Consider the following 230686-nt stretch of genomic DNA (forward strand, 5'->3'; position numbering starts at 1 on the left):
GTGCAAAGGTAGCGGCAGGAAAACTCCCCTCCTCAGATGAGGAGGGGATGTTCGAGCCAAAGGCGAGAACGGGGGTGGTTGAACCGGTTGAACGAAGCCAGAACAGGCGCTAACGCGGTTTGTGGGCCAGCCGTTCGGTGGGTGTGCATCGAAAGTGTAGGGGTAGTACTGCGGGGCGTGCGGGTTTCATTCAACGGAATCAACTACCCCCGTTTTTGCTGCGCAAAAACTCCCCTCCTCATCTGAGGAGGGGAGTCCCGTTCAATGGCGCAACCGGTACAGACTCTCCACCGGAAAATGGTCGCTCCATTTCATTTCGCGGTGCACCTGGCAGCCCAGCACTTCCCATTGCTTAGAAGCAAACTGCTGGTCGATGCGCAGGCCGGGCAGGCGGCCGTTGTAAGTGGCCCCGATGCCCAGGCCCACCGTGGCCCAGGCGTTTTGCAGGTGGTCGGCCAGCTGGTCGTAGGGGTAGGAATAGGGCAGGTCGTTGAGGTCGCCGGCCAGCAGCACGGGGTAGGGCGAGCGGCGCACGCGGGCCAGCACGGTGTCGACTTGGGTGCCGCGGGCCACGGCCCCGTTGCGGAAACGGCGCAGCAGGTTGGGCGCCTTCTGGCGCAGGCCGGCGCGGCTTTCGGTGGCGGCCGCGATGTCGGCGTCGGCCATGCTCATGCTTTGCAGGTGCAGGTTAAACACGCGAATGGTGTCGGGGCGGCCGCGGCCGGTGCGGGCGGCGGGGCGCACCACGTCGGCCCACATGGCGTGGTTCTGCGAGATTTTGCCAAACGTTATAGTGCCGCGCCGCACAATGGGAAAGCGCGAAAAAATGGCCAGCCCGAACTCTGAACCCACCTTATTGGTGAGCGTGACGGACACGAACGAGTGCCGCCCACTGCTGCGCCCCAGAAATTCCTCGGCGCGGAAAATGTCTTTGTCGTTGCGCGAGCCGTGGGGCTCGTTGTAGAACTCCTGCAGGCACAGCACGTCGGCCGGGCTGGTGGCCAGCCAGCGAATCAGCCCCGTGGAGGAGGCATTGTTGGGCTCGCGCAGCTGGGCATACACATTAAAAATACGCACGTTGGCCGACAGCAGCGACACCTCATTGGGGTGCACCGCGAAGAACTGCGAGCGGGGCAGCGCCACCTTCGGCAACGGCACGGGGCGGCCCTCGGCGGGGGTTTCGCCCTGCATTTCGGGCGCCACAAAGTGCAGCGCCAGCCCGCGCTGCACGTGCGGCCAGGTGAGGGCCAGCGCCGCAATGGGCAGCACGGCCACCCGCCAGTTTCGCCGCAGCCAGTACAGGGCCAGCAGCAACGTGCACCCCAGCGCCACCGGCGTGGTGAGCGCCCCAAACACCACCGGCCAGAAGGCCGCCGCGGGCACCTGCTCGCAGCCAATGGCCAGCAGCAGCCACCCCAAGGTGAGCAAGGTAAGTTTGAAAGCGAAAGAGCGGCGCACAGCACTAAAAAAGAGCGCGCAAAGGTAGCGGCCCCAGCCGAAGGCCGCGGCGATGCCGGACCGCAAGCATCTTTATTGGCATGAGCCGAATTCTACTTTTTGCGCTGCTCATGCTGGCCAGTGGACTCGTCCGCAGCAGCATGGCCACTCCCCACCCACCGGCCAGCGCCTCCCTGGCTTTTTATGAGAACAAAGGCCAGTGGCCCGCCGCTGCCCGGCGGCACGCTGTTCATCGAGCCGGCCGGCTTCGTGTACTCCCTGCGCGACTCGGCCGCCCGGCCGCAGCACGGGGCGCCGGCCGCCACCGCCGGCCGCGGCCAAGCCTACGCCGTGCGCTTTAAGGGCGCGACGGCCGCAGCGCTGCGCGGGGCCAAGCAGCTGCCCGTTCTCCGCAGCTACTACCTCGGCTCCGACCCCAGCCGCTGGGCCACGGGGGTGCCGGGCTTCCGGCAGGTGCACTACGCCGACGTCTGTCCCGGCGTCGACGCGACGCTGTATGAAAACGACCGGCAGCGGCTGGAATACGCCTTCGCGGTGGTGCCCGGCGCCCGGCCCGGCGCCATTGTGCTGCGCTACGACGGCGCCACCGGCCGGCCGCATCCAGCGGCCGGCCGTGCCCTGCGCCTTTGTGCTGCACGACAACCGGCGGAACTTCCGACTCGGCACCTACGACCAAGCCTACTTTGTGGACGTGGACGCCGCCGGCAGCGTGGTGGTTACCGACCCGTTGGTGCCCAACATCATCACCCCCAACGCCGACGGACAGAACGACTTTTTTGAGCAGCGCTTTTCCTGCTTGCCGGTGCAGCTGCGGGTGTACTCGCGCTGGGGCCAGGAGGTGTTTCGGGCCGAAGAATACGCCAACGACTGGAACGCGGCCGGGGTACCAGCGGGCATCTATTACCTCGTGTTGCGCGACACGGCCGGGCGCCGCTACCGGGGCTGGCTGGAAGTGGTGAAGTAAGTACCACCAACTTCGCACGAATTTTGCGCAAGTGCCGTTCGGGCAAACACCGGGACGGGCGCGGGCCGTGGCGCCGCCTCCAGGTTTTTTTTCTTTATCATTCTGCCTTTTGCTGCTTCTATGCCCGTACCTTTTCGCGTGGTTGGCCGGTGCTTTCTCGCAACGCCGCTGTTCTTTTTTGCACTGCTCTCGGCCCAGCCCGGCCGGGCCGCTGGCACCGAGCCCGGCAGCCCTAGTCTGGAGTTCATTCAGAACCAGGGCCAGTGGGCCAGCCCGGTGCGCTACGAAGCGGCCCTGCCGTCGGGCCGGCTGTTTGTGCTGCGCAATGCCCTCACCTACACCTTCGTGGACCCGGCCCTGCTGAGCCACCACCACAGCACGGGCAAGGCGGGGGCCCCGTCGGCGGCGCAGCCCGTGGGCGCGGCAGCCCACGCCTACACCGTGCATTTTGAGAAAGCCAACGCGCGCCCCCGCCTCACGGCCGAGACGCGCACCGAGGGCGAGCGCAACTACTTTGTAGGCAACGACCCCAAGCGCTGGGCCAGCCACGTGGCGGCCTACCGCCGGCTGCGCTACGAGGAGCTCTGGCCCGGCATCGGCCTCACGCTGTACGAAAACCGCCAACAGCACTTGGAGTACGACGTGCTGCTGGCCCCGGGCGCCAACCCCGCCCGCGTGGCCCTGCGCTACGACGGCGCCAGCGGCCTCGCCCTGGACGCGGCCGGCAACCTGGTGGTGAAAACCACCGTGGCCACCGTGACGGAAAGCGCCCCGCAGGCCTGGCAAACCGATGCTGCCGGCCGGCGCCAAGCCGTGCCTTGCCGCTTTGTGCTCACGGGCACCACCGTGACCTTCGCCCTGGGCAGCTACGACCGCACCCGCGCCCTCACCATCGACCCGTCGGTGCAGTTCTCGACCCTTACCGGCTCGGCGGCCGACAACTGGGGCTTCACGGCGACTTACGATGCGGCCGGCAACCTGTACTCCGGCGGCATTGCTTTCGGGCCGGGCTACCCAACCACCAACGGCGCCTACCAGACCACCACCAGCAGCCTGGAAGACATGGCGTTTATCAAATACAACACCGCCGTGACGGGGTCGTCGGCGCGGGTGTGGGCCACCTACCTGGGCGGCAACAGCGCCGACTTTCCGCACAGCCTGGTGGTGAACGGCCAGAACGAGCTGGTGATTCTGGGCAGCACGTCTTCGCCTAATTTTCCGACGACGGCCGGCGCAGCGCAGCGCACCTTTGGCGGCGGCACGGGCCTCAACCCCTTCAACGCCCCGATTACTTCGTCGCAGTACATGATGCCCAACGGGTCCGACCTGGTGATAGCGCGCCTCAGCGCCGCTGGCAGCGCGCTGCAGGCCAGCACCTACCTGGGCGGGGCCGGCAACGACGGGGTGCAGCGCGGCGGCTCGCAGCTGGCCGTGAACTACGGCGACGTGTTCCGTGGCGACGTGCTGCTGGACGGAACCGGCAACGTGTACATTGCCTCCAACACCACCTCGCGCAGCATCCCGCTGCTGAGCAACGGCTTCAACCTGGCATCGGCAGCGGGCGGCGATGCGCTGGTGGTGAAGCTGAACCCCAACCTGACGGCCGTGCTGTGGGGCGGCTACCTGGGCGGCTCGGGCGAAGACGCGGCCTACTCCATCCAGCGCGACGCGCAGGGCCGGGTGTACGTGAGCGGCGGCACCACCTCGCCCACGCTGCCGGCCACAACCGGCGCCTACCGCGCCGGCCCGCAGGGCGGCACCGATGGCTTCGCGGCCCGCATCAGCGCCGACGGGCGGACGCTGGACCGGGTGACGTACATCGGCACGAATAGCTACGACCAAGCGCATTTTCTGCAGCTCGACGCGGCCGGCAACGCGTATTTATTTGGGCAAACCATGGGGCAGTTTCCGGCCACGCCGGGCCTGTACGGCAGCCCCAACGGCACGCTCTTCATTCAGAAGCTCAACCCCGACCTGACGGCCAGCATCTACAGCACGGCCTTTGGCAGCCGCGGCGGCAACCCGGTGGGGCCCAACATTGTGCCCACGGCTTTTCTGGTCGACGACTGCGAGCGGGTGTACGTGAGCGGCTGGGGCGGCGAAGACAACGACCTGGGCAACTGGCTGGGCGGCAGCACCTTCGGCCTCCCCTCCACGACCAACGCCGTGCAGCGCGCCACCGACGGCTCCGACTTTTACCTGGCCCAGTTTGCGGCTGGCATGACGGGGCTGGAGTACGCCACCTTTTTCGGGCAAATTGGCGGCGGGGCCGAGCACGTGGACGGCGGCACCTCGCGCTTTGACAAGCGCGGCGTGGTGTACCAGGCCATGTGCGCCAGCTGCGGCGGCGGCCAGGGCTTTCCCGTGCTGCCCGATGCCGGCACCTACACCACCCGCAACGGCAGCGCCAACTGCAACAACGGCGCCTTCAAAATGACCTTCGACAAAATCACGGCCGACCCCGGCCCGCGCCGCTACGTGTGCGTGGACGGCGGAGCCGTGACGCTGGGCGGCACGCCCACGGGCGGCACCTGGAGCGGGCCCGGGGTACAGGCCGTGGCGGGCGGCGGCTACCGGTTTGTGCCCGCCGCGGTGGGCCCCGGCCAGTACAACATTACTTACTCGGTGGCTTCCACGGGCATTTGCGTGAGCACCCGCAGCGTGCGCTACGTGGTGGCGCCGCCCGTGGCCCCGGCCATGGCGGTGGTGCCGCCGCAGTGCACGGCGGGCGCCAGCGTGGCGCTGACGGCCCAGCCCGCGGGCGGCACCTGGAGCGGGCCCGGCATGAGCGGCAGCACGTTCAACCCCGCGGCGGCGGGCCCGGGCACGCACACCATTACCTACACCGTGAGCGACTCGCTGGGCTGCGGCGTGACCTCCCGGCAGGTGGTGGTGACGCGCCCGCCCACCGCCACGCCCGGCCGCGACACCACCCTGTGCGCCGACCAGCGCCAGCCCTTCCAGCTGCGCGGCTTCGCGCCGGCCGGCGGCGTGTGGAGTGGCCCCGGCGTATCGGCCAGCGGCTATTTCACGCCGCCCAACACCAACAACCGCGGCGGCGTGTTCACCCTCACCTACACCGTGACGGAAGGCCCTTGCCAAACGCAGGTGCAGCGCACGGTGGTGCTGGCGCCCACCTCCACCCAAAACGTGGATTTGAACCTGCCCGTGTGTGCTGCCCTGCCGCAGTACGCCGGCCTGGCCCCCTTCAACTGCCTGCTGACGCCGGTGCTGCTGGCGCCCAAGGCCACGTACCGCTGGGACTTTGGCGACGGGCAGACGAGCACCGAGGCCACCCCCACCCACCTCTATGAAAAGCCCGGCTCCTACCGCGTGCAGCTACAGGCCCGCTACGGCAACTGCGAGGTGCTCACTGGCTTCGCGCCCGTGGAGGTGGGCGAAGTGCTGGTGCCCAACATCATCACGCCCAACGGCGACAACCTGAACCAGACCTTCAAGCCGCGCATCGGCTGCCTGCCCGCCTCGCTGGAAGTGTATTCGCGCTGGGGCCAGCGCGTGTACCAGGCCAATGAGTATAAGTATGATTGGGACGCCAGCGGCCTGCCCGACGGCATCTACTACTACCTGCTGCGCGACACCGACAACCGCCAGGTGAAGGGCTGGGTGGAAGTGCGCCGCTAGCAGGCCGCGGGCCGGGCGGCGGTTCCTCTTTTTGGGCCTTTATCTTTACCAGAACGATGTAGGGGCGAGGCTTGCCCCCGCCCGGTCGCTTGAACGAATCCGTTGAAACGGCGCCAACGACCGAGCGGGGGCGAGCCCCGCCCATACCCCGTTCTATCCAACTCGTTCCTTTCGCTCCTGATGATTATACGGCTACCTCTTGCTACCTCTGCGCTTTTTCTCTTGACGGCCGCGCAGGCTTTCGGCCAGGCCAGCGAACACGCCGGGCCGGCCAACCACACCCTCGAATTCATTGAGAACAAGGGCCAATGGGACGCCCGCGCCCGCTACGAGGCCCAGCTGCCGGGCGGCCGCTTGTTTGCCGAGGCCGATGGGCTCACCTTCTCGCTGCTGGCCGACGGCGGCCCCGCCCGTCGGGGGCACTCCGGCGCCGGCAAGGCGGCCCCGCCCCCGGCCGACAGCACCGCCCGCGGCCACGCCCTGAAGCTGCGGTTTGCGGGCGCCGCGCCGGCCACCGTGACGGCCGAAACGCCCACCGCCGAGCACCGCAACTATTTCCTGGGCGGCAACGCCAAGCGCTGGGCCGCCGACGTGCGCAGCTTCCGCGAGCTGCGCTACGCCGGGCTGTGGCCGGGCGTGAGCGCCCGCGTGTACGAAAGCGCCGACCAGCACTTGGAATACGACTTCGTGTTGGCGCCTGGGGCCCGGGCCGAAGCCATTGCCCTGCGCCACGACGGCGCCGACGGCCTGCGCCTCGACGCCGCCGGCAACCTGCTGGTGCGCACCAGCGTGGGCACCCTCACCGAACGGGCCCCGCAGGCCTGGCAGGCCGATGCCGCCGGCCGGCGCCAAGCCGTGCCCTGCCGCTACGTGCTGACCGGCCAGACCGTGACTTTCGACCTGGGCAAGTACGACCACCGGCGCCCGCTGACCATCGACCCGGTGGTGGTGTTTGCCACCTACACCGGCGCCACGGCCGACAACTGGGGCTTCACGGCGACCTACGATGCGCAGGGCAACCTCTATTCCGGCGGCATCGTGTTCGACCCGGGCTACCCGACCAGTCTGGGGGCCTACCAAACGTTCTTCGCGGGGTTGTTCGACATCGGCGTTATCAAGTACAACACCAGCGCGACGGGGCCGGCGGCGCGGGTGTGGGCCACTTATTTGGGCGGCGACGGGGCCGATTTTCCGCACAGCTTGGTGGTGAACAGCCAGGGCGAGCTGCTGATTCTGGGCTCGACGGGCTCGACGGGCGTGGTGGGGTCGGCCACGGCGTTCCCGACCACGACCGGGGCGCTGCAGCGCACCTTCCGGGGCGGCGGCAATACTGCGACGCCGTTCGGCTTCGGCGGCTATCCTTACGATTCTCCTACCGGCTCCGACTTGATTATAAGCCGGCTCAGCGCCAACGGCTCGGCCCTGCTGGCGTCGACCTACCTGGGCGGCAGCGGCAACGACGGCCTGCTGCCGGTGAATGCGAACACGTCGGCTTACAGCAACACGCCGCAGCTGGCCCACAACTACGGCGACCCGTTTCGGAGCGACATCATTGTGGACGCGGCCGACAATGTGTACATCGCCACGCACACCACGTCGCTGGATTTTCCGATGGCCCGCGGCTTCAACAGCACCTACCGCGGCGGCACCTCCGACGGGGTGGTGTGCAAGCTCAACCCCGGCCTCTCGGCCCTGACCTGGGGCAGCTACCTGGGCGGCTCCGGCGCCGACGGGGCCTATTCCATTCAGCTGGAACCCACCAGCGGCGACGTGTACGTGGCCGGCGGCACGCTCAGCCCGAACTTTCCCACCACGGCGGGCGCCTACCGCCCCACCCGACCGGGCAACGTGGATGGTTTCGTGACGCGCATTGCGGCCAACGGCACCAGCGTGGTGCGCTCCACCTACGTGGGCACGGCCGACTACGACCAGGCCTATTTTCTGCAGCTGGGCACCGATGGCGGGGTGTATTTGCTGGGCCAGACGGTGGGGCAGTTTCCGGTGACGGCCGGCCTGTACAACACGCCCGGCGCTACGCAATTCATTCAGAAGCTCGACGCCAATCTGGGGCAAAGCCTGCTCTCGACGGTTTTCGGCAGCACCGACCCCGCGCAACGCTACCTCGTCAACCTCGACCCCACGGCTTTTCTGGTGGACCAGTGCGACCGGGTGTACGTGTGCGGCTGGGGCGGGCAGGTGAACAGCGGTTATCCGTACATGGATTTCAATGGCTACACCACCGGCCTGCCCACCACGCCGGACGCCGCCCAATCCGCCACCGACGGGTCTGATTTTTACCTGGCGCAGTTTTCGGCCGGCCTCACCAGCTTGGCGTACGCCACCTTCTACGGCGACCCCACGCCCGGCACCGAAGGCGAGCACGTGGACGGCGGCACTTCGCGCTTCGACCCGCGCGGCATTGTGTACCAGGCGGTTTGCTCCTGCTTTTCAACCAACGGCTTTCCCATTCCGCCGGGCGCCAACTACTATTCGGCCACCAACAACAGCTTTTCCGGTACCACCTTCAACGTGGCCTGCAACAACGCCTCGTTTGTGCTCAACTTCCAGCCCAGCATTGCCAATGCCGGCTCGGCCCAAACGGTGTGCGCCACGGCCGGGCCGGTGGCGCTGGTGGGCGCGCCGGCCGGCGGCGTGTGGAGCGGGCCGGGCGTGACGGGCTCCGCAGCAACGGGCTTCGTGTTCACGCCCTCGCTGGCGCTGCTGGGCGTGCAAACCCTCACCTACACCGTCATCAGCACGGGGGCGTGCACCACTTCCGACACCCGCCGCGTGACGGTGACTCCACCGCCCGCGGCTACTTTTGCCCCCCTGCCACAGCAGGCTTACTGCCTGCCCGCGCCCGGCGCCCCCGTCCTGGCGCCCGTGCGGCTCACGGGCACGCCAGCAGGCGGCACCTTCAGCGGGCCGGGCGTGACGGGCTCGGTGGCGACGGGTTTCTTTTTCACACCTAATCTGGCGGCCGGCACCTATCAGCTAACTTACTCGGTGACGGCCAACAACTGCACGGCCACGGCCACGCAGGCGGTGCTACTGGCCAACATTCCCGCCCCCACCGTGCTGGCCGATACCGCCATTTGCCCAGGCAGCACCCAAGCCTTCCGGCTGCGGGGGGCGCCGGCGGGTGGCACCTTTAGCGGGCCGGGCGTGACGGGCTCGGTGGCCACGGGCTTTTTCTTCACGCCACCGGCCGGCTTCACCGGCCCCGCCACGCTCACCTACAGCTACGCCAACAGCGCGGGCTGCGCAGGCACTACTACGCAACGCATTACCACTGCCGCAGTGCCCCAGCTGGCGCCTACCTGGGCGCCCGTGTTTTGCCCCGAAACCCGCTTTGCGCCACTGTCGCTGCGCTTCACGCTGGCCGGCTCGGGCATTCCTTCCCCGGCCAGCGTGGTGTGGGATTTTGGCGACGGCACGCAGTCGACCGACGCCAACCCCACGCACACCTATGCCGCGGCCGGCACCTACCGCCCCCTGCTGCGCCTGCGCTACAACAATAACAAGTGCGAAACCCAGGCCGCGCTGCCCGTGGTTGAGGTGCGGGAGCAGCGCATTCCGAACATCATCACGCCCAACGGCGACGACCAGAACCAGTTCTTCCGCCTCGGCCCCGACTGCCCGCCGCGCCTGCAAGTCTTCTCCCGCTGGGGCCAGCAGGTGCTCGACGCCCCCGCTTACCGCGACGACTGGAAGGCTGAAGGCCAGCCCGATGGCGTGTATTACTACCTCCTCACTTACCCCGACGGCCGCAAGCTCAAAGGCTGGGTGGAAGTGGTGCGGTAAGGAGTAAGAGGCTGTCATTGCGAGGCCGCAGGCCGTGGCAGCCTGTCCTGTCAAAACCAAAACTGCCTTTTACCAGAAAGCCCCGGGACTGCACAATGCCGGGGCTTTTTATTAGGCTTTGTCACATTAGGAGGTTGCTCGCTGAGAACAGAACGGATTTGTTACGCTGTCCTTCGGGAGCCATGGCCTGCGGCCTTGTAATGACAGGCCTTTATTCTGCCTTTCCCCTCAAGCCCTGCGTCAAGTCCTTCCAATCGGGCAGCAAATCCATCCAAGACGCCCCAATGGCGCGGCGGTAATGATGCAGCAGGTAGGTTCCGCCCGCCGCGTAGGAGGCCGACATGCCTAGGCCCGCGCCCACCATGCCCAGGCGGGGCACCAGCAGCAGGCAGGCCGGCACCGTCACGGCCAAGCCCAGCAGGGCGGCGCGGTTGTTCACACCGTAGCGTGCCATGCTGCTGAAATAGGTGCTGGCCTGCATGGCGGCGCCGTAGAACAAAATGCCTGGCGCCAGCGCCAGAATGACGCCGTGTGCCGCCCCAAACTCAGGACCGAAAATAGCGGCCAGCCACGCCCGGGGCACGGCCGCCAGTACCAGCACCGCCACGGCGGTGGCCAGCAGCGTGAGCCGGCTGCTGCGCAGGGCCGCGTGCGTCTGGCCGTGCTTGTCGGCGGCATTCACCAGGGCCACGTATTGAATAAGTGCCGTGCTGCGCGGAATCAGCCAGATGGCCTCGGCCAGCGCCACGCCCACGGAGAGGATACCCAGGGTCTTATTGCCAGATAGGTAGGCCACGGCGTAGTAGCCAAACCGGTAGTTGGCAAAGGTGACCAAGTTGGAAAAATGGGCGCCCCGGCTGTGGCGCATCAGCTCGCGGGTGACGGCCCGGCGCCGGCCGCGGCGGCGTTCCCAGGCATCGGGCAGGCGCAGCAGCAGCACCGTGCTGATGAGCCAGGGCAGGCCATTGGCCAGGTAGTTGGCGTAATAATAAGCGTCGATGCTCAGCCAGTGCGCCGCTGCGAAGGCCAGCGCCAATGCCCCGGCCAGCAGCACCGCCTGCACGGTAGTGAGCACGTTATAGGTCTGCTCGCGCTTGCGCCCCAGCAGCAGAAACAGGTTGATGGACAGCAGAATCTGGGCCAGGGTGACGCCCGCCAAATGCAGGGCGTATTCCAGCGAAACCGGCCTTATCAGCCCGACTACCCCGGCTCCCACGCCGCTAACTACAAGCGCCCAGCCGTAGGCGGGCGGCAGCAGATGCCACACGTTGCGGCGCGGCACCAGGTATATCAGCGACGAGCCGCCCAGCAGCCCGGCCAGCAGCACCAGCCCCGACATGTCGGTATAGAATAAGCTCACCTGTCCGCGCCCGGCCGCGCCCAGGTAGCGCGCCGTGAGCCACACCACCGCGAAGCTCAGCCCCGCCGTGAGGACGCGCGCCGCGAAGTGGTGAAGGATGCGTTTGAGCATGGCAAGGAGAAGCGGGCACGAAAGAACGCCACGCGCGCGGCTTTACCTATCCGGCAGGCGCAAATTCCAAGTTCAGCACCCCAGCACGCGTCGGTATAAGGCCCCAAATTGCTGCCCAACTGCTGCGTACCCAAACCGGGCGGCTACCGTGGCGGCCATGCCGGCAGCATCGGCGGGCTGCCTTTCAGCATCGGCCAACAGTTTTGCCAAGGCCGAGGCCAGGGCCGCTTCGTCGCCGGCCGCCACCAGTTGGCCGAAGGGGCTGCCGTCGGGCACCAGCTCGGGCACGCCGCCCACGCGGGTGGCCACCACGGGCAAGCCACTGGCTTGGGCCTCGATGAGCACACAGGGCAGGTTTTCGACGTTGGAAAACAGGACGAAGCCGGTGGCTTGGCGCATTTCAGCGGCCACGGCCGGGTGGTCCAGCTTGCCCATAAACACGGCCGTGCTATCGGCCAACAGGCCCAGGTCGGCGGCTGTTTGCCGCACCTGCGCTTCGTCGGGTCCGTAGCCGGCGATGCGCAGGCGCAGGCCCGGCCACGCGGCCCGCAGCCCGGCCACAGCGCGCAGCAAGCCGCACAGGTTTTTGGCCGCTTCGTTGAAGGCCGCCACGTGCAACAGCGTGCGTCCGGGCTGCGGAACAGCAGCCGAAGCCGGGTGAAAAAGCGCCGTATCCACCACGTTGGGAATTACCACCGAAACCGGGTTGGCAGCCCCCAGCGCGGCCAAGGCGTCGCGCAGGTTGGCGCTCACGGTGTGCAGGGCCGCCGCGCGTCGTACCACCGCGCCCGTCAGCCAGCGGCGCAGCCTTGTGATGCCGGATGCCCGCGGCGGCAGGTAGCGCGTCCAGTGCTCGGTGATGACGAAGGGAATGCCGCGCACGGCCTGCAGTGCCCAGGCAAACAGGCCTGTGCGCAGCAACACGTGCACGTGCACCGCGTCGGGCGCTTGGCCGCCCCAGTGCCGCCGCAGCCGCCGGTAGCCCCGCAGCAAGCACCAGAAATACAGCAGCAGCTTCAGCGGCTTATCCACGAAGCCGATGCCTGTGGGCGCGGCGCGATAGTAGTAGCGCAGCGTGGGCACGGGGCCGGTGAAGTCCTCCTCCGCGTCAATTAGCCCCGGCAGCGGGCCGCGCGCCACGGCCGCAAACAGCACCGCGCCCTCCACTCCGCCAAATTCCGCAATGGCCGCCACGTGCCGGCCCACGAAGTCGCCGTCCTGGTCGTCGTAGCGGTTGGGGTACCACTTGGGAAGGTGGAGAATTTTCAAAACGTTGAAAACTAATCGAGCAAGTCAACAGGCACGTATTCTACTACAGGGTCCATCGACCGCATCAACTGAGTAAATGGTAATTGACGAGACAGCAACGTTCGCAATTCGCGCTTGGCATTAGCCAGCCGTTGCGGATTTCCACTGAGCTGCGCCTGTTGAAACCGCAAAATTGCCTGCGTTACTGCGTGGTATTGCTTGGCGATAGCTACGCGCAAATGCTTTGTGTTTAAGCGAGATGCCTCATCGCCTATTCGACCATTATGTAAGAGGTTCAGTAAGTCGGCCGTGTTCTGTGCAGCTTGGTCGGCGGGGTCAGCAGCCTCAAAAAAGGGGTCGCGCCCCAATGGCCCGATAGTCGCTTCCAGCCTCCGTTCTACATTATCCTGACAAGGGTCGAGCAAGCCGCCGGCCGGCCATTGGCGCGGGCGCATCATGTTAGCCTTGTGCGCGGCCGGAAACAGGTTGTTCCAATCAAATTTTAGTGCCGGGTTCTGATTAACCGGCACGAAGTGGTCCACGTCCATTTCGTAGGAACTGCCGTGCCACTGTTCCGTCAGGTAGCATTTGCTGAAGAAGTACGTATCGAAGGCTTGCAGCACATCGGAGCCCCGGTAGCTGCCGGGCTTGGCGGGCAGGGGTACCGTGGCCGGGTCGGGCGCGGCGGCACAGGCGGCCGCGTAGGCGGCGCAGTCGGCTACGTATTGCTGCATGGCCGGTGTATTCAGCGAGGCCGGCACGGGCGGGCGCTGGAGACTAATCATGCGGCCTGCTCCCGTTGCAAGTGCAGTAATTGGGCCTGCACGTCGAGGCGCAGCACCGGCGACATGTAGCGCCCCTGTTCTGCCAGCAGCTTTTGCATCCGCGCTAGTGCCGCCGCCCGGTCAGCCATCTGCCCGATTTCGGTTACCTCTTCCAGAATCTTATCCGCCACGTTGGAATACTCGTTTTCCAACCCAAAATGCGTCTGCATCAACTCCGAAAACGATGAACCGGCCGCTTGGTCGCCCATAGCCTGCCCGGTGCTCAGGTCAAACACCGTGGCATTCTTGATGCTCGACGCCACGGCCGGCGAGTGCGTGGCCACGATAAATTGCAGGTTGGGAAACAGGTTCGTCAGCAGCGGCAGTATCTGGTACTGCATTTCCAGGTGCAGGTGCGTTTCGGGCTCGTCGATGAGCACGAAACCGCAAGGGTCGTAGCTGTAGTTGTTGGCTTGCTTGCGCAGCAGGTCCACGCGCATGAGCAATTCAGTGAGGATGCTCAAAAAAGCAGAGAATCCAGCGGAAAGCTGGTTGAAGGTGAAGCGACGACCATCGGAAAGGTTGATGTAAAACTCAAAGCTCTCGCGCACGAATTCGAGCTTGGTGCCGGGGTCTTCAAAGATTTTGGCGAGGGTTTCTTCAAGCTTGGTGAAGAATAGCTCTTGCTGCTTAGCGCCCTCTGATTTGCCTTCCATGGTATCGAATACCTGGAATACTTTCTTATTAACCAGATATTGTTTGAAGAATTCGGCTGGGGATTGGTTTGGTTCTGGCTGTAAAAGCTGAGCTTCTAATGTGTCTTCACGGGCGATAGTGGTAACGTCTTTAACATATACTTTACGTGTAGCTTCAAAAAATGCGAGAATGACTTGTTTATCAATAATAGCAAAGCCATTATATTCTTTGTTATTTCTACTAGTAAAGTGTGGCTCGACCTTGTTCAACTTGTCAATTTCACTCTGCCAAATCAAATTGTATTCTGGATTCTGGCCGTTTACTACTGCTTGTTTCAGTTGGCGAACCTTTACTTTCGCCACTTGCCCATTAGCAGCATCGTGGCGTATTATGCTGACTAAAGCTCTCAGCACCGTCGTCTTCCCCGACCCATTCCGCCCCGTCAGCACCAAGTGCTTGAACTCCTGGCCCGGCTCGAACAACGGCACGCGCAGGTTCTTCACAGCGTAGGCATCGTTGATGACCAGTTCTTGCAGATAGGGAAATTCCTGACGGGTAATCATAGAAAACAACGGTTTGGCAGCCTGACAAAGATAAACCCTGTTGTACCTGTATAGGCACAAGCAGTTCGGCCCCGGCTCCGCAATGGCGGAACCGGGGCCGAAGCCATTTATAACCTAGGCCGGAGGTGCTAGAACGAATACCGCAGCCCCAGCTGCCCCTGCCAGCGCGAGGCCAGCTGGTCCACCGAGTAGGTGGCGGGGGTGCCGTAGGTGAAGGCCGGGCGGTTGTAGGTGGCGGCGTTGTAGCCGCTGGCCACCGTGCCGGCGCTGTTGATGTAGCCCACCTGCGTAAGGCCGGTGCCCAGCGTCGAGTTGAAGGTGTTGGGCACGAAGTACTGGCGGCCCCAGCTGCTGTTCAGCAGGTTGCCGAAGTTGATGATGTCGAGCGAAATCTGGATGGTGTGCCCCTTGGGCACGATGCCCGCCTCGTTGGCTTCGAGGCTGCCGAGCTTGGCTTCCAGCATCAGGCGGATATCGGCCTGGTTGTTCCAGGGGGTGCGGCCGGCGTTGCGCTCGGTGTACTGGCCGCGGCGGGTGCTCAGGTAGCTGTCGCCGTCCACGAAGCTGTTGAAGGCGGCGTTTTTGGCGGCGTCGAGCAGGTAGGGGCTCTTGTCATCGACGCGGCTCACGATGGCGATGTCGCCGGCCGTGGCCGGGATGTAGGCCAGCTGCACGTTGTTCTGCTGGCCGTTGCCGAAGTTGTAGTTGGTGTAGGTCCAGGTGAAGGGCGAGCCGCTGGCGTAGGTCAGCACCGAGGTGAAGTAGCCGGTGAAGCGCTGGGCGAAGTTTTTGTGCACGTTGATGGAAGCCACCACGCGGTGGCGCAGGTCGAAGTTGGAGAAGGCCAGGGCCGGGTCGTTCACGTTCAGGGCCGGGTTCAGCTCCCAGTTGCTCTGGGGCGAGTTGCGGATGCCGTTGCTGATGTCGTAGCTCTTGCCGTAGGTGTAGGCCACCGAGGCATCAATCAGGTTGTTAATGGTCTGGCCCACCGAGCCGGTGAGTTGGTAGCGGTAGCCCTGGGTGGTGTTGGTCAGGAAGAAGGCGTTCGAGAAGCCCGAGTTCACGCGGTTGCTGCCGCCGGCCGGGGCCGAGTACACGGGCGTCTGGGTGGGGCCGTTGGCCAGGTAGGTCACGTTGTCGGTCAGGTTGATGTTCTGGAACTTCACGTCCTGCAAGGTCTTGGTGTAGAGGCCTTCCACCGAGAAGCGCGTGCCGGTTTTCAGCTTGAAGTCCAGGGCCAGCGACGAGCGCCACACCTTGGGCATCTTGAAGTTGTTGTCAATCAGGTTCACCTCCGTGGGGCCGTTCTTGGGGTTGGCGGCGTTGTAGTTGGCGGCGGGCAGCTGGGCGTAAATCAGGTTGGGGTCGGTGTTCAGGTACACGGTTTTCACGCCGGTGTTCGCCGAAGCCTGAATGTTGTTGTAGTCCACCGAGTTAAAGTTCACGCCGTTGTTGTAATAGGCGTAGCCGAACCAGGCAAAGGGTACCCGGCCGGTGAAGATGCCCGAGCCGCCGCGTACCACGAAGCTTTGGTCGCCCTTCACGTCGTAGTTGAAGCCCAGGCGGGGCGAAAACTGCACCTGGCCCAGGTAGTTGTTGTTCAGCTCGGCCCAGGGCGTGTGGGTGTAGGTCTGGTTCAGGGTGCGGGCGTCGTTCTGCGGGTTGTTCACCAGGGCCGTGTTCAGGGTGGGCTTGGTGGGCAGCGAAGCGATGTCGAAGCGGATGCCGGGCGTGATTTTCAGGCGGTCGTTCACGTTCCACTCGTCCTGCAGGTAGGCGCTGTAGAAGTTGATGTTGAAAGCCGCCGAGGGGTTGTTATAGTTGTAAGCGTAGGAGTTGTCGCCCTGCGTGCCGTTGTTGTAGGTACCGCGGATGCGGCTCGGCCGGTCGTTCAGGAAGTCGTTCACGTTGTTGTACTCGATGCGGCCGTTCCAGGAGTTGATGAAGCCGTAGTCAATGTGGTAGAACTCGTTGTGCGTGCCCAGCGTGAGGGCGTGCGAACCCACGTAGTAGGTGAAGTTATCGGTCAGCTCAAACGTGCGCTGGCGGGTGTTGAAGATGCTGGCCTCGCGGTCCGAACCTAGCAGAATCTGGTTCGAGCCGGCGTAGTAGGTGGCGGTGCCGGGCGTGCCCAGGCTGGTGCCCACGCCGTTAATCTGCACGGCTGGGTAGAGGTTGCCCTGCCCGCCGATGAGGTCGCGGTAGTCGTGGATGTTGGTGTAGCCCAGAATCAGGTTGTTCGAGAACTTGCTGTTGAAGTTGCTCTTTGCCTCCAGTACCGTCGAGTTCTGGATGTTGTGCTGCGTGTAGTCCTGCGAGCCGAACTTGAACAGGCTGCCCGAGCGCTCCAGGTTAGTAGCTTCCGACTTGATGAAGTTGTGGCGCAGCGCAATGCTGGTTTTCTCGTCCAGGTTCCAATCGAGACGGCCGAAAATCTTGTTGCTGTTCGCGTGGATGTTGTAGTCGTTGTAGTCGCCCACGTTGTAGCGGGCGGTGCTCAGGGCCGGCGTGCCGTTGGCGTTGCGCACCACGCCGCCGTTGCCGTCGCTGGTCACGGTGTTGTAGTTGTTCAGCTTGGCGCTAATCACCTGGGCCAAATCCTGCGTCACCGGCGAGCCGGCCGTGCCGGCGCCGTAGAACTGCGGCTCCTGGCGGCGGGCAATTTCGGCGTTGGTAAAGAAGAACAGCTTGTTCTTGATAATCGGCCCGCCGATGCGGAAGCCTGTCTGGTAGTCGTGGTAGTCGGAGCCGATGCGGGCCCGGTCGCCGTCAATGCTACGGCCGGTCACGTTCTGGTTACGGCCGTAGCCGTACACCGAGCCCGTGAACTCGTTGGTGCCCGAGCGGGTCACGGCGTTCACCGAGCCACCCGTGAAGTTGCCCAGCTTTACATCGTAAGGCGCTACCGAAGCCTGAATCTCCTGGATGGCATCGAGTGAAATCGGGTTCGAGCGGGCCGAGCCGCCGGGCAGGCCGCTGGTGCCGCTCTGGCCACCCAGCGAGGGCGAAAAGCCGATGGCGTCGTTGTTCACGGCCCCGTCCAGGGTCACGTTGTTGTAGCGGAACGAGCTGCCCGCGAACGAGCCGTTCGAGTTGCGCGGGTCGAGGCGGGTGAAGTCCGACAGGCTGCGCGAGATGGTGGGCAGCTGCTGAATGGCGGCCGAGCCCACGTTGGTGCCGGCGCCGGTTTTGGTGGCTTGGGTGTTGCCGGTCACCACCACTTCGTTCAGCTGCTGGGTTTCGGTCACCAGCACGAAGTTGAGGCGGGTGGTATTGCCCAGGGTCAGGAATACGTTGTCAACTTTCTGCTCCTTGAAGCCTACGTAGGTCACCGTCACGGAGTAGGGTCCGCCGGGCGCCAGGTTCGGGATGGTGAAACGGCCGTCCATTTCGGTGCCGGTGCCGCGCTTGGTGCCGGTGGGCACGTTGGTGGCCACCACCGTCACCCCAATCAGGTCTTCGCCTTTGTCAGAGGTCACCTTGCCGGCCAGCGCGGAGGTGGTTACCTGGGCCATGGCCAGCTGCGAGCAGCCCAACAGCACCAGGAAAAACAACTGCGTAAATGTTTGTCGAATCGACATAATAATGAGGTTGTTGATTAACGCTGCAAAGGTCCGGCGGCATTGGGGCGGCCTCACCGTCGGGTGCGTTTCCGAATTGTTGTATTTCACTTTTTGCCATAACCTGTCGGTAACATTAGCCTTCAAAAACCCGCTTTTTGGGCAGTTCTCGGGCCGTTAATTATTTGGTAATTCAGCGGCAACTTCACCGAAACTTCATCTGGGTAGTTTTGCTGCCCGAATGGAAAACACTTTTGATTACCGGCATTTAGTTATCGCATTGCTGAGCTTATTTTTCAGCACTGCCGCCTTCGCCCAAACGACCGGCACCGTGCGCGGCACCGTGCGCGACCAGCAAACCAACGAGCCCGTTATTGGCGCCAGCGTCAGCATCGAGGGCACCTCCATTGGCACCGCCACCGACCTGGACGGGGCCTTCAGCATCGGCGGCGTGCCGGCCGGCCCCCGCGCCCTGCGCATCAGCTCGGTGGGCTACACCAACAAAAGCCTGCCCGGCCTCGATGTGGCCGCGGGCAAGGTGGTACTGGTAAACACCCTGCTCAAAAGCTCGGAAGCCGCCCTCGACGAGGTGGTGGTGACGGCCATGCGCCGCACCAACACCGAAATCGCGGTGATTTCGGAGGTGCGCAACGCCCAGCTGGTGGCGGTGGGCGTTTCTTCGGAGCAGATTGTGAAGTCGCAGGACCGCGACGCGGCCCAGATTGCCCGCCGCGTGCCGGGCGTCAGCATTCAGGATAACCGCTTCGTGCTGGTGCGCGGCCTCACCCAACGCTACAACGCCGTGATGCTGAACGACGTGATGACTCCCAGCTCGGAAGTAGATACGCGGGCCTTTGCCTTCGACATGATTCCGAGCAGCGTCATTGACCGGATGCTGATTTTCAAGTCGGGCTCGGCCGAGCTGCCGGGCGACTTCGCCGGCGGCGTCATCAAGGTGTACACCAAGCGCGCGCCGGAGGAGAACTTCACCAACCTGAGCATCCTGGGCGGCTTCCGCGACGGCACCACCTTTCAGGACGTGCAGAAGGCCGAGGGCGGCAAGTACGACTGGCTGGGTTTCAACAGCGGCAAGCGCACCATTCCCGCCAACTGGCCCTTCACCCTGGCCACCGACTACCCGGCGGCCACCCGCGCCACCCTGGCCCGCCAGCTGCCCAACCGCTGGGGCATCAGCACGCTTAAGGCGGCGCCCGACCTGCGCCTCTCCTTCAACATGGGCCGCCGCTTCGAGCTGGGCGGCAAGCCGGTGGGCACGCTCACCAGCCTTAACTACGGCAACTACCAGCAGGCCAACACGACCAACCTGACGTTCTTCGAAAACGGCACCGACCGCAACCAGGTGGCTTCGTTCTACAACGACCGGGTATACAACAACGAGGTGCGCCTGGGCGTGGTGCAGAACTTCTGGCTGCGCCTGAACGGCCGCAACACCCTGGAATTCAAAAACCTGTTCAACCAGCTGGGCAACGCTGAAACGGTGCAGCGCAACGGCCAAGACATCACCCAGAGCAGCAACGACGTGCGCGGCTTTTCGGAGCGGTTTGAGAGCCGCAGCATCTACTCCGGCCAGCTCATCGGCAACCACGAACTGGCCAACGACAAGACGACCATCAACTGGGTGGGCGGCTTTTCCTCGACGTACCGCACCGAGCCCGACTGGCGCCGGGCCCGCTACATCCGCCCCATCGGCGCGATGGGCACCGACGGCCAGCCGGCCCCCTTCGGCCTGGCCCTGCCGGCCGCGCCCAGCCTGACCGATGCCGGCCGCTACTTCTCCAAGCTCAACGAGCGGGTGGAAACCGTGGCCCTGAACCTGGACCACGTGCTGCGCAAGGACTCGGCCAACCGCGAAGGCGGGCTGCGCCTGAAGGCCGGCCTCTACGCCGAGCGCAAGGACCGCACCTTCGACGCCCGCTTTTTTGGCTACCAGAGCGTGGGCAACACCAGCGGCATCCGCAACCAATCCATCGACCAGGTATTTGCCCCGACAAACCTGACCGGCATGAACGGCGGCTTCACCCTGGCCGAATCCTTCGACCCGAGCAACTCCTACACCGCCTACAACTCCCTGGCCGCGGCCTATGCCAGCGTAACGGTACCGCTGGGCAAGTTCACGGGCACGGCCGGCTTCCGGGCCGAGTACAACGACCAGCGCGTGAGCAGCCAGCTGCTTTCGGGCCAGACCGTGCGGGGCGGCCGTGGGCTGCTGAGCCCGCTGCCCTCGCTGAACCTGAGCTACAACCTGACCGACAAGATGCTGGTGCGCGCGGCCTACGCCTACACCATCAACCGGCCCGAGTTCCGCGAGCTGGCCCCCTTCCGCTTCTACGACTTCAACCTGAACGCCAACATCCAGGGCAATTACGACCTGCGCACGGCCAAGGTGCAAAACCTGGATTTGCGCTGGGAGCTGTACCCCACCACCGGCGAGCTCATCACGCTGGGCGCCTTCTATAAGCACTTCAACAACCCCATCGAGAGCTATCTGCTGACCACGGCCGGGGGCGTGAACAGCCTCAACTACGCCTTCGTGAACACGACGTCGGCCATGAACTACGGCGTGGAAGCCGAGGTGCGCAAGTCGCTGGGCTCGCTGGGCGGGGCCGACTGGCTGCGGCGCTTCTCACTGGTGGGCAACGCCTCCTACATCGTGAGCCGCGTGGACCTGGGCTCCATGGTAAACGTGCCCGACAACAGCGGGCAGGTGACGCCCACCAACGTGAGCGACACCCAGACGCAGCGCCGCCCCCTGCAAAGCCAGTCGCCCTACCTCATCAACCTGGGCGCCTACTACGCCAACGAGGAAAAAGGCACCCAAATCAGCGCCCTCTACAACGTGGCCGGCCCGCGCATCTTCGCCGTGGGCAACATCGACAACCCCACCCTGTTCGAGGCCCCGCGCCACGTGGTGGACCTGGTGGTCACCCAGCGCATGGCCAAGCACTGGGAGCTGCGCGCCGCCTTGCAGGACCTCTTCAACCAGCCCGTGAAGCTGACGCAGGACTCGGACCGCAACCTCAAGTACAACAGCACCGACCAGACGGTGCGCGAGTTCCGCCGCGGCTCCTACAGCACGCTCGGAGTGACTTACACCTGGTAAGCCTTCCACCTTCTCTCCTCTTTTCCCGCAAGCTTTTCTGCGGCCCCAGCCGGGGCTGCCTTGCTCCTCACGTCCTCATTTCACCCCAATAATTCGTATGAAACGCTTTCCGAAACTGATGCTTCTGGGCCTGCTGAGCATGGCCGCCGCCCTGAGCAGCTGCGAAGACAACAACGACAACGGCCCCACGCCCCCCACGCCCAGCGGGCCGACCGACAGCGCGGGCCGGGTTATTCTGACCGGGGAGATTACGAGCAACCGCACGCTGAGCGCCAACGAGAAGTACCTGCTGCAAGGCAACGTGTACGTGACCAGCGGCAACACGCTGACCATTCCGGCCGGCACCAAGATTTTCGGCGACCAGGCCACCAAGGGCACGCTCATCATCGAGCGCGGCGCCAAAATCATGGCCGAGGGCACCCAAAACAACCCCATCATCTTCACCTCGGCCAAGGCGCCCGGCAGCCGCAACTACGGCGACTGGGGCGGCGTGGTGCTGGTGGGCGCCGCGCCCACCAACCGCGCCCTGACCTTCTTGCCCGAAGGCGGCATTCGCAGCCTGTTCGGTGGCACCAACGCGGCCGACAACTCCGGCATCCTCAAGTACGCCCGCATCGAGTACGCCGGCGTGCCCCTCTCCACCGACCCCAACAGCGAAATCAACGGCCTGACGCTGTACGGCGTGGGCTCGGGCACGACGCTGGACTACATCCAGGTTTCGTATTCCGGCGACGACGCCTTTGAATGGTTCGGCGGCACCGCGAACGCCAAGCACCTGGTGGCCTTCCGCAACTGGGACGATGATTTCGACACCGACTACGGTTTCACCGGCAAAATTCAGTACGGCGTTTCGCTGCGCGACCCGCAGTACGCCGACCAGTCCGGCTCCAACGGATTCGAGTCCGACAACTTCAACCCCGGCACCCCGGCCAACGGCACCAACGACGGCCTGCCCCTGACCGCGCCGGTGTTCAGCAACATGAGCGTGTTCGTGACGGCGGGCGCCCCCGTTACCACGCAGCAGTCGGGCAGCGGCTCGTATCAGTCGGCCCTGCACCTGCGCCGCAACACCTCCACCAGCGTCTACAACTCCGTGTTTGTGGGGCAGCCGGAAGGCCTGCGCCTCGACGGCACCACCACCTGGGCCAACGCCCAGGCCGGTGGCTTGAACCTAGCCGGCATCGTGCTGGCCAACAACAACACACCTTTGCGCTCGGCCAACGGTACCGGCACCGGCGCCTTCACCGATGCCGACGTGCAGGGCTGGTTCAACGCTTCGGGCAAAAACAACTCGGTGGTGACGGGTGCCAACCTGAGTACGCTCGGCCTCAACACCAACAACTTCAACCTGAGCGCCCCGAACTTCCTGCTGCAAAGCAGCTCGTCGCTGCTGACGGGCGCCGTATTCACTGGCAAAGCGTCCGACGCCTTCTTCACCCAAGGCACCTTCCGCGGCGCTTTCAACGGCACCGACAACTGGACCCAGGGCTGGACCAACTTCGACCCGCAGAATACGGCGTACTAAACCTCTCCATGCCTGCCACAAAAAAGGCTCCCCGCTTCGGGGAGCCTTTTTTGCGTCGGCTGTTTCCTTTTCAGAAACTCAAACCGCCTGTCATTCTGAGCGTAGCGAAGAGCCTTTCACGTGAGAACGGTAATTGATGAACCGTGAGACGGTCCTTCGCTGCGCTCAGGATGACAGGTGATTTGTGAGCTTGCCCAGGCCTACTTACTCAGCCGGAAAATAATCGGCAGCGTGCGCTGCACCCGCACCGGCCGCCCGGCCACGCGCCCGGGCGTCCACCAGGGCATGAGGCGCACCACGCGCAGGGCCTCCTCGTCGAAGCCGTGGCCGCAGCCTTTGGCCACTTCCGCATCGCGGATGCGGCCCTGCTCATCCACTACAAAGCGCACATACACCGTGCCCGACAGGTTTTGCTGGTTGGCGGTGGCGGGGTAGACAATTTTCTTCGCCAGAAATTGGTACATGGCTGCTTCACCGCCGGGGTAAGTGGGCATCTCATCGGCGTAGGTGAGCACAGCGGGGGCAGCGGCCGGAGCCTCTGTGGTTGCGGGGCCTGGGACGGGCACGGCCGTGCGGCTGGCCATTTGAGCGTGTGCGGCGGAGGCAGCCAGCAGCAGCACACCACCCGTCAGAATAAAGGTTATTTTAGCTAACACGGCGATATAATTATTGCTCCGGCAAAGCTACCGGGCCGCTTTAGCCACGCAGTAAGCCCGGCAATTATGCTTTCGTCACGGTTTTATTACCGACTACTGCCGCGCGGCATTGCCCGTACCGAGGCAGTTGCAGCCACTGCATTAGTGCTTCACCGGCCGGCGGTTTGCTTCGTTCCTTTGCAGCCTCCATTCAGCCTTTGCTCCCATGCTCATTTCCATGACCGGCTTCGGCCAGGCCCACCGCGAAACCGACACCTACACGGCCACTGTCGAGCTTCGCTCCGTCAATTCCAAAACCCTGGACCTGACCCTGCGCCTGCCCCGCTTCCTGATGCCGCACGAGCTGGAAATCCGCAACGCCGTGGCCAAAGCCCTGTTGCGCGGCAAGGTCAACCTCAACCTCGATTTTGTGCGCCCTGCCGCCGCCCGCGCCGCCACCACCCTCAACAAAGAAGCCTTCCTGGCTGCTTTTCAGGAGCTGAAAGAACTGGCCCAAAGCCTGGGCGTAACCGCTGGCGAAGAAACCTTCGCCGCCGCGCTGCGCCTGCCGGGCGTCATCCCCACGGCCTCCGAGATGCGCGAGGCCGAGCCCGCCGCCGAGGAAATTGCCTGGGCTGAGCTGCAGCCCCTGCTGACGGAGGCGCTGGCCGCCATGCAGCAGTTCCGGCACGACGAGGGCAGCACCCTCACCGCCGAAATCCTGGGCTACGTGGCCACCATTCGCCAGCAGCTGGCGGCCGTGGAGGTGCACGACCCCGCCCGCATCGAGCACGTGCGCCAACGCCTGGCCGGCCACCTGGCCGAGCTCACCAGCCACGAGCACTTCAACGAAACCCGCTTCGAGCAGGAGGTGCTCTACTACATCGAGAAGCTCGACATTGCCGAAGAGAAGGTGCGCCTGGCCGCCCACCTCGCCTATTTTGAACAGGCCGTGCACCAGCCCGATGAGGCCGTGGGCAAGAAGCTGGGCTTCCTGGCCCAGGAAATCGGCCGCGAAATCAACACCATCGGCTCCAAGGCCAACGACGCTACCGTGCAGCACTTGGTGGTGGGCATGAAGGAGGAACTGGAAAAAATAAAAGAGCAGCTCAACAACATTCTTTAGCTGAGATTTTCGCTCGGTGTGGCTACAACTTCGTTGGTCGGGCGAGGACCCTGCTTGGGCGAAAAAAAGACCATAAATAGGATTATACTTACAAATTTTACAATCCAACAAACACAAAATAGCGCTTTTCAATTGGATTCATTTTTAAAAAGCTTAACCTACCACACTGTCGGCAACCTATAGAACCTTAGCACGTTATTAGAACCGCAGTAAGCTCAACCACTGAGTTTACAAAAAATAAAGCAATATTTGTGGCACCAAAGTTGGATATCTCATTATTGTATCTAACTTGGGTACTCAAATAGCGTTTCGTTACCCACCTCTATTCCCAATTAATATGAAATCTACATTTTTACTCTGTATTCTGGGAGTGCTGTTGATGGCCGCGCGTCCCGCATCCGAAATCGAGTTGGTGAAGAAGCGCGTGCTCAGCGAGCGGGTGGAAATCCTGATTCCCAAGGGCTTCGAGGTAATGACCGAGCAGCAGATGGACTTTGCCTACGCCAAAGCCCAGAGCCGCCCCAGCGTCATTTTCACCAACAACAACCTGGTGAGCCTCGCCTTCAATTATTCCGACAACGACGCCGACCAGGACATGGTCGACATTTACTCGGCTTCGTTTGGCAAGACCTACCACAAGCAGTACAAAGACGCCACCTGGTTTGGCGACGGCGTGAAGAACATCAACAACCGCAAGGTGGGCTACCTCGAATTCATGAAGCCTGAAATGGGTCACGAGGTGTACACGCTGGTGTTTTTCACCGATGTGGAAGGCAAGCTCATGATTTGCACCTTCAACTGCGCCGACCGCCAGAAGCCCGAGTGGGAGCCCATCGCCAAGCAAATCATGCTCTCGCTGAAAGCCAAAGGCTAGGAGCCACTAGCTCTTAGCAGCAAAGCCGGTAGTTGAACGCAGGTTCGGCTACCGGCTTTTTTTTGCACGAGGCGCGGCCCCTTCCTCGTTTAAAAAGTCCCGAACCAGCCCGAAAGCCCCCGCGAAGCCAACCAGCGACAGCGCGGCCGGCTGGTCGTTCACGTCGTGGTAGGCCGTGCTGCCGCCACGGGTATAAATGAAAAAGGCAGGCACCCCGGCCTCGGAAAAGGGGTAATGGTCGGAGTTGGCGGCCTTGCCCCGAGGCGCAAGCGCAGGTAAGTAGCGGTGTGCATCATTCAACGCCACCAACCGCTTATAAGGCGCCTCAAACACGCGGCCATTCACCACCGTGGCGCCCTGCTCGCCGGTACCAAGTAGGTCGAGGTTGACGAGGAATTTGATGCTTTTGAGCGGAATGAGCGGGTACGTCACAAAGTAGTTAGAGCCAACCAAGCCGGCCTCCTCAGCCCCGAAGAGCAGGAACACAACGGAGTACGCCGGGCGATTTTCGGGGCGAGCGTAGTAAGCAGCCAGCTCCAGGAGCAGGGCCACACCGCTGGCGTTGTCGTTAGCGCCAGGGAAGTAGGCTTTGGGGCCCATCATGCCCAGGTGGTCGTAGTGGGCCGATACAACGAGGAAGGAGTCGGGCTGAGCGGTACCGCGCACCACGGCGGCCAGGTTCTGGGTCTGGTACCTGGCCTCCAGCTTTGCCCCTACCCGCACGGTGCCCCACACGGTGTGGCCCTTGGCCGCACCGGTGGCCGTATCGCCAAAAATGGCTTTGTCGAGCCACAGCGGCACTTTTTCGGCCAGCACTTCCACGCGGGGCTGCGGCGCCTGCTCGGCGGCCAGCGAGGCCGTGAGCTTGGGTACCACGGTTATCATGGCGGCGGCAGAGTTGAGGCGCTGCTGCAGCAGCGACGGCAGCAGGTGCAGGCGGGCAGCATCGGCGGCGCGTAGGAGGAGCACGCGCTTGCTCCAGGGCACCAGCAGGTAGCGGGCCTGCACCGTGGCTTTGGTGAACACCAGCGTGTCGAGCAGGAAGATGCGGGCTTTCACGTTGCCGGCCGCAGAATTAGGAGCGGCAATGCAGGCGGTACCGGCCCGCCACGCCGTGGCCAAGGCGCTGCCATCGGCCTGAATGCCGGCCGCCACTTCGCCCGGAAAGGTGTTTACATCCAGCGTGAAAGGCTGCGTAAAGTTGGGTGCCAACGGGGCCAGCTTCAGCCCGCGCAGCCGCTCGCGCAGGTAGGCGGCGGCCTCGTGCTCGCCCTGCTTCACGTAGCCGCGGCCGTGCAGCTCAGGCGACGCCAGCTTCTTGATGGTGGCGCGGACACGTGGCAGGTTTTGGGCGGGCGCCGGGCTGGCACTCAGCATGGCGCCGGCCACCAGCGCGGCCACGGCCTGCGCAACGGCGCTTGTTTGACGCTTTTGCCGCCGGCTCCACCAGGCAGCCAGCACCACGGCGAGCACGGCCCCAATGCCGTCGCTCAGCAAGTCGCTCCACTCGCCGTGGCGGCCGAGGCGCATGGTCATTTGCAGTACTTCAATCAGGGCGCCGAAGGCGATGCTGGCGGCCAACACGGCCAGGCCGGCGTGGCGGGCCAGCCGGGGCCAGCGGCGCTGCCGGTGCAGCGAAAACCAGCCCAGGCCGGCCAGTACGAAAAACACGCCCGCGTGGGCCGCTGTGTCGAACGACAGCAGCTCCCACACGGGCGTGCGCGGCATTTCTTTGGCCGGTGTCAGGGTGAGCACCAGCACGACGGCGGCCCAGACCAAGGGCAAGCCGAAATAGGGACGGGGGGAAGCAGGCAAGGGGTTGGGGGGCAAAGAAACAAATGGCATTGCCGCGCCCTAGCCAAAACGGTGCTAGCTTTTTTAGGCGCCCACCAGCTCGCCGTAGGCTTCGGCGGTCAGCAGCTCGGCGAGCTCGGCGGGGTTGGCGATGGCAATTTTCACCATCCAGCCGTCGCCGTAGGGGTCCGAGTTCACGGTTTCGGGGGCGTCGCTCAGCTTGTCGTTCACTTCCAGCACCGTGCCGGTGATGGGGCTGAACAAGTCCGAAACCGTCTTCACGGCTTCCACCGTGCCGAACACCTCGTGCTGGGCCACTTCTTTGTCGAGGGTGTCGATGTCGACGTACACAATGTCGCCGAGCTCTTTCTGGGCGTGGTCGGTGATGCCCACGTAGGCAACGTCGCCTTCAACGCGAATCCATTCGTGGTCCTTGGTGTAGTGCAGGGTGGCGGGCAGGTTCATAAGATGGTGGGGTGAGTGGATTGGTGGAGTAGTGGATTTGCCGGTCAAAAGTACGCAGCGAACTCCGCCAACCCACCAATCCACTCACCCGCCCTACTGCGCCAAGCTGTAGCGCAGCTGCACGCCGGCCTCGGTGTTGGAGTTGCGGAAGGCGTTGCTGATGCGCGGCGTGGTGATGGTCTGGCTGTAGTAGAACTGCAGGTTCAGGCGCGTGTTCAGCAGGTAGTCCACGGTGGGGCGCAGCTGCATGGTTTTCGAGCCGTTGGTGATGGTGCTCGTCGGGGTGCCCACGTTGGGAACCTGGTTCTGGTTGTTGCCGGGGTCGTAGGAGTTGTTGATGCTGCGCTGCACCGTGATGTTGTCGCGGATGCTGAGGTCGAGGCGGGCCGTGAGGTTATTTTTCAGCACGCGCTGCTCGCCACCCACCCGGAAGGGCAGCTTCAGGCTGTTGGTGGCGTAGCCGAAGCCCACCACGATTTCGTTGGTGTGCAGCTCGGTTACCTGGGCGTTGGTGGTATTCAGCACCACCGAACGGTCGGTGCGGTACTCCAGGCGGCCGGTTACCTTGTTCACCGTCTGGAAATTGACCCCGATGAGCGGCGACAGGCGTTCCACAATGCTCACTTGGTTCACGATGTAGTACGGGATGTACTGTTTGATAATCTGGTTGCTCTTATCATCGATTTTCGTGGCAAAATCCGGCTCTTTGGTGTATAGGTTCGAGGTGGTGTAGCTGCCCAGGTTGTAGAGCGAAGAATAGGCGTGGTTGAGGGTGAAGGAGCTGAAATAGCGCTTGACGAGCGGCAGCTGGGCAAAGCCATTATAGTCGACGCGCCAGTTGGGCAGCGGCAGCATGGCAAAGGGGTTATATTTCTTGGCCGTGTAGCCATCCGACGACTTGCCGTGGTAGGCATCGTTAAAGCTCTGGATAAGCACGGCCTGCGAATTATAGCCGTAGCCATTGAGCCTGCCGAGAGGGTTCGCCTCGGGACTGCCCGAAAGCTGCTCCTGCACGATTTTCCGGTTTTTCACAAACTGGTTGAAGGCGGCCGACGTCTCGCCGTTGGCCCCCAGGTCGCCAAACAAGGTTTGGATGGTGACGGTGGACGTGCTGAACGAGCCCGAACCGAGCGACTGCTGCGAAATAATATTGAGCGGTTCCAGGGTGTTTTCGTCTACCTGCCGGCGGTAATACGACTCGTTGTTGCGGGCCAGCTGCCGGCGCGCATCCACCTGAATGTTGAAGTCGCGGAAGGGCTCCAGGGTGGTGCGCAGCGTCAGGGTTTCGGTCAGCAGCGAGCTGAGGGCCGAGTTGAGGTACTGGCTCTGGTCGGTGTACCAGCCGTTGTCGCGGGCTCTTTCATACAAATCATCCAAGGCATACTGCTTGCCCAGGATGAACGGAATGCCCGGGGCCGTCAGCGTCTCGTCGAGGCCGAACACTTTGGTTTTGGGCAGGTAGCCGGGCAGCAGCGTGCCGTTGGAGCGGTTGTAGGTGAAGTTGATGGAGCGGGCCGTCATCAGCGAGCGCAGCACGGCTTTCACGAAGCGGTTTTTCTCGCGGGTGGTGTCGGCCGGGGCCTGCGCCGCGCCGCCGCGGGGTTTGGCGCTGGGCGGCGGGGCGTTATTGATGATGTTGAGAAACTTCACCTTGTTGTAGAGCTTCACCAAATCAATCTTGCCGTTGGCGCTCAGCTCGGCGTTGTTTTGAATCGTGTTGCCCAGGTTGAGTTCATAGGTGGTCGTATCGGTGGGGTCGGTGGGGCGCAGCAGCGCCCGCTGCCCGCGCGAGGCGGCCTGCCAGTTGTAGTTGGCCGAGTAGCGGGTGTCGGCGCTCAGCCAGTCGGTGAGCGGGAACTTGTCGAGGGGCAGGCGGTAGGTCAGCGCGGCCGTTTGGGTGAAGTTGGTGGTGCGGCCGCCGCGCAGCAGGTTTTGCTGCACCTGCTCGCGGTTGCGCACGGCCTCGTCGCTCACCCCAATGGTGCGGCCCGGGCCCTCGTCCACCACGCCCCGGTTGGTGGCGGTATAGTCGAAAATCAGGCTCTTGGTCAGGTCCCACTTCAGGTCGTAAATCCGGCTGATGTAGAACGACTTCTGGATGAGGGGCGCAATGCCCTCGGTGCTGGGCACCTCGCCCGGGTTCAGAATGCGCTGCAGAAACCGCTCGTTGTAGCGCCGGTCGATGTCGGTGCGGAACGAGAAGCGCGAGGGCAGCGGCGTGAAGTTGATTTCCTTGAAAATCTTCAGGTACGGGTTGTCCAGGGCCTTGAAGCCGGCCAGCGGCGTGTAGTTCTTGGGCGTGGTCTGGTACACGTAGGCCACGGCCGCGGTGTAGGCCTTGGTGTAGTCACGGTCGGTCCGGATGTCGGTGTGCAGGCGGTCGGTCAGCGAGTAGCTCAGCGCGATGTTTTCCAGGTCCCAGGGCTTGGGCTTGGCCAGGGGCGCGCCGGGCTTGGGCTGGGCGCGCTCCTTGCGCGCGTTCAGCACCGAGATGCTGCGGCTGGTGGTTTGGTCGATGACCTTTTTGCGGTACTCGGCCTTGGCCGCCGCGTTTTCCGCGTCGCTGCCTTTGTTGAACTTCAGCAGGCTCTGCTCCAGCTTGGTGTCGGGGTCCAGGGGGTCGTAGAGGGGCGTGCGGGTTTCCTGGCCCACTTGCAGCAGCACCGGCAGGCGCACGTTCAGCTGGGGCGGCAGAAACTTCTCGGCCGCCACGGTGGCATTCAGGTCGCCGCGCAGCACGTCGTCGACGGAGCGCTGCTGCACCTTGTCCTGCAGGCCGCCGAAGCCCACGCTGGTGAAGCTGCCCGTGGCCGTTACGTTGGCCACGTCGGCCAGCTTCACGTTCAGGCGGGCGGTGGCGGCGTAGCCGGCCTGCTGCTCGAAATCGAACACCCGGAATTCGTCGGCCCACAGGTTCACCGTCTTCGAGGAGGTGCTGGGGTTGGCGTCGTCGTTGAAGGGGTTCAGCACGCCAATCATCACGCCCTGCACGGCCGAGAAGTCGGGGTTGCCCACCACCGTGATGGTGGCGCCGTTGGCCAGCGTCACGGTGTAGGCCACGTTGGGCGGGGTGCTGCTCTGGTTGCGCTTGGCCTTGGCGTCGATGAAGTCCTGAAACGACACGTCGATGCGGTTGGCTTCGGGCCACACCTGGTTGGCCTTGTCTTCTTCCGTGCCCGTGACCTGGTTGATGTCGGTGAGCTGCAGCGGCAGCGAATACTCGTAGTAGTTCTGGGTGTAGTCGGTGCCGATGCGCAGGAAGGCACGGGTGTCGCCGCTAAGGGTAGTGCGGTCTTCGGTGTCGCCGTGCAGGAACATGCGCAGGCGCTTGTAGCGCAGCATGTTGATGGCCAGGTTTTTGTAAGCCGCCTTGGCGTAGCCGTCGCGCAGGTTCACCACGGCCAGACGCAGGCTCTGCTCGTTTTGCAGGCGCGAGGTGCTGCTGCTGCCGTACTCCTTGTCGCGCCGGATGCCGGGCGGCGACACGTACGGAATCTTGGGCGTGTTGCCACTGGCCACGGCAATGCCGTTTTCCTCCACGCTCACCGTCGAGATGTTGAAGGCGTCGGCATCGGTCAGGCAGTTGCCGCACAGCACCGTGCCCGGGCTGTTATCCACGATGCGGTAGTTGAAGCGGCGCCACTGGTTGGCCACAAACTGCGGCTGCACCATGCGCAGCACCACCGGCTGCGACCACTGCGTCATGTACATGCGCAGGAAGCGGATGGACTTGAAGCCGAACGGCTGGTTGTTGTTTCCGCGCACGGCCGTGTAGCCGTCCCGAATCGGAATGCGGAACTGGTACCACGTCACCGGGTCGTTGTTGACGGTGGTCGTCACCTTGTCGATGATGTAGTTCGAGCCCACGTCCAGCTGGCCCGGGTCCAGGCGCATGCGGTACTCGTAGTAGCGCTCCACGTCCTGCACCACGTTGTCGCGGTTCAGGTCTTCTTTGTCGGGGTAAGCCGTCGAGCTGAGCTGGCTGTTCTCGGGCGAGTTGCCCTCGTAGCCGTCGTAGTTTTTGTAGCGGCCCAGCAGCTTGGTGTTGGTTTGGTCGTAGCTCGGGTCGAGGTGGTGGCGGAAGTCGTCGGCCGAGGGGTCGGGCAGGTTCTGGTAGGCCGGGCCGTAGCCCACCTGGGGCGCCAAGGCGGCCGCCTTGGCGCGCTCGCCGTCGTTGTTCAGGCCGTCGAGGCCCACGTCCTGCCGCTGCCGGGCGCCGGGCGCCGCGTTAAACGCATCGGTCAGAAACTGCTGGCGCGTCACCAGGCCGTAGGGCGTGGTGTTGGTGGTGGCGGCAATGTCCTGCGGGTCGTCCGTCACGGGCAGGCCGTTCTCGAACTCGTACTGGCTGCCGTCCTTCAGCACGTCTTCGCTCACGTTGCCCAGGTTCACAATCAGCTCACCGCCCGTCTTGTTGGGCCCGGCATTGGGGTTGTCGGGGTCTTGCACCACGCCGTTGGGCGTGTCGATGAACGGGTCCATCATCCAAAACTCCAGGTATTCGATGTTGGCGTTGTCGAAGTCGGTGTCGAAAGTAATGGCCCGGCTCACCCCCCCAAAGTTGTTGCGGCTAGCGGCATCCTGCGCCTGGGGCGTGCCCGGGTTCAGGAACTTACCATCAGAGCTCACGTTCGGATTATAGTTATAAGCCCCCCGCTCCCTGGGGTAGTAGGCCAAGTCGAACGTGTACTCAAACCCGTTGCCCGTCGAGCCCAGGTCCTTGTTCGGAAACACCTCGTCGCGCCGCACCCCGCGCACGTAGTGGTTGGTCAGGTCGGTGGCGCCGATATTGCCCGGCACGTTGGGGCCGCCGGTGTAATAGCTCTGGTCGATGGTGTACCAGGCCAGTTTGGCGCGCTGGTAGTTGTAGGGCAGGCCCACGGCCGTGCTGCCCTGGATGGGCAGCGGCGTGCTGGCCAGGCGCCAGGCCGGAATGCTGGCCAGGCCGCCCAGTGTGTAGGGCGTGCGCGCATTTTCAAAGTCGTCGACGTACGACACGCCGTTCTCGCCGTTGCCCAGCTGCGAGCGGCCCGGCAGCAGCTTGGCAAACTCCCCGCTGAAGGCAATGGTCGAAATCTCCTTCGTTGACACGAAGGGCAGCATGTCGAGGTACTTGGTCAGCACCCGGCTGTCTTTCCGGATGGCGCCGTCCAGCCCAATGAGGGTGTTGTTGCCCGGCTCGTCGCCAATGTTCACGCGGTTGATGCCCGGGGCCTGGTTTTCGAGCAGGTGCAGCACCGTGCCGCCAAGGGTCACGTCGTTGTTCAGCTTGTAGTCGAGGCGGGTGCCCACCAGCCGGCGCGGCTGCACCTGCACCAGCGCGTTTTTCTCGAAGCTCACGCGCAGCTCGTTAGCCGAGTTCAGGTAGGCCGGGTTTAGGATTTTTACCTTGGCCTGGTCGTAGAACACCTGGTAGTCCACGCCCTCGGTCAGGAGCGTCGAGCCCGATGTAACGCGCACCGAGCCTTGGGCAATGCCGATGCCCGGCAGGTTGATTTCGTCGGAGCTGGAGCCGCCCTGGAAGCGCCCGCGCAGGAAGAACTTGTCCTTCTCCTGCACCTGCTGGGCGTCGCTCTGCGTCTGGTTGTACAGCTCCTGGTAAACGTACTTGGTAATCAAGTCGGGCTCGCCCACAAACTGCGTTTGCAGGAAGTTGCCGAAGGGCTGCACGTTGGGGAAGATGATTTTGCCCAGCTCCGGGTCGATGGTCACGCCCGGGAAATAGTCGAAGTTGCCATCGGGCAGCTTGTCGTTGTTTGAGTTCACGTGGTCGAGGTTCAGCACCTCAATCAGCGGCCGGTTCGTGATTCTGGCCCCTTCCTTCAGCGAAATCAGGTCGACGCCCGTCGCGTCGTCCTTGTAAATGATTTGCAGCTGGAAGTTGTCGCGCTGCAGCTGCGAGGCGTTCAGGGGATAGATGTTTTTCATCATCAAATCCCAGGTCGGCGTGTTGCGGGTCTGCAGGTTGGGGTTCTGCGGGTTGTTGGCGGGGTCGGCCAGGCCCACGCCTGGGTTGCTGGCGCGCAGCATCTTCAGAAAGAGCACCTGGTCGGGGCCCACGCTGCCGCCTTCACCGCCCGCCAGCTCGCCCACCTTGTAGGTTTGGCCGTTGTAGATGTACTCGTAGCTCACGCCCAGCACCTGGTCGGGCAGCAGGGCCGTGTTCAGCGAGAGGTAGCCCAGCTGGGCGTTGAAGGTGTATTCGCGGGTGTCGAGCTTGCGGGCGCGCACCCGTTCAAAATCAATGTTCTTGGCCAGGCCCTGCGCGCCCTGCAGGTAGTTGTCTACCCCCAGGTTGTCGCGGGTGCCGCCCGCACCGGCTACGGCCGTAAACAGCGAGTTGGCGTTGTTGTCGGCCGGCGTCTGCACGGTTTTGCCCCCGAGGCTGTACCTGTCCCGGTATAGGCGGAACGGCTCGGCCAGGTCCATCAGCGTCACCACGTTGCGCAGGCTTTCGGTGGTGCGGTTGTCGTTGGTCACGTACACTTCCAGGCGGTTGATGGTCACGCCGCTCTGGATGGTAGGCAGGTTGCGCAGGGCTTGGTCGTACCGGTCGCGGAAAAACTGCGACAGGAAAAAGTGCCGGTCCTTCTCGTACTGGCTGGCCTTGATTTCGTACTGCCGGCTCTGCGCCCCGTTCTGGATGCGCACCTCGTCGGCGGTGCCGCGCACGGTGGCGGCCACGGCCGTCACGCCCAGCCGCCCAAACTGCAGCTGCGTCTTGATGCCGAACAGGTTCTGCCCGCCCTGCACCAGCGAGTTGGTCAGCGGCAAGCTCACGTTGCCCAAATCCACCTTCCGGATGATGTCGGTTTCCTCGCCCGCGTAGTCGAACTTCATCTGGTTGTCGAAGTCGAACGAGGCCTTGGTGTCGTAGTTGAACACCAGCTTGAGCTTGGTGCCGATGGCGCCCGTCAGGTTGACGTTGATGTTCTGCTCAAACAAGAAGTCGCCCACGCTCTGCTGGCGCAAGGTCAGGGCCGGGTTTTCGTTTTTGTTGAAGCGCGCGCCAAACTTGAGCGTGACGGAGCCCGCCGGTCGGATATCCACGTAGCTGCCCCCAAAAATGCGGTTGGCAATGGGGCCGAGGTAAATCTTGGGAATCAGGCGCTGAGCCTGCGCGCTGCCCGGCGCGGCGGCCGGACCGGTCACGCCGCCTTTGGCCTTTTGCCGGTAATAATCGGCCACGGCCTGGCGCCGCTGGTACTCCTCGTACTGCTTGTAGCTGAGCGCGCTGGGGTCGCGGTAGTCGATGTCGGGCCCAATTTTTTCCTGCACCTGCACATTTTGCAGGCTGTCGTCAACCGTGACGCCCAGTTTTACGTTCTTAGGCAAAGGCAGCACCAGCGGCGATTCGCGGCGGTGCGGCCCGAAAGGGCTACCCGGCCGGTCCTGGGCCCGCACGCGGGGGCGCTTGCTGGCCTTATAAGGGCCCGTGGTATCGGCCACCGCGCCGCGCGGACGCGGGGTGTCCTGGGCCAGGGCCCGGCTGGCGCGCAGCCACAGGCGGCCGAGGCGTGGCGCAGCCGTGGGCGAGGCCTGGGCCCACCACGTCAGCAACGACGCAACCACAACTACCGACGCGGGGAGTAACTTCTGACCGGATTTCAAGCAGGATAAGTGATGAAGCCAAGGGCGCAATTTACCCTAAGCTGTTAGCTGTTAGCCGGTAAGATACCGGCGGTACTCTCTCTGGTAGCTCTTCAAACGATGAAGCAAAAATTGGGCCCGCCCACTGCGCCACTGCAGGCGCAGGAGCAGCTAGCTAGCAGCCAAAAGCTGCTGGCTAACAGCTAAAAACGGTCCGGACCTAATGCGACTTCAAAGCAAATTTAATCAATTCCTCCACGCTCAGCTCCCCGCCGTGCTTCTGCTGAATCTGGTCCAACTGCTTCTCGGCAGCGGCCCGCGCAAAGCCGAGGGTCACCAGCGCCTGCAACGCTTCGGCGCGCCGCGTATTGTGCTGGCGGGCCAGCGGCACCGTGTCCACGCCGGCTTTGGCCAGCAGTTCGTCCTTGCGCAGCTTGTCTTTTAGCTCCAAAATCACGCGCTGGGCCGTTTTCGGGCCCACGCCCTTGATGGCCTGAATGGCCCGCACATTTTCGTGCACAATGGCATCGCGGATTTCGCCCACGCTCATGCTGCTCACCATCACAATGCCCGTGCCCGGCCCAATGCCCGACACCGAAATCAGCTGCAGAAACAGCGCTTTCTCGTTGGGGTCCAGGAAGCCGTACAAGGTTTGGCCGTCTTCCTTGATGTGCTGGTAAGTATAGATTTTGGTGGCTTCGCCCTCCGCCGGCAGCTTGGAGAAAGTGGCCAGCGAAATGCGGACTTCATAGCCCACGCCTAGAATATCAACAATGGCCAGCGTGGCGTCTTTGTAGGCAAGTTTACCGTCGAGGTAGGCAATCATAAAGCGGGAAAGGAGAAACGGAAAAAGCGCTTCGGTAGCGGGTCAACACCAGCAAGGGGGTTTTCCCTCCCAAATTTACTGGCTTTTCGGCCAAAAATTTTGGGCGAAATGAAGAAGTTGTGAAGCGGCTGAAAGCAAATGAAAAAGAACGTCATGCCGAGCGCAGCCGAGGCATCTCGCCTGTGATAGTAATCCAATCGAAAGGGTTTACCACCACTGGCGAGATGCCTCGGCTGCGCTCGGCATGACGCTCTCTTATGAGCTAAAGACTACAGCGCCTTGCTGCCCATCTGCGCATCCACCACCGCGATGGAGGCCATGTTCACGATGTCGCGCACGCTGGCGCCGAGCTGCAGGATGTGCACCGGCTTGCGCATGCCCATGAGCACGGGCCCAATCACCTCGGCACCGCCGATTTCCTGTAGCACCTTGTAGGCAATGTTGCCCGACTCCACGTTCGGAAACACCAGCGTGTTGGCGCCTTTCTCGGCCAGGGGCGAGAAGCCGTAGTGCTCCTGTAACAAGGCCGGACTCAGGGCCACGTTGGCCTGCATCTCACCGTCAATCAGCAGATTGGGGAAGCGGGCTTTGGCCAGCTCCGTGGCTTTGCGGGTCTTTTCGGGCAGCACGCCGGCGTTGGAGCCGAAGTTGGAGTAGCTGATGACGGCAATGCGCGGCGCGGTGTCGAAGAAGCGCACCGCGCGGGCCGTGAGGCCAATAATCTCCACCATTTCCTCGGCCGTGGGGTTAATGTTCACCGTGGTATCGGCAAAGAAATACGGTCCTTTCTTGTGCTGAATGATGTACATGGAAGCCACGCGACGCACGCCTTCTTCGGTGCCAATGACCTGCAGCGAGGGAATGATGCTCTTGCCGTAGTCTTTGGTGAGGCCGGTGATGCAGGCGTCGGCCTCGCCGGTTTCCACCATCATGGCGGCGAAGTAGTTGCGCTCCCGCATCAGGCGGCGGCCTTCGTAGAGGGTCATGCCCCGGCGCTGGCGCTTCTGGTACAGTAGGTTGGCGTACTCGTCGCGCTTGGCGTCCTGCTTCAGGATGTTGATGATTTCACAACCTTCCAGGTCCACGCTGTTCTCACGGGCAATGGCTTCAATCTTTTCCTGCGGCCCCAGCAGAATGGGCCAGCACACGCCCTCGTCGCGCAGAATCTGGGCGGCTTTGAGAATCTTGTAGTTGTCGGCTTCGGCAAACACCACCCGCTTGGGGTTGGCCTTGGCTGCCGAGGTGATGCGGTTCATCAGCTTCTGGTTCACGCCGAGGCGGGCGCGCAGGTGGTCTTCGTAGGCGGCCCAGTCTTCGATGGGCGCCTTGGCCACACCGCTTTCCATGGCCGCCCGGGCCACGGCCGGGCTGATGCTGGTGATGAGGCGCGGGTCGAGGGGCTTAGGAATGAGGTAGGTGCGACCAAAGGCCAGCGTGTTGTCGCCGTAGGCTTTGTTCACCATCTCGGGCACGGGCTCCTTGCTGAGCTCGGCCAGGGCGTGCACCGCCGCCAGCTTCATGGCCTCGTTGATTTCGGTGGCGCGCACGTCCATGGCCCCCCGGAAGATGTAGGGGAAACCCAGCACGTTGTTCACCTGGTTGGGGTGGTCGGAGCGGCCGGTGGCCATGATGAGGTCGTCGCGCGTGGCCATGGCCAGCTGGTAGCTCACCTCGGGGTCGGGGTTGGCCAGGGCAAACACGATAGGGTTCGGGGCCATGCGCAAGAGCAGGCCGGCCGGCAGCACATTGGCCGCCGAAAGGCCCAGAAACACGTCGGCGTCCTGCATAGCCTCCTCTAGGTTGTTCACGGCGCGGCTGGTGGCAAACTGCATCTGAATGGGCGCCAGGTTGGTGCGCCGGTCGTGGATGAGGCCGTCCTTGTCGAACACCACCACGTTTTCCTTTTTCAGGCCCAGCGCCAGGTACAGCCGCAGGCACGACACAGCCGCCGCGCCCGCTCCGCTCACCACCATGCGCACGTCCTCAATTTTCTTGCCCACCACTTCCAGCGCGTTCAACAGGGCGGCCGACGAGATGATGGCCGTGCCGTGCTGGTCGTCGTGCATCAGCGGGATGTTCATCTTCTCGCGCAGCTCCGTCTCGATGCGGAAGCACTCCGGCGCCTTGATGTCTTCCAGGTTGATGCCGCCGAAGGTAGGCTCCAGCGACTTCACAATCTTGATAAACTCGTCGGGGTCGGTGGCGTCAATCTCAATATCGAAGCAATCGATACCGGCGAACTTCTTGAAGAGCACGCCTTTGCCTTCCATCACTGGCTTGCTGGCGGCGGGGCCGATGTTGCCCAGCCCCAGCACGGCTGTGCCATTCGAAATAACGGCCACCAGGTTGCCCTTGGCGGTGTATTTGTACACGTCGTCGGGGTTGGCGGCGATTTCCTTGCAGGGCTCGGCCACGCCGGGCGAGTAGGCCAGGGCCAGGTCGAGTTGGGTGCTTACCGGCTTGGTGGGGATGACCTCAATCTTACCAGCGGGCTCCTGCGAGTGGTAGTTGAGGGCGTCTTGCTTGTTTATTTTCAGCATCGGGAATTACAAAATCAGAAGAAAAGCACGGAGCGGTTCCGCCCACAAGGTCCGGCTTAATCTCCCGAAATTACTGCGGCCCGCTTGGTTTCCCGCAAAAAAAGACCCGAACCAGCACCGGCCCGGGTCTTAGCGAACTGGATTGCAGCGCGGCGCTATTCCAGTTTCAGGTTCTCAAACTTGCCGGTTACTTTCACGTTGCACTGCGCCGGAGTGGTAGAAGGGTAACGCTCGCGGGGGTCGTTCACTCCGTTCATGACCATCTCAAACGAGCCGGCCAGCAGCCGGCGTTGGCTGTCGTAGGCCGTAATCTCCACTTTGCCCAGCATGGCATTGTTGCGGCTGAAGTAGAGCTGGCCGCTGGTTGCGCCCGGCACATGCAGGATGGTGTAGTTGTACTGCGTTTCGGCCACCGCTCCGGCACTACCCTGCCGGTCGCGCACCAGATACGTCCCCAGCAAATTAGGCGTAAGCGCCGAATTTGGAATGGTGAAAGAAATGAAGTCGTTGCCCTCGGGCACATCGAAAGCCAATAGCATTTCCTTGGCGTCTTGCCGGCCAATGAGCTTCATGGAATTCTGGGTATAGGTCAGCCCGGAATCGAAGTTACTGCTAGTTGGGAAAGTGAACGTGCGTGTCATTTCAGCCTTCACAGCCGGGACGAAAGGTTGAGGGTCAGCGTCTTTTTTGGAACAACCCGTGGCTAGTACAACTGTCAGGAAAAGGGCAGTAAGCGTTTTCATATTTTGCAGAAAAAGATGAGTCTCCTGGCTGTTTGCAAGCCGTGTGCCACTTCCCGCAAATAGTTCCCGGCGGCTCAATAAAAAGTTAGCTTTACTTAACTCTGCGGCACCAGCAGCTTTTGGCCCAGCTTCACCTCGTCAGAAGTGAGGTGGTTGACTTCGCGAAGCTGCTGCACGCTCACCCCAAACCGGCGCGAAATGTTGAACAGCGTGTCGCCGGGCTGCACCAAATGCACTTTGGAGGCCAGGTCGTGCTTGCTCAGCGTGGCTTTGGGCGCGGCAGCTACTTCCTTCGCCGCCGGCTTGGCATGCTTGCGCGGCGCTTCAGCTACGGCTTCCACCTCGGCCGGCGCGCTGAACTCCAGCCGCTGGCCCATGGTCACATTTTCGGAAGGCAGCTTGTTCCAGGCCACCAGTTGCGCCACGCTCACGCCGTGCTCGCGGGCCAGCTTGGTCAGGTTATCGCCCCGGCGCACGGTGTAGGGCCCATTGTTGGGCGTTTCTTCCGCTCCCGGAGCAGTTTCGACGGCCACTTCCGGCTCTGCGGCCACAGCGGCTTTGGCTTCGTTGCGCCTGGCCTCGGCGGCTTGCGTCTGGGCCAGACGGCGGGCGGCCACGCGGGCCTGGGCTTCCGCCGCGGCTTGCTGAATAGCCTGCCGCTGCCGAATGGCTACCAGCCGGGCTTCCTGCTGCTTTTCCTGCTTAATCAGTTCCTGCACCCGGGTCACTTCCCGGGCATTGGCGTCGGCCTGCTCTTTGCGGGCTAAAGCCTCCTCGGCCGAAACCAGCGGACGCACTGGGCGCGGCGCGGCGGCAATGGCTTCCACCGGCGCTTTGGGCGTGCTGGGGGCGGCCGTGGGCAGGGGCACGAAAATGACCAGCTGCTTGCCCGGCTTGAGGGCCTTGCCTTTGGGTAGCTCGTTCCAGCGGCGCAGCTGGCTTTGGCTCACCTCAAACCGCTCGGCCAAGCTGGCTAGCGTTTCGCCTTTCTTCACCTTGTGCGGCACCCGCCGGAAACGGGGCGCAGCCGCCTCATCCCTGGCCCGCGGGCCATCGGTGGCGGCCAGCAGCTGCTTGCTCACCCAGGGCTCCACGCCTTCCAGACGGGGCGGCAGCGCGGCCAGCGGGCGCGGCAGCTCGGCCGTGGGCTGGCAGTAGTCCAGCAAGGTGTTGCGGTCGACATCGCCCAGATGCTCCGCCGCCGAGGCCGGAAACCGCACCACGTAGGAGCGGTAGCCGGCGGGCAGGGCCGCGCGCCGCAGCTCGGGGTTGAAGCGGGTGAGAAACAGGGAATCCTCGTAGCCGCAGGCGCGGCTCAGGCGGCGCAGGTCGAAGGCGCGGCCGCGCAGGCCCAGCGTGTCCATGGCCTCGGCGTATTGGTAGCGCAGCTTGTCGGTGCGCAGGCCGTGGGCCTCGGCGTACTTCATACTGTACATGATGGCCGTGAAGGTGGGCACGTAGTTGCGCGTTTCGGCGGGCATGTGCGGGTATAGGTCCCAGAAGGTCTTTTTGCCGGTGCGGCGCATCACGCGCTGCACGCTGCCCGCGCCCCAGTTGTAGGCGGCCAGCACCAGCTCCCAGTCGTGAAACACGCCGTAGAGGTAGCGCAGGTGCTTGCAGGCAGCCTCGGTGGCCTTTTCGGGGGCCATGCGCTCGTCAATCCACTCGTCGCGCACCAGGCGCAGGTCGCCGGCCGTGGGGCCCATAAACTGCCAGAGGCCGGTGGCGCCCACCGGCGACTTGGCCGTCGGAATCAGGGCCGACTCCACCACGGCCAGGTACTTCAGGTCGGTGGGCAGGTTGTACTTGGCGAGGTACTTCTCAAAGAGCGGGAAATAGAGGTTTTCGCGCTCCAGCACGCGCTGCAGGTAGCTGCGGTTGCGGGCCGTGAACAGGGTCACGTAGGCCATCACCGCGTTGTTGAACTGGTGGGGCACGTCGGTTTCGAAGCAGCCCACCCGGTCGCACACTAGGTCGCGCAGGGTGGGCGGGGTGCGCAGCCACTGCAGCCGGGCCGAGTCGACCTGCACGGGCGCGGCCACCAGCGAGTCGGGTTGCAGCTCCAGGCGCACCCGCACGGTATCGCCCAACAGCGCTGGCAGCGTGGTGCTTATCTGGCCGGTCGAGTCCGACGCCGGCACCTGCTGGGCCATGGCTTTGGGCAGGGGCAACAGCAGCCCCAGCAGCCCCAGGCCCAGCCAGCGGCGGCGATGGCGGAGCATTTTTGCGTGCTTAATCCCTTGCTTCATAGCACTAAGGTAGGTGATAGGTAAAGAACTTGTAGAGATGAACGCAAAAAATCAGCAGACGTTGCCCCACGGCCGTTTGCGCTTCCATCTAATCTGCTTGGCGCTCTACCGGTAGTCAGCAGTATGAGATGAGAGCCGTGTACCCGCCTGCCTGGGCGGCTACGTCACCGGTCGTCGCGCTTTGGCTGCTGACCGGTGAGCTGGGTTGGCTTAGGCCAATGCTGCTTTCCGCCAATGTCTTTATCGGCAATTTTTTAAGGCAACTACGCCTGGGCTATTCTGCACCCAGATAGCCCAAAGGCACTTTAGCAAAAAAATTAGAATTATACAATATCACATTAGCATATGCCTAGTCACTACGCCCCCCATTTTGCCCTTGCATGGGCCTGGCCGGTGCGTCCTCCTTTGCAGCAGGCCCGGCTGCCAGCTGGCTGGCCTGGCTGAAACCGCGGCGACCTACCTTGCCGGCCACATCAATCCTTTTTCCTTTATGCCCCACGCTTTTCCTTTCCCAATCCTGGCGGCGCTGCTGAGCCTAAGCGGCCCGCTGGCCGCCGCCGCCCAAGCCCCGGCAGCTACCACCGCCCCCGCCGACACGGCCCGCGCCTACCGCCACCACTTGGGCCTGACGGCCAGCCCCGTGCTGGAGGGCTTCTTCCGCAACAACCGCGCCCTGCCCCTGGGCCTGCTCTACAAGCGTCAGGTGGCGCCCCGCCGCGCCTGGCGCTTCGGCGCCGTTTTTTCCCAAAACTACACCCAGCGCTACGACCCCCAGCCCAAAACCAATAATGCCTACACCCTGCAAAACCTGGCCCTGGGCCTGTACGCCGGCCACGAATGGCAGCGCCCGCTCGCCAAGCGCTGGGTGGCCTACGCCGGGCTGGACGTGGGCGCCGGGTACAGCCGTGTCAAAGAAGAAAAAGACTTGCAGCGCTTCGTTACGATGAACGGCGCGGATGTGATATGGGCGGATAATGAGTTTTTCACATTTATCACTTACTCCGGTTTGGTTCGTCCACTGGTGGGGGTCCGCTACCAACTTATGCCCTACCTGTACGCCAGCGCGGAAGCCGCCGTGCAATTCACCTATTCGCACACCAGCCTTAATTCACGAATAAGAACGACGCGCACCGATACCGGAGAGTTAATAGTGGAAGGAAAAGGCACCTACAAAGAATACTTCTTTCAAACCTCGTTCCGACCCATTCAGCAGGTGACGCTGCACTATATGTTTGGCCGCCGATAAACGGCTTCGAGCCTCTTTTTCGCTCTCTTCCTAAACCGCATGAAGTTCCTTTTCCTGCTGGGCCTGAGTTGCCCGCTGGCCGTAGCCGCGCAGGCCACAGCGGCGGCCCCCGCCGACACGGCCCGTTACTACCGCCACCACCTGGGCCTGACGGCCAGCCCCGTGCTCGAGGGCTTTTTCCGCAACAACCGCAGCCTACCGGTGGGCCTGCTCTACAAGCGCCAGGCCGCCCCCCACCGCGCTTGGCGCGTCGGCGCCGTTTTCAGCCAAACCTACACCCAGCGCTACGACCCCCAGCCCAAAACCAACAACGCCTACTCAACCCTCCGTTACAGTATAGAGACTTACGCCGGGGTAGAGGCATTAAAACCGCTGGCTAAGCACTGGGTCGCATTTGCTGGCGTTGATGCCGGGGTCGGCTACAACCACTACCGCTACGACCAAGAGGAACAACGCCCTGGTAGTATCAATGGAGTAAGCGTGGTGCTGGCAGACAAAAGCCGCACTTACGACAACACCAAACAGGTCTTTGTCAGGCCCCTGTTGGGAATAAGATACCACCTGCTGCCTTACCTCTACACGAGTGCTGAAACCACGCTGAATATTTCTTATGGCTTGCGTGTAGCGGAAGTCAACGGTGCAACCTCCCGGACCGATACTGGCGAGGAGATAGAGCGCGGCAGCGGCTCATACAAAGAGCGATTTGCGCAAGTCTACCTTCTGCCTATCAGCAGAATAGGAATTCACTTCCTTTTTAATTGAAAATTACCCTTTACCAAAACCATTTAAGAACTTCTCATGAAAAAAATCGACCTCTTTAGTAGACTGTCCAGTATTATGGCGGCTTTTCTTTTACTACTAGGCGCATGCGGTGCTTATGCTCAATCATTCCGCACATACAACACCCCAGTTTGCCCAGGGCAAACTGAGGTGTACACGCTGGAGAACATTCCGACTGGCTACCGTTTGAACGGCCCCACAGCTTCTGGCGGCTTTTTAAGCAACACGCCAACCATTACCAATGGCACGGCTACGTTCACTGTTCGTTGGTATAACGTGAATAGCGGCTCAGTGAATCCACGGGTAGAGAAGCCGGATGGCGTAGATGCGAGCGGCAATACTATTTGGCGTGACGTGCAGATTACTTCTCCGTCCGTCGGCATCAAGAGCGTGGCCGGTCGGACGCCATTGCCTTTCAATAATGGCAGCACCGTCGACTTGCCCCTGTGCGGCGGCGCGCAAACCGTCACGCTCACCCTGCCGCAGGAGTTCTACACCGGCGCACCCTCCGTGCCCATTACCGACTACGCCTGGTACGTGCCGGCTCCTTTCACGGTAGCGGGCGTGCCGCTGGCCAACGGCTTCAGCCCGGCCCGCTATCTGAGTGGCCGCAGCCTGACCATCAACGTACCGGCCGGCCAGTTCAACGCCGAGGTGCGGGTGGCGATGTACGTGCGCGACTGCAACGAAAACACCGCTTATGGCAACGCGCCCGCCACTCTGGTCAGCTTCGACCAGCGCATCACCGTCCGCCGCGTGCTACCCGTGGTGACCAGCATCACGCCCTCGCGTGCACGCGTTACCTGCGGTGACCAACGCCCCCTGACGCTGACGGCGGCGGCCAGTCAGGCCGGGGCATCTTCCTTTAGCTGGACGCTGCCCTCGGGCTGGAGCTTTGCGCCCGGCACCGCCACCACCGGGGCCACGGTGTCGGTGGTGCCACCCGGCGGGCAGCCAGCCGGCGGCGGCACCACGTTCAGCGGTACGGTTTCGGCCATCTATACCTGCGTGAGTCCGTCTTACGCAACCGCGGCAGCTTCCTTTTCCATTGACTACAGCAACCAGGTGGCCCAGCCCACCATCACCGTACCCACGGCTACCGGCAACCCGCCGCTGTTCTGTTACGGTGAGTCGTTCACGGCCTCGGCCGATGGGCCGGGCGGCGCGCAGTTCACCTGGAGCGGCCCGCCCGGCGTGACCTTCACGCCGCAGGTGAGCGGGCCCGGCCAATCCGTGCGGGTGGACCTGCCCTACGCCAACTACGGCTACGGCGACATCACCGTGAGCGTGACGGCCGGCAATGCCACCTTCAACTGTCAGGCCAGCGTGCCCGCCACTCAGAAAATTGTGCTGCACCGCGCCGTGCTCGACTACGCCACCAACCCCGTGCGCCTGCAAGTGGGCTCCGACACCGGCTACAACAACGGCGCCCCGCCCTCCGACTACCCCGGCGCGCCCTCCTACCTGCCCGTGCAGTGCAACACGCGCACCTGGCTGCGCCTCTACGGCAATCTGCTCGACTACTATGGCAACCCGCTCACCGGTTTCCATTGGAACGTGAACGGGCAGGAACCCGCCAACTCGGCCGGCCAGACCACGGTGCTCGTGCCGCTGGGCGGCAGCCAGGGCGCCCAGGTGTGCCTGACTGTCCTCAACCGCTGCGGCGTGGATGAGTACTACTGCTGGCAAATTCCCACCTACGGCGACTGCGGCGGCGGGGGCGGCCCCATCGACCCCGAGCCCTGCGTGGAGTGTGGCCGCCAGGCCCCCACCGCCGCCTACCCCAACCCCGCCGATGCCGACCTGACCGTGCCGGTGCCCGCCGGGGCCCACGGCGCGGTGCGCCTGCTCAATGCCCAGGGCCGGCCGGTGCGACAGGCGCCCGTTCGCGGCAGCCGCGTGGTGCTTGACGTGCGCGCCCTGCCCAACGGCCTCTACTACCTGGAAGTGCCTTCGGCCGGCGGCGCGCCCCGCCGCCAGCAGATGCAGGTGCAGCACTAGCGGCAGCCGGGTATCATGGCCTGGTTTGCTCTGATGCCCACCAGCCACAAAAAAGCGTCCCGGCTTCGCAACCGGGACGCTTTTTTCATTTAATCAACCGTAGCGCGAAGCGGGCTTGCGAAACGAGGAAGGGCGCTGAAGCCAGCTGTTACGCCGACACTTCTTCCGTGAGCGCGCTGGCAAAGGCCAGCAAATCAGCCTCGCGGAAGGCGCCGGCCATCACCTGCAGGCCGATGGGCAGGCCGGCGGCATCCTCCCCTACCGGCACCGAGATGGCGGGTACGCCGGCCAATGAAGCCTGCACCGTGAAAATATCAGCCAAGTACATCGAAACCGGGTCCTGCTTCTCGCCGATTTTGAAAGCCGTGGTGGGCGTGGTGGGCAACACCAGAAAATCGTACTGGCGCAGCAGCTCGTCGGTTTTTTCCTTGATGAGCCGGCGCACGCGCTGGGCTTTGGTGTAATAAGCGTCGTAGTAGCTGGCGCTGAGCACGAAGGTGCCGAGCAGAATGCGCCGCTGCACCTCGGCCCCGAAGCCCTGGGCCCGGCTCTTCTTGTAGAGCGACTCCAAATCCGTGGCGTCCGGGGCGCGGTAGCCATACTTCACGCCGTCGAAGCGGCCCAGGTTGGAGCTGGCTTCGGCGGTGGTGAGGATGTAGTAGGTCGGAATCATGTAGTCGAGGTAGGGAAACTCCACGGCTTCCACCACGTGGCCCTGGCCGCGCAGCAGCTCCAGCTGCGTTTCCAGCGCCGCCTTGATTTCCGGGTTCAGCCCCTCGTTGTCCACGGCATCGGCAATGTAGCCGATGCGGTAGTGCGGCGCGGGCGTGAGCTGCTGACTGTAGGCGGGCACTTCACGCTGGCTGGCGGTGCTGTCCATGCCGTCGGGGCCGGCCATTACTTCCAACAGCAGGGCCGCGTCGGCCACCGAGCGGGTGATGGGCCCAATCTGGTCGAACGACGAGGCGAAGGCCACCAGCCCGTAGCGCGAGATGCGCGAATAGGTAGGCTTGAAGCCCACCACCCCGCAAAACGCCGCCGGCTGACGCACCGAGCCGCCCGTATCCGACCCAATCGAGGCCAGGCACATATCGGCCTGCACAGCCACCGCCGAGCCGCCCGAAGAGCCGCCGGGCACCCGCGCGGGGTCCACAGCGTTGCGGGCCGGGCCGAAGTAGGAGGTTTCGTTTGAGCCGCCCATGGCAAATTCGTCGCAGTTCTGGCGGCCGATGAGGATGGCGTCGGCATCGAGCAGGCGCTGCACGGCCGTGCCGGTGAAGAGCGACTTGAAGCCGTCGAGCATCAGGCTGCTGCTTTGCAGCGAGTGGCCAGCGTAGGCCAGCACGTCCTTCAGGCCAATGACCATGCCGGCCAGCGGCCCGGCGGTGCCGGCGGCCAGCTTGGCGTCCACGGCGTCGGCCTGGGCGCGGGCCTCGTCGGGCCACACTTCCAGGAAGGCGTTGAGGGTGGGGTTCTGGCGCTCGATGTTGCCCAGATAATACTCAACGAGCTGCCGGCAGGACGTAGTGCCCGCCGCCAGCTCGCTACGAACTTCGGATAAAGACTGAAAACGCTTCAAACTACTTGCAGATTAGGTGCGCCCAAAGTTAGGCATCAGCGCTAGGACTGGCATTGGCCGGAATGTAGGGCTGCCGGGGCTGGGTGCCTTCGGGCGCCAGGTTGGGTGGCAGCTGCGAGGCCACGGGCGGGGCGGGCTCCTCGGTTTTGTGCGTGATGGGGTGCTCGGGGGTGGTAGCGGTGGTAGGAGCTACGTAAGCCGGCGTGGCCCAAGGGTCGAAACCGGAGCCGGACTCGGCGTCGGCCACCGGCAGCGGGGCCGGGTATTGGTTCTGGGCGCCGTAGGGCTGCTGGGGCGGGTAGTTGTTCTGCTGAGCGTAGTTATTGGGCTGGGCCGGCTGGCCGGCCTGCTCAAACTCGCGCCGGATTTCCGTGCTGGCGTCTTTGAACTCCCGAATGCCTTTGCCCAGGCCGCGCGCTAACTCTGGAATTTTATTGGCCCCAAAGAAAATGAGGATGACCACCAGAATCAGTATCACCTCGGAACCGCCGATATCACCAAACATAAGACGTGTGTTTAAATGCTTAAAGTCAGAAGGAAGCCAACCACTATTGGCGCGGCTGCGTCGTGGGGTCGTTGGGGTTATAGGCCGGCGGCGCAGGCTGCTGGTAGCCTTGCTGCGGATAGCCCTGTTGGGGCTGCTGCGGGTAGCCCTGCTGCGGGTAGGGCGGCTGCACGGGCGGGGCCGTGGGCTGGTCGCGGTACTGCGGCTGCTGTTCTTCGGGGCGGGTGCTGGCGTCCTTGAACTCGCGCACGCCCTGGCCCATGCCGCGGAAAAGCTCCGGAATGCGCTTGGCGCCAAACAGCAGGATGATGACGAACAGAATAAGCAGCATTTCGGTGGTGCCGAAGCTGCCAATCAAAAACAGGGGATGATGCATGAGGGCGTGGGCGCCGGGGCCCGGTTAGAATGATAAAGGAGGATATACGCAGCCAAACGCGTTTTGGAGTATCAAAGATACCGGATAGTGGGTGTTTGCCGGATGAAGCGATGTTTTCGCGGGTAAAACCAGATTATCGGCCGGGTGAATATCAGAGTTGGACGGTTTCTTGGTTCCTTACATGAAGACTTAATTAGCTTTGTTAAGTTTATCACGCTGAGCCAGCTTATCGCCTACGGCCCAGGTGAGATTGTTTACTTTTTGCCCCTTTCCGCTGTGAAATCATCCAAATACGCCACGCCGGCCGATGCCGACCTACGTCAGGTAAACGAGGCGGAGCGCCTGGAAGCGCTGCACAGCTACCAAGTGCTGGACACGGCCTCCGAGCAGGTGTTCAACGACATCGCGCAGCTGGCGGCTTTCATTTGCGGCACGCCCATCTCGCTGGTGTCCCTGATTGACGGCGAGCGGCAGTGGTTCAAGGCCCGGGTGGGCCTGCAGGTGCAGGAAACTCCGCGCGAACACGCCTTCTGCCAGTACGCCATGCGGGCTGATAACGTGTACGAAGTACATGATGCCACCACCGACGCCCGCTTTGCCCACAACCCCCTGGTGACCGGCGACCCCAACATCCGCTTCTACGCCGGCGCGCCGCTGCTCTCGCCCGAGGGCCAGCCGCTGGGCACGCTCTGCGCTATCGACACCATTCCGCGCGAGCTCACCACCGACCAGCGTGACGCCCTCCGCATCCTGGCCCGCCAGGTAATGGCCCACCTGGAGCTGCGCCGCATCCGGGTGCAGCTCGAAGACGAGAAGCAGAAGCTCGACGGCGTGCTGCGCATGGCCAACAACACCGGCGACGGCCTTTATGCCAACACCCGCGCCGAAATCTTCGTGAAGCAGGACCAGCGCCTGGTGCGCGTGCCCACCGCCGACCTGCAGTACGTGGAAGCCCTGGGCGACTACGTGAACCTGCACACCACCCGCGAGCGGCTCACGATGTACGGCACCATGAAAGACTTGGAAACCAAGCTCCCCGTACGCGACTTTGCCCGGGTGCACCGCAAGTACATTGTGCGCCTCGACCGCATTGTGGCCATCGAGGGCGACGTGGCCCTGCTCGACAGTGTGCGCGACGGCAGCACGGCGCGCGCCGCCGTGCGCGTGCCCATTGGCAGCTCCTACAAGGCGGGCCTGCTGGGGCGCCTGAACCTGGTGTAGAACGGCGCTTGCTGTGCCGAATTAGCTTGCGCCTAGCCTACCGAGTCATTCGCCGTGCCAAAGGCGCCATTCACCGAGTTGCCCCGATAACAATTCGGCGCAACTCCCAATTTTGAATCGGTTATCGGTTGCAGCAAGCCCAAAGGCCGCTTCTGCCGACAGCTAAGTTTGTTTTCATAGCTCAGAAAGACACCGCGCTTTGCTCGGTGTTTTTTTTTGCCCAGGGGACCCGTTGTTTCAAGTGACCCGCCTGTTATTGCGAGCATTCCGCGCATCAAGCGGCGACGAAGCAATCCGTCCTGTCAACATCAGACAATTCCTTTTACCAGAAAGCCCCGGCACTGTGCAGTACCGGGGCTTTTTACATGACGTTGTCACATTAGTAGGTTGGTCGCTGAGAACAGGACGGATTGCTTCGGCTGCGCTTCGCAATGACAGGCGGGGTGTGCCCGCGGCTACTTATGCCCCAGCCAGTTTTCCGGGTTGAGGTTGGCCGAGTTGTGCCACACCTGGAACTGCACTTCGGACGTGCCCTCCGAATTGGTGGCTACCGTGCCAATGACTTCGCGGGCACTCACGCGCTGGCCCTCGTGCACGCTCACCGAGCGCAGCTTGGCATACACCGTGAAGAAGTCGCCGTGCTGAATCATGACGATGGTATTCATGCCGGCGATATTGGCAATGGTGAGCACCTTGCCGTCGAAGCAGGAGCGCACTTCCTCGCCGGCGGCGGTCTGGATGTCAACGCCGCGGTTTTCCACCGTTACGTGTTTCAGCACGGGGTGGGGGTGGCGGCCGAAGTGCTGGCTGATGAAGCCGCGGCTCACAGGCCAGGGCAGCCGGCCGCGGTTGCCGGAAAAGGACGACGAGGCCAGGGCCGTTTCGGGCGTGAGGGCAATGCGCACGGCCCGGCGGTCGGCAGCCTTTTCGGCAGCGGTTTCGGGGGCGTCGCTTTCCGGCGAGGCGGTATCGTTGTCGGAGTCGCCGGTTTCCTCGGTTGAGGCGCTGGCTGTTTCGCGGCGCGGGCGGGCGGGGCCGGCACCACCGGCGGCATTGCGGGCAGCAGATGCCCGGCGGGCTTCGCGGGCAGCGGCCAGTGCGGCCTGGCGGCGCGCCGCCAAGCGGGCGGCGCGCGCCGCCCGGGCAATCTCCTCGCGCACTCGCTCGGCAATGAGGTTGTCGAGCCGGTTCACCGCCTGGCGGCGTTCTTCCAGCTCCTGGCGCAAGCCCTGCTCCTGCTGGCTGAGCTGCTGCACCATCTCGTCTTCCTTCGATTTGAGGGTAAGCAGGTTGCGGTTTTCGTTCAGCTGATTGTTCAGCAGGCTGCTCTTGCGCTTCTGCTGCTGCGTGAGGCCCGAGAGCTGCTGGTGCAGCCGGTACTGCGTGCCCATGATGCGAGCGGCCTGCCGCTGCCGCTCCTCGGTGTACTGGCGGATGTAGCGCAGGCGCAGCGCAAACTGGTTGAACGACTCCGAGGCAAACAGGAACATCAGCCGGTTGAAGCCGTTGGCCGTTTTCGAGGCCGTGTAGAGCAGGCGGGCGTATTCGCCCTTCAGCTCGCGCAGGTTTTTCTGGGTTTGCAGCACCTGCGTGGCCGTTTGCTGCACGTTGGTTTCGATGCCGTGCAGCTGGGTCGAAATGCCCTGAATAACCTGCTTCTTCTCCGTCAGCTTTTCTTTGATAACGTTGAGCTGGCCCAGGCTGGCCTTTTTCTTTTCCTGCGTCTGGTTCAAGGCTTGGCTCGTAGCCTGAATCTGACGCAGGTTGGCCAGCCGCTCGCGCTCCAGCTGCTCCTTGGTTTTAGTGCGGGCCGGATTGGCAGTCCGAGTGCGGGTTTTGCTGGTCCGGGTTTTGGCTTTCGACTGGCTGGTTTTGGCCGGCTGTTTCTTTTTGCGCTGCTGCGCGGCTACCGGCAGTGCCAGCCACACGCCGAGCAGGCACAGCAACAGGCACCGCACGTAGCCGCGCCGCGCCGGTCGCCCGGCCGCCATCAACGTTACAGAATCAGCCTTTCCTAAAAGTCTACGCTTCACCGGGCACCAGTCAAAAATCCCTACTTATTTCTGACGCTTGTAGCCCTTGGGCACGGCAAAGGGAAACGACAGCCGCTCGCGCCCCACGTTCACCTTGCTGTAGTTGATGGCGGCCGTGACGGCACCCGCCGACGGCTGCTGCGCCTGAATAAAAACCGAGTTGGCGAAAGGTAGGTTACCGGGCTCTTCCAGGGGCTTGAAATCGGTGTAGTCCACGGTCAGGTTGCGCTGGGTAGCGGCGTCGCTCACCTTCATCTGCTGCACGCGGCCGGTACCGGCCTGCAGCAGGCGTTCCACCAGCACGCCGGCCAGCGGGTAGCTCACGCGCTGGCGGTCAGCTTCCTCGTTGGTGATGGTGGGCGTGGTGCCGGCGGGCGCGGGCAGGTAGTCGCCCAACAGTATGGCCTGCATTTGGGCAAAGCTCACGGGCACGTTCAGCAGCTTGCTCAGGTAATCGTAGCCGCCGGTGAAGTAGGTTTTTTCCAGCTTGTTCACCACTCGCACCGAGTCGGGGGTGAGCACAGCGCGCACGCCTTCCACGCCCAGCAGCCCGGCCGTGACCCAGATAATGCTGTCGCGGCGCATGCGCAGGGAAATGTTGGCGCCCTGCTTGTTGCCCTTCATGTTGATTTGCGCCTTGCCCTTGGCGTTCAAGAAAAGAAAGGAGGTGTTGGTGGCGCGCACCGTGGGCTCGGCCACGGCCACCGAGGTGCCGGGGCCTTTGGTAGAAACAACGGGCGTCGCTTTGCGGGCGCAGCCACCCAAAAGCAGCCCCAGGGCCAGCAGCAAGGAAATTTTATTCATAAAGTTTGTGGTCTTTCAGTTTGCGCTCCAGCAGGTCGGAGGTACCGCCGGCTTTGCGGGCGCGCTGCCATTCCACCACGGCCTTTTCCTTGTCGCCGAGCTGGTACAATACGTCGCCGTAGTGCTCGATGATGGAACCGTCTTTGGTGGTTTGCATGGCTTTGTCCAACGCCGCTTTGGCGCCAGCATAGTCTTTCTGTTTGTACAGCACCCAGGCGTAGGTGTCGAGGTAGGTGTCGTTGTCGGGAAACTGCTTCACCACCTTGCCCGACATCTGCTTGGCCTTGTCGAGCTTCTCGCCGCGCAACGACAGGAAATAGCTGTAGTTGTTGAGCACCTGCACGTTGTTGGGGTCGCTGTTCAGCGCCGACTCATACGCCGCATCCGACTTCTCGTAGAGGCGCATCTCGTGGTAGGCATCGCCCAGCTGCGCGTCAAACTGGCCCAGCAGCTCGGGGTTGTTTGCCACCAGCTTGCGGCCGTGCTCCAGGGCCTTCACGCCCTTCTGGGGCTGCTTTTTCAGTAAATGCGCCGCGCCGTTGTAAAACCACAGCGACGACTGGTTGGGAAATAGCTCCAGTGCCCGGTCGGTGTGGGCCAGCAGCGAGTCGGTTTGATTCAGCTCCGCGTCGATGAGCACCACCTGCTGCCAGAGCTGGAACTTGGAATTGTCGTAGCGCAGGGCTTTCAAATACGTGTCGCGGGCGTCCTTTTTGTGGTCGGTCAGCGTCTGAATGTCGCCGGCCACGGCGTAGGATTTGGCGTCCTTGGGGTAAGCCTTGATGGTTTCGGCCGCCAGGTCGCGCGCCAGCTGGTTCACCGATTCCTTGGGACTGGGCAGCTGCTTGATGTAGCCCACCAGAATGCGCACCCGCTCGTCGATGTCCAGCGCGGGGCTGGCGAAGGCCTGCTTGAGCTGCTGGGCCGCCTCGTCGGGCTGGTTTTGCTGCTGGTACACCTGGGCCAGAATCATGTGGGCCTGGGGGTTGCCGGGGTCGAGGCGCAGGGCCTGCTGGGCCACGCGCACGGCATCGGGCAGGCGGTTGTTGCTGGCGTACATCTCGGCCTGGGCCAGCACGTAGCGGCTTTCGGTCGGGTTGGCCTTGATGAGCTTTTCACCCTCGGCCAGGGCCAGGTCCAGCTTGTTCTGCTTGAGAAAAATCTGCTGCTTTTTAAACGAAATCTCATCTACCTGCCCAAACTCCTTCTCGGCCTGCTCAAGCGTGGCCAGGGCCTCGGGCAGCTTGTTCTGGGCCAAGTACAGGTCGGCCAGGTTAAACAGGTAATTACCCGAGTTGGGCACCTGCTTGATGAGGGCGGCGTAGGTCTTGGTGGCGTTGTCGTACTGCTTCTGGCTGGCCTGAATCTGGGCCAGCAGCAGGTAGTAATAGGCGTTTTTCGAGTCAAGGCGGATGGAGGCCTCGGCGTAGTTGGTGGCGTCGCGCAGGTTGCCGCTCAGCAGGTTGGCCTCGGCTATCTTGTAGTTGACGGCCGCATTGTCGGGGTTTAGGGCGTAGGCTTTCAGCAGCTGCTCCAGCCCCTTGTTGTAGTCCTCCAACAGTACATACTTCACCCCTTCCACAAACAGCGCCTCGCTCATCTCGCGCTCGCGCTCCGTGAGGGGCGGCGCGGCGGCACGCTTGGCCTTGGCCTCGGCTAGTTTCTTGTCGAGTTCGCGCTGCTCTTTTTCCAGGGCGCGCTGCTCTTTGCGGCTCAGCTTAGCGGGCGGCTGGGGCGCACCTTCCGTGGCTTGGGCGTGGCCCAGGGCCACCGTTCCCATCCAAAGCAGCAGACTTAGAGCAACTTGACGCATATACAACAAAACCGGACCTGGGGCCCGGCTCACGAATTTACGGGAAAACAAAGGGAGTGAGGGAGCAAGGAAGAATGGAAGAAGACAGAAAACCAGAAGCATAGAAGCGCGCCCATAGGCACATTGGCTAGAAACGCCAGACGCTCAGAATAATTTCAATGCGCCTTCTCTATGCTGCTTTTTCCTTTCTCCCCTTCTTCCTTGCTCCCCCACTCCCCCTCACATCACACCCGCAGCTGGTTATAATCGCCGAGGCTTAGGTCGTCGGGCGTGCCGGTCACGCCGGCGTGGTTGCCAATCATCGAGTTGGTGATAACGGCGTTCAGCACCGAAGCCGACTGCTGCACGATGGAGTTCGACAGGCGCGAGTCGCGCACGTTGGCGTGGTCGCCCAGGCTCACGTGCGGCCCCACCACCGAGTCCGTCACGATGGCGTTTTCACCAATGTACACCGGCTCAATGAGTACCGAGTTGGTGATTTTGGCCGATGAGGCCACCAGTGACTCGCCGCGCTCCTTGAGGTACTCCAGGTAGCGCTGGTTGGTGAACACCGTGGCGTCCTTATTGCCGCAGTCGAGCCACTCGGTCACGCGGCCGGGCACGAACACCGTACCTTTGTTTTTCATGTTCTCAAGGGCGTTGGTGAGCTGGTACTCGCCTTTGTCCTTGATGTCGTTGTCGAGCAGGTACTGCAGCTCGCTACGCAGGTACTCGCCGTCCTGGAAGTAGTAGATACCGATGATGGCGAGATCCGATACGAATTCCTGAGGCTTCTCCACAAACTCCGTAATCTGGCCTTGCTCGTTCAGCTTCACCACGCCGAAGGGCTTGGGGTCGTCCACCTTCTGCACCCAAATGGTGCCGGGCACGCTGGAATCGAGGGTAAAGTCTGCTTTGAACAGCGTATCAGCGAAAGCTACCACCACCGGGCCGCTCAGCGACTCTTTGGCGCAGAGGATGGCGTGGGCCGTGCCCAGCGGCTCGTCCTGGTACACGATGGTACCCTTGGCGCCTACCGATTCGGCAATTTTCACCAGGTTTTTCTCCACTTCAGCGCCGAAGCGCCCGATGATGAAAGCCACTTCGTCCACCGGCTCGCCGCACACTTTGGCAATGTCCTCCACGAGGCGCTGCACAATGGGCTTGCCCGCAATCGGAATCAGGGGTTTGGGAACGGTGAGGGTGTGGGGGCGCATGCGCTTGCCCATGCCGGCCATCGGGACGATGATTTTCATGTGTTGTGTAGTAGTCAGGTATTTATAAAGTTCGTTCAGCGTGCACAGGCATCGGCCGCGCCCGCCCGGCAGCCGTTTGACGGCCCGAAGCTAGGGCCTGCCCGCCAACAACCGATTGCCGGATGTTAGCTTTTTCCTGTACTGCCATACCCACCCGCGCCCCGTTGGGTTGCGCTCAAGGTTTCGGCAGGCTGCCAAGCGATGGTTTCGTGCTTGGCAACCACCAGCTGGGCAATGCGTTCGCCGTCGTTCACCACGAACGGTTCGTTCGACAAATTCACCAGCAGCACCCGGATTTCGCCGCGGTAATCCGCGTCAATGGTACCCGGGCTGTTCACAATGCCGATGCCGTGCTTCACGGCCAGGCCGCTGCGGGGCCGCACCTGCGCCTCGTAGCCTACCGGAATTTCCAGGCTCAGGCCCGTAGGAATGAGTTGCCGCTCCAAGGGTTTCAATGTGATAGGGCCATCCACCAGGTGGGCCCGCAAATCGAGGCCGGCGGCGTGGGGCGTCTGGTATTCGGGCAGCGGGTGGCCCGACTGGTTGATGACGGGAATTAGCATAGTCGAAAGAAAGTTGAACGGCGCCGCCGAGCCGCGAAGAAAACATGGGGTTTGTGCCCGATAAGCTTGTGTTTAGGTGGCATTGGTTGCCCGCGCCCGTTGCGGCCGCTCTACCAGGTACAGCGCGGCCAAGAATAGCGCCGTTAGGCCCGCGTGCCAGGCGTGGCGCGCCCACCACCCCTGCGGGGAGATGAACCAGCCCAGCGCCACCAGCCCCACGGCAAACAGCAGCCACAGCCCCAGCCGCAACGCCGGATACGGCACCGGGAAATGCCGCTCGCCCAACCGCCAGCACAATATGGCCATCATAAAGTAGCAGGCCAGTGTGGCCAGGGCCGAACCCATGTAGCCCAGCACCGGAATCAGCAGGAAGTTGAGCACGATGGTGAGCACCGCGCCACCCGCGCCGATGTAGGTGCCGAAGTAAGTTTTATCCGTGAGTTTAAACCACACCGACAGATTGTAATACACGCCCAGAAACAGGTTAGCCAGCAACAGCACCGGCACCACGGCAATGCCCTGCAGGTACTCCGGACGCTTCAGAAATTGCCCGGCAATGTCTTCTACATTCAGGCTGATGCCCACGAAGATAACTGCACAGCACAGCGTAAACCACTTCAAAATGAGCGCGAACGTAGCCGGCGAGTTCTTCTCCGTGCTCTGCGAGAAGAAGAACGGTTCGGCTGCGTAGCGGAAGGCCTGAATGACCAGCTGCATAAAGATGCTCAGCTTGTAGCACGCACCGTAGATGCCCACCGCCGTGAGGCTGCTCTGGCCCGGGTAGAAATTGTCGGGCAGCCACTTGGGCAGCAGAATGCGGTCCAGCGTCTCGTTCACCATGCCGGCCAGCCCCATCAGCATCAGCGGGAAGGCGTAGGCCAGCAGCGGCTTCAGGAAATCCAGGTTCAGCCGGAAGCGGAAGTCCAGCAGCTCACGGCCCAGCAGTAGCAGCGTGAGGCCGCTAGCCACCAAGTTGCTCAGAAACACGTAGCCTACGCCCGTCGTGGGGTCATACACCCGCGCCACCAGCGGCTGCAGGGCCGGCAGCCACTTGCCGCTCATCACGGCCGGGCACAGCACGATGAAAAACAGGTTCAACGCCACGTTCACCACAATGCCGGCCAGCTTGATGCCGGCAAACTTGCGCGCTTTGTTTTCCAAACGCAGCCGGGCAAACGGGATGGCCGTCAGCGCATCGAGCCCCAGAATCAGCGCCACCCAATAAGCGTATTCATCGTGCCCCGGCGGAATCTCCAGCAGCGCCAGCAGCGGCCGCGCCAGCAGCATCAGCAGCACCGTGAGGCCTGCCGTGCTCAGCAGCAGCAGGCTTAGCACCCGGTCGTACAGGTCCTTGCGGTCGGTGCCCGGGCGGTTGGCGAAGCGGAAATACGTGGTTTCCATGCCGTAGGTAAACACCACGTTCAGAAACGACACGTAGGCGTACAGCCCCGTCACCACCCCGTATTCGGCCGCCGCAAACGCCGCCGTGTAAAACGGCACCAGCAGATAGGTGAGCACCCGGCCCACAATGCTGCTCACGCCATACACCGCCGTTTGCGAGGCCAGTCTTTTCGCTACACTCATTTAGGGAATGTTGAGTTTTGAGTGTTGAGGGTTGAATGAGTTGGTCATTAAGCGAAGTTGGCTAGCCTTGGCTCTGCTTTCTCCAAATACTCAACATTCAAAACTCAACATTCAACCCTATTTACCAGTGAACACCGCCGCGCGCTTTTCTACAAACGCCGTGGTGCCCTCCTTGAAATCCTCGCTGTCGAAGGCCCGGCCGAACGCCTCGGCTTCGGCCTTGTAGCCGTCGGTGCCTTTGGCGTAGTGCGCGTTCACGCATTCCAGCGTCATACCCACGGCCAGCGGGGCCTTGCCCAGAATTTTGGTCAGCAGCTGCTGGCAGAAGGGCAGCAGCTCGGCCGGCGCCACCACGTGGTTCACCAGGCCGAGGCGCAGGGCCTCGTCGGCCTTCACCATATCGGCCGTCAGCAGCAACTCAATGGCCTTGCCCTTGCCGATGAGCTGGGGCAGGCGCTGCGTGCCACCGTAGCCAGGCAGCAAGCCCAGGTTCACCTCGGGCTGGCCGAAGCGGGCGTTGTCCGAAGCCACGCGCATGTGGCAGGCCATGGCCAGCTCGCAGCCGCCACCCAGCGCGAAGCCGTTCACGGCCGCCACCACCGGCTTGGTGCTTTCCTCGATGCGGCAGAACGCCTCCTGGCCCCGCTCCGAGGCGCGGGCCGCCTGCGCGGGCGTGAGGGCCGCCAGCTCGGCAATGTCGGCCCCAGCCACGAAGGCCTTGTCGCCGCTTCCGGTCAGAATGATGCCGCGCACGGCCACATCGTTCAGCGCCTGCTGCACGGCCGCGTCGATGTCGGCAATGGTGGCCGCGTTCAGCGCATTGAGCTTGCTGGGGCGGTTGATAGTGAGGGTGAGGATGCCGCTGGCGGCGTCGAGGTCGTAAAGCAGGTTTTCGAACGAAGCAGACATAACGAAAAGAAGGCGGGTTTGACTTGGCCCCGCCAAAGATAGCGCCCCGGGCCGCTGGGGCTGGTCGGGCCAGCACCGGGGTTGAACGCCGTTTCACCCCAGCCGACCGAAATCAACCACTTGTTACCGCCGGAAACATTCACCTTTGCCAATATAATGTCGCTATGTATTTGCTTTTAAATAAGTAGCTTTAGCGCAAACTCTTTTTTCACCCTTCAATCCCTACTGCTATGGGCTTCGTCTCCGAATTCAAAGAATTTATCTCCAAGGGCAACGTGCTCGACCTCGCGGTCGGTGTCATCATCGGCAGCGCGTTCGGCAAAATCGTGACCTCGCTCACCGACGACATCATCATGCCCGTGCTGAGCGTCTTCACCAGCGGCATCAACTTCAACGAGAAGTTCTTCACCCTTGACGGCAAGCACTACGACACCCTGAAAGCCGCCCAGGATGCCAAAGCCGCTACCATTGCCTACGGCAACTTTATCAACGCTGTCATTTATTTCCTCATCATTGCCTTCGTTATCTTTTGGGTCGTGAAGGCCGCCAACAGCATCAAGAAGAAGCCGGTGGAAGTGACGGCCGCGCCCGCCACCCCGCCGCCCCCCACCACCGACCAGCAACTGCTCATGGAAATCCGTGACGCCCTGCGCACCGGCCGCGTTTAAGAAAATCGGCCGTTCCACTCAACCAGAAAAAACCGCTGTCCACCGTGCTGTGGGCAGCGGTTTTATATTTTTAGCTCAAGTTTAGGTTTTAAACTTGGCCAGTAATTTGCCGATTCAAAATAAGTTACGAACTTAGGCCCGACTTACGGCCGAATGTGCAAAATTGCATCATTCAGTGAACCACCCCTCGCTTCCAGCCGTTAAGTCGCAACCCTCCTCCACCCCTCCCCTTCACCTCATATGAAATTCTTCTTTGCTGCCGCCCTGCTCAGCGGGCTAAATTTCGGTGCAACGTCCGTTGCTCAGGCCCAAACCGGCCCCGCTTTCCCCGCTTCCGGTAAAGGCAGCAGCGAAGCCAATGCCCGCAGCATCTCGGGCACCAACGCCATGGAACTGGCCCGCAACCAGCGCCGCGCCGCCATGACGCCCGAAGAAATCAAGCGCGACCAGCAGCTTGAGCTCCTCGAAGCCCGCACCGGCAACACCAGCTTCGGCGGCCGCAACGGTGGTCCCGAGCGCCAATTCGATTCCAACCGCAGCGGTGGCGGCTTTATGGTGAAGAAGTTCAAAGGCAAGGCTGGTTTCATGGAGCAGAAGCGTGGCCAGAGCCACCCCATCGGCGGCTCCAACCCGGCCGGCAAGCCCTTGGTGCACAAGCACAAGAACACCAAAAAGAAGTTCCTTTTCTTCTAGAAATCAATGGTTATAAATGAAAAGCCCTGACTGCTAATCCAGTCGGGGCTTTTCTTATGGTCATTGCTTGGCGCATTGAGTTTGCAACAGTAGCCCCTACCCAGCTAGCAACACCTGAGACAGCAATTGCTACTAAAACAAAGCCCCGGCTGCACAATGCAGCCGGGGCTTTTCACCTTTGCAGGTTGCGCTTGCCTTACAGCGTGCGCTTGATTTCCTTTTCTTCGAAGCCTTCGATGTTGTCGCCTTCCTGCAGCTCGTTGAAGCCTTTGATGGATATACCGCACTCGTAGCCCTGGCGCACTTCGCTCACGTCGTCTTTGAAACGCTTGAGGTCCTGAATGTCGCCGGTGTGCAGCACGATGCCGTCGCGCACCACGCGCACCTTGGTTTTGCGGGTCATGGTGCCTTCCGTCATCATACAGCCGGCAATGGTGCCCACTTTGGTGATGTTGAATACCTGACGTACCTCGGCGTTAGCCACTACCACTTCCTGCACCGTCGGGGCCAGCATGCCTTCCATGGCATCTTTCACCTCATTGATGGCGTTGTAAATGATGGAGTACAGGCGAATGTCAATCTGCTCGTTCTCAGCCAGCTTACGGGCGCTCTGCGAGGGACGCACCTGGAAGCCGATGATAATGGCGTCGGAAGCCGAAGCCAGCAGCACGTCGCTTTCCGAAATGGCGCCCACCCCTTTCGAGAGGATATTCACCTTCACTTCCGGCGTGCTCAGTTTGAGCAGCGAGTCGGAGAGTGCTTCCACCGAGCCGTCCACGTCGCCCTTCACCAAGATGTTGAGTTCCTTAAACGAACCGATGGCCAAGCGGCGACCGATTTCGTCCAGCGTGATGTGCTTCTTGGTCCGGATGGTTTGCTCGCGGGCCAGCTGCAGGCGCTGCGTGGCGATTTCGCGGGCTTCGCGCTCCGTCTCCATCACCTGGAGACGGTCACCGGCCTGCGGGGCACCGGTCAGGCCAAGCACCTGCACCGGCGTAGCGGGCGGCGCGGTCTTCATCTTCTTGCCGCGGTGGTCGGTCATGGCCTTCACGCGGCCGAAGTGCGGGCCGGCCAGAATCACGTCGCCCACGTTCAGCGTACCGGTTTGCACCAGTACGGTAGTCACGTAGCCACGGCCTTTGTCCAGCGAGGCTTCGATTACGGTGCCGATAGCGCCGCGGTCGGGGTTGGCTTTCAGGTCGAGTAATTCGGCTTCGAGCAGCACCTTCTCGAGCAGGTCATCAATACCAATGCCCGATTTGGCCGAAACCTCCTGGCTCTGGTATTTGCCGCCCCATTCTTCCACCAAAATGTTAATCTGGGAAAGCTCCTCGCGGATTTTCTCGGGGTTGGCGGCCGGCTTGTCAATCTTGTTGAGGGCGATGATAATCGGTACCCCAGCAGCTTGCGCGTGGTTGATGGCTTCCTTGGTCTGCGGCATCACCGAGTCGTCGGCCGCTACCACGATGATGGCGATGTCCGTCACCTTGGCACCACGGGCACGCATGGCCGTAAAGGCTTCGTGACCAGGCGTATCGAGAAAAGTGATGGGCTGGCCCGACTTGGTTTTCACCTCGTAGGCACCAATGTGCTGCGTGATGCCGCCGGCTTCGCCCTTAGCCACACTCGCGTCGCGGATGTAGTCAAGCAGCGACGTTTTGCCATGGTCGACGTGGCCCATGATGGTCACGATGGGAGCGCGCGGACGCAGGTCCTCTTCGGCATCGCCGGCGTCTACATCGATTTCCTCTTCCTCGGCCGATAGGAACTCCACGTCAAAGCCGAATTCGTCGGCAATCACGGTAATAGCTTCGGCGTCGAGGCGCTGGTTGATGGACACGAACATGCCCATGCCCAGGCACACCTTGATTACCTCGTTCACATTCACGTCCATCAGCGAGGCCAGGTCATTGGCCGAGATGAATTCGGTGAGCTTGAGGGTCTTGGCGTCGAGCTCGTTCTGTGCGCGCAGGGCCTCGCGGTCCTCTGCAAGCATGCTGCGCTTGTCGCGGCGATACTTGGCGCGGTTGGCCTGGCCGGTGGCTTTGTTGCCGCCGAGCTTAGCCAGCGTGGCCTTAATCTGCTCCTGAATTTGCTTTTCAGCTTGTTCCGGCGTGAGAGCGGGCGCATTCGGACGCGGCGCCGACTGACCGGGGCGCTGACCGGGGCCGCCGGGACGGTTGCCGCCCTGGCCACCACCGGGGCGGTTGCCCTGGTAGCCACTACCCTGGCCGCCCTGACCACCGGCCGGACGGTTGCCCTGGTAACCAGGGCTGGGTGGTGACGTGGTGCTGCCGGGAGGGCCGGGCAGGCGCGTGCGCTTCTTCTGGCCGGGGCCGGCGGGCAAGCCACGCTTGCTCACGTCCGACGATGCAATGGGGCGGGGGCCACGGCCACCCGGTCCGCGCCGGTCATTATTAATAGAAGACAAGTCGATTTTGCCGAGTACCGTGAGGCCTTTCAGCGTGTCCGACTTGGCCACAATGGTGCTGGTGTCTTCCGGTGCTGCAGGCGTTTCGGCCGGGGCAGGTGCCGCAGCAGCGGGCGCGGCGGGCGCAGCAGCTACTGGAGCAGCCGGGGCAGGCGCCGGTGACGGAGCTGCGGGCTGAGGAGCCGGAGCGGGTTCGGCTTTTGCAACCGGCTGCGGCGCTACCGGAGCAGCCGGAGCGGGAGCAGGTGCTTCCACTTTGGGCGTAGCGGGTGCGGGCGTTTCACCCTTTAGAGCAGCGGGGGCAGGAACCGGAGCGGCCGGGGCAGCGGCGGCCGGAACCGGGGCGGCAGCGGGCCGGGGCGGCACCACACGGCCTTTGCTGTCCAGCTCGATTTTACCCAGCACTTTCAGGCCGGGCGCCGAAGCAGGAGCTTGGGCAGCCGGCGTGGGGGCTGGTGCAGGCGCAGCGGGAGCGGCCGCCGGAGCAGCAGCTACCGGAGCAACGGGCGCAGCCGGCTTGGGTGCGGGGGCCGGGGTGGCCACCGGAGCCGGGCGCGGGGCCGGCGCGGGCGCTGGCTTGGGGGCCGCTTCGAGGTCGCTCTGGCGCTTGGCCTGAATGACTTTCTGCGCCTCCTGCCGGTCGTGGGCAGACGCAGCGAATTCTTTCTCAAGCGAAGCAACTTGCTCACCAGTCAGTTTGGTGGTGGGCTTGTTCTCAACTTGTATGCCTTTTTTGGCCAGGGCCTCGACCACCCTGTCCATACCAATGTTCAGGTCTTTGGCCGCCTGTTGTAGCCGTTTCGGGGTTGCTTCCGCCATTCTATCTGTTACTCGCGTACGATACGCTTCTAAGTGCAAAGGTATTACATTAAATCTTGCCAGCAGGGGGCAAATCGTACCTGCTGGCACGATTTGTTACCCTTGCCGTACCGGCCGCGCGGCCGTCATTGGGCTGGCTCGGCGGGAGAGCCTGCGCCCGCTTCCTCAGTCGTTGCTTCGTTTTCGGTGTTCAGCACCGAGTGTTCGGCCGCCGTAGCGGTGGCCGAAGCGTGCGTTACGGCAGCTTCCTCGTTGGCATTATCGCCCGTTTTACCGGCGGCAACGCGGTTTTTGGCCGCTTCCAGGGTGCTGTCGTCGAGGTCCTCGTCGTCGGCAAATTCCTGACGGATGATGCGGTACACGTCGTCCACCATTTCTTCTTCGAGCTCCGTGCGGCGCACGATGTCGTCTTTCTTCACCGCCAATACGGCGCGACCGGTATCGAGGCCAATTTTCTTGAGCTCGGCCAGTACCCAGGGTTCGATTTCGTCCTGGAATTCGTCCAGCGAGATGTCTTCCTCGTAGTCGGTGGCTTCGCGGAACACGTCGATTTCCATGCCTACGAGGCGGCTGGCCAGCTTGATGTTGGCGCCGCCGCGGCCGATGGCCAGGCTCACCTGGTCGGGCTTCATGAATACGGAAACCCGGCCGTTTTCCTGGTTTATCTTCATAGAACCCACCTTGGCCGGCGATAGTGCCCGCGCAATATAGAGTTCCAGATTATCGGTGTAGTTGATGATGTCGATGTTCTCGTTTTCGAGCTCGCGCACCACCGGGTGGATGCGGCTGCCCTTCATGCCCACGCAGGCACCCACGGGGTCGATGCGCTCGTCATAGCTTTCTACGGCCACTTTGGCGCGCTCGCCGGGCTCGCGCACCACGTTTTTGATGGTGATGAGGCCGTCGTAAATCTCGGGCACTTCCAGTTCAAACAAGCGCTCTAAGAAAGCCGGCGCGGCGCGCGAAAGAATGATTTTCGGCGTGCCGTTGATGACTTCCACGCGGTGCACCACGGCGCGCACGGTGTCGCCCTTGCGGAACCGGTCCTTGGGGATTTGCTCGCCTTTCGGCATCACCAGCTCGTTGTCGTCTTTGTCCATGATGAGGGCCTCGCGGCTCCACACTTGGTACACTTCGCCGGTCACGATTTCGCCCACCTGGTCCTTGTATTTCTGGTACAGGTTGTCGCGCTCCAGGTCCTTCACGCGCTGAATCAGCGTCTGGCGGGCCATGAGCACGGCGCGACGGCCGAAATCCTCCAGCTTCACGCCTTCGGCCACGGATTCGCCTACTTCGAAGTCGGGCTCGATTTTCTGGGCTTCGGACAGCGGAATTTTGTCGTGGTCCCAGATATCCTCCGAGTTGTCGTCCACGATTTCGCGGTTGCGCCAGATTTCGAGGTCGCCGTTGTCGGGGTTGATGATGACGTCGAAGTTTTCGTCCTGGTCGTACTTCTTCCGAATCATGGTGCGAAACACGTCGTCCAGGATGCTCATCATCGTGGGCCGGTCGATGTTTTTGCTCCGGGCAAATTCGCCGAAGGATTCAATGAGTTCGTGGCTGTTCATTTTTTGAGCTGTTAGCTAATAGCTGTTGGCTAGTAGCTTTTTTTGAATGGAACAGAACGTCAGCTAACAGCTAGAGGCTATCAGCTAACAGCTTAAATTACTTAAAGGAAATAACAACCTTGGCTTCCTTAATGTCCCCGAAGGAATAAAAAGCGGCGGGCAGGGTGGTTTTCTTGGTTTTTTGCTTGATGACTTCTTCGATTTCGACGCCCTCGGGCGTAGCGGCGGTGAGGGTGCCGGTTTTCTCGGTGCCGTCGTTCAGCTTCAGGGCCAGCGAGCGGCCGATGTGGCGTGCGTACTGGCGCGGGTCGATGAGAGGCTGGTCGGCGCCGGGGCTGGTGACTTCGAGCGAGTAGGCCGACTCTTCGCCGTAGTGCTCGTCGATGCGGCGGGCCAGGCGGCGGCTGATGGTGGCGCACTCGTTGATACCCAGGCCGGTGGGACCGTCGAGGATGACGGTGACTTTGGGCAGCACCGAATCGGAAACGGTGAGGCCCACGAGAAACAGCTCCTGGTCGCCCATGGCGTCGTGGAGCATTTCCAGCAGCAGGTTACGGTCGAAACGCATAGAATTTGAAACAAGCGGGCAAAAAAAGAGGGGACTGCGCGTCCCCTCTTTATCAGATTGAATACCAACTTCGGGGCAAAGGTACGACAATGCGGGGCGGAAAGCAAGGCAGGGCCACAGGAGGCCATTCGAGCCTGCTTTTGATGCTTCGCGTTGGTACACACCAGCTATTTAAAGAAAGTGCTGACTTACCATGACTTTATCAAACTTGACTTCCACTTGGGTAGTTTGGTAGTGGGTCCGCACCTTTGGGAGCACATTCTCACCTTTTTACTTTTCACTTATGCAAACCCGTCAACTGTTTCGCCATCTCGTTTTAGGCTTTGCCGCGGCCCTTACTACTAGCGCTGCCCATGCGCAGGCTACCCCAGCAACTCCGGCCACGCCTGCAACCCCAGCGATGCCGGCCACGCCAGCTAAAGAAAAGCCAAGCCCGGCTGCTACGGCAACGGGCAAAATCGGCAGCGCCGACGTGACGGTGAACTACAGCAGCCCCGGCGTGAAGGGCCGCACCATTTTTGGTGGCCTGGAGAAGTACGGCAAGGTGTGGCGCGCCGGGGCCAACGAGGCTACCACGGTGGAGTTCAGCAAGGACGTGAAGGTGGAAGGCAAGACGCTGCCGGCCGGCAAGTATGGTTTCTTCGTGATTCCGGCCGAGAGCGGTCAATGGACGGTGATTTTTAATAAGACATTTAACCAGTGGGGCGCTTTCAAGTACGACGAGAAGCAGGACGCCCTGCGTGTGATGGTGACGCCCCGCAAAAGCGCCAGCCTGACCGAGCGGCTGGTGTATGAGGTGAAGTCGCCCGGCCTGGTGCTGCGCTGGGAAAACATTGAGTTGCCGGTGGCTATTAAATAACCGTATGGCATGAGTACCCCGAAGCGCTGCTTCGGCCCGTATGAACGTCATTGTTCTAACGGGCCGAAGCAGGAGCTTCGGGGTACTCGTTTTAGCGGCGCGTACTTTTGGCGCCTTCCCCAAACTGACATTTTATGGACTACAAACTCACCCAATACAGCCACGGCGCGGGCTGCGGCTGCAAAATCGCGCCGGCGGTGCTCGACCAAATGCTGCACACCAGCATTGCGCAGCCCCAGCACCCCAAGCTGCTGGTAGGCAATGCCAGCCGCGACGATGCGGCCGTGTTCGACATCGGCGGGGGCCAGGCGGTGATTTCGACCACCGACTTCTTCATGCCCATCGTGGACGATGCGTACGACTTCGGCCGCATTGCCTCGGCCAACGCCATTTCGGACGTGTACGCCATGGGTGGGCGGCCGCTGCTGGCCATTGCCGTGCTGGGCTGGCCCGTGGACAAGCTGCCGCCCGAGGTGGCGCGCCGCGTGCTGGAGGGCGCCCGCAGCATCTGCGCCGAAGCTGGCATTCCGCTGGCTGGCGGCCATAGCATCGACTCGCCGGAGCCCATTTTTGGGCTGGCCGTGACGGGCATGGTCGATATCAAAGACCTGAAGCAAAACGACACGGCCACGGCCGGCTCGGAGCTTTTCCTGACCAAGCCGCTCGGCGTGGGCATTCTAACGACGGCCCAGAAGAAAGGAATTTTACGTGATGAAGATGCGGCCTTGGCCCCGGCCCAGATGATGCAGCTGAATAAGATTGGGGCCGAGCTGAGCAAGCTCCCGGCCGTGACGGCCCTGACCGACGTGACGGGCTTCGGCCTGCTGGGCCATTTGGCCGAGGTGTGCGAAGGCAGCCACCTCACGGCCGAAATCGACTTCACGAAGGTGCCCCGCATTGCAGCGGCCGAGTCTTATTTGAAGCAGGGCAGCGTGCCCGGCGGCACCAACCGCAACTGGGCCAGCTACGGCCATAAGGTTGGTCAGATTACCGACGAGCAGCGCGCCTGGCTGTGCGACCCGCAGACATCAGGCGGGCTGCTGGTATGCGTGGAGCCCGGCGGGCGCGCGGCGGTGGAGGCCGTGTTTGAAAAGCACGGGCTGGCGTTGGAAAGCTTCGGGCACCTGCGCCAGCATCAGGAAGGCGAGGCTTGGGTGCAGGTAAGCGCCTAGGCAAGACGTTGAATGAAGTTCTCCTTCCTCCGTCCGCTGCTTGAGGCGGCCGTGGTCCTGTTGCTGGTGCTGGGCGCGGCGCGGTGGGTAAGCGGGCTGTTTTCCAAGCGCACCCACGTGTACCGGGCCACGGCAGCGCGCCAGCTGCGCCTGCTGTTCTGGCCGTTGCTGGCGCTGGGCGCGGGGCTGAGCGTGCTGCCGGCGGTGGCTGTGGGCGACCAGCCGGCCAGCGGGTTTGAATGGGCCCTAACGGGCGGGTTTCTGGTGTTTACCTTGCTGCTGAGCGGCCCGGCGTTGCTGCTGCACCTGCGCTATTGGACCCTCAACCACGAAACCACGCTGGTTTTTCAGCCCGCTGAAAACCGATTTGAAGTGTATGAAGCGGGGCTGCGGCTACCATTTGAGCGGCGCGATTTGGCCTGCATCGAACGGGTGACGTGCCGAGCCCAGCGCACCTTTTGGGCGCGCTACGACTACCTACAGTTGCACTTAGCGGATGGACGCGTCATTACCCTCACCTCGCTGCTCACCGAGCTGGAGCCGCTGGCTGGCTTTCTGCGAAGTGTGCCCACTGAGCGGCGTGCTGCCTATTGGTGCTGGGTGTAGAGGATGACAGCCGAGTAAACACGTTACTTCTTTCGGTATAACCCCGGCGTGCCCGTCGGCTCATATGGACCAAAGACGCCGGGCAGCAACTGTTTGAGGCGCGGCACGTGGCGGCCTTGGTCGAGCAGATAGGTGGGCAGGTTTTCGCCCATCTTCTGGGCTATGCGCACCACAGCGGCGTACTCGTTGAGGTGGCCAAAATCGGCTTGCGAGAGCGACCAGTCGAGGTAGGGCGTGGCGGGATGGTTGTGGAAGTAGGCCCGGTCATCGGGGCCGAGGATGAGCAGGCTCTGGTCGTGAAGGGTCGCGTAGCGCGGGTCCGGCGCCAGGCCGAAGCGGCTTTCGGCGGGCATGTTCAGCAGGCTTTCGAGGCGGGGCACGTGTGCCCGGTAGCGCAGCACCACGGCCGCATTGATGATGAGCAGCAGCAGCAGTTCCTGCAACAACGGCCGGGGGCTGCGCTGCCACAAAAACAGGCTGAAGTAGGCCAGCGGCGTGAGCAGCAGCACCAGCACGCCCGGCGCCGTGCCGCGCTCCACAGCGGCCGTGGCAATGGCCACCACCAGCCACACCAGCATCAATTGCCGAAACTTGGCCTGAAACACCAGCCCCAACGACGTGCCCAGCGAGCGCAGCAGCGCCAACGCCAGCACCACGCCCGGCACAATAAGCAGGCGCAACTGCAAGCCCGCCGGCAGCCCGCTGGCAATCAAATCGGTGAGACCTGGCTGCAGGTGAAACTGCACGAACCCCGGCAACGCCCCGGTGTAGAAAAAAAACGTGGCCACCAGCGCGTACGGGAAGAAAAACCCGCACAGCAGCAGCAAGGAGCTCCGAAAAGAATTAGCCGCGAAAATCACCACCGCAAACAAGCCTACCACCAGAAACAAAGCCAGCGGCAGGTAGCACAGTGCCCCCAACCCAATCAGAAAGCCCGCCCGAAACAGGCGGCGGTTGTCGTAGCCCTCGCGCGAGGTGGGCAGCAGGGCGCTCAGGGCAAACACCACGAACGTGTTGCCCAGCAGCAGCGGCGACAGTGCATCCAGGTCGGTGCTGATGCTGCCCACCAGCAGGTAGGTGAGGGCGGCCAGGTAGCCGCGCTCGGGGTGCACGTCGTAGCGGTTGAACACGAGGTTGAGCCGCAGTGCCTGCACCAACAAGAGCAGCAGCGCCACCACCCTGTAGAGCCACACCGGCCGGGCCAGCACGGCCTCGAGCCCCCCAAAAATGGCTGCTGCCAACGGCGCGGTGCCGTCGTAGAGGTCGCGGTAAGGCAGGGCGCCGCCGTGCAGGCGCTCGCCCACCAGCAGGGCGCGCAACTCGGCGGCCGTCACGGGCAGGCCCGCCCACAGCAGCGGCAGGCGCAGGGCCAGCACCAGTATCAGCAGGGCCAGCAGCTGGGCAGGCAGGGAGCTTTTAAAAAAGCGGAGCAAGCGTTATGGTATGAAGGAGGGTATGGGGCAGGAGTTGCTGGCAAAGGTATTCTTTGGCTGCAAGCCTGACCCACATTGCTGTCATCCAATTTCAAACTCCTACCCTCTTACACCCATACCCTCCTACCCTAAATCGCCACGTATCTTTGCTAGTCATTATGGAAAGCAAACGACAACAAAAAATGGCCAGCCTGCTGCAGCAGGAGTTGGCCGCCGTGCTGCAGCGCGACTTGCCGCACCTGTTTGGGGGCGGCTTGGCGCCCAGCATCAGCGCCGTGAAGGTGACGCCTGACCTGGGCCAGGCCCGCGTGTACCTCAGCCTGCTGCTGGGCAACGACGCCGCCGACCGCCTGGAAATCATCAAGGACAACGCCAAAGAAATTCGCCATGCCCTGGCCAAGCGTATCCGCCAAACGGCCCGCGTGGTGCCCGAGCTCATCTTCTTCCACGACGACAGCGCCGCCTACGCCGCCCACATGGACCAGGTGCTCGGTACCCTCGACATTCCGCCTGCCCCCAAAGACAGCAACGAAAACGACGACGACGACAAACCCGCCCGCCCGCGCCTTTTCAATTAGCAAATGGGTAAGTGAGTAAATGAGTAAAGTGCCCTGACGCGCCATGCGGTTGGCCACTTTACTCATTTACTCACTTACTCACTTACCCATTTACCGACTTGTACTACGACCCGATTAAGAAGACGCTCGGCCAGGTTTTCAACCGCACGCCGTGGCTGCGCCGCCTGTTTTACCACCTGCTCGATTTGCTGCTGCTGCGTACCTGGCACGTGCACCGCGAGCTGCGCCGCTGGGCCAAGGGCCGTACCCAGGAGCCGCTGAATATCCTAGATGCCGGGTCCGGCTACGGCCAGTACACCTACTGGATGAGCGGCCTGAGCGACAAGTGGAACATTCTGGCCGTGGACGTGAAGGAAGACCAAGTGGCCGACTCAAACGCGTTTTTCCGCCAACTTGGGCGGCGCAACGTGCAATTCGCCGTGCAGGATTTGGTGCTGTATCAGGAGCCCAACTCCTTCGATTTGGCCCTGTCCGTCGACGTGATGGAGCACATTCTGGAAGACGTGGAGGTGTTTCGCAACATCCACGCTTCGCTCAAGGACGGCGGCATGCTGCTCATTTCGACCCCTAGCGACCAGGGCGGCTCCGACGTGCACGACGACGGCGAAACCAGCTTCATCGAGGAGCACGTGCGCGACGGCTACAACATCCGCGAAATCCAGCAGAAGCTCACTACGGCCGGTTTTGAGCGCGTGGAAGCCCGCTATTCCTACGGCGAGCCCGGCCAGATTTCGTGGCGCCTGAGCATGAAGTACCCCATTTTGATGCTCGGCAAGTCGCGCCTGTTTTTTATCCTCCTGCCGTTCTATTACTTGGTGGTGTTTCCCTTCTGCCTGCTGCTGAATTGGTTTGACGCCCGCACCACCCACGACTCCGGCACCGGCCTCATTGTGAAAGCCTGGAAATAGCGCCAACGCGCCGGGTCCGGCAAGCGTTAGCCCGTATTCAATAGTTTTACCCGAAATTGCTTTCCTTCCGACAGCCCGCTTCTCTGCCCGCTAACCCCCATTTGTGAGAGTTCCCCTCCTCATTGCCCGGCGCTACTTCCGCTCGAAGAACAAGCGCAACATCATCACCATCATTTCCAACATTTCGATGATTGGCGTGGCGGTGGGCACCATGGCGCTCATCATTGTGCTGTCGGTGTTCAACGGGCTGGAGGACTTGGTGCGCACGCTCTACGGCAAGTCGGACCCCAACCTCGTGATTTCGGCTGCCAAAGGCAAGGCTTTCCCGGTAGACCGTGCTTTCCTGGTGAAGCTGGAAAACACGCCCGGCGTGGCCCTGCTCACCGAAGTCATCGAGGACAACGCCCTGCTGCAGTACCACGACCGCCAGATGGTGGTGAAAATGCGCGGCCTTTCGGACAACTACTTCGGCCAGAGCCAGATTGACGCCAACATTCGGGAGGGCGACCACCGCCTGCGCCGCGACAGCCTGGAGCTGGCCCTGGTGGGCGCCGGTGTGCAGCACGAACTCAGCATTACGCTGAATAACCGCTTGGCGCCTATGCGCCTGCTCTACCCACGCAACACGCCTGGCAAAAAAGCCCTCAGCACCGACCCCAGCAACGCATTCAACGAAGAAGACCTGATTGCGGGCGGCGTGTTCCTCATCGAACAGCACATCGACGACAGCTACATTTTCGTGCCCCTCGAATTTGCCCAGCGCCTGTTGGGCTACAGCAACCGCCGCACGGCCCTCTACGTGAAGGTGGGCCAGAGCTTCGAGATTGAGCAGGTGAAAAACCAGTTGCGCAAGATGCTCGGCCCCGAATTCAAGGTGCAGGACTCCGACGAGCAGCACGTGAGCTTGTTCAAGGCCATCAAGGTGGAAAAGCTGTTCGTTTTCATCACCTTCACGCTCATTCTGCTCATTGCCTCGCTCAACATCTTTTTCTCGCTCTCGATGCTCGTCATCGACAAGAAAAAGGACATTGCGGTGCTGCTGGCCATGGGCGCCAGCCAGAAAACGGTGCGCCGCACCTTCCTCTACGTGGGCGCTATTGTGGCCTTGGTGGGCGCGGCCACGGGCCTCGTGCTGGGCGTGACCCTGTGCTGGCTGCAGCAACGCTTCGGCTTTGTGAGCATGGGCATGGCCACGAGCGTGGTGGACGCCTACCCGGTGAAAATGCAGGCTTCGGACATTGTTTTCACGTGCATGTCCATCATTTTCATCACGCTGGCCGTGAGCATCCGGCCAGCCCTGAACGCCAGCCGCCTGGACGTGCGCGAGAATTTATAAGCCCGGCCGCATCCTGGCGGGCCAACGCCCGTAAGCGCTAAGCCGCCCCCGAGGCCGCAAAATTCTGCCGTGCACATTTCCGCTTTCGGCCCTAACTTGCGCCTTCCGCGTGCCCGGCTATGAAAGTATCTACCGCAGAACCGTTTCAAATCGTTTACTCGCTCTTCGAGCACGAGTTCCTCGGCCACTTGTTTGCGGCCTACGTGGTGCAGCTCGGGCCCCGGGGCCAGCTCACGCTGCAGCACCAGACGGTGTCGGGCAAAAACGCCCACGAATTTGCCGCTGGCCTCGACGCCACCGATTTTGAGCTGGTAGAGCTTTGCGACCAGATTCAGCAGGAAGCGGTGGTGAAGGAATTCTGGCCCCGCAAAATCGCCACGGCCGAGTTTTTCCTCAAAACTTATAACGCCGAAAAGGGCGACAAGCCGCTGCAGGAAGTTATTTCCAAGCACGTGCAGGCCCGCATGGGGGCCATTCTGGCGCGGCTGGCAGGCAAGTGCGTGTTCATCATGGGCCGCGACGGTGAGCCGACCTGGAAAGAAATTGCCTTGGCGCCAGCCAAGGCATCCATCCTCTTTCACTTCCGCCGCAACGAGGAAGGCACGCACTATTTTCCCACCATTCAGTACCAGGGCCAGAAGCTCGATTTTCAGTATAAAGATGCCGTGCTGGTGTGCCTGCAGCCCGCCTGGCTGCTGCTAAACGACCTGCTCTACTCCTTCCGCACCGAGGTGGATGGTAAGAAGCTACTCCCATTCTTGAAGAAGAAATTCATCGTGGTGCCCCGCAACGTGGAAGAAAGCTACTTCCAGAAGTTTGTGGCGCCGCTCATGGAGTCGTTCGAGGTGCACGCCCGCGGCTTCGACATCCGCTCGGAGCGCTACGTGGCGCGGCCCCGCCTCACGTTCAGCGACACCCTGCCCGCCGCGCCTGCACCCGAAGCGCCCGTGCGCCCGCCCGGGCCGCCGCGCCGGGGCCGCATTCCGCTGCCCAAGCCCGCGGCGCCCCTGCTCACCGGCGCCGAAACCGAGCAGATTCACTTCGAGTTGAGCTTCCGCTACGGCCCACACCTCATGCCGCTGGGCACCAACAAGCCCGTGAGCGTGCACCTGGAGAAAACGGCCGACAGCTACGTGTTCCACCGCCTGCTACGCAACCCCGAGCAGGAGCAAGCAACCGTGGAGGAGCTGCGCGCCCGCCACCTCACCGTGGAAAACGGCCATGCCACCCTGCCCAAAGCCGAGGCTTTCAAGTGGCTGCACGACAACACCCCCGCCCTGGCTGAGCTGGGCTACACCGTAGAAGCCGCCGACTCGGCCACTAAAAGCTACTTCATCGGGCCCACCAGCGTGCACGTGGGCATTCAGGAAGCTGGCGACTGGTTTGATGTGCGCGGCACCGTGCGCTTCGGCGACATTGAGGTCCCGTTTATCCGGCTGCGCGGGCACATTTTGCAGCGCCGCCGCGAGTTCAAGCTGCCCAACGGCCAGATTGCCATCATTCCCGAAGAGTGGTTTACGGATTACCTGGAGCTGTTTGCCTTTGGCGAAGAAACAGAGGAGGGCCTGAATCTGCGCCGCCACCACCTGGCCCTGGTGGCCGATTTGCAAAGCAACGAGCTGGCCACGGTGCGCATGGGCCGCAAGCTGGAAAAGCTGCGCGACTTTGCCGAGGTGGAAGACCATCCGCTGCCGCTGGGCTTCCACGGCGAACTGCGCCCCTACCAAAAGGCCGGCTACAACTGGCTGCGCTTCGTGCAGGACTTCCATTTCGGCGGCTGCCTGGCCGACGACATGGGGCTTGGCAAGACCATTCAGACGCTGGCCATGCTGCAGCACCGCCACGAAAGCGGTGAAAACCAGGGGGCTGCCTCGCTGTTGGTGCTGCCCACGTCGCTGGTGTTCAACTGGCTGACGGAGGCCGAAAAGTTCACGCCCGACCTGCGCATTTTGGCTTACACCGGCACCTACCGCGACAAAAACCCCGACCGGTTTGCCGACTACGACGTGGTGCTGACCAGCTACGGCATCGTGCGGCTCGATACCGAGCTGCTGGCCAGCTACAAATTCGACTACGTGATTCTGGACGAGTCGCAGGCCATCAAAAACCCGTCGAGCACCACCTCGCAGGCCGTGCGGCAGCTGCGCTCCAAGCATCGGCTCATCCTCACGGGTACGCCGGTGGAAAACAGCACCATGGACTTGTGGTCTCAGATGTCGTTCATCAACCCTGGCTTGCTGGGCACGCAGGCGTTTTTCCGTAAGGAATTCCTTAAGCCCATTGAGAAGCACCAGGACGAAGGGCGTACCCGCCGCCTGCATGCCCTCATCAAGCCGTTTATTCTGCGCCGACACAAGGCCCAAGTGGCCAAGGAGCTGCCCGAAAAGACCGAGCAGCTCAGCTACTGCCCCATGACGGAAGAGCAGGCCCACGCCTACGAAGAAACTAAGAGCTTCTACCGCAACAAGATTCTGCAGAACCTGGACGAGCACGGCCCGGCCAGCACGCAGTTTCTGCTGCTGCAGGGCCTCACGCGCCTGCGCCAGATTGCCAACCATCCACGCCTAGCCGACGAGAACTACACCGGCGAGTCGGGCAAGCTGCGCGAGGTGCTGCGCATGATTCGCAACGTGGTGGCCGAGGGACACAAGGTATTGGTTTTTAGCCAGTTTGTGCAGCACCTGGCGCTGGTGCGGGCGGCGCTTGATGAGCGGCAAATGGAATACGCCTACCTCGACGGCGCGACCCGCGACCGGCCCGCCGAGGTGGCCCGCTTCCAGGAAAACGAGGACCTGCGCATCTTCCTCATCAGCCTGAAAGCCGGCGGCGTGGGCCTTAACCTCACCGCGGCCGACTACGTGTTCATCCTCGACCCCTGGTGGAACCCCGCCGTGGAAGCCCAAGCCGTGGACCGCGCCCACCGCATCGGCCAGCTCCGGCCGGTTTTCACCTACAAATTCATCTCGCAGGGCACGGTGGAAGAGAAAATCCTGGCCTTGCAACGGCGCAAGCTGGCTTTGGTGAGCGAGTTGATTGCGACAGACGAGGCTGTTATAAAGCACCTCACGCGCGCTGATATAGAGGAACTACTGGGGTAAGTCACTTGCGCGCTGTAATAATTCATCCGCGCAGCACCCTTCATTTTTTAATATGCATTAATAAAGATTATATTTAACCTTTTGGTTTTTTTATTTTTAAATTGTTGATATTTGTGCCCGCCTTTCTCTTTTGTATAAAGAGTTATTAAGTTCATGCACTGCTCTCTGATTACGCCAACCATGACGCCTACTGACTCTTTGCTTTGGTGGCCGCGGTTGGTTGTTGCTATACTCGTGCTGTTGGCAGGTCATCAAGTGCATGCGCAACCTACTAGAAAGCTACCTGAGAAAAGGACTGTAACGCCCTCCACGGCTCCACAACCGTCGAACCAGTTGTCAGCGTTCAAAACGGAGGAAGCCCTCCGAATGCTACTCCGCGCCGATTCGATAGCCTCCCAACGCCAACGAGCCAAATTAGGACCTGAGTCGAGCGGTCTGGTAGTGGACCAGACCATCACCAAAATAGGCCACGACTTCTACGACCAGTTTTACAGCCGGTGGGAAGCCCCAGCCGGCATCAGCGACTTCACTGTCATTGTGGGCGAGAAACCTTCGCGTGGCAATAACGCCATCATCACGGTAACCGTCAACGACGAAGAACTGCTGGAATTTCCCTTGCAGGGCAAAGAAGACTTGGTTGCCGAAGCATCCCAGCAAGCAGTTGAATACGCAGCAAATTCGCTGCAGCAAGCCCAATATCTTAGCCAACAGTTGGAGAGTGGCAACAAGCAGCCCCTTGAATCCTACTAGCCTTTTCTCCTTCCCTTTAACATCCTACCTTATGAAACAAATATTGACTCTTCTTGGCATCATTACCTCGTTGCTATTAGGCCAATGCGCTCAAGCACAAGACTTTGTGTATGAACCCAAAAACCCTGCTTTCGGCGGCGGCAACACCTTCAACTACTCGTGGCTGCTGAGTTCGGCCCAGGCGCAATCCACCATTGTAGACCCAGCCACCAAAACCACGGCCGCCACCCAAGACCCGTTGGCTAGTTTCACTGCCAGCCTCAACCAGCAGGTGCTGGCACAGTTAAGCAGCCGCCTCATTGCCAACCAATTTGGTCAAGGTGCCATCAAGCCCGGCAATTACACCGTTGGCAATTATCAAATTCAAATCACGCCCGGTGCAAGCGGCATCGGTGTGCAAGTCACCGACACTTCCACCGGTAACCAAACCACTATTACTATCCCGAACGGCTTCTAAGTCTGGATGGTACAGCAAATTTTTATTTCTTTTCCTAGTATTTACATGCTCCTGCGTCGATTGCTGACGGCCGCAGTGCTCCTGTTACCGGCAGGGCTCGGCGGCTGCGCTTCTTATTTTCACCAAACTTTTATAAACCCCGAACCGGCTCGGCTCGGGGCCGAAGTAAACGGGAACGAACTCTGGCGCCACTTGCCCCCCGCTCGGCAGCGGGTGGTGGTCGCGGTTTATAAATTCCGTGACCAAACCGGGCAGTACAAGCCCCAAGCGAACGGCTCGAGCTTTTCGACAGCCGTGACTCAGGGCGCCACTACTATCTTATTGCGAGCCTTGGAGGAGTCGCAATGGTTTGACCCTATCGAGCGAGAAAACCTAGGCAATTTGCTGAACGAACGCAAAATCATTCGTTCCACGCGCGATGAGTACGCTCAGCAAACCGGCCAGCGCCAACCCAACCTGCCGCCTTTGCTTTTTGCGGGCATCATCTTGGAAGGCGGCATCATCTCCTACGATTCCAACATCATTACCGGCGGGGCTGGCCTGCGCTATTTTGGGGCAGGCGCTTCGGGCCAGTACCGCCAAGACCGGGTAACGGTTTACCTGCGGGCCATCAGCACTAATACGGGCAAGATTTTAAAGACGGTCTATACGTCGAAGACAATTCTTTCTCAGCAGGTCGACGCCAGTTTGTTTCAATTCGTCGCCTTCAAGCGCCTGCTCGAAACCGAAACGGGTTTCACTTACAACGAGCCCAGCGAAATGGCTGTGAAAGACGCCATTGAAAAATCCGTACAGTCGCTAATTTACGAGGGCTTACTGGTCAACATCTGGGCCTCGGCGGATACGGCTGCTACCCGGAGCCTGCCTATACAAGCATACTTGCGCGAAAAACAAGAAAACCTATCAATTGACCCATTGGGCCGGCAAACCACTTTCCGCCGCCGGCCGCTGGGCGTTGGCTTCAATGGAGCGGTGCAGCTTTATCAAGGTGATTATGCTTTGCCTCAGTATCGGGCTGCCGGCGAATTGACCTTGCGCTACCGCTTGGGCGATGGGTACTTTAGCACATTTTTGAACGTAGGGCGGGGCGCACTAGCCGCGGGCCCCAACGGAAACTATTTCACCCAGCGGTTCAATTACGCCGACGTAGGCCTGTTAGCTTGCCTGTTTCCATACGACCGGTTCTCGCCTTACGTGCTTGCGGGCGTCGGAGCATCGTCCAAAAGCTTTTCGAACTTTAGCAGTTCCAATAACCTGGTGCCGCAAGCGGTGGTAGGTGTGGGGGCCGAATTTTTAGTATCGTCAAAGCTTGGCATTCAAGCAGGTATCGATAACCATTTTTACCTCAACGACCGCATCGACCAAGTCGTGCAAGGGCGTTATAACGACTCCTACTGGGGGGGGCGATTGGGCTTAAACCTTTACATTGGTAAGGCCAAGTCAAAAAATTATTTATAAAAAATAAGGAATTTATTCAATAAGTTAATCTCCTGATTTTCAATACGGGTGCTTTTTTAAGTTCAGCTTCAAGGCTAGGTATAGTTATACATTTATTTGAAGAATATAACTATTATCACAATGGATTAAATTTTTTTTATTGGAGCGTTTGGATTTGAGAATATTCTGATTTTAACTTTGTCTTGTTCCCATCAGAACACAATTCAATCTTAGACTCCAAACATTTTCCCATCCTTCATTTCAATACAATGAAAAAGCTTACCCTCCTCGTTGGTGCCGCCCTGCTGGTGAGCGCCGCCCACGCCCAAGTGCGCACCTCGGCCCCCACCACGAACCCGACGGCCCCCACCACGCGCACGGCCCCCACCACGGCCATGACCGCCGCCGGCACCCCCCAAGCCATCGCCCGCCCCGACCGCGCCACCGCCTCCACCATCGACAACGACTCCTACGTGCAGCAAGTAGGCGATGGCCAGCAGGCCGTGGTGAGCCAGACCGGCACCGGTCGCAACACCGCCGACATCCTACAAAGCCCCAGCGCTGTAACCGCTGCAGGCGTTACCAACGACCGCAACTTTGCTTCGCAAACGCAGGTGTCGACTGGCATGAAGACCAGCGCCGACCAGAACATTGCCAATATCCGCCAGCACGGCGCTACCAGTGCTGCTTTGCAAAGCCAGAATGGCACTCGCAACGTAGGCGATATCCAACAGGGCAACTACGGCCCGGCTTACCACAGCGAGTCTAACTACGCTAGCCAGACGCAGACGGGCAACGATAACAGCGCTAATATCTATCAGAATACCAATTCCAGTGCCGCAGGCACGGGCGCAGGCCAAAACTCAGCCGTGCAAACCCAAACGGCTAATGGCAACCGTGCTTATGCCTTGCAGGAAAAAACCAACAACACATTGGTTCAAACCCAGTCGGCAGCTTCCAACAATGCTGATACCCGGCAGTACGGTACCGACAGCTATGCCAAGCAAGAACAGTCGGGGGTTGGCAACCGTGCTTCTATCCTTCAAGGAGATGACTTGGGCGCATCAGGCTCTTCCAACCAAGCCATCCAAATGCAGAGCTCGGGCAATAACGACGCCCGCATAGTGCAAAAGACGAGCGACAGCTACGCTCGCCAGGAGCAAAGCGTAGGCAGCGGCAACTTTGCCGACACCTATCAGGGCGGCGCAATTGGTACCAACGCTTCGTACAACATGACCACGCAGACCGGCAGCAACAACACCGTTTACGTGACCCAGGGCGCGGCTCGCTAATTTTTAGCGCCCCTGTTGTCTTCTTTCAGTTAGGGCAACAGGGGCGCACTTGATTTTAGCACTGGCTAGCTAGCCATGCCGGCAACTAAATGCTTCACCAATTCCCGCTCTCACTTCCTTAACATGAAAAAGCTTACCCTCCTCGTTGGTGCCGCCCTGCTGGTGAGCGCCGCCCACGCCCAAGTGCGCACCTCGGCCCCCACCACGAACCCGACGGCCCCCACCACGCGCACGGCCCCCACCACGGCCATGACCGCCGCCGGCACCCCCCAAGCCATCGCCCGCCCGGCCGTTGGCGGTGCCACTAGCGCCACCAGCCCCATCGACAACGACTCCTACGTGCAACAAGTGGGAGACAACCAGCAGGCCGTGGTGAGCCAAACCGGCACCGGCCGCAACTCTGCCGATATCGACCAGAGCCCCAGTTCCGTGGTGAGCAGCGCTACGGGCGCAATCCGGGACAACAACTTCGCTTCACAAACCCAGGTATCTACCGGGACCAAAGCGAGTGCCCGGAACGTGGCTGTGATTGGCCAGCACGGTGCCACCAGCGCTGCCATCCAAGAGCAGAACGGCACAGGTAACGTTGGGCAAATCTCGCAAGGCGGAATGGGCGTGCATAGCGAAGACAACTATGCTAAGCAAACCCAAAGCGCCTCTGGCAACAGCGCCAAAATTGACCAAAACACGACTACCAGTTCCAATGCTGGCAACCCGGCTGGCGATAACTCGGCTACGCAAACGCAAACTGCCAGCAACAACCGCGCTTACGTTAATCAGCTGTATTACAACAACGTCTCGGAACAGTCTCAATCCGGCGAATCCAACAGCGCGACGGCTACCCAATGGGGGCATGACAACTACGTGAAGCAGGACCAGTCAGGTTCATCGAACAAAGCTTCTATTTCGCAGAGAGCTTCTAGTGGATTGGGTGCGGAGAAAAACCAAGCCATTCAAATTCAGAGCGCGAGCTCTGGCGATGCAATCATCGCCCAAAAGACAGCCAACAACTTTGCCAGCCAGAACCAAAGCGGTGGCATTGGTAACTACGCCGACACCTACCAGGGCGGCATTACCGGAACCAATTCCTCATACAGCGTAAGCACGCAGACCGGCAGCAACAACACCGTTTACGTGACCCAGGGCGCAGCTCGCTAATCCGTAGTCTTTGCTTCACACCAGAATGCAAAGGACAAGTGCGCCAAGTACAAGGCTATTCAAAAGCTTAGTGCTTGGCGCACCTAGGGTTATCCCACTATCGTTTTTCGCTTCACACATTTCATGAAAAAACTTACCCTCCTCGTTGGTGCCGCCCTGCTGGTGAGCGCCGCCCACGCCCAAGTGCGCACCTCGGCCCCCACCACGAACCCGACGGCCCCCACCACGCGCACGGCCCCCACCACGGCCATGACCGCCGCCGGCACCCCCCAAGCCATCGCCCGCCCCGACCGCGCCACCGCCTCCACCATCGACAACGACTCCTACGTGCAGCAAGTAGGCGATGGCCAGCAGGCCGTGGTGAGCCAGACCGGCACCGGCCGCAACACCGCCGACATCCAGCAAAGCCCCAGTGGCTTGTCTACGCTACTCCCTGGTGTTAACGGTGGCAACTTTGCTTCGCAGACGCAGGTGTCCACGGGTTCAAAAGCCAGCGCAGACCAGAACATCGCCAACATTCGTCAATACGGTATCACCAGCGCCGCCATTCAGGAGCAAGGTGGTATCCGCAACACGGCGGTTATCCAACAGGGCAGCAGGGTACCCAATGGCCAATTCGGTATCGGAACGGCCAGCCAGCATGACTATGCCAGTCAGAAACAGACCGGCAATGACAACATGGGCCAGATTTATCAGAACAACACCAACGGCATTTCTGACAATTCGGCTACGCAGGACCAAAAAGGCAACCATAACAACGCAATGGCGACCCAAGACTTCAGCAACCACATTTCGGTGCAGAAGCAAGGTGGTGCTGCCGGTGGCACAGGCGATTACAATAACGCCTCGGTAGCTCAGAAAGGCCAAAGCAACTACGCCAGCCAAGACCAGCAAGGCAGCTATAACAAAGCCAAAATCACACAAAACGCGCCTACGACCAGCGTGTTGGCTAGCTACTTCAACGGCGTCGGTAACAACCAAGCTACCCAGTTGCAGGTTGGCAACAACAACGAGGGCATCATTGACCAGTCGACGAGCTATAACTACGCTTCACAAAGCCAGACTCTTGGCAACAACAACTACGCCGAAACACTGCAGCGTGGCACCAACGGCATCAACTCGGCCTACAGCACGGTTACCCAACAAGGCAGTAACAATACGGCGGTTGTACACCAAGGTGCTCAATAGCGTATACTGCTTATAGTGTATACTGCTTAAGGTAAAGTATTCTTAGAATACTTTACCTTAAGCACCAAATATGCCAAGCTCCGGGCTTATCTTCGAGGTAAGTTGGGGCCTGGCATATTTAGCTTAGCTACAAAGGCCTTCATTCGTTAAAACTCTCTGACGGACACTATGAAACTGCTTCATCCCGTTTTGTTGCTCATTTCGATTATGTCGTCCAGTGCGGCAATGGGCCAAACTATCCGCCCATCCAGCGAAGCAGCCACTGCCGAACAGCGCTTGGCCGAGGACTTAGGCTTGGAACGGCTTCCCGACAATGCCATAATCCCTACGCCAGCCAATGGGCGAAACGTATCGACGTTGCAACAAAATGGCCGCGATAATACTGCGGCAATCAACCAGCAAACTCTTTCTTCGCTGGGGAATCAAGCTTATGTTACCCAAGCTGGGGAATACAATGGGCTTAGCCTAATGCAAATGGGCGGAGGCAACATCGCCAACGTAACGCAAAACGGCAATAACAACAACGCTGAGTATACGCAAAACGGTCAGGGCAATTCTTCTACGATTACGCAAAAGGGAAGAAACAACAGAATCCAGGGCCTGTCGGCCGAAAGCGAATTTCAGTTGCAGGGTGATTATAACACCATGAAAATCACGCAAGAGGGTTCCAACAATACGGTCAAGGGTGAAATCCGGGAGAACAGCCGGGTGTACGACATTCGCCAAAATGGCAACAACAACACCCTTACTCAGATAGAGACCAGCCCGCAAGCTCCGAAAGGCTACACAGTGGAAATGAAGGGGAGCGGAATCAATCTTACCATTCAGCAAGGCCGAGTAGGGCAATAAACGATGCACCTTTATGGGTCTTGACATCCTAAAAAGACCGATTGCACTATCGCGCAATTCGGTCTTTTTTGACGTGGTGCCACTAACTCATTTTCAAAGAAAAGAACTGTTTGACAAGTACATTTGTAACTTTCTTTCCCAACTCTTGCCTTATGTTTTTCATATTGTTACTATTATCGGCCTTGCAGGAGCCAGAGCGCCCCGCTCCCTGCAAGGCCAGGCTTGAAATGCAACAGCAGGATGGATTGCTAACCGTTGTGGGTCATTGCCGCAATATGTTATCTACTTCCAGCAAGTACCGCTACGAATTATCGTTTTTGCGCGAAGGGAAAAACGGCCGCTCCCAGAATACGCAAGGAGGAGAGTTTGAACTGGGTCCGCAGCAAGACGTGTCGCTCTCGCGGACCTGTGTGAATGCTTCTCAACAAGATAGTTACCGCATACACCTTCGAGTACTGGACCTGCATGGCAACGTTGTAGCTCAAGATTCAGTGTTTCAACATTCTACTCCTGCAAATTCAAAATAGTTTTTTCGCATTTATCGCATATGAGCTTTTTACCTTTTGTGACGTGGCCCCGGGCGCTTGGGGTCTGCATGTCATTGATGTGTCTGATTTTGCTAGGTGCTTGCCAAGACGACCTGGTTGAGCCTGCCTATTTCGGCTCCATTTCGGGGACAGTGCTTGACGCCCGTACGAACCTGCCATTGGCAAATGCGTCGGTATCTACCAATCCGGCTACCAGCACATACGTCACCAACGCTCAAGGCAAATTTGAAATCAAAGACGTTCCGGCAGGTAAAGTATCGATTACGATAACCAAGGCTGACTATCAACAGACGGTTTCTAACGTTACGGTTAGCGACAGCCAAAACGCCGATGTAACCATTCAATTGCTCAAGTCTACGTCATCTACTACCGTCTCAGCTCCAGATAGGCCAGTGCCTGCAAATCAGACTACCGGTCTGCCCAATACTGTCCGCCTCGCGTGGCGGCCCGTGAATGCAGTAGCCAGTGACTCCCTGACTTATGAGGTATCGCTATTTGAAAGCAACAACACATCTGCTCGTACTGTCGCGCTAAAATCCCCCCGCGACACCACCGTAACGGTAAGTAACCTGCGCTACAATACCACCTATTTCTGGTATGTGACGGTTCGAAACCCTGCTGGGGCCTCAGCCCGCAGCCCTATTTGGACTTTTCAAACCGGCAATATTATCGACAACCGTTACTTATTTGTGCGTAAGGCGGGGAATAACAGCGACGTTTTCGCTGCCGACATAACTGGGGCCACTGTAACCCAACTTACTTTTACAACAGCGCTGGAAGCGGCTCCCCAGCTTAATCCAAATCGAGACCTAATTGCTTACACTTCCAATGTTACAGGCGATTGGCAGCTGTACACCATGAATCGAGACGGGTCGAATCAGCGACAGATTACGTTCACCGGTTCCTTTGCGGTCAATAATGGGGGGCAAGCCGGTGCTTTCCGCTGGTCGCCGGATGGCTCCCAATTGATTTACTGCAGTTCGGATAAGCTGTATCGCATCAACCGTGATGGACTAAGCCGTACGATTGTTGCCACAGCTCCTTTAGGCAAAACATTCCGTGAATGTGACTGGACAGCCGAAAACGGGGGACATATTGTTGCGCAGGTTGTTGGAACCAATATTTACGACTCCGCTATCTACCTGTACGATGCCAATGGTACTCAGCAAGGCGCCGGAGCGTTCATTCCGGATACGCCTGGCCGCCTCGACTCTCCAAGCTTCAGCTTGGATGGGCGAAGCATAGTCTATACCCAGGACATCGCTCAGTTTGAATCTTCCATCACCGTTGGCCGGCAGATAAACGCGCATATATTTATCAAACGCCTTGACGGGTCCGCTACAGTAGATGTATCGGCGGGCATTACCGGGTCTGGAACAACCACTGGTAAAACGAATGGTACCAATGATTTAACACCTCGCTTTTCTCCTACGGGGAGTAAATTAATCTTTGTGAATCAGGACAACGACGGGGTCGCCACTCCGGAAATCTGGACTTGTAACCCTGATGGGAGTGGTCGCATCAAGTTGTTTGACAATGCTTCTATGCCTGACTGGAAGTAAGTCAAGAAATGGTTGGTCTGGTGCTCTACGCAAAATCATCGAACGCCTATTAGCATTAGCAAGCATACAAATGGGGTTGCTTCCTGGGTGATTGACCAATTCAATAGCAGGGCTTACTCTGTTTGAAAAACTTAAATTACCTAGCGAAGGGGCTATTATACACAAAAGGGGATTATAATATCATTAAGGCGCTATTTACGTCCGACTACCTGCGTATGAAGACCTTTCTGGCGCTGGTGCTGGCTGTTTTTCCCGTGTTGTTGCGTGCGCAGCCTGAAAAGCCAGCGCCTATATCTTACACCGATGCCGAGGGCCGTTTCACGCTGACCTACCCCCGTACCTGGCAACTGCGGCCCAACGCCGGGGGCGCCGACGCAGCCTTCTATGCACCGGCCACCGGACAGCCTGTGCCGGCCGTGGTAACGGTAACGACCCGCCCCCTACCCAATGCGCTGAAAGACCGGCCCCTCATTGGCCCCGGTAGCCAGGACACGCTGTGGCAAAGCATTCGCCGCCTGCCACAGGCCCAGGTCATTCAACTGGACCAGAAAAACTATGGGCGCTACGAAGAGGTGCGCTACGACTACACCTACGCCCCCGGCCCGGGCCAGGCCGGCCGCCTGCACGTGGCGGGCCGCCGTCTGTGGCGCGTGGGTTACGAGTTTGTGGTAGAATACCGCGCGGCCACCAGCCAGGACGCCCGCGCCTTGCCCGAGGGCGAGCAGTTGCTCAATTCCTTTGCTTTCACCGACAAAGCTATTGTCAGTCGCCGATACACCGACCAGGTGTGCGATGGCAAGATGTACGGCATTGCGGCCATGAGCCACCGCACCGGGCAGTGGGAAGACGACTGCCGCACCATTCACGAGTTTTCGACCGATGACCTCTCGGACGGCGCCTTGGTGCACCGGAACGCACTGCCCTTTCAGTCTTACGCCCTAGCCAAGGGCTTCGACAACTGCCTGTATTCGGTGACGAAAGCACCCACCAACCAGTCGGAGCTGGTGTATCGCTACGACCCTACTACCCGGCGGGGGGCATACACCACCTGGCAGCTGCCAGCCCAGGGTTTCGACAACATCTGGATTTCGGCGGCGACGGATGAGCGCGGCGACTTGTATTTCCTCTCCTCCGATGCCAATAAGTTGGTGAAGGTGAGCCCCGGTGACGGCGGCACCGTGACGTTGGTCTGGACCAAAGACCCCACGCAGCAGGCCGCTTACTACCCCGAAATTGCTTTTGACGGCGCGGGCACGCACGGCAATTTCTGCCTCGACGACGCCAACACCGTGTACATGGTGTACAGCACCGACGGCTCGCTGGTGCGCGTGGATGTAAAAACCCAGCGCCCCGCACCCGAACTGCTGGCCATTACCGGCCTGCCCAAACGCGGCGGCTATAGCGACGTGCTGCTGCAAAACGACGAATCGGGCCGGCGCCGCCTGTTTCTGGCCGGCCCGCACGGCCTCTACCGGGTCAATCTAGCCCGGCGCAAGGCCAGCTACGTGCGCCGGGGCACTTACACTGACCTCGCGGGCTGCAACCTGTTTCGGGTAACGTACCGGTCGGCCCCACCGCTGCCCACGGCCACGGTGCCCTGGCGCGGGCGCGTGTTGAACGCCGACACCTACCTGCCCCTCACGGCGGCCGAGCTGCGCATCGGCCGCGAAACGGCCTCGGCCGTGGTGCCGCTCTCGACCGACGCGACGTTTTCCTACGGCAGTGCGACGCCGGGCAAGCCCTACTTCTACAAAGCACAGCTGCCTGGCTTCATCGACGCCGACAGCTCCTGGACGGTGGGCGCCGGCCCCACGGTGCACGACATTCTGCTGCGGCCCCTGGCCGTGGGCACCACCCTGCCGCTGGCCAATGTGCAGTTTGAGCAGGGCCAGGCCGTGCTGCTGCCCGGCTCGGCCCGCGCCCTCAACCAACTGGTGGAACTCATGACCGACAACCCGCGCCTCACCATTGAGGTGCGCGGCCACACCGACAACGTGGGCGAGCCCGCCAAGAACGTGGCCCTCAGCGAAGCCCGGGTAGCTGCCGTGAAAGCCTACCTCGTGGCCCACGGCGTGGCCGAAACCCGCATCACCGGCGTTGGCTTCGGCGGAGCCAAACCCGCCGCCAGCAATGCCCAGGAAGTCACCCGCAAGCTCAACCGGCGCGTCGAGTTTCGGGTGACAGGGGTATGAGTCAGTAGTTAGTGAGTAACGGCTGGTAGCTGGTTATTGACTGCTACAGCTGAATGGCAAGCTATTGCCAACAATATTGCTCTGCCTGGCTTTAACTGCTAATCACTGGCCACTATTCTTGTTCACTCATGTTCCTCACTCTCAAAACCACCGTGCCGAAGTCGCCGGCCCAGGTGATGGCCGGTTTTACGCGGGCGCTGTTTGAGGCGTTGGCGCCCCCGTTCCCCACTATGCGGGTGCTGCAGTTCGACGGCTGCCGCACCGGCGACCAAGTGGAAATTGAACTGGATACGGTGGTGAAAAAGATGCGCTGGACGTCGCTAATTGTGGACGACGGCGTGCTGCCTGACGGCACTCATTTCTTCGTCGACGAAGGCCAGATGCTGCCGCCACCGCTGCGCTATTGGCGTCACCGCCACTTATTGCAGCCGGGGCCCGGCGGCTCCTGCGTCATTGTAGATGCGCTGGAATACCGCACGGCCTCGCCCCTACTCGACCGGCTGCTGTACCCCGCCATGTGGGCGCAGTTTGCCTGGCGCCGGCCCATTTACCGGCGGTGGTTTAAGTAGCAATAGCAGCGCGAACTTTGTAGTTCGCGTGTCTAAATGGCAGCCAAACGGCATGGGGCACGCGAACTACAAAGTTCGCGCTACTGCCGCTACAAATCCAGCACCATGCGCACGTCGCCGGGCTGCTCGGGCATCAGGGAAGCAGCGCGGAAGCCCAGCTTGTCGTAGAGCTTAAGGGCCGGCAGCAGGGTCGAAATGGTGAGGACTTCGACGCGGTGCGCGCCTAGCTGACGGGCTTTACCCAGCATGGCCTGGCCCAGCGCCCAGCCGATGCCGCGGCGCTGCGCTTTGGGCGCCACGGCCAGGCGGGCCAGCTCGTATACGCAGTCGTGCTCCTTCACGAGGGCGCAGGTGCCCACGATTTTGCCGTCGCACTCGGCCATCAGAATGTGGCCGCCGCGCTCCACAATGTACTGCTGCGGGTTTTCAACCGGCTTGCGGTCAGCGCCTTCGATGTAGAAGTAGCGGGTAATCCATTCGTAGTCCAACTCGTTGTTGAGCGTTTCGAAGGCGGCCCGGTGCGCGGGTTCAAAATCAATAATGGAGACGCCGGTAGGCATTGGGTGGGATGGGGAAATAGCGGACGGAGAATAAGCGGCTGCAAAGTTCGCACCCAGCGGGCCGTACCTTTGCAGGCCTATGCTGAATCCTGCCACCATCGTCCTCAAAAACGGAAAAGACCACAGCCTGCGCCGCCGCCACCCCTGGGTGTTTTCGGGCGCCATTGCCCGCGTGAAAGGCGAAGCCCAAGAGGGCGACCCCGTGCGCGTCGAAGCCATCGACGGCGAGCTACTGGGCGTGGGCCACTTTTCGGGCGGCGGCTCCATTGCCGTGCGCATGCTCGATTTTGGGCAAAACGCCACGCTGCCCACTGCCGAATATTGGGAAGAAAAACTAGGCAACGCCTACCGCCTGCGCCAGCGCCTGGGCCTGACGGGCACGGCTGACACCAACGTGTTCCGGCTGGTGCACGCCGAGGGCGACGGCCTGCCCGGCCTCATCATCGACGTGTACGGCGACGTGGCCGTGGTGCAGGCCCATAGCATCGGCATGTACCGCGCCCGGCCCGAAATAGCCGCCGGCCTGCGCGCGGTGTTCGGCGACCGGCTGCGCGCCATCTACGATAAGAGCGCCGAAACCATCCCCGGCAACGCCGCGCCCGACGCCAAGAACGGCTACCTCTTTGGCGAGAGCAACGGCACCGAGCATGTGGTGCAGGAAAACGGCCACCGCTTTGCCGTGGACTGGGAAACCGGCCAGAAAACCGGCTTCTTCATCGACCAGCGCGACAACCGCGACCTGCTGGCCCGCTACTCACCCGGCCGCCGGGTGCTGAATACGTTTTGCTACACCGGCGGCTTCTCGGTGTATGCGCTGGAGGCCGGCGCCGAGCTGGTGCACTCCGTGGACAGTAGCAAGAAAGCCATTGCCCTCACCGAGCGCAACGCCGAGCTAAGCCACCACGCCGACCGCCATGCCGCCTACGCCGACGACGTGCTGGGCTTTCTGAAAAACCACTCGGCCGAGTACGACCTGCTGGTGCTCGACCCGCCCGCCTTTGCCAAGCACATGGGCGCCCGTCACGCCGCCCTCATGGGCTACAAGCGCCTGAACGCGGCCGGCATTGCCCACCTGGCGCCGGGCGGGCTGCTGTTTACCTTCTCTTGCTCGCAGGTGGTGAGCCCCGAGCTATTCGAGGGCGCGGTGCTGGCCGCGGCCATCGAAGCCGGCCGGCCGGCGCGCATCCTGCACCGCCTCACCCAGCCCGCCGACCACCCGGTGAGCCTTTTCCATCCGGAAGGCGCCTACCTGAAGGGGCTGGTGCTGGCGGTGGAATAATGAATTGACTTAATTCAGAACACCTGTCATCCTGAGCGCAGCGAAGGACCTTCTCACGTTACCCCGATTCGTTCGGTTGTGAGAAGGTCCTTCGCTGCGCTCAGGATGACAGGCGTTTTTGCGTTTGCCCAAAACCCTACTTCTACTTATTCCCCGCTGCTCCCGGCGCGGGCATCTGCAGCAGGAACTGGCTGCCGCCGGCGCCGGAGGTGTAGGTGGGCACGTTGCTGCCGCCTTTTTCCCAGGCCTCAATCCAGCGCATCTGCACCAGCAGCGGCGTGAGCGACTGCTGCTGCTTTTCGTTGGCGTAGGCCTGGGCATCGGCGGCAATGCGGATGGCCTTGGCGCGGCCCTCGGCCTCGGCAATGTTGATGCGGGCCTGGGCCTCAGCCTGGCGGATGCGGTTTTCGGTTTGCAGGCCGGTTTGCACGGCGGTGTTTTTGGCGTCGATGGCGGCTTTGAGGCTGGCGGGCGGCTCCAGCTTGGTCGTGATTTGCTGCACGATGAAGCCCAGATTCTGAAGCTGACTCACGAGGTTGGCTTTTACCTGGGCCTCGTAGCTGCCGCGGTTGCTGATGAGGCTATCGGCAGTGTAGCGGTTGGTGGCCACGCGGTAGGCCTCGTACACAGCGGTTTTCAGGAAGCCGTCTTCGATGGCGGGCAGCGGCCGGCGGTACTGCCGAAAAATGTCGTCTACCTTGTCGGATTGAATGTAGTAGTTGAGACTGGGCGCCACCCCGAAGCTGGAGCCGTCACGGCTTTGCACTTCAAACTCTTCGTATTCTTTGTGTTGGGTGTAAATGGGAAATTCGTGCACCGCGGTGCTCAGGGGGCTGTAAAATACCCAGCCCGTGGTGTAGGTGATGTCGTCGACGCCCCGGCTCGACCCGGCCAGGTTGACCTTGATGCCCACGTTGCCTGCATCAATGCGCTCGACTTTAATCAGGCTGCACCCACCGACCAGTACAAGAACGAACATGCCCAAGTAAAGCAGGGGCTTCAGCCAAAAGCGCCCGGGGTTGAGTTGATAATCGGCCATGTGATGCGTGCAGATAAAAAGGTGAAGGCAAGGAAACTCAATAGCGCCACAGCGCGCGGCTGACTTGGCGCAACGAAAGAACGACACCGGCGGCTAATAGCAGCAAGCCGAGCAGGCCGCAGCCCAGCAACCAGTCGGAAGGGCGGCTCAGCCAGTCGAGGCAGCGCGTGCCGGCCCAGGGCAGCAGGCCCAGATAAAACAGCAGCCAGAACGCGGGCCGCAGGGCGAGAGTGGTTTGGGCGGGCATGGCGCGGGAGGTTTGAAAGGAGAGAAGGCTTCGCAGAGCTATATCGCGGGCTTTGGCGCCGCATTACAGATGCTGGCCGACGTAGCAGCAGGCCCCGCCCCCGCCCGAGGCCCTATTTTGCACGGCTTCAAAACATCTGCCCACCGTTTGCGCGTTATGCCCTCAGTGTTTCGCAAAAAAACTTCTTCTGCTCCCAAACAACCCGTGGCCGTCATCGGCGCGGGCATTGCCGGCATTGCGGCGGCGGCGCGGCTGGCGGTGGCCGGGCATGCCGTCACGGTGTTTGAGGCGGGGCCCACGTTTGGGGGCAAAATGCACCAGTTTGCGCTGCCGGGCGGCTACCGCTTCGATGCCGGGCCGTCGCTCTTCACGCTGCCGCAGCTGGTGGACGACATTTTTAGGCTGGCCGGCCGCACGCCCGCCGACTACTTTCGCTACGAGCGCCTCGACCCCATCACGCACTATTTCTTCGCCGACGGTACCCGCCTGCACGCCTGGGCCGACGCCGAGAAATTTGCGGCGGAGGTAGAAGCCAAGCTGGGCACCCCGGCCGCCGAGGTGACGAAATTTCTGCAGCGCGCGGGCCGGGCCTACGACGCCACGGCGGGCACCTTCCTGCACAAGTCGTTGCACAAGGCCGGCACCTACCTCAGCCCCGAAACGCTGAAGGCCGTGGGCGCCCTGCCGCAGCTGGGCCTGCTGGGCACCATGCACCAGCGCCACGAAAGCGCCTTTGGCCGCGACCCTCGCCTCGTGCAGCTTTTCGACCGCTACGCCACCTACAACGGCTCCGACCCCTACCAGGCGCCCGCCACGCTGAGCATGATACCGCACCTGGAGCACGGCATTGGGGCTTTTTATCCCGAAGGCGGCATCTACGCCATTGCCGAAAGCCTGGCGAAGCTGGCCACGGAATTCGGTGTGAAGTTCCGCTACAACGAGGCCGTGGAAGAAATCATCGCGGCCGAGAAGCGCGTGACGGGCGTGCGCACGGCGCAGGACGTGTACGACTTCGGCCGGGTGGTGAGCAACATGGACGTGGTGCCCACCTACCGCCGCCTACTGCCCCGCCAGCCCGCGCCCGAGCGCACGCTCGGCCAGCCCCGTTCTTCTTCGGCGCTGATTTTTTACTGGGGCATCAGCCGCGCGTTTCCGGAGCTGGACCTGCACAACATTTTTTTCTCGGCTGACTACAAAGCGGAATTCGACGCCATTTTTCAACAGAAGACGGTGGCCGATGACGTGACGGTGTACGTGAACATCACCTCCAAAAAAACGCCCACCGACGCCCCGCCCGGCCACGAAAACTGGTTTGTGATGGTGAACGTGCCCCACGACCAGGGCCAGGACTGGGACGCCCTCACCCGAAAAACCCGCGCCGCCGTGCTCCGTAAGCTGAGCCAGGCGCTGGGCACGGCCGTGGAGCCGCTCATCGCTGCCGAGAAAGTGTGGACGCCCCCGGGCATTGCCGCCGATACCTCGTCGTTTGGCGGCGCGCTTTACGGCAGCTCCTCCAACAACGCGCTGGCGGCCTTCCTGCGCCACCCCAATTTTTCGGGGCGGCTGGAGGGGCTGTACTTTTGCGGCGGCTCGGTGCACCCCGGCGGCGGCATTCCGCTCTGCCTGCTGTCGGCCAAAATCGTTTCGTCTTTAATTAATGATGCGTGAGCAATAATTTTCTGTCATCCTGAGCGCAGCAAAGGACCTTATTACGCTTGAACAACCCGTTTTTGCGTGGTAAGGTCCTTCGCTGCGCTCAGGATGACAGGCGCCGTTTACGCTTCAACTTCAAACATGCCTGATTTCACCGAGCCGCTTGCGGCCGCCACTAACCGCCGGCTTCGCGTAGCGCAGGGGCTGGTGCTGCTGTTTCACGTCACGGGCTTCATCGGGCTGGCTTTTTCGAAAGACCCGGACTTTTACCTGCGGTTTACGCCGCTCACGCTGGGGCTGTCGGCCCTGCTGCTGCTGGGGTTTCAGCGGGGGCGCAACGCCAGCTTCTGGAGCTTCTGCATCACGGTGATGCTGCTGGGCTTTATGGTTGAATTGATTGGGGTGAACAGCAACGGCCGGCTGTTTGGGCACTACACCTACGGCGACACGCTGGGCTTCAAGCTGTTCAACTCGCCGCCGTTTGTGGGCGTGCCACCGCTTATCGGCCTCAACTGGCTGGTAATGACTTATGTGTGCGGCATGCTGGCCGGCTACCTGCCGCTGCCCGAGCTGCCCCGCACCTTGCTGGCGGCCTTGCTCATGGTGGGGTTCGACGCCTGCCTGGAGCCGGTGGCCGGCACCTACGACTTCTGGCATTGGACGGCGAACATCATCCCGCTGCAAAACTTCCGCGACTGGTTTATCGTGGCCTGCATCCTGCAGATGTTTTTCAACCGGGCCCGCTTCCCCAAGTACAACCCGCTGGCTCCGACGGTGTACCTCACGCAGCTGTTGTTCTTTTTCCTACTGGGCGCATTGCAGTAGGCCGAAGGATGGGCGCGGCAAACGTTGGGCTTTAGAAAAAACCGGGAATTAATGCGCTGGCATCTGCGGTTTTCGGGCCTTACTTCGCGTTGCTTTCCCGCCGCTCATGTCCGACTTTACGCTTACCGCCGCCTCGCTCGAAGCGGCCATGCCCGTCTTTCACCGCTACGGCCTGCACGATGCCTCTGATGCGGTGCTGGCTACGGCCTTGCGCACCAGCGCGCCGGAGCTCACGGCGCAGTTTCCGAGCCGTGAGCTGCTGGTGCACCACGCCATCCTGGCCGACATGGAGCGGCAGAAGCGCGAGCACAAGGAACTGTACGCGCAGTATACCACGGCCGTGGAGCGCCTCTACGGCCTGCTGCAACTGGGCCTGCGCGACCTGGCCGCCGTGCCGGGCCAGTTTTACGTGGACTTGCAAACCGGCTTCCCGCAAACCTGGGACGCGGTGATGGACCACCTCAACAGCTACTCGGCCCCGCAGCTCCAGCAGCTGCTCAACGACGGCATTCGCAGCAAGCTCTTCCGGTCCGACATCAATATTCAACTGGTTACCAAAGTATTGATTGAGCAGCTGAACATGCTACTCAACCCGCAGGTGTTCCCGCCCGACCGCTACAACATGCGCGAGGTGTTCCGCAGCATCTTCCTGTACTACATTCGCGGCATCTGCACCGACGACGGCGCGCGGATTGCAGCCGAGCATTTTGCCCGGCTGTAGGTAGCCCGGTCCCGGCTGGGCGTAATTGACTGCACCCATGCGTTTCTCCTCATTGCGCGGCTGGCTGGTGCCGGCCGCGGCGGGCCTGTTGCTGGCCAGCTGCCAGGGCAAAAATTCGGCGGATTCGGAAACGGATTCCCGCACGGTCATCCGCAACGAAAGTGTCTCGACTGACACGGCCAGCGTACCTACGCCGAACGACGGCATTACGCCGGCGCTGCTGGCCCGGCACATTAAGGTGCTGGCTTCGGATGAGTTTCAGGGGCGGCGGCCGTTCACGGTGGGCGAGGAAAAAACCACGAACTATCTAGCGGCCGAGTTTAAGAAGCTGGGGCTGAAACCGGGTGCTGGCGGCAGCTATTTTCAGGCCGTGCCGCTGGTCGAAATTGTGGGCACGCCCGACTCGGTGGCGACGGTGACGGGCAACGGCAAAAGCCTGACGCTGAAGTACCGCGACGACTTCATGTTCCTCACCGAGTACGAGCAGCCTACGGTGGCCATCAAGAACTCGCCGCTGGTGTTTGCCGGCTACGGCGTGACGGCGCCCGAGTACGGCTGGGACGATTATGCGGGCCTCGACGTGAAAGGCAAAACCGTGGTGGTGCTCATCAACGACCCCGGCAACGCGGGCAACGACAGCACGCTGTTCAAGGGCAAAGCCATGACCTACTACGGCCGCTGGGGCTACAAATACGAGGAGGCCGCCCGCCACGGCGCCACCGGCCTGCTCATCATCCACGACACCGCGCCCGCCTCCTACCCCTGGACGGTGGTGCAAAGCAGCAACGGCGGCGCCAAGCTGCGCCCCCAAACGGCTGACAAAGGCGCCAGCAAAGTATCGCTCGAAGGCTGGATGACGCTGGACGCGGCCAAGCGTCTGTTCACCGCTGCCGGCCAGAACTACGACCAAGCTTATGCCGCCGCCAACAAGAAAGGCTTCAAAGGCTCGGCGCTGGGGCTGAATCTGACGACGACTATTCACAACAAAATCACGCGCAAAGCCTCGAAAAACGTGGTAGCGGTGCTGCCTGGCACTAAAGACCCTTCCGAATACATCATCTACTCGGCGCACTGGGACCACCTCGGCATCGGCAAAGCTATCAACGGCGACTCCATTCACAACGGCGCGCTGGACAACGCCAGCGGCTGCGCGGCTTTGCTGGCCATCGCCAACGGCTTCCGGCAAGCCAAGGAAAAGCCGCAGCGCAGCATCGTTTTCCTGGCCGTGACAGGCGAAGAGCAGGGCCTGCTGGGCTCCGATTACTACGCCCAGCACCCGCTGTTCCCGGTGGCCAGCACCGTGGCCGACATCAACATGGACGAGCTGCTGGCCTTCGGGCCGATGCGCGACGTGACCATCACCGGCTACGGCCAGTCGGAACTCGACGAGTACGCCCGCGCCGCCGCCAAGGAGCAAAACCGCTACATCATTCCCTACCAGCACCCCGAAACCGGCAGCTTCTACCGCTCCGACCATTTTAGCTTCGCCAAGGTGGGCATCCCGGCCCTCTACGCCAGCGGGCAGTACGAGAGCCGCCTGCACGGCAAAGCCTACGCCGAGCAGCAGCGCAAGGATTTTGAGGAGAAAAACTACCACCAGCCCTCCGACGAATACGACCCCAGCTGGGACCTGCGCGGCGCCGCCCAGGATGCCCGCCTGCTCTTCCGCGTGGGCCAGAAGCTGGCCGGTGAAACCACTTTCCCGAAGTGGAAGGAGAGTTCGGAGTTTAAGGCCACGCGGGAGAAGAGCATGGCCGGGAAATAAGGCTGGTAAATCGACTGTCATGCTAACGCAGTGAAGCACCTTATCACGCCAGAACAACTTGTTCAGATGTGATAAGGTGCTTCACTGCGTTAGCATGACAGGAGCTATTTTAGCTCTAGTAGCGGCGCCTTCGCATCCAGGTGCCCCTGCTTCTCCAGCAGCTTGGCGGCGGCGGTGAGTTGGGTAGGGTCGTGGGCATTAACGAGGACGAGCGGGCCGCTGGGGCCGGTGGTGCTCAGCACAAAGTTTTGCTCGGGGCGCAGGCGCTGCTTGCGCAGGGCGGGCAGGTTTTCGCGCAGGTATTTGAGGGTGGCCCTGTGGTCGTTCGTGATGAGGATGACGGGCAGCACCTCGCCGCTTTGGGCCCGGGCCAGGGCTTTGGCCGAGTTCAGGATGGGCGTGGTGGAATAGGTAAACGTGCTCCGAAACCGGTCGCGGAACGGCTGCACGGTGGCCTGGAAGTCGTCGGCATTGGTCCAATAGAGCACGTTCCGAAACAGGTTCACGTAGCTAGTGGCGGCCTGTGGGAACGTCTGGTCGAAGAGGCCAATGGCTTGGTTGACGAAGGCGCTGTCGATGGCCTGGCCGCGCTCCACGTATCTAGTCATCAGCGGGTAGAGGGCTTTGGCGTAGCGGTTGATGTAGTCGTCGAAGTACCACTCACCGCTTTCGGGCCGGCCTTTTTGCTGGGCGTAAATCCACTCACCGGCCACCGTGGCAAAGGCTTCCTCCATGAGGTTGTAGGCGTAGCGGCCGTTGGGCGAGGGGTGGTGCAGGTACCAGCCTTCGAGCTGCTGCTGCAGGCCCAGCCGCTGCTGCGCCGAAAGGCTGTGGCTCATTTCGTGAAACACCACGGCCGTGCCGTCCACCAACATGCGCGAGGTGGGGCGGCAGTCAAGCAGCACCAGGTTGCCGGTAGCCGTGGCGTGGTTGGTGAATACCAGGTCGCCCATGCCCGGCTTGGCGTCGAGCTGCGGGGTGAGGAGCACGCGGTAGGGCAGCGCATCGGGCCACACGCTGCCATAGAAAGTGCGCAGCTGCCCAAACTTCTGCATGAGTTGGCTTTTGGCCAGAAACTCGGCGTAGGCGGGGCGCAGCTGGGCCAGTTCGGCGGCGTAGGGCTGCCAGGCCAGGGTATCGAAGGCGGGCGTGAAGTAGCGGTACACGCTGTCGAGGCTCACCAGCACCTCGTTGGGCAGCAGGCCGGCCGTGCGGCGCTGCAGGTCGGGCAGGTCTTGGGCGTCGGCGCTGGCGGCCAGGTAAGTGGGCACAATGGAGCCCACGCTGCCCAAGCGCCCGGCCGGGTAGCCGTCGCGGTCGAAGCCGGGGTCGCGGTCGAGGTTTTGGTAGCGGCGCAGCCAGCGGCGGGCGGCGGGCGTGTTGAAGCGGCTGGCCTCAAACGCCTTCCGGCTTCCCCGGTAGGTGTTGCTGCCGCCGGCCAGCGTTTCCACAAAGCGCACCAGCGCGTGGGTGCGGCTCACCTCCACGGTGACGACCGGGCCGGGACTGGTTGGTAAAGGTTGCGCCCAGACGGGCTGGGTAGCAAGTACCAGCAGTAGCAAGGCCAGAAGCTTCATGGAGCTAAAGTAGAACGAGTACCCCGAAGCTCCGCTTCGGCTCGCGTCTGCATCGTTCAACGCGCCGAAGCAGAGCTTCGGGGTACACGTGCTGCTTTAGCCTAACAATAGCCAGCCCAACAGCCCCGCCCGCACCGTCCAGGCCAAAGTTCTTATCCAGTTGGTGCGCGTGAGGCCATCGATGGCGATGTATTCGAAGCCCTTTTCGAGGCGGTTGTGGAAGGGCACGGAAATGAAAAACGTGGCCGCCCACACCAGCCCCACCAGCCCCAGGCTCCACCAGCCCGCGCCGCCGGGCAGAGCGGCGCGCCCGGCCCAGGCCAGCCACAGGGCCAGCCCCAATTCCACTACCATCGGAGCCATTACCACATAGCCCATGCGACGCGTGTGGGCCGCGTGGAAGGCCACCCACGCCTCCTTCGGCACCAGCCCAAAGCTGGGGTAATGCACTACCTGCACCGTCCAGATGAGGCCAGTGAGGTAGGCCGCCGCGGCGAAATTGAGCAATAGCAATAGGTGGAGCGACATGAGCGGAAAAATTATTTCAAGCGAAACATAGCGGTTTACGGGGGCAAGCGCGGTACGCAAACGTTCCCGTAAAGAAACCCGCTGCAGTGGGCCGACAGGGCAACATTTCCGTACCCTTACGCTTGTGCGTAGGTTCGCACCGCACTTTTTGCCCTGATTATGGCTGTAAGCACCGAAACCCTGACCCAACTGTTCCCGCCCGACGCGGCGGTCATTCCCGAAGCCTGGCGCCTGCCCGAGCCCCTGCACCAGCGCGAATACCTGCTCGACGGCGAACTGCGCGAGTGGGCCGGCCCCACCCAGGAAGTCATCTCGCCCATGTTCGAGCGTCAGCCCGACGGCTCGCTCCAGCCCCGCGTCATCGGCTCCTACCCGCTGCTCGACGAGGCCGAAGCTCTCAAGGCCCTCGATGCCGCCGTGCGCGCCTACGACCACGGCCGCGGCGAGTGGCCCACCATGAGCGTGGCCGACCGCATTGCGGCCGTGGAGAAATTCACCCGCCTCATCGTGGCCCGCAAGACCGAAATCGTGAAGCTGCTGCTCTGGGAAATCGGCAAGTCGACCGGCGACTCCGAAAAGGAGTTCGACCGCACCGTCGACTACATCCGCAACACCATTGATGCTCTCAAGGACATGGACCGTGACTCGTCGCGCTTCACCATCACCGAAGGCATCATCGGCCAGATTCGGCGCTCGCCGCTGGGCGTGGTGCTCTGCATGGGCCCCTTCAACTACCCGCTGAACGAGACGTTCTGCATGCTCATCCCGGCCCTCATCATGGGCAACACCGTCCTTTTCAAACCTCCGAAACACGGTGCCCTGCTCCACTACCCGCTGCTGCAGGCTTTCACCGAAGCCTTCCCCAAGGGCGTGGTGAACACCGTGTATGGCCGCGGCAACACCGTGGTGCCGGCCCTCATGGCTTCGGGCAAGATTGATGCGCTGGGCCTCATCGGCAGCAGCCGCGTGGCCGACTCGCTCAAGAAAATGCACCCCAAGAGCAACCGCCTGCGCGCCATTCTGGGCCTCGACGCCAAGAACGCCGCCATCGTGATGCCCGACGCCGACCTCGACGTGGCCGTGAAGGAGGCCGTGCTCGGCGCGCTCAGTTTCAACGGCCAGCGCTGCACTGCCCTCAAGATGTTCCTGGTGCACGACAGCATTGCAGACACGTTTGTGGAGCGCCTCGCCACCGAAATTAACAAGCTGAAGCCCGGCATGCCTTGGGATGCGGGTGTGAACATCACGCCCCTTCCCGAGCCGCAAAAGCCGAGCTACCTGGCCGAAGTCATTGCCGATGCTCAAGCCAAAGGCGCCCGCGTGGTGAACGAAGGCGGCGGCACCGCCAGCGGCCCGCTGGTGTACCCCGCCCTGCTCTACCCCGTGCAAGAAGGCATGAAAGTGTGGCGCGAGGAACAGTTCGGCCCGGTGGTGCCGGTGGCCCGCTTCGCCCAGGTGGACGAGGCCATTCAGTACATCATCGACTCTGACCACGGCCAGCAGGTGAGCATCTTCGGCTCCGAATCGGAGGAAGTGGCCAGCCTCGTTGACCAGCTGGTGAACCAGGTGAGCCGCGTGAACATCAACGCCCAGTGCCAGCGCGGCCCCGACACCTTCCCCTTCACCGGGCGCAAGGACTCGGCCGAGGGTACCCTCTCGGTGTACGACGCGCTGCGCTCGTTCAGCATCCGCACCGTGGTAGCCACCAAGATGACGGATGCTAACAAGCACCTGCTGAACGAAATCGTGGACGGCCAGGAAAGCAGCTTTCTGAGCACCCGCTTCATTCTGTAGCGGGTTGGCGGATTGGTGGGTTGTCATTGCGAGGCATATCCGAAGCAATCCGTCCTGTCAAAGCCAGACCCACTCCTAAGTGACAAAGCCTTTTTTACCAGAAAGCCCCGGCGCCGCAGTGGTGCCGGGGCTTTCTCATTTCACGAGGTTAGTCGCTGAGAACAGGACGGATTGCCACGGGCTGCGCCCTCGCAATGACAGAAATCCACCAACCCACCAATACACTAGTCCACTACTTCGCCACCGGCAGGCTCACGGTCACGTTGGTGCCCGCGCCGGGCCGGCTCTGGATGACGAGGGTGCCGCCGTGGCGGTGCACGAAGGCCCGGCACAGCGCCAGGCCCAGGCCCAGGCCGGCGGCGCGCGGCTTGGGCGTGGGCGTAGGTTCGGGCAGGGCGGGGCCACTCATGAGCGCGGCCACGGTGGCGGCGCTCATGCCCGGCCCGGTGTCGGTGCAGCTGATGAGCACCATTTGAGGGTCGTCGGGGTCGGGGGCAGCTTCGAGGTGCACGTGGCCGCCGGTGGGCATGAACTTGAGGGCGTTGCCCACCAGGTTGCGCAGGATGGTGCGGGCCATGTTGCGGTCCACCATCAGGCGCAGGCCATCGGGGGCAGCCATGGTGATGTGCTGCCAGCTGGCAGCAGCCGTGGTTTGGTACAGCGCCTGGCACTCGGCAAAAAGCTCGGCCACCGGAATGGGCGTGGGCCGGCACTCCAGCTCACCGGTCTGGCTCACGGCCCAGTTCAGCACGTTGTCGAGCAGGTGGTTGAGGCTGTCGGCGGCCTGGCGCACCATGGCGGGCAGGCGGGCCAGGCCGGCCTGGTCGTTTTGGGCAATGTAAGAGTCGATGAGGCTGGTGACGCCGGCGAAGGCCGTGACCGGCCCGCGCAGGTCGTGGGCCACAATGGCGTAGAGCTTGTCTTTAAACGAAGCCACGCTGCGCAGCTCCACCGAAACTTTTTCCAAATCCCGGTTTTTGGCGGCCAGCTCGGAGCGGCTGCGGCGCAGGTTGCGGTAGAAATACGCGGCCACCAGCAGCGCCAGCGTGAGCACCACCACGGCCCCAATCAGCACGCGGCTGTACTCCACCTGCACGTCGTGCTGAACCGTGAGCTGGCGCAGGCGCCGCGCCCGCTCCTGGGCTTCGGAACTGACCTGCGCCGCGGCCAGCGTTTGGGCCGTTTGGCGGTTGTTGAGCGTGTCGTTCAGCTCCACGTAGCGCTGGTTCCACTCGTAGGCCTGCTTGTAGTTTTCGCGGTCGGCGGCCTCGGCCGAGAGGATGCTGTAGGCATCGAGCACGCGTTCCAAGTAGTTGCTTTGGCGGGCCAGCCGCAGGGCTTCGCGGGCGGCAGCATCGGTGCGCTCGGGCTCGCCCATCTGGATGTGGTACATCGCCAGCATGACGAGTTGGTTGGCCTGGCTGCGCAGGGCGTGCTGCCGGCGGCTGATGGCCAGCGCCTGCGTCAGTAAGCGCTTCACGCGGCCCATGTTGCCCGCCCGCATCTGATAGGTGGCCAGGCTCGAAAGGTAGTTGGCTTCGGCGGTCGAGTCGGCTTCGCGGCGGGCCAGGCCCAGGGCCAGCGAGTCGTAGTGCAGCGCCTGCGGCAGCTGCTGCCGGAAAAAATACAAGCCGCCCACGTTGCCCAGCAGCCGCATGCGGGTGCCGGGCTTCACGCCCGGCTGGCTGGCCAGCCGCAGGGCCTTGCGGTAGTGCCGCCAGGCCGTGGTGGAGTCGCGCCGCTCGTGGTACACGCTGCCCTGCGCGGTGTAGGTCCGGGCCAGGCCGTCCACGTCTTTGAGGCGGCGCGCCAGGTCCTGCGCTTCGGTGAGCAGGCTCAGGGCCTCAGCGCCGTTCGAGAGGTTGGCGTAGCAGCTGGCCAGCACCAGCAGGCTGCGCAGCAGCGGCGGGCCCTGCTGGTCGGCGGGCAGCGTGCGCGCCAAGGCCACGGCGGCTTCGCCGTAGGGCAGGGCGCGGGCGGGCTGCTCGTTGTGCAGCGCGTAGCACAGCGCGTTGAGCAGGCGCAGGCGCGCGGTGTCCGGCAGGGTTGTGGCCAGTTTTTGCCGCAGGGCTTCGGTGCGCGCCGGCAGGGGCTGGTCGGCGGTCTGCGCATGGGCAGGCCGCGCCAGCAAGCCAAAGGCAAGCAGCCAAAACAGCAAAAATCCGAGCCGGGTCATGAATGACTGCATAAGTGCGTAGTCAAAGATACACACAACCCGGCCAACTTTCACGCTTTAATGCTATTTCAAGGTATTACAGCTTGCCAATCTTTGAGCTAGCGCGATTCGTGAAATACGGCTGAAACAACCCCAGCAGCGCATTTATATTGCTTATTGCTGGCGAACTTCTGCTGCAAAATTTATTTTCATGCAGGTTGATGCAATTTTTCGCGCCAGACTGCGTCTATGCGGGCAGCCAACTTGCACGGCAGATTAGTCCTATTAAGCTGCCCCTTGCCCGGCCTGCTCGCGGGCCAGCTTGGCGTTGAGGCGGGCGGCGTCGCCGCGGCGCACCACGCGGGCAATGTGAATACTGAGCTCGTAAAGCAGCAGGATGGGGATGGTAACGATGATTTGGGCCGAGATGTCGGGCGGGGTGATGATGGCCGCGATGATGAGGATGACCACAATGGCGTGCTTGCGGTACATCTGCATGAGCTCGGGCGACACGATGCCGGCCTTGGCCAGGAAAAACACTATCATGGGCAGCTCGAACACGAACGCGCACGAGAGGCTCATGGTGCTTAGCGTGCTGATGTAGCTCTGCATGTCCATCTGGTTTTCGATGCTGGCGTCTACTGTGTAGTTGGCCAGGAACTGGATGCTGAGCGGCGCGGCGATGTAGTAGCCAAACAGCAGACCCAGAATAAACAGCACCGACACAAAGAACACTGCCCCCTGCGAATTGGCCCGCTCGTGCGGGTACAGGCCGGGCTTCACGAAGCGCCAAAGCTCCCAAAACAGGTACGGGAACGTGAGGCAGATGCCCGCCATGAAGGAAGTGCTGATGTGCATGGTGAGCTGGCCGCTCATTTGCCGGTTCTGAATCACGAAGCCGATTTTATCAATGCACAAGTCCGGGGCGTGCACCCAGGCCCCGAACTTGCAGAACATCTGGTAGGTCCAGAAATCGGGCCGCGAAGGACCCAAAATCACGTCGTGAAACAGGAAATCCTTGGCAAAAAATGCGGCAGTCGTGAACACCACCACCGCAATGGCCGCCCGGATGATGTGCCAGCGCAACGCCTCCAGGTGGTCAATGAAGGACATTTCGTGCGGTTCGCCCGAGAGGTTAGGTTGTTGAGGTTGCACGGAGGGAAATCAGGGGATTTAAGGAACAGAGGTAAAATCGTTTGTCATCCTGAGCGCAGCGAAGGACCTTATCACGCCTGTAGCAAGCAGGTAATTACTGCTAGTCGTTCAGCTGTGATAAGGTCCTTCGCTGCGCTCAGGATGACAAACGATTTTATTACCTACGTAAAAAGCTACGCAAACAGCGGGTAGTCCTGCAGCCAGGCGTTCACGCGCTGGCGCACCTGGCCGATGCGGGTGTCGTTGTCGTGGTTCATCAGGGTTTCGTCAATCAGCTCCACGATGCGCTGCATGTCCGACTCGCCCAGGCCGCGGGTAGTTACGGCGGCCGAGCCAATGCGGATGCCGCTGGTCACGAAAGGCGACTTGTCGTCGAAGGGCACCATGTTTTTGTTGATGGTGATGTCGGCGCGCACCAGGGTGTTTTCGGCCAGCTTGCCGCTGAGGCCCTTCGAGCGCAGGTCAATCAGCATGAGGTGGTTGTCGGTGCCGCCCGAGATGATGTCGTAGCCCAGGGCCACGAAGCCTTTGGCCAGTGCCTGCGCGTTGCGGGCCACCTGCTGGGTGTAGGTTTTGAAGTCGTCGGTCAGCGCCTCGCCGAAGGCCACGGCCTTGGCCGCAATGACGTGCTCCAGCGGGCCGCCCTGGGTGCCGGGGAACACGGCGCCGTCGAGCACGGCCGACATGGGCCGGATTTCGCCCTTTGGCGTTTTCAGGCCGAAGGGGTTTTCAAAGTCCTTGCCCAGCATGATGAGGCCGCCGCGCGGGCCGCGCAGGGTTTTGTGCGTGGTGGTGGTCACGATGTGGCAGTGGTCGAAGGGCGAGTTCAACAGGCCTTTGGCGATGAGGGCCGAAGGGTGCGAAATGTCGGCCAGCAGCAGGGCGCCTACCTCGTCGGCGGCTTCGCGCAGGGCGGCGTAGTTCCAGTCGCGCGAGTAGGCCGAGGCACCGCAGATAATCATCTTGGGACGCTCGCGGCGGGCTATTTCCTTGATTTTAGACCAGTCGATGAGGCCGGTTTCGCGCTCCACGCCATAAAAGCTGGGCTGGTAGAGCTTGCCCGAGAAGTTGACGGCCGAGCCGTGGGTGAGGTGGCCGCCGTGGCTGAGGTCGAAGCCGAGGATTTTGTCGCCGGGGTTCAGGCAGGCCAGCATCACGGCGGCGTTGGCCTGGGCGCCGGAGTGGGGCTGCACGTTGGCCCACTGCACGCCAAACAGCGCCTTCACGCGGTCGATGGCCAACTGCTCCACCTGGTCCACAATCTCACAGCCGCCGTAGTAGCGCTTGCCGGGCAGGCCCTCGGCGTACTTGTTGGTGAGCACGGAACCCTGGGCGGCCATCACCTGCTCCGAAACGTAGTTTTCGGAGGCAATGAGCTCTATCCCGTGGGTTTGGCGGGCTTTTTCCTGGGCAATGAGGTCGAACACGGCGGTGTCGGACAGGCGGGCGGGGGCGACGGTTTGCATGGGCGTAAAGGTAATTGAGATTCTCGGCCTGCCGGTCGTTCTGGCGTGGCGCCTCACCCCCCGGCCCCCTCTCCAAAGGGAGAGGAGGAGCCAGTCGACCTCACCATTCTACTCGCATACTCCCACGCAAACCATGCAAACGCTTGCGCCGCCGCGGCTCCCCCTCTCCCTTCGGAGAGGGGGCCGGGGGGTGAGGCGCCACGCCAGAACGACCGGTGGCCCCCGCCCGAACGATACAGCATTCCCCGTTTCCGTCGTTACTTGCCGTAGCCTTTGCTCCCTGCCATGTCTGCGCCCCTCGCCGAAACCCTTACCCAGCTGCGCGTCGGCAATCAGAAGTTCCTGATTGACTTTTACCAGCGCAGCCGGCACCTGTTTGCCCGCTGGGCCCAGCGCCAGTACCAGCTCGATGCCCCGCAGGCCCACGGCCTGCTGCAGGACACGCTGCTCGACTTCTACGACCAGGTGGCCGACGGCCGCATCACCAAAATGCCCGACGACCTGCGCGCCTTCCTCTACGGCATGGCCCAGCAGCGCCTCGAAGCCAACGTGCCCGCCCACGTGCCCCTGCCCGCCGCCGAGGCCGGCCGTCGCCAGCGCCTGCTGGCCCAGTTCAACCAGCTCGGGCCTGACTGCCAGCGGGTGCTCACCTTCTTCTATTTCCGCGGCTACCACTTCGAGAAGATGGGCGGCAAAATGGGCTTCCCCAACGCCACCGTGGCCCGCCTCCAAAAAAGCAGCTGCCTGCGCAAACTGTATGAGCTGCTGCGGTAGGTGTTCGGTTTTAGGTGTTCGGTGTTCGGTTTTAGGTGCCAGGTATTCAGTCTGGGCACCGAATGCTTGATTTTAAAGCAAGACAGCAAAACCACTTAACCTAAAACCGAACACCCAACACTCAACACCGAACACCCAACACCGAACACCCAACACCTAAAACCCAACACCTAAAACCCAACACCGAATACCGACCCCTATGGACCTCCGCCCCTACATCGACGAGCTGGAACGCTTTGCCGACGGCCAGATGCCCCCGGCCGAGCAGGAAGCCTTTGAGCTGCGCCTGGAGCAGGACGAGGCCCTGGCCGAAGCCCACGCCGCCTACGAGCAGCTGACGGCCGACCTGCGCTGGGCCGCCGGCCACGACACCCTGCGCCTGCGCCTGCAGGCCCTGGATGAGCGTATGAACGAGCGCGGCACCGCCCTGGCTCGCACCGAGCAGCGCACCCAGCAGCGCCAGCGCCGCGGCACCATCCTCGGGGTGGTGGGCACGCTACTGGTGCTGGTGGCCGGGGCCGTGGCCTTTTACCTGGGCCGCACCAGCCCCACCCGCCCCGCCCGCAGCTGGGAAGCCTACTACCAGCCCGACCCGGGCCCCCTCGTGACGCCCGCCCTGCTCCACGACCGCCCCTTGCTGGCCGAGGCCCTCGACCAGTACCAGTCGGGCCACTACCCGGCGGCGCTGCACTCGCTGGGCCGCCTCTCGCCGCCCAGCGTGGGCACCGACACCCTGCAGTACCTGCGTGGCCTCATCCTGCTACGCCAGGGCCAGGGCAGCGCCGCCCAGCTCTACCTGCGCCGCGTAGGCGAGGAAGGCGGCGCGTCCGAACTGGCCCGCCGCGCCCGCTACCACTTGGGCATGGCCTACTGGCAGGCCAAGGAGCTGGCCCCCGCCCTCGCGGAGCTGCGCGCCGTGGCCGCCGACTCGCTCAACCCCTACCGCGCCCCGGCCCGCCGGGCGGTGGCGGCGGGGGTGCTGGCGGGGCAGTAGCGGCGGAAGACCTTTCTACCGGCAGGGGTGCAAACGGGCCTGCCAGCGGCGGCAGACTCATTTGCACCCTTGCAGAAACATCTGCCACCGGCGGCAGGCTCATTTGCACCCTTGCAGAAGCACCTGCCGGCGCTGGCAGGCCCATTTGCACCCCTGCATAAGCACCTGCCAGCGGCGGCGGGCTTATTTGCACAACCGCAGCGGCATCGGCCACCACGGCGGCGCCCGGCACAGGCTATGGCGTAGGCTTGGCCGCCTTTTTGGAGCCTGCGCGGCTGGGTAGGCCGGCGTAGTCGAAGTACTTGCGGGCTTGCAGCGGCGCGCGGCGGTGCGCGTAGCAGGCGGCGGTGTGCACGTCCCAGAGGGTTTCGGCCACGGCCGCAGCAGCCGGGCCCAGGTCGTTGATGGTGTCCTGCAGCTCGGTGCGGGCCTGGGTTTTGGTGGTGCTGGCTTTCTCGTATTTTTTGAGCAGGGCACGGGCCGCGGCGCCTTGGGCCTTCACGGCGGCGTCGGGGCTGGCTTCGAGGGCTTCGGTGTAGGCCGTGAAGCGGGTGAGGCGTTCCTTTACGGGGGCCCGGGTGAGGCCGGTCAGGCCGTCGGGATAGTAGGTGGCGCGCTCGGCGGCGTGGTCGTAGAGATAGCCGGTCAGCACCTTTTTGTCGGTGGCTTGCACGAAGGTTTTGAAGGCCTCGAAGGCCGTGCCTTCGGCGTCGGTGCTGGTTTGGCTGCCGCCGCCCTGGCCCTTGCGGGTCACCAGCTCGGCGCGCAGGGCGGCGGTGGCGGTGGCCAGGGCCACGCCGTGGCCGGCCACGGTGGCGTCGACGCCGGGGGCCGCCACGGCCGTGGCCGTGAAGTCGGCAAACCTGACCAGTCCCTCGCGCGAGGCCCGCAGGTGCAGAAAGAAGTTTTCGTACTTGTCGCTCTGGTAGTCTTTCATGGGGTAAACGTGAAAGAAATGGGATACAAAAAACGGGCGACCCGGCCCCGGAAGGCCCAGCTGCCCGCGTGCGCTGGTAAATGTAAGCAAAAGCGTAGTCTTATTTTTCTATCTACAACTGTTGGTGTTTTGTGTAATTCAAAAAGCAAACGACTCAGAAACGGCAATCAAAGCGCCCGTCGGTAGCGGTGATTTTGCCGCAGCCCGGCGTTTCGAGCGTGAAGGCAAAACGCCCCGACACAATGCGCGCGACCGGGTCTAATCGGGTAATTTCTACCGTAGCAGGGTGGGCTTTGTCGGTGTAGTAAGTGCATGCAGTCACTAAATCAACAATGTTTATAAAGTCCTTTGTTGAATCAGCAAGTGTGTACCTTCCTATTGAATTTATTTTGTCTATGTTTATCTGAATGCCTTGTACCGTTCTTACACCATCTACCGTGGTGCTCCTGTTTGCAGACACGGTCAATTGTTGGCTGAAGTATTGAGCATTCAACAGCGGCCCTGCGAAGGGGCTACCGGCCTGGGTCCACGCTTTACCGTTGAGGAGGCAGCCGAAGGTGCCTTTGCCGGTCTGGGTTTCGGCCGGCAGCTGGGCCAGCGGGTCCGGCGGGGCGGGGGCGGGGTCGTTGCGGCGGCAGTGGCTCAGGCCCAGCAGGGCCGCCAGCGCCAGGGCGGCGGGAAGGTGTTTGGTCATGAGCGGGCGGCGGAAAAAGGGTGGCGGTGCGTGGGAAAGGTCGCTGGGGCGGCGGTGAAGCCGTTGGGGACGGTAAAGACAAGCGCGGCGGTTAGGGCGAGGGGATGAGTGGCTTCATGGTAAAAAAAGGAAAGGCGTGAAAAGGGAAAAGCAACCCTGTTACTTGAGCCGCACGTCGAAGCGGCCCTGGGTGACGGTCACCGTTTTGCCGCTACGGTAGTCGAGAGCCGTGAACTCGAACGTGCCCGCCGCGATGCGCGCCACCGTGTCGATGCGCGTCAGCGTCACCGTGCCCGGGTACGTAGCAGTAGTGTAATGGCTAATGCCATTTATAATGTATGAGCCATAGCTGGCCGTCTGCGTTTCACCGAGCGGGTAAGTGCCGGGGCGGAAAGCGTTGCGCAAGGCGAATTCGACGTAGCCGCCGCCGCGGGCCGAGACGAGGACGTCGGTGCGGTAGATGGATGCTTCGAGCGGGTCGCGGCTGCTGCTGTTGATGCCCGTCGGGGGCTTGGGGCCGAACGCCTGCCCGTCCACCAGGCAGCCGAACGTATTGCGGCCCTCCTGCGTGGCGGCGGGCAGGCCGGCGTCGGGGGCGTCTTTCTTGCAAGCGGCGGCCAGCAGGGCAGCGGCATACAGCGCGGCTAAGAATTGTTTTTTCATGGCTGGGGATAGGTAGAATCCGGGATGCCGCAGGTGCCGGGCAGTGGGGCCCGGCACTGCTCAAACGTAGAAAGGCTTGCCGCAATAAGCAAATAAATATTTCTACAAATCAGACATTTGCATTCGGCTGAATGCTCCTACTGTCAGTTACTTGTGCTGCTCTACTTGGTTGTTTGGGCGCATTACCGGGCCGCACCAAAGGACTTTTCAGGGCTCGTCCGCCCCCGTTCATCTCCTAGCAAGCCAGAAGCCCCGGCCACTTGCGTAGCCGGGGCTTCCGGGTTGGGGCGGGGGCGGTTAGTAGCGCGAACTCTGTAGTTCGCGTGCCCCGCGCCGTTAGCGCCGTTCGGGTGTCGTACTGGCACGCGAACTACAGAGTTCGCGCTACTGCCGCGCTATTCCTTCACCACGCGCTGGCGCAGCACCTGGCCGGCCACGGTGGCGGTGAGGGTGTAGGCACCGGCCGGGGCCACGGGCTGCACCAGCAGCGGGGCCGCGCCGGGGGCCACTTCCTGGCGCCACACCTCGCGGCCCAGGCCGTCGAGCAGGCGCAGGGTGGCGGTGGTAGCGCTGGGGTGCGTGAGGGCCACGGTCAGGCTCGGGCCGAACTGCGTGGGGTAGGCGGCGAAGGCGGGCGCGGCGTCCTCAAAGGTCAGCTTGTGGGGGCCGAAGTAGCGGGGCTCGCCGGGGGTGCGGTCGTCCTGGCGCAGGCGGTAGTAGCGCAGGCCGGCTTTGCCCGCGCTGGCGTCCACAAAACGGTAGGTGCGGGCGGTGCTGCTGTTGGCCCCTTCCGCCGCTACGAAGCCAATTTCGCGGAAGGTCTGGCCGTCCGTCGAGACTTCGATGCCGAAGCCGCGGTTGTCCTTTTCGGTGGCGGTGGTCCAGGTCAGCACGGCGTTGCGGCCCTGGCGCTCGGCTTGAAAGGCGGTGAGGCCCACCGGCAGCGGCGCGTTGATATCGCCCAGCGTCCAGCGCGAGAAACCGTCCACGCGGTTGAGCACGGCGTAGCCGGTGCCGGCGGGTGTGCCCGCGCCGGCGCTGCTCACGCCCTTGTTCACCCAGGTCACGCCCCCGTTGCTCGACTTGAAGAAGCGCAGGTTGCTGCGGCTGATGCCATTGAGCTCGTGGTCGAGGTAGCGCAGGGTCAGGGCCAGGTCGAGGCCGGTGAGTACGTCGGCGTCAATGTCGTAGTAGCGCAGGATGCCCTGGCGGCCGCCCGCACCCACCGGTGCCGTGCCCGTGATGCGCGTCACGAAAGTGGCGCCGGGCAGGGTCGAGCCATTGGCGGGCAGCATTTCGAGGCCCACGCCGCCGAAGTCTTCCAGGGTGCCGGCAGTGGGCGTGCGGTTCACTTCCACGCGGCCCAGCACGTAGCTGGCATCGGTTTCGCTCAGGTTGGCCAGGCGGTCGAGCGTGAGGCTGTAGCGGCCGGTGGCCAGCACCCCCTGCAGCATCTGCACGCCGTTGTAGACGGTGGCGTTGTTGGTGAGGGTTTTGGTGCCCGTGCCGTTCACTTCCAGGTTGAAGTAGAGGCCGCCGCTCACGGTCTGGGGGCCGGTGCCGGTCAGTTTCACCTTGCCCGTGGAGCAGGTGAACTGGCCCGTATTGGTCATGTTGCCCCGGATTTCAATGTCGCCCAGCGTCTGGGCAAAGGTGCCGGAGTTGATGAAGTTGCCGGTGATGAGCATGTCGCCGCCGGTGTGGTTCAGAATGCCCGCGTTGGTGAGGTTGCCCTGCACGATGGTCAGGCCGTTTTCCACCACCATCAGCTGCCCGCTGCTCACCGCAAACGAGCCCAGCACGGTGGTGGCGCGGCTTACCAGGCTGTTTACGCCGCTGGTGCCGGTGTTGCTCACGCCCGACACGGTGTTGCCCGACAGCTCGTTGCGCCCGGCATCGACGCCAAACGCGGTGAGGGCCGCCGAGCTCGTGCCCGTCAAGCTCACGTTGCTCACCGTGTTGCCCGTCACCTCGTTGGTGAGGCTGGTGCTGCTGCCGCAGTTCATCACGATGCCGCGGAAGCTCTGCGTGCCGGCATTCGTCCAAGTGCCGACCGTAGCGTTTGCCGCCTGCCCGCCAATCACGTTGTTCGACACCAGCGCGTCGTTGGCGCCGCTGCCGGGGCCGAAGTCGATGCCGGTTTGGGCGGTGGTGGGCACCGAGGACGCGTTGTAGTAAATGCTGTTGTTGCTGATGGTCCAGGCGTCGCCGTTGCCGGCCGCCACCAGCACGCCGGTGCGGGTGAAGTTGGACAGCTCGTTGCGCGTGAGAGCGAAGCCGTCGTTGGTGCCGCCGCCCGCGTTGGCCGCGTACACCAGGTTGGCGGGCAGCTGCGAGGGATTGGCGTTGTACACGAAGCTTTGCGTGAGGGTGTTGTAGTCGTTGCCGGTGCTGGCACCGTCGCCCACCACCACTACGCCGCTGGTGAAGGAAGAAGCCGCGCCGCGCACCAGGATTTCGCTGGCCGTGTTGTGCGAGGCATCGCCGCTGAACACCAGTGTGGGCGCCAGCTGGCTGGTTTGGCGCAGGGTAAGGGCGCGCGTGCTGCCAGTGGTGCCGTTGGTGCTGTTGTTGCCGCTGAGCGTGACGTAGGCACTGCCCGCCCCGAAGGTAAACGTGCCGTTGATGATGGGCGTTGCGCCCGCGCCGGGCTTGATGGTGAGCGTGTTGGTGGCTGTGCCGGTGATGGTCACCAGCACATCTTCCGAGTACGAGCCGCTGAGCAGCTGCACCTCGTAGGACTGCGTGAGCGGCGAGGGAATGGCCGCCAGCGCCTGGGTGATGGTGGCATAGTTGGCCTGCCCATTGCCGACGGTGATGATGACGGCCGCTTGGGCGCGGATGCCAAGTAGCAGCAGCCCGGTTAGCAGCAGGGCCACCACCTGCCAGCGGCGGCGCTCCCACCACGGGAGCGTAGGCAAAGGACCAAAAGCATGAATGGTCGAGGGTAGGGGTTGTTTCATGATAATGGAGAAAAGGAATGAAGCGACTTTGCTGGCGTTGCAAGCCAACTACTATCATCCTTGCGCTGCGAGCCGCTTGAGCAACCTGGCATAATTCAATTTATGCCTTAAGTCGCTCATTGAACCGGCTTTGCTCAAACTTTTAAGCAACCAAAGAAAATAGCATTTATCAAACTTATCACCTTCTCTATCAAACGGCAATAGCCTCTTCAAACATGGATTAGCATAGTCCTATTCATTGACTATTTTGTTTCCACGTTTCTATCGATTTCCAAATATTCTCCAATTATATTTTTATCATCCGGATAAAATAGTACATTTTTTTAAACTTTATCAGGCTTACGCGAAGCTGAATTATCACAATGAGTTAAATATAATTTTTTCCATCAGACTCAAGGCTCAAATATAAACATTCGATAAGGCAGTGAATTATTGCTATTCTATTTACACGCAATAGTGCAAAAGCCCGTGCCATTCCCATCAGGAACAGTGCGGGCTTTTTGAGCATAACGATGGACTAACTACCGCTTGCCGATGGGGTAAGCCGGCTCGCAGTTGGGCACCGAAGTCAGTTCCCAAGTATCCAAGTTCAGGGCTGTGAGGTGGGCCAGCTCAGGGTTGTTGCGGTACACACAGCCCGTGTCGAGGCCCAGCGCGCCGGGGCGGGCGGCGGCTTTGCTGCGCACCTTGGCCGCGGCGGTGGGCACGTGGCCGTGCAGCAGGCGCTTGCCGGCCAGCCGCGAAGGGTCGTACACAAACTTTTTGGTGCTGAGCATGGTGGCGTAGTCGCGGCGCATCTCGGCGGGGGGCAGCGCGAAGTTGTAGCCGGCGTGCACCAGCACGAAATCGGGCAGCTCAATCTCAAAAGGCAGGGCGGCCAGCCAGTCAAGGTAGGGCTGCGGGATATTGGCCGCGCGCCGCACCCTGAAGCTGCGCAGCGTGGGCTGCCGGCCGCGCAGGCCTGCCCAGTCCCAGCTCCAGCGGTGGCGGGCGGCCGAAAGCAGGGCGTGGTCGTGGTTGCCGCGCAGGCAGCGCACCTGGTAGCCGCCGGCCTGCAGCTGCATCAGGTAGTCGAGCACGCCGCGGCTGTCGGGGCCTTTGTTCACGTAGTCGCCCAGCAGGTAAAGCTCGTCCGTTTTGGCGAGTTGCAACTCTTCTTCCACGAGGCGGCGGAAGGTGTGCAGGCAGCCGTGCAGGTCGGAAGCAGCGAAGCGGCGCATGGGCGTTTTGGGTGAGGAAGGGCAAAAAAGAACGTCATACAGCGCTGACACGCTGCATGACGTTCTGGAGTTAATCTTTGTGGCCTTGCGCTAGTGCCCGCCGCCGTAGGCCGGCTGGTCGAGCTGCGGCTTGTCGGTGTTGCGGTTGGGGTGGCGCTGGCCGGCGTCGAGGGCCTCTTGTTCGAGGCGGGCCTGGGTGGCCTCGTCCAAGTCACTTACGGGCAGGTCGCCGGTGCCTTTGGGCAGGCCTTCGCCGGCGGGAGCGCCGTGGTTTTCACCGGACTGTTGGTTGGTGTTATTGCTTTTGTAGGGCATGATGAAGGAAGTTAAAATGTGGAAAATGCGGAAGGATTTTTAACGTCGGTTCTGCGCTGCCAAAAGCCGGAGCTTACTGGTCGATGGCCGTATCGGCGGCGTTCGGGTCGTTGAGCTCGGCATTGGTATCGGTGCCGGTGATGGGCTTGATGGGGCGGGGCTCCATCTGGCCCATGCCCACGCGGGAGTTGGGGTTCAGCATCTCATCTACGCCGGGACGGCGGTCGTGTAGGTCCAAATCATCGACGGGGCGGCCACTGGGCTCAATGGTGTCGGTGAGGTCGTCGTCGGCGGGCAGGTCCTGGTTTTCGCGGCCGGCGCGGCCCTCGTCGTTCGAGCGAATGTTGTCGGGCGGCGGGGCCATGGAATCGGCCGTTTCGTTTACGCCCAGGGCCGTTTCGCCACCCGAGGTGTCGGAGCCGAAGCCTTCTTTGCCGTCGCGGTTGCCGAAGCCGCCGCGCGCCGCTTCGTTCTTGGGCGGGTCGGCGTTGGGAATGTGGTGGCCGGCTTCCATCTCTTCGTTGGTGGTGTCGTCATTGATGACGCGAATAGGGCGGTTGTTGGGGTCGATGGCCATTTTCTTAGGGTGTGAGGGTGCGAGGGTATGGGGGTGGGAAGTGGCGTAGGAAAATGTGTACTTTGGTTTGGCTGTTTGGGTTGTGCTTTGCCCGCCGCGCCGGCCGCGTCCCCCTTATACGCTTTCCCTTTACTTTCCTTCCTTGAACCATGTGGACTGAAACCGACAACAGCCTGCACCGCAGCTTCCGCTTCGCCGACTTTAAAACGGCCTTCGCCTTCCTCACCGACGTAGCCGCCGAAGCCGAGCGGCTCGACCATCACCCCTGGTTCAGCAACGAATACAACGTGGTAGAATTCCGCCTGCGCACCCACGACGCCGGCAACGCCGTGACCCGGCGCGACCACCGGTTGGCCGCAGCCATCGATGCGGTGGCGGCGCGGCATGGGGCGGAGTAGGGAGGAGGGTACCTATTATGGCGAGGTGTAGGCTAAGCAATCTGCCCTGTCAACACCAAACACGCTCATTTGCGAGAAAGTCCCGGCCCTACACAGGGTCAGGCCTTTTGCGTTTCAAAAGGGCTTCGGCACATTAAATGGCCAGTCGCTGAGAACAGGACGGGTTGCTTCGGCGGCGCCTCGCCATGCCAGAGCCTAATCCACCATTCCGCCAATCCACCAACCCGCTACCTTTGCGCCATGCCCAACACGGTTCTGTACCTCGTGCCCACGCCCATCGGCAATCTGGAAGATATTACGCTGCGGGCCATCCGTATTCTGGGCGAAGTGGGCACTGTGCTTTGCGAAGACACCCGCACCAGCGGCCGCCTCATGCAGCACCTGGGCCTGAAAAAGCCGCTCCTCTCCTACCACCTGCACAACGAGCACCAGCAAGTGCCGCGCCTGCTGGCCCGCCTGGAGCAGGGCGAAACCATGGCCCTGGTATCGGACGCCGGCACGCCCGGAATTTCCGACCCTGGGTTTCTGTTGGTGCGGGAGTGCTTGGCCAAAGGCCTGGGCGTGGAGTGCCTGCCCGGCGCCACGGCCTTCGTGCCGGCGTTGCTGAAGTCGGGCTTCGGGGCCGAGCGGTTCACGTTCGAGGGCTTTTTGCCAGTGAAAAAGGGACGGCAAACGCGCCTGGCGCAATTGGCAACGGAGACGCGCACCATGATTTTCTACGAGTCGCCGCACCGCATCGTGAAAACCCTGGGCCAGTTGGCCGAAGTGCTGGGCCCCACCCGCCCGGCTTCGGTCAGCCGCGAATTGACTAAATTGTTTGAGGAAACCGTGACCGGTACGCTGGCCAGCCTGGAAGCTGACTTCGCGGCCCGGCCCGCTATTAAAGGAGAAATTGTCGTTGTCGTCGAAGGAAACCTTGCCCCGCCCGCCCGCGAGCCCCGCCCCGGCCGCGAAGACCGAAACCGCCGCCCCGCCGACGAGGCCGATGACGACCTCGACCCCGACGGCGACGACTAGCCTGCTGCGGCTGCGCACGCCCGTGCTGGCCGTGCTGGGCGCGCTGCTGCTGAGCGGCGGCTGGGCCCCGTGGCCTACGGCCTGGCTGGTGCCGCTGCTGTTCGTCGGCTGGCTGCCCTACCTCGTCATGGAGCGCAAGCTCACGCTGGAAGGCGCCCGCAAGGGCCGCGTGTTTGCCAGCACCTACCTCATGTTGGTGCTGTGGAACGCCCTCACCACCTGGTGGGTAAGCTACGCCGAGCTGGCTGCCGGCATTGCCGCCGTGGTGCTGAACGCGCTGCTGATGTGCCTTCCCCTCATGGCCTTCCGCCAAACCAAGAAGCGCCTGGGCAACCGTTGGGGCTACCTGTCGCTGCCGGTGTACTGGATTGCATTTGAGCAGCTGCACCTGCACTGGGACATCACCTGGCCCTGGCTCACGCTGGGCAATGGCTTTGCAGCCGCACCGCAGTGGGTGCAGTGGTATGAGTACACGGGCTTCCTGGGCGGCTCGGTGTGGGTATGGGCGGTGAACCTGTTGCTGTTTTTCTGGCTGGTCTCGAAAGAAGCAAAGGCCAAAGCCAGAGACATGGAACCTGCTGATTTGCCAAATGATGGCAGCAGTGCTCCACTTTTCACTGTCAAGCTTCTGACGCCTCTTTTAGTCATTTTTCTGCCCATTGCCCTGTCGTACTTCATCGGGGCCACTTACCAGGAAAAAGGCCCCACGGCCGAAGTCATCGTGGTGCAGCCCAACCTCGACCCCTACGTGGAGAAGTTTGAGGGCGGCGCGCAGTTTGTGCCTTACGACGAGCAGTTGACGCGCCTGCTAAAACTCTCGGAGCAGAAGCTGACGCCGGAAACCCGCCTCATCATCTGGCCCGAAACGGCGTTGGAAGAGCCCTATTGGGAGAATACGATTGAAAGCAACCCCAAAATCCGCCGCGTGCGGGCCTGGCTGGCGCGGCACCCCGGCGTGGCTTTGCTCACGGGCATCACCACCCTGGGCTCTTACCCCAACAAGGAAGCGGCCAGCGAAACGGCCCGCTACCGCGACGACCTTGGCTACTACGACTTCTTCAATTCGGCTGCCTACTTTGCCGATGCCGCGGCGCCCGTGGCCCTCTACCACAAGTCGCGCCTCGTGCCCGGCGTGGAGAAGATTCCGCCGGTGCTGGTTGCCATCGTGTCGCACATCGACCTGGGCGGCACCGTGGGCAGCGTGGGCAGCCAGGCCGACCGCACGGTGTTTGCCGCACCGGCCAACGCGCCCGCTTTGCGCCTGGCCCCCATCATCTGCTACGAGTCCATTTACGGCGATTTTGTGGGCGAATACGCCCGCAACGGCGCCACCCTGCTGGGCCTGCCCACCAACGACGCCTGGTGGCACGACTCGCCCGGCTACCGGCAGCTGCTGAGCTACGGCCAGCTGCGCTGCATCGAGACGCGCCGCGACCTGGCCCGCTCGGCCAACACGGGCTTCACCGGCTTCATCAACCAGAAAGGCGAAATCACCCAACGCGAAACGGCCTGGATTCCGACATCCAGCCGCGCCACGGTGCATCTCAACACGGAGACGACGTTCTACGTCCGCTTCGGCGAACTGATTGGCCGCGGGGCGCAGCTTGCGGCGGTGCTGCTTTTGGTGGTGGCTGTGGTGGTGGGCTGGCGCCGAAAGCAGGCCGCGGCGTAGAGACGTAACATATTGCGTCTCGTCGTTGAACGACTCGCGCTGCACAAACGCGCTGTGCCGTTTCCACAAACAACTAAACAACATCAGCAACGACAAGACGCAACATGTTGCGTCTCTACTTTCTATATGACACCCCTCGACTTCACCCAACTCTCCCACAACGTGGCCGCCCTGTGCCGCAGCACGGCCGAATTCATCCGCCAGGAAGCCACTGTGTTTGACCGCGCCAAGATTGAGCACAAGGGCCTGCACGACCTCGTGAGCTACGTGGACCAGGAAACCGAGCGTCGCCTCGTGGCCGGCCTGCGCGAGCTGCTGCCCCAGGCCGGCTTCATCACCGAGGAAGGCACCGCCGGGCCCGATTCACAGAGCGAGGAGTTCACCTGGATAATCGACCCGCTCGACGGCACCACCAACTTTGTGCACGGCCTGCCGGTGTATTCCATCAGCGTGGGCTTGCTGCACGGGGCCGAGCTGGCGGTGGGCGTGGTGCAAGAGGTGAGCCGCGACGAGAGCTTCCGGGCCGTGCGCGGCGGCGGCGCTTTTTGCAACGACCATCCCATCCACGTCACCGACGTGACCGACCTACACAGCTCGCTCATCGCCACCGGTTTCCCCTATAAGGATTTTGGCAAGCTCGATTCCTTCCTGCAAATCCTGGGCGCGTTCATGACGCGCAGCCACGGCGTCCGCCGCTTGGGCTCGGCCGCCGTCGATTTGGCCTACGTGGCCGCCGGGCGCTGCGAGGCGTTCTTTGAGTTCAACCTGAATTCTTACGATGTAGCGGCCGGCATTCTGTTGGTGCGCGAGGCTGGCGGCCATGTCACCCAGTTTCTGACGGATGGCGACCCGCTATTTGGGCGCGAGCTGGTAGCCAGCAACGGGCACTTGCACCAGCAGGTGCAGGGCGTGATTGGCGAGTTCTGGCAGTAATGGCCCGAGTACCCCGAAGCTCCCGCTTCGGCCCGCGTTGAACGAGTTGTTCTGACGCGAGCCGAAGCGGGAGCTTCGGGGTACTCGTGCTGCGCTAAACTATTCCGCTCCTAACGTAGTTTTCCCGTCATGCTTCTGGCCCTCACCTCCGTCGAAATTCAGTATTTTCTGATTGCTGCCGCCTTCGTGGCCGCGACATTTTACGTGGGTCGCATCTTCTGGCGGGCCTTTTTCAGCAAAACGGCCGCGGGTTGCGCCAAGGGCTGCGGCGGCGCCTGCGGGCAGCTCGACGTTGACCGTTTGCAGGCCACCATTGAGGCCCGGGCCGCCCGCGAAAAAGTGCCGGCCTGACCCGTTGGGTTTTCTTTTGGGCGCGCATAACCCGCCCCGGCCCCGGCTCCGTATAGCCGAGGCGGGGGCTGCATTTTTAGGGCTTCCCGCACTTCCTTTCACTACTCCAAATAACCATCCGCCATGCAGGACAAAGAAGAAGAACGGTCGCTTGTAAACGTTGAGAACAAGCTCCGGAAAGACGGCTTCACCCAGGATTTTAACGTTGTGGACGGCCGCCTGCACACCATCGGCAACGACTCCAACAAAACCTACGCCCCGGACGAACTGACTATCGTGGACTTCTACCGCTTCGAAGGCGAAAGCGACCCCGACGATATGTCCATCCTCTACGCCATCGAAGCCAACGACGGTGTGCGCGGCACCATTTCCTCCGCCTACGGCACCTACGCCGAGTCCGACACGCTGGAATTCCTCACCAAAGTCGAAGACCTGGGCAAAAACCTGACGAAGAACCATAAGTAGGTTCGAGCCATAGGTAATAACGCTGTAAACACAGCACGTCATGCCGAGCGTAGCCGAGGCATGACGTGCTGTGTTTCTTTATCTATTCGCCTTTTCTACCCCCACACCTTGGTGCCCTCCGAGCAGTTGCGGCACATCTCAATCTGGTCGCGGCCTTTGAGCAGGCTGCTGCGGAAGCGCTGGTACTTGGGGCCGCGCCAGAGCTCGGCGAAGGTTTCGGTTTTGAGGTCGCCCTGGCGGTACTCGGCGTCTTTGTCGAAGCAGCAGGGCACCACCAGCCCGTCCCAGGTGATGACGCAGGAGTGCCACATCTTCCAGCAGTGGTCGACCAGCTTGTTTTTCAGGCTCCAGGTGCCGTTGGCGTTGTTCTGGTAGCGCGAGTAGTAGTCGATGGTGGGAATGAGCGGTGAGCCGTGCTGATGGTCGTAAATCTGGGCGGTTTTAAACCACACGTCGTCCACGCCTAAGGCGTCGGCCAGTTGTCGGGCATCGTCAATCTGGTGCTCGTTGGGCCGCACCACCAGGAACTGGAAGATGATGCGCGGCGTGGCCGACTTCAATTCCTTGCGCCACTTCACCACGTTGCGGGTGCCTTCGAGCACCTTTTCCAGCTTGCCGCCCACGCGGTATTGCTGGTACACGTCCTGCGTGGTGCCGTCGAGGGAGATGATGAGGCGGTCGAGGCCACTTTCTACCGTTTTGCGGGCGTTCTGGTCGTTGAGGTAGTGGGCGTTGGTGCTGGTGGCGGTGTAGATGCCCTTGCTGGCCGCGTACTGCACCAGCTCCAGGAATTGCGGGTGCAGGTAGGGCTCGCCCTGGAAGTAGAAAATCAGGTACCACAGCCGGCTGGCCACCTCGTCGATGGTGCGCTTGAACAAGTCACCCTGCAGCATGCCCGTCGGCCGCGTGAAGGAGCGCAGGCCGCTGGGGCACTCCGGACAGCGCAGGTTGCAGCTCGTGGTGGGCTCGAAGCTGAGGGCCATGGGCAGGCCGCGCAGGCGCGCCTTGCCGGTGATTTTGCTCAGTATGTAGGAGCCCACCACCTGCACGGTGTTCCACACGCGCAGGGGCGTGGCTTTGGAGAGAAGGTTGAGGCTGTCGGTGAGCGTGGACATGAAGCAGGTACGGAAGGCCTAAAAATACGTCATCCTGAGCGCAGCGAAGGACCTTGTCACGGGAGAACAGCTGGCGCCAGGATTGTTCTAGCGGCTTTTCTAACGTAATAAGGTCCTTCGCTACGCTCAGGATGACAACTGGTTGATTACCCGCTTACTTCTTCGTGGCCGGGAATTCGATGGCGCTGGTGTAGGTGCTGGCCTTGCCGAACGACTGGTTGATTTCGTCGATGGCGGCGCGGCTGCTCAGGCGCTTGGGCTTGGTGTTGAGGAAGGTGCCGTCTTCGCCCACCAGCATGTAGGTGGGCACTTCCTGCAGGGCATATTCCTTGGCCAGGGCCGAGCGGAGGCCACCGCCGGGCACGCGAGCCTGCACGCCGGGCAGCTTCTTCACCGTCACGAGCGACTTCCAGGCCTGTTCATTCTCGTCCAGCGCAATGTTGATGAAGGCGATGTTTTTGCCTTCAAACTTGCGCATCATCTCCTGGGCGTAGGCCAGGTCGCGCAGGCAAAGGCCGTTGGTGGTTTTCCAGAAGTTGAGGTACACCAGCTTGCCGGCGAAGTCATGCAGGTGCACCGTGTCGCCGCTGGCGGTGGGCAGCTTGAAATCGGGCGCGGGCGCGCCGATGGCGAACTCCTTGTGCTGGTTGAAATCGTTCTGCAGGATGGGGAAGTACTGATTCTTAGGGTCGTAGTTGCGGAAATCGGCCAGCATGGCAGCCGACTGCTTCACGTGCCCAAAGCGAAACGACTCCTGCAGGATGCGGCCCAGGATGATGGCGCGCGTGGGGCCCGTCAGCTTCTTGCTGGCCAGGGCGTAGGAGGCGGGGTAGAAGTCCGGGTCGGTGCGCTGGTGGTGGTCCTGGGCCACAGCAAAGTGCACGTAGTTGAGCAGGAATTCGTGGTACAGCTCGCTCTGGGCGGCGTTGGGGTCGTTTAGCAAGCCGGGCTCGCGCAGGAAATTGTAGTAGTCGGGCGCCATTTTCAGGCGGCCTTCGGTGTTCACCACCTGCTCGCGCAGGTCTTGGAAGGTGAGCTTGTCGTTGGCGTAGGCATACACCGCCTCGGCGTGAGCGTAGTTGTAGAAGTCCTGCGTGAACGACTGCTTGGCCGCGTGGTCTTCCAGAAACTCAAACTCGTGCTTGCGGCGATACTCCAGGAAGGATAGAAACGGCGCTTCGTAGAGCTGAATGTTGTCGGGCAGCACCTGAAAGCCGTCGTTTTCCACAAACTGGGCGTCAAACTCCGAGAGGTAGTTGTTGGCGTTGGCGCCCTGCTGGCGGTGGCGCTGCTCGTCGGTCAGGTTGTTGCCGTTGCGTAGCTTGGTGGCCAAGCCGGTGGGCACGTCGTTGGCCTTGAAGCGTAGCGTGCCCGACATGTCGTTGCCCTTGAAGCGGGCCTCAATGTCGGTGCCGGGGTCGAGGTAGAGTGGGGCCACGTCGTCGCCGTACACCAGGTCGGCCTTGGTGGGGCCGTTCACGGGTATAGTCAGCTTGAACTCGCCTTTGTCGCCAATTTTAGCGCGAAACAGCTTCTCTTTGGGGTCGAGCGGGTTTTCGCGCAGCGAAACAGCCACCGAGTCGGTGGTGGGGCTGCTGATGCGGCCGGTGAGCGTGGCCGTGCCGCCGGTGGCAGCCGTTTCGGTGGGCGCTTTGCGGGCAGCAGCACCCACCACGGTGGTAGTCATGCGCCCTTGCCCGTAGCCCACCAGTGGCCCCAGCAGCAGCGCCGCGCCCAGCAACCGACGCGCATGTGTAAGGAGAGTAGATGTCATATCTAATAATAACCAGCCACCGACGGCCGTCGGCAATTGCTAAAATCGACTAAACCAGCACTTGCTTTTGGGCTGCCTTACCAGATAATTCGCGGTAAAAGCCTATCAGCACTCCGAAGATACGGCCTTTTAATTTATAAAGTCCAAAAATGGTTTCATAATTCTTCTTGTCTTAACCGGGGCCGTACTCGACGGAGGCCGCTATAAGGACTGCGGGCCGGCTGATTATCAAGGCACTTTTCAGGTAATTAACTGCGAATAGACGCACAATAACGTTGCGCGGAGCTCGTTAAAGCGGCTTGGCCTGCGCCCAGCGCGGTTTCGTGGCCGGCCGGTTGTAGGGGCGGGACTAGCCCTCGCCCGCCGGGGGGGGCCGGCGCTGGTATCCTTCAACCGAAAGCCAGCGAAGCCAACGGCGGGCGGGGACAAGCCCCGCCCCTACAACCGGCCGTTATTAGCCAAACAGCCCGTTCAACACCTCGTCAAGGCGGCTCACGGGCTGAACTTTCATACCAAAGCGGGCCAGGTCGAGGCCCTTGCCGTTGAACTGCGACACGTACATCTCGCGGAAACCCAGCTTCTCGGCTTCGGCCAGACGCTGGTCGAGGCGGCTCACGGCGCGGATTTCGCCGCTCAAACCCACCTCGGCGGCCAAGGCCACGTGGCCGGGAATGGGCAGGTCATTCAGGGAGGAGACGACGGCGGCGCACACGGCCAGGTCGAGGGCCGGGTCATCCAAGCGCAGGCCGCCGGCGATGTTCAGAAACACGTCGGACTGGCCCAGGCGCAGGCCGGCGCGCTTTTCGAGCACCGCCAGCAGCATTTGCAGGCGCTTGGCGTCGAAGCCGGTGCTGCTGCGCTGCGGGGTGCCGTAGGTGGCGGGCGTCACGAGGGCCTGCACTTCCACCAGCAGGGGGCGGTTGCCCTCCAGCGTGGCGCCAATGGCCATGCCGCTCAGGCTTTCGCCGCGCTGCGAGAGCAGGATTTCGCTCGGGTTGCTCACCTGGCGCAGGCCGTCGCCCTGCATCTCGTAGATGCCCAGCTCGGAAGTGCTGCCGAAGCGGTTTTTGGTGGTGCGCAGGATGCGGTAGCTCAGGTGCCGGTCGCCCTCGAACTGCAGCACCGTATCGACCATGTGCTCCAGGATTTTGGGGCCGGCAATGCTGCCGTCCTTCGTGATGTGGCCGATGAGCAGCACGGGTGTGCTGGTTTCCTTGGCGAATTTGAGGAACTCGGCGGTGCACTCGCGCACCTGGCTCACGCTGCCGGCGCCGCTTTCCACCAGCGTGGAGTGCATGGTCTGGATGGAATCGACCACCAAGATGTTGGGCTGCACCTGGTCGATTTGGCGGAAGATGTTCTGGGTGTTCGTTTCAGTGAGGATGTAGCAGCCCGACTGCCGGCCCTCGGCCATGCGCTCGGCGCGCATTTTTATCTGGGCTTCGCTTTCTTCGCCGCTCACGTAGAGCACCTTCAGGTTGCGCAGGCTGAGGGCAATTTGGAGCATGAGCGTGCTCTTGCCAATGCCCGGCTCGCCGCCGATGAGCACCATGGAGCCCGGCACGAGGCCGCCGCCGAGCACGCGGTTCAGCTCGCCGTCGGGGGTGATGATGCGGGGCTCGTCTTCTACCAGAATATCGCCGAGGGCCACGGGTTTGGCGGCCTTGGCCAGGTTGCCGCCGGGCACGGTGCTGGCGGGCTTCCACTGGCCGGTGGTGGTAGCGGCGGTTTCCTTCTGGACGACCTCCTCCACGTAGGTATTCCACTCGCCGCACACGGGGCATCGGCCTATCCACTTGGCCGATTGGGCGCCGCAGGACTGGCAGAAAAAGACGGTTCTGGCTTTGGCCATGCTGGTTTTCAGGGAAGGGTTGGGGTGTGAGTGATAAGGCAAATGGAGGCAGAAAAGTTGCTTGGAAAAGGCGTGGTTTTGCGTGGGCACCTCCCTGGCGACGCGAGGGCGGGGCCTCACCCCCCGGCCCCCTCTCCCAAAGGAGAGGGGGAGCCAGGCGACTCCTTCTGGTGCATAACCGGTGCCCTCTCTCCCTGAGGCTTCGCGCTTCAAGCGAACCGGAGGTCAGGGGGCGAGGCGCCCGCCCGCGCTACGTCCCCCCGCCCTCACTTCCCGCTCACGGCCTGGTTGTAGGCGCTTATTAGCTCGGGGGCGTTGTGCAGCTGGTACTTTGGGCGACGGGCAGCTTCGGTGCCCTTGGCGGGGCGCAGCTCGGCGGCCAGGGCCGGCACCTTTTCGCAGAGCCGACTCATGAACGCGGTGTAGCCTTGCTGGGTGCGGGGCACCTCCTGCAGCTCGCCGCCGTAGGCCCGCACGTACCAGTAGTACTTCTCGTGGGTGCCGGTCGAAATAAGCAGCGCCCCTACCGGCAGCGGAATGGGGATGAGCATGTCGTTCTTGGTTTTGGCGTAGCCGTAGAGGGCCAGCGGGCCGGGTGTGGCCACGTTTTCGGCCAGCATTTTTAGGGGCTTGCCGTGCAGCTGCAGCGCCACCAGGGTGTGGCCGTCCACGGCCATGCTTTGCAGGCGCTCAATGTCGATGGCCTTGAGTTTGGGCCGGGGCAGGCGGTCGGGCGGCGTTTCGTAGCACTCCACCTTGTCGAGCAGGCTGGTGCTGTAGCTTTCCACGTAGCCCTGCACCTGCTTGCCGCTCACGAAGGTGAACTGGGCCGGGAAGAACGTGGGGGCGCCGTCGCGGGCGGCGCGCAACGAGTCGACGCGGGTGGCCACCCGCTCGGGGCGTTGGGCCCGGGCCGGGGCGGCCAGCCCCAGGCCGCACAGCAGCAGCAACTGCCCGAAACGCGGCCGGACACCGAAGATTGGTAGAAATTTCAGCTTCATTGAAAACGGAAAAAGGTCTTCGGCGCAAGGTACTAGCGCCGGCCCCAACCCGCCCGCGGGCGGCATCAGCCCTTGGGCAGACGGGCACTTACAGGATAGGCAGCATGGGAAGTGAGGGCAGGGGGACGTAGCGCGGGCGGGCGCCTCATTCATGAAGGAGAGCGGAACTGCCTGCCCGACTAAATGAATGAGAAAGAGACTCATTTTCCGCGTCCCGGCTATATAAACACTTAGAAATACCTGGTTGCCGCCGCGCCAGCTTCCGGCGTTTCGACCGGTACCTTAGCTCCGGCCCAGCCGGCCTCAACATTGCACCCCGCGCCGGGTTATAGTCCTATGCCGACTGCTCCTCCCCTCACCCCCGCCGACCTGGCCGCCGTCACCGCCTTCGCCGGCCTGCCCGATGAAACACTGGCTTGGCTGCTCGCCCACGGCGAAGGCCGCGCCCTCGCCTCTGGCGAAGTCCTGTTCGAGCCCGGCGCCCCGGCCGAGCTGATGACGGCCGTTATCCGGGGCGGCATCCAGTTCTACCAGGTGAAGGGCGCCCAGCGCGAGCCCGTGTTTCGCGTCGAGGCCGGGCAGGTGTCGGGCGTGCTGCCCTACTCGCGGCTGCGCGTGCTGGCCGGCCAGGGCGTGGCCGTGGGCGACACCCTGCTCTACACCCTGCACCGCGACCAGTTTCCGGCCCTGGAGCAGGCCAGCCCCGAGCTCACCCAGCGCCTGGTGGCCGTGATGAACGACCGCAGCCGCGACCAGGTGCGCGTGCAGGAGCGCGACGACAAGCTGCGCGCCCTGGGCAAGCTCTCGGCCGGCCTAGCCCACGAGCTCAACAACCCCGCCGCCGCCATTGCCCGCGCCGGCCAGGCCCTGGCCCAGCGCGCAGCGGCCAAGCCCGGCCTGTTTGTGGAGCTGGTGGGCCACTGCCCCTCGCCCGAGGCCATGCGCGCCCTCACCGGCCTGGCCGTGCCGGGCGAGGCGGCGCCCGCTGCGATGTCGGCCCTGGAGCGGGCCAACCGCGAGGACGAGCTGGCCGACTGGCTCACCGAGCAGGGCGCGCCCGACGGCTACCACCTGGCCCCCGCCCTGCTCGAAGCCGGCGTGACCGTGGAAGCCCTGGCGCCGGTGGCCGCCCTGCTGCCGCCAGCCGCCCGCCCGGCCGCCTTCGCCTGGCTCGAAGGCCAGCTCACCACCATGCAGCTGGTGCGCGACGTGCAGGAGGCTGGTGGCCGCATCAGCAAGCTGGTGGCCGACGTGAAAACCTACTCGCACATGGACCGCGCCGGCGGCTTCGAGCCCCTCGACGTGACCACCGGCCTCGACAGCACTCTGAACATGCTGGGCTTCCAGCTGCGCCAGAAAAACGTGCACCTCACCCGCGACTACGCCCCCGACCTGCCTCAGATTCGCGGCCAGGTGAGCAGCCTCAACCAGGTGTGGACCAACCTGCTCGACAACGCCATCGACGCCCTGCCCGCCCAGGGTGGCGAAATCACGCTCCGCACCCGCCGCGAGGGCGATTTTGTGCGCGTGTTTCTCATTGATAACGGTACGGGCATCCCGGCCGAGGTTTTGCCGCACATCTTTGAGCCCTTCTACACCACCAAGCAGGCCGGCGATGGTTCGGGCCTGGGGCTCGACATCGCGCAGCGCATCATTCATCAGCACGATGGCCGGCTCGATGTTGATTCCAAGCCCGGCCGTACCGAGTTTTGCGCCTGGCTGCCGGTGGGGTGATGCCGCCCAAGCGTGACGCCTCACCCCCGGCCCCTCTCCCTAAGGAGAGGGGTGCCAGTCGACTCTTACGCGCATAACCGGTGCCCCCTCTCCCTGAGGAGAGGGGGTCAGGGGGTGAGGCGTCAACGTCAGAACTTTTAAACCATGAACCATGGCCACCGCTAAACCCATCATTCTCGCCGTCGACGACGACCCGCAGGTGCTGGCCGCCATTGCCCGCGACCTGCGTCAGGAGTTCAGCCAGGACTACCGCATCCTGCGCGTCAACTCCGGCCCCGAAGCCCTCGAAACCATCAAGGAGCTGCACGCTAAGGAAGAGCCAATGGCCCTGATTCTGGCCGACCAGCGCATGCCCCAGCTCGAAGGCGTGGAGCTGCTCACGGCCTCGCGCGAGTTTTTCCCCGATGCCAAGCGCGTGCTGCTCACGGCCTACGCCGACACCGAAGCGGCCGTGCGCGCCATCAACTCGGCCCGGCTCGACCATTACCTGATGAAGCCTTGGGACCCGCCCGAAACCCTGCTCTACCCCACCCTGCACGACCTGCTGGCTGCTTGGCAGGCCACCAACAAGCCGCGCTACGACGGCATCCGGCTCATCGGGTTCCAATGGTCGCCGCTGTCGCACGAACTCAAGGATTTCCTCAGTGGCTACATGGTGGGCTACCAGTGGCTCGACTACGAAACCAGCCCCGAAGCCCAGGCCCTGGTGAAAACTCGCGGCTTCGAGCCCACCGACTTGCCGCTCATCATCTGCGCCGACGGCAAAGCCGTGGCCAACCCCAGCAAAGCCGACCTGGCCAATCACCTGAACATCGCCAACCAGCCCCTGCAGGACATGTACGACGTGGTGGTAGTGGGCGCCGGCCCCAGCGGCCTGGCCGCCGCCGTGTACGGCGCCAGCGAGGGCCTGCGCACGCTCATCATCGAGCGCCAGACGCCCGGCGGACAGGCCGGCACCAGCTCGCGCATCGAAAACTACCTGGGCTTCCCCACCGGCCTGAGCGGCGCCGAGCTGGCCCACCGCGCGTGGACGCAAGCCGTGCGCCTCGGTGCCGAGCTCCTGGCGCCGCAGGAAGTTACCGACCTCTGCATTCAGGATGGCTACAAGGTGCTCACCCTCAGCGACGGCCGTGAGGTCAAAACCAAAGCCGTGGTGCTGACCACCGGCGTGAGCTACCGCACCCTCGACGTGCCGGGCATGGACCGCCTCAGCGGCGCGGGCGTGTACTACGGCGCGGCCCGCACCGAGGCCCGCAGCTGCGACCAGCAGGACGTATACATCGTGGGCGGCGGCAACTCGGCCGGTCAGGCGGCCATGTACCTAGCCACCTACGCCCGCAACGTCTACATCGTCATTCGCGGCGCTAACCTGGCCGCCAGCATGTCGGCCTACCTCATCGAGCAGATTCGCAACACGCCTAACATCGTGTTGATGCCCTTCTCGCAAATCAAGGAAGTGTGCGGCCAGGACCACCTCGAAGCCGTGATGGTCGACATCAACGGCACCGTGGAAAAGCGCGAGGCCCGCGCCCTCTTCGTCTTCATCGGCGCCAAGCCTAGCACCGAATGGGTGTGCGAACAAGTGGTGTGCGACGGCAAAGGCTACGTCCTCACCGGCCGCGACCTGGTGACGGACCCGCGCTACCCCCAAATCTGGAAGAAAGAACGGGAGCCCTACCTGCTCGAAACCTGCGTGCCCGGCATCTTCTCGGCCGGCGACAGCCGCGCCGGCGCCATGGCCCGCGTGGCCTCGGCCGTGGGCGAGGGCAGCATGGCTATCAAGTTCGTGCACCAGTACCTTGATGAGTAAAACTTAGGGCAGGAGGGTAAGAGGGTAGGGGGGTAGGAGTTTGGCAAATACTGCATAACTCCTACCCCCCTACCCTCTTACCCTCCTGCCCTAAAAAACTACTCCTCCAGCATCAGCTGTTCGGGCAGGTTCATCAGGTAGTCGCCGTAGCCGCTTTTGCGCAGCGGGGCGGCAATGGCGCGGAGCTGGTCGGCGTCGATGAAGCCCTGGCGGTAGGCAGCCTCCTCAATGGAACCCACTTTCAGGCCCTGGCGCTGCTCAATCACCTTCACAAATTCGCCGGCCTGCATCAGGCTTTCGAAAGTGCCGGTGTCGAGCCAAGCGGTGCCGCGGCCCAGGATGCCCACTTTCAGCGTGCCACGGCGCAGATACTCGCGGTTAACGTCGGTGATTTCGTACTCGCCGCGCGGGCTCATTTCCAGGTTTTTGGCGATTTCTACCACGTCGTTGTCGTAGAAATACAGGCCCGGCACGGCGTAGTTGCTCTTGGGTTGGGCCGGCTTTTCCTCAATGCTGAGGGCCTTCTTATTCTCGTCGAACTCGACCACGCCGTAGCGCTCGGGGTCGTGCACGTGGTAGGCGAACACCACGCCGCCCTGCGGGTCGTTGTTGGCTTTCAGCAGCTCCGAGAGGCCGGCGCCGTAGAAAATATTGTCGCCGAGCACCAGCGCCACCTTGTCTTTGCCGATGAAATCAGCGCCCAGCACAAAGGCCTGGGCAAGGCCATTGGGCACTTCCTGCACCACGTACTGAAAATCGCAGCCTAGGCTCTTGCCGTCGCCCAGCAGCTTTTTGAACTGCGCCTGGTCGTGCGGCGTGGTGATGATGAGTACTTCCCGAATGCCAGCCGACAGCAGAATCGACAGCGGATAGTAAATCATTGGCTTGTCGTACACGGGCATGAGCTGCTTCGAGACGGCCAGCGTGAGCGGGTGCAAGCGGGTGCCGGAGCCGCCGGCGAGGATAATGCCTTTCATATAATTGGAATTGTAGCCTGGACTCTGCGAGTCCGGGCATCGGGGAAGTTGACTCATGCCCGGACTCGCAGAGTCCAGGCTACAATTTAATTTCTTTCCTGAATGAAGCCCTGATTGGCCTTGAACCACTCCAGCGTCTGGCGCAGGCCTTCGCGGATGCGCACCTGCGGGTTGTAGCCCAGTAGGTTGCGGGCCTTGGAAATATCGGCCAGCGAGTCGCGGATATCACCGGCGCGGTCAGGGCCAAACTTCGGCGCCAAATCGGAGCCAGCTTCTTCGCGCAGGATGTCGTACATCTGCACCAGCGAGGTGCGGTCGCCCACGGCAATGTTGTAGACTTGGCCCAGGGCTTCGGGGTTCGTCACCAGCGCGGCGCGGATGTTAGCTTCCACGCAGTTTTCCACGAAGGTGAAGTCGCGGGTCTGGCCACCGTCGCCGTTGAGCGTGGGGGCCTCGTTGCGCAGAATGGCGTCGATAAACAGCGGAATCACAGCCGCGTAAGCCCCACCCGGGTCCTGGCGCGGGCCGAAGATGTTGAAGTAGCGCAGGCCAATGATTTCCATGCCGTAGGTACGGGCAAACACGTCAGCGTACAGCTCGTTGGCGTACTTGGTCACGGCATAAGGCGAGAGCGGCTTGCCAATCCGGTCTTCCACTTTGGGCAGGCCGGGGTGGTCGCCGTAGGTTGAGCTGCTGGCTGCGTACACGAAGCGCTTCACGCCCGCGTTCTTGGCGGCCGTCAGCATCTGCACGAAGCCGCCCACGTTCACGTCGTTGGTCAGCACCGGGTCCTTGATGGAACGCGGCACCGAGCCCAGGGCGGCCTCGTGCAGCACCACGTCCACGCCTTCGCAGGCGTTGGCGCACACGGCCGCGTCACGAATGTCGCCGTCCAGAATTTCGAGCCGGTCATCGCCCGTAAACAGCGCCAGGTTTTTGCGGAAGCCGTTGGAGTAGTTATCCAGCGTCCGCACTTTTTTGACGCCGTATTTCAGCAGATACTCCACGATGTTGGAGCCAATGAAGCCCGCGCCGCCGGTCACTAGAAAAATCAGGTTGTCGAGCGGCAGCTCGTGGAAAGGGGATTCGTACACTTTGGGAATGTTGAGTTTTGAATGTTGAGTTTTGAGTGAAAGATTTAAAGAGTTGAATTTGAAGACAAACTCAACATTCAAACCTCAACACTCAAAACTTCTAGCGCCCCGCGTACTGCTTGGCGTTGTAGTCTTGGTAGGCGCCGCTGGTTACGCTGTTGAGCCACTCCTCGTTTTCGAGGTACCAGTCCACGGTCTGGGCCAAGCCCTGCTCGAAGGTCACGGAGGGCTTCCAGCCCAGCTCGTTCATGATTTTCGAAGAGTCGATGGCGTAGCGCATGTCGTGGCCGGCGCGGTCGGTCACGAACTTGATGAGCTTGCGCGAGGTGCCCACTTCCTGGCCGGTTTTCTGGTCCACCACGTCGCAGAGCAGCTCGATGAGCTTCAGGTTCTGCCACTCGTTCACGCCGCCGATGTTGTAGGTATCGCCGTTTTTGCCCTTGTGGAACACCGCGTCGATGGCCGTGGCGTGGTCTTTCACAAACAGCCAGTCGCGCACGTTCTCGCCCTTGCCGTACACGGGCACCGGCTGGCCGGTGCGCAAGCGGTGAATGGCCAGCGGAATCAGCTTCTCGGGGAAGTGGTTGGGGCCGTAGTTGTTCGAGCAATTGCTCAGCTTAATGGGCAGGCCGTAGGTGTGGTGCCAGGCCCGCACAAAGTGGTCTGAGCTGGCTTTGGAGGCCGAGTAGGGCGAGCGGGGGTCGTAGCTAGTTTCCTCGGTGAACATCTCGGGGCCGAAATCCAGCGAGCCGTATACCTCGTCGGTGCTCACGTGGTAGAACACGTGGCCCTCGTAGCCGCCGGGCTGCCAGAGGTGGCGCGCGGCATTCAGCAAATTCACCGTGCCGATGACGTTGGTTTTCACAAACGCCATGGGGTCGGTGATGCTGCGGTCGACGTGCGACTCAGCCGCGAGGTGAATCACCGCGTCGGGCTCCTCGTTGGCAAACAGCTGGTCGATGAAGTTCTGGTCGGCGATGTCGCCCTTGATGAACTTGTAGTTCGACGCGTTTTCAATGTCGCGCAGGTTTTCCAGGTTGCCGGCGTAAGTCAGCGCATCGAGGTTGAGAATCTGGTACTCGGGGTACTTCGTGACGAAGAGCCGAACCACGTGGGAGCCAATGAAGCCGGCGCCGCCGGTGATGAGGATTTTCATAAAGGAGAGATAGTGATATGGTGAAATGGTGAGTTAGGAGAAGGCTAAATGGCGGTGTGTTAGAACATCAGCTCACCATTTCGCCATCTCACTATTTCGCCAATGTTTGCTGCCACTTCCAGGCACTGGCCAGCGAATCGGCCAGCGAAGTTTCGGTTTTGAAGCCCAGCACCTGCTCAGCCTTCGTGGCATCGGCGTAGATGGCGGGCACGTCGCCGGGGCGGCGCGGGCCGATGCTGTAGTTCAGCCTCTGGCCGCTGGCTTTCTCGAAGGCCTGCACCACCTCTAGCACCGAGTTGCCGTGGCCGGTGCCCACGTTGAAGGTTTCCACGGTGTCGGCGGCCTTGCGGTCGAGCAGGCGCTGCACGGCCACCACGTGCGCCTTGGCCAGGTCCACCACGTGGATGTAGTCGCGGATGTTGGTGCCGTCGGGCGTGTCGTAGTCGTTGCCGTAGATGGTCAGCTTCTCGCGGATGCCGGCAGCCGTCTGGGTGATGAAGGGCACCAGGTTGTTGGGCACGCCTAGGGGCAGCTCGCCAATCTTGGCCGACTCGTGCGCCCCAATCGGGTTGAAGTAGCGCAGCAGGATGGTGCGAATCTGGTTGTCGGGCGCGCCGGCCACGTCGTGCACAATGTCTTCACACATCTGCTTGGTGCGGCCGTAGGGCGACGAGGCCGGCTTGGTGGGCGTGGCTTCCGTCACGGGCAGCGCGTCGGGGATGCCGTACACGGTACACGAGGACGAGAACACCAGGTTTTCAACGCCTTGCGCCTTCATCACTTCCAGTAGCGTAAGCAGCGAGCCCACGTTGTTCTGGAAGTAAGCCAGCGGCTTCTGCACCGACTCGCCTACCGCCTTGAAGGCCGCGAAGTGAATGACGCCCTTGATGTCCTTCTCCGTCTCAAACACCTGCCGCAACGCTGCTGCGTCGCCGCAGTCAATGCGGTAGGTGGGCACCTTCGCGCCCAGAATGGCCTCAATGCCTGCCACTGCCGACTCCTGCGAGTTGCTGAAATCGTCGACAATAACGGGTTGAAAACCAGCCTGGGCCAGCTCTACCACCGCGTGGGAGCCAATATAGCCGGCACCGCCGGTCACGAGAATCTTGTTCATTTTTGGTGCTTAGTTGTTGGTGCTTGGTGCTTGGTGCTTGGCATTGTAATAGTTAGTACTTGGAAGATGTCATTAGCTCATGGAGAGCCAAGCACCAAGCACCAACAACCAAGTACCCGATTACAGGCTCCAGTACTGCAGGTCCTTCATCTTGCCGCGATACAGGCCTTTGATGTCGACCAACACGGCGTTGTCGGAGGTGATGGACTGGAAGTAGGCCTCGTCCTTTTCGGCGTAGGGCTTGTGGCTCACGGCCACAATCACGGCGTCGTAGTCTTTGCGCACATCGTCGTTGTGTGTCAGGCGGAAGCCGTATTCGTGGTGCAGCTCGTTGGAGTCGGCGTGCGGGTCCACGATGTCGACGTTGACGGAGAAGTTTTTCAACTCCTGAATCACGTCGGCCACCTTGGAGTTGCGGATGTCCTCCACGTTCTCCTTGAAGGTGGCGCCCATCACCAGCACGCGGCTTTTGGCCACGTCCTTGCCCTTCTTAATCATCATTTGCACCGTTTTGCGGGCGATGTATGCCCCCATGTTGTCGTTGGTGGTGCGGCCGCTCAAAATCACCTTGGCATCATAACCCAGCTCCTTGGCCTTGTAGGTCAGGTAGTAAGGGTCGACGCCGATGCAGTGGCCGCCCACCAGACCGGGGCTGAACTTGAGGAAGTTCCATTTGGTGCCGGCAGCTTCGAGCACCTCGTAAGTATTGATGTTCATGCGGTCGAAAATCATCGACAGCTCGTTCATCAGGGCGATATTGACATCGCGCTGGGTGTTTTCGATGATTTTAGCGGCCTCGGCTACCCGGATGCTGCTGGCGCGGTGCACGCCGGCCTGCACCACCAGCTCGTAGACCTTGGCAATGACGTCGAGGCTTTCGTCGTCGCAGCCGGCCACCACTTTCACGATGCTCGTGAGCGTGTGCTCCTTGTCGCCGGGGTTGATGCGCTCGGGCGAGTAGCCCACTTTAAAATCGTTCGGGAACTTCAGGCCAGAGAGGCGCTCCATCACCGGGATGCAGTCTTCCTCGGTGCAGCCGGGGTACACGGTGCTTTCAAACACCACGTAATCGCCCTTTTTCAGCACCTTGCCCACCGACGACGAGGCGCCGAGCAGCGGCTTGAGGTCGGGCATGGCGTGCTCGTCGATGGGCGTGGGCACGGCCACAATGTAGAACTGCGCCTGGCGCAGCACTTCCAGCGAATCGGTGAAGGTAATGTCGCAGCCGTCGAAGGCTTCTTTTTCCAGCTCGCCGCTGGGGTCGATGCCTTGCTTCATCTGGGCCACGCGGCCGGCGTTGATGTCGAAGCCGGTGACCTTCAGCTTTTTCGCGAATTCGAGGGCGATGGGCAAGCCCACGTAGCCGAGGCCGATGACGGCCAGGGTGGCCTCTTTGCGCAATAGTTGGTCGTACACGTAGTTAGATTTTCGAGGTTCGTTTTTCAGTTTTGAGGAGCGGGCGCACCGATTGTTCGTCGGCGCTGAGCTCGTATTGTTCGCCGCTTTCGGGGCAGGTGGCCTGGCGGTTGGCGTCGAAGGTGAGGCGGTGGCCGTAGGCGCTCATCCAGCCCTGCGGCCGGGCGGGCGCGCCGTATACGAGCGCATAGGCCGGAACGTCGTGCGTGACCACGCTGCCCGCGCCCACAAAGGCGTAGCGCCCCAGCCGGGTGCCGCACACAATGGTGGCATTGGCCCCGATGGTGACGCCCTGCTCCAGGTAAGTAGTTTGGTACTGGCCGGCGCCCTTGCGGGGCACGGCACTGCGCGGGTTCTTCACGTTGGTGAACACCACCGACGGGCCCAGAAACACGTCGTCTTCGCAAATGACGCCGCCGTAGAGGCTCACGTTGTTTTGCACCTTCACGTTGCGGCCCAGCACCACGCCGTCGGCCACGAACACGTTCTGGCCCAGGTTGCAATCCTCGCCAATGTCGGCCCCGGCCGAGACGTGGCAGAAGTGCCACACGCGGCTGCCCCGGCCCACGTGGCAGCCCTCGTCGAGGACGGCGGTGGGATGGGCGTAGTAATCGGGCGTAGAATGCGGCATGCGGGCAAGCAAGGGATTGAAGCCGCAAAGGTAAGACGGGGCGGGGGTTGGGTTCGTACTTTTGGGTAATTCCCTCAATTCGACTGCATCATGGGCCTGCCCACGTTCAAACTTCCTGAAGAATTGGCTTACGTTTCAGCTGATGACTACCTCGCGCTCGAACTCGAAGCCGAAACCAGGCACGAGTACGCCAACGGCCGCGTGTGGGCCATGACAGGCGCCGAGATGACCCACAACGACATCAACTACAATCTCAATCAGGTTATCGGCCCACAGTTGCGCGGGAAAGGCTGCAAAGCCAATATGAGCGACTTGCGGGTGCAAACGAAAAACCGCTCTGGCTATCTGTATCCCGACACGGTGGTGATTTGCGGCACTCCTATGCTTTCCGATGAGGTGAAGCCCCGGTCCTTGACCAATCCGGTGCTGGTAGTAGAAGTGACGTCAGCCTCGACTGCTGAGCGTGACCATTACGAGAAGTTCGCGCTCTACCGGCATATTGATAGCCTGCGCCAGTACCTTATGCTCAGCTCCGAGGAGGTGCACGCCGAAATCTATACTCTGGACGAGCTGGGCCGCTGGATATACACCGAAACCCGCGACCTCAGCGCCGTGCTGGACCTGAGCAGCATAGTCTGCCAGGTGCCGCTGGCGGAGGTGTATGCGGGGGTTGAGTTCGATTTAGAGACTAAAGAATAGTCCGGCAAATAATTCAATTGGCGTTGCTAAAAGGCTCGCGACCAGCATACCATTACTCTCAGCGCGCAGGTTTTGGCGTTTTGCATACCACAAGCACAGTCCAATCAACAGCCAGCCTACCACCAATGTGGCCCAGCCGTATGCTACCGAATGGTCGGCATAAGCGGGTATGTAGGCAGCTTCAAACCCATTTTCCCCCGAAATATTCGGCGGCTTCATTCGGTTGACCATTCTCTGTGCTTCTGCAAACCAGTAGCAATGGAAACCGAGGGCCAAGCCGAAGAACACTGCAAACCGTAGACCGTAAGCAAGCTTATGCCATTTGGCCGCGAGCCAATCAAGAGAGGACCAGTAATAACTCACAGCTTCACGCACACATTCTGCGCCTCGGTGAAAAACCGCAGCGCTTCCAGTCCGCCCTCGCGGCCCACGCCGGAGTTTTTCATGCCGCCGAAGGGCGTACGCAGGTCGCGGTGCAGCCAGGTATTTACCCACACGATGCCGCTGTGCAGTTGGTGCGCCACGCGGTGCGCGCGCTGCAGGTCGCGCGTCCAAAGCGTAGCCGAGAGGCCGTAATCGGTGCTGTTGGCCATCATCAGGGCTTCCTCGTCGGTATCGAAGGGCGTGAGGGTGACGACGGGGCCGAAGATTTCCTCCTGGTTGGTGCGGCAGTCGAACGGTAGGTTTTCGAAAACCGTGGGTTCGAGAAAGTAGCCGTTTTCGCAACGGCCGGGCACGGTGGCGCGGTGGCCGCCGGCCAGCAGGATGCCGCCTTCGTCGTGCGCCAGCTTGATGTAAGCCAGCACTTTGTTCAGGTGCGCCTCGCTCACCAGCGCGCCCTGCTTGGTTTCGGCTTCCAGCGGGTCGCCGATTCGCTGGTCCTTGAGCTGCTGCAGAAACTCGGTTTTGAAGGCCTCGTAGATGGGGCGCTCCACGAAGATGCGGGAGCCGCAGAGGCAAATCTGGCCCTGGTTGGCGAAGCTGCTGCGGATACTGGTAGCCACGGCCGCGGCCAGGTCGCAGTCGGCGAAAATGATATTCGGGTTTTTGCCGCCTAGCTCCAGGCTGAGCTTCTTGAACATGGGCGCGGCCGTAGCGGCCAGGTGCCGCCCCGTAGCCGTGCCGCCCGTGAAGCTGATGGCCTTGATTCCTGGATGCTCCACGATGGCCTGCCCGCAGTTTGGCCCGTTGCCGTGCACGATGTTGAGCACACCCGCTGGCAGGCCTGCTTCGATGCACAGCTCGCTCAGCAAAAAGGCGGTAGCCGGCGTAATCTCAGAGGGCTTGGCCACCACGCAGCAGCCCACGGCCAAGGCCGGCGCTATTTTCCAGGTGAAGAGGTAGAGCGGCAGGTTCCAGGGTGAGATGCAGCCTACCACGCCCACGGGGTGGCGCACGGTGTAGTTCACGGCCACGCCTTCCTGCACGTGGGCCTCGGTGGCGAAGTGGCCGGCGGCGGTGCCAAAAAAGTGGAAGTTGGAGGCGGCTCGCGGAATGTCCATTACCCGGGCCAGGCTGAGGGGCTTGCCGTTGTCCTGGCTTTCGGCGCGGGCCAGGCGGTCCAGGTTGGCGTCGATGAGGTCGGCTATTTTCACCAGCAGGCGGCCGCGGTCCTCGGCGGGCAGGGCGCGCCAGGCGGGCAGGGCGGCTTCGGCGGCGGCCACGGCGGCGGCCACGTCCTCGGGGCCGGAGTCGGGAATCTGGCCGTAGACCTGGCCGGTGGCGGGCTCGATGTTGTCGAGGTAGCGGCCGGCCTGCGGGGCCACCAGCAGGCCGTTGATGTAGTTCTGAATGCGCAGCATAAGCAGGGGAATGGGCAGGAGCAAAGCTAACGATGCCCTCCCATTGCCGGAGCCGGCGGCGCTCCCACATGGTAGCAAGAACAGCTGGTTACCCGCCGCATGAAGCATAAGCGACAGGGGCGGTCCGAGCGGTTGGGAGCTGGTAGAAGAACCTTGGAAATGCCCGGATAAAAGCGCGTCCGCGCCATCGATGGGAGGCAGTTTACCCGATGTCCCGGCTTTAAAAAAAAGAGGACGAAAAAGGGAAGCGTAAGCGTTAGCTTTGTAGCGTTGCTTTTTTCTGTCTTTGCGCCGTTTGGCGCCGTCTGCTCCTGTTTCACTTGCCTGTCCTTTCCGTCATCATTCCGGCCTATAACGAAGCCACGCGAGTGGGCCGCACCCTTGAGCAGGTGCTGGTTTACCTGCACGCGCAGCCGTTCAGCAGCGAGCTGATTGTGGTGAGCGACGGCTCGACAGACGACACCGGCCACGTGGTGGAAAGCTACTTTGCGGCTCACCCCGGCCCCGTGGCCATGCGCCTCATCAGCTACCCCACCAACCGGGGCAAGGGCTATGCCGTGCGCCAAGGCCTGCTGGCCGCTACCGGCACGGTGGCCCTGTTTTCGGACGCCGACCTGTCGACGCCCATCGAGGAGCTGCACAAGGTGGTCGACCCCATTCTGGACGGCAACTACGACGTGGTATTCGGCTCGCGCGCCCTCGACCGCAGCCTCATCGGCGTGCACCAGCCGTGGCTGCGCGAGTACAGCGGCCGCGTTTTCAACCAGATTATGCAGTGGGCCACCGGCCTGCCCTACGCGGATACGCAGTGCGGCTTCAAGGCCTTCCGCCTGGCCGTGTGCCGGCCCGTGGTGGAAGGCGCGGTGCTCGACCGGTTCGGCTTCGATGTGGAACTGATTTACCTGGCCCACAAAGCCGGCCTGCGCCTACTGGAGCGGCCCGTGCGCTGGGACGATGCCGCTGGCAGCAAGGTGGGGCTGTTCAGCGGGCTAGACGGGTTTCGGGAGCTGTACCAGCTCCGGCGCCGCGCCGCGCGCGGCGCCTACGACGAGGCCTTGCGTCGCACACGCGCGGCGCTGGCCCAGCCCGGGGCAGCCCCAAAGAGCGAGCGGCTGCCGTCCTGATAAGTTGGGGCCGGCTCCGGACGGCATTTGTCCGGTTTGCGGGCCTTTCTGGAAGCTGCTGGCGTTGAGAGGTTCGCCCCTTGACCACTGAGCCGTTCGAAAGGGCTGTTCTAACTTGCGGGCGGTTTGCGTCTGCCCCATCCCTTTTTTATGAAAGCCATTATCCTGTCCGCGTTTCGGAAAGTCGATAACCCATTCATTTCGTTGCGCAAGGTGTGGCTGACGGCCGTGTTGCTGCAGGCGCTGGTGCTGGGGCTTACCTATTCGCTGCTGCTGTTCAACCCGGGCAAATACACCACGTCGGACCACTACGACGGCATCAAGTCGTACTTTTCCATTGCTGCCTTCCTGCGGCAGCCCATGGGCGACGGCATGCTGGTTCGCGGGCACAACTACCCGTTTGGCGAGTACATGTACTACACCGACAGCGCCCCCATCGTGGTGGCGCCGCTGCACGCGCTAGTGCAGGCCGTGCCCGCGCTGTCACCCTACGGCCTATATATCTACGACCTGTTCATTCTTTCGAGCCTCGTTATCAGTACGGGCCTGCTGGTGCTGATTTTGCACCGGCTGGGGTTGCCGGCCTGGTTCACGGTGCTGCTGGCCGTGGCTCTGCCCTGGCTCAACCCGCAGGCCGTGCGCCTGAACGTGGGCCACATGAACCTGACCTACACGCCGGCCATGCTGTTTGTGCTGTGGCGCCTGCAAGTGCTGTACGCCGCCTGGCGCGCCGGCTTGCCGCTGGCCCGGCAGTTTGTGGTGCTGCTCGTGGGCATTGTGCTGGCCGCCTGGATTCACTTCTACTACCTACCGCTCATGCTGGGCACGCTGGGCTTCTTCGTGCTGGTGCTCATTTACCAGAGCGTGCGCGCCCAGCGCCCGTGGCGCCCGCTGCTGCTGGGCACGGCGGGCGTGGCCGTGGGCGCGGTGGCCCTCACCTGGGGCTTGCTGCAGGCCCTGGACCCGCGCATTCATGAGCGGCCCGTGGGCAGCAACGGCTACGACTGGATAGAGTGGCGCTTCCAGTTCACGGCTTTGTTCAAGGGCTACATCTACAACAAGGTCCAGTTTCCGCTGGAACGCACGTCGTACGTGCCCTACGAGTCGTCGGCCTACCTTGGCAGCTTCGTGCTGTTTGGGCTGCTGCTGGTGGCCATCTTGCTGCTCATCAAGCGCCTGCCGGCCGAGGCCCGCCTGCCCCAGCCCTCGGCCGATGCCACGGAAGGCTTCCTGAAATGCCTGCTGCTGGCCAGCGTGCCCATGGCCTTCATTGCGTTGGGCGAAAACATCGACCTCGACAACGGCGGCTACGTGCTGCACAACTACCTGAACGTGTTTCGCTGGCTGCACAAGGTGACGGACCGCGTGACGCAGTTCCGGGCGCTGGGCCGGTTTATCTGGCCGTTCTGGTGGGCGGTGGTGCTGGGCTTTAGCTGGTACGTGGCCCGCTGGCGCTTCATCCCGCGGTTGCGCTGGGCGCTGCTGGTGCTGGTAGCCCTGCTGGTGGTCGACACGGTGAACGCCACGCACTTCTACCGCACGCAGGCCCAGGCCGCCAACCTGCTGTGGCCCGGCGATGACTCGCCGGTGCGGACGCTGTTGGGCTGGCCCGCCAAGGACCGGTACCAAGCCATTTTGCCCATCCCTTTCTACCACGTGGGCACCGACTGGGACAGCGAGCCCACCAACCTGAACCTGGACCCCGACGATGCGCTCTGCAACACCAGCTACCAGCTTTCGATGGTATCGGGGCTGCCGCTGATGTCGCACAAGGCTGCTCGCGCCATCAGCGGCCAAGCCGAGGCGCTGTATTCGGTCTTTCAGCCCGGTGGCCCCTCCCCGGCCCTGCTCGAACGCCTCGACCAACGGCCGATTCTCGTGTACCTGGACACGGCGTATTACGACGGGCGCAACAACTACTACCGCGACATGCTCCGCGACCGGCCCACCATGCGGGCGGTGTTCGAGCGCGCACCGGCGTTCATCCGCGAGCAGCACATGGTGCGCATCGGCCACCAGGGCAGCCAGTCGTTGTACGAGTGGTTTCCGAAGGGCCAGCCCGCCGGACCGGCGCCGCGCTAAGGCGCAACGAGTTAATGCGCTTGGGAAGTATTTGAAACCAGCGGAATGCCGTTGAGTACCGGGTGGCCCGCGCTGTCCAGCCAATACACATTGGTGGTGCGGGGACGAATCAGTAGGTCATCGGCAATGACGTCGTTGCCCGTTAGCTCTACCTTGATGCGGTTGGCCGGGTTGGTCAGGTGAATGATGGTGCTGTACCGCACCCAGCTGCCGCTGATTTCCGTGCGTTGGTTCAGGAGCTCGCTCGCGTAGGCCACCTGCTGGCCATCGGGAGTGAATTGCCAGTAATTGATGATGGGCAGCCAATCCTTGCCCTTGGCATAAGCCCATACACTCAGCTCATAGGTGGCACTGTCGACGGGCAGCGCATTGGGCAATGTGCCTTCGAAGAGGGGCAGCACGCCTTTGTCGACATGCGCTGCACCGGGCTGGGTAAAGCCGACGGCGCCGGGGGCCTGTTCCTGTTCAAACGACTGCCACACAACGGCGGCGCCGGGTTGGGTGCGCCACAGCGGGCCTTCACGTAACAGCCCGGCTTGCTGTTCAGTAAACTTTTTTTGCTCCTGTTCCGGGCGGGTGGTGGCGAAGGCGCTCAGGGGCAGCTCGTAAAGCTTCACCTGCCGGTAGCGGCCCAGCAGCTTGCCTCCCCGCCGAATCAAGGCAGTTTCGGCCGGACGAAGCGAATCGACGGCCGAGGCCACCACCAGCAAGGGGCGCGCGTCGGGCACTTCGCGGAGCCACCTTTTTGGGGTGAGGTCGGAAGCAAACAGCTCCATCAGATGCAACGTTTGCTCGATGCCGGTGCGCGGTATCATGGTGGCAGCCAGCGGCAGGTGCAGGTTCAGCGAGGCGCGGAAGCTCTCGTAGCTTTCCGTTTGGGTAGGCTCCAGGCCAAACTTCTCAGACCCCACCGAATAATAGGGCAAGGGCATGATAGCCTGGAAGTTGTCGGCATAGCGCCCGGCTTGGCCCAGCGCATCCACATAGCCCTCGTTGACGCAGAGAAAGTCGTCGGCCACCTCGTTGTGGGCAAACATGGGCACCACCCAGTTCAACTGGTACTTGGCCTCCATACCCCAAATGCCTACGACTACCAGCAGCAGCAAGGCGCCGAGGCGCGCCAGGCGGCGCTGCCGCAGCAGCCGGTGCAGCTGCCAGTATTGCACGGCGGCCCACACCCCCATCACAAAATAGAACAGCCACGCAAAGCGCCCCAGGGCCCGGAACTGCTTGATGGCGGGCAGCAAATCCGGCAAGCCGGCGAACGGTTCGAAGATGAACGGCCAGGCCATGGCAAACAGCAGAATGGGCACTACAGCCCAGGCCGTGGCGCGCAACGGCGCGGGCAGCGACGGCCGCAGCACCCGCCCCGGCCGCCGCCGCAGCAAGTACCCCGCGGCCCGGAAAACCCAGAACAGCAAGGCCAAGACAACCGGCAACCCCACGTAGCTCACCCCCTCGGGAATAGCTGTTTCGCTCTTGAAAATGAATTGGAAGGCTGCGTTGAAGGGCTCGACTGCCGGCCCGAACACACTGGCAAAATTGGCGCGGAACACCAGCAGGCCGTAAGGGTTGGTGGGCCGGTCGTGCACGGAATCGAGCAGGGCGATGAGGATTTGGAACACCAGCAGCGGGGCCGCGCCGGCCGTGAGCAGCCACGCCGGCAAGCGCCACCAATCGCGCTGGCGGCCCAGCTGCTGCAGGACCAGCACGGCGGCCGTAGCCACCGGCAGTAAGAAAGCGTGCAGCAAATAGTAAGGGTGCAGAAATCCCAGCAGAATGCCCGCCAACACGTACCCGGCCCACCACCGGCCGCGCCGCGCGCCGGGCGTGCTCAGCCGCACCTGCAAATACCACAGCAAAGGCACCACGAAGGGAAGCGCCAGGGAGAAGTGCCCAGTGGTGCGTAGAAACTGGGGCGATAAAAAGACAATAGCCAGGGCCGCACCCGCCGCAAACACCCGGCCCACCAAGCTTCGCCGCAGTAGCGCATACACCAGGACAGAAGCAGGCAGCGAAGACAGCAGCACCGTCAGGTTCATGGCCGCCACCACCCCGCTGCCACTGATGCCAAACATGCTTTTCCAGACTTTCAGCCCCCAAGCCAGCAACGGAAACCCATCGGTGTAGATGAACAACTCCCCGTAGGGGTAGTGCATGCCGGTGAATTGCGTGCCATGGTCGTAGAGCACATAGTAGAGCAGCGCGTAATAGTTCTTGATGCCATCGCCTCCGGGGGCCAGCATGTAAGCCCCCGGATGCCACAGCACATTGCCGAATAGCACGCACATCACCGCAATGTGGGTGAGCAAAAGGGCCGCTATGGTGATGCGCTCGGGGTGCTGGCGCCAGAACTGGCGTAGTCTAGTTATCATCTTTGAAAGTTGGCTCCGTCGAAAATCGTTGACCCAGCACCAACTGTGGCGCCGGCGAGGGCACTCATGGTGCTATGGGGGCTTGGGTTGCCCACCTGCCTGCCCCTGCGCCCGCCAGCAGCTTTCGGCGCCGGCCACAACCCGGTGTCGTGGGCCGTCGTTCGGAGAGGGCCCTCCCCAACCAGCGCACAGCTGCTCCAGGCGGATGTTTGTGTCATAAAGCAGAAATGGGGCAGCCCCGCGTGGAGGGGTGCAGCCGGGGCCAAGCACATCAAAATCTTCTACGCAGCGTTGGTTTGTATCCGGATACCAGGAATGGCTATTTTTTGGGGCATAAATAGCTCGCTGCAATTTACAACCCCTAACCCGATTCGGGCAGCGCATTCGGCCGTAAAACGGGTTTGCCACCGCCTGTGCCCAGCCAGAAAAGAGCCTGCTGGCGGCGGCAACCGGTGCCGGGCCGCCCCCTACCGCCGCCAGTAGTCTGCCAGACGCCTGCCCTCTCCCTGCATTCGCCCCACCAACTGCCTCCGCATTGCCCACTATGACGAAACGTTTTCTGCTCGCGCTGCTCGTTGTTCGGCTGATGCTGATGCCGGGTGCCGGGCACAGCCAGGCCCTGGCCGACACCCTGCGCCACGCCGACTGGCAACTCTATTGGGCCAACGAATTCAACACCCCCGGCGACAGCAGCGTGGTGGCCGACCACTGGCAGTTTGCCTACCCCTGGGGGCGCAACCTGGGCGGCGCTGAAGCCCAGTACTACACCGGCGAGCAAGTGACCGTGGATGCGGCGGGCCTGCTGCACCTGCGCGCCCAGCGCCGGGCCACGCCCCGGCCGTATCGCGTGGGCAACGGCCCGGTGCGCCAGCTGAGCTACAACTCGGGCATGCTGTTCAACCGGACGAGCAAGGACTCGCTGGTCATTCCGGGCTGCGACGGCAATCGGACGGGCTTCACGTATGGCTTGTTTGAGATGCGCTGCCGCCTGCCCCGGGCCAAGACTTCGTCCTCGGCTTTCTGGCTTTATGGCGACCCGGATGAGGTAGACGTTTTTGAGGCGGGCGGGGCCCCGGAAGTCATTAGCAACAACATCATTCTCTGGAGCCACGAGTTCTGGCGGCTGGGGCCGCCGGGCATTGCCAACGAGGCCTCACAGAGCTTCTTCTACTGGAACGGCCTCGGCCGTCTTCCCGACAGCCTGCACACCTACGCCCTGAGCTGGAAGGCCCGGGAGCTGGTGTATTACTTCGATGGCATCGCCATTCGGCACGAAACCCGGCTGCTGCCGCTGGGCTGCCCCCTCGACGTCATTTCCAACCTGGGCATGGCCTCGTGGGCGCAGGACTCGGCCGCGGCGCTCGACATCGACTACATCCGGGTGTACCGGCAGCCGCGCCGCGCCGTGGCCCGCCCGCCGGTGGCGCCGGTGCCCCCCGCGCCGGGCATTCTGCGCTTTCCACACGCCACCGCCGGCGTGCTGGGGGCCGACGCGCCCGAGCAGCGCTGGCGCTGGGCCGAGCGCCCCGGCCAGCGCCCCCGGCTGGAGCTCGCCGTCAACCGCAACCCGGCCGATTTTTCCTCGTTGCCGCTGCCCGCACGGGGCCGCTGGCTGGCCCCCATGGTGGGGTTCAACGATGCGGGCACGGCGCGCCACTGGGTGGCCTCGCCCGACAGCGGCCGCTCGGCGCTGCGCTGGACGCTGTACGACCTGTGCGGCCGGCCGGTGCGCAGCGGCGAGCAGGCGCCCGCGCCGGCCTGGGAGCTCCGCTGGCCCACGCTGCCGCCGGGGACCTATGCGCTCCGCCTTTGGGCCGGCGCCCGGGAGGTGCGCCAAACTGTGTACCAGCTGGGCCAGCCCACCGAGCACGTATTTTCCGCCGATTGGCTGGCCTTGCCCGCCGCTCCGGCCGAAGCCGACGCGACTACCCCGGCACACTAACCGGCTCGGTGGCCGGCAGCGGGGCGGCCACCGGCGTGCGCTGCCGGCGGAAGGCGTCGAAGTACTTTTTCAGGCGCAAGATGGGCTTTTCGACCAACTCGTAGGAAGCCGCTGAAACGACCAGCGTCGTCAGGACCACCCAAAAAATGAACAGCGGGGTGTGAAACGAGGGAAAAATGCGGGCAAACAGAAAAATCACGAAGCCGTGAAACATGTAGATGCCGTAGGAAATCTTGCCAAAGTAGTGGAAGATGGTGCGCTCGCGCCACTGCACGGCCGAATCGGGGTTGAAGAGGACGTTGCCGATGAAGAAGGCAACGACGCTCATAAACATGTACTTCTTGAACGAGACCAGAAAAACATTGTCCCAGTTGCCGTAGGCGTCGCCGGCAAAAACCAGCAGCGCGGCGCCGTAAATCATCCAGCGGACGGTGGAAGGCACCCGCGGCAACTGGTAGCCGTAGAAATGGGCGTAGGCAAACAAAGCGCCCATGGCCAGTATATCCCACCGGCACAGGGTGTTCAGGTACAAATACATGTAGGAGTCGGGCACGAAGTAGAAATAGTACAGCCGTGCGAGGAAGCTGAGGAAAATAACGCCCCCGAACACGGTGGTGAGCTTGGGCCGGGGCACGAAAGCAATGAGCAACGGCCACACCAGGTAGAAATGCTCTTCGATGCAGATGGACCACAGGTGGTTGACGGCCGTGGAGCTCCAGCCGTGCTTGGCCAGGTTGAAATTGCCCAGAAACAGCAGGTGCGCCTGCATTTTGGCGGCCGGCTCGTCGTAGTAGTGCGTGAGCACCGGGGCCATGAACACGCAGAAATAGTAGAGGGGCCAAATGCGCAACACCCGGCGCATGTAGAAGCTTTTGATGTCGATGCGGGCGTAGCGCTCCTTTTCGACCAGCAGCAGGTAAGTGATGAGAAAGCCGCTCATCAGGAAGAAAATATCGACCCCAACGTTGAAGCTGCCCACAAACAGCTTGAGCTTGGTGGCCCACCACGCCATTTGCCCGCCCCAATCAGTCATGGCAGCAGCCACCTGCGGCACATCTATCCAGTGCTCGTAGCTGTGCGTGATGACGATGAGCAGCGCGGCTACAAAACGAATGATGTCGAGGGGCTGGAAGTAAGGGACCGCCGTGGAGGCGGTGCCGTCGGGCGGAGTAGTAGCGGCGGAAAGAGCTGACACGGTACGGGCAAAGTAAATTGACCCCTAAAGTACAATCCAACCACTATTCGGCCGGCCAAATTGTGCGGCTATGTCGCGTTGCGCCATACCTTTGCATTGCTACAAAAGCGTTTGTTTCAATCTTTTTATATGAAAAAATATACCCTGCTCCTGCTGACAGCAGCTGCGCTGGCTGGTTGCGGCGATAAAGACGGTGGCTCGCGGCCGGCAAATCTTCTCACGGGCAACGATTTTGAACAGATGGACGGCTGGATGGGCGATGTCCCGCAGCCGTCGTTGACGAAGGAGAAGGCCCACTCCGGCGCTTATTCCGTGCACGTAGGACCGGGCATTGAGTACAGCAACGGGTTCATCGGCACGCTGGGCAAGCTCAGCTCCACCCGCCTCAACCAAATCAAGGTAAAGGCTTGGGTGTACGTGCCCAGTGGGCCCACTGCGACGAGCATCGTAACCAGCCTGGTAGACCCCGCCACGCCCGGCGCTAAGCCGGCCATGTGGGACGCCATGGGACTGGATAAGATGGTGAAGAAGCGTAACGACTGGCAGGAAGTGGAAAAAACCTTCACCCTGCCGGCCAACGTGGGTCCAAACTACAAACTGTACGTGTACCTCTGGAGCGGCGGGTCGCAAAACGTGGCCTACCTCGACGATATCCAGTTTCTGCGTCCCTAACGCTGACTGCGGCACCACACCGGCTCCCGGGCCCGAAGCGGCTTTAGAGCTGTTCCGGGCCCGGGGGCCGGGGTGGTGCCTTTTTGCTTTATCCATTTTTGGGCAGCCCAGAGCTCGCGGTGCCGTTGGCGCCGGGCGCTGCGTTGCTGCAGCCGCCATGCGCTATGATTCGCTCTTCCCGCTCCACAGGCTCGTCCCGAAACGGCATTCAGTACCTGGTGTACGCCCTTTTCGCCGCCGAACTGGTGCTCTTCACCTGGCAGCGCAATTACTTCGGGCCTTACATCAGCCCGATTGTGCTGTACGGCCTGGCCATTGCGCTCACCTTCAGCACCCTGGCGCTGGTGCGGGGCCGCGAATGGGTGCTGCCGCCGGCCGTTGTTGCGGCCCGGGACCGCGCCATCTGGCCGCGCCTGGTGGCGCTGCTGACCGGGGCCATTGCGGGCGGCTGGTACAATACCAACCTGGTGAAGCGCGAAATCCGGAATTTCCGGCCCATTCTGGAATTTGCCGACATCATTCCTGCCCTGCAGGCCTACGCCCGGCGCTGGCTGGCGGGGGCCGAGGTGTATGCGCCCATGACGTGGGAGCTGGGCTACTTTGAGTTACCGGCCTACCTGCCCGGCACCTGGTTTCCGTTTATTCTGGCCGAGTGGCTGGGGTTCGACTACCGGTTTGTGGCCTGGGGCATCTTTCTGCTGGGCGTGCTGCTGTACGAGTACCTGCTGTGGCGCCTGCGCCAGCCCTGGCTGCAAACCCTGCTGCTGGCCGGGCTGCCGTTTGGGGTGTTCTACGCCCTCGTCACCACGCTGTGGGGGTACGTGGGCATCACCGTCGAGTACATGATGCTGGGCTACTACTCGCTGCTCGTGGTGGGCATCCTGCTGCGGTCCTGGCCCTTGCAGGCGGCGGCGCTGCTGCTGTGCGTGCTCTCGCGCTACTCGCTGGTGATATGGGCACCGCTGTACCTGGGCCTGATGTTTTTCTACGACTCGCGGAAAAACGCGCTGTTGATTATTGGCACTGTGGTGCTGGGCGTCGTCGCCTTCTACATCGTGCCCTACCTGTCGCACAACTGGGGCTTGTTTATGGAGGTGCAACGCTCGTACACCGACGCCGCCGTGTACGAATGGAAGCACCTGGGGGAGGACGGCCTGCCCATTCACCCCTATAATGGCCTGGGCTTTGCGGCATTCTTTTACGAATACGCCCACGGGGAACTCAAGGAGAAAATTAACCTTCTCAAAACCGTGCACATCGCCATGCTGCTGACGGTGGTGGTGGCCGCAGCCGTGGGCTACGTGCGCCAGCGCACGCCCCGCACCGACTACCGGCTCTACGTGGTGATTATCCTGAAGCTATACCTGGCCACGTTCTACGCTTTCCTGCAGGTGCCCTACGCCTACCTGTGCACCCTGGGCCTGTTCATGTCGGTGTTTCTGGTACTCATCACTGTGCAGCTGAGCCGAACCGAGGCGCCGCAACCCCTGGTTTCGGAGTAAGCCGCGGGTGGCTACTGCCCCAGCAGGCCGTATTTCAGGATGCAGTAGATGGCGCGGAAGCCGTCGCGCCAGCCTATTTTTTTGCCCTCGGCGTAGGTGCGGCCGTAGTAGCTGATGCCCACTTCGTAGATGCGGACATCGGGCACGCGGGCCACTTTGGCGGTTACTTCGGGCTCGAAGCCGAAGCGTTTTTCTTCCAGCTTCAGGCCCTGCACGATGTCGCGCCGGAACATCTTGTAGCACGTTTCCATGTCCGTCAGGTTCAGGTCGGTGCACATGTTGGAGAGAAAGGTGAGCCAGGCGTTGCCGATGCTGTGCCAGAAAAACAGCACCCGGTGCGGGTTGCCGCCCATGAAGCGCGAACCAAATACCACGTCGGCAAAGCCCTTCAGCACGGGTCCAATGAGCAGGTTGTACTCTTCGGGGTCGTATTCCAAGTCGGCGTCCTGAATGATGACGTAGTCGCCGGTGGCTTCGCGGATGCCGGTGTGCAGCGCGGCGCCTTTGCCTTGGTTTACGGCATGCTCCAGCAGGCGTAGGCCCATTTCGGGGTAGCGCGCGGCGTAGGCCCGAATGGTGTCGGCCGAGGCATCGGTGGAACAGTCGTTGACGAGGATGATTTCCTTGCCGATGTTATTCACCAGCTTCAGCTCGCGCAGCAAATCCAGAATCTGGTGAATGGTGCGGGCCTCGTTGTAGACAGGGATGACGATGGAAAGCGTGTCGAATTTTACCACAAGAAGATAGCTCGGCAGGGCAAGGGAATAGCAAAGGTAAACGCTGATGCTTGGCTTGATGAGGAATGAAGAATTACAGCTGGAATATCTTCTCCTTCTTCATTCCTCATCAAACCAAGCATCAGAGGCTGCCGGTGCGGCCGCCGTCCACGGGCACGCTGGTACCGTTGATGTAGCCGGCGGCCGGCGAAGCCAGGAAAGCCACGGCCGCCGCCACCTCCTCGGCCAGGCCAAAGCGGCGGGCCGGGATGGTACGCAGCATGTCGGCCTCGATGGCGTCGGCAGGCTGGCCGGTTTGGGCGGCTTTTTTCTCCACCAGCGAGTGGTGGCGCTGGGTGAGGGTGGCGCCGGGCAGCACGTTGTTCACCGTGATGCCCTGCGGGCCAAGCTCGTTGGCCAGGGTTTTGGCCCAGCTGGCCACCGCACCGCGAATGGTGTTGCTCACACCCAGGCCCGGCAGCGGAATCTTGACGGAAGTGCTGATGATGTTGATGATGCGCCCGAAACCGGCGGCCTTCATGCCCGGCACCAGGGCCTGCGCCAGCAAGTGGTTGCAGATGACGTGCTGGTTGAAGGCCACTCGCAGCGCATCTACCGACGCTTCCAGCAAGGGGCCGCCGGCCGGGCCGCCGGTGTTGTTCACCAGAATATGGAAGCCTGCCGGATGATGTGCGAGGTAGCCTTGCACTACCTCGGCCACGTGGCTGGGGTCGTCGAAATCGGCCACGAGGTAGTCGTGTGCTTGGCCGGCGGGCGTGGGCAGGGCAGCGGCCACCTCGCGCAGGCGGTCTTCGTTGCGGGCCAGCAGGGTGATGGCGCAGCCGCTTTCGGCCAGGGCCTCGGCCACGGCGCGGCCAATGCCCTGGGTGCTGCCGCCCACCAGGGCCCGGCGATTTTCTAGGGAGAGGTACATATTTGGGGAGAGTTATTGGTTGTGTAATCGAAGGCGCCGCATCAGCACGAGTACCCCAAGCTCCGCTTCGGCTCGCGTTGAACGATGATGTTCGCACGTTCCGAAGCGGAGATTCGGGGTACTCGTTCTTACTTTCCGGGCGGCGTCAGCAGTACGTAGCCATCCACCAGCTGCTCGCGGTAGCCGTAGGGCATGAGCAGCTGCCGCAGAAACAGGTGGACCGGCTGGTCGCGGAAATCGGGGTTGATGACGAAAGCCGCTGGGTCGTACTGGCGCAGGAAGGCCTGCACCTGCGGGGCGGTGGGCTGCGCGGGCTGGATGGTGTCGGGCTTGGTTTGGCGCTGGAGCAGGGCGCCCAGCACGGGGTCATTTTGCAGGGCCTCGAACACCTCGGCGGGTACGCGCGCCATGAAGCCCACGGGCACTTTCTTGTGGTGCACGGTTTGGTAGAACAGGTGGCCCCGGTCGAAGTAGCCCACCTCGCGGTAACCGCTGGCAATGCCCAGTGGCACCGGAATCATCGTTTTGCCGGGCAGCTTGGCCACTTCGTGGTACACGCGCGGCACGGCGGCGGCCGAGGTGCGCTCGTAGGGCCGCGGCCAGTATTCGAACAGCACCAAACCCACCAGCAGCAGGCTCAGCGCCGTGCGCGCCGCGGCGGGCAGGCGCGCGGGCCAGGCCGCCTCCAGGGCGCTGAAAGTGAGAATGGGCAGAAACAGCCCCACCATCATAATCCAGCGGGTGGGGCAGCGGATGTTGTTGAAAAAGGGCACGAAGTGTAGCAGGGCGGTGGGAAGGTGCAGCGTGTCGTGGCCGTAGAGGCGCAGGGCGGGCAGCGTGAGCAGCACGAAAAACAGCAGCACCCAGGCCAGCGGCCGGCCTTGGGCGTCCTGCGCCACGGCCGAGAGCGGCCGGCGGTGCGCCCGCCGCAGCAGCCACAGCCCCACGGCCAGCAGCGGCAGCGCGTAGCCCATAAACAGCGTGTTTTCCAAGGAGCCGGGCATGGTGAACACCTTGGGATTGTGGTAGAGCCGGGCGGCCCAGTCCCAGTACACAAACCGGCTGGTGGGCGGCGGCATGATGAAATCGACCACGTCGCCGCCCCACCAGAAGCCGCCGTTGTCTTCCACGCCCCAGCGGCGCAGCAGCCGAATTAGGACGTGGCTCAGCACCAGGATGCCGCCCAGCCAAGCCCAGGTGCGCCACTCCCGCCACCGGATGCGCCCCAGCGCCAGCCAGTACCACGTCGCATACGCCAGCGAGAAATACAGTAGCCCGAACAGCACGTAATAGTCGCTGAGCAGGGTGACGAAGCCCAGCACCGCGCACCAGGCCACCGCGCCCCAACTGCGCACGCGCGGCAGCAGCTTCTTTTCCTGAAATTCAAACGCATTCAGAAAAGCCAGCACGTAGAAAGGCACCGTGGCCGTGAGCACGAGGTTGTAGTGCTCGGCCAGGCGCTGCAGCTTGTAGGGCGAGTAGGCGAAGATGAAGCCGGCCAGCAGCGCCAGCACCGGGCTGCGCAGCCAGCGGCGGGCCAGCAGGCAGGCCCCGGCCCCCGACAGCGCGTAGCTCAGCAGCAGGCCGATGTTGAGCGCCAGCAGGTCGTTATTCACCAGCAGGCTGATGAGGCCGATGATGGGCGTGTAGGTGTGCAGGATGAGCCAGGCACCGGTGGGGTAGAACAGGTAGTCGGTGCGGAACACGGGCTGGCCGGTTTGCACCGCCATGCGGAAGTGCCAAGTGTTCCAGGGATACATATACGAGTCGTGCCCCGGCACCACCAGCATCTCCGACGTGAAATGCGCCGCCAGCGGCCAAGTGAAAATGAGGAACAGCAAGCCGTAGAAGGCCGTGAGCAGCGCCAGTCGCAAGCCGTTTCTCATCGGATGCAAAGCAGGTGGCCGTGGCCGCACTGAGAAATATGTCCTTCTAGACCGCCGTTGCCTACGTGCCAGCCCGTTCCGCCACTGTCCAATAAGCAGCGCCCTCGGCCAAGGGGTGAGGGCTGGACGTGGGGGGTGCGCGGGGGCGCTTGGGCAGCGGCCCATTGGGCACCGCTGGTCGGCGGGCTCCAACGGAGCGAAGAAAGAGAATCCATGCGCTAAAAGTAGCTACCAGCACGGGGATGCCTTCCCAGGACCGGGCACAAGCAGAGGAGCTAGTATATTTACCGGTCCCATTTCTCCCCAGACCCGGCTAATTTGAGCGGTTCTGCTGCCTGTGCGCCAGCGGCCGCTTACCTTATTTATGAAGGAACTCCTGAAAAAACTGCTGAAAAGCCTGCCCATTGCCTTCACCAAAAACCAGCAGTACGACCGGGACACGCAACGGGTGATGCGCAAGGTGCTGCACCCCACCGCCAACTGCGTGGACGTGGGGTGCCACAAGGGCGAAGTGCTGGAGCTGATGTTGCGCTACGCCCCCCAGGGCCAGCACTACGGCTTCGAGCCCATTCCGGACCTATTTAAGAACCTGGAAATCAACTTTGCAAACCGGCCCAACTGCCACTTTTACCAGCTGGGCCTGAGCAATGCCCCCGGCGAAACCTCGTTCAACTACGTGGTGAGCAACCCGGCCTACAGCGGCTTTGTGAAGCGCAAGTACGACCGGGCCCACGAAGAAGACACCCTCATCACCGTGCGCAAAGAGCGCCTCGACACGGTGCTGCCCGCGGGCACCCGCGTCGACCTTATCAAGATTGACGTGGAAGGCGCCGAGCTGGAAGTGCTGCAAGGCGCTACGGGCATCATTGCGGCCAGCCGCCCCGTCATCGTGTTCGAGCACGGCCTGGGGGCTTCCGACTACTACGGCACCCGCCCCGAGCAGATTTACGACCTGCTCACGGCCCCCGACCTGAACATGCGCATCTCCACCATGGCGCGCTGGCTGGCGGGGCGCCCGGCCTTTAGCCGCACCGAGCTGGTGCAGCAGTTTGAAAAGGGGCTGAACTATTACTTTATTGCCTACCCCGCCGAAACCGCCCCCAAAGGCTGATGCCCGGGCCCCGGCCCCGTTGTCATTCACCTTCTCCCCCGCCCACCCATGATAACCCGCCCCTTCAACTTTCAAAAGTGGATTGACGAACACCGCCATTTGCTGAAGCCCCCGGTGGGCAACCAGCAGGTGTTCAAAGACAACAAGGACTTCATTGTGATGGTGGTGGGCGGCCCCAACGCCCGCAAAGACTACCACGTGGACGCCGGCGAGGAGCTGTTTTGGCAGGTGGAAGGCACGATGACCGTCAAAATCATTGAAGACGGCCAGCCCGTCGACATCACCATCGGGCCGGGCGAGATGTTTCTGCTGCCGCCTAATGTGCCGCACTCGCCGCGCCGGCCGGCCGGCACCGTGGGGCTGGTGCTGGAGCGCTACCGCGAAGGCGGCGAGCTCGACGGCTTCCAGTGGTACTGCGAAAACTGCGGCCACAAGCTCTACGAGGAGTTTGCCGAAATTACCGACATCGTGGCCCAGTTGCCGCCCATCATGAACCGCTTCTGGGCCAACGACGAGCTGCGCACCTGCAAAAACTGCGGCACCTACATGGAAGCCCCCGCGCCGCCCCCGGCCGGGTAGCGCCGGCCGGGTAGCGCCGGCCGGCTAAGGGTTAGGCAGGCGGCCGGTTTAGCAGGGTGCGGTAGGCGGGCCAGTCCCAGTCGCCCTTGTTGTAGAAGCAGCGGTCGAAGTTGTTCATCAGGCGCCAGTTGTAATTCACCAGCACAAGGCACAGCGCCGCCACCAGCCAGCGCCGCCGCACCAGCACGTTTTCGGTGAGGGCGGCCAGCGGCCAAGCCAGCACGGGGTACAATTCCACAAAGCCCCGGCCACCGTAGCCGCAGCCCAGCGTGTAGGCCCACCAAGCCGCATACAGGTAAGAGGCCAGCCCCCACAGCAGGGCCGCCAGGCCGGCCCACCACCAGGAACGCCCCCACCCCAGCAGCCACACGCCCGGCCCTAGTATCAACAGCAGCAGCGGGTTGTAGAGAAACGCACCGTTGTTGGGCGCAAACCACACCTCGGCCAGCCGTGGCGTCAGCGCGTAGGGAAAGCCCTCCTGGCCGTAGCTATACACCCAGTAGCTGCCATAGGCGTAGTGGTAGTAAAGCATTTGCGGCAGCCAAAACACCGCCATCACGGCCACCACCGTGCCCACGGTGCGCCAGTGCAACAGCCCGCGCAGCCGGGCGGCCAGGGCTTCGGTGGGCTGCGCGGGCCACAGCAGCAGGGGCGCCGCCAGCACCAGATTGAAAGGCCGCAGCGCGGCGATGAGCCCCAGCGTGGCCGCCACCGCCAGTACCTCGCGGCCCCGGCCGGCCCCCAGGTGGCACCACTCGGCCACGTGGGCCCGGCCCAGCAGCCACAGCAGCAGCGCAAACGCGAAGAAGGAATAGACGTGCGACATGCCCGTTTCGATGGCGCCGTAGTACAGCAGGTTGGTGCCGTAGAGCAGCAGGGCCAGTGTGGGCACCACCACCCACCAGGCGAAGCGGCGGCGCAGGGTGGCGGCGAGCAGCATCAGCCCGGCCACCAGGTAGGTGGCGCCGGCCACGTCGATGCTCTTGCGCACGGCCGTCGAGAACCCGCTTTTATCGGCGCTCAGGGCTTGCGCCACGGCCCAGAACGGTGCTTGCAGCAGCGCCGTGCCGTAGGGGTATTTGGTTTCGACGATGTTGGTGGCGCGGTTCAGCGCGAAGCCGCCACCCAGGGTTTTGTCGAGGTCGGCCGGGAAGCGCCGCGCTTCGAACTGGTAGCAAAAAGCGGCCGGCAAATACACCACGTAGCCGCCTTTGTCGCCCGATACCTCGTTGTGAAAATCGTTGAGCGCCGTATTGCGGTGCCGGTCCAGGCTCATCTGAACAACCAAGACATAAACCAGCAGCCAGGGTAAATAGCGCATGAGGGGCTTTATATGAACAGGGCAAAACTACGCCCGCGTTTAGGGCCCGGCGCTGGGTGTCGTATTTTCAATCGCAGGGCCCATGCGGCGCTTATCGAGCCGGAGCCTTAGGGCATTGGCCCGTCGGCGCTGTAGCTTCGCACTGGCAAGCCGGTTTGCGGCTTACTCCTCCGTTTTAGCCGCCCACCCCGTGCTTTCCATCGACATTCACACCCACATTCTGCCCGAGCGCTGGCCCGACCTCAAGGAGCGGTACGGCTACGGCGGCTTCATCCGGCTGGACCACCACAAGCCCTGCTGCGCCCGCATGATGCAGGACGACAAGTTTTTCCGTGAGGTGCAGGACAACTGCTGGGACCCAGCCGTGCGCCTGCGCGAGTACGACCAGTTTGGCGTGCAGGTGCAGGTGCTGAGCACGGTGCCCGTCATGTTCAGCTACTGGGCCCAGCCGCTCGACTGCCTGGATTTGAGCCAGCTGCTGAACGACCACATTGCCGACGTGGTGCGCCGCTATCCCACCCGCTTCGTGGGCCTGGGCACCATTCCGATGCAGGCACCCCAGCTGGCCATCCGGGAGCTGGAGCGCTGCATGAAAATCGGGCTGGCGGGCGTGCAGATTGGCTCGCACGTGAACGACTGGAACCTCGACGCGCCCGAGCTATTTGAGGTTTTCGCGGCGGCCGAGGAGCTGGGCGCCTGCGTGTTTGTGCATCCCTGGGACATGATGGCCCAGGGCAAAATGCCCAAATACTGGCTGCCCTGGCTGGTGGGCATGCCCGCCGAAAGCACCTTGGCCCTGTGTTCGCTCATCTTCGGCGGGGTGCTGGAGCGGCTGCCCAACCTGCGCGTGGCCGTGGCCCACGGCGGGGGCTCGTTTGCCAGCACCATTGGCCGCATCGAGCATGGCTGGCAGGTGCGCCCCGACCTTTGCGCCATCGACAACCCGCACAACCCGCGCAAGTACCTAGGCAAGTTCTGGGTCGACTCGCTGGTGCACGACCCGCTGATGCTCGACTACCTGGTGAAGACCTTGGGCGCCGACAAAATCACGCTCGGCACCGACTACCCGTTTCCGCTGGGCGAGCTGGAGCCGGGCCAGCTCATCAAGTCGATGCCGTTTTCGGACGACATCAAGGCGCGCATGCTGGGCCAGAACGCGCTGGACTGGCTGGGCCTGGCGGCCGAGCGGTTTGCCGCCGCGGCTGGCCTTGCCGCCCACCGCTGAAACAGCCAGCTCCGGCCGTAGACTTTCCTCGTTTCCCCTTTCTAATAGACTTTATGCGTACTTATACCCGGCCTTTCTTGTCGGCACGATTACTGGTGTTCGTGGCGGTGCTGGGCCTGTTTTCGGGCTGCCGCTCCCAGCAAGAGCCCGACTCTTTTCTGTTGCTCGACTCTGATTTTGAGCAGTTTGATGCCTGGGGCCTCCCCCAGCCCGCTTTCATCTCTACCGACCAGGCGCACTCGGGCCGGTTTTCCTGCGGGGTAGGCGAAGGCGTGGAATACGGGTTCGTTTACCACACCACGCTGGGGAAGGGCGGCTTTGTACCCTCGCGGCTGCGCCTGCAGGGCTGGACCTACCTCACCAGCGGCCTCATTCGCTCCACGGTGGTGGTGGTGGAGGTGCGCTGCCACGGCCGCCGCCCGCCCGTGTGGCAGGGCCTGAACATCGACGGCGTGGTGCGGCGCTACCAGAAATGGGAGCCCATTACCAAAACCATCGACCTGCCTTCCGACCTCGACCCCACCGACGAAGTGTGGGTATCGGTGTGGTGCCCCGAACGCGGGGCGGCCAAATACTTCGACGACATGACCCTGGAAGCCCTGCGCTAATTCTTCACCTCCATAGGCATTCGCACCCATTTCGTGTCGTCATTCTCCTCTTCGTTTTCCTTTCTGAAGCGTTATCCCGCCGTGGCCGCCGTGGGGGTTCACCTGCTGCTGCTCACCGCGCTGGCCTCGGCGCTGTACTGTTTTGGCGTCATCCGCTACCTGCCCGACGACGCCAACGTTGCCCGCTGGGACGTGCAATGGTACACCCTCATCCGGGACGGCGGCTACACCTACTCGGACACGGGCATGAGCCCGACGGCTTTTTTTCCGCTCTTCCCCTATGTCTGGCGCTGGACGCACCTAAACAACCTGCACATGGGCATGCTGAATTACGGCCTGTTTGTGGTGGCGTTTGGCTGCCTGGCCCAGCAGTTGCGCCTGCCCGCGCGCTGGACCCTGCTTCTGCTCTCTACGCCGGTGCTGCTGTTTATGGTAATTCCGTACACCGAGGCGCTGTTTTTTGTGTTTTCTACGCTGCTGGTGCTGGGCCTGCACCGCCAGCGCATGAGCTGGTGGCTGCTGGGCTTGCTGGGGGCCGGCCTCACGCGTTCGGCCAGCACGTTATTTTTGCCCGCGTTGCTGTTCATGGCGCTGCTATGGGCCGCTCAGCCGGGCCAGGCCCGGCGCGCGGCGCTGTGGGGAGGCTTGGGCTTGCTGGCCAACGGGTTGTCGATAGGCGTGGTCGCGTTCATTCAGTGGTATCAGGTGGGCGAGCCTTTTGCTTTTGTGAAAGCGCAGGCGTTTTGGGGGCGGCATTTGCGCTGGCCGGAGTTTCCGCTCAACACGCCGTCGGGCATCAACGTGCTGTGGCTGGATGCGCTGGCGCTCTGGACCGGGGTAATGGCCATTTGTGCCTGTTGCTGGCTGGCGCTGCGCTGGCTGCAGCGCAACAAGCGCCCCCTGCCGGCCGTGCCGCCGGTGGTGGTTTTTGCCTTGGGCTACTGCGTCAGCGTCACCTTATACCTGCTTTCGTATCAGGGCGGCAGCATCTGGAACTTTGCCCGCTACGTGCTGGCCACGCCTTTTTTCGTGGTGCTGGTGTGGTACCTTGGTACCCAGCCCGCGTGGCCCCGGCGCTACTACCTCTACATCCTGGCCGCTACGCTGGCCCTGTGGCAGGTGTTCGGCGCCTACACCCTCGCCTTCGATAACTTCACCCGCGGCCAGGCGCTGTGGTACTTCGGGTTGGTCACCGCTTATTTGTTTGCCTACCTCACGCTGCGGCAGTTTCGCTGGCAGCGCGAGGTGAGCATGCTGCTGTACGTCTTCAATCTGGTGGTGCAGCTGCACCTGCTGGAGTGCTTCCTGCAATATTACGTGGTGCAATAACGCGCCTGGCAGACCACGGCCACCGGGGCCGACGCGGTTATCTTTGCCGCCCATGCACACTGCCCTCTTCCCCGCCCCCGCCCTCGACGCCACCGACCCGCTGGCTTCCTTCCGCCAGGAATTTCACCTGCCGCCCGGCCCCGATGGCCGCCCGGTGGCCTACTTCTGCGGCAACTCGCTGGGCCTGATGCCCAAAGCCGCCCGTGCGGCCGTCGAAACCGAGTTCGACACCTGGGCGCGGCTGGGCGTGGAGGGCCACTTCGAGGCGCCTTCGTTCTGGATGCACTTCCACGAAACCCTCACGGAGGCTTCGGCCCGGCTGGTGGGGGCCAAGCCCCTTGAAGTGGTGGTGATGAACAACCTGACGGTGAACCTGCACCTGCTGCTGGTGTCGTTTTACCGCCCCACGGCCACGCGCTACAAGATTCTGATGGAAGGCGGGGCCTTTCCTTCCGACCAGTACGCCATCGAAAGCCAGGCCCGCCTGCACGGCCTCGACCCCGCCGACGCCATTGTGGAGCTGGTGCCGCGCCCCGGCGAACATACCCTGCGCACCGAAGACATCGAAGCCACCATTGCCGGGCTGGGCGACTCGCTGGCCACCGTCCTCATCGGCGGCGTGAACTACTACACCGGGCAGGCCTTCGACATGGCCGCCATTGCCCGAGCCGGCCACGCCGTGGGCGCCTACGTGGGCTTCGACCTGGCCCACGCCGCCGGCAACCTGCACCTGCAGCTGCACGACTGGGACGTGGACTTTGCCTGCTGGTGTACCTATAAATACCTGAACTCGGGCCCCGGCGGCACCTCCGGCGTGTTCGTGCACGAGCGGTTTGCGAATCGTCCCGACCTCGTGCGCCTGGCCGGCTGGTGGGGCCACGACCCCAGCGTGCGCTTCCAGATGAAAAAAGGCTTCCGCCCCATGCCCGGCGCGGCCGGCTGGCAGCTGTCCAACGCCCAGATTTTCCCGATGGCCATTCACCGCGCCAGCCTCGAAATTGTGGACCGCGCCGGCGGCATGCCCGCTTTGCGTCGCAAGAGCGAGCAGCTTACTGCTCGCCTCGAAAGCCTGATTCACGGCTTGAACTTGCCCGCCAGCAAGCTTGAAATCATCACGCCCCAAGACCCCGCCCAACGCGGCTGCCAGCTCTCGGTGCTGGTGCACGAGCGCGGGCGCGAGTTGTTCGACTTCCTTGCCGACCAGGGCATCATCGCCGACTGGCGCGAGCCCAACGTCATCCGCCTGGCACCCGTGCCGCTCTATAATTCGTTTGAGGACGTAGACCGGGTGGGCGAAGCGCTGGCACGCTTCTTTAGTGAACAGTTGGCCGTTAATAATTAGCAGCGGTTGCTGCACTTAATTTCCCCGCTGGTCAATTGCTCACTACTTATCGTTAACTGAAAAGATGGAAGATTACGCCGCCAAGATGCTGCTCAAGACTGATGCGGCCCTGCGCGAATACGTGACCGGCCATGTCCAGTACCGCGAGGCCGCCGTGCTCGCCGCCCTCGACGAGCTGCGCCGCCGCGGCCAGCCCGCGGCCGAGGAAGCCGCCCTGCGCCCCGCCCTCGAAGCTGGCGCCGCTGCGCAGGCTACCCGCGAAGCCGCCCTGGAAGCCGAGCGCCAGCGCAACGCCCCCCCGGCCGAAGCCGACGACGAGCCCAGCGGCCCGGTGCTGTACTCGCAGTCGGCCATCGTGCTGTTTTCCCTGTTATTCACCATGATAATGGGAGGCATCCTGCTGAGCATCAATCTGTATCGCCTGGGCAAGAAAGGCGCCATGCTGGGCTTGCTGCTGTTCATTGTGGCGTATCTGGTAGCGGGGAGCTTCCTGCTGGGGCCGCTGCTGGCGGCCGTGGGCATCAACCCCGTGCTGGGCGGGCTGTTGTTTAACATTCCGGCGGCACTGCTCTACGGGCTGTGGGTGTGGCCGCGCTACGTGGGCCCAATCAGCTACCGCAGCCGCAGCATTCTGCTGCCCGTGCTCATTTATTTCGTCTTTGCCTGGGGTGCTCTGAAGGTCATCTCCTTCCTGCCGCCCAAAGAGCGGCAGAAGCTGGAGAAGATGATGCAGAAGTAAGGCCGCTGCAACCGGCCGCCCGGCTTCCGCTTCGTTTTCATCAAAAGAATGTCGCTGCTTCCCATTCCGCTGCCCGGCGCCGAGCTGTTGTTTGACGCCGATTTCCTGCCCGAAGCCGCGGCCGCGGCCCTACTGGCCAGCCTGAACGCCGAAACGGCCTGGGAGCAGCGCAGCATCCGGCTGTTTGGGCAGGAATTTCCGCAGCCGCGGCTCACGGCCTGGTACGGCGACGCCGAAGCCCGCTACACGTACTCCAACCTTGCCTGGGAGCCCCGTCCCTGGACGCCCGCCCTGCAGGCCCTGCGCCAGCGCGTGGAAGCCGCCACCAACGCCCGCTTCAACAGCGTGCTGCTGAACCTGTACCGCGACGGCCGCGACAGCATGGGCTGGCACGCCGACGACGAGCCCGAGCTGGGCCCGACTCCGGTCATTGCCTCGCTCAGCCTGGGCGCCCTGCGCCGCTTCCGGCTGCGGCCCCGCGCCGGACTCGTGCACCCGCCCGTATCGCTCGATTTACCCACGGGCAGCCTGCTGCTCATGCGCGGCCCCACGCAGCAGCACTGGCAGCACGCCCTGCCCAAAACCACCCGCCCCCTGGGCCCGCGCCTGAACCTGACCTTCCGGTGGGTGGCGGGCAGCGGGGCTGGCAAGTAGCACAGGACTAACTCAATACAGAATGTCGGGGTGCCCGCTCAGTTCTGAGAAATAGCCGTCGCCCACTTCATAATCGCCGACCCGGAAAGTGGGGGCAGCCTCGGAGCCGGCTTTCATATCCAAACCAGCTTCGGTTGGTTCTGGCGCGGGGGTGGTCGGAGCGTCGAAGGCCGCCTCGTTGGTTACCGGCTTTGCCGGAGCGGTTTTAGACTTTTTAAGTGATGGTTTGCGGGGCATCAATGAATGGGATGATGTGGAAGGAAACCTCAGCCGTATTCAGCGACTTGCATAGCAGCGACGCCTTTTACAAGGAACGTACCAAGCCCGGGCCGCGCCGGCAGGGCCAGCCGCCATTGCGGAAGCAGGGGCGCTATGCGCGGGGTTGCGGTGGGTGACGGCCAGCTTGCTGCCTGAGGCAAGACGCTGATAGCCGCCATTTAGCAGAAGAGCCTGCCTAGGGCAGTGGAGTAGCTAGCTGGCTATTGCAATGGTAGAAACCAGCCAGGAGGTGGGTAGAAGCAAAGAAACGTACGTTTGATAACTACACTTTTTACATGTTCACTGGCGTGCCGAATTCGGGCCCGCTCTGATAAATCCTCCCGATATGCTACTAATACCGAATGTCTGGGTGCCCGTATAGCTGCAGGTCGCCTTCTTCGCTCACCACGTAGTTGCCTACCCGTAGCGCCATGGGGGTGGCTACAGGCAGCGCGGGCGCGGGCAGCCGGCGGCGCCAGGCCGGTGCGCTGGGCGCAAAATCGGTAAGGGCCAGTGACGCCATCACCTGCTGAGTACGGCGGCGGCTGGCCCGGCAGCGCCAGCGCCGGTAGCTCATGCACTTGTAGCGAAAACGAAAATGAGTCATAGCCAATGGTGATTTAGTTCTAATTCGACAAAGGTCCTGTGCCGGTTGCCTGGGCTGAAATTTTTACGACTAGTCATATCGAATGGGCGATGAGTACAACTAAAGCGGCGGCGGAAGCATCGCCTCAGCCGGCAAAGGGCGGAAGGGTAGTAGTTTCGCCTCCCACCCGCCCTTTGGGGGCGCTCCACCCTTTTCTCTTCCCGTTTTATGGCTGCTGAAATGCCGTTGTTGCCCGCTGCCGAGCCGCTCACCGTGATGGGGGCCGGCCTGGTCGGTTCGCTGTTGTCCCTCTACCTGGCCCGGCGGGGCCACCCGGTGCAGGTGTTTGAGCGGCGGGCCGACCCGCGCCGCGCGGGCTTCCAGGAAGGCCGCTCCATCAACTTGGCCCTCTCCGACCGCGGCTGGCGCGCCCTCGAAGGGGTGGGCGTGGCCGACGACATCCGCGAGGTGGGCATTCCGATGAGCGGCCGCGTGATGCACGACGTGCAGGGCAACCTCACCCGCCAGCCCTACGGCCAGGACGGCCAGGCCATTTACTCGGTGAACCGTGGCCACCTCAACCGCCGCCTGCTCGACCTGGCTGAGCAGCAACCCAACGTGCGGTTGCAATTCGGCCAGCAGTGCCTGGGCATCGACCTGAAAAAGCAGGAGCTGCACCTGCGCGACACGGCCACCCAAGCCGAGCACAGCGCGCCCTACACGCGCCTGTTTGGCACCGACGGGGCCTTTTCGGCCGTGCGCGGGGCCCTGCAGCGGCAGGAACGGTTCGACTATTCGCAGGACTACCTTGACTATGGCTACAAGGAGCTGACCATTGCGGCCGGCCCCGGCGGCAGCTGGCAGTTGGAGAAGAACGCGCTGCACATCTGGCCCCGCGGGCAGTACCTGATGATTGCGCTGCCCAACCTCGACGGCTCCTTCAACGGCACTTTGTTCTTCCCCTACGAAGGTGCCGAGAGCTTCGCGGCCCTGCAAACGCCGGCCGACGTGACGGCCTTTTTCAACCGCGTGTTTCCCGACGCCGTGCCGCTGATGCCGGATTTGGAGCAGGAGTTTTTCGAGCACCCCACGGGCTCGCTGGTCACCATCCGCTGCTTCCCGTGGAAGTTCGATGATGACGTGCTGCTGCTCGGCGACGCCTCGCACGCCATTGTGCCCTTCTACGGGCAGGGCATGAACGCGGGCTTTGAGGATTGTAGCGTGCTCAACGAGCTGCTCGACCGGCACGGCGACGCGGCCTGGCCCACCATTTTCGCCGAATTCCAGCAGCAGCGCAAGCCCAACACCGACGCCATGGCCGACCTGGCCGTGTACAACTTCGTGGAGATGCGCGACCGGGTGGCCGACCCGCGCTTCCTGCTGCAGAAGAAGATTGAGGCTAAAATATCGGCTCAGTACCCCGGCCGCTGGACGCCGCTCTACTCGCAGGTCACGTTTTCGCACACGCCCTATGCCGAAGCCTGGGCCGCCGGCCAGCGGCAGGACGCCATCATGGCCCGCCTCATGCCCCACATTCAGGCCGAAGCCGACTACGACCAGCCCGCCGTGCAAGCGCTGGTGCAACAGGAAATGGCCGAAAAGTAGTAGCCGCTGCGCGGGCTAGCGCACGGCCAGCTCGCTGCCGTCGAGGGCCTGCGCGGTGCCGGCCAAGCGCCGGCACAATTCCTCGTAGCTGGTGAGCTGGCGCGCGTCGAGCACGTGGTGCACCGCCAGGCGGTACGCGCGCTGGGCCTCGCCCGCATCGGCTGCGGTGGGCGCCAGGGCCAGCGCCCGGCGCTCGGCAGCAGTGAAAGCTTCGACGGCGTGCTGCTGGTCGGCGCTCAGGGCGAGGGCCTGGGCCAGGAGGCGGGTGATGCGGTGCGCCTTCCGTACCTGGCCCGACAGGCCGGGCTCCGGCGTTTCGTTGCGCGCCTCGGTTTCGGCGGTTGTCAGGGGCCGGGGGCGGTGGCTGGCGCGGGCAGTTAAGGCATTGCCTATCAAGACCAATCCGAGCAGGACCGGGAAGCGTAACTTCAACATCATCTAATAAAGCCGAAGAACAAGCTCCATCATCGAACTCATTCTGTGTCATTTGCAGGTATCAAAACTATTCACGAAGGCCCGATGGCGCTTTCGTTGGTAGACGGTCGTCGGCTTTTCCTCTGCGAGTTGTTACTTTATACCGGCGAACGTACCGCCTTGCCCGTCCTTTCTTCTGTCTATGTTAACATGCGCCATCATTGACGATGATGAAATCAATCGTCTGACCCTGGAACACTACATCGAGCTCACGCCCAACTTGAAACTGGTGGCCTCGCTGGGCGACGGCATTGCCGGCCTCACCTTCTTCCGCGAGGGCAACAAGGTCGACGTGCTGTTTCTCGACATTGAGATGCCCCACCTCAGCGGCCTGGAGCTGTTGCGCGTGCTCTCCGACCCGCCCGAAGTCATCATCACCACGGCCCGCCAGGATTTTGCCGTCGACGCCTTCGAGCTGCGCGTGACGGACTACCTGGTGAAGCCCTTCGAGTTTGCGCGCTTCACGCAGGCCGTGCAGCGGGTGCAGTCGCGCGCCGGCCAAAACGGCCCGGCCGTCGCGGCTGCCGCCGAGGCTCCCGCCAACACCGACCTGTTTGTGAAGGTGAACAGCCGCATGGTGCGCATCAACTTCGACGAGGTGCTGTACGTGGAAGCGTTGTCTGATTACGTCAACATCGTGACGGCCAAGCAGAAATACATCGTTTACACCACACTCAAGGCCCTTGAAACCCGGCTGGCTTCCTTCCCGAATTTCATTCGGGTGCACCGCAGCTACCTATTGAATACGCAGCACATCGAGTCCATCGAAGACAACACCGCCAACCTGCGCGGCGGCCACTTCGTGCCCATCGGCAAGTCGTACCAGGAAGGCTTCTACAAGGGTTTGCAGCGGATTTAAGCTCTCGCTTTTTAAGCCGAAAAGGCGAGGCGCTACGGTAGCGCCTCGCCTTTTTCATGACCGTAAACAGCCCCTTGGAATTACTCCAAAACCACGCGCTGACTGGCGGTGCGGCCGTCGTAGTCGAGGCGCAGGACGTAGAGCCCGCGGGCCAGGCCGGCCGTGCGCAGTGTGAGGGCCGGTGCTCCGGCTACAGCCAGTACCGTGCGCCCCGTGGCCTCGAGCAGGGCCACCCGGCGTGGCGGCGCCGCCTCAAAGCGCAGTTCCAGCTGTTCGCGGGCCGGGTTGGGCCAGAGCTGCACGGCGGCCTCGTGCGCCGATTTGGACGCCAGCGGCTGGGCCGCCAGCAGGCGGGTAAGGCCGGAACTGGGCTGCCCGCCCACCTGCTCAAACAAGCCGGCAACGATGATTTTGCCGCTGGCTTCAACCCGCATATCGATTACCCGGGCGGTGTTGTAGGTATAGTTGATGACCGGCATGGTGCGGAACCGACTGATGTAATGCGCATTGAGGGTCGTATCGGGTTGGCCGCTGGCTACGCAACGCACCAGCGGCGCCGGGCCACCCCGGGCATTTGCCGCATTCAAGGTACCCGCCGCCAGAACAAGGCCATCCGCTTGCTCGACCAGTCTGGTCACCGGGCCGGTCGGGAAATTGGTATAGACGGGGTAGCCCATCTGATACGACTGCAAGCTGCTGTCGATGGTGCCGTTGGGCAACAGCCGGAGCAGGCTGGGAATGCTGCCTCCGTAGTCGAAGATGCCGCCCAGCAAGTAGCGCCCGTCGGCCAGCCGCAGCAGGCAGTTCACATCGGACCGGTTGAGCGTCTGGGCCACGAAGCTGGCATCGGGCGCGCCAGTGGCGCTGATGCGGCCAGTGGTGACCCGGTTGTTGAGTTCCGGCGAAGACGTGACGTAGGTGAAGCCGCCTGTGGGCTCCAGGCTCACGGCTTTCACGTACATGTCGGCGCTCAGGGCCGGGCTTTGAAAACCCGTGTCGCGGCTGCCGTCGCTGTTCAGGCGCACCAAGGTTTGCTGGCCGGTCACCACCAGCTTGCCATCGGCCTGCACGAAAACCGTGGCGCCCGCCCGGCGCAGGCGCGTGCCCAACGCCGCCGAGGTATCGAGCACAAATGAGGCATCGGGGTCGCCGCTGGGCAGCAGGCGCACCAGCGGGCGCACCGAGTCGGCCCACACCAGTGCCCGGCCATCGGCCTGCACGGCCAACAGGCCCGAAACCCCACTGCCCAGCTGCGGGCAGCGGAAGCTCACATCGGGGCGGCCGTCGGCCAGGATGCGGGCCACGTGGCGGGTGGCGTGGCCGTCCACGGCCGTGAAATCCCCACCAACCACGTACTTACCGTCGGCCTGTGGCACCACCCGGCGCAAAATGCTGACGTTGGCACCGTTTTGAAAGGTGGCGTTGTGAAAGCTGGGGTCGCGCTGCTGGGCCTGCGCCAGCGCGCCACTTCCCAATAGCCCGAGGAGAAAAAGTAAGGGTTTGCGCATAGCCGAAGGAAAATAAAAATGGGTTCCGTGCTATGCGCAAATATCCAGCCAAAGCGCTGTCATTCTATTCGCTATCGGCAGCTGATGTAGAACTGCTGACCTGCTGGTACGCCGGCAGCTGATAGAACGGCCGCAGCAGGCGCACCACGTCTAGGGCGTCGGCCAGGGCTTCGTGGGCCACTTCGCGGTCGTCGAAGCGGGCGCGGGCCTTGCAGATGCGCATACTGGGCAGGCGCGAGTCTTTGTGCCAATTGAGGTAGAACACGGCCGGGTCGAGCATGGCGGGCTCGGCGCGCACGAGGGTGCCGTAGCCGGGCAGCTCTTTTAGAAAACCCAGGTCGAAGACGCCGATGTTTTTGCCCGCCATGGTCACCGACACGCAGTCCTTGGCATCGGGCCGGAAGCCGTGCGCCAGCAGAAACGCCCGGAGCTGCGGCAGCAGCTCGTCGGGGGTGCACAGCTCAGGATTGGGCTCCTTTTGGGCCAGTTCCTGCAGCAGACGGGCGTTGAGGGCCAGGGCGCCGGCCGTGCCCACGTACTCGGGGTGGCGCACCACGCGGCGGAAGGCGGGCAGTTCGGCCAGCGGCAGGGGATGGCGCGAGTCTTCAATGACGGCGGCCAGCTCCAGAATCTGGTGGCGGCGCGGGTTCGAGCCGGAGGTTTCGAGGTCGAGGGAAACGTAGCGCATATGCCCGGTGTACGGGCAACGGCTCCCGGCCGCTGCCGACTCAGCCGCCAAACACCTTTTTCAGCAGCTCGGTGGTGCGGGCCACGGGGTTTTGGCGGATGTTGGCTTCTTCCTGGGCAATGAGCGTGAACAGGCCGTCGATGGCCTTACCGGTGGCGTACTGGTTGAGGTCGGTTTGCACGGGCTGCACCAGCGGAATGCGGTTGTAGGTGGTGCTGAGCTGGGTGTAGTACCTGGTGGCGCCCACCTTGTCGAGGCTTTGCTGAATAATGGGCTGGAACGCGGTGGTGAGCTGGCCGGTGGTGGTCCGTTTGAGGTACTGCGTGGCCGCGTCCGGCTGCCCGCTCAGGATGTTCCACACATCCGTGAAAGTCAAGCTTTTGATGGCGTTCAGAAAAATGGGCTTGGCACTTTTGGCGGCGTCTTCGGCCCCGCGGTTGAGGCTCAGCTCAAAGGCATCAACCTGGCTGCCCAGGCCCAGGGCGCGCAGCTTGGTGGCCACGCGCTGCGCATCGGCTGGAAATGGAATGCGAATGAGCGAGTTCAGGTTGAAGCCGTCGGTTTGGGAGGCTTGGTCGGCGCCCTTGCTGATGCCCTGGATGAGGGCTTCCTTGAGGCCGTTGGCAGCTTCGGCGTTGCTCACGCCGCCGGGGGCGGTGCCGGCGGCTTTGCCCAGCGGGGGCAGCTTCACGTTGCCGATTTTAGGCAGGGAAATCTGGGCCGAAGCGTGCGTTGCGGCCCCCAGCACGAGGGCCAGCAGCAAAAAAAATCTGTTTTTCATAGAAGCAGATGGGTATAGGCAGAATAATAAAATGCGGCGTTGGGTGTTATCCAGCCAATTAGGATGACGCAAACCTAGCCCTCCCCTTTCCCTGCCGCCCCACGTTATCGACCACGAGGCAACCTCTCACGACCGGAACCGGTCATCCATCGGCTGGGCCGATGGCAGCCGGTGGACGTTTGCAACGGGCGGCGCTGGCAGCGGGATTTTCAGCCGAGATTATTTTTTTCTAAAAAGCTGATTTCACGCGATTCCGAGCTACACTCCTGGTTTTCCCAAGGCTTTCAGCCCGAGTTTACAGCGTCTAACCCTTAGATTAGAGGCTCCTTACCGCCACCCTCCCTCCTTTCCATGAAAATAAACCGCGCTGCCGGGCTGGCCCTGCTTTGCATTCCTTTGTGCGCCCACCTGGCGGCAGGCCAGACGGCGCCCCCCAACGCGGCGCTGGCCTCGGCCTTGGGTGCGGCGCAGCAGCAGTACACGACGTCCTTCGCGCTGTCGTCGCAGCTCTACAACGGCCCCGAATACATTGACTACGCCCGGCGCTACCACGCCCAGACGGGCCATCAGTTTTTTGACCAGCCCACCAGGCAGCCGGGCGCGGTGTTCTACAACGGCCACTACTTTCCCGGCCTGCTGCTGACCTACGACGTGGTGCGCGACCAGATAGTGTTGTCGCCGCCCCGCAGCCCGCTGTCGCTGCGGCTTATCAACGAGAACGTGCGGTCGTTTTCGGTCAACAATCACCGCTTTGTGCGCCTGGTGGCCGATAGCGCCAACAGCCACGTCATTCAAACGGGCTACTACGAGGTGCTGCTCGACAGCACCGTGCAGGTGCTGGCCCGGCGCTCGAAGCGCCTGCAGGAGCAAATTGTGCAGCGCAACATTGACGTGGAGTTTTTGCCGCAAGACCAGTTGTTTATTAATAAGGCCGGCACCTACTACGCCATTGGCCGGAAGACGGCGCTGCTGCGCGTTTTTGCCGACCGCGCCAAGGAGGTGCAGGACTACGCGAAAGCGCAAAAGCTGTCTTTCAAAAAGGCCCGGCTGGAAGCCTCGACGGTGGAGCTGGCCCGCTACTACTCCGGGCTGCCGCGCTAGGGTCCGGCCCGGCCTGCTATTCAGCGTCATTCCTTTCCTTACATGAAATACTGTTATTCTACTTGTTGCGGCTTGTTGCTGCTCTTGCTGAGCCTGACCGGCTACGGGCAGCAGGCCGAAAAAACCATTACCGGCGACTTCAACCACCTGCTGTTTGAGCAATTTGCCAGCCAGCTGGAGGCCCAGACGGCCTACCGGTTCTACTTCGACCCCACGGCCGTGGACAGCCTGTTTGTGACGCTGCGGGTGCAGGACCAGCCGGTGCCGGCCGTGCTCCAGCAAGCCTTGCAAAACACGAAGTTCCGCTTCGCCATCGACGACGAGCGCCGGGTGTTCGTGACCGCCGGCACGGTGATTTCGGCCGCGCCCGCCGCCGATTTCTACCAGCCCCGTCCCGCCACGGCTGCGTCCCTGGTCCCGGCCGACGAAGCCGCCGCGCCGGCGGCCTCCACCCGCTCGCACCTCGTGAGCGCCTCCGAGTACAAGGTGTACGAGATTGGCGCGGGCGGCGGCAGCGGCAAGGTCACGCTGGGGGGCCACATTCGGGAGCTGAAATCGGGCGAGCCGGTGATTGGGGCGTCCATCGTGGCCGAGGCCCTGAACTTGGGGACCACCACCGACCAGTTCGGCTATTATTCGCTCACGCTGCCGGCCGGCCGCCACGACCTGAAAATCCGGGGCCTGGGCATCAAGAACACCAAGCGGCAGGTGGTGCTGCGCGGCAACGGCAAGCTCGAAATTGAGGTGGAAGAAGACATCATTACCCTCAAGGAAGTGGTGATTGAGGCCGAGAAGGACAAGAACGTTTCGGGCATGCAGATGGGCCTGGAGAAGCTGGACATCAAGACCATGCGCCAGGTGCCCACGGCCTTTGGCGAGACGGACATTCTGCGCGTCATCATGACCCTGCCGGGCGTGAAAACCGTGGGCGAGGGCAGCACGGGCCTCAACGTGCGCGGCGGCGCAACGGACCAGAACCTGATTCTGTTCAACGACGCCACCATCTACAACCCGTCGCACTTGTTCGGCTTCTTCTCGGCCTTCAACCCCGACATTTTGCAGGGCGTGGAGCTGTATAAAAGCGCTATTCCGGCCAAGTACGGCGGGCGCCTGGCCTCGGTGCTCGACATCACTACGCGCGAGGGCAACAAGAAAAAGTTTGGCGGGGCGGGCGGCATCGGGCCGCTCACCAGCCGCCTCACGCTGGAAGGGCCCATCCTCAAAGACAAAAGCTCGTTCATTGTGAGCGGCCGGGCCAGCTACTCGGACTGGATTCTGAAGCAGCTGTCGGACAAGAACTTCTCGCAGAGCGCGGCCTCGTTCTACGACGTCACGGCCCACGTCACCCACGAGTTCAACGAAAAGAACACCGTCTACGCCACGGGCTACTTCAGCTCCGACCGGTTTCGGCTGGCCAGCGACACCACCTACAGCTACCGCAACCAGGCCGCCAGCCTGAAGTGGCGCCACAACTTCAGCAACCGGCTCTATGGCGTGCTCACGGGCACCTACAGCCACTACGACTACGACGTGACCTCGACCCAAAACCCGGTCACGGCCTCGCAGCTCAAATACGCCATTGAGCAGTCGGGCGCTCGGGCCGACTTCACGTACTACCCCAACAACCGGCACACCGTGGACTTCGGCGGAAGCACGCTGCTCTACAACATCGCGCCGGGCAGCTTCCTGCCGCGGGGCGACCAGTCGCTCATCCGGCCCGACGTGCTGAGCAAGGAGCGCGCCCTGGAAAGCGCGCTGTATGTGTCGGATAAGTTCGACATCACTTCCCGGTTTTCGGTTTCGGCGGGCCTGCGCTACTCCTTTTTCCAGGCCCTGGGCCCGCGCAATGTGCTGCAATACGCCCCCGGCGAGTCGCGCACCGAAGCGTCCGTTGTCGACACGGTGCGCTACGGCTCGAACAAGGTGCTGGCCTCGTACCAGGGGCCGGAATACCGGCTGTCGGCGCGCTACTCGCTGAACGACCGGGCGTCGGTGAAGGCGAGCTACACCCGCACGCGCCAGTACATTCACCAGCTCACGAACACGGCCTCGGTGTCGCCGACGGACGTGTGGAAGCTGAGCGACAACAACATCCGCCCGCAGGTGGGCGACCAGTACTCGGTGGGCTACTACCGCAACTTCAAGTCGAACACCATCGAGGCGTCGGTCGAAACCTACTACAAGACCCTGCGCGACTTCGTGGACTACAAGAGCGGCGCCACGCTCGTGCTCAACCCCCACATCGAAACCGACATCATCAACGCCGCGGGCAAGGCTTACGGCGTGGAAGTGTTTGTGAAGAAGCTTACCGGCAAGCTCAACGGCTGGGTGGGCTACACCTACTCCCGCTCGCTGGTGCAGGTGAACGCGGCCACCACCGCCGACATGATAAACGGCGGCCGGTACTACCCCAGCAACTTCGACAAGCCGCACGACTTTACACTGGTGGGCAACTACCGCTTTAGCCGGCGCATCAGCACCTCCCTCAACGCCACCTATAGCACCGGGCGGCCCATCACGCTGCCGCTGGCCAAGTACTACCTCGGCAATTCGCAGCGCGTGTACTACTCCGACCGCAACGCCTACCGCGTGCCCGATTATTTCCGCATCGACCTGGCCGTGAACCTCGAGGGCAACCACAAGGTGAAGAAGCTGGCCCACAGCTCCTGGACGGTGGGCGTGTACAACCTCACCGGCCGCCACAACCCTTATTCCATCTATTTCAAGTCGGTGGGCGGGCAAATCAGGGGCTACCAGCTGTCGATTTTCGGCAATCCCATTCCCACCATCACGTATAATTTCAAGTTCTGATATGCAGGTGTCTTCTCTTCTAATCCGGCGGGTGCTGTCGGGGTGCCTGGTGCTGCTGGCGGCCTGCACCGACCCGTACATGCCCGAGGTCATTACGTCGCCGCCCAGCTACCTGGTGGTCGATGGCTTTCTCAACGCCCAGGGCGTGACCACTATCAACCTTTCGCGCACCTACGCCGTGGCCTCGAAAGCCACCCAACCCGTCGAAACCCAGGCCACGGCTTACATCGAGGACGAAGCCGGCACCCGCCTGCCCCTGACCGAGGGCACCGTAAAGGGCACGTACACCTCGGCCGCGCAAACGCTGAACCCGGCCCGCAAATACCGCCTGCATCTGCGCACGCAGGCCGGCAAGGAATACGTGTCGGACTATGTGCCGGTGAAGATTACGCCGGCCTTCGATGCAGTGGACTGGCGCGCGGAACGCGAGGGCCTGGGCATCTACGTGAGCACCCACGACGACGCCAATGCCACGCAATACTACCGCTGGGAATACGAAGAAACTTGGGAGATTATTCCGCCGCTGCGGCCCTCGCTCGAGTTTCTCAACAACAACATAATTCCCATTCGGGTGCCCTACCCCACGGTGTGCTGGGGCACGGAACGGTCGCCGATTGTTCAGCTCACGAAAACCACTTCCCTGAGCCAGGACGTGGTGTCGAACTTTTTGCTGCGCCGCCTGCCCCAAAACTCCGACCGGATTTTCCGGCGCTACAGCCTGCTGGTGCAGCAGCACGCCCTCACCAAAGAGGAATACGCCTACTGGGACCTGCTACGCAAAAACACCGAAAGCATCGGCACGCTCTTCGACCCGCAGCCGGCCCAGCTCACGGGCAACGTGCACTGCGTGAACAGCCCCGACGACCTGGCGATGGGGTTTGTGGGGGCCCACACGCTGCAGCAGCGCCGCATTTTTGTGGAGCGCACCCAGTTGCCCTTCAGCTGGCCTTTCAATGACGGCTTCACGGGCTGCTACCCGCCCGACACACTCGACCTGAGCAAGGTTAAAAACCCTTTCCAGATTTTTCGGTCGGGAGTGGCGTTGCCGGTAGGCCAAATTCCTAAGGGTTATACCATATCCACCCTGGATTGCGTCGATTGTCGTCGCAAGGGCACCACCGTGCGTCCTTCGTTCTGGTAGCCGCTTTCTATTCGTTGAGCTATGATGCCTAAAAAGATATTGCTGGCCACGCCGTTGGCCCTGCTGGCGCTGGCTACCCCCCAAGCCGCCGCGGGCCAGACCGCGCCGCTCGACTCGCTGGACGGCCTCACGGGCAAGCTGTTGCGCTACGAGCAGCGCAGCCCGCACGAAAAGCTGTTCCTGCACCTCGACCGCCCGGTGTACCTCAGCGGCGAAACCCTCTGGTTTAAGGTTTACGCCGCCGATGGCACCCACGCCCGCCCCCTGGCCCTGAGCAGCGTGGCCTACGTGGAAGTGCTGGATGCCGACCGCCAGCCCGTGCTGCAAACCAAGGTGGCCCTGCAGCAAGGCACCGGCCAAGGCACGCTGGTGCTGCCCACGGCCCTGGCGGCGGGCGGCTACACCGTGCGCGCCTACACCAGCTGGATGAAAAACTTCAGCCCCGACGCCTACTTCCACCGCTCCATCACGGTCATCAACACCCAGGCGGCTTCGGGGGCCAGCGCCCGCGATTCGGCCGCGGCCTACGACGCGCAGTTCTTTCCCGAGGGCGGCCACCTGGTGCGGGGCCTGCGCAGCCGGGTGGCCTTCAAAATTACCGACAAGGCCGGGCGCGGCACCGCTGCCGAAGGCCGGGTGCTGAACCAGCGCGGCGCCGTGGTGGCCACCTTCAAAACCCAGCGCTTCGGCATGGGCCACTTCGACTTTACCCCGGCCCCTGGCCCCGACACTTACACGGCCACCGTCACGCTCGGGCCCAAGCGCGTGCTGACGCAGCCGCTGCCCGTGGCGGCCGAGCAGGGCTACGTGATTCGCCTCGACGACACCGGCGCCGACGAACTGACCCTGACGGTGAAAACCAGCAGCCCGCAGCCCGAGCCGCTGGCCCTGCTGGCGCACTCGCGGCAACAGGTGGCCCTGGCCGCCAAGCAGATGCTGGTGAACGGCCAGGCCGTTTTCACTTTCAAAAAAAGCGCCTTGCTCGATGGTGTGTCGCACCTTACGCTGTTCAACGCTGACCGCAAGCCCTTGTGCGAGCGGCTGTATTTCCGGGCGCCCCAACAGCTGCTGGCCCTCACGGCCCAGGCCGACAAGCCGCAGTATGGCGTCCGCAACAAGGTGAGCGTGCAGGTAGCGGCGCCCGCCCCGGCGGCCAGCCTGTCGATGGCCGTGTACCGGCTCGATTCGCTGACCACGGCGCCCGGCCTGGGCATCGACCGCTACCTCTGGCTCACGTCCGAGCTGCAGGGCACGGTGGAAAACCCCGACTACTACTTCACGGCCACCGGCCCGGAAGCCGCCGAAGCCACCGACAACCTGCTGCTGACGCAGGGCTGGAGCCGCTTTAAGTGGGAAGACGTGCTGGCCGCGCCCAAGCCCTTCGAGTTTCTGCCCGAGCCGTACGGCCCTGTGATACAAGCCCAGGTGCTGCAGGCCGGCACCCGCCAGCCCCGGGCCGGCATCAACGTCTTCCTGTCGTCGCCCAGCCGCATCGTGGACCTGAGCGTGGCGGCCAGCAATGCCCAGGGCGTGGTTTGGTTCGAGCCCAACCGCTTCAGCGGCCCCCGCGAAATCATTTTGCAAACCGACGCCGGGCAAGACAGCACCAGCCAACTCACGCTGCTCAGCCCTTTCTCGACCCGCTACGCCGCCGGGGCGCGCCCGGCGTTCGGCCTCACGCCACGCTTCCAGAACGACTACGCCAAGCGGCACTTTCAGGCCCAGGTGCAAAACGCATTCGGCAGCCAATACCGCAACCGCTACGCCTCGGGGCGCGTGGACAGCCTGGCCTTCTTCGGCAAGCCCGATGAAACGTACCTGCTGGACAAGTTTACGCGCTTCAAGGTGATGGAGGAAGTACTGCGCGAGTACGTGCCGGGCGTGGTGGTCCGGATTCGCAAAGACGGCTTTCACCTGCTGGTGACTGACCGGACAAACCGCACCCTGCTGACGGAAAACCCCATGGTGCTGCTCGATGGCATGCCGGTGTTCAACATCAACAAGATAATGGCCTTCAACCCGCTGAAGGTGCGCAAGCTCGACGTGCTGGACGGCCGCTACTTTCACGGCCCGGCCGTGTACAACGGCATCGTGAGCTTCACCACTTACAAAGGCGACCTCGAAGGCTTCCCGCTCGACCCGCACGTGCTGGTGCAGGAGTACGAGGGCGTGCAGCACCAGCGCGAGTTCTACGCCCCGCGCTACGACACGCCCGAGGCCGCCAAAAGCCGCCTGCCCGACCTGCGCAACCTGCTCTACTGGAACCCGGATATCAACCTGACCGGCTCCACCGCCAAGACGCTGGACTTCTACACCGGCGACCAGGCTGGGCGCTACTTGGTGGTGCTACAGGGGCTGGCCACCAACGGGCTGGCCGGCAGCCGCAGCTTTGTGCTGGACGTGAAGCCGGCCTTGTAGCCTCAGTGCTTATTGCGAAAAAGGGACAGTGCCGGGTTTGAAGCCGGCACTGTCCCTTTTTTGCTACTCATTCTGTGCGCTTACTCCACCACGATGCGGCGGGTGGCCGGGCCGCTGGCGTAGTCCACGCGCAGCACGTATACGCCCGGGGCCAGCGCGGCTGTGTTGAGCGAAACGTCGGCGGCCGTGGCTTCTTGGCTGATGACGGTTTTACCCAGCGCGTCCAGCAATTGCACGCGCTGCGGGTGGGCGCTGGCTTCCAGTTGCAGGTGCAGCACCTCGCGGGCCGGCACGGGCCAGGCCTGAATCCGACTGTCTGCTTTGGCCGTGCGCACGGCCAGCACGCCGGTGGGCAGGAAGCGCACCAAGCCCGTGGCGGGCTGCCCTGCCGCCTGCAGGAAGTAGCCGCCCGCTACAACAGCACCATCGGGCTGCACCAGCACATCCGATACTGAGTAGCGCTCAAAAACAGGGGTGCCGGTCGGATTGGTGATGAGGCTGGTGCTGAAAGTAGCATCGAGCTGGCCATTTGCCTCGAGCCGGGCCAGCAAGGTAGCCGGGGCACCGAACTGGCTGCTTTGCTGCATGTAGCCGCCCACTACCAGCCGGCCATCGGCCTGTGCGGCTACGGCATTCACCCCGGAATAGGCCAGCGCTGGTCCGGCAATGGGCTGGAAAGGCGTTGTAAAGCCCGCTACATCGGCCCCGCTGGCCGTGGCCCGGGCCAGCACTCTGGTAGCACCCAATACGCCGGAAGTGATGTAGTCGCCGGTGGCCGATACCTGATAAACCCGGTCCAAGCCCGTGTAAGGCAATCCCTGCGATGCCTGGGCCGGGGGCGTATAAGCAAATGCGGGGTCCGGGTTGCCGCCCGGTAACAGGCGCTGCAGGGTCTGGCTATAAGTTGCTCCGGTTACGGGCACTACGCACACAATAGAACCATTTGCCTGCACCAGCCCGCTGTAGACGACCGGCTGGGCAGCCGGTGGGGCAAAGGTGGGCTCTACGCTGCCGTTGGCCAGAAGCCGGGTCAGGTTGGCCTTGCCAGCAGCATCGGTGAACGCCCCGCCCACGATTATCTGCCCACCGGCTTGCTCGGCCAGCAATTGAATGCGGCTGCGCGGTGAAGAAGCAGTCAGTGGTATTGCGGGTACAAAGCCCGGGTCGGCAAGGCCGCTCGTAGTTAAGCGCGCAAATACCGGTTCCTCGGGCGAACTATTGGCGGTGTAAGTGTTGCCGTTTAATGTGTTGCCGGCAACCAGCACCTTGTCATCGGCCTGCACAGCCAATGCCGACAGGGTCCAGGAGGCGCTGTTGGGTTGCCGCCAGGCAAAGTTCAAGTCAGGCTGCCCGTCCGGCAGCAGTCGCGCAATGCGGTCGGTCAGGTGGCCGTCAATGCTGTTGAAATACCCCGCAATGAGCAGCTTGCCATCGGCTTGCCGCACCACTTTCCGCACATTTCCCGGCACTTGTAGCAAGGGTGCAAAGGTCGTTTCCAACGCCCCGGTAGGCTGCAAGAGGGACAGCGTGCGGCGCTGCCCCGAAAAATTGCTGGTGTAGCCCCATGTCAGCAGGTTGCCGTTGGGCAGGCCCCGCAGCTCGCTCAGCGCCCAGTCGGGACCGCTGCCCGGCTGGAAAGCGGCATCGAGAGCGCCGTTTGCCTGCAAACGCACCAGTTGAGCGTCGAAACGGGCTCCGGTTTGCGACAAAGTAGAGTAGGTGCTCTGTAGCACCGCTACCTGCCCGTTGGGCGTCACCACCAGGCGCTGGCAGTCGCGCCCCGCCACGCTGGCCGGCACGGCAAAGCCGGGGTCGAGTGCCCCGGTAGGCAGCAAGCGAAATATCGAAACAGATTGCCCGCCAACGACATTGATAGCATAGCCACCAACCACCACAGAACCATTGGCAGTTAAGGCAATCGAATTGACGTAGAGCGGAGCATTGGTGTAGGCTTGGTTCTGGAAGCTGGTGTCGGTGCTGCCATTGGTGTTCAGCCGGGCCACAAAAAACGCACGGCTGCCGTTGAGCCAAGTGAATGGGCCACCCAGGATAATTTTCCCGTCGGTTTGCAGCAGCATCTGATTTACTTGCGAACCGTAAGTCAGCGAAACGCTGAAGCTTGGGTCAAGCGTCCCATCGCTCTGCAAACGCACGATTTCCGCATTCGCGTTGGTTGTAAAATCGCCCCGAATGATAATTCGGCCATCTGCCTGGAGCAGCATTTCCCTTACCTCGGGGGCAGGATAACTCCCCGAAAAAGTCACGTTAAGGGTGGGGTCCAACGTACCATTGGCGTTAAGCCGAAACAAATAGTTGCGCTGCGTAGCGCCGTTTTGGTAGCGGCCCTGCACCAAAAGCTGCCCATTGGGCATGGGCAGCAGCTTCCCCGCCCACACGGTGGCCGCGCTTAGGTTTTGCCGAAATACCTGGTCCTCAACGCCCGCCGCATCGAAGCGTGCCAAGCCGCTGCCCGCCTGGCCATTGATGCGGGTGAAATCCCCAGCAACCACGAACTGCCCGTTCGGCATCTGGACCGCATCTTTCACCGTGGCCTCCCCATAAATCGCGGGAATATGAAACGCGGGGTCAAGCGTTTGGGCCAGGAGCCGGTTCGGAAGCCAAGCCAGTAGTGCCAACCATAAAATCGGAATTCGTAAGTGATGCATCATCGGGCCAGTGGAAAGAGGTGAATGTGGAAGTAACAGAATTCAGTACTAATGTATTGCGCGACAACTTGACTATTCAGAAGCTTGCTGAAATGAGCAAAAATCCAGCCACGTACCACGTTCCAACGTACTTTCGTTCTATGTCCGACACCGCCGCTCCCGCCCCCAAAAAGCTTTTCCTGCTCGACGCGTTTGCCCTCATCTACCGCTCGCACTTCGCGTTCAGCAAAAACCCGCGCATCAACTCCAAGGGCATGAACACGGGCGCCGTGCTCGGCTTCACCAACACGCTGGTGGAGGTGCTGCAAAAGGAGAAGCCCACCCACATCGGCGTGTGCTTCGATGCGGCCAAGAAAACCTTCCGCCACGACCAGTTTGCCGAGTACAAGGCCCAGCGCCAGGCCATGCCCGAGGACATCGGCATCGCCATTCCCTACATCAAGAAAATCATCCAGGGCTTCCACATCCCCATCCTGATGATGGACGGCTTCGAGGCCGACGACGTTATCGGCACGCTGGCCCAGAAAGCGGAGAAGGAAGGCTTCGAGGTGTTTATGATGACGCCCGACAAGGACTACTGCCAACTGGTGACGGAGCACATCAAAATCTACCGCCCCGCCTTCATGGGCAACGCGGCCGAAATCCTGGACGTGGACCATGTGCTGGCCCGCTTCGAGATTGAGCGCGTGGAGCAAGTCATTGACATTCTGGGCCTGCAGGGCGATGCTTCGGACAACATCCCGGGCATTCCCGGAATTGGCGAGAAGACGGCCAAGGCCCTGATAAAGCAATACGGCTCGGTGGAAAACCTGATTGCCAACTCCGACCAGCTCAAGGGCAAGCAGCAGGAAAACGTGCGCAACTTCGCCGAGCAGGGCTTGATGAGCAAGGAGCTGGCCACCATCCACGTGAACGTGCCGCTCGACTTCGAGCCCGACAAGCTGGTGCTCGACGCGCCCGACGAGAACACCCTGCGCGAGCTGTTTGAGGAGCTGGAGTTCCGGCAGCTGTCGGCCCGCATTTTGGGCGGGGGCAGCGGCCCGGCCCGCATGCCGGCCAGCGTGGCCGCTCCTGGCTCCAAGCCCGTGCGGCGGCCCCGGGCAGCGGCCGGGCAGGCCTCCTTATTCGGCAACCCCGGCGACGAGGCCGTGGCCATTGGCGCCGAAGAAGGCGAAACGGCCGGCTACGGGGCGCCCAGCGGCCCACGCAAGCGGCTGGAGGACGTGCCGTATAACTACCACCTGATGGATACGCCGGAGCTGCGTAAGTCGCTGCTGGGCTTCCTGATGCAGCAAACGGAAGTGAGCTTCGACACCGAAACGACCGGGCTGGATATTATGACCGCGCGGCTGGTGGGCCTGAGCTTCTGCTGGCTGCCGGGCGAAGCTTACTACGTGCCCGTGCCCACTGAGGACCAGACCGCCGTGCAAGCCATTGTGGAGGAGTTCTGCCCGTTTTTCTCGGCCTCAACCATCCTGAAAATCGGCCAGAACGTGAAGTACGACCTCACCATTCTGCGCCATTACAGCGTGGAAGTGAGCGGGCCGCTGTTCGACACCATGCTGGCCCACTACCTCATCGAGCCCGACATGCGCCACAACATGGACGTGCTGGCCGAAACCTACCTGCACTACACGCCCGTGAGCATCATCGAGCTCATCGGCCCCAAAGGCAAGAAGCAGAAAACCATGGCCGACATTCCGCCGGCCGAAGTGAAAGACTACGCCTGCGAAGACGCCGACGTGACCCTGCAGCTCAAGCACGTATTCGAGCCCATGCTCAAGGACCTGGGTTTGCTGGGCTTGCTCAACGACGTGGAAAACCCCTTGGTGCCGGTGCTCAGCAGCATCGAATACGAGGGCGTGAAGATTGACTCGGGCGCGATGAATGAGTACTCGGCCGAGCTGCAGGGCTACATCACGGAGCTGGAAGGGCAGATTTTCCGCGAGGCCGGGCAGGAGTTCAACATCGGCTCGCCCAAGCAGCTGGGTGAGGTGCTGTTCGATAAGATGGACATCGGCAAGGGCAAGGTGAAGAAAACCAAAACTGGCCAGTACGCCACCGGCGAGGAGGTGCTCAGCCAGCTCGCCGCCGACAACCCCATTGCCGGCCTCATCCTTGAGCACCGCCAGCTCACCAAGCTGCGCAGCACCTACGTGGAAGCCCTACCCCAGCTGGTGAGCGTGGTGGACGGCCGTGTGCACACCAACTTCAACCAGGCCGTGACGGCTACCGGCCGCCTCAGCAGCACCAACCCCAACCTGCAGAACATCCCCATCCGCACGGAGAAGGGCCGCGAAATCCGCAAAGCCTTCGTGCCGCGCGACGATAAGCACGTGCTGCTGGCCGCCGACTACTCGCAGGTGGAGCTGCGCATTATGGCCGACTTTTCGGGCGATAAAACCATGATTGAAGCCTTCCGCCTGGGCCAGGACGTGCACACCAGCACGGCCAGCAAGGTGTTCAAGGTGCCGCTCGAAGCCGTGGACGGCGAAATGCGCCGCAAAGCCAAAACCGTCAATTTCGGCATCATCTACGGCATTTCAGCCTTTGGGCTGGCCCAGCGCATCGGCATCGGCCGCAAGGAAGCCACCGACATCATCGAGACCTACTTCCAGGAATTCCCCTCAGTGAAGGCCTTCATGGACGAGAGCATCAACCGCGCCCGCGAGTTGGAATACGCCGAAACGCTGCTCAAGCGCCGCCGCTACCTGCGCGACATCAACTCGCGCAACGCCACGCTGCGCGGCTACACCGAGCGCAACGCCATCAACGCCCCCATCCAGGGCACGGCCGCCGACATCATCAAGATGGCCATGATTAACATCTACCACTGGCTGCGCGAGGAGAAGCTCCAAACCCGCATGATACTGCAGGTGCACGACGAACTGGTCTTCGACGCCGTGCAGGAGGAAGTCGAATACATCACCCCCAAAATCAAGGAGCTAATGACTACGGCCCTGCTGTTGCCCCACGGCGTGCCGCTGGAAGTAGAAGTGGGCACTGGTCGCAACTGGCTGCAGGCCCACTAACTAGATTCCTGCCTGTGGAAATGCCAAGCTGGTGGAGGGCGCTATTGATTGCCTTAAGCATGGGACTGCCCCTGGCTAGCTGGGGGCAGAACGACACTGCTGCCGCTTTTCAACCCCTATTGCGACGATTGTACAGTGAGCGGTTTTATAACGCTTTCAAGACACCGGCGAGCTTTTCGCTACCCATTGTGTACCGAGACAGTGTTTTTGATGCTGATAAGCAACGGGTTCTAAATTTTGAGTTGCAACTAGCTGATGAACCCTTAGCGCTAAAGCGTCGGATAGTCCAGTTGAACGGCCACGGCTACCCAGTAGCCTACCCCGTGGTCTTTCAAAATCACTTGGTGGCCCTCTTTAAAAACGGAAAATTTGGCTGTTATAATCTGAATGATTTAGCCCCTAATGACGCATTAGAGCGGCAGCTCAACACCAACAACTGGAAGCAGTTTTGGCTCTTGAATGGAAAGTTGGTGGCGCAAAGCGCAAGCAGGACTTACTCTTTTGAACCAGCTTCCGGCTGGCACCTTTCCAAGCAGCCGGTTCCTTTAGGTCAGCGGCCGAAGCTGTACGAAGACGCACGCTACGTAGCCTACTCCGACTGCAACGGGGAGTTTGGCGGCACGGTGTATTTCTATAATAAACAAACCCGAAAGACGCACCGCGCCAATGCAACCTGCGCCAATAGCCTATGGCAGGAAGATGGAAAATACCGTCTCCTAACATCGCTGGGCCACCTGATGGGCTCGGCTGGTTGTGCCATCATTCCTGACCCGGATGTATTGCCACTAGCAACTCATTCTGCTAATGAAAAAGTCAACTGGCAATACCGTTTTACACTACCGGAAAAAGGAGTAACCCCCGTTTTTAGGTTTCATGGGCTGCAGCTTTTGAGTGGGTTCAACTGGCACAATAAAAACTTGTACTTGATGAACTGGCGCCAAACCAGTTTTCTGGTAACGATTAGCAATCAAGTTATTACCATAGTAGACCCCTTGTTTGCCGACAATCTTTACACCCATGACCCCATCACGAACTCCTATAGTTCGGACCTGGCCGTAAGCAACATCAATTTATTCGATTTGGGTGAGCGTACTGTGTTGGCAACGCTGATATGGCAAGGCCAACAGCTTACCAAGGTAGAATGGAATGAATAATTTCAAAATCAGCTGATTGCGAGAATTTGGCTAGTGGCTTTATAACTTATAAAGTCATTTGTTCCTGCCTTGTACGCAGCCGCTTTGGCTGCGTAGTTAGCCCTCAAATTTGCTTGCCATGATGTTCTCCGCCGGCGTGTAGCATGCACCCCAGCAGGCCGGCCTCCGTATAGCTTTCGCACTTTACGTTTACCAACGCCATGCCTCACCCTTCGCATACTTCCACCCTGCAAAACCTGGCCCGCGGCGTGCTGGGCTCTTTCATGGTGCTGGCCGGCACCGGGCACCTCACCTTTGCGCGCCGCGAGTTCCAGGCGCAGGTGCCCGACTTTGTGCCCGGCGACAAGGACACCACCGTGCTGGCCTCGGGCGTGGTCGAAATTGGGCTGGGGCTGGCGCTGCTGTTGCTGAAGGGTAAGAACCGGCGGCGCATGGGCGTGGGGCTGGCCGCCTTCTACGCGGCCGTGTTTCCCGGCAATGTGCACCAGTACACCGAGCGCATTTCCGCTTTTGGCCTCGATACGGATGCCAAGCGGCTGGCGCGGCTGTTTTTCCAGCCCGTGCTGATGGGCGCGGCCCTGTACTCGACCGGCGCGCTGCAGTCGCTTAAGAAACAGAAATAGCCAACTTCAGTGGACCGACCCGACCAAAAAACCATGCTGGCTGAACTGACCAGCCTGCTCACCAAAGGCAACGCGCACGCCACCTTCGAGGAAGCCTGCGCCGGCCTCACACCCGAAATCTGGAACCAACGCGTGCCCGACGTGCCCTACACTATCTGGCAGCTGGTGGAGCACGTCCGCATTGCGCAGTGGGACATCGTGGAGTTTTGCCTAGAGCCCGACCACGAGTCGCCGAAATGGCCGGAGGGCTACTGGCCCGCGCCCGATGCCACCGCCGACGAGGAAGAGTGGCAGGAAACCCTCGACCATATCCGCCAGGACCGACAGCGCTTCCTGCACCTGCTGCACGCCCCCGGCACCGACCTGCTGGCTAAAATTCCCCACGGCACCGGCCAAACCATTCTGCGCGAAGCCATGCTCATTGCCGACCACAACGCCTATCACACCGGCGAAATCATTCTGGTACGCCGCCTGCTGAAGGCCTGGAAATAAACAAGGCTCATCGGTTCATCTAACGCAAAAAGCCCAGCACGTCAGGCGCGCCGGGCGATTTCTGAGGCGTCAAGCAGTCTGGCAACGCCTATTTCTTGTAAGCCACGCGGTAAATCACGCCGTTGTCGTCGTCGCTCATCAGCAACGAGCCGTCGGTGGCCTGAATGAGCCCGCAGGGACGGCCAAACTCCGACTTGTCGTTCTCCACCAAAAAGCCCGTGATGAAATCCTCAAATTTCTCCGGCTTGCCCAGGGCATCGAAGTGCACGCGCACCAGCTTGTAGCCCGAGGGCTGGGCCCGGTTCCAGGAGCCGTGCATGGTCACGAAAGCATCGTTTTTGTAAGCGGCCGGAAATTGCGTGCCCTTGTTGAAAACAAGACCCAGCGGGGCCGAATGAGCCTTGTAGAGCAGCAGCGGGCGCTGGTTTTTGGCGTCGAATTGCTCGTAGGTTTCGCCGCTCTTGGGCTTGTTGGCGGGGTAGGGCTTGCCGTCGGCAATGATGGACGGCCAGCCGTAGCCGGCGCCCTGCTTCAACTGGTTCAGCTCCTCCATCTGGTCCTCGTCGCCGAGCCAGTCGATGCCGTGGTCCATGCCGAACAACTGCCCGGTGGCCGGGTGCCAGTCGAAGCCGATGGTGTTGCGCAGGCCCTTGGCGTAGATGCTGCGGCCCGAGCCGTCGGTTTTGAGCACCAGCAGGGTGGCGTTTTCGGGGTTGTCCTCGTCGCAGGCATTGCAGGTGCTGCCCACCGAAAGGTAGAGCTGGCCGTCGGGCCCGAAATGCAGCACGCGGTTGGCGTGCTGGCCGGCGTCGGGCAGGTCTTTGTACAGAATTTTAGGCTCGCTCAGGCCGCCGTCGGGCAGCACATCGGCCACATACACTTCCCGAATGGCGCTGAGGTACATCTTGCCGTCTTTCATCGCCAAGCCGTGCAGGTGGGGCTTCTGGGCCACCTGGCGCACCACTTCGGCCTTGCCGTCCTTGTTGGCATCGCGCAGCAGCGTGATGCTGCCCTTCACGCGGTTGCTCACGTAGAGGTCGCCGTTGGGCGCCTGGGCCAGCATGCGGGGCATGTCGAGGCCCTCGGCGTACTTGCTGATGGTGAAGCCGGCGGCCACCTTCAGGGCGGCCACGCGGGCGTCGGTGGCGGGTAGCTTGTTGGGCAGGTAAATGTTGCCCGTCATCTTGAAAGGCGTGGCGGCCGGCGGCACGTTTTGGGCGGCGGCGGTGAAGGTGGTGAGCAGCGCAGCAGCGAGTATAATGGGTCGAATAAGAGCCATGAGCATTGATAAATTGTTCATCCTCTTCAACCTCTATTTCCGGCCTGGGGTTGCGTAGCCGCTACTCCACCGCCACCGTGCGCCGGATACCCAGTTTTTTCATGCGGGCTTCCAGGGTCTTGGGGTTAATATCGAGCAACAATGCTGCACCCTGCGCCCCGCTCACGCGGCCACCGGTGCGCTGCAAGGCTGCCAGAATGTGGTCCCGTTCCTGCTCCTTCATGGTTTTTATAGGCACGGCAGCCGGCACAACCGGCGCGGCCGTGGCCGCCATCATCAGCGGGGCCCCGGCAAAGCCCGCGAACTCCAGAAACTGCCCCTGGCTCACGATGATGGACTGCTCCAGCACGTGTTCCAGCTCGCGGATATTGCCGGGCCAGGAATAAGCCTGCAGGGCCGCCAGGTCATCGGGGCGCACTTGGCGCACGGGCTTACCCAGGCGTTTGCTCAAGCGCTGAATGAAGTGGCGCATCAGCGGCTCGATGTCTTCGCGGCGCTCGCGCAAGGGGGCCAGCTCAATGGGGAAGACGTTGAGGCGGTAGTACAAATCGGCCCGGAAGCGGCCGGCGGCCACCTCATCGGCCAGCACGCGGTTGGTGGCGGCGATGACGCGGGCGTCGGAGTGCAGCACTTTGGTGCCGCCTAGCCGCTCAAATTCCTTTTCCTGCAGCACCCGCAGCAGCTTGGCTTGCAAGTCGAGCGGCAACTCCCCGATTTCATCCAGGAAAATAGAGCCCCCATTCGCCAGCTCAAACTTGCCGATACGGCGCTCCACAGCTCCGGTGAAAGCGCCCTTCTCGTGCCCAAACAGCTCACTCTCAATGAGCTGCGCGGGCAGCGCGGCGCAGTTGAGCTTGATGAGGGCGCGGGCGTGGCGGGGCGAGGCATTGTGCAACTCGCGAGCCACCAGCTCCTTGCCGGTACCGGTTTCGCCCGAAATCAGCACGGTGGTATCGGTTGGAGCCACCATGCTGATGCGGCGCTGCACCAGCTGCAAGGCCGGCCCACTGCCCACAAAGGCCCCCGAGTCGGCCCCGAAGCGGGCGGAAGTGTTTATTTCGTCGACCAGGTAGGTGCGCTCTTCCTCCACTTGGGCTTTCAGCGCTTCGATTTGCTCGAAGGCGAAGAGGTTTTCCAGGGCCAGCGCAATCTGGGGGGTGAGGGCAAGCACGGTGGCCAGGTCGTCGGAACGGAAGGCGGTGGGGTTGGGTGAAGCCAGAATGAGCACCGCCGCGCCATCGGGCCGCTCCCAAATGGGCGCGATGAGGATGGCCCGCGTGCCGTGCTCTTCATACACACGGCGCAGGAAAGGGTAGCGTTGCGCCAGCGCCCGAAAACTATCGGCAGTGTACAGGCCCGGCGTTTGCAGCAATTCGTTCATTTGCTGATACATGGTCGATGTATCGGGCTGGTTGATGCCGTTGCGCCGGTCGGGGTCGAGGGCCTGCAGCGGGGCGCCGGGTGCTTCACTCGGGCGCGAAAACTCGGCAAAGCCCTCAAAGGCCTCCTGCCGGCCCGCGCGCTGCAACCGCAGGCCAAAATAATCGAAGGCCACTACTTGGCTTAATGCCTCGGCCACAGCCCGAAACAGCGGCTCGCGCTGCTTGATGCTGAGCAGGGCATTGGTGATGTTAAGCTGCAGGGTGCGCTCCTGCTCGCGGCGCGCTACTTCTTCGAAGGCCAGCGTATTTGCCACGGCCACGGCGATGAGGGAGCCGATTTTTTCCAGCAGTTTTTCGTCGGCGGGCGTGAGGTTGGGGTTGCGGCGCGAGGCCAGCGTGAGGAAGCCCGTGAGGCGCCCGCCGATGTGCAGCGGCACGGCCGTGAGGTGCGTCACGCCCAGCTTCTCAAACTTGTTGTAGGGCGCATAGTTCGGGTAGTTGCGCATGTACTCCTGGGGCGTGAACTGCCGCACGCGCGGGTCGGCCACGAGCACCTCAATGGGCGTGCCAGCGATAGGCGAGAATTGCTCCATGCCCTCGGGCAAGGGCGGCATTTCGTCCACACCGTAATAGTCGCGCAGGAACAAGCGCTTGTACTGCAGCGTTTCATCGAACACGTTGATGCCGATGAGGTCGAACGGGAAGATGAGCCGCAGCTTGGTCGTCACCGCTTTGAACAGCTTGTCCTTTTCGCGGATGGTGGCGATGGCCTCGTTGAGGTGCAGCAGCAGAGTTTCGTCGGTAGTGGGCATGGCGTTGGTTCCGGCTTCAACTGGTGTCGTCTTAGACGGTTCAGACAAGCGACTGTTTTAAATGTTGCCGAATTTTCCTGAAATAACAGGAGTAAAAGCCTACCAATTCCTGATATTTAAGAAATATAGATTAAATATTTTAATCTCGGCAGTGCTCAGAAAGGAGGCAAACTGATTTTAATTAATTAGTATTCAATGGCTAAATGTGAAAAATATATTTCTCATTAGTGCTGGCACGTCTTTCGGTAAGAGCGGGGCACACCCTATGCCATTTGGCCTTATGTTTTCTTCTCAATCACTGAAAGGTTTTGCCGGCTTGTCGCTCATCGGCGGCCTGGTGCTGGCCCAGCCGGCACTGGCGCAAAACCAGCCCGGCGTGCCGGCGGCTTCCCAGGCCATTGGCCTGGCCAGCGACTCTCTGTCCCTCGGTGCCACGGTGCAAGCCGTGCTCGACGCCAACCCCGGCATCACCAACCTCACCGAGCTGAGCAACGCGGCCACCAGCCGCCTGAGCCAGACGCGGGCTGGCTTCCTGCCCCAGATTACCGGCACGGCCACCTACACCCGCATCGACCCGGTGGTGAAGCTGCCTTTTAATGGCGAAACGCTGCAGTTTGCGCCGAATAATAACTACGACTTTCACGTGACGGCGCAGTACCTGCTGCTCGATTTCGGCAAGAACGACGCCACTGTGCGCGTGGCCGAATCGCAGGTGCAGACGGCGCAGGACAACATCACGGTGGCCCGGCGCGACTTGTCGTTCAACGCCGCGCAGCTGTACTACAACATCCTGTTCATGCGCGAGAGCATCCGGGTGCAGGACCAGCAGATTGCCTCGTTAAAAGCTCACCGCAACGAAATGCAGAAGCGTGTGGAAGGCGGCGTGAGCACCAAGTTTGACGTGACGACTACCGACGTGCGCATCACCCAGGCCGAAAACACCAAGCTCGACCTGCAAAACCAGCTCCGCAACCAGCAGGTGCAGCTGGCCCGCCTGCTGCACAAGCCCGAGCAGGCCGACGTGCCGGTGAAAGGCCGCCTGAGCTACGAGCCCCAGCAAGTAGACATGCAGGCCGAGCTGACTAAGGCCAGCAACAACCGCCCCGAAGTAAAGCTGGCTCGCGACGCCGAGAATACGGCCGTGCTCCAATCGCGCCTCATCGAGAAAAGCAACCTGCCCAGCCTCGGCGCGGGCGTGCAGGCCGGTGGCAAAAACGGCTACATCCTGCCCGACATCGACCGGATTCGGTTCAACACGGTGGGCGTGCTGCAGCTGTCGGTGCCGATTTACGACGGCGGCCGCAACAAAAAGCAGCGCGTGGAAGCCGCTGCCAACTCCCGCGCCGCCGTGGCCCGCACCGCCGATACGCAGGAGCAAATCCGGGCCGACGTGCGCCAGGCCGTGAACAACATGGAGTTCAGCCAGGCCCGTTACAACAACGCCGAGCAGCAGGTAGCGCAGGCCAGCGACGCCCTCACCCGCGCCCAGGGCCGTTACCGCTACGGCGTAGGCCAGAACCTCGACGTGCTCGACGCCGAAACCCAACTGGCCCAGGCACGCCTGGCCCGCGCTCAGGCCATGTACAACTACACCCTCGGCCAATTCCAACTGAAGCGCGCCACCGGCGAGCAGATTTGGCAATAGCTGTTAGGGCAGGAGGGTAAGAGGTTATGGGGGTAGGATTTTTCGCTTCCCCTCTACCCCATCACCTATCAACTCCTACCCTCCCACCCCCACACCCTCCTACCCTAAAAATGAACCTCTCCACCATCCTTTGTCCGCTCGATTTCTCGGCCGCGTCGGCTGGACTGGTGGCGTATGCGGCCGCGCTGGCTGCTGCCACGGGGGCCGAACTGCGGCTGCTGCATGTGTGCGAGCCCCAGGAGGACCCCAGCGGCCAGCAGTCCGACGCGAAGGTGTTTGGCTCGTGCAAAGACCGGATGCAGAACCTGCGCGCCGCCGCCGAAGAAGCCGGTGTGGCCAAGGTGCACACCGGCATGGTGCGCGGCGAAGCGGCCCCGGAAATCATAGCCGAGGCCGACCGCCAACAGGCTGATTTAATTGTTATTGGGTCGCACGGCCAAACGGGCCTCACCCGCTTTTTGATGGGAACGACGGCCGAAATCGTGCTGCGTACCGCCCGGTGCGCCACGCTGCTAGTGCGGGCCCCGCTCCAAACTGAAACGGCAGCGCAGGCCTAAGCCGGCCGCTGCACCTCTCCCTTTTTCGTAAAACACCGCCCCCGAATATTTACCAAGATGGCCCAGACCGAAACCTCCCCTGCTGTGCAAAATGCCCCCGCTCCTTACCCCAACGCGGCCTCGACCGAAGCCGAGCCGATGGAGGAGCCCAAAAAGCGCAACCCGCTTGTACTCATCATTCTGGCTGTGATTCTGCTGGCCGGTGGCTTTTATGGCTACACGCGCTACCAGTTTGCCAAAGCCCACGAAAGCACCGACGACGCCCAGGTAGAAGGCGACGTGTACCCGGTGCTGCCCCGCGTGGGCGGCCCGGTGCTGGAAGTGAAAGTGGACGACAACATTCCCGTGAAAAAGGGCCAGGTCCTCGTCACCCTCGACCCGTCTGACTACCAGCAGCGCGTGAATGCCGCCGAGGCGGCCCTCTTTGCCGCCCAGGCCCAGGTGACGGCCGCCCGTGCCGGCGTGGCCACTGCCCAGGCCAACGTGCGCTCGGCCCAAACCGGCATCGGCGTGAGCCAGGCCAACCAGGAGCGCCTGCAGAAGGACCTGAAGCGCAGTACCTTCCTGCGCCAGCAAGACATCATTCCGCAGAGTGAGTACGACGCCGTGCAGGCCAACCTGAAAGCCACCGCCGCCCAGCGCGCCACCGCCACCGACCAGGTGAGCGTGGCCCGCCAGCAGGTGGCCGCCGCCCAGCAGCAGATTGCCGTGGCTCAGGCCGTGGTAAAGCAGCGCCAGGCCGACCTCGACAACGCCAAACTGCAGCTGAGCTACACCACCATCGTGGCCCCGCAGGACGGCATCATCAGCAAGAAAAATGTGCAGCCCGGCCAGGTAGTAGGCCCCGGCCAGCAGCTCTTTGGCATCGTGGGAAGCGCCCGCACCTGGGTGGTGGCCAACTTCAAGGAAACCCAGTTGGAAGACATGAAAGTGGGCCAGCCCGTGAAACTGGAAGTGGACGCCTACCCCAACGAGGAATTCAGCGGCCACATCGAGAGCCTCTCGGCTGCTACCGGCGCCCGCTTCGCCCTGTTGCCCCCCGACAATGCCAGCGGCAACTTCGTGAAAGTGACCCAGCGCATCCCCGTCCGCATTGCCCTGGATAAGGTTGACCCCGAGCACCCCTTGCGTGCCGGCATGAGCGTGAATGCGGTGGTAGCGGTGAAGTAATTTTAGGGTAAGAAGGTATGGGGGTAGGAGGGTAAGAGTTTTTCTGCTCTCCTATTCCTTACCGTTCTGGCCGCCAGCTTTTTTCTGTTTATCGCGAGCCGTTTTTTCGGCTTTGCCGAGGATAGACATTATGGACTTGGCTTCGGTCAATAACTCATCAAGCCTTCCTTCGGGTAGGTGGCCTGCTTCGCTTAATAGCTCTAGCCACAGTACCGATTCGTCGGCTTCTTCTAGTGCAATGTGCAGTTTCGCCAAGAACTCCCGCTCGGAGCGGGCCCGGCACGCGGCGCGATAATTCGCAGCCACTGAAGAGCCAGAGTGCACCAACTGCATCCCAGCCGTTCGGCACGATGGCGCGGTTGGAAGTCGGTCCACCAGCTTCATGATGCGCAGGGCAAACGCTTTGGTTCGCTGTCGAAATTCTTCAGCAAAATCAAAATTCGACAGACTGTTCGACATAGCAGGAGAGTGAGTTGAGGTATCACCCAAAGAAACAACTCCTACCCGCTTACCCCCACACCCTCCTACCCCATAAAACATGGAAACCGGATTTACCAAGTGGATTATCGTTGTGACGGTGGTCCTCTGCTGCTTGCTGGAGCTTATTGACACCAGCATCGTGAACGTGGCCCTGACCCAGATGATGGGCAACCTCTCGGCCACGCAGCAGGAAGTAACTTGGGTGATTGCCTCCTACGGCATCGCCAACGTGATTGTGATTCCGATGACCGGCTTCCTGGCCGAGCAGTTCGGGCGTCGCAACTACTATTTTGTGTCGGTGGTCATCTTCACGCTGGCCTCCATGGCCTGCGGCCAGAGCACCAACATCTGGGAGTTGGTGGCGTTTCGCTTCATCCAGGGCATCGGCGGGGGCGCGCTCATGGCCACCTCGCAGGCCATTCTCATCGATACCTTTCCGCCCAAGCAGCTGCCGCTGGGCCAGGCCCTGTTTGGCATGGGCGTGATTATCGGGCCTACCATCGGCCCCACGCTGGGCGGCTACATTGTGGACAACTACGACTGGCCCTGGATTTTCTACGTGAACGTGCCCGTAGGCATTCTGGCGGCCATCTTCACCATGCTGTTCATTCGCGACCCCGAGCGCATCAAAAACGCTATTCCGCGGCCGCTGCGCGAGATTGACTGGGCCGGCATTGGCCTACTAATTCTGGGCGTGGGCTCGCTGCAGCTGGTGCTGGAGCAGGGCGAAACCGAAGACTGGTTCGAAAGCTCCTACATCAACACGTTTGCCTTTCTGGCTGCCGTGGGTATCATCGGCTTCATCTGGCGCGAGCTCACGGCCAAGGCGCCTATCGTGGATTTGCGGGTGCTGGGCAAGAGCCGCAACCTGGCCGTGGGCGCGGTGCTCTCGTTCGTGCTGGGCTTCGGCATGTTTGCCTCGGTGTTCATCTTCCCCATTTTCACCCAGCGCATTCTTGGCTTCACGGCTGCCCAAACGGGCTACATCCTGCTGCCCGGCGCCCTGGCCTCGGGCATGATGATGCCGGTGATTGGGCGCATGCTGCAAGCCGGCGTGCCGCAGAAGTTCATGATTCCGGTGGGCTTCGGCATCTTCTTCATCTTCACGTTCTGGATGGGCCAGATTATCTCGCCCACCGCCGGCGAAGACGACTTCTTCTGGCCCCTGATGGTGCGCGGCCTGGGCATGGGCCTCATCTTCCTGCCCATCACCACCATGAGCCTGGCGGGCCTGAAGGGCAAAGACGCCGGCCAGGCCGCCGGCCTCACCGGCATGATTCGCCAGCTCGGCGGCTCGTTTGGCGTGGCCATTGTGGGCACCTATCTGGAGCGTAGCATCGCCCAGAACCGCATCAGCCCGCTGGCCCACATCTCGCTCTACGACACCAACACCGTGCAGCGCATTCAGGCCTTCACCCAGAACTTCCTAGCCCACGGCTTCCCCCTGGAGCAAGCCCAGAAGCAAGCCTACATGGCCCTCGAAGGCATTCTGATGAAGCAGGTATCCATCATCACCTACACGCAGGTGTTCACGATGATTGGCTTGTTCTTCGTGGTGTGCCTGCCGCTGGTGCTGCTGATTAAGCGCGTGAAAATCACCGGCAAAATCAGCATGGACGCGCACTGATGCGGCCCGCCAACTCAGGTATTGGAAAAGCCCCGACTCGGCGAGAGTCGGGGCTTTTTTGTGTGGCGAAGTGTTTATTTGTGACCTCCTACCCTTCTGACTTCTTGCATGCTAAAACCATTTACCGCCCTTCTGGCGTTTGACCTGCTGGCGGGCGTGGCCCGGGCCCAAACGCCTGCTACCGCCGACCCCGCGCAGTGGGTAAATCCGCTGGTGGGCACCGATTCCAAGCCCGACCTCTCGAACGGCAACACCTACCCGGCTATTGCCCTGCCCTGGGGCATGAACTTCTGGATGCCGCAAACCGGCAAGATGGGCGACGGCTGGGCCTACCAGTACTCGGCCGACAAGCTGCGCGGCTTCAAGCAGACGCACCAGCCCTCGCCGTGGATGAACGACTACGGACAGTTTGCCCTCATGCCCATCACCGGTCGGCGGGTGTTTGATGAGGACGCCCGCGCCAGCTGGTTTTCGCACAAAGCCGAGGTGGCCGAGCCCAATTACTACCGCGTGTACCTCGCCGACCACGACGTGACCGCTGAAATAGCGCCCACCGAGCGCGCCGCCCGCTTTCGCTTCACCTTCCCCAAGTCTGATAGTGCCTATGTAGTGATTGACGCCCTGGACCGCGGCTCCTACGTGAAAGTGCTGCCCGGGCAGCGCCGCGTCATCGGCTATACCACGCGCAACAGCGGCGGCGTGCCCAAAAATTTTAAGAACTACTTCATCCTGGAGTTCGACCACGACTTCACCAGCACCGCCCTTTATCAGGACAAAGCCCTGGCGCCCGGCGTGCTGGAAGTAACGGCCAAGCACGCCGGGGCCGTGGTGGGCTTCAAAACCCGAAAAGGAGAAAAGGTGAACGCGCGGGTGGCCTCGTCCTTCATCAGCCCGGAGCAGGCCGAGCTGAACCTGCGGGAAATTGGCGAGCAGGACTTCGACGCCGTGCGCCAACAGGGCCGCGCCGCCTGGAACAAGGCCCTGGGCCGCATCGACATCGAAGGCGGTACGGAGGCGCAGCGGCACACGTTTTATTCCTGCCTGTACCGCTCGCTGCTGTTTCCGCGCAAGCTGTATGAAAAAGATGCCAACGGCAACGTGATGCACTACAGCCCTTTCAATGGGCAGGTGCTGCCGGGCTACATGTACACCGACACGGGCTTTTGGGACACGTTTCGGGCGCTGTTTCCCTTCCTGAATCTGCTGTACCCCGACGTGAACGCCGAGATTCAGCAGGGCCTGGCCAACGACTACAAGGAAAGCGGCTGGCTGCCGGAGTGGGGCAGCCCGGGCCTGCGCAACGTGATGGTGGGCAACAACTCGGCCTCGGTGGTGGCCGATGCCTACCTCAAGGGCATCCGCGGGCAGGACATGAACGTGCTCTACGAAGCCCTCACGCACGGCGCCAACAACGCCGGGCCACTCGATGCCGTGGGCCGCAAGGGCGTTGAATACTACAACAAGCTCGGCTACGTGCCCTACGATGTCAAAATCAACGAAAACGCGGCCCGCACCCTGGAATACGCCTACGACGACTTCACCATCTACCAGCTGGCCAAAGCGCTGAACAAGCCTAAAAAGGAAATCGACCTTTACGCCCGGCGCAGCCAGAACTACCGCAAGCTCTTCGACAAGGAAACCGGCCTGATGCGCGGTCGCAACCAGGACGGTACCTTTCAGAAGCCCTTCAACCCTTTCAAGTGGGGCGACGCTTTCACCGAGGGCAATAGCTGGCACTACACCTGGTCGGTATTTCACGACGTGCAGGGGCTCATTGACCTGATGGGCGGCCGGCAGCAGTTCGTGGCCAAGCTCGACACGGTGTTCACGCTGCCGCCGGTGTTCGACGAATCGTACTACGGCGAGGTCATCCACGAAATCCGGGAGATGCAGATTGCCAACATGGGCAACTACGCCCACGGCAACCAGCCCATTCAGCACATGGTGTACCTCTATAACTACGCCGGCCAGCCCTAGAAAGCGCAGTACTGGGTGCGCGAAACCCTCAACCGCCTCTACCTGCCCACTGCCGACGGCTACTGCGGCGACGAAGACAACGGCCAGACTTCGGCCTGGTACGTCTTCTCGGCCCTGGGCTTCTATCCGGTCTGCCCCGGCACCGACCAGTACGTGTTGGGCGCCCCGCTCTTCCCCAAAGCCACCCTGCACCTGCCCTCTGGCAAAGACATTGTGCTGAACGCGCCCAACAATTCGGCCGCTAACCGCTACGTGAATGCATTGACGGTCAACGGCCAGGCTTATGATAAGAACTGGCTCAGCCATTCGGAACTGCTGCAGGGCGCTACGTTGAATTTCGACATGAGCGCCGCGCCGAACAAGAATCGGGGCACGCAACCGGCCGCGGCGCCGTACTCGTTTTCGAAGGCGAAGTGAGGCGACTGTCATTGCGAGCGGAGCGCAGCAATCCGTCCTCTCTTTGCGACCAGCTTTGATTTGTGACAAAGAACAACAAAAAGCCCCGGCACTGCGCAGTGCCGGGGCTTTCTGGTAAAAGAGCGTGTCTGGTCCTTGCAGGACGGATTGCTTCGTTACACTCGCAATGACAAGTGCGGTGTGCCTGAAACCTACTGATACTGAATGTACAGCGGCTTGGGCGTGAGCTGCGTCAGCACTTCTTCCGGCGTCATGATGTGGTGGGGCTTGGGGCGGGCGTCGTACTCGTAGAACAGCTTGAAGCCGGTGTACTGCACGGGCTCCACCTGGATGTAGTCGTGGTAGGAATCCTTTTTCAGGGTGGGCTCGCCGTGGCCGTCCATGTGCATCACCACCTGCACGCGCGGGTCGAGCTTGATGTTTTTGTAGTTGGTGAGCATTTTGCGGGTGAAGCGGTGCACCGTCAGCACCTTGGGCGGGAGCTTGTTTTCGCTCACGAGGCGGGCCAGGTAGTTGATGGTCCAGTTCACATCCTTGGCGTCGAGGGTGCCGATTTTCTGGTTGGGGCGCACGCCGGGCATGGTGGCCAGCGAAAACTCGGGGTCGATACCGAGGTGAATGTCGGGCTGCTTGAGGTAGGGCTCCAGCTTGGGCACTTCCACTTGCAGGGTGCTGTGGCCGGGCTGCACGTCCAGAAACAGAATGCACTTGTGCTCGCGGGCCCAGCTGATGACTTCCTCAATGGTGGCTTTCGAGTTCATCAGGCGCCACTTGCCGTCTTTGCCGGGCGAGCCCTGGGCCGTAATGGTGACGTTGTGCAAGGCGGCCTGCACCGGAATGCTGGGGTCGGCAGCCTGCCACTCCTTCAGCACGCCCGCGAACTTGCGGAACATCTGGTCCTTGGGCTCGCGGCCCAGAATGCCCATGCCCTTCGAGCGGATATTGCCATAGAAGGCGATGATGCGGTGGCCCGGCAGGATGGCACCCGGCAGCTGCCCGGTTTTCTTGGCGATGCTGTCGGCCTTGAGCGAGTCGCGCCGCATGGCCATCGCCTTTATTTTGATGGTGTCGACGGGAGCGGGCTTATTGGCTACGCTGTCGTTGGCGGCGGCACCGCCGTTTTCGCCCTCGTTGGGGCTGGTTTTGCAGGCGGGCAGGCTGGCGGCAGCCAGCAAGCCAAAGGTGGCGGCCACGAGCGCGGCACGCGGCGTTAGGGAAAACAGCACTGAATAAAAACGGATTAGAAGGTCAATACAGCGTGCAAGTTAGCCCATTTTGTCGGGTTGGCGGCGGGCCCAACGCAGAAAGGCCCCGGCGCGGGCCGGAGCTTTTCGGGCGGTTTCTCTGGGATTGATGGTTTTACTGCCAATTGCAGGGCAAAGCACCAGCCTTAGCAACCGGCGACAGGGGCTGGCGCGGACCAGCTGTACCAGTCGAAAGGCCGGCTGCTGAAAATTGCCGCACTGGATTTTTGAGCAAATGTTACCGGTACCGTGAAGCTGACAGCCACCGGCTTGCCGTCCTGGGTTCCGGGCTTGAAGCGGGGCAGCTGACCGATGGCCGCCAGCACCGCGGCATCGTATTCAGCACCCAGGCTTTTGACGATGGTCGGGTTGAACACTTCGCCGCTGCTGTTCACGGTGAAGGACACGAACACCCGGCCTTCCTTGCGGTTGGCGGCTGGCACCTGCGGATAGGCAATGTGGCTTTGGATGTAGGCCACGATGCCGGCGTTGCCGCCGCCGGTGGGCAGCTCGGGCATGCGCTCCACGTAGGTGTACACTTTTTCGAGCGCGGGCGGGGGCGGCGGGGGCACGTCTTGGCCATCGGCGGGCGCCACGGTGGGGGGCGGCGGAGGGGGCGGCACCATGGCATCTTGTGCGGCTTTCGAAACGCCCGGCTCGGCGGGCGCACTGGCTTTTTCGCAGGCGACAGTGAACAGCAGGGCGCCGAGCAATGGCAGCACCAGCCACTGCTTCCAGCGGCGAATGGGGGAGGTTTTCTGAATCATGGCAATGCGACGGAGGGTTTGGGAATGGGAAAATGTGTGCGCAAGCGGGACGGAGAAACCGAGGCGGCTGGCCACTTGCCGGGCCAACAGGTGCGTGTAGGAAATAGCAGGGGCAAAGGCCGGTGCCTGGGCCGCGGCGTGGCGCAGCGCCTCCTCATCGGCCAGGTACTCGTGGGTGAGGGCCAGGGCCCGGCCGCACAGGTGCACGAAGGGGTTGAACCACAGCCCGGCGCGCAGCAGCTCGAGCAGCAGGCGGTCGTAGGTGTGGCCCTGCCGCACGTGGGCTAGCTCGTGGCGCAGCACCTGGCCGGCTTCGGCCGAACTCAGGGGCAGGGTATCGTCCCAGAAAATGAGACGGCCGAACGAGCTGGTGGGCACCTGGCCGTGGGTAGGCACCAGGGTGTAGCCAGTGTGCTTTTCGCGGGCCAGGCGGCGCGTGCTGCGCCACAATTGCCCCAGCTCCAAGACCAGCCGGACGAGCATGAAACCGACGCCAGCTAAATAGATAAGCAGCAGCACCTGAGGCCAGCCCGCCACCGCGGCCGAGGCGCTTTCGGCCCCGCCCGGCTGCACGGCCACCGGGGGCAGCAGCACGGCCGCCACGCCGGCCAGCGGCGCCGGACCGGCGCCCCAGCCAGCCGGCCAGGCCAGCGGCAACAGCGGCAGGCCCGCCGCCAGCAGCGGCCCCAGCACTAAGTACCAGCGGTTGTAGGCAAAGCTGCGCTCCTGGCCCAGGGCCAAGCGGTAGCAAAGCCACCACGCGCCCAGCAACACCGTGCTGAGCAGCATCCAGTTAGGCAGGCTGATTGGGTTCATCGTCGGCGGGGTTTTGGGGTTGGGAAGCGTGGCGGAGAAGCTCATCGAGCTGGGCGGCGTCGAGGTTTTCTTCTTTGGCAAAAAAGGAAACCAGCCGGCTGAAGGAGTTGCCGAAGTGCCCGCCCAGCAGCTTGCGCAGCGAGAAGCGGCGGTAGTCGTCTTGCTGCACCAGCACGTGGTAGCGGTGCGTGCGCCCGAAGGCCTCGTGCCCCACGAAGCCCTTGGTTTCGAGGATGCGGATGATGGTGGACACGGTGTTGTAGGCCGGCTGCGGGGCGGGAAGCTCGGCCAGCACGTCCTTCACGAAGGAGGGCCCCAGACGCCAGAGCACTTGCATCACTTGTTCTTCGGCGCGGGTGAGTTCGGGGAAAGCGGATGGGTCCATGCGGGGCAGTGTTATTTAACAGGGGTAAACGTACAACTAATTTTTTAGTTTAAAAACTATTTTATTAGTTGAATGCCTTTCGCAGGTGCGAAATGTGCGGCCGTGCGTAAGGGTTAAGGAAAGTAAATCTGCGCTCCGCGCTTGGCCAACCCTTATTGCCATGTCACGAATCTTACTTGCCGGGCTGCTTGGCATGCTGAGCACCCGGCCCATCCTGGCCCAAACCGAAACCCAAGCTCCTAAAGTCCCCACTGCTGCCGCAGTTTCGACCGTGCCGGCACCTGCAGCGCCGAAGGCTGAGCGCCCGGCCTCGCCCCGGCAGCTGTTTCCGGGCTTATTCGAAGCGGTGCAGTTGGGGCGCATTTTCCCGGACAACAAAACCTTCGTGGACGCTGCGCCCCGGCAGCGGCCGGCCACCATTCTGGCCGCGTGGCGCCGCGAGAAAAGCCAGCCCGGCTTTCAGCTTAAAGCCTTCGTAGCGGCGCACTTCGACCTGCCCGCCCAGAGCACCGCCGTTTTCCAAACCGATGTGCAAGCCGGCCTGCGCCACCACCTCGACACGCTCTGGACGGTGCTGGCCCGGCCCGCCGCGCCAGCCACGGACGCGGCCGATTCGCTGGCGGCGTTTGGCTCGCTGCTGCCGCTGCCCAAGCCCTACCTGGTGCCGGGAGGGCGGTTTCGGGAAGTGTACTATTGGGACTCTTACTTCACCATGCTGGGGCTGGCCGAGGCGGGCAGAAGCCAGCTGCTGAAAGACATCACCGACAATTTTGCTTTCCTGATTGGCCGCTACGGCTTCATTCCCAACGGCAACCGCAGCTACTACCTCACCCGCTCGCAGCCGCCGTTCTTTGCCCGCATGGTGCAGCTGCTGGCCCAGGAGCGCGGCAACGGCGAACTGCTGCGCTACCGCCCCGCCCTGGAAGCCGAATACCGCTACTGGATGCATGGCACCGAAACCCTGAAGCCCGGCACCGCCGCCCGCCGCGCCGTACGCCTGCCCACCGGCGCCGTGCTCAACCGCTACTGGGACGACAGCGACCAGCCGCGCGAGGAATCCTACGCCGAGGACGTGGCCGCCGCCAAGCTGAGCAAGCAGCCGCCCGCGCAGTTTTACCGCCACGTGCGGGCAGCGGCGGCATCGGGCTGGGACTTCAGCAGCCGCTGGTTTGGGCCAGCAGGCGGGCTGGGCAGCATCCAAACCACCGATTTGGTGCCGGTAGACCTCAACTGCTTGCTTTATAACCTCGAAATGGTGCTGGCCGAAGCCGCCCGCGTGGCCGGCCAGCCGGCGCAGGCCCGCGCCTATACCGCCAAGGCCAACCAGCGCAAAACGGCCCTGCTGGCTTTGTGCTGGGATGCGCAGGCCGGTTGGTTTCAGGACTACAACTGGCGGCTGCGCCGGCGTTCGGGCGTGCGCACGCTGGCGGGGGTGTTTCCGCTGGCGTTTGGACTGGCCACGGCGCCGCAGGCCAGCCGGGTGGCGGCGGGGCTGAAAGCCAATTTCCTGAAAGCCGGTGGGCTGCTGACCACTCTCAGCGTCTCCAAGCAGCAATGGGACGCCCCCAACGGCTGGGCTCCGTTGCAGTACCTGGCCATTGAAGGCCTGGCCCGCTACCAGCAGACGGCCCTGGCCGATACCGTGGCCCACCGCTGGGTTCGGCTGAACAGCCGCGTGTTTGCCCAAACCGGCAAGCTGCTGGAGAAGTACGACGTAGTGAACGTGAACCGCCCCGCCGGTGGGGGCGAATACCCGCTGCAGGACGGTTTCGGGTGGACCAACGGGGTGCTGCTGAAGCTGCTGAACCGGGAGCGGCGGTGAGTAGGGCAATGCTCAGGCAGACAGACAAATAAAATTTCTCCCTTGCCCGGGCAGCCTTTTCGGGAAGTAACTTGTCTGCCGGGCAGCACCCGGCCGGGCTGCGCTGCTTTCCCGATGTAATGCCCCTTTCTACGGAGCTAGACGACCTGCTTGCCCGCTGCGGCCGCCACGAGCCGGCAGCCCAACGTGCCCTGTATGCCCGCTACGCCGGCCGCATGCTGGGCGTGGCGCGCCGCTACGTGCGCTCGGTGGCCGAGGCGGAGGACATTTTGCAGGACGCCTTTGTGAAGGTGTTCACGCGCTTGGCCGACTTCCGGGGCGAGGGCTCCTTTGAGGGCTGGGTGCGCCGCATTGTGGTCACCACGGCCCTCAACCACTGGCAAAGCGGGCAGCACCGCCGCCAGCAAGTGTTGCTCGACGACGCGCCGGAACCCTTCGCGCCCGACGCCGACGCCTTCGACCGCCTGGGTGTGGCCGAGGTGCTGGCCCTGATGGAAAAGCTGCCCGACGGCTGCCGCCTCGTCCTCAACCTCTACGCCGTGGACGGCTACAGCCACGGCGAAATCGCGGAGCTGCTGGGCATTCAGGAGAGCACCTCCAAGGCCCAGCTCAGCAAGGCCCGCAAACTACTCACCCGGCTGCACCAGCAGCAGGCCAGCTACTTGAAACTATGATGCCCGAACCGGAAGAAAACCGCCTCGACCAGACCCTGCGCGATAAATTCGAAGACTTCAGCCTGGAGCCCTCCGCCCCGGTGTGGGCCGGCATTGAGCAGCGCATTGCCGCGCCGGTGGCCCCGCCTAACGGGCGGCGCCGGCCGCTGCCCTTGCCGCTGCTGTTTGGGCTGGTGGCGCTGCTGAGCGGGCTGGCGGGCTGGCTGCTGCCGTACGCGGCGGCCCCGGTGCGGACGGTGGCTGGGGTGCAGGTTCCGGTTGCTGCATCGGCTGCCATGCGGGCTGAGCCGCGCGGGCGTCGGGCGCCGCTTGAAGAAGCTCAGACGCCAGCTCGCGCATCCCAGCCGCAGTCGTTCGCAAGGCCAGGCGCATCGGCTCCTAATCCGATTGGAATGGCTTCCTCGGTTGCCAGTGTCACCAAGCCGAGCCCCAGCGTTGCAAGCTCACGCCCGATTCCTTTGAACGGAAAAATACAGCAACAACCCACTCGGCCCGCGTTGACAGGGGCAGCAACGCGCATGCTTGCTAATGACCGCAAGCCGGGTACTCCGGTTATCAACATGGCTTCCCCTGACTCTATAGTTACGCGGGAAACATCATTTGCTCAGACACATAACACCTTACCCTCGCCGCCCGCAGCCGCCGACTCCATCCCCACCACCCTGCAGCCCCTGGCCGGCCTGGAGCGCCAGGTACTGGTGCAGCTGCCCAGCATTGCCACGCTGAAGCCAGGCACACGCCTGCCCGCGGGCAGCCAGCCGGCCCTGCTGCGGGGCCTGCGCGCTGAGCGCGCCGAACTGCTGCGCCTGCAGCGCCGCACCGACAGCCTGCTGCTGGTGCTGGGCGACCTGCCCGCCGCCCCCGCGCTGGCCAGCGCCGACACCGCCGGCCTAAAACCGAAAACCCTAAACCCCAAACCAGCCTCGCGTTGGAGCTTGCTGCTGGCCGCCGCGCCCGAGCAAAACACCCTCACCCTGCAAGGCCCCGAGGGCGACAGCCTCACGGCCCTGCGCCGCAACCACGAAACCGGCCGCGCCGGCTTCAGCGCCAACTTATTGGCCGAATACCGCCTCACGCCGCGCCTGAGCGTGGGCGGCGGCGTGGGCTACAGCACCTACGGCGCCGACCTGCGCATCACCAACAAAACCACCGACGTGAGCGTGACCTACAACACCACGACCACGACCGCCACCACGGCCTACACCAGCGCCCACCAAACCTACTCCGTGCGCATCATCCAGATTCCGCAGCCCTCGCCGGTGTTCAACGCCAGCGGGCAGGTCATTCGCTACGACACGGTGTATGTACCACGACTGGACACGGTGCGCACCACCACCGTGCAGCACGATACCGTGCGCACCACCAGCCACGTCACCACCCCCACCATCAGCAAGAAGGAAACCCTGACCACCCGGCTGCTGCAGCCCAACTACCGCTTCTTCACGGTGCCGGTGCTGCTGCGCTACCGCTTGGCCGCGCCCGGCACCAGCCGCCTGTGGACCGATGTGGCCGTGGGTGCCCAACTGCAGTTTTTCCTGGGTGGCACGCAGGTGATGACGGATGACGGCGAGAACTTCCGCACCGAGAAAATAACCGTGGGCAGCGGCCCTTTCCGGGCCCTGAACGTGGGCCTCACGGGCTCGCTGGCCCTGAACTACGCCCTCACCAACCGCTTCAGTGTGAGCGTGGCGCCCAGCCTGCGCTGGCAGGCCCTGTCGCTCTACAAGCCCGAAACCGGCCTGCGGCAGCAGCCTACGGCCACGGGGCTGCTGTTTGGGCTGCGGTTCCAGCTATAAATAGATGCTTTTACCAGCAGCCTTTTCCTCGGGTGGCTGGTCTGGCTGATTGAAACGCGGTGCCGCGCTCCGGCCGGGGCGGTGCCCACGATGCCCTTTACCTTCTTTTTCCTGCTTCATGAAACTACAACGCTTACTTTTCCTGGTGGGCCTGTTGGCCCTGGGCGCGCTGCAACGCGGCTACGCGCAGTACGTCAACTGGTCGCGCCCGCTGGCGCCGGGCATCTTCAACGCCCGCTCGGTGACCGATGCGGCCGGCAACACCTACGTGGCCGGGTCCTACCGCGGCGCCCTGACCATGGGCGCCACCACCCTGCCCGCTCCCACCGGCGCAGCCATCAACGCCAGCAATGCCTTCGTGGCCAAGGTTAGCCCGCAGGGGCTGGTGCAGTGGGCGCTGCCCGGCATCAGCGCCCTTTCCGACGACGTGCTGGCCCTGACGCTGGACCCCAACGGCAACGTGTACGCCGTGTTTCGCGGCGGGGTCGATTCGCTCGGCAGCGGACCCACCGTGGGCTACGGCTTCGCGCTCGGCAGCCTAACCTTGCCCAACGGCGGGACCATGCTGGCCAAAATCAACACCACCGGCACGGCCCTGGCCCTGAGCTACCTGCACCAGGGCGCCACCCAGGCCCAAGTGACCGCCTTGGCGGCCGACGCCGCCGGCAGTTGCCTGGTGGCCGTTGGGGCCACGGGCTACGGCACTCCCGTGTTCGGCCCCTACACCTTTCCCAGCTCAAGCTCCACGTACAGCACGGCGGTACTGCGGGCCGCTCCGGGCAGCAGCGTGGCGCTGGTGCGGGCGCTGGTGCCCACCCCTGGTCAGTTCAATACAAGCAACTTGCGGGTGGCCGACATTGAGGTGGGCGCCGCTGGTAATTTTTACTGCGCGGGGCAGATATCGGGCACGGCGGTGCTAGGCACGGCACCGGCCGTCAACCTGGATTCCTATGTGGGCAGCGGGGGATTTGTGGCACAGTTTTCGGCGGCCGGCGTGGCGCAGTGGGGCATCACCAGCCACAACGCGACCGGGTCGGGGTCGCATAGCGCGGGCAACATCTGCCTGGCGGTGGCGCCCACGGGCGAGGTGTACGTGGCCGGCGGGGTCTGGGCCAGCAACGTCACCTTCGGCAACCTGCCCGCGCTGCCCGTGGGCGGCTTCGTGCTGAAACTGTCGGCCAGCGGCACGCCGCTGTGGGCCCGCGGCGCCCAAACCGGCATCAATACCGACCTGAGCGGTGGCGCGGTACACCTAGGGCTCGACGCGGCCGGCAACGTATACCGGGTGGGCCAGTTCATCAACAACCCGGTCTTTGGCACCACCACGTTGACCAGCCCGGTAACGGCCGCCTACTCGCCCACCTTCTACCTCGTGAGCTACGACGCGGCCGGCGCCCTGCGCTGGGTGCGCACCGCCGATAGCCAGCAGGTGCCCAACTCGTCGGCCTCCCACCAGGGCACCGGGTTCGGGCTCGATGCCAGCGGCAACGCGTACCTGCTTAACTATTCGGCTTTCGACCTGCCAACCAATACCCTGCGCATTGACCGCGAGGTGCTGGGCGCGGGCTACACCGTGCTGCGGCTGGACCCGGCCGGCCGCCTGAGCGGCACGCTCTACATTGACCAGAACGGCAACGGCACCCGCGACGCCGGCGAGGGGCCTTTCGCCTACCCGCAGGTGGTGAGCGACGCCACGGCGGGCACCCACTATTCCAGCACGGCCGGCACCGGCGAATACACCGTACTGGGGTTGCCCGGCGCGGCCTATTCCATTTCGATACCGAGCCCGCACGCCTACTACACGGTATCGGCCCCGGCCACGCGCACCGGCACCTATCCGGGCGCGGGCCAAACCACCACCGGCCTCGATTTTGGCCTGGCGCCCAACCTCAGCCAGGCCGATGTGCGCATGACGCTCACGCCCGTGGGCGTGGCCCGGCCGGGCTTCACGGTGCGCTACCGCCTCACGCTCGAAAACCGGGGCACCACCACGGCCAGCGGTAATGCCAACCTTGTGTTCGACAGCCGCTTCAGCTACGTGAGCAGCACACCCAGCGGCAGCCGCACGGGCCAAACCGTGACCTGGGCCTATACCAACCTGGCGCCTTTTGCACAGCTGAACTACGAGGTGTTGCTGAGCCTGCCCACCAACGCCGTGATGGGCACCGTGCTCACCTCCTCGGCTACGGCCCCGCTTACCGGCGATGTGACGCTAGACGACAACACGGCCAGCGCTTCGCAAACAGTGGTGACTTCCTATGACCCCAACGACATCTCGGTGAACTACGCCAGCTTGTCGCCCACGCAGGTGGCCGCCGGCCTGCCGCTCGACTACGTGATACGCTTCCAGAACATGGGCACCGACACAGCTTTTGCTGTCGTCATCACCGACACACTCGACTACGCCCGCCTGAACTTGAGCACGATAGAGCTGATTTCGCAGTCGCACAACTGCCTCTGGAGCCTGACGGGCCGCGGGCTGCTCACGGTGCGCTTCCCTGGCATCAAGCTGCCGCATCGCAACGTTGATGTGATTCGTTCGCAGGGCTTCCTGCGGTTCCGGGTGCGGCCGCGCCCCACGCTGGCCGTGGGCGACATCGTGCCCAACAAAGCCGACATTTTCTTCGACTACAACGCCCCCGTGCGCACCAACACGGCCACTACCACCGTGATGCTGACCACGGCCGCGCTGGCCAGCCACACGGCCGCCGCCTGGAACGCCTACCCCAACCCCGCCACCGACGCCGTGACCATTGCGGCCGACCTGACCACGGCCGGCCCGGTACGCCTCGACCTGCTCGATGCGCTGGGCCGCAGCGTGCGCCGGGAGGTATTTATGGCCCCGGCCGGCCCGCTGCGCCAAACGCTCGATTTGCGTGGCCTTGCGCCCGGCTTCTACGTACTACGCTTAACCCCGCCCGCTGGCCCAGCCAGCAGCCAGCAACTGGTGCGGGAATAGTCGTCTACCCCGACTCCTAATGGCTACCAAGCCGGGCCGCCCAGTGGAGCGGCCCGGCTTTTTTGCGTTTTGGGGCTGGTGCGCTTGGTCGATGCAGGCCGGCGGCTGGTCCGGAAAGTGCGGGGCTTGGTCGGCGCGAATGGCCAGGGCAGCCCGGAGAACACGAAGCCTGCAGCTGGTTTGGCACGGTTTTGTAATGTCTCCTGTCATCGGCCACTGCGCCGGGCCAAGCAGCCCGGACAGGCGACGGAGCCGGTTTTCTTCACCTTCCTAACCTATTCTGGTCATGAAATTTTCACGCCTTTCGGGCGGCCTGGCCGCGGCTTGCCTTTTGATTTCTGCAGTAGCCGGCTCGGCCTCGGCCCAAGTATACCGCGACGCCTACGGCAACCCCAAAGCCGCGCCCTCGCCCAAGCCCATGGGCAGCAGCTCCAGCCGCCGCGCGCCCAGCTACAGCAAGCCCTCTTATTCCAACTCCAGCACGACTAGCAGCGCCAACTCGGCCGTGCGCTTCGGCTTCCGGGGCGGCCTGAACGTGGCCGACCTGCAGGGCGACGCCGTGCAGAGCTTCACCAACCTGGCCGGCTACGCCCCCGACGGCGCCATTGGCAAGTCGGTGCGGCCCGGCTTCTACGCCGGCATCTACGCCACGCTGCCGCTGGGCCCCAGCTTCGCCATCGAGCCCAGCATCAACTATTCCGAAAAAGGCGCCGTCCTCACGGGCAACCTGCCTTTCCCGGCCCTCGATTTCCTGAACGCGAAGGTGACCGGCACGGCCCGCCTGGCTTACGTGGATGTGCCCGTGCTGGCCAAAGTATTCGTCACGCCTGGCTTCTACCTCTACGCCGGCCCGCAGGCCTCGTTCCTGGTGAATGGCAAGGCGCGGGTCGATGCCAGCGTGCTCGGCTTCTCGGCCTACAAGCAAGATTTCGATGTGTCGAACCAGCTCCGCAAGGTCGATTTCGCCGCCGTGGCGGGCCTGGGCTACCAGTTCGAGAACGGCTTCGGCCTCAGCGCCGGCTACGACTATGGCCTTACCTCGCTCGATGCTGGCAACCGCTTCCAGGCCTACAACCGCGTGGCCAAAGTCGGCCTGAACTACTCATTTTAAAGCCGGTTAGCGGCCGTTCTATTCCGTTTATCCTTTCTGGTTTATTGCTCGGGTAATTATCCAAAATAGTTTATAAAAAAGGCCTCGCTGGTAGCTCAGCGGGGCCTTTCTGGTTTGGGGCCGACGCTTCAAGCACCTTAAACATCATAATTATCAAATATTTCATGATTCACCACCTCGAAAAAAGGTTGGTTGAACCTACTGTGATATGTTCCTGCTGCGTGATAATTTGTACGCCAAACTGCTGGACTTACTTCCTTTTTCCCACCTTACTTTTTTTCACCTTTGAACAAACTTTACCTTACAACGGCACAACTCTGGGCGCTGCTGATGGTAGCGGGGCTGCCCATTGCCCAAACCAAGGCGGCCTCGCCGGCGCTGCTATTCGAAGAAAACAAAACCCAGTGGGACCCCGCCGTGCGCTACCATGCGGCCGTGCCCGGCGGTGAGGTGTGGCTCCGTAGCACGGGCTTCACCTACACCTGGATTAACGCCGCCGACCGGGCCCGCTACGCCGCGGCGCAGGCCGGCAGTGCCCGGCCCTGGGAAGGGGCCGCCGGGCCAGCGCAGCCGCTGCCCGCGCCCCAGCTTCGGGCCCACGCCGTGCAGGTCGATTTTGAGGGGGCCAACGCCACGGGCGCCGTGGCCGGGCAGCGGCCGGTGGAAGCCTACGGCAACTACTTCATGGGCAACAACCCCAGCCGCTGGGCCAGCCACGTGCGCTCCTATCCGGAAGTGCGCTACCAGGCCCTCTACCCCGGCACCGACCTGCGGGTGTACGGCACGGCCGCCGGCCAGTTTGAGTACGACCTCACTCTGGCCCCCGGGGCCGACCCTGGCCGCCTGCGGCTGCGCTACCGCGGCGCCACCAGCCTGCGCGTGCTGCCCGGCGGGGCGCTGGCCGTGGGCACCAGCGTGGGCGAGGTGCGCGAGCAGCGCCCCGTGGCCTACCAGCTGGCCCCCGACGGCCGCCGCCAGCCGGTGCCCTGCCGCTACCGCCTGGCCGGCACCACGGTCCGCTTCGAGCTGCCCGCCGGCTACGACCGCACCCGCTCCCTGGTCATTGACCCCGTGGTGCAGGCGGCCACCTACGTGGGCATCACCAACCGAACCGAAGATTTTATTCCGCGCGCCACCACCTACGACGGGCAGGGCAACCTGTACGTGGGCGGGGTGGCCGTGAGCGGAGGATATTACCCCACCACGCCGGGCGCCTTCGTTATAGCCTTGGGCGTCAACACCATTACCAAGCTCAACCCGACCGGCACGGCGCGGCTGTATTCCACGCATTTCGGGGGTACGCAGCCCCTCATCACGCTGGAAGAGCTTGGCCACCTGACCTGCGATGCCGCCGGCAACCTGTTTGTGTGCGGCTACACCGCCGCGACTAATTTTCCGATGCTGGCCAATAGCTACGACCCGGTGGTGAACAACGGCGACGTCTTTATCTGCAAGCTCAGCCCGGCCGGCGATGCCCTGCTGGCCAGCACCTACCTGGGAGGCTCGGGCGCCGAAACAACCCTCCAGTGCGGCGGCTTGCGCGTAGACGCCAGCGGAGCCGTGTACGTGGCGGGCAATACGACGATGGGGAGCGTGGCTACCAACAACTTTCCCACCACGGCCGGGGCCTACATCCGTACGGTCCCGGCCAGCGCTAGCCGCCGGGGCTTCATTGCCCACCTCGACCCGCAGCTGACGACCTTGCGCTGGGCAACCTTTCTGGAAAGCACTAACTTTAATAGCGACGCCGGCACGCTGCGGGTGTCGCCCACCACTGGGCTGGTGTACTACCTGGGCAATACCGCCGACCAGGGCCACGCCGTGGGGGCGGGAGCCGCGCATTCGGCCTATTCGGTAGGCTACGTGGGCTGCCTGGCGGCCGATGGCTCGCGGCGGGTGGCCGCTACCTACCTGCCCACCATGCCCAGCATCATCAGGCCGCTCGTTTATCCGAAAACGATGGACCTCGACGCGGCCGGCAACGTGTGCGTGGGGGGCAAAGCCGTTTCGGTGGTGCGCACGGCTGGCAGCTACGTGGCGCCCAGCGCCAGCACCTTCGTGCCGGGCGCCGACAACTACTTCGTGACCAAGCTCAATGCCGGCCTCAGCCGCATCGAGCACACGGCTATCCTGGGCGGCGGCGACCTGGCCGGCACCCAATCCATATGCCTGGGGGTGGACCAGTGCGGCAACATTACCGTGGCCAGTTCGCTCGTTTCGCTCCCTGCGGCCGGCAACCTTCTGCCCATCCTCAATCCATTGCCGGGAGGCGGCAACCCCGCCGGCCTGCACGTCGCGACCTTGAGCAGCGATTTTCGGCAGTTGCTGTTTGCCAGCTATTATGGCAACTCGATGGCGGCCGGTCGGCCCTGGTTGGGCACCACGTCCGCCGTCGACCCCCAGGGCCGGGTATACACGTCGGTGCTAACCTTCAACTTTCTCGGCATCAACTATCCCACACTGCCCACGGCTTACCAGCCGGTCCCACTGCCCGGGGCGGTCCTGGCGTCCGCCGATGGAGTAGGAGTCATCATCGACCCCCAGTTTGTGACGACGCCCGCGCCGCGGGCGGCTTTCACGGCTGCTACCTCCTGCGCCAGCCTGGCAGCGCAGCTGCAAAGCACGAGCACCAACGTGGGGGCCTTCCGCTGGGATTTTGGCGATGGCAGCCCCCTAGATTCGGTCACGGCCGCACCGCAGCACCTGTACGCGGCGCCCGGCACCTACCGGGTGCGCCTGCGGGTGCGGCCTGTGGCGGGCGCCTGCGGCCGGCCCGATACTACCTCACGGCTGGTGGTGCTGGGCGGGGCGCCGCCCCGGGCCTTGCTGCAGCAGGCCAGCCTGTGCGCAGGCACGGCGCTGGTGCTCGATGCCGGCAACCCCGGCAATACTTACCGCTGGAGCACCGGCGCCACCACCCAAACCATTCAGGTGACGGCGCCGGGGCGCTACATAGTGCAAACCGGCGTGGGCGTTTGTGCCCGCATCGATACGGCCGTGGTGGTGGGCCTGCCGGCCCCGGCGCGGGTGTTGCCCGCGCAGGCGGTGTTGTGCCCCGGCGAGACACTGGTGCTGGACGCTGGCAACCCCGGCAGCACCTACCGCTGGAACACCGGCGCCACCACCCAAACCATTGGCGTGACAACGGCCGGCACCTACTCCGTCGTCATTCGCAATCCCTGCGGCCGCACCGACACCGTGCGCGTGGGCGTGAACCCCGCGCCGACGCTGGCGCGGGATTCGGTGGCCTGCGGCGACGTGACATTGCGGGTGGTGGGAGCAGCAGCCGGCAGCACTTACCGTTGGAGCACGGGCGCCACCACGCCGGCCCTCGCCGTGGACCAGCCGGGCCGCTACACGGTGAGCGTAACCGGGCCAACGTGCCAGTTTGAGCTTCAGGCCTACGCCGCCCCGGCCCGGCCCGACTTGCTGGTGCCCAACATCTTCACCCCCAACCCTGAAGATGCCCTCAACGCCACGTTTGCCATTCCGGGTTTGCCGGCGGGCACGCGGCTCAGCGTGTTCAACCGCTGGGGCAGCCTCGTGTACCAAGCCAGCAATTACCAAAATGACTGGGCCGCGCCCGGCCTGCCTGACGGCGTGTATTACTATTTGCTTGAGAATGAAAAGTTCTGCCGCGCCAGCCAGTTGAAAGGCTGGGTGGAAGTCCGACGCTGAGTTCTACTGCAACGAGTTTTTACTTGCCTAGCATAACAAATTGAAACGGCCCCACTGGTAGCTCAGTGGGGCCATTTCGGTCTGTAGCGCGGACTCTGCGAGTCCGCGCCTGTTCGATTCGTTCACTATAGTGCGCGGCCGGGCAGCGTCCGCACTCCCTCACCGCTTGCCCACCGCCCCGCTGCCGCTCAGCCCTTCGGCCAGCCGCACCAGCCGCACCAGCTCGGCGCGGTAGCCGTCGGCATCGGCGCCGCGGGCTCCGTTGGCCAGCTGCTCGGTGGCGGCCCAGGTGGCGGTGCCGCGCTGTTCGCTTTGGCGCAGCAGCATGCCGAACTGCGCCACGGCCGCGGCAAAGCGGAAGTCGGGCGAGGCTTTTTCGATGGCCAGCGCGGGGCCGGTGAGGGGCTGGGCCAGCAGCTTGCTGGTGTTGCCCTGCGGCTCTTTGTAGCGCAGCTTCACCGTCAGCACGTCGTTGGTGATGAACTGCTGCATAGTGGCGGTGGCGGGCTTCGATGGCTGGTATTTGAGGTCGTCGACCAGGGGCTGCGTAGTGCCCACGGGCACGATTTCGTAGAGGGCCGTGGCGGTGTGGCCGGCGCCCAGCTCGCCGGCGTCTTTGCGGTCGTTATTGAAGTCTTCGGCTTCGAGCAGGCGGTTTTCGTAGCCCACGAGGCGGTAGTTGGCCACGCGGGCGGGGTTGAATTCGACTTGCAGCTTCACGTCTTTGGCCACGGTGAAGAGCGTGCCGCCGAACTGCGCCACCAGCACCCGGCCGGCTTCATCAAGGTTATCTAGGTAGGCGTAGTTACCGTTGCCTTTGTCGGCCAGGGTTTCCATGCGCGCGTCGCGCAGGTTGCCGCGGCCGCAGCCCAGCACGGTGAGAAACACGCCGCTTTCGCGTTGGTCTACAATGAGTTTTTCCATGGCCGCCTCGGAGCTTTCACCCACGTTGAAATCGCCGTCGGTGGCCAGAATTACGCGGTTGTTGCCTTCCTTGTTGAAGCTCTGCCGGGCCGTGGAATAGGCCAGACGCAGCCCCGCCCCACCGGCCGTGGAGCCACCCGCCTGCAGCCGGTCGATGGCATCGAGAATGACCTGGGGCTGCGAGCCGGGCGTGGGCGGCAGCACCAGGCCGGCGGCCCCGGCGTAGGCCACCAGCGCCACGTGGTCCTGGGGGCGCAACTGCTTCACTAGCAGCTTGAGGCCGGCTTGCACCAGCGGCAGGCGGTCGGGGCCATACATCGAGCCCGATACATCAACTAGAAACACGAGGTTGGCGGGCGGCAGCTTGGCGGTTTCTACTTTTCGGGCCTGAATGCCGATGCGGGCCAGCTGGTGCGCGGGGTTCCAGGGGCAGGCGGCCAGCTCGGTGCTGATGCGCACGGGGTCGGGCGAAGCGGCGGGCGGCGCGGGGTAGTCGTAGCGGAAATAGTTCAGCATCTCTTCCACCCGCACGGCGTCGCGTGGGGGCATTTGGCCTTCGTTCAGGAAGCGGCGCACGTTGGAGTAGGAAGCATTATCCACGTCGAGCGAGAAAGTGCTGAGCGGGTCCTTTTTGGGGTTGAAAAAGGTATTTTCCTTGACGTGGGCGTAGGTATCGCCGGCGCCCGCTTCGGGCCGGGCGGGCAGGGTAGGCATTGCAGGCGCACCGCTGGGAAGCACCCGTGCGGTGTATGCTGCATCGGCCGCGTCTTGGGCCATTTTCATCTTGCGCTTCGACGGGGCGGCCGGTGCGGGTGCACTCTCTGCCTTCGTTTCGTAGCCGTAGGCCGTCACCGACACTTCACTAAGCTGCTTAGTGTCAAGAAACATCGCAACGTTCACCACCCGCGCCGCGCCAATTAGCCGTTGCTGCTTTTTATACCCCACTGATGTGAATACCAGCGTGGCCGAGGCTGCATTGGGCACCGGGAGGGTGTAGCGGCCGTCGTGGTCGGTGCTGGTGCCTTGTTGCGTTCCCTTGATGAGCACCGTGGCGCCGGGTATGCCCTGTTTCGATTGGGCATCCAGCACGATGCCCGTAATGGTGCGGTAGCGGGTGGTATCGGCGGGTTCGGCCGTTACAGCGGGCGCGGAGCCTTTCGATTTTTTCTGGGCAAGAGCAGGGCTTTGAGAGGCCAGCAGGCTCAGGAGCAGTGGCAGTAGCAACAGGGTTCTCATGGCAGCACGGGATAGTTGGTGAAACGTACCGACTTGATGCGGGCCGTAAGCGGATTGCACACGGAGTAGATGAAAAACGCCGCATAACCCGCAGCCATGGCGCTGAGGCGCCATACAATCCCCCGAAATTGCCCTAACTTCCCAGCGCCATGTTCTTCCGCCGCGCCAAACCGTCGCCCGCTGCTGCCGCGCCGCTCTCCGACCAGGAGCTGCTGGCCCGCTACCGCGCGCACGGCAACGTGGCCGACCTCGGCCTGCTCTACGACCGGTACCTGCCCGAGGCGTTTGCCGTGTGCCGCCGCTACCTGGCCCCGCCCGACGAAGACGCCCAGGACGCCACCATGCAGCTGTTTGAGCACCTGGTGAAGGTGCTGCGCACCCACGCGCCCGACAACTTCCCGGCCTGGCTGCACACCACCGCCCGCAACCACTGCCTGATGCAGCTGCGGGCCCGCAAGCGCGCCGGCCCCAGCGCCGGACCTGTGATTTTGACACTGCCTGACGCCACCGATGTGGAAACCGCCGGCGCCCGGCATCTGCAGGACGAGGATGCTGCCGCCGAGGACGCCCAGGAAACCGAACTCCGCCTGCAAAGCATGGAGGCGGCGCTGGCCCAGTTGCCCCCGGCCCAGCGCCGCTGCCTCGAATTGTTTTACCTCGAAAAGAAAAGCTACCGCGACATCGCCACCGAAACCGGCCTCGAACCGAACCTGGTGCGCAGCCACCTGCAAAACGGCAAGCGCATGCTGCGCCGCCAGCTGGAGCCGCCCCCGGCCGTTTCCACTCCCCGCTCCTCGCTTCCCGCTTCCGATAACAACCCGCTCCATGTTGCCCGCTGATTCGCCTTTTGCCCCGCTGCCCGCCCCCGGCCCGCACCCGGCCACGGCGGAGTTGCGCGCCTACGCGGCCGGCACCCTGGCGCCGGCCGAAGAACACCGTATCGAAGCCCATACCCTCGACTGCGAGCGCTGCGCCGAGCTGGTGGAAGGTTTTTCGATGAGCGACGCCGTCACCACCGACCGCGCCATTGCCGAGCTGCGCACCCGCCTGCAAGCCCGCCTGGGCCAGGCCGAACCCGAGCCGGCTGCGGGCGGCTGGGCTTGGCCGCGCCTGGCGGCCGCGGCGGCATTGCTGGCCGTGGTGGGCACCGGCATCTGGGGTTGGGAGAAATATGAGTCGGCCGCGCCACCGGTTGTTGCTCGCCAGGAAGTGCCCCGAGCGCCGGCTACCCGCCGTGCGGCGCCGGTAGCCGCAGCTCCCCAGGCGTCTGCTCCGTCCGTCCCTGCTCCGGCCAGCCCTGCTCCTGCCGATTACGCGGCCGTGCAACGCCGCTCAAAAACCCGTGCGGCCCGGCAGCCTGCCACCTCAACCCTGGGAGGGACTGATTGGCTTGCCAATTCGGCCCCTCGCTTGCCAGCCCCGCCGCCCCGCCGGCCAGCAGTGAGTACCACTGCGTCTCCCGCAGCATCGGCTGCCGATATGGTAGCCGCTTCGGAAACAGCCGCTCCAGCGGGCGTTGCCCAAGCCACCCAGGTGCCTCCGGCCGCCGACGATAACGCTCGGGAATCAAAAATGGCCCAGGCCGACTTTACCCCGCCGGCCAGGAGCGAAGGCGCACCCGTTTCCTCGGCAGCCGATTCCGTGCATTCGCTCAGGGAGGTAGCCGCGCCAATGGCCAAGCCCATGAAAAAAGCGAAAGCCCATATAGTCGAGCCCGCGTCCGCCGTAGTAGCCAACACGCCCATGCCGGCCGGCTTTGCCATCAGGCCCGCGCCGGTGGGCGGCACACCCGCCTTCCGCGACTACCTGCGCCGCGAAGCCGCGCAGTTCGAGCCGGAGAAGGAAAACCGCATCAGCGGGCTGGTGCACGTGCAATTCACCGTGGGTGCCGACGGGCAGCTGAGCAACCTGAAAGTGACGCGCGGCATGCGCGCCGACTACGACGCGGAAGCCCTGCGCCTGGTGTGCGAAGGTCCCAAGTGGCAGCCAGGCATCGCCGGGGGCCGCCGCGCCCCGCTCACGATGGAGTTTACGATACCGTTTTAGTGGTTAACGGTTAGTGATGAGTGGTTAATTTGAACCGCAGCTAATCACTCATCACTAACAGTTAACTATTATAATTCGGCACCCGGCTTCACGGTGCCGGCATCCACCGCTTTCAGGAAAGTGAGCAGGCCCTTGAAGTAGGTTTGCTGGTCGTCGTACATGCTCATGTGGCTGCCTTGGGGGCAAATAAGGGAGTTGCCGCGTTGCACCTTGGTGGCAATCATGCGCATGTGGGCGGGGTCCATGGTGTCGTGCTTGCCGCCGATGCTGAGCACGGGCACCTTGAGTTTGGGCAGGTCGGGCACGCGGTTCCAGTTCACCAGCTTGCCCGAGATGCCGAACTCGCTCGGGCCCTGCATGGTCACGTAGAGCGACTGGTTAATCTTGCTCATGGCGCGGGTCACGGGCTCGGGGTTGGGCACCACGCGGCACAGGTGCTCGGCGTAGAAGTTGGGTTCGAGCAGGCCCATGTAGCGCGGGTTGCTGAAGTCCTTGCGCGCTTCAATCTGCCGGATTTCGGCCAGCACCTCGGGCTTCATCTGCTTGGCCAGCACTTCGTCGGCGTAGCGGCCGTAGTCGGGGCAGCTCATCATCATGTTCGAGATAATGAGGCCCTTGAGGTTTTGCTGGTATTTGAAGGCGTACTCGGCCGCCAGGATGCCGCCCCAGCTATGGCCCAGCAGGTAAAAGTTGGTGTTGTCGAGCTTCAGGGCCTGGCGCACCTGTTCCACCTCCTCCACGTAGCGCGGCAGGCTCCACATGGCGGTGTCGCGGGGGTTGTCGGAGTTGCCGCAGCCCAGCTGGTCGTAGTAAATGAATTCGATGCCTTCCTTGGGCAGAAAGTTTTCGAAGCACTCGAAATACTCGTGTGTGGCGCCCGGCCCGCCATTGAGCAGCAATACCTTGATTTTGGGGTTGTTGCCGTACTGCTTGGTCCAAACGTTGAATTTGCCCTTGGGCGTGCTGATGGGAATGACGCGCACGTTGCCGTCCTGCACGCCGGTTTCGGGGCTGTCGAAGTAGCTGGCCGGCACCGTTGCGGATGTAGCGGCGCCCGTTTCAGTTGTGGCGTTGGGTTGGTTGCAGCCCGCAAGCAGGGCGGCGCCGAGCACGCAAGTCGTTAGGCGGAGGGAGTACCGTTTCAGCATACACTTCATACAAGAGAGTTAAACCCGGCAAGCACGTTTCGGCTGCCCGATAAGGCGGCACAAGGTAGGGCCTGCCAATGATTTGCAGTTGGTAAACTTTAGGCTGAAAATATTGATGGAGAATAAAAAAGGCAGCCCAAGGGCTGCCTTTTTTGCAGTGAGGTTAAGCTATTGGCTAACCGCTGTAGCCGCCGCCACTCTCGGGCTCGGTGGCGCTGCCGCCGGGCTTGGTGGGGGTGGGCAGGTCGGTTTCGGTGGTTACCTCAACGTCGCTGTAGTCGGGGGTGCCGTCGCCCTGAACGGGAACGGGCGGCTCGTGTGAGGGGTCGGGAGTGGGGGTGGGCTGGTCCATAAAGCAGAAAAGTTTGATTGGGTGGGTGTACGGCATTGCGCGGCGCGTGGCTGCCTTGCGGCGGTCGGGGCCGGCCGGGTGGTGTACTTTTGTGCCCGGCAGTTGCCGCCTTGCTTCTTTCAAAACCCACCAATACTTCCCTCCACCACTCCACCAACCCGCATGGATTTCCGCACCGAAAAGGACACCATGGGCACCGTGCAGGTGCCCGCCACCGCCTACTGGGGCGCGCAAACGCAGCGTTCCATCGAGAATTTTCCCATCGCGCAGGACATCAACAAGATGCCCAAGGAAATTATCGCCGCCTTTGCCTATCTCAAGAAAGCCGCTGCCTTCACCAACCGCGATGCCGGCGTGCTGCCCGCCGAGAAAGCCGAGCTCATTGGTAAGGTGTGCGACGAAATCCTGGCCGGTAAGCTGGCCGATTCGTTTCCGCTGGTGGTGTGGCAAACGGGCTCGGGCACGCAAAGCAACATGAATCTCAACGAGGTGATTGCCTACCGTGGCCACGTCCTGCAGGGCGGCCAGCTCACCGACGAGAAAAAGGTGCTGGCGCCCAACGACGACGTGAACAAGAGCCAAAGCTCCAACGACACGTTTCCGACGGCCATGCACATCGCGGCCTACAAAATCCTGGTCGAAACCACCATCCCCGGCATCGAGAAGCTGCGCGACGCGTTGAAAGCCAAGTCGCAGGAGTTCATGCACATCGTTAAAATCGGTCGCACCCACTTCATGGACGCCACGCCGCTCACGCTGGGCCAGGAGTTTTCGGGCTACGTGTCGCAGCTCGACCACGGCCTGAAGGCCATCAAGAACACGCTAGCTCACCTGAGCGAGCTGGCCCTGGGCGGCACCGCCGTGGGCACGGGCATCAACACGCCCAAAAACTACGCCGTGAACGTGGCCAAACACATTGCCGACCTCACCGGCCTGCCCTTCATCACGGCCGAAAACAAGTTTGAGGCCCTGGCCGCCCACGACGCCATCGTGGAGGCCCACGGTGCCCTCAAAACCGTGGCCGTGAGCTTGATGAAAATTGCCAACGACATCCGCATGCTCAGCTCGGGCCCGCGCGCTGGCATCGGCGAAATCGACATTCCGGACAACGAGCCCGGCTCCAGCATCATGCCCGGCAAGGTGAACCCCACCCAGTGCGAGGCCATGACGATGGTAGCAGCCCAGGTGATGGGCAACGACGTGGCCATCACCGTGGGCGGCGCCATGGGCCACTTCGAGCTGAACGTGTTCAAGCCGGTGATGATTTACAACTTCTTGCACTCGGCCCGCCTCCTCGGCGACGTGTGCGTGAGCTTCACCGACAAGTGCGCCGTGGGCATCAAGCCGCTGGAGAAAAACATCAAAAAGCACGTTGACTCGTCGCTGATGCTCGTGACGGCCCTCAACCCCCACATTGGCTACTACAAAGCCGCCGAAATTGCCCAAACCGCCCACAAAAACGGCTCTACGCTAAAGGAAACCGCCCTCCAGCTGGGCTACGTGACCGAGGAGCAGTTCAACGAGTGGCTGAAGCCCGAAGAAATGGTGGGCGAAATCAAGTAGCCTTCAGAACGTGTACCCCGAAGCTCCTGCTTCGGCTCGCGTTGAACGATTCCTAACGCGGGCCGAAGCAGGAGCTTCGGGGTACACGTTCTGCCAGCTCAACCAGTCGTCAAAAAAGAAGTCCCGGCCGCAAAGCCGGGACTTCTTTTTTAGACGGCGGCGTTGCCGCGTCAGCCTTTATACCGCCGAATCGCGCAGCAGCGGGGCCACCCGCGTACCCAGCAGCTCAATGGAGCGCATGATTTCGGCGTGTGGCAGCGCGGCCACGTCCTGTTGGAAGGTGACGCGCGACACTCCACCAAGTGCCTCGCTATGGCGCAGGATTTTGGCAGCTACCTCCTCGGGGCTGCCCACCAGAAGCGCCCCCCGTGGCCCGGCCTGGGCATCGAACATCCCCCGCGTGATGGCCGAGCCGCCCCGCTCGCGGGCGCGCTCGGTGAAGGTGCGGGCGTAGCCGGGAAAGAATTTTTCCGCAGCTTGCTCGGTGGTTTCGGCTACGTAGCCCAGCGAGTGCAGGCCCACTTTCAGCTGCTCGGGCGCGTGGCCGGCCCGGCGGCCCGCTTCGCGGTACAGGTCTACCAGGGGCCGGAAGCGGTGGGTATCGCCGCCAATGATGGCTACCATCAGCGGCAGGCCCAACGTGCCGGCCCGCACAAACGACGCGGGCGTGCCACCCACGCCCAGCCAGATGGGCAACTGCGGCTGCATGGGCCGCGGGTAGATGCCCTGCCCCGTGAGCGCCGGCCGAAACTTGCCCGACCAGTGCAGCTTATCCTGCTCCCGAATGCGCAGCAGCAAGTCCAGCTTTTCGGCAAACAGTTCGTCGTAATCGTCGAGGTCGAACCCGAAGAGGGGGAAGGCTTCGATGGAGGAGCCGCGGCCCACCACCATTTCGGCCCGGCCCTGCGAAATCAAATCCAGCGTGGCGTACTCCTGGAACGCCCGCACCGGGTCGACGGCGCTGAGCACGGTGACGGCGCTGGTGAGGCGAATGCGTTGGGTGCGCGCCGCGGCGGCCGCCAGAATCACGGCGGGGGCCGAATCGAGGAACTGCGCGCGGTGGTGCTCGCCAATGCCAAACACGTCGAGGCCTACCTGGTCGGCCCGCTCGATGCGGTCAAGCAGCTGGCCCATGGCTTCTGCCCCACTGGGCTTTTGGTCGGTGCCGTTATCGAAGAAGGCAGCGAAACTATCAATTCCAATTTCCATGATTGTATCGGCTTAATAAGGTGGGGATAGTTGAGCAAATCCTGAGGCTTAGCTCAGTCATGAGTTCTACAGGTCAAATGTACGTACATTATATGTATGTACATCATTTATTGAACAATAATTCTGCTTTTCGAAACGACTACGACGGTGGCAGTCACTTTCTTATTTTCCCAGCATCTTTGCCGCCCCATGGATTTCTCTGCTCCCCTTGTGCTCGAAAACAGCCGCGCCCGCCTGCGCCCGCTGGAAATTGGCGACTTTGAGGCCCTCAAAGCCGTGGCCTTCGACGCCGACCTCTGGAAATACACCCTCACCCGCGGCGACGACGCGGTGAGTCTGGCCGCCTACATCCGGCAGGCGCTGGAGGCGCGGACGCAGGGCCTGCGCTACCCCTTCGCCATCATCGACCGCGAAACCGGGCAGCTGGCCGGCAGCACCAGCTACTACAACGTGGCGCCCGCCGACCAGCGCCTAAGCATTGGCTACACCTGGGTGGGCACGCCGTTCCAGCGCTCGGGCCTGAACCGGGCCTGCAAGCACCTGCTGCTATGCCACGCCTTCGGGCAGATGGGCTACGAGCGGGTGGAGCTCGAAACCGACTCGCGCAACTATAAGTCGCGCACGGCCATGGCCCGTATGGGCGCCACCGAAGAAGGCACCTTGCGCAGTCACCGTCCCACGCAGGGCGGCATCCGGCGCGACACGGTGATTTTCAGCGTTATCCGACAGGATTGGTCGGAGCTGCGCCAAACTACTTTTCAGCAGTACGAAGCCCGTGGCTGAGCCCCCTGCCCCCAACCGGCTGCGGCCCCCCGAGGGCCTGTGGCGCCGGCGCGTGGCCAGCTTCGGCCACGCCTTTCGGGGCGTGTGGGCCGCGTTGCGCTCGGAAGTGCACCTGCGCTTTCACGCTTTTGCCACGGTGGTGGTGGTAGGGCTGGGGTTTTACTACGGCATTTCGCGCCTGGAATGGGCGCTGGTGGCTATTTCGGTGGCTTGCGTGTGGTCGGCGGAGCTGATGAACACGGCCATTGAGGCCCTTACCGACTTGGCCTCGCCCGAATACCACGTGCTGGCCGGCAAGGCCAAAGACGTGGCCGCCGCTGCCGTGCTGCTGGCGGCGCTGGGAGCCTTAGTGGTGGGCGGGCTAGTATTCATTCCACGGCTGCTGGGGTCTTGAGCATTGGCCCGACCTGAACCATTGCCCGCGGGCGGCGTAACCATAGCCGGCCTGGCTGTGTTAGCATCGGCCGTTTATTTCCCTTCGAGCTTATGCGCCTGCTTTTCTTCGTCACTCTGTTGCTGACCTCCGCCTGCGCCTCACAGCAGGTGAGCGTGACCACGCCCACTACGCCACCCGAAAACGGGCAGGTAGTAACTGGTGGCAGCGTGACCACGGCTCCTTCCAGCACCAACACCGTGGACCCCGTGCCCGCCCGCGTAGCCGAGTCGGACACCACGGCCAGGCCGCCGTGGCTGAAAGCCCGCATTACCGAGGTGCTGGCCGAGCGCAAGCGCAACCCCATCACCCGCATCCTGCGTTACGACTACGAGGGCCGGAAAGTGTACTACATCTCGGCCCCGTGCTGCGACCAATTCTCCAACGTGTACGACACCCAAGGCAAGCTCATTTGCCAGCCCGACGGCGGCATCACCGGCAAAGGTGACGGCAAGTGCCCGGACTTTGACAAACGCAAAACCAACGAAAAACTGGTCTGGCAAGACCCGCGTTAGCGGAGTGTTGAGGGTTGGACTTTGAATGTTGACTTACTCAACGGCTCATTTCCTCAATTCAACACTCAGCATTCAGAACTCAACACAAACCAAATGAATACTTTAGAAAAACTCGGTGCTTTCAATGTGTGGGCCAACGACACGGTCCTGCAGCGCCTCGATGAAATTGCGGCCAGCGGCCAAGAAATACCGGCCGTGGTGCTGCGCCTGTTCAGCCACGTGCTCAATGCCCAGGCCATTTGGATTTCGCGCATCGGCGGCCAGCCCCAGCCAGTGAAGGTGTGGCAGGAACACGACCTGCCCACCATTCACCGCCTGCACGAACAAACCTCGGAGCCGCTGCACCAGCTGATGGTGCACGCCGACGAAACCGAGCTGCAACGCCTCATTTCCTACACCAACTCGCTGGGCAACAGCTACCACAGCGCCGTGCACGACATCCTGACCCACGCCGTGGTGCACGCCAGCTACCACCGCGCCCAGGTGGCCACCCGCCTGCGCGACCACGGCTTCGAGCCCGTCAACTCCGACTTCATCACCTACTGCCGCGAATTGAGCGCGGCGGCCCAAACGGCCGTGCCCAGCCTGTAGGCGCACTAGTGCGGCTCCATTTGCGTTTCCAGAAAACCCTTCCGGCTTCGGAAGGGTTTTTTAGTCCTACCCACCCGCCAATACCCTGTTAGCCATGACCGAAACCCAGGCAACGGCCGCGCCGGTTCTTTCAGCCGAGCGGCTCAACCAAGCGTATTCCTACACTGCTTACCGCCAGCTGCTTGATGAGCTGATGGCCCAAAACCTGACCACCGGTCCCAATCAGTCGGAGCAAATTGTTCAGTATGCGCGCTTGAATCTCAAGCGGATGCAGCGCCTCGATAAGACCGTGGAGCTGCTGCCCGAGCTTCAAAAAGCTCTCGACCAACTCGACCGGGGCTACGAGTGGCTCATCATCACGGAAGGCTGGTGCGGCGACGCAGCCCAGATTGTGCCCGTGCTGGAGGCCGTGGCCCGCGCCAGCCAGGGCAAAATCAGCACACGCTACGTGCTGCGCGACGAAAACCTCGACCTCATGGACCGCTACCTCACCAACGGCGGCCGCTCCATTCCCAAGCTTGTGGCCCTCTGCACCGACACGCTGAAGGAGGCCGGCACCTGGGGCCCGCGCCCGGCCCCGGCCCAGGAGCTGTTCAACCGCCTCAAGGAAGAAGGGGTGTCGTACGAGGATTTCGCCACCCAGCTGCACACCTGGTACGCCCAGGACCGCACCCTGAGCACCCAGCGCGAGTTGGTGACGCTGCTGCACAACCTGAAGAAATTCTAACCGGCCCAACGGCCAAGCAAAAGCCCCGACCTCTGCTGAGGTCGGGGCTTTTGTTTATCGTCTTGATTAACGCTTACTGCACACTCACCGAGCCCAAGTCGGTAATCTGGTCGTTGGTCACGTTCACGCCGGTGCGGGTGGCGTTGCGGTAGGGGGCCTGACCGGCAGGGGCCGTGGTGCTGGGGAAAAACTGCACCTGGTAGGTGCCGGCCGCCAAGCCGTTGAGCTGGAAGGCGCCCGAAGCATCGGCCGAAGTGCTCACCGTATCGGGGCCGAGGATGGTGGAGCGGATGGCCAGAATTTGGGGCAGGGCGGCCGCCGGCGTCACGGTGCCGCGAATGCCGGCGCGCAGGTCCTGGGCTACCACCCGGATGACCGGCTTGAGCAGGTAACGCTCTTTTTTGTCCTTGCCGGGGTTCCAGTTGCCGCGCTCCACAATGGACTTGGCCACGTCGAAATCAAGCAGCAGTTGGAAGGTGCTGCGCTGGCGCAGGGTGGCTTTGTCGAGCTTCAGCTTCACGCCTGAGGTTTGGCCGCTGGGGGTTTTGAGGTCGTAGCGCTGGCCATCGGTGCCGATGACGTAGCTGTCGGGGCCCAGAATCAGGCGAATTTCCTTGAGGTCGCCGGGGGCAAAGTCCTCGCTCACCAGCAGGGCCGAGCGGCCGTTTACGTACTCTAGCACATTGATGGCCTGGGGCGTGAAGCCCAACGTTTTCCAACCATCCGGGTCGTTTTCTTCTTTCAGGTGCACCTCTACCTGGCGCACGTCCAGGACCACGCTGCGGAAGTCGCCGGGGGCGTCCATCAGCCGCACTTCGAGCTTGCCATTGGCGTCCGAATCGTCCGACTTAGAGCAACTCGCCAGGCCCAACAGAGCTGCGGCGGCAAAAGGTAAAAAGCGCGTGATTTTCATAAGAATGGGTAATGAAGTCAATGATGGGGCATGAAACGGCCCGGCCAACCAAGAGGTTGCCAGGCCGCCGCACTCAACAATATTGCCAAAACCGGCCATTGTTGGCCCCGTCCAACTACTTCACCGAATCGGCCGGTTCCACGGGTTTGGGCTTTGGCTTGGGCTTATTGAACAAGCTGTTGAAACCTTTGGATATTTGCTCTTTGGCTTTGTTGGCCGCATCAATGCGCTGCTGCTTCTTGTCCAGTTCGGCCTGGGCGGCGGCTTCCTCAGTCGTCTGCCCGGCGCGGCGGATGCTGTCTTCCTTCGAGATGGCGCGGGGTTTCACACCCAGCAGGTCGAGGGCCTTTTGCTTGGCCACGTTCTGCACCAGTGCTTTGCCCTGGTCCTTCACGCTGCCGCTGGTCAGCTTCACCACCGGCGCCTTCACCGTGCCGCCAATGTTGAGGCCCAGCGTCACGCGGTCGGTGCCCTGAATGTTTTGCACGCCCGTGAGCTGCGTCAGCTTACTGTTCATGGCCGAGCCCAGCTTGCCGGTGGGCACGTTCAGGGCGGTGATGTAGGAGAGCACGCCGGTCAGGCTGTTCGAGCCGCCGATGTTCATTTTTACGTCGCCAATGGTCAGGTCGAAGGGTTGCACCACGAGGTTGCCGTTCACGATGTTGGCCTGGATTTTCTTGTCCACCACCAACAGCGTCTTCAGCTCGGGCAGGGTAGTGAGGCTGGCAATTTTGGTCATCACCTCGCTTTGGTTGATGGCCGCCCGCACCACGTCGAACAAGCCCTTACCGCTCAGCGTGGCCAGGTTCGGCATCATGTCGGGCCCCATCTCGCCGCTCACGCTGAAGTTGGTACCAAACACGCCCTCCACCTGGCTGGCCAGCGGCACCAGCGTCTTGATGGTGTTAAAGGCCGCAAACGCCTTCTGAAAATTCAGGTCTTTGATGTTGAGCCCGAAGTTGAACTTGGGGTGCGCCAGGTTCTTGCTGCTGTAGCTGCCCGTGGTACCAAACGTAGCCCCCAGCGTGTTGAACGTCATATTCTTAAGGGTGGCCGTCTGGTCGTTCACCGCCACCGAGCCCTGGGCGTTGGTCAGCTTCAGGTTGTCGTAGGTCACGTTGTCGACGTGGCTGTTCAGCACCAAGTCGAAATACTTGGGAATCTGGAGCACGCCCTCGGCCTTGGCCGGGGCCTTGCCGCCGGTGCTGGCCACCGTGGGCTTGGCCGATACCTCGTCCACCATCCACTCGTTCGCATTGAAATTGCGCGAGTTCACCGTCAGGTTGCCCTTCAGCGACTGGCCCGGCGTGAACAGATAGCCCAGGTAGTTGCTCACCGTGCCCGAGGCCGCGAAGTCGGAGCTCCCGGCCGTGCCGTTCAGGCTTTGCAGCGCAATTTGGTTGTTGTTGAAAGTGGCCGTACCGGAGCTGATTTTCACGCCCTGCGGCAGGTCCTTGCTCTTGTAGGTCACGTTGTTGGCCTTCACCGTGCCGCTGGCCACCACGTTCTGGTAGCGGCCGGCTTCCACGTCGGCCATGTTGCCCTTGGCGGCAATGTCGCCCGACACACGGCCCGTCACGGTCATGCCTTCCAGCGGGAAAATCTTGGTAATCTTGGTCAAATCCACCGTGCCGCGCACGTTGGTGTCGAACACCGGCTTGTCGATGTTGTGGGCCGTGAGGCGGCCTTCCAGCGGCTCGCCCTCCAGCACCATCCGGAACTGCGGCAGGTTAATCTGCGTGTCGTTCACCCGGCCCGTGGTGTTCACCACCGTACCGCTCAGGTTGATGTTCTCAATCGGGGCCGGGAACTTGGCCGATTTCACGTAGCCGTTGGTGAGGCGAATGGCCGCATTCACCACCGGCATCTGGGTTTTCGAGTACGTGCCCTTTGCCGTACCGTCCACAAAAAACTGCCCGCGCATGTTCAGGTCCTTCACCGGGTACACCTTCAGGGCTTCGGCCAGGTTCACGTTGGCTTTCACGCGGCCGTCCACCTTCATCGGGTTCAGGCCGTCGATGGCCACGTTGCCGTCCACCGGGTCAGGCCCGAGGTCGAGGTGAAACTGCGGGATGTTGACTTTCACGTCGTTGGTCACGCCCGTGGGGTTATCCACCTTCATCTTGAGGTTGATGTTCTTGGCCTCGCGCGGCAGGTCGGGGTATTTGAAGCGGCCGTTGGTCACCACCAGGTTCACGCCGTAGCCGGGCAGTTGCGTGGCCGTCTGGGTGCCCTTGGCATAGCCGTCAAACGCCACCTTGCCGCTGGTTTCGATGTTCTTGAACTTCTCCGTAAAGACGCCCGGCACCAGGCTAAGCAGCGTTTTGAAATCCGTCTCCAGCGCCTTGAACGTGATGTCATAGGTAATATCCGTGGCATTGGGCAGCCCGATGGCGCCCGCGAAGCTGAAGGGGAAGTCGTTGAGCTTAATCTTGTTGTCTTTGAACGTGTAGAGGCTCTTGTTCAAATCCATGTTCAGCGTCACGTCGGCGTCGAGCTGCTTGTCGGTGAGGTAAGCCACGCCCCCGTAGGTCATATCGAGGTCGGTGGCCGTGGTTTTGGAGGTCATGTCGAACACGTTGCTGGCGAAGTCGCCGCTGCCGCTGTGGTTCACGCCGCGCGCTTCCATCCGAAAAGGCAGCGTCAGGTCCTCATAGCGCAGGTGCGCGTCGGTCAGCTCCCAGCCCTTAATGGCCAAGCTTACCTGGCTGGTATCCTGGCCCTTGGCCGCAGCCGCGGAGTCTGAAATCATTACGTCCCAGTTGGCCAGACCGCTTTTCAGGCGGCGCAGGCTCAGGTCGGGCCGCTCCAGCTCCACGCTGTTAATCTTGATTTCCTCGCCTTTGATTACCGTCATCACGTCCAGGCCCACCCGCAGGTTGGGCAAGTAGGCCAGCGTGTCGCGGCTGAACGAGTCGAGCCCAATCACCCGCAGGTCCTTGATGTCGAGCGTCAAATCGGGGAAGGAGTGGAGCACGCTCACGCCGATGTTGGCCGGGTCGTACTGCACCTGCGCCCGCACGCGCTGGGCTATCTGCTTGTCGGCCAAGGCACGCAGCTTGTCCTTAAACAGGAAAGGCGCGGCTACTACCGCCAACACCAACACCACCAAAAACACACCTACTCCCAACAAAATTTTTCGCATGGCAAAAGCTAATAAAGTACTGGAGACAAAGGTAAAAAGAACGTGATACTGCGTTTTTTACAATATGAGCAGGCGCCAAAAACCAAGTAGTGACCGAGCATGATGTAAACAGCATCGCGTAGCTACACAACTGCCAAATCGTTGAAAATGGGTTGATAGCAGCTAATCAGAACCCCATTCAACAAAAAGGTTCTTCTTTTCAACGTTCCATAAAGCGTCTTGACTCTGCCCCAGTATGGCTCCGCTTACTGATACCGTTCTTAGTATAAATCAATTCGCTAAATTAGATAAATTACAAATTTTTATCCAATTGTTATAGAAAGGATTTAAGAGGTATATTTGCTGTCCGTAATAACCTTGTGTAATATGAAGTTCCTTTTTACCTCGCTTGTGGCATTCCAAATGGCGGTCGGATTTGCTGCGCACGCGCAGGTTGCCACGCTGAGCCTGATGGGCAACGTGCAGTCTGAAGACCAACAGGCCTTGTCAGGCGCCGCAGTCACGGTTATCCACGTACCCTCCGGCGTGCGCCACGCGGCGGCTTCCGACCGAGCCGGCCGTTTCATGATTCCCAACCTGATGGTGGGCGGCCCCTACATGATACGCGTGGGCGAGGGCGGGTACCGCCCTCAAACAGTAGAGAACATATTTTTGGAGGCTGGCAAAACTGCAAACTTCACGGTTGTACTCAATAAGTTAAATCGTGAAGACAATAAAAAAGGAAACAACCGGAATGCTGTTGCGGACCTAGACCCCAACGCCACTACCATGACGTTGGCTCCGGAAGCCGTAGTGGGTGGCCCGGTGTTGGTGACCATTGCGCCCAAAAATTCGAAGTACGCGAGCAGCAACAGCCCGGCTCGCACCGCCCCAGCCCCTGCAAACCCGACGTTAACGGCTTCGACGGCACCCGCGCCCGCCGACCGTAACCCGGCAGCCTCGCGCCCGGAAGCCAAGCCCGTAGTGCCCACGGCAGTTGCGGCTCCTGTCGCTACGGCACCAACCCGGTCGGCAATGCCCGCACCGATGTCTGCGCCCACAACAACACCGGCATCGGCGCCCGCGTCCGTACCCGGCGCGGCCCCGGCAACGGAAACAAAGAAGTCCGTGGCGCCTTCGCGCTACAGCCGCCGGCCCTACACGCCCAACCGGCCCTACGCTCCCCGCAAGGTGACCGACCCCATTGTACCGGGCCATTTCGACGCCAAAAGCGGCAACTACATCTACCACACCGGCGCCCCCACCACGTTGAAGCTGGCCAACGGCGCCACCCTCGCTGGCGTCGGCGTCAACTCGACGGAAAGCTACCTGCACCGCTTCTTGGCCGACCCTGCTGCCAAAGTGGACACCGCGGACCTGACCAACGGCTGGTACAATTTCGACCGCGTGTTTTTCACGCCCGGCAAGGCCACACTCACGCCCGAATCGATGGGGCAGTTGCGCAACATCGCTACGATTTTGAAAGCTTACCCCAACGCCCGCGTCAAGCTCGGCGGCTACACCGATAGCACGGGTACCTACCAGGTAAACCGGCAGCTCAGCGAGGCCCGCGCCCGCACTGCTTGGGCCAGCCTTGTCGACATGGGCATCAGCCCTAGCCGCATCGAGGCCCGCGGCTACGGCCCGCGCTATTCCATTTCGGCCAACAACTCGGAGGCAGGCCGCGCCATGAACCGCCGCCTCAGCGTGAAAGTGCTGCAAAAGTAGGCCGACTCCGCCCGAAGTAAACGCACGGGCGCGGGCCGTACCTTCGCGCCGACGACCGCACTATTTTGGAGTGCGGCAGCGTTACTGCGGTTCCTATGCCCAAGCGTTTTCTTTCGTTGTTTTTGCGCCCGAAGTACGGCTTGGCCACGGGCTTGCTGCTGGGCACGGCGTTGGGCGCACGGGGGCAGGACGTTTTTTTCTCCCAGCCTTTTGCCACACGCCTGCACACCAACCCCGCCTTCACTGGCTTGGTTGATGATTATAGCGTGACGCTGAGCTACCGCAACCAGCTCCCGCTGCTGGCGGGTTCCTTCGTCACGGCCCAGGCCGCCGCCGATGTGCGCCTCAACCAGCCCGGCCAGCACCACGCCCTTGGCCTGCTCATCAACCAAGACCGCACCGGCGCAGTGGGCTACACCCGCTTCGAAGCGGGCGGACTCTATGCCTACCACACCCGCATTAAGGAGAAGCTGGCCCTGAGCGGCGGCCTGCGCGCCAGCTACGGCCGCCAGCGCGTCGGATATGACAATTTCGTGTTCGGCGACCAGATTCGCGAAGACGGCAGCGTGGCCGGGCCCTCGGCCGAATCCCTGGATTTCCCGCCCGTCAACTACTTCAGCGTGGGCACCGGCGCGGTGCTCTACACCGACCAGTTCTGGCTCAGTCTGGCCGGCCAGCACCTCAATCAGCCCAGCCTGGGCTTCCGCAAGCAAAGCGAACTGCCCCTGCTGTTGAATCTTTCGGGGGGCTATAAGTTTTTTAAGGTGAAGCCCGGACCCGGCATTGCCACCCGCGAGGTGAGCTACACGCCGGTGGCGGCCTACACCCGACAAGGTGGTTCTCAGCGCATTGAAACCGGCGTTTACTTCACCGCCTCGCCCGTTACTTTGGGAGCGGTGTACCGCAATATTTACATACCGGGCAGCGTTGGGTCGCAGCACGTGCTGGCCGTGGTGGCCGGGGTGCAGGCCGGGGGCCTGCGCCTGGGCTACAGCTACGACGTGGGCCTCAGCCGCCTAAGTGCCGACCTGGGCGGTGCCCACGAGGTGACGCTGGCCCTGCGCGCCTTCGACCGATTGGAAAACGCCCATCGTCGTTTAAAAAAGAGAGTTTACCCGGCAGCCCCTTGCCCAACATTTTAATATTTTGTATTATTGCGTCCTGATTGCCTTAGCTAACCCCTCAGCCCCCATACTCATTTTAACTTAATTATGAAATTAACCAATTATCTACGCCTCTCCGTGCTTGGCCTGGTAGTGCTGGCGAGCTGCGGCAAGAAAGGCCCGCCCACGGCCCAAAAGCCGGGCAAATATTCCTCTACGACCGGTATTGAATATAACACGGAGAAGGGCATGGCCGTGGCTAACTTTAAGAAAATCCCCGAAGGCCCGGGCTTGGTGTTCATCGAAGGCGGCCGCACGGTGCTGGGCTCGCAGGAAGAAGACGTGACCCAGACGCACGACAACATCGAGCGCACGGTGACCATCGCCTCGTTCTACATGGACGAAGCCGAGGTGGCCAACATTCACTGGCTGGAATACCTGCACTTCATCCGCACCGACTCGGCCGAAGAGTTTTACCGCTCGGCCCTGCCCGACACCACCGTGTGGGCCCGCGACCTGTCGTTCAACGACCCCTACGTGACGTACTACCTGCGCTACCCCGGCTTCCGCTACTTCCCCGTGGTGGGCGTGAGCTGGCTGCAGGCCGATGACTATTGCTCCTGGCGTACGGCCAAGGTGAACGAGCGCCTGGCATCGGGCGGCGACGCCAAGCCCGGCATCGGTGGCCTCTTCGGCAAGAAAAAGAAAAAAGGCGACGACGCCGCCGCTGGTGGCGCCGAAGGCACCGCCGGTGCAGCCGGCGCTCTGGCAACTGGTAAGAATTCCACTTCTATCGAAAACGGCAACACGCTGCCCAACTACCGCCTCCCCACCGAGGCCGAGTGGGAATATGCTGCTCAGGCACTTGTAGGCACGCAGGAAGTGGGCAACGAGAACCAGGAAGAGAAGCGCATTTACCCCTGGGATGGCAAATCGACCCGCAATGCCTACGGCAAGAAGCAGGGCCAGTTCTTGGCTAACTTCAAGCGCGGCCGCGGCGACTACGCCGGTATTGCTGGCAGCCTGAACGACGGCGCCATGATTACGGAGTACATCTACTCCTACCCGCCGAACGATTACGGCCTCTACAACATGGCTGGCAACGTGAACGAGTGGGTGCAGGACGTGTACCGCCCCCTGTCGTTCCAGGACGTGGAAGACCTGAACCCCTTCCGCCGCAACGGCGTGGGTGACCCTGCCGAGAAGTACGACAAGAAAGGCTACCAGTCGCTGATTGACGACCACGTGCGCGTGTACAAAGGCGGTTCGTGGCGCGATGTGGCCTACTGGCTCTCGCCCGGCACCCGCCGCTTCATGGCCGAAGACTCGTCGACGGCAACCATCGGCTTCCGTTGCGCCATGATTAACGCTGGCTCGAACAAGTAAGCTGGAATCTCAAGCAACAAAAAGGCCGCTCCTGAATCAGGGGCGGCCTTTCTGTTTAATTGGCTTACTGGTTTTAGCGGTCGGCGCAGGCAATGGTGGCAATGCTCACCTCGGCCGCGCCAGCCGCCAGCAGCACCGCGCCGCAGGCTTCGAGGGTGGCGCCGGTGGTGAGCACATCATCGACCACGAGGACGCGCTTGCCCAATACGGTCAATGGGTTTTCCACTTCAAAAACTGTAGCTACGTTTTCCCAGCGCTGAGCGCGGTTCTTTTTGGTTTGCGTTTTAGTATTGGTGGTACGGCGCATGGCGGTGGGAGTGGCAGGCAGCTGCATGCCCTCGGCCAGACCGGTAGCGAAGGCGGCGGCTTGATTGTAGCCGCGCTTGGCTAGTTTCTTGGGGTGCAGGGGCACGGGGATGATGAAGTCAAAATCGGCGGCGATTCCGGCGGCGTGCAGCTCGGCGCCGTAGAGCTGGCCAAGGGCGGTGCCCACGTCGCGCTGGCCCTGGTACTTGAGTTCGTGAAGCAGGTGCTGCACCCGGCCGTGGCGCACGAAGCGCAGGTAGCTTAAGGCGTGGCGGATGGGCAGCTTGCCCCAGAAGCGGCGGCCCAGCGGGTTTTGGTCGGGCGGCAGGCGGTGGTAGTCGGTGTAGGGCAGCTCGGCCCGGCAACCGGTGCAGAGGTGGTTTTCGCCCGTCATCAGCGGCTCCTGGCAGGCCAGGCACAGGCGCGGATAGATGAGGCCCACGAAATCATCCCACAGGGTGAGGAGCATGGCAGAAGGGAGGACGAGGTTTTGGGGAGTAATTTTGGGAAAGCAATGTAATGGGTTGTTTGCTAATGCGCTCAACCAGAACGGTCATGCCGAGCGTAGCCGCGGCCGCTCGCTCGCTCCATCAGGCTCCGCTCTCCTGGGGAGAGGGGCCGGGGGTGAGGTTTCTCGTCAAACGGAGCGGTAAAGATGCTTCGACTTCGCTCAGCATGACCGTTCTTTTTTCTTCAGTCTTTCTTCCCCGATAAAATGTCTCTAGTAACCGAATTCAACGAATACCGCCAGCGGATGAACGCCACCATTATGGCGGCCGACAACAAAGTCATCAAGCGGTTTTTCAACCTCGACACCAACACCTACGCGGCCGGCGCGCTCGACGTGAAAACCAAGGAAATGCTGGGCCTGGCCTGCTCCATGGTGCTGCGCTGCGACGACTGCATCAAGTACCACGTGGGCAAATGCTTCGAGGAAAAGCTCACCGACGAGGAGATTTACGAGGTGTTTGCCATTGCCAACATCATCGGCGGCAGCATTGTGATTCCGCACTTCCGCCGCGCGGTGGAGTACTGGGAAATCCTGAAATCGGAAGCGGGCAATGGGGCGCGGGATGCCGAGCAAGTCGACCTCGCCGCCCACAAAGCCGCTCACGACGGCCAGCCCATTGTATGAGCGAGGACCTGAACCACGGCGGCCCCGCCGAGCACCCCGAGGCCGAAGCCGATTTTGACGCCCGCTGGGAAACGCTGATGCAGGAGATGGAAGCCCGCTTCGGCAAGCGGCCCGATTTGAACGCGCTGCTGCTGCTCATCGGCATTCAGGAGCTGAACCAGGGCCTTACCACTTTCACCAAGGAGCAGAAGCAGGACCTGATGCACATTGCCACCTGCCGCCTGTTCAGCCTGAGCGGGCATTACGAGCAGACGCACGTGGATGCCGACGGCTGGCCGCACTACAAGCTGCTGCGCCCGGTGCCGTTTGCCAATCTCAAGGAGCAGGAACGCATGCTGAAGTGGCACATCTTGGAGTATTTCAACACCAATTACATGGAGTAGCCTGGCATGGCGAAGCACTTGCCTGCCATGCTGCCTACCGATTTCGAAACCAGTTTCAAAGGCCGCCCCGCACCGTTTGCAGGGCGGCCTTCTTCATGGTTCTTTGTCCGATAAGCAGGAAATTAAAACAAAATTAATCCCTAATTAAAAGGGGGTTAATTCGCACTAAGTGTTGTAACAAAGCTGGGAATCCGGGCATTTAAGTCCTGAATTTTGCGGTGCATTTCCTGCGCGGCTATTTATTCAGTTACCATTTTACCGTTTATCAATGGGTTCATACGCTAGTACTTTGCCACCGCCCACGCCCTGGCAACGCCTAACGCGGATGCTCGACACCGAGCGCAAAACGATTCGTCACATCATCTGGTACGCCGTGGTGGCGGGCCTCGTCAGCTTGTCGTTGCCGCTGGGCACGCAGGCGGTGTTTAATCTGGTTTCGACCGGGGCCGTATTTGGCTCCACCTACCTGCTCATTGCTGTGGTGGTGGGCGGCGTGTTGCTGGCCAGCATCCTGCTCATTGGGCAGCTCACGATGGTCGAAGCCATCGAGCAACGCCTGTTCGCGAAGGCGGCCATCGAGTTTGCCTACCGCCTGCCGCGCATCAAGCCTGAAGCCTTGGAAGGCCAGAACCCGCAGGAGCTGGTGAACCGCTTTTTCGACGTGCTGACGGTGCAGAAAGGGTTGACCAAGCTGCTGATTGACCTGATGTTTGCGGGCATGCAGATTCTGTTTGGGGCGTTGGTGCTGGCGTTTTACCACCCCATCTTCATCGCGTTGGGGCTGTTCACCATCATTGCCCTCGTCCTCATTTACGCCCTGAACTACCAGCGCGCCCTGCGCACCAGCATTGCCGAATCGGCCTATAAGTACGAGCTGGTGGACTGGCTGGAGCAGGTGGCCGGCCGCCTGCCCGAGGTCCGCGCCGAGCGCACGCAGAACGACGAGGCCCTCATCCGTACCGACGAGCTGACGTCGAGCTACCTGCACGCGC

General features: G+C 62.5%; 176 protein-coding genes and 2 pseudogenes (1 of these 178 only partly in view). 97 read left to right on the forward strand and 81 right to left on the reverse strand.

The window, feature by feature from the left end:
* Positions 1 to 261: 261 nt before the first annotated feature.
* Positions 262 to 1458 carry an endonuclease/exonuclease/phosphatase family protein gene (locus tag MTP16_RS05155; protein WP_243516489.1) on the reverse strand — a complete coding sequence of 399 codons (1197 nt, stop codon included), beginning with the start codon at positions 1456 to 1458 and terminating at the stop codon, positions 262 to 264.
* Positions 1459 to 1641: 183 nt separating this feature from the next.
* Between MTP16_RS05155 and MTP16_RS05160 the strand changes: the two genes are divergently transcribed.
* The 4 genes from MTP16_RS05160 (at position 1642) to MTP16_RS05175 (ending at position 9868) form a co-directional block, all read left to right on the forward strand.
* On the forward strand, positions 1642 to 2238 hold the full coding sequence (locus tag MTP16_RS05160) for a DUF7948 domain-containing protein (protein WP_243516490.1): 597 nt from the start codon (positions 1642 to 1644) through the stop codon (positions 2236 to 2238).
* Complete coding sequence (locus tag MTP16_RS05165; protein WP_243516491.1) at positions 2189 to 2422, forward strand: T9SS type B sorting domain-containing protein; 234 nt, start codon at positions 2189 to 2191, stop codon at positions 2420 to 2422. The genes MTP16_RS05160 and MTP16_RS05165 overlap by 50 nt, the downstream gene beginning before the upstream one ends.
* 120 nt (positions 2423 to 2542) lie before the next feature.
* Complete coding sequence (locus tag MTP16_RS05170; protein WP_243516492.1) at positions 2543 to 6064, forward strand: DUF7948 domain-containing protein; 3522 nt, start codon at positions 2543 to 2545, stop codon at positions 6062 to 6064.
* A 222-nt stretch (positions 6065 to 6286) separates the two neighbouring features.
* The gene (locus MTP16_RS05175; RefSeq protein WP_243516494.1) at positions 6287 to 9868 is read left to right on the forward strand and encodes a DUF7948 domain-containing protein; all 3582 of its coding nucleotides are present in this window, start codon (positions 6287 to 6289) and stop codon (positions 9866 to 9868) included.
* A 211-nt stretch (positions 9869 to 10079) separates the two neighbouring features.
* Here MTP16_RS05175 and MTP16_RS05180 read toward each other — a convergent pair whose 3' ends face one another.
* The 5 genes from MTP16_RS05180 to MTP16_RS05200 all read right to left on the reverse strand — a co-directional run bounded on the left by MTP16_RS05180 (position 10080) and on the right by MTP16_RS05200 (position 18191).
* Positions 10080 to 11339: a lipopolysaccharide biosynthesis protein gene (locus MTP16_RS05180; RefSeq protein ID WP_243516495.1), complete on the reverse strand. Its 1260-nt coding sequence runs from the start codon at positions 11337 to 11339 to the stop codon at positions 10080 to 10082.
* Between the two features lie 72 nt (positions 11340 to 11411).
* Positions 11412 to 12608: a glycosyltransferase gene (locus MTP16_RS05185; RefSeq protein WP_243516496.1), complete on the reverse strand. Its 1197-nt coding sequence runs from the start codon at positions 12606 to 12608 to the stop codon at positions 11412 to 11414.
* Positions 12609 to 12619: 11 nt separating this feature from the next.
* Positions 12620 to 13372 carry an HNH endonuclease family protein gene (locus MTP16_RS05190; RefSeq protein WP_243516497.1) on the reverse strand — a complete coding sequence of 251 codons (753 nt, stop codon included), beginning with the start codon at positions 13370 to 13372 and terminating at the stop codon, positions 12620 to 12622.
* Complete coding sequence (locus MTP16_RS05195; protein WP_243516498.1) at positions 13369 to 14610, reverse strand: AAA family ATPase; 1242 nt, start codon at positions 14608 to 14610, stop codon at positions 13369 to 13371. The genes MTP16_RS05190 and MTP16_RS05195 overlap by 4 nt, the downstream gene beginning before the upstream one ends.
* Before the next feature lie 128 nt (positions 14611 to 14738).
* A complete protein-coding gene (locus MTP16_RS05200; RefSeq protein ID WP_243516499.1) occupies positions 14739 to 18191 on the reverse strand; it encodes a TonB-dependent receptor in 3453 nt (1150 codons plus the stop codon).
* Between the two features lie 220 nt (positions 18192 to 18411).
* On the opposite strand from MTP16_RS05200, the gene MTP16_RS05205 reads away from it, so the two are divergent.
* Together MTP16_RS05205 and MTP16_RS05210 are read left to right on the forward strand one after the other, a co-directional pair.
* Positions 18412 to 21291, forward strand: coding sequence for a TonB-dependent receptor (locus MTP16_RS05205; RefSeq protein WP_243516500.1), 2880 nt, complete (start codon positions 18412 to 18414; stop codon positions 21289 to 21291).
* Between the two features lie 97 nt (positions 21292 to 21388).
* Positions 21389 to 22816 (forward strand): cell shape-determining protein MreB, encoded by a 1428-nt coding sequence (locus tag MTP16_RS05210; RefSeq protein WP_243516501.1) that lies wholly within the window; start codon positions 21389 to 21391, stop codon positions 22814 to 22816.
* 200 nt (positions 22817 to 23016) lie between these two features.
* Here the strand turns inward: MTP16_RS05210 and MTP16_RS05215 are convergent, their stop codons facing one another.
* Complete coding sequence (locus tag MTP16_RS05215; protein ID WP_243516503.1) at positions 23017 to 23472, reverse strand: energy transducer TonB; 456 nt, start codon at positions 23470 to 23472, stop codon at positions 23017 to 23019.
* 205 nt (positions 23473 to 23677) lie between these two features.
* Between MTP16_RS05215 and MTP16_RS05220 the strand changes: the two genes are divergently transcribed.
* Together MTP16_RS05220 and MTP16_RS05225 are read left to right on the forward strand one after the other, a co-directional pair.
* Positions 23678 to 24577: a YicC/YloC family endoribonuclease gene (locus MTP16_RS05220; protein WP_243516505.1), complete on the forward strand. Its 900-nt coding sequence runs from the start codon at positions 23678 to 23680 to the stop codon at positions 24575 to 24577.
* Between the two features lie 337 nt (positions 24578 to 24914).
* On the forward strand, positions 24915 to 25451 hold the full coding sequence (locus MTP16_RS05225) for a hypothetical protein (protein WP_196287479.1): 537 nt from the start codon (positions 24915 to 24917) through the stop codon (positions 25449 to 25451).
* Positions 25452 to 25499: 48 nt separating this feature from the next.
* Here the strand turns inward: MTP16_RS05225 and MTP16_RS05230 are convergent, their stop codons facing one another.
* From MTP16_RS05230 to MTP16_RS05260, 7 genes are all read right to left on the reverse strand, one after another.
* A complete protein-coding gene (locus tag MTP16_RS05230) occupies positions 25500 to 27266 on the reverse strand; it encodes a VanZ family protein (RefSeq protein ID WP_243516507.1) in 1767 nt (588 codons plus the stop codon).
* 63 nt (positions 27267 to 27329) lie between these two features.
* Positions 27330 to 27710 carry a glycine cleavage system protein GcvH gene (gcvH, locus tag MTP16_RS05235; protein ID WP_243516509.1) on the reverse strand — a complete coding sequence of 127 codons (381 nt, stop codon included), beginning with the start codon at positions 27708 to 27710 and terminating at the stop codon, positions 27330 to 27332.
* 93 nt (positions 27711 to 27803) lie between these two features.
* Complete coding sequence (gene sov, locus MTP16_RS05240; protein WP_243516511.1) at positions 27804 to 35282, reverse strand: T9SS outer membrane translocon Sov/SprA; 7479 nt, start codon at positions 35280 to 35282, stop codon at positions 27804 to 27806.
* A gap of 238 nt (positions 35283 to 35520) precedes the next feature.
* Positions 35521 to 36126 (reverse strand): Holliday junction branch migration protein RuvA, encoded by a 606-nt coding sequence (gene ruvA / locus MTP16_RS05245; RefSeq protein ID WP_243516514.1) that lies wholly within the window; start codon positions 36124 to 36126, stop codon positions 35521 to 35523.
* A gap of 269 nt (positions 36127 to 36395) precedes the next feature.
* Positions 36396 to 38666, reverse strand: coding sequence for an NADP-dependent malic enzyme (locus MTP16_RS05250; RefSeq protein WP_243516516.1), 2271 nt, complete (start codon positions 38664 to 38666; stop codon positions 36396 to 36398).
* A 155-nt stretch (positions 38667 to 38821) separates the two neighbouring features.
* The gene (locus MTP16_RS05255; protein WP_243516518.1) at positions 38822 to 39238 is read right to left on the reverse strand and encodes a hypothetical protein; all 417 of its coding nucleotides are present in this window, start codon (positions 39236 to 39238) and stop codon (positions 38822 to 38824) included.
* A 266-nt stretch (positions 39239 to 39504) separates the two neighbouring features.
* A complete protein-coding gene (locus MTP16_RS05260) occupies positions 39505 to 41631 on the reverse strand; it encodes a LysM peptidoglycan-binding domain-containing protein (protein WP_243516521.1) in 2127 nt (708 codons plus the stop codon).
* 517 nt (positions 41632 to 42148) lie between these two features.
* Between MTP16_RS05260 and MTP16_RS05265 the strand changes: the two genes are divergently transcribed.
* The 3 genes from MTP16_RS05265 (at position 42149) to MTP16_RS05275 (ending at position 45685) form a co-directional block, all read left to right on the forward strand.
* Entirely contained in the window at positions 42149 to 42904 is a 756-nt protein-coding gene (locus tag MTP16_RS05265; RefSeq protein ID WP_243516522.1) for a hypothetical protein, read from the forward strand.
* A 39-nt stretch (positions 42905 to 42943) separates the two neighbouring features.
* Positions 42944 to 43666: a hypothetical protein gene (locus MTP16_RS05270; RefSeq protein ID WP_243516524.1), complete on the forward strand. Its 723-nt coding sequence runs from the start codon at positions 42944 to 42946 to the stop codon at positions 43664 to 43666.
* Between the two features lie 372 nt (positions 43667 to 44038).
* Complete coding sequence (locus MTP16_RS05275) at positions 44039 to 45685, forward strand: T9SS type A sorting domain-containing protein (RefSeq protein ID WP_243516526.1); 1647 nt, start codon at positions 44039 to 44041, stop codon at positions 45683 to 45685.
* A gap of 148 nt (positions 45686 to 45833) precedes the next feature.
* Here the strand turns inward: MTP16_RS05275 and gatA are convergent, their stop codons facing one another.
* From gatA to MTP16_RS25860, 3 genes are read right to left on the reverse strand one after another with little or no spacing between them, the layout of a single operon-like run.
* The gene (gene gatA, locus MTP16_RS05280; RefSeq protein WP_243516528.1) at positions 45834 to 47264 is read right to left on the reverse strand and encodes an Asp-tRNA(Asn)/Glu-tRNA(Gln) amidotransferase subunit GatA; all 1431 of its coding nucleotides are present in this window, start codon (positions 47262 to 47264) and stop codon (positions 45834 to 45836) included.
* A 28-nt stretch (positions 47265 to 47292) separates the two neighbouring features.
* On the reverse strand, positions 47293 to 47769 hold the full coding sequence (gene tatA, locus MTP16_RS25990; protein ID WP_317244091.1) for a Sec-independent protein translocase subunit TatA/TatB: 477 nt from the start codon (positions 47767 to 47769) through the stop codon (positions 47293 to 47295).
* A 43-nt stretch (positions 47770 to 47812) separates the two neighbouring features.
* Entirely contained in the window at positions 47813 to 48145 is a 333-nt protein-coding gene (locus MTP16_RS25860) for a Sec-independent protein translocase subunit TatA/TatB (RefSeq protein ID WP_262922660.1), read from the reverse strand.
* A 276-nt stretch (positions 48146 to 48421) separates the two neighbouring features.
* On the opposite strand from MTP16_RS25860, the gene MTP16_RS05295 reads away from it, so the two are divergent.
* On the forward strand, positions 48422 to 49366 hold the full coding sequence (locus MTP16_RS05295) for a GAF domain-containing DNA-binding protein (RefSeq protein ID WP_243516530.1): 945 nt from the start codon (positions 48422 to 48424) through the stop codon (positions 49364 to 49366).
* 455 nt (positions 49367 to 49821) lie between these two features.
* On the opposite strand, the gene MTP16_RS05300 is transcribed toward MTP16_RS05295, so the two are convergent.
* From MTP16_RS05300 to MTP16_RS05330, 7 genes are all read right to left on the reverse strand, one after another.
* On the reverse strand, positions 49822 to 51357 hold the full coding sequence (locus MTP16_RS05300) for a murein hydrolase activator EnvC family protein (RefSeq protein WP_243516532.1): 1536 nt from the start codon (positions 51355 to 51357) through the stop codon (positions 49822 to 49824).
* Between the two features lie 66 nt (positions 51358 to 51423).
* Complete coding sequence (locus MTP16_RS05305; protein WP_243516534.1) at positions 51424 to 52203, reverse strand: DUF4292 domain-containing protein; 780 nt, start codon at positions 52201 to 52203, stop codon at positions 51424 to 51426.
* Positions 52196 to 54016, reverse strand: coding sequence for a tetratricopeptide repeat protein (locus MTP16_RS05310; RefSeq protein ID WP_243516535.1), 1821 nt, complete (start codon positions 54014 to 54016; stop codon positions 52196 to 52198). The genes MTP16_RS05305 and MTP16_RS05310 overlap by 8 nt, the downstream gene beginning before the upstream one ends.
* 224 nt (positions 54017 to 54240) lie before the next feature.
* Complete coding sequence (locus tag MTP16_RS05315; protein WP_243516536.1) at positions 54241 to 55251, reverse strand: sugar phosphate nucleotidyltransferase; 1011 nt, start codon at positions 55249 to 55251, stop codon at positions 54241 to 54243.
* Between the two features lie 125 nt (positions 55252 to 55376).
* A complete protein-coding gene (dut, locus tag MTP16_RS05320; protein ID WP_243516537.1) occupies positions 55377 to 55814 on the reverse strand; it encodes a dUTP diphosphatase in 438 nt (145 codons plus the stop codon).
* A gap of 72 nt (positions 55815 to 55886) precedes the next feature.
* Positions 55887 to 57398: an oligosaccharide flippase family protein gene (locus MTP16_RS05325; RefSeq protein ID WP_243516538.1), complete on the reverse strand. Its 1512-nt coding sequence runs from the start codon at positions 57396 to 57398 to the stop codon at positions 55887 to 55889.
* A 117-nt stretch (positions 57399 to 57515) separates the two neighbouring features.
* Positions 57516 to 58307, reverse strand: coding sequence for an enoyl-CoA hydratase/isomerase family protein (locus tag MTP16_RS05330; protein ID WP_243516539.1), 792 nt, complete (start codon positions 58305 to 58307; stop codon positions 57516 to 57518).
* A gap of 230 nt (positions 58308 to 58537) precedes the next feature.
* Here MTP16_RS05330 and mscL point away from each other — a divergent pair, with 230 nt between their 5' ends.
* Both mscL and MTP16_RS05340 read left to right on the forward strand, forming a co-directional pair.
* Positions 58538 to 58975, forward strand: a complete 438-nt coding sequence (gene mscL / locus MTP16_RS05335) for a large conductance mechanosensitive channel protein MscL (protein ID WP_243516540.1) — start codon at positions 58538 to 58540, stop codon at positions 58973 to 58975.
* Between the two features lie 240 nt (positions 58976 to 59215).
* Positions 59216 to 59668 carry a hypothetical protein gene (locus tag MTP16_RS05340; RefSeq protein WP_243516542.1) on the forward strand — a complete coding sequence of 151 codons (453 nt, stop codon included), beginning with the start codon at positions 59216 to 59218 and terminating at the stop codon, positions 59666 to 59668.
* A 196-nt stretch (positions 59669 to 59864) separates the two neighbouring features.
* Here MTP16_RS05340 and infB read toward each other — a convergent pair whose 3' ends face one another.
* From infB to MTP16_RS05355, 3 genes and pseudogenes are all read right to left on the reverse strand, one after another.
* Positions 59865 to 62918: a translation initiation factor IF-2 gene (gene infB / locus MTP16_RS05345; RefSeq protein ID WP_243516544.1), complete on the reverse strand. Its 3054-nt coding sequence runs from the start codon at positions 62916 to 62918 to the stop codon at positions 59865 to 59867.
* A gap of 335 nt (positions 62919 to 63253) precedes the next feature.
* Positions 63254 to 64486, reverse strand: a pseudogene (gene nusA / locus MTP16_RS05350) (transcription termination factor NusA); the annotation flags it as partial.
* Positions 64487 to 64583: 97 nt separating this feature from the next.
* Entirely contained in the window at positions 64584 to 65054 is a 471-nt protein-coding gene (locus MTP16_RS05355; RefSeq protein WP_243516546.1) for a ribosome maturation factor RimP, read from the reverse strand.
* Between the two features lie 400 nt (positions 65055 to 65454).
* Between MTP16_RS05355 and MTP16_RS05360 the strand changes: the two genes are divergently transcribed.
* From MTP16_RS05360 to MTP16_RS05370, 3 genes are all read left to right on the forward strand, one after another.
* Entirely contained in the window at positions 65455 to 65913 is a 459-nt protein-coding gene (locus MTP16_RS05360; protein WP_243519981.1) for a DUF2911 domain-containing protein, read from the forward strand.
* 134 nt (positions 65914 to 66047) lie between these two features.
* Positions 66048 to 67085, forward strand: coding sequence for a selenide, water dikinase SelD (gene selD, locus MTP16_RS05365; RefSeq protein ID WP_243516548.1), 1038 nt, complete (start codon positions 66048 to 66050; stop codon positions 67083 to 67085).
* Between the two features lie 12 nt (positions 67086 to 67097).
* A complete protein-coding gene (locus tag MTP16_RS05370) occupies positions 67098 to 67691 on the forward strand; it encodes a hypothetical protein (RefSeq protein ID WP_243516550.1) in 594 nt (197 codons plus the stop codon).
* A 23-nt stretch (positions 67692 to 67714) separates the two neighbouring features.
* On the opposite strand, the gene MTP16_RS05375 is transcribed toward MTP16_RS05370, so the two are convergent.
* Entirely contained in the window at positions 67715 to 69124 is a 1410-nt protein-coding gene (locus MTP16_RS05375; RefSeq protein ID WP_243516552.1) for a hypothetical protein, read from the reverse strand.
* Positions 69125 to 69282: 158 nt separating this feature from the next.
* On the opposite strand from MTP16_RS05375, the gene MTP16_RS05380 reads away from it, so the two are divergent.
* The 15 genes from MTP16_RS05380 to MTP16_RS05450 all read left to right on the forward strand — a co-directional run bounded on the left by MTP16_RS05380 (position 69283) and on the right by MTP16_RS05450 (position 87046).
* Complete coding sequence (locus tag MTP16_RS05380; RefSeq protein ID WP_243516554.1) at positions 69283 to 69702, forward strand: ribosome-binding factor A; 420 nt, start codon at positions 69283 to 69285, stop codon at positions 69700 to 69702.
* Between the two features lie 98 nt (positions 69703 to 69800).
* Positions 69801 to 70610, forward strand: a complete 810-nt coding sequence (locus MTP16_RS05385; RefSeq protein WP_243516556.1) for a class I SAM-dependent methyltransferase — start codon at positions 69801 to 69803, stop codon at positions 70608 to 70610.
* Between the two features lie 103 nt (positions 70611 to 70713).
* Positions 70714 to 71946, forward strand: a complete 1233-nt coding sequence (locus tag MTP16_RS05390) for an ABC transporter permease (protein ID WP_243516558.1) — start codon at positions 70714 to 70716, stop codon at positions 71944 to 71946.
* 119 nt (positions 71947 to 72065) lie between these two features.
* Complete coding sequence (locus MTP16_RS05395) at positions 72066 to 75044, forward strand: SNF2-related protein (protein ID WP_243516559.1); 2979 nt, start codon at positions 72066 to 72068, stop codon at positions 75042 to 75044.
* Positions 75045 to 75224: 180 nt separating this feature from the next.
* Positions 75225 to 75794 carry a curli production assembly/transport protein CsgE gene (locus tag MTP16_RS05400; protein WP_243516561.1) on the forward strand — a complete coding sequence of 190 codons (570 nt, stop codon included), beginning with the start codon at positions 75225 to 75227 and terminating at the stop codon, positions 75792 to 75794.
* A gap of 31 nt (positions 75795 to 75825) precedes the next feature.
* Complete coding sequence (locus tag MTP16_RS05405) at positions 75826 to 76251, forward strand: curli production assembly/transport component CsgF (RefSeq protein WP_243516563.1); 426 nt, start codon at positions 75826 to 75828, stop codon at positions 76249 to 76251.
* Between the two features lie 45 nt (positions 76252 to 76296).
* The gene (locus MTP16_RS05410; protein WP_243516565.1) at positions 76297 to 77709 is read left to right on the forward strand and encodes a CsgG/HfaB family protein; all 1413 of its coding nucleotides are present in this window, start codon (positions 76297 to 76299) and stop codon (positions 77707 to 77709) included.
* Positions 77710 to 77957: 248 nt separating this feature from the next.
* Entirely contained in the window at positions 77958 to 78980 is a 1023-nt protein-coding gene (locus MTP16_RS05415) for a hypothetical protein (protein WP_243516567.1), read from the forward strand.
* A 123-nt stretch (positions 78981 to 79103) separates the two neighbouring features.
* Positions 79104 to 80138: a hypothetical protein gene (locus tag MTP16_RS05420; protein WP_243516569.1), complete on the forward strand. Its 1035-nt coding sequence runs from the start codon at positions 79104 to 79106 to the stop codon at positions 80136 to 80138.
* A 123-nt stretch (positions 80139 to 80261) separates the two neighbouring features.
* Entirely contained in the window at positions 80262 to 81326 is a 1065-nt protein-coding gene (locus MTP16_RS05425; protein ID WP_243520134.1) for a hypothetical protein, read from the forward strand.
* Positions 81327 to 81494: 168 nt separating this feature from the next.
* Complete coding sequence (locus tag MTP16_RS05430; RefSeq protein WP_243516571.1) at positions 81495 to 82175, forward strand: hypothetical protein; 681 nt, start codon at positions 81495 to 81497, stop codon at positions 82173 to 82175.
* 152 nt (positions 82176 to 82327) lie between these two features.
* Positions 82328 to 82702, forward strand: a complete 375-nt coding sequence (gene csgH, locus MTP16_RS05435; RefSeq protein ID WP_243516573.1) for a curli-like amyloid fiber formation chaperone CsgH — start codon at positions 82328 to 82330, stop codon at positions 82700 to 82702.
* A 20-nt stretch (positions 82703 to 82722) separates the two neighbouring features.
* Positions 82723 to 84285, forward strand: coding sequence for a carboxypeptidase-like regulatory domain-containing protein (locus MTP16_RS05440; protein WP_243516574.1), 1563 nt, complete (start codon positions 82723 to 82725; stop codon positions 84283 to 84285).
* A 215-nt stretch (positions 84286 to 84500) separates the two neighbouring features.
* Positions 84501 to 86477, forward strand: a complete 1977-nt coding sequence (locus MTP16_RS05445; protein ID WP_243516576.1) for an OmpA family protein — start codon at positions 84501 to 84503, stop codon at positions 86475 to 86477.
* Between the two features lie 128 nt (positions 86478 to 86605).
* Positions 86606 to 87046: an SRPBCC family protein gene (locus tag MTP16_RS05450; protein WP_243516578.1), complete on the forward strand. Its 441-nt coding sequence runs from the start codon at positions 86606 to 86608 to the stop codon at positions 87044 to 87046.
* 89 nt (positions 87047 to 87135) lie between these two features.
* On the opposite strand, the gene MTP16_RS05455 is transcribed toward MTP16_RS05450, so the two are convergent.
* Entirely contained in the window at positions 87136 to 87606 is a 471-nt protein-coding gene (locus tag MTP16_RS05455) for a GNAT family N-acetyltransferase (protein WP_243516580.1), read from the reverse strand.
* A 79-nt stretch (positions 87607 to 87685) separates the two neighbouring features.
* Between MTP16_RS05455 and MTP16_RS05460 the strand changes: the two genes are divergently transcribed.
* On the forward strand, positions 87686 to 88885 hold the full coding sequence (locus MTP16_RS05460; protein WP_243516581.1) for a class I SAM-dependent rRNA methyltransferase: 1200 nt from the start codon (positions 87686 to 87688) through the stop codon (positions 88883 to 88885).
* A 142-nt stretch (positions 88886 to 89027) separates the two neighbouring features.
* Here the strand turns inward: MTP16_RS05460 and MTP16_RS05465 are convergent, their stop codons facing one another.
* Entirely contained in the window at positions 89028 to 89924 is an 897-nt protein-coding gene (locus tag MTP16_RS05465) for a prohibitin family protein (RefSeq protein WP_243516583.1), read from the reverse strand.
* A gap of 37 nt (positions 89925 to 89961) precedes the next feature.
* Positions 89962 to 90171: a hypothetical protein gene (locus MTP16_RS05470; RefSeq protein ID WP_243516585.1), complete on the reverse strand. Its 210-nt coding sequence runs from the start codon at positions 90169 to 90171 to the stop codon at positions 89962 to 89964.
* A 165-nt stretch (positions 90172 to 90336) separates the two neighbouring features.
* On the opposite strand from MTP16_RS05470, the gene crtD reads away from it, so the two are divergent.
* The 4 genes from crtD to MTP16_RS05490 all read left to right on the forward strand — a co-directional run bounded on the left by crtD (position 90337) and on the right by MTP16_RS05490 (position 95135).
* Entirely contained in the window at positions 90337 to 91839 is a 1503-nt protein-coding gene (crtD, locus tag MTP16_RS05475; protein ID WP_243516588.1) for a 1-hydroxycarotenoid 3,4-desaturase CrtD, read from the forward strand.
* A 126-nt stretch (positions 91840 to 91965) separates the two neighbouring features.
* Positions 91966 to 92649, forward strand: coding sequence for a carotenoid biosynthesis protein (locus MTP16_RS05480; protein WP_243516590.1), 684 nt, complete (start codon positions 91966 to 91968; stop codon positions 92647 to 92649).
* A 106-nt stretch (positions 92650 to 92755) separates the two neighbouring features.
* A complete protein-coding gene (locus MTP16_RS05485; protein WP_243516592.1) occupies positions 92756 to 93370 on the forward strand; it encodes a TetR/AcrR family transcriptional regulator in 615 nt (204 codons plus the stop codon).
* A 37-nt stretch (positions 93371 to 93407) separates the two neighbouring features.
* Positions 93408 to 95135: a M28 family metallopeptidase gene (locus MTP16_RS05490; RefSeq protein ID WP_243516594.1), complete on the forward strand. Its 1728-nt coding sequence runs from the start codon at positions 93408 to 93410 to the stop codon at positions 95133 to 95135.
* Positions 95136 to 95239: 104 nt separating this feature from the next.
* Here MTP16_RS05490 and MTP16_RS05495 read toward each other — a convergent pair whose 3' ends face one another.
* On the reverse strand, positions 95240 to 96712 hold the full coding sequence (locus tag MTP16_RS05495; RefSeq protein WP_243516596.1) for a hypothetical protein: 1473 nt from the start codon (positions 96710 to 96712) through the stop codon (positions 95240 to 95242).
* A gap of 96 nt (positions 96713 to 96808) precedes the next feature.
* Positions 96809 to 97240, reverse strand: coding sequence for a hypothetical protein (locus MTP16_RS05500; protein ID WP_243516598.1), 432 nt, complete (start codon positions 97238 to 97240; stop codon positions 96809 to 96811).
* A 159-nt stretch (positions 97241 to 97399) separates the two neighbouring features.
* Between MTP16_RS05500 and MTP16_RS05505 the strand changes: the two genes are divergently transcribed.
* Positions 97400 to 99034, forward strand: coding sequence for an NADP-dependent glyceraldehyde-3-phosphate dehydrogenase (locus MTP16_RS05505; RefSeq protein ID WP_243516599.1), 1635 nt, complete (start codon positions 97400 to 97402; stop codon positions 99032 to 99034).
* A gap of 232 nt (positions 99035 to 99266) precedes the next feature.
* Here MTP16_RS05505 and MTP16_RS05510 read toward each other — a convergent pair whose 3' ends face one another.
* The 3 genes from MTP16_RS05510 to MTP16_RS05520 form a co-directional block, all read right to left on the reverse strand.
* Positions 99267 to 101210: an ATP-binding protein gene (locus tag MTP16_RS05510; protein ID WP_243516602.1), complete on the reverse strand. Its 1944-nt coding sequence runs from the start codon at positions 101208 to 101210 to the stop codon at positions 99267 to 99269.
* Between the two features lie 264 nt (positions 101211 to 101474).
* Positions 101475 to 102344: a twin-arginine translocase subunit TatC gene (gene tatC, locus MTP16_RS05515; RefSeq protein WP_243516604.1), complete on the reverse strand. Its 870-nt coding sequence runs from the start codon at positions 102342 to 102344 to the stop codon at positions 101475 to 101477.
* A gap of 173 nt (positions 102345 to 102517) precedes the next feature.
* Positions 102518 to 103810 carry a serine hydroxymethyltransferase gene (locus MTP16_RS05520; protein WP_243516606.1) on the reverse strand — a complete coding sequence of 431 codons (1293 nt, stop codon included), beginning with the start codon at positions 103808 to 103810 and terminating at the stop codon, positions 102518 to 102520.
* Positions 103811 to 104095: 285 nt separating this feature from the next.
* On the opposite strand from MTP16_RS05520, the gene MTP16_RS05525 reads away from it, so the two are divergent.
* Entirely contained in the window at positions 104096 to 104584 is a 489-nt protein-coding gene (locus MTP16_RS05525) for an RNA polymerase sigma factor (protein ID WP_243516607.1), read from the forward strand.
* Positions 104585 to 104783: 199 nt separating this feature from the next.
* The gene (locus MTP16_RS05530; protein ID WP_243516609.1) at positions 104784 to 105578 is read left to right on the forward strand and encodes a hypothetical protein; all 795 of its coding nucleotides are present in this window, start codon (positions 104784 to 104786) and stop codon (positions 105576 to 105578) included.
* 235 nt (positions 105579 to 105813) lie between these two features.
* Here the strand turns inward: MTP16_RS05530 and MTP16_RS05535 are convergent, their stop codons facing one another.
* The 7 genes from MTP16_RS05535 to MTP16_RS05565 all read right to left on the reverse strand — a co-directional run bounded on the left by MTP16_RS05535 (position 105814) and on the right by MTP16_RS05565 (position 112947).
* On the reverse strand, positions 105814 to 106515 hold the full coding sequence (locus MTP16_RS05535) for a hypothetical protein (protein WP_243516611.1): 702 nt from the start codon (positions 106513 to 106515) through the stop codon (positions 105814 to 105816).
* A gap of 154 nt (positions 106516 to 106669) precedes the next feature.
* Positions 106670 to 107209: a hypothetical protein gene (locus tag MTP16_RS05540; RefSeq protein WP_243516613.1), complete on the reverse strand. Its 540-nt coding sequence runs from the start codon at positions 107207 to 107209 to the stop codon at positions 106670 to 106672.
* A gap of 159 nt (positions 107210 to 107368) precedes the next feature.
* Positions 107369 to 107872, reverse strand: coding sequence for a DUF6252 family protein (locus tag MTP16_RS05545; protein WP_243516615.1), 504 nt, complete (start codon positions 107870 to 107872; stop codon positions 107369 to 107371).
* A gap of 395 nt (positions 107873 to 108267) precedes the next feature.
* Positions 108268 to 110835 carry a beta strand repeat-containing protein gene (locus MTP16_RS05550; RefSeq protein WP_243516617.1) on the reverse strand — a complete coding sequence of 856 codons (2568 nt, stop codon included), beginning with the start codon at positions 110833 to 110835 and terminating at the stop codon, positions 108268 to 108270.
* Positions 110836 to 111356: 521 nt separating this feature from the next.
* Positions 111357 to 112055, reverse strand: a complete 699-nt coding sequence (locus tag MTP16_RS05555; protein ID WP_243516619.1) for a metallophosphoesterase family protein — start codon at positions 112053 to 112055, stop codon at positions 111357 to 111359.
* A gap of 90 nt (positions 112056 to 112145) precedes the next feature.
* Positions 112146 to 112370, reverse strand: a complete 225-nt coding sequence (locus MTP16_RS05560; protein ID WP_243516621.1) for a hypothetical protein — start codon at positions 112368 to 112370, stop codon at positions 112146 to 112148.
* A gap of 73 nt (positions 112371 to 112443) precedes the next feature.
* Entirely contained in the window at positions 112444 to 112947 is a 504-nt protein-coding gene (locus MTP16_RS05565) for a hypothetical protein (protein WP_243516623.1), read from the reverse strand.
* A gap of 149 nt (positions 112948 to 113096) precedes the next feature.
* Between MTP16_RS05565 and MTP16_RS05570 the strand changes: the two genes are divergently transcribed.
* The 6 genes from MTP16_RS05570 to MTP16_RS05595 all read left to right on the forward strand — a co-directional run bounded on the left by MTP16_RS05570 (position 113097) and on the right by MTP16_RS05595 (position 117783).
* Complete coding sequence (locus MTP16_RS05570) at positions 113097 to 113345, forward strand: 4a-hydroxytetrahydrobiopterin dehydratase (protein WP_243516625.1); 249 nt, start codon at positions 113097 to 113099, stop codon at positions 113343 to 113345.
* A gap of 240 nt (positions 113346 to 113585) precedes the next feature.
* Positions 113586 to 114362 carry a 16S rRNA (cytidine(1402)-2'-O)-methyltransferase gene (gene rsmI / locus MTP16_RS05575; protein WP_243516627.1) on the forward strand — a complete coding sequence of 259 codons (777 nt, stop codon included), beginning with the start codon at positions 113586 to 113588 and terminating at the stop codon, positions 114360 to 114362.
* Complete coding sequence (gene lnt, locus MTP16_RS05580) at positions 114331 to 116034, forward strand: apolipoprotein N-acyltransferase (RefSeq protein ID WP_243516629.1); 1704 nt, start codon at positions 114331 to 114333, stop codon at positions 116032 to 116034. Before rsmI ends, lnt begins: the two co-directional genes overlap by 32 nt.
* 126 nt (positions 116035 to 116160) lie before the next feature.
* Complete coding sequence (locus tag MTP16_RS05585; protein ID WP_243516631.1) at positions 116161 to 116967, forward strand: inositol monophosphatase family protein; 807 nt, start codon at positions 116161 to 116163, stop codon at positions 116965 to 116967.
* Between the two features lie 129 nt (positions 116968 to 117096).
* On the forward strand, positions 117097 to 117318 hold the full coding sequence (locus tag MTP16_RS05590) for a hypothetical protein (RefSeq protein WP_243516633.1): 222 nt from the start codon (positions 117097 to 117099) through the stop codon (positions 117316 to 117318).
* Positions 117319 to 117441: 123 nt separating this feature from the next.
* Positions 117442 to 117783: a hypothetical protein gene (locus MTP16_RS05595; RefSeq protein ID WP_243516634.1), complete on the forward strand. Its 342-nt coding sequence runs from the start codon at positions 117442 to 117444 to the stop codon at positions 117781 to 117783.
* A gap of 95 nt (positions 117784 to 117878) precedes the next feature.
* On the opposite strand, the gene MTP16_RS05600 is transcribed toward MTP16_RS05595, so the two are convergent.
* The 4 genes from MTP16_RS05600 to MTP16_RS05615 form a co-directional block, all read right to left on the reverse strand.
* A complete protein-coding gene (locus MTP16_RS05600; protein ID WP_243516635.1) occupies positions 117879 to 118898 on the reverse strand; it encodes an SPASM domain-containing protein in 1020 nt (339 codons plus the stop codon).
* Positions 118899 to 119052: 154 nt separating this feature from the next.
* Positions 119053 to 120672 (reverse strand): TlpA family protein disulfide reductase, encoded by a 1620-nt coding sequence (locus tag MTP16_RS05605; RefSeq protein WP_243516636.1) that lies wholly within the window; start codon positions 120670 to 120672, stop codon positions 119053 to 119055.
* A gap of 454 nt (positions 120673 to 121126) precedes the next feature.
* Positions 121127 to 122524, reverse strand: coding sequence for a DNA repair protein RadA (radA, locus tag MTP16_RS05610; RefSeq protein WP_243516637.1), 1398 nt, complete (start codon positions 122522 to 122524; stop codon positions 121127 to 121129).
* A 266-nt stretch (positions 122525 to 122790) separates the two neighbouring features.
* Positions 122791 to 123525 carry a hypothetical protein gene (locus MTP16_RS05615; RefSeq protein ID WP_243516638.1) on the reverse strand — a complete coding sequence of 245 codons (735 nt, stop codon included), beginning with the start codon at positions 123523 to 123525 and terminating at the stop codon, positions 122791 to 122793.
* A gap of 336 nt (positions 123526 to 123861) precedes the next feature.
* Here MTP16_RS05615 and MTP16_RS05620 point away from each other — a divergent pair, with 336 nt between their 5' ends.
* Both MTP16_RS05620 and MTP16_RS05625 read left to right on the forward strand, forming a co-directional pair.
* Entirely contained in the window at positions 123862 to 125259 is a 1398-nt protein-coding gene (locus MTP16_RS05620; RefSeq protein WP_243516639.1) for a sensor histidine kinase, read from the forward strand.
* Between the two features lie 151 nt (positions 125260 to 125410).
* Positions 125411 to 127069, forward strand: coding sequence for an FAD-dependent oxidoreductase (locus MTP16_RS05625; protein WP_243516640.1), 1659 nt, complete (start codon positions 125411 to 125413; stop codon positions 127067 to 127069).
* Positions 127070 to 127167: 98 nt separating this feature from the next.
* Here MTP16_RS05625 and rfbA read toward each other — a convergent pair whose 3' ends face one another.
* The 6 genes from rfbA to MTP16_RS05655 all read right to left on the reverse strand — a co-directional run bounded on the left by rfbA (position 127168) and on the right by MTP16_RS05655 (position 133457).
* Entirely contained in the window at positions 127168 to 128046 is an 879-nt protein-coding gene (gene rfbA / locus MTP16_RS05630; RefSeq protein ID WP_243516643.1) for a glucose-1-phosphate thymidylyltransferase RfbA, read from the reverse strand.
* A gap of 86 nt (positions 128047 to 128132) precedes the next feature.
* Positions 128133 to 129140 (reverse strand): SDR family oxidoreductase, encoded by a 1008-nt coding sequence (locus MTP16_RS05635; protein ID WP_243516645.1) that lies wholly within the window; start codon positions 129138 to 129140, stop codon positions 128133 to 128135.
* Positions 129141 to 129240: 100 nt separating this feature from the next.
* The gene (rfbB, locus tag MTP16_RS05640) at positions 129241 to 130296 is read right to left on the reverse strand and encodes a dTDP-glucose 4,6-dehydratase (protein ID WP_243516646.1); all 1056 of its coding nucleotides are present in this window, start codon (positions 130294 to 130296) and stop codon (positions 129241 to 129243) included.
* Between the two features lie 91 nt (positions 130297 to 130387).
* The gene (galE, locus tag MTP16_RS05645) at positions 130388 to 131410 is read right to left on the reverse strand and encodes a UDP-glucose 4-epimerase GalE (RefSeq protein ID WP_243516648.1); all 1023 of its coding nucleotides are present in this window, start codon (positions 131408 to 131410) and stop codon (positions 130388 to 130390) included.
* A gap of 120 nt (positions 131411 to 131530) precedes the next feature.
* Complete coding sequence (locus MTP16_RS05650) at positions 131531 to 132826, reverse strand: nucleotide sugar dehydrogenase (RefSeq protein ID WP_243516650.1); 1296 nt, start codon at positions 132824 to 132826, stop codon at positions 131531 to 131533.
* A 4-nt stretch (positions 132827 to 132830) separates the two neighbouring features.
* Positions 132831 to 133457, reverse strand: coding sequence for an acyltransferase (locus tag MTP16_RS05655; RefSeq protein WP_243516653.1), 627 nt, complete (start codon positions 133455 to 133457; stop codon positions 132831 to 132833).
* 90 nt (positions 133458 to 133547) lie between these two features.
* On the opposite strand from MTP16_RS05655, the gene MTP16_RS05660 reads away from it, so the two are divergent.
* Positions 133548 to 134156 (forward strand): Uma2 family endonuclease, encoded by a 609-nt coding sequence (locus MTP16_RS05660; protein WP_243516656.1) that lies wholly within the window; start codon positions 133548 to 133550, stop codon positions 134154 to 134156.
* Here the strand turns inward: MTP16_RS05660 and MTP16_RS05665 are convergent.
* Together MTP16_RS05665 and MTP16_RS05670 are read right to left on the reverse strand one after the other, a co-directional pair.
* Complete coding sequence (locus tag MTP16_RS05665; RefSeq protein ID WP_243516658.1) at positions 134139 to 134531, reverse strand: hypothetical protein; 393 nt, start codon at positions 134529 to 134531, stop codon at positions 134139 to 134141. The genes MTP16_RS05660 and MTP16_RS05665 overlap by 18 nt on opposite strands.
* A complete protein-coding gene (locus tag MTP16_RS05670) occupies positions 134516 to 135958 on the reverse strand; it encodes an aldehyde dehydrogenase (protein ID WP_243516660.1) in 1443 nt (480 codons plus the stop codon). Before MTP16_RS05670 ends, MTP16_RS05665 begins: the two co-directional genes overlap by 16 nt.
* 320 nt (positions 135959 to 136278) lie before the next feature.
* On the opposite strand from MTP16_RS05670, the gene MTP16_RS05675 reads away from it, so the two are divergent.
* Together MTP16_RS05675 and MTP16_RS05680 are read left to right on the forward strand one after the other, a co-directional pair.
* On the forward strand, positions 136279 to 137082 hold the full coding sequence (locus MTP16_RS05675; protein ID WP_243516662.1) for a dolichyl-phosphate beta-glucosyltransferase: 804 nt from the start codon (positions 136279 to 136281) through the stop codon (positions 137080 to 137082).
* Positions 137083 to 137232: 150 nt separating this feature from the next.
* A complete protein-coding gene (locus tag MTP16_RS05680; protein WP_243516664.1) occupies positions 137233 to 139164 on the forward strand; it encodes a hypothetical protein in 1932 nt (643 codons plus the stop codon).
* Between the two features lie 11 nt (positions 139165 to 139175).
* Here MTP16_RS05680 and MTP16_RS05685 read toward each other — a convergent pair whose 3' ends face one another.
* Positions 139176 to 141539 carry a glycosyltransferase family 39 protein gene (locus tag MTP16_RS05685; protein WP_243516666.1) on the reverse strand — a complete coding sequence of 788 codons (2364 nt, stop codon included), beginning with the start codon at positions 141537 to 141539 and terminating at the stop codon, positions 139176 to 139178.
* 544 nt (positions 141540 to 142083) lie between these two features.
* On the opposite strand from MTP16_RS05685, the gene MTP16_RS05690 reads away from it, so the two are divergent.
* Positions 142084 to 143481 carry a glycoside hydrolase family 16 protein gene (locus MTP16_RS05690; protein WP_243516669.1) on the forward strand — a complete coding sequence of 466 codons (1398 nt, stop codon included), beginning with the start codon at positions 142084 to 142086 and terminating at the stop codon, positions 143479 to 143481.
* Here the strand turns inward: MTP16_RS05690 and MTP16_RS05695 are convergent.
* Positions 143465 to 144676, reverse strand: a complete 1212-nt coding sequence (locus MTP16_RS05695) for an acyltransferase family protein (RefSeq protein WP_243516671.1) — start codon at positions 144674 to 144676, stop codon at positions 143465 to 143467. The two genes, MTP16_RS05690 and MTP16_RS05695, sit on opposite strands and share 17 nt — an antisense overlap.
* A gap of 129 nt (positions 144677 to 144805) precedes the next feature.
* Between MTP16_RS05695 and MTP16_RS05700 the strand changes: the two genes are divergently transcribed.
* Positions 144806 to 145348, forward strand: coding sequence for a carbohydrate binding domain-containing protein (locus MTP16_RS05700; protein ID WP_243516673.1), 543 nt, complete (start codon positions 144806 to 144808; stop codon positions 145346 to 145348).
* 164 nt (positions 145349 to 145512) lie between these two features.
* Positions 145513 to 146850: a hypothetical protein gene (locus MTP16_RS05705; protein ID WP_243516675.1), complete on the forward strand. Its 1338-nt coding sequence runs from the start codon at positions 145513 to 145515 to the stop codon at positions 146848 to 146850.
* Positions 146851 to 146861: 11 nt separating this feature from the next.
* Here MTP16_RS05705 and MTP16_RS05710 read toward each other — a convergent pair whose 3' ends face one another.
* From MTP16_RS05710 to MTP16_RS05720, 3 genes are all read right to left on the reverse strand, one after another.
* Complete coding sequence (locus MTP16_RS05710) at positions 146862 to 147587, reverse strand: glycosyltransferase family 2 protein (protein WP_243516677.1); 726 nt, start codon at positions 147585 to 147587, stop codon at positions 146862 to 146864.
* A 121-nt stretch (positions 147588 to 147708) separates the two neighbouring features.
* Positions 147709 to 148500, reverse strand: coding sequence for an SDR family oxidoreductase (locus MTP16_RS05715; protein WP_243516679.1), 792 nt, complete (start codon positions 148498 to 148500; stop codon positions 147709 to 147711).
* 128 nt (positions 148501 to 148628) lie between these two features.
* Complete coding sequence (locus tag MTP16_RS05720) at positions 148629 to 150386, reverse strand: hypothetical protein (RefSeq protein WP_243516680.1); 1758 nt, start codon at positions 150384 to 150386, stop codon at positions 148629 to 148631.
* 364 nt (positions 150387 to 150750) lie between these two features.
* On the opposite strand from MTP16_RS05720, the gene MTP16_RS05725 reads away from it, so the two are divergent.
* Together MTP16_RS05725 and MTP16_RS05730 are read left to right on the forward strand one after the other, a co-directional pair.
* Positions 150751 to 151497 carry an FkbM family methyltransferase gene (locus MTP16_RS05725; protein ID WP_243516681.1) on the forward strand — a complete coding sequence of 249 codons (747 nt, stop codon included), beginning with the start codon at positions 150751 to 150753 and terminating at the stop codon, positions 151495 to 151497.
* A 48-nt stretch (positions 151498 to 151545) separates the two neighbouring features.
* Entirely contained in the window at positions 151546 to 152076 is a 531-nt protein-coding gene (locus MTP16_RS05730) for a 3-hydroxyanthranilate 3,4-dioxygenase (protein ID WP_243516682.1), read from the forward strand.
* Positions 152077 to 152107: 31 nt separating this feature from the next.
* Here MTP16_RS05730 and MTP16_RS05735 read toward each other — a convergent pair whose 3' ends face one another.
* Positions 152108 to 153397, reverse strand: a complete 1290-nt coding sequence (locus MTP16_RS05735; RefSeq protein ID WP_243516683.1) for a hypothetical protein — start codon at positions 153395 to 153397, stop codon at positions 152108 to 152110.
* Positions 153398 to 153587: 190 nt separating this feature from the next.
* On the opposite strand from MTP16_RS05735, the gene MTP16_RS05740 reads away from it, so the two are divergent.
* The 6 genes from MTP16_RS05740 (at position 153588) to MTP16_RS05765 (ending at position 159294) form a co-directional block, all read left to right on the forward strand.
* Positions 153588 to 154622, forward strand: coding sequence for an amidohydrolase family protein (locus MTP16_RS05740; protein ID WP_243516684.1), 1035 nt, complete (start codon positions 153588 to 153590; stop codon positions 154620 to 154622).
* A gap of 53 nt (positions 154623 to 154675) precedes the next feature.
* Positions 154676 to 155230 (forward strand): hypothetical protein, encoded by a 555-nt coding sequence (locus MTP16_RS05745; RefSeq protein ID WP_243516685.1) that lies wholly within the window; start codon positions 154676 to 154678, stop codon positions 155228 to 155230.
* A 33-nt stretch (positions 155231 to 155263) separates the two neighbouring features.
* Positions 155264 to 156559 carry a hypothetical protein gene (locus MTP16_RS05750; RefSeq protein ID WP_243516686.1) on the forward strand — a complete coding sequence of 432 codons (1296 nt, stop codon included), beginning with the start codon at positions 155264 to 155266 and terminating at the stop codon, positions 156557 to 156559.
* A 52-nt stretch (positions 156560 to 156611) separates the two neighbouring features.
* Positions 156612 to 157901 (forward strand): kynureninase, encoded by a 1290-nt coding sequence (gene kynU / locus MTP16_RS05755; protein ID WP_243516689.1) that lies wholly within the window; start codon positions 156612 to 156614, stop codon positions 157899 to 157901.
* Positions 157902 to 157965: 64 nt separating this feature from the next.
* Positions 157966 to 158640 carry a hypothetical protein gene (locus MTP16_RS05760; RefSeq protein ID WP_243516691.1) on the forward strand — a complete coding sequence of 225 codons (675 nt, stop codon included), beginning with the start codon at positions 157966 to 157968 and terminating at the stop codon, positions 158638 to 158640.
* Positions 158641 to 158688: 48 nt separating this feature from the next.
* The gene (locus MTP16_RS05765) at positions 158689 to 159294 is read left to right on the forward strand and encodes an alpha-ketoglutarate-dependent dioxygenase AlkB family protein (RefSeq protein ID WP_243516693.1); all 606 of its coding nucleotides are present in this window, start codon (positions 158689 to 158691) and stop codon (positions 159292 to 159294) included.
* A 12-nt stretch (positions 159295 to 159306) separates the two neighbouring features.
* On the opposite strand, the gene MTP16_RS05770 is transcribed toward MTP16_RS05765, so the two are convergent.
* The gene (locus MTP16_RS05770) at positions 159307 to 159531 is read right to left on the reverse strand and encodes a hypothetical protein (protein WP_243516695.1); all 225 of its coding nucleotides are present in this window, start codon (positions 159529 to 159531) and stop codon (positions 159307 to 159309) included.
* Between the two features lie 373 nt (positions 159532 to 159904).
* The gene (locus MTP16_RS05775; protein WP_243516697.1) at positions 159905 to 160159 is read right to left on the reverse strand and encodes a hypothetical protein; all 255 of its coding nucleotides are present in this window, start codon (positions 160157 to 160159) and stop codon (positions 159905 to 159907) included.
* A 207-nt stretch (positions 160160 to 160366) separates the two neighbouring features.
* Between MTP16_RS05775 and MTP16_RS05780 the strand changes: the two genes are divergently transcribed.
* A complete protein-coding gene (locus MTP16_RS05780; protein WP_243516699.1) occupies positions 160367 to 161743 on the forward strand; it encodes an FAD-dependent oxidoreductase in 1377 nt (458 codons plus the stop codon).
* Between the two features lie 15 nt (positions 161744 to 161758).
* On the opposite strand, the gene MTP16_RS05785 is transcribed toward MTP16_RS05780, so the two are convergent.
* Positions 161759 to 162181 (reverse strand): hypothetical protein, encoded by a 423-nt coding sequence (locus tag MTP16_RS05785; RefSeq protein WP_243516701.1) that lies wholly within the window; start codon positions 162179 to 162181, stop codon positions 161759 to 161761.
* 178 nt (positions 162182 to 162359) lie between these two features.
* On the opposite strand from MTP16_RS05785, the gene MTP16_RS05790 reads away from it, so the two are divergent.
* Positions 162360 to 163076, forward strand: coding sequence for a LytR/AlgR family response regulator transcription factor (locus MTP16_RS05790; protein ID WP_243516703.1), 717 nt, complete (start codon positions 162360 to 162362; stop codon positions 163074 to 163076).
* A gap of 80 nt (positions 163077 to 163156) precedes the next feature.
* Here the strand turns inward: MTP16_RS05790 and MTP16_RS05795 are convergent, their stop codons facing one another.
* The 3 genes from MTP16_RS05795 to MTP16_RS05805 form a co-directional block, all read right to left on the reverse strand.
* Positions 163157 to 164584 carry a T9SS type A sorting domain-containing protein gene (locus MTP16_RS05795; RefSeq protein ID WP_243516705.1) on the reverse strand — a complete coding sequence of 476 codons (1428 nt, stop codon included), beginning with the start codon at positions 164582 to 164584 and terminating at the stop codon, positions 163157 to 163159.
* Positions 164585 to 164648: 64 nt separating this feature from the next.
* Positions 164649 to 165272: a 3'-5' exonuclease gene (locus MTP16_RS05800; RefSeq protein WP_243516707.1), complete on the reverse strand. Its 624-nt coding sequence runs from the start codon at positions 165270 to 165272 to the stop codon at positions 164649 to 164651.
* Positions 165273 to 165312: 40 nt separating this feature from the next.
* A complete protein-coding gene (locus MTP16_RS05805; RefSeq protein WP_243516709.1) occupies positions 165313 to 166053 on the reverse strand; it encodes a DUF4197 domain-containing protein in 741 nt (246 codons plus the stop codon).
* 351 nt (positions 166054 to 166404) lie between these two features.
* On the opposite strand from MTP16_RS05805, the gene MTP16_RS05810 reads away from it, so the two are divergent.
* The 4 genes from MTP16_RS05810 to MTP16_RS05825 are packed head-to-tail and all read left to right on the forward strand — an operon-like array spanning position 166405 to position 173524.
* A complete protein-coding gene (locus MTP16_RS05810; protein ID WP_243516711.1) occupies positions 166405 to 167154 on the forward strand; it encodes a hypothetical protein in 750 nt (249 codons plus the stop codon).
* A 42-nt stretch (positions 167155 to 167196) separates the two neighbouring features.
* Entirely contained in the window at positions 167197 to 169965 is a 2769-nt protein-coding gene (locus tag MTP16_RS05815; RefSeq protein ID WP_243516712.1) for a TonB-dependent receptor, read from the forward strand.
* A 7-nt stretch (positions 169966 to 169972) separates the two neighbouring features.
* On the forward strand, positions 169973 to 171106 hold the full coding sequence (locus MTP16_RS05820; RefSeq protein WP_243516713.1) for a DUF4249 domain-containing protein: 1134 nt from the start codon (positions 169973 to 169975) through the stop codon (positions 171104 to 171106).
* Positions 171107 to 171127: 21 nt separating this feature from the next.
* Positions 171128 to 173524 carry an MG2 domain-containing protein gene (locus MTP16_RS05825; protein ID WP_243516714.1) on the forward strand — a complete coding sequence of 799 codons (2397 nt, stop codon included), beginning with the start codon at positions 171128 to 171130 and terminating at the stop codon, positions 173522 to 173524.
* A gap of 80 nt (positions 173525 to 173604) precedes the next feature.
* Here MTP16_RS05825 and MTP16_RS05830 read toward each other — a convergent pair whose 3' ends face one another.
* Positions 173605 to 176070, reverse strand: coding sequence for a T9SS type A sorting domain-containing protein (locus tag MTP16_RS05830; protein WP_243516715.1), 2466 nt, complete (start codon positions 176068 to 176070; stop codon positions 173605 to 173607).
* Positions 176071 to 176330: 260 nt separating this feature from the next.
* Between MTP16_RS05830 and polA the strand changes: the two genes are divergently transcribed.
* The 4 genes from polA (at position 176331) to MTP16_RS05850 (ending at position 181491) form a co-directional block, all read left to right on the forward strand.
* Positions 176331 to 179222 (forward strand): DNA polymerase I, encoded by a 2892-nt coding sequence (gene polA, locus MTP16_RS05835; protein ID WP_243516716.1) that lies wholly within the window; start codon positions 176331 to 176333, stop codon positions 179220 to 179222.
* A 14-nt stretch (positions 179223 to 179236) separates the two neighbouring features.
* Positions 179237 to 180376 (forward strand): hypothetical protein, encoded by a 1140-nt coding sequence (locus tag MTP16_RS05840; RefSeq protein WP_243516717.1) that lies wholly within the window; start codon positions 179237 to 179239, stop codon positions 180374 to 180376.
* Between the two features lie 200 nt (positions 180377 to 180576).
* Complete coding sequence (locus MTP16_RS05845) at positions 180577 to 180999, forward strand: DoxX family protein (RefSeq protein ID WP_243516718.1); 423 nt, start codon at positions 180577 to 180579, stop codon at positions 180997 to 180999.
* A 33-nt stretch (positions 181000 to 181032) separates the two neighbouring features.
* Positions 181033 to 181491 (forward strand): DinB family protein, encoded by a 459-nt coding sequence (locus MTP16_RS05850; protein WP_243516719.1) that lies wholly within the window; start codon positions 181033 to 181035, stop codon positions 181489 to 181491.
* Between the two features lie 88 nt (positions 181492 to 181579).
* Here MTP16_RS05850 and MTP16_RS05855 read toward each other — a convergent pair whose 3' ends face one another.
* Positions 181580 to 182770 carry a PQQ-dependent sugar dehydrogenase gene (locus tag MTP16_RS05855; protein WP_243516720.1) on the reverse strand — a complete coding sequence of 397 codons (1191 nt, stop codon included), beginning with the start codon at positions 182768 to 182770 and terminating at the stop codon, positions 181580 to 181582.
* A gap of 61 nt (positions 182771 to 182831) precedes the next feature.
* Positions 182832 to 184964 carry a sigma-54-dependent Fis family transcriptional regulator gene (locus MTP16_RS05860; RefSeq protein ID WP_243516722.1) on the reverse strand — a complete coding sequence of 711 codons (2133 nt, stop codon included), beginning with the start codon at positions 184962 to 184964 and terminating at the stop codon, positions 182832 to 182834.
* A gap of 280 nt (positions 184965 to 185244) precedes the next feature.
* Here MTP16_RS05860 and MTP16_RS05865 point away from each other — a divergent pair, with 280 nt between their 5' ends.
* The 3 genes from MTP16_RS05865 to MTP16_RS05875 all read left to right on the forward strand — a co-directional run bounded on the left by MTP16_RS05865 (position 185245) and on the right by MTP16_RS05875 (position 188336).
* Entirely contained in the window at positions 185245 to 186609 is a 1365-nt protein-coding gene (locus MTP16_RS05865) for a TolC family protein (RefSeq protein WP_243516724.1), read from the forward strand.
* Positions 186610 to 186719: 110 nt separating this feature from the next.
* Positions 186720 to 187166 carry a universal stress protein gene (locus MTP16_RS05870; protein WP_243516726.1) on the forward strand — a complete coding sequence of 149 codons (447 nt, stop codon included), beginning with the start codon at positions 186720 to 186722 and terminating at the stop codon, positions 187164 to 187166.
* Positions 187167 to 187223: 57 nt separating this feature from the next.
* Complete coding sequence (locus tag MTP16_RS05875) at positions 187224 to 188336, forward strand: HlyD family secretion protein (RefSeq protein WP_243516727.1); 1113 nt, start codon at positions 187224 to 187226, stop codon at positions 188334 to 188336.
* Between the two features lie 51 nt (positions 188337 to 188387).
* Here the strand turns inward: MTP16_RS05875 and MTP16_RS05880 are convergent, their stop codons facing one another.
* Entirely contained in the window at positions 188388 to 188795 is a 408-nt protein-coding gene (locus tag MTP16_RS05880) for a four helix bundle protein (protein ID WP_243516729.1), read from the reverse strand.
* A gap of 79 nt (positions 188796 to 188874) precedes the next feature.
* Between MTP16_RS05880 and MTP16_RS05885 the strand changes: the two genes are divergently transcribed.
* Together MTP16_RS05885 and MTP16_RS05890 are read left to right on the forward strand one after the other, a co-directional pair.
* On the forward strand, positions 188875 to 190443 hold the full coding sequence (locus tag MTP16_RS05885; RefSeq protein ID WP_243516731.1) for a DHA2 family efflux MFS transporter permease subunit: 1569 nt from the start codon (positions 188875 to 188877) through the stop codon (positions 190441 to 190443).
* 108 nt (positions 190444 to 190551) lie between these two features.
* A pseudogene (locus MTP16_RS05890) lies at positions 190552 to 192837 on the forward strand (GH92 family glycosyl hydrolase).
* A gap of 191 nt (positions 192838 to 193028) precedes the next feature.
* Here MTP16_RS05890 and MTP16_RS05895 read toward each other — a convergent pair.
* From MTP16_RS05895 to MTP16_RS05905, 3 genes are all read right to left on the reverse strand, one after another.
* Entirely contained in the window at positions 193029 to 194060 is a 1032-nt protein-coding gene (locus MTP16_RS05895) for a hypothetical protein (RefSeq protein ID WP_449272149.1), read from the reverse strand.
* Positions 194061 to 194227: 167 nt separating this feature from the next.
* Complete coding sequence (locus tag MTP16_RS05900; protein WP_243516735.1) at positions 194228 to 195664, reverse strand: M56 family metallopeptidase; 1437 nt, start codon at positions 195662 to 195664, stop codon at positions 194228 to 194230.
* Positions 195642 to 196049, reverse strand: coding sequence for a BlaI/MecI/CopY family transcriptional regulator (locus MTP16_RS05905; protein ID WP_243516737.1), 408 nt, complete (start codon positions 196047 to 196049; stop codon positions 195642 to 195644). The genes MTP16_RS05900 and MTP16_RS05905 overlap by 23 nt, the downstream gene beginning before the upstream one ends.
* Positions 196050 to 196209: 160 nt before the next feature.
* Between MTP16_RS05905 and treF the strand changes: the two genes are divergently transcribed.
* From treF to MTP16_RS05935, 6 genes are all read left to right on the forward strand, one after another.
* Positions 196210 to 197871 (forward strand): alpha,alpha-trehalase TreF, encoded by a 1662-nt coding sequence (gene treF, locus MTP16_RS05910; RefSeq protein ID WP_243516739.1) that lies wholly within the window; start codon positions 196210 to 196212, stop codon positions 197869 to 197871.
* A 119-nt stretch (positions 197872 to 197990) separates the two neighbouring features.
* On the forward strand, positions 197991 to 198545 hold the full coding sequence (locus MTP16_RS05915) for an RNA polymerase sigma factor (protein ID WP_243516741.1): 555 nt from the start codon (positions 197991 to 197993) through the stop codon (positions 198543 to 198545).
* The gene (locus MTP16_RS05920; RefSeq protein WP_243516742.1) at positions 198542 to 200341 is read left to right on the forward strand and encodes a hypothetical protein; all 1800 of its coding nucleotides are present in this window, start codon (positions 198542 to 198544) and stop codon (positions 200339 to 200341) included. The genes MTP16_RS05915 and MTP16_RS05920 overlap by 4 nt, the downstream gene beginning before the upstream one ends.
* A gap of 118 nt (positions 200342 to 200459) precedes the next feature.
* Positions 200460 to 203300, forward strand: a complete 2841-nt coding sequence (locus MTP16_RS05925; RefSeq protein ID WP_243516743.1) for a T9SS type A sorting domain-containing protein — start codon at positions 200460 to 200462, stop codon at positions 203298 to 203300.
* A gap of 286 nt (positions 203301 to 203586) precedes the next feature.
* A complete protein-coding gene (locus tag MTP16_RS05930) occupies positions 203587 to 204411 on the forward strand; it encodes a porin family protein (protein WP_243516744.1) in 825 nt (274 codons plus the stop codon).
* 285 nt (positions 204412 to 204696) lie between these two features.
* Positions 204697 to 208089, forward strand: coding sequence for a DUF7948 domain-containing protein (locus MTP16_RS05935; protein WP_243516745.1), 3393 nt, complete (start codon positions 204697 to 204699; stop codon positions 208087 to 208089).
* 159 nt (positions 208090 to 208248) lie between these two features.
* Here the strand turns inward: MTP16_RS05935 and MTP16_RS05940 are convergent, their stop codons facing one another.
* Entirely contained in the window at positions 208249 to 210249 is a 2001-nt protein-coding gene (locus MTP16_RS05940; RefSeq protein WP_243516746.1) for a vWA domain-containing protein, read from the reverse strand.
* Between the two features lie 149 nt (positions 210250 to 210398).
* Here MTP16_RS05940 and MTP16_RS05945 point away from each other — a divergent pair, with 149 nt between their 5' ends.
* The gene (locus MTP16_RS05945) at positions 210399 to 211088 is read left to right on the forward strand and encodes an RNA polymerase sigma factor (RefSeq protein WP_243516747.1); all 690 of its coding nucleotides are present in this window, start codon (positions 210399 to 210401) and stop codon (positions 211086 to 211088) included.
* Complete coding sequence (locus tag MTP16_RS05950; protein ID WP_243516748.1) at positions 211075 to 212295, forward strand: TonB family protein; 1221 nt, start codon at positions 211075 to 211077, stop codon at positions 212293 to 212295. Before MTP16_RS05945 ends, MTP16_RS05950 begins: the two co-directional genes overlap by 14 nt.
* Positions 212296 to 212363: 68 nt before the next feature.
* Here MTP16_RS05950 and MTP16_RS05955 read toward each other — a convergent pair whose 3' ends face one another.
* Both MTP16_RS05955 and MTP16_RS05960 read right to left on the reverse strand, forming a co-directional pair.
* Positions 212364 to 213443: a proline iminopeptidase-family hydrolase gene (locus MTP16_RS05955; RefSeq protein ID WP_380286570.1), complete on the reverse strand. Its 1080-nt coding sequence runs from the start codon at positions 213441 to 213443 to the stop codon at positions 212364 to 212366.
* A 175-nt stretch (positions 213444 to 213618) separates the two neighbouring features.
* The gene (locus tag MTP16_RS05960) at positions 213619 to 213795 is read right to left on the reverse strand and encodes a hypothetical protein (RefSeq protein ID WP_243516754.1); all 177 of its coding nucleotides are present in this window, start codon (positions 213793 to 213795) and stop codon (positions 213619 to 213621) included.
* Positions 213796 to 213957: 162 nt separating this feature from the next.
* Between MTP16_RS05960 and fumC the strand changes: the two genes are divergently transcribed.
* On the forward strand, positions 213958 to 215358 hold the full coding sequence (gene fumC / locus MTP16_RS05965; RefSeq protein WP_243516756.1) for a class II fumarate hydratase: 1401 nt from the start codon (positions 213958 to 213960) through the stop codon (positions 215356 to 215358).
* 177 nt (positions 215359 to 215535) lie between these two features.
* Here fumC and MTP16_RS05970 read toward each other — a convergent pair whose 3' ends face one another.
* Positions 215536 to 216567, reverse strand: a complete 1032-nt coding sequence (locus MTP16_RS05970) for an LLM class flavin-dependent oxidoreductase (protein WP_243516758.1) — start codon at positions 216565 to 216567, stop codon at positions 215536 to 215538.
* Positions 216568 to 216756: 189 nt separating this feature from the next.
* Here MTP16_RS05970 and MTP16_RS05975 point away from each other — a divergent pair, with 189 nt between their 5' ends.
* The 5 genes from MTP16_RS05975 (at position 216757) to MTP16_RS05995 (ending at position 219616) form a co-directional block, all read left to right on the forward strand.
* The gene (locus tag MTP16_RS05975; RefSeq protein ID WP_243516759.1) at positions 216757 to 217350 is read left to right on the forward strand and encodes a GNAT family N-acetyltransferase; all 594 of its coding nucleotides are present in this window, start codon (positions 216757 to 216759) and stop codon (positions 217348 to 217350) included.
* Positions 217343 to 217744, forward strand: coding sequence for a diacylglycerol kinase family protein (locus MTP16_RS05980; protein WP_243516760.1), 402 nt, complete (start codon positions 217343 to 217345; stop codon positions 217742 to 217744). The genes MTP16_RS05975 and MTP16_RS05980 overlap by 8 nt, the downstream gene beginning before the upstream one ends.
* Positions 217745 to 217836: 92 nt before the next feature.
* Positions 217837 to 218298, forward strand: coding sequence for a DUF6970 domain-containing protein (locus MTP16_RS05985; protein ID WP_243516761.1), 462 nt, complete (start codon positions 217837 to 217839; stop codon positions 218296 to 218298).
* 93 nt (positions 218299 to 218391) lie between these two features.
* Positions 218392 to 218889 carry a DinB family protein gene (locus tag MTP16_RS05990; RefSeq protein ID WP_243516762.1) on the forward strand — a complete coding sequence of 166 codons (498 nt, stop codon included), beginning with the start codon at positions 218392 to 218394 and terminating at the stop codon, positions 218887 to 218889.
* A gap of 94 nt (positions 218890 to 218983) precedes the next feature.
* On the forward strand, positions 218984 to 219616 hold the full coding sequence (locus tag MTP16_RS05995) for a thioredoxin family protein (RefSeq protein ID WP_243516763.1): 633 nt from the start codon (positions 218984 to 218986) through the stop codon (positions 219614 to 219616).
* A 73-nt stretch (positions 219617 to 219689) separates the two neighbouring features.
* On the opposite strand, the gene MTP16_RS06000 is transcribed toward MTP16_RS05995, so the two are convergent.
* Positions 219690 to 220529 (reverse strand): DUF4382 domain-containing protein, encoded by an 840-nt coding sequence (locus tag MTP16_RS06000; RefSeq protein WP_243516764.1) that lies wholly within the window; start codon positions 220527 to 220529, stop codon positions 219690 to 219692.
* Positions 220530 to 220644: 115 nt separating this feature from the next.
* Entirely contained in the window at positions 220645 to 223674 is a 3030-nt protein-coding gene (locus tag MTP16_RS06005) for an AsmA family protein (protein ID WP_243516765.1), read from the reverse strand.
* 366 nt (positions 223675 to 224040) lie between these two features.
* Between MTP16_RS06005 and MTP16_RS06010 the strand changes: the two genes are divergently transcribed.
* From MTP16_RS06010 to MTP16_RS06020, 3 genes are all read left to right on the forward strand, one after another.
* On the forward strand, positions 224041 to 225381 hold the full coding sequence (locus MTP16_RS06010; protein WP_243516767.1) for an OmpA family protein: 1341 nt from the start codon (positions 224041 to 224043) through the stop codon (positions 225379 to 225381).
* A gap of 95 nt (positions 225382 to 225476) precedes the next feature.
* The gene (locus MTP16_RS06015; protein ID WP_243516771.1) at positions 225477 to 226523 is read left to right on the forward strand and encodes a PorP/SprF family type IX secretion system membrane protein; all 1047 of its coding nucleotides are present in this window, start codon (positions 225477 to 225479) and stop codon (positions 226521 to 226523) included.
* Between the two features lie 69 nt (positions 226524 to 226592).
* Positions 226593 to 227870 carry an SUMF1/EgtB/PvdO family nonheme iron enzyme gene (locus MTP16_RS06020; protein ID WP_243516773.1) on the forward strand — a complete coding sequence of 426 codons (1278 nt, stop codon included), beginning with the start codon at positions 226593 to 226595 and terminating at the stop codon, positions 227868 to 227870.
* 73 nt (positions 227871 to 227943) lie between these two features.
* On the opposite strand, the gene MTP16_RS06025 is transcribed toward MTP16_RS06020, so the two are convergent.
* The gene (locus MTP16_RS06025; RefSeq protein ID WP_243516776.1) at positions 227944 to 228645 is read right to left on the reverse strand and encodes a ComF family protein; all 702 of its coding nucleotides are present in this window, start codon (positions 228643 to 228645) and stop codon (positions 227944 to 227946) included.
* Between the two features lie 246 nt (positions 228646 to 228891).
* Between MTP16_RS06025 and MTP16_RS06030 the strand changes: the two genes are divergently transcribed.
* From MTP16_RS06030 to MTP16_RS06040, 3 genes are all read left to right on the forward strand, one after another.
* Positions 228892 to 229311, forward strand: coding sequence for a carboxymuconolactone decarboxylase family protein (locus MTP16_RS06030; RefSeq protein WP_243516778.1), 420 nt, complete (start codon positions 228892 to 228894; stop codon positions 229309 to 229311).
* Positions 229308 to 229694: a hypothetical protein gene (locus MTP16_RS06035; protein WP_243516780.1), complete on the forward strand. Its 387-nt coding sequence runs from the start codon at positions 229308 to 229310 to the stop codon at positions 229692 to 229694. Before MTP16_RS06030 ends, MTP16_RS06035 begins: the two co-directional genes overlap by 4 nt.
* Before the next feature lie 268 nt (positions 229695 to 229962).
* Positions 229963 to 230686 carry the 5' portion of an ABC transporter transmembrane domain-containing protein gene (locus tag MTP16_RS06040; RefSeq protein WP_243516782.1) on the forward strand. Its footprint extends 290 nt past the window's final position, so the window shows 724 of its 1014 coding nt (coding positions 1-724); the start codon lies at positions 229963 to 229965; its stop codon lies off the right edge, out of view.

The sequence above is a fragment of the Hymenobacter monticola genome, assembly GCF_022811645.1.
GTDB lineage: Bacteria > Bacteroidota > Bacteroidia > Cytophagales > Hymenobacteraceae > Hymenobacter > Hymenobacter monticola.

Bases quoted from the DNA above. Each gene is read 5' to 3' on its own strand.
- MTP16_RS05790 (WP_243516703.1), top strand. From the start codon at position 162,360: ATGTTAACATGCGCCATCATTGACGATGATGAAATCAATCGTCTGACC.
- MTP16_RS05500 (WP_243516598.1), bottom strand. From the start codon at position 97,240: ATGTCGCTCCACCTATTGCTATTGCTCAATTTCGCCGCGGCGGCCTAC.
- MTP16_RS06005 (WP_243516765.1), bottom strand. From the start codon at position 223,674: ATGCGAAAAATTTTGTTGGGAGTAGGTGTGTTTTTGGTGGTGTTGGTG.
- MTP16_RS05995 (WP_243516763.1), top strand. From the start codon at position 218,984: ATGACCGAAACCCAGGCAACGGCCGCGCCGGTTCTTTCAGCCGAGCGG.
- MTP16_RS05560 (WP_243516621.1), bottom strand. From the start codon at position 112,370: ATGCCCTACAAAAGCAATAACACCAACCAACAGTCCGGTGAAAACCAC.
- MTP16_RS05410 (WP_243516565.1), top strand. From the start codon at position 76,297: ATGCTCCTGCGTCGATTGCTGACGGCCGCAGTGCTCCTGTTACCGGCA.
- dut (WP_243516537.1), bottom strand. From the start codon at position 55,814: ATGCTAATTCCCGTCATCAACCAGTCGGGCCACCCGCTGCCCGAATAC.
- MTP16_RS05420 (WP_243516569.1), top strand. From the start codon at position 79,104: ATGAAAAAGCTTACCCTCCTCGTTGGTGCCGCCCTGCTGGTGAGCGCC.
- MTP16_RS05850 (WP_243516719.1), top strand. From the start codon at position 181,033: ATGCTGGCTGAACTGACCAGCCTGCTCACCAAAGGCAACGCGCACGCC.
- MTP16_RS05900 (WP_243516735.1), bottom strand. From the start codon at position 195,664: ATGAACCCAATCAGCCTGCCTAACTGGATGCTGCTCAGCACGGTGTTG.
- MTP16_RS05525 (WP_243516607.1), top strand. From the start codon at position 104,096: ATGTCTGCGCCCCTCGCCGAAACCCTTACCCAGCTGCGCGTCGGCAAT.
- MTP16_RS05355 (WP_243516546.1), bottom strand. From the start codon at position 65,054: ATGCGTTTCGACCGTAACCTGCTGCTGGAAATGCTCCACGACGCCATG.
- MTP16_RS05725 (WP_243516681.1), top strand. From the start codon at position 150,751: ATGAAGGAACTCCTGAAAAAACTGCTGAAAAGCCTGCCCATTGCCTTC.
- MTP16_RS05625 (WP_243516640.1), top strand. From the start codon at position 125,411: ATGGCCACCGCTAAACCCATCATTCTCGCCGTCGACGACGACCCGCAG.
- MTP16_RS06030 (WP_243516778.1), top strand. From the start codon at position 228,892: ATGTCTCTAGTAACCGAATTCAACGAATACCGCCAGCGGATGAACGCC.
- MTP16_RS05210 (WP_243516501.1), top strand. From the start codon at position 21,389: ATGAAACGCTTTCCGAAACTGATGCTTCTGGGCCTGCTGAGCATGGCC.
- MTP16_RS05445 (WP_243516576.1), top strand. From the start codon at position 84,501: ATGAAGACCTTTCTGGCGCTGGTGCTGGCTGTTTTTCCCGTGTTGTTG.
- MTP16_RS05530 (WP_243516609.1), top strand. From the start codon at position 104,784: ATGGACCTCCGCCCCTACATCGACGAGCTGGAACGCTTTGCCGACGGC.
- MTP16_RS05875 (WP_243516727.1), top strand. From the start codon at position 187,224: ATGGCCCAGACCGAAACCTCCCCTGCTGTGCAAAATGCCCCCGCTCCT.
- MTP16_RS05815 (WP_243516712.1), top strand. From the start codon at position 167,197: ATGAAATACTGTTATTCTACTTGTTGCGGCTTGTTGCTGCTCTTGCTG.
- MTP16_RS05430 (WP_243516571.1), top strand. From the start codon at position 81,495: ATGAAACTGCTTCATCCCGTTTTGTTGCTCATTTCGATTATGTCGTCC.
- MTP16_RS05720 (WP_243516680.1), bottom strand. From the start codon at position 150,386: ATGAGAAACGGCTTGCGACTGGCGCTGCTCACGGCCTTCTACGGCTTG.
- MTP16_RS06010 (WP_243516767.1), top strand. From the start codon at position 224,041: ATGAAGTTCCTTTTTACCTCGCTTGTGGCATTCCAAATGGCGGTCGGA.
- MTP16_RS05685 (WP_243516666.1), bottom strand. From the start codon at position 141,539: ATGATAACTAGACTACGCCAGTTCTGGCGCCAGCACCCCGAGCGCATC.
- MTP16_RS05885 (WP_243516731.1), top strand. From the start codon at position 188,875: ATGGAAACCGGATTTACCAAGTGGATTATCGTTGTGACGGTGGTCCTC.
- MTP16_RS05795 (WP_243516705.1), bottom strand. From the start codon at position 164,584: ATGCGCAAACCCTTACTTTTTCTCCTCGGGCTATTGGGAAGTGGCGCG.
- MTP16_RS05615 (WP_243516638.1), bottom strand. From the start codon at position 123,525: ATGAAGCTGAAATTTCTACCAATCTTCGGTGTCCGGCCGCGTTTCGGG.
- csgH (WP_243516573.1), top strand. From the start codon at position 82,328: ATGTTTTTCATATTGTTACTATTATCGGCCTTGCAGGAGCCAGAGCGC.
- MTP16_RS05505 (WP_243516599.1), top strand. From the start codon at position 97,400: ATGGCTGTAAGCACCGAAACCCTGACCCAACTGTTCCCGCCCGACGCG.
- mscL (WP_243516540.1), top strand. From the start codon at position 58,538: ATGGGCTTCGTCTCCGAATTCAAAGAATTTATCTCCAAGGGCAACGTG.
- MTP16_RS05495 (WP_243516596.1), bottom strand. From the start codon at position 96,712: ATGAAGCTTCTGGCCTTGCTACTGCTGGTACTTGCTACCCAGCCCGTC.
- MTP16_RS05565 (WP_243516623.1), bottom strand. From the start codon at position 112,947: ATGGCCATCGACCCCAACAACCGCCCTATTCGCGTCATCAATGACGAC.
- polA (WP_243516716.1), top strand. From the start codon at position 176,331: ATGTCCGACACCGCCGCTCCCGCCCCCAAAAAGCTTTTCCTGCTCGAC.
- MTP16_RS05605 (WP_243516636.1), bottom strand. From the start codon at position 120,672: ATGACATCTACTCTCCTTACACATGCGCGTCGGTTGCTGGGCGCGGCG.
- MTP16_RS05855 (WP_243516720.1), bottom strand. From the start codon at position 182,770: ATGGCTCTTATTCGACCCATTATACTCGCTGCTGCGCTGCTCACCACC.
- MTP16_RS05960 (WP_243516754.1), bottom strand. From the start codon at position 213,795: ATGGACCAGCCCACCCCCACTCCCGACCCCTCACACGAGCCGCCCGTT.
- MTP16_RS05775 (WP_243516697.1), bottom strand. From the start codon at position 160,159: ATGACTCATTTTCGTTTTCGCTACAAGTGCATGAGCTACCGGCGCTGG.
- MTP16_RS05570 (WP_243516625.1), top strand. From the start codon at position 113,097: ATGTGGACTGAAACCGACAACAGCCTGCACCGCAGCTTCCGCTTCGCC.
- MTP16_RS05975 (WP_243516759.1), top strand. From the start codon at position 216,757: ATGGATTTCTCTGCTCCCCTTGTGCTCGAAAACAGCCGCGCCCGCCTG.
- MTP16_RS05370 (WP_243516550.1), top strand. From the start codon at position 67,098: ATGAAGTTCTCCTTCCTCCGTCCGCTGCTTGAGGCGGCCGTGGTCCTG.
- MTP16_RS06015 (WP_243516771.1), top strand. From the start codon at position 225,477: ATGCCCAAGCGTTTTCTTTCGTTGTTTTTGCGCCCGAAGTACGGCTTG.
- gcvH (WP_243516509.1), bottom strand. From the start codon at position 27,710: ATGAACCTGCCCGCCACCCTGCACTACACCAAGGACCACGAATGGATT.
- MTP16_RS05535 (WP_243516611.1), bottom strand. From the start codon at position 106,515: ATGAAAGACTACCAGAGCGACAAGTACGAAAACTTCTTTCTGCACCTG.
- MTP16_RS05465 (WP_243516583.1), bottom strand. From the start codon at position 89,924: ATGGCCGATTATCAACTCAACCCCGGGCGCTTTTGGCTGAAGCCCCTG.
- MTP16_RS05655 (WP_243516653.1), bottom strand. From the start codon at position 133,457: ATGCCGCATTCTACGCCCGATTACTACGCCCATCCCACCGCCGTCCTC.
- MTP16_RS05400 (WP_243516561.1), top strand. From the start codon at position 75,225: ATGACGCCTACTGACTCTTTGCTTTGGTGGCCGCGGTTGGTTGTTGCT.
- MTP16_RS05770 (WP_243516695.1), bottom strand. From the start codon at position 159,531: ATGCCCCGCAAACCATCACTTAAAAAGTCTAAAACCGCTCCGGCAAAG.
- MTP16_RS05660 (WP_243516656.1), top strand. From the start codon at position 133,548: ATGGGCCTGCCCACGTTCAAACTTCCTGAAGAATTGGCTTACGTTTCA.
- MTP16_RS05360 (WP_243519981.1), top strand. From the start codon at position 65,455: ATGCCGGCCACGCCAGCTAAAGAAAAGCCAAGCCCGGCTGCTACGGCA.
- MTP16_RS05325 (WP_243516538.1), bottom strand. From the start codon at position 57,398: ATGAGTGTAGCGAAAAGACTGGCCTCGCAAACGGCGGTGTATGGCGTG.
- tatA (WP_317244091.1), bottom strand. From the start codon at position 47,769: ATGTTTGGTGATATCGGCGGTTCCGAGGTGATACTGATTCTGGTGGTC.
- MTP16_RS05520 (WP_243516606.1), bottom strand. From the start codon at position 103,810: ATGCAAACCGTCGCCCCCGCCCGCCTGTCCGACACCGCCGTGTTCGAC.
- MTP16_RS06020 (WP_243516773.1), top strand. From the start codon at position 226,593: ATGAAATTAACCAATTATCTACGCCTCTCCGTGCTTGGCCTGGTAGTG.
- galE (WP_243516648.1), bottom strand. From the start codon at position 131,410: ATGAACAAGATTCTCGTGACCGGCGGTGCCGGCTATATTGGCTCCCAC.
- MTP16_RS25860 (WP_262922660.1), bottom strand. From the start codon at position 48,145: ATGCATCATCCCCTGTTTTTGATTGGCAGCTTCGGCACCACCGAAATG.
- MTP16_RS05305 (WP_243516534.1), bottom strand. From the start codon at position 52,203: ATGAATAAAATTTCCTTGCTGCTGGCCCTGGGGCTGCTTTTGGGTGGC.
- MTP16_RS05595 (WP_243516634.1), top strand. From the start codon at position 117,442: ATGCAGGACAAAGAAGAAGAACGGTCGCTTGTAAACGTTGAGAACAAG.
- MTP16_RS05205 (WP_243516500.1), top strand. From the start codon at position 18,412: ATGGAAAACACTTTTGATTACCGGCATTTAGTTATCGCATTGCTGAGC.
- rfbB (WP_243516646.1), bottom strand. From the start codon at position 130,296: ATGAAAATCCTCATCACCGGCGGCGCCGGCTTCATTGGCTCCCACGTG.
- MTP16_RS05425 (WP_243520134.1), top strand. From the start codon at position 80,262: ATGAAAAAACTTACCCTCCTCGTTGGTGCCGCCCTGCTGGTGAGCGCC.
- MTP16_RS05225 (WP_196287479.1), top strand. From the start codon at position 24,915: ATGAAATCTACATTTTTACTCTGTATTCTGGGAGTGCTGTTGATGGCC.
- MTP16_RS05860 (WP_243516722.1), bottom strand. From the start codon at position 184,964: ATGCCCACTACCGACGAAACTCTGCTGCTGCACCTCAACGAGGCCATC.
- fumC (WP_243516756.1), top strand. From the start codon at position 213,958: ATGGATTTCCGCACCGAAAAGGACACCATGGGCACCGTGCAGGTGCCC.
- MTP16_RS05300 (WP_243516532.1), bottom strand. From the start codon at position 51,357: ATGGCGGCCGGGCGACCGGCGCGGCGCGGCTACGTGCGGTGCCTGTTG.
- MTP16_RS05555 (WP_243516619.1), bottom strand. From the start codon at position 112,055: ATGCGCCGCTTCGCTGCTTCCGACCTGCACGGCTGCCTGCACACCTTC.
- MTP16_RS05380 (WP_243516554.1), top strand. From the start codon at position 69,283: ATGGAAAGCAAACGACAACAAAAAATGGCCAGCCTGCTGCAGCAGGAG.
- MTP16_RS05450 (WP_243516578.1), top strand. From the start codon at position 86,606: ATGTTCCTCACTCTCAAAACCACCGTGCCGAAGTCGCCGGCCCAGGTG.
- MTP16_RS05550 (WP_243516617.1), bottom strand. From the start codon at position 110,835: ATGAAACAACCCCTACCCTCGACCATTCATGCTTTTGGTCCTTTGCCT.
- MTP16_RS05745 (WP_243516685.1), top strand. From the start codon at position 154,676: ATGCGTACTTATACCCGGCCTTTCTTGTCGGCACGATTACTGGTGTTC.
- MTP16_RS05705 (WP_243516675.1), top strand. From the start codon at position 145,513: ATGATTCGCTCTTCCCGCTCCACAGGCTCGTCCCGAAACGGCATTCAG.
- MTP16_RS05955 (WP_380286570.1), bottom strand. From the start codon at position 213,443: ATGCTGAAACGGTACTCCCTCCGCCTAACGACTTGCGTGCTCGGCGCC.
- MTP16_RS05200 (WP_243516499.1), bottom strand. From the start codon at position 18,191: ATGTCGATTCGACAAACATTTACGCAGTTGTTTTTCCTGGTGCTGTTG.
- MTP16_RS05440 (WP_243516574.1), top strand. From the start codon at position 82,723: ATGAGCTTTTTACCTTTTGTGACGTGGCCCCGGGCGCTTGGGGTCTGC.
- MTP16_RS05255 (WP_243516518.1), bottom strand. From the start codon at position 39,238: ATGAAGCTCATTGGCCGGCAAGACGCCAAGGAAATGCTATTGGCTTTC.
- MTP16_RS05990 (WP_243516762.1), top strand. From the start codon at position 218,392: ATGAATACTTTAGAAAAACTCGGTGCTTTCAATGTGTGGGCCAACGAC.
- MTP16_RS05970 (WP_243516758.1), bottom strand. From the start codon at position 216,567: ATGGAAATTGGAATTGATAGTTTCGCTGCCTTCTTCGATAACGGCACC.
- MTP16_RS05880 (WP_243516729.1), bottom strand. From the start codon at position 188,795: ATGTCGAACAGTCTGTCGAATTTTGATTTTGCTGAAGAATTTCGACAG.
- MTP16_RS05735 (WP_243516683.1), bottom strand. From the start codon at position 153,397: ATGCGCTATTTACCCTGGCTGCTGGTTTATGTCTTGGTTGTTCAGATG.
- MTP16_RS05480 (WP_243516590.1), top strand. From the start codon at position 91,966: ATGCCTGATTTCACCGAGCCGCTTGCGGCCGCCACTAACCGCCGGCTT.
- MTP16_RS05780 (WP_243516699.1), top strand. From the start codon at position 160,367: ATGGCTGCTGAAATGCCGTTGTTGCCCGCTGCCGAGCCGCTCACCGTG.
- radA (WP_243516637.1), bottom strand. From the start codon at position 122,524: ATGGCCAAAGCCAGAACCGTCTTTTTCTGCCAGTCCTGCGGCGCCCAA.
- MTP16_RS05470 (WP_243516585.1), bottom strand. From the start codon at position 90,171: ATGCCCGCCCAAACCACTCTCGCCCTGCGGCCCGCGTTCTGGCTGCTG.
- MTP16_RS05590 (WP_243516633.1), top strand. From the start codon at position 117,097: ATGCTTCTGGCCCTCACCTCCGTCGAAATTCAGTATTTTCTGATTGCT.
- MTP16_RS05925 (WP_243516743.1), top strand. From the start codon at position 200,460: ATGAAACTACAACGCTTACTTTTCCTGGTGGGCCTGTTGGCCCTGGGC.
- MTP16_RS05220 (WP_243516505.1), top strand. From the start codon at position 23,678: ATGCTCATTTCCATGACCGGCTTCGGCCAGGCCCACCGCGAAACCGAC.
- MTP16_RS05260 (WP_243516521.1), bottom strand. From the start codon at position 41,631: ATGCTCCGCCATCGCCGCCGCTGGCTGGGCCTGGGGCTGCTGGGGCTG.
- MTP16_RS05765 (WP_243516693.1), top strand. From the start codon at position 158,689: ATGTCGCTGCTTCCCATTCCGCTGCCCGGCGCCGAGCTGTTGTTTGAC.
- MTP16_RS05700 (WP_243516673.1), top strand. From the start codon at position 144,806: ATGAAAAAATATACCCTGCTCCTGCTGACAGCAGCTGCGCTGGCTGGT.
- MTP16_RS05680 (WP_243516664.1), top strand. From the start codon at position 137,233: ATGAAAGCCATTATCCTGTCCGCGTTTCGGAAAGTCGATAACCCATTC.
- MTP16_RS05600 (WP_243516635.1), bottom strand. From the start codon at position 118,898: ATGTCCACGCTCACCGACAGCCTCAACCTTCTCTCCAAAGCCACGCCC.
- MTP16_RS05670 (WP_243516660.1), bottom strand. From the start codon at position 135,958: ATGCTGCGCATTCAGAACTACATCAACGGCCTGCTGGTGGCCCCGCAG.
- MTP16_RS06035 (WP_243516780.1), top strand. From the start codon at position 229,308: ATGAGCGAGGACCTGAACCACGGCGGCCCCGCCGAGCACCCCGAGGCC.
- MTP16_RS05760 (WP_243516691.1), top strand. From the start codon at position 157,966: ATGGAAGATTACGCCGCCAAGATGCTGCTCAAGACTGATGCGGCCCTG.
- MTP16_RS05160 (WP_243516490.1), top strand. From the start codon at position 1,642: ATGAGAACAAAGGCCAGTGGCCCGCCGCTGCCCGGCGGCACGCTGTTC.
- MTP16_RS05620 (WP_243516639.1), top strand. From the start codon at position 123,862: ATGCCGACTGCTCCTCCCCTCACCCCCGCCGACCTGGCCGCCGTCACC.
- MTP16_RS05510 (WP_243516602.1), bottom strand. From the start codon at position 101,210: ATGACCCGGCTCGGATTTTTGCTGTTTTGGCTGCTTGCCTTTGGCTTG.
- MTP16_RS05915 (WP_243516741.1), top strand. From the start codon at position 197,991: ATGCCCCTTTCTACGGAGCTAGACGACCTGCTTGCCCGCTGCGGCCGC.
- MTP16_RS05585 (WP_243516631.1), top strand. From the start codon at position 116,161: ATGACACCCCTCGACTTCACCCAACTCTCCCACAACGTGGCCGCCCTG.
- MTP16_RS05265 (WP_243516522.1), top strand. From the start codon at position 42,149: ATGCCCCACGCTTTTCCTTTCCCAATCCTGGCGGCGCTGCTGAGCCTA.
- ruvA (WP_243516514.1), bottom strand. From the start codon at position 36,126: ATGATTGCCTACCTCGACGGTAAACTTGCCTACAAAGACGCCACGCTG.
- MTP16_RS05825 (WP_243516714.1), top strand. From the start codon at position 171,128: ATGATGCCTAAAAAGATATTGCTGGCCACGCCGTTGGCCCTGCTGGCG.
- MTP16_RS05490 (WP_243516594.1), top strand. From the start codon at position 93,408: ATGCGTTTCTCCTCATTGCGCGGCTGGCTGGTGCCGGCCGCGGCGGGC.
- MTP16_RS05315 (WP_243516536.1), bottom strand. From the start codon at position 55,251: ATGAAAATCATCGTCCCGATGGCCGGCATGGGCAAGCGCATGCGCCCC.
- MTP16_RS05945 (WP_243516747.1), top strand. From the start codon at position 210,399: ATGTTCTTCCGCCGCGCCAAACCGTCGCCCGCTGCTGCCGCGCCGCTC.
- MTP16_RS05920 (WP_243516742.1), top strand. From the start codon at position 198,542: ATGATGCCCGAACCGGAAGAAAACCGCCTCGACCAGACCCTGCGCGAT.
- MTP16_RS05340 (WP_243516542.1), top strand. From the start codon at position 59,216: ATGAAATTCTTCTTTGCTGCCGCCCTGCTCAGCGGGCTAAATTTCGGT.
- MTP16_RS05195 (WP_243516498.1), bottom strand. From the start codon at position 14,610: ATGATTACCCGTCAGGAATTTCCCTATCTGCAAGAACTGGTCATCAAC.
- MTP16_RS05940 (WP_243516746.1), bottom strand. From the start codon at position 210,249: ATGAGAACCCTGTTGCTACTGCCACTGCTCCTGAGCCTGCTGGCCTCT.
- MTP16_RS05845 (WP_243516718.1), top strand. From the start codon at position 180,577: ATGCCTCACCCTTCGCATACTTCCACCCTGCAAAACCTGGCCCGCGGC.
- MTP16_RS05485 (WP_243516592.1), top strand. From the start codon at position 92,756: ATGTCCGACTTTACGCTTACCGCCGCCTCGCTCGAAGCGGCCATGCCC.
- MTP16_RS05810 (WP_243516711.1), top strand. From the start codon at position 166,405: ATGAAAATAAACCGCGCTGCCGGGCTGGCCCTGCTTTGCATTCCTTTG.
- MTP16_RS05330 (WP_243516539.1), bottom strand. From the start codon at position 58,307: ATGTCTGCTTCGTTCGAAAACCTGCTTTACGACCTCGACGCCGCCAGC.
- MTP16_RS05870 (WP_243516726.1), top strand. From the start codon at position 186,720: ATGAACCTCTCCACCATCCTTTGTCCGCTCGATTTCTCGGCCGCGTCG.
- MTP16_RS05455 (WP_243516580.1), bottom strand. From the start codon at position 87,606: ATGCCTACCGGCGTCTCCATTATTGATTTTGAACCCGCGCACCGGGCC.
- infB (WP_243516544.1), bottom strand. From the start codon at position 62,918: ATGGCGGAAGCAACCCCGAAACGGCTACAACAGGCGGCCAAAGACCTG.
- MTP16_RS05805 (WP_243516709.1), bottom strand. From the start codon at position 166,053: ATGAAAAACAGATTTTTTTTGCTGCTGGCCCTCGTGCTGGGGGCCGCA.
- MTP16_RS05250 (WP_243516516.1), bottom strand. From the start codon at position 38,666: ATGCTGAAAATAAACAAGCAAGACGCCCTCAACTACCACTCGCAGGAG.
- MTP16_RS05730 (WP_243516682.1), top strand. From the start codon at position 151,546: ATGATAACCCGCCCCTTCAACTTTCAAAAGTGGATTGACGAACACCGC.
- MTP16_RS05930 (WP_243516744.1), top strand. From the start codon at position 203,587: ATGAAATTTTCACGCCTTTCGGGCGGCCTGGCCGCGGCTTGCCTTTTG.
- MTP16_RS05540 (WP_243516613.1), bottom strand. From the start codon at position 107,209: ATGACCAAACACCTTCCCGCCGCCCTGGCGCTGGCGGCCCTGCTGGGC.
- MTP16_RS05985 (WP_243516761.1), top strand. From the start codon at position 217,837: ATGCGCCTGCTTTTCTTCGTCACTCTGTTGCTGACCTCCGCCTGCGCC.
- rfbA (WP_243516643.1), bottom strand. From the start codon at position 128,046: ATGAAAGGCATTATCCTCGCCGGCGGCTCCGGCACCCGCTTGCACCCG.
- selD (WP_243516548.1), top strand. From the start codon at position 66,048: ATGGACTACAAACTCACCCAATACAGCCACGGCGCGGGCTGCGGCTGC.
- MTP16_RS05905 (WP_243516737.1), bottom strand. From the start codon at position 196,049: ATGGACCCATCCGCTTTCCCCGAACTCACCCGCGCCGAAGAACAAGTG.
- MTP16_RS05950 (WP_243516748.1), top strand. From the start codon at position 211,075: ATGTTGCCCGCTGATTCGCCTTTTGCCCCGCTGCCCGCCCCCGGCCCG.
- MTP16_RS06000 (WP_243516764.1), bottom strand. From the start codon at position 220,529: ATGAAAATCACGCGCTTTTTACCTTTTGCCGCCGCAGCTCTGTTGGGC.
- MTP16_RS05545 (WP_243516615.1), bottom strand. From the start codon at position 107,872: ATGAAAAAACAATTCTTAGCCGCGCTGTATGCCGCTGCCCTGCTGGCC.
- MTP16_RS05310 (WP_243516535.1), bottom strand. From the start codon at position 54,016: ATGCGTCAAGTTGCTCTAAGTCTGCTGCTTTGGATGGGAACGGTGGCC.
- MTP16_RS05460 (WP_243516581.1), top strand. From the start codon at position 87,686: ATGCTGAATCCTGCCACCATCGTCCTCAAAAACGGAAAAGACCACAGC.
- MTP16_RS05865 (WP_243516724.1), top strand. From the start codon at position 185,245: ATGTTTTCTTCTCAATCACTGAAAGGTTTTGCCGGCTTGTCGCTCATC.
- MTP16_RS05180 (WP_243516495.1), bottom strand. From the start codon at position 11,339: ATGCTCAAACGCATCCTTCACCACTTCGCGGCGCGCGTCCTCACGGCG.
- MTP16_RS05405 (WP_243516563.1), top strand. From the start codon at position 75,826: ATGAAACAAATATTGACTCTTCTTGGCATCATTACCTCGTTGCTATTA.
- MTP16_RS05785 (WP_243516701.1), bottom strand. From the start codon at position 162,181: ATGATGTTGAAGTTACGCTTCCCGGTCCTGCTCGGATTGGTCTTGATA.
- rsmI (WP_243516627.1), top strand. From the start codon at position 113,586: ATGCCCAACACGGTTCTGTACCTCGTGCCCACGCCCATCGGCAATCTG.
- MTP16_RS05395 (WP_243516559.1), top strand. From the start codon at position 72,066: ATGAAAGTATCTACCGCAGAACCGTTTCAAATCGTTTACTCGCTCTTC.
- treF (WP_243516739.1), top strand. From the start codon at position 196,210: ATGTCACGAATCTTACTTGCCGGGCTGCTTGGCATGCTGAGCACCCGG.
- MTP16_RS05690 (WP_243516669.1), top strand. From the start codon at position 142,084: ATGACGAAACGTTTTCTGCTCGCGCTGCTCGTTGTTCGGCTGATGCTG.
- MTP16_RS05715 (WP_243516679.1), bottom strand. From the start codon at position 148,500: ATGTACCTCTCCCTAGAAAATCGCCGGGCCCTGGTGGGCGGCAGCACC.
- MTP16_RS06025 (WP_243516776.1), bottom strand. From the start codon at position 228,645: ATGCTCCTCACCCTGTGGGATGATTTCGTGGGCCTCATCTATCCGCGC.
- MTP16_RS05800 (WP_243516707.1), bottom strand. From the start codon at position 165,272: ATGCGCTACGTTTCCCTCGACCTCGAAACCTCCGGCTCGAACCCGCGC.
- MTP16_RS05270 (WP_243516524.1), top strand. From the start codon at position 42,944: ATGAAGTTCCTTTTCCTGCTGGGCCTGAGTTGCCCGCTGGCCGTAGCC.
- MTP16_RS05190 (WP_243516497.1), bottom strand. From the start codon at position 13,372: ATGATTAGTCTCCAGCGCCCGCCCGTGCCGGCCTCGCTGAATACACCG.
- lnt (WP_243516629.1), top strand. From the start codon at position 114,331: ATGACGACCTCGACCCCGACGGCGACGACTAGCCTGCTGCGGCTGCGC.
- kynU (WP_243516689.1), top strand. From the start codon at position 156,612: ATGCACACTGCCCTCTTCCCCGCCCCCGCCCTCGACGCCACCGACCCG.
- MTP16_RS05415 (WP_243516567.1), top strand. From the start codon at position 77,958: ATGAAAAAGCTTACCCTCCTCGTTGGTGCCGCCCTGCTGGTGAGCGCC.
- MTP16_RS05170 (WP_243516492.1), top strand. From the start codon at position 2,543: ATGCCCGTACCTTTTCGCGTGGTTGGCCGGTGCTTTCTCGCAACGCCG.